The sequence below is a fragment of the Nostoc sp. genome (assembly GCF_036917355.1).
GTDB lineage: Bacteria > Cyanobacteriota > Cyanobacteriia > Cyanobacteriales > Nostocaceae > Nostoc.
This window is the reverse complement of the sequence record NZ_JBALDP010000026.1, coordinates 1-220,518: the sequence shown is the minus strand read 5'-3', so window position 1 is coordinate 220,518 and position 220,518 is coordinate 1. Positions and strand designations below refer to the sequence as shown.

Below are 220,518 nucleotides of genomic sequence, written 5' to 3'. Positions count from 1 at the left end.
ACCAACTTACATTTGAGCAGGTAATTTCTGTCTCTTCTTACAACTTTATCCTGGAAGCTTTATTCTATGCAGCTTCATATTAAATTGGTATAAAGCTGGTAGAGTATACGAACCAAATAAATCGCCATTTGATGGTGATAATCCTAAATATTTTCCCCGCCAATTTTCATCAAATAGCAAGAATGTAACCCGCAAACCCTGCCATAAATCTTGAAAGCCTTCCCGCCGCCAATGGGGACGCTCGGCTAACTCTCGCAGTCGCTCAATGCTGTAATATTCTCGGTAGATTCGCGCTTTCTCTACATCCTCACCAATTAATAAATTACGAGACTCTGCCACCATCAAAAACAGCAGACGATAAATCAGCCGCAACAGTTGGCGATAATATCCAATATCTGTTAATTCTGTACCAGCAGCAAGCTTCTGCCGCAAGTTTTCATTACTGGGATGTTGTAGAAAACCAGTGCCTAGCTGTATTAGTGCTTTTTCTACCCCATCTCGGAGTCTGTCGCGTACCCGTCCGCCCTGTTGCAGTGCTTCTTGGTGGTAAAATTCCAGCAAGCACTTATCGGCATCATCCATACCTTCAGGCAAGCGGGAACGGTGAAACAACCGATAAAATAGCCCAAATTCGGCAAAGTTCTCACCGTTGAGAATCTGTTCTAAGTCAAATTCAACGTAGGTAAGACGAGTCATCAAGGAAGAGTCGCGCAGTAACCGCCAGCGAAAACCGTTAGTTGCGATCGCCCACAAATGTTCGGTCTTGTTAAGATACTCCTGCACCAGTGCGTGTGCTGATAACCTGGGTGTGCCACTGGGAGGACGATGATCTACCTTGATTCGACAACCAATAATGTGGATAGGTGGTTTGTTTTCGCCTAATTCCGCACGATGAGAAATCGCATAAGTTTGTCCCTCCACGACTTCGGCTTTAGCAGTGTAAACAGGGTTATATCCGAGACTTCGTAGTAAGGGAACTACCCACAGTTCGCAGGTGACGCTGGTAGCGGTATCATCTGCATCTAACCTGTCTAATTGCCGTTGAAATGCTGCCCAATAAGCTTTAGCATCACCCCAAGCGATCGCAATTTCATCTGCTAGCTTGTCAGTTTTCGTAAAACCAAAATCCTCTGGTGCTTGCCCTTTGATATTACCTGTCAACAATTCGGCAGTAATATCTGCTGCTAGCAAATTCCCTTCAATCTGAACGCCTGCTAAAGTAATTCTTGCTACACTCATCTCTGACGCACCTAATATTAAAAATTGTCTAAAAAATTACAAATTACGAACTTGTACTGAGTTTCGACTACGCTCAACTACCACGAAGTCGTTGGCGCAGCCTCTCGTAGAGAAGTATTACGAATTTTCCCAGGCTGGAGAATATAAACCCCCAAAATATCCATTGGTAGCTGTGGTTTAACCTGAATCTGTCCTTCTTGGGTGATTGCTCTGACTCGTCGATGTGATTGGGAAAGAGAATGCGATCGCTCTCTAGCAAATAGTTCTAAATCAGACTTAATCTCTGTAATTTTGCTGAGTAAGTCTTCAATTTCCGCCTGTTTGATGCCTAGAGGCGCATCACCCACAGGGTTAGCTTGTTCCAGCAAAGATTTTGCATCCTCCGGTGTCAGCCAGATGGGATTAGATGGAGGGCCAGTAAATCCAACTACTGCACACTCCTCCGCCAGCAAACTTTGGTGTTTGGGACTGTTTAACAAATGCCGTAGCCGCAATAACAGCAAAGTCGTGCGCTTGGTGACAGTATCCGTCGTAGTAAAACCACACCGCGCTGCTATGGGGTCTTGACTATTGGAGAGTGCATCTTCAATAATGTGACGCGCTAAACCTTCTACCAAAGGGTGATTCCGTCCTACATATTCCACCCCTTCTGGTGCAGGGGTTGTAAAGGTGAGCAAGCGCGGCTTATCCCCCAGTGCAGGCTGGAGAAAATTAGGAATTGTGGATAGTAGCCAACCCTGTTTTTTCTTGGTTAACGAACAAGATAGGCGATTTGCTGACAACACAAACCGTTCCACATCCTGTTCATGGTAATTTTCCAAAAACCAAATTTTAATTGCTGGGTTTCTTGGGAGCAAATTCAATTTACGCTTGTGCTGACGCAACACACAGCATTTTAAAAAGCGATCGCTTTAAGAAAAAAATGCGTAGGCGTAGCCGTCGTAAACATCGCCTCTGCTGTTCAACAATTACAGCCAAGTTCTTAGCTAAAACTTACACAAGTAAAAGGCGATCGCTTTCCACCCAGTCCGAGCAGAATAGCAACCAGAAAAAGGGCAAAAAGACTAAAAAATCTACAAAGTCCAAAAAATCTTCACTTTTCCAAATTCTCTTAAACACTTACGGAGAAACAGAAGACCCTCTTACTCGTTGCGCTCTCGCATATCTGCTCAAAAATAAGTGTAAAATCAGTGAACTTGACGAAGACCCAGAAGAATTTACTAGAAGTAGACGTAAAAAGGAAATAGAAATTGAGCGATTAAAAGACCAACTTCAAAGTCGCATACCGAAAGGTAGAGATTTGACAAGAGAAGAGTGGTTAGAAACTTTAGAAATTGTTACAGCTAATGTAGCTCAAAATGAAAAAGAGGCAAAAGCTTGGCAAGCATCACTTTTAAGAAAAACCGCTAATGTCCCCTTTCCTGTAGCTTACGAATCTAACGAAGATATGACATGGTTAAAAAATGACAAAGGTCGTCTCTTTGTTCGGTTCAATGGTTTGGGAAAACTCACCTTTGAGATTTACTGTGATAAGCGTCATTTGCACTACTTCCAACGCTTCCTAGAAGATCAAGAAATTAAACGCAATAGTAAAAACCAACATTCAAGCAGTTTGTTTACTCTACGTTCAGGGAGGCTTGCTTGGTTCCCAGGTGAGGGAAAAGGTAAAGTATGGAAAGTAAATCAGCTGTATCTTTACTGCTCTTTAGATACTCGGATGTGGACTACTGAAGGAATTCAACAGGTAGTTGAAGAGAAAGTCACCACAATTACCAAAACTTTAACGAAGGTAAAACAGAAAGCTGACCTCAAAGATAAACAGCAAGCTTTTATCACTCGTCAGCAATCAACGCTAGATCGAATTAATAACCCTTTCCCTCGCCCCAGCAAGCCTAATTATCAAGGTCAACCCTCAATCCTAGTTGGCGTTAGTTTTGGTCTAAAAAAGCCAGTCACAGTAGCGGTGGTAGATGTTGTTAAAAATGAAGTTCTAGCTTATCGCAGTGTAAAACAACTACTTGGTGAAAACTACAATCTTCTCAATCGTCAGCGACAACAACAGCAACGCCTATCTCACGAACGGCACAAAGCTCAGAAACAGAATGCGCCAAACTCCTTTGGTGAATCAGAGTTAGGGCAATATATAGATAGATTATTAGCAGATGCAATTATTGCGATGCCTTCGGCGAGCTTCGCTAACGCCAAAACCTATCAAGCAGACAGCATAGTTATCCCAAAACTCCGCGATATGCGTGAGCAAATCAGTAGCGAAATCCAATCCAGAGCAGAGAAGAAATGTCCTGGTTACAAGGAGGCTCAACAAAAATATGCCAAAGAATATCGTATAAGCATTCATCGCTGGAGTTACGGTCGATTAATTGAAAGTATTAAATCCCAAGCTGCAAAAGTCGGAATTTCTACTGAAATTGGTACACAGCCAATCAAAGGTAGTCCACAAGAAAAAGCGGGAAATTTAGCCGTCTTTGCTTACCAAGAACGTCAAGCCGCTTAAATTTAATTCACTAATCCGAACCTAGAAAATATAATATTTTTATAACAGCGCCGCAGTTCATGCTCTTCTGAGCCAATGTACTGTGAAAAATCTGGGTTAGTTTGGCGGTTGGAAGACCGTCATGCTTTCTGACCCTGGTAGCTGCCCGCTTCTGATGCTGCTGTCGCAAGACAGGATAGGTGCGCTCCCAGCAATAAGAAGTAAGGCTTTTAGCCATAGTCGTTATTCATAACGGTGTGGATTACCACAGTGGTGGCTACTGAATCACCCCCTTCGTCGGGGGAACCCTCCAAATATTTTTTGGCGTGTCAAAGCGGGGGCAAAATCCCTGGAGTCCCGCCAAAACTTTAAAACCCTTGTGATGTCTTAATTTCAGAGACTAATCTGCCAATTGATTTAGTTTTTTGATGCGAGACGAAAGAAGCTTTTTAAGGGATATGCCAAATTTGTATCTGAAAAGCTTTATTTGCAAGGGGTCTAGACGGCAAGGGTTTCAACCACCATTCCGGCTAGGGGTGGGTTGAAAGCCGCCTCCAATTCAGCGATAATCGACGGCAACTGGTTTCAACCACCATTCCGGCTAGGGGTGGGTTGAAAGTTTTAAAAATACTGCCCTAGCTGAACTCCAATCTTGGGTTTCAACCACCATTCCGGCTAGGGATGGGTTGAAAGGAAATTTTTGTTGTTACTAGGTGAGATATTTGTTTCAATTAGGAGGGTTGAAAGGCGCACTTCGTTCGGGAATATTCTGAACTTTTTAGCATATTCTACAAGTGTAGTGGAATCAACTCCACCACATCACAATCGCGACATTAATTTGCGAGAACTCAGTATAATTAAATTAACTTTAAAAAACAGTCAAAGCGACACTAATTTGCAAAAAACGACATTAATTTGCGAATTGCGACATATAATTTGCGAATGTACAATCGGGATGACTGGATTCGAACCAGCGGCCCCTTCGTCCCGAACGAAGTGCGCTACCAAGCTGCGCCACATCCCGCCATAACAATGGCATTATAAATCAAGAATATCACAACCTGTGCCAAATAGCAGAATTACATCTATATATGATGATCGCTTCATCAAAGGCTTTGCTTGCTAGGATTAAATTTGTATAACTCTAGTGGTAAAAGCGGATTGTGACTGTAAAACCAGACTGGTTGCGGGTGAAAGCACCTCAGCTTGAGCGCATCGGTAACGTTAAAGATATTTTGCGGGATTTAGCCCTCAATACAGTTTGCGAGGAAGCGTCCTGTCCGAATATTGGTGAATGCTTCAACGCTGGGACTGCCACGTTTTTGATTATGGGTCCCGCTTGTACACGCGCTTGTCCCTACTGCGATATTGATTTTGAGAAAAAACCCAAACCACTAGACCCCACGGAACATACACGACTGGCGGAAGCTGTTCGCCGCCTGAACCTTAATCATGTAGTCATCACTTCTGTAAACCGAGATGACTTGCTTGATGGTGGTGCATCTCAGTTTATGGCGTGTATTGATGCAGTTAACTCTGTTTCACCCAACACCACAATTGAAGTGTTAATTCCTGACTTATGCGGTAATTGGAACGCTCTGGAGTTAATTCTACAAGCTGCACCAGAGGTATTAAACCACAATACCGAAACTGTTCCACGCCTATATCGCCGGGTGCGTCCCCAAGGAAATTACGATCGCACATTAGAATTATTGCAGCGCACTCGCCAACTTTCTCCTAGCACATACACTAAATCCGGCATCATGGTTGGACTCGGTGAAACTGATGCCGAAATTCGCCAAGTTATGCAAGACTTGCGAACTGTCGATTGCGACATTTTGACCATTGGGCAATATCTCCAACCCAGTCAAAAACACTTGCAGGTAAACGAATTTGTCAATCCAGAACAATTTGCTGACTGGAAGGCATTCGGTGAAGAAATCGGATTTTTACAAGTTGTTTCTTCACCATTGACAAGAAGTTCATATCATGCTGAACAAGTCAGGGAATTGATGGAACGTTACCCACGCTCAAAAGTTAGGAGTTAGAAATTAGGAATTATGAGTGAGCAGATGTACTCCAACACAAAACTTTCCGTTGCAATTCTGGGTGCAGGTGCTTGGGGTGCATCTCTAGCAAATCTCGCCGCTGCAAATGGTCATCAAGTGCGCGTGTGGTCGCGTCAAGGTTCCCAAAGTCTTCAAGTAGTTTTAAAAGATGTCCAAATAGTCCTGTCTGCTATCTCAATGATTGGTGTGAGAGATGTTGCTTCCCAAGTCCAGTCTTTCCCCCTTTCTCCAGAGACAATTTTTGTGACGGCGACGAAAGGCTTAGATCCTCAAACTACCTGTACGCCGTCACAAATTTGGCAAACAATATTCCCTAACCATCCAGTAGTTGTTTTATCTGGGCCTAATTTATCAAAAGAAATTCAAATGGAATTACCAGCAGCTACGGTGGTAGCCAGTAACATCCCCACGGCTGCGGAAGTAGTGCAGTTAGTATTTTCTTCTCATCGTTTCCGGGTATATACGAATCCTGACCCCTTGGGGGTAGAACTGGGGGGAACACTGAAAAATGTGATTGCGATCGCAGCTGGTGTGTGCGATGGTTTACAACTGGGAACTAATGCCAAAGCTGCTTTAGTCACCCGTGGACTTACAGAAATGGTTCGCATCGGCAACAACTGGGGTGCGAAGACGGAAACATTTTATGGTTTATCGGGTCTAGGGGATCTGTTAGCAACGTGCAATAGTCCCTTAAGTCGCAATTACCAAGTCGGCTATCAGCTAGCTGGTGGTAAGTCACTTATAGAAACTCTCGCAAATTTACAAGGAACAGCTGAAGGAGTGAATACTTGCCGAGTTTTGATGCAACGAGCCAAGCAACAAAACATCGCAGTCCCAATTACCGAGCAAGTTTATCGGTTACTTCAAGGCGAAATCACACCCAGACAAGCACTTGATGAACTGATGTTGCGAGATATCAAGCCAGAGTACAACTACTAGTTATAGCTGTAGTCACATAGGTTAAAACAGTGTTGATTGCTCAAAGTTTTGAAACAACTGGTTACTCAGCACTCAGCACTTTGCTGTAGTAGTCTGTCAAGTTGAAATTGGCACTTTAAGACTGACATACAAGACGACGCAGGTACACGCAATACTTTTTGGATAAACCCAACAATCTCTTTTTTGGTCTGGGGGAAAGGTTAATGGGTTTGCGGGTAAAGGTAAATTCAAACCTTTTCCCTTTCCCCTTTCCCCCTTAACCGAAAAGTATTGCAGATACACGGAGAGGGTGTTTGATAACTTATCTGCATCTTCTATCTCCGTGTCGAGAGAATTTTTGCTGTTAATGCTAATCACTTCCCCGATATCTATTAGTTCTACTTATACCTGAATAATCCTGAGAAAAAATTGCTAAATCGTCAGGATATTACTTTTGCAGCCATGTAAATGTGACTATGCCAATTATAAAGATGACATTCACTAAAGGATGTTTATACTGTGTTACAAAAGTTACTATCAAAAAACCATCAAGGTTGAAATATTAACTAAGTAGTTGAAATATTGAAAGCCTAGCTGTGGATTTAAATAGCTATTGGTTTAATCAAAAGTTTAGCAGCCGATTAAGTTCAGTAATCCTGTATCCAATAAAACCCTTACAGTTAATTTCTAAAAAAATTGTAAGGGAACGTTCAACCATGTTAGTTCATCGTTAATCGCGGGAACAATAGCAACAGTTGAATAGCTGACCGTAATCTAAGCTGACCGAAATCTATTGTTACCTGGAGCCATTGAGACGATCTTTATGCCAGCAACATCTTTTTATGCAGACGCCCCCTACAACACCAAAAAGTCTAGCCAGGCTTTGGACTCGGATCTCACGGTTGATGACAGTGAGTTATCGGTAGATGACCTACAGGAGCTAGAACTGGCTTCTGTTGACAATGCTAACTTTGCTGCTAGCACCAACCGTCGCAGTACAGACCTAGTACGTCTATATCTTCAAGAAATTGGTCGGGTTCGCTTGTTGGGGCGCGATGAAGAGGTTTCAGAAGCTCAAAAAGTCCAACGCTACTTGCGGATGCGGATAGTACTTGCTAAGGCCGCCAAGGAAGGGGATGAAGTGATTACGCCTTATCTTCGGTTAGTTGAAGTTCAAGAACGTCTAACCTCGGAACTAGGACATCGGCCGTCTTTGGAAAGATGGGCTGCTACTGCTGATATAGTTTTATCCGATCTTAGGCCAACTTTGGCAAATGGTAAACGTCGCTGGGCAGAAATTGCCAAGTTAACTGTAGAAGAGTTGGAGCAAGTTCAGTCCCAAGGACTCCAAGCAAAAGAACACATGATTAAGGCGAATCTTCGCTTAGTTGTGTCTGTTGCTAAGAAGTATCAAAATCGTGGTTTGGAATTGTTGGATTTAGTCCAAGAAGGTACATTAGGTTTGGAGCGGGCTGTAGAAAAATTTGACCCAACTAAGGGTTATCGCTTCAGTACTTATGCTTACTGGTGGATTCGTCAGGGTATTACACGGGCGATCGCTACTTCTAGTCGCACGATTCGCCTACCGGTTCACATCACCGAAAAGTTAAACAAAATTAAAAAGGCTCAACGCAAAATTGCTCAAGAAAAAGGTCGCACTCCGACTTTAGAGGATTTAGCAACTGAGTTAGAGATGACACCAACCCAAGTAAGAGAAGTTTTGTTGCGGGTTCCTCGCTCCGTTTCTTTGGAAACCAAGGTAGGCAAAGATAAAGACACTGAGTTAGGCGAATTACTCGAAACCGACAGTGTAACTCCAGAAGAGATGTTAATGCGAGAATCTTTACAAAGAGATTTGCATCATCTGCTGTCAGATTTGACTAGCCGGGAACGCGATGTAATTCTGATGCGGTTTGGTTTGGCAGATGGTCATCCTTATTCTTTAGCAGAAATTGGCCGCGCTCTTGACTTGTCGCGCGAACGAGTCCGCCAAATTGAATCCAAGGCTTTGCAAAAGCTACGTCAACCCAAGCGCCGCAACCTCATCCGCGACTATTTAGAATCTCTAAGTTAGTCATTTGTCATTAGTCATTTGTCATTAGAAAACTACACTTGACAAATGACTAGGGACAAAAGGGTGATTTTATTCCCAGGTCGAAAGCCTTTTTTAGGCTTAGAGCAAATAATTAGCATTAAGCTGTATAAAAGTTTTCCCCAATCTTTGCTCAGATATCTTGAAAGTGGGGAGCAACTAAACAATTCAAATTTAACTTAGGGAAAATTCAACGTCAAGGGATGCAATCGTTACAAGTATCCTAACTATTAGCTGTATGCAAATTAAATGCACTACAGCTTATTACTTGAATTTTGCTCAAAATTTGATGAATTGTTCTTAAATATTTAGTAAGAATTCTCAATAGGCAATGATTGTTGCAAATTGCTCCCAAGATTTGTTATATTCTCAACTAACAAGCTTTGTTGAGAACTATTAGTATGACTGTCTACACAACTACTTCACTCAAGGCAGAACTGAATGAACGAGGCTGGCGATTAACTCCCCAGCGCGAAACAATTTTACACATTTTTCAAGAACTTCCGCAAGGTGAACATCTAAGTGCAGAGGATCTTTATCATCGGCTCGAAACTGATGGTGAAGGGATCAGTCTGTCAACTATTTATCGGACTTTGAAGTTGATGGCAAGGATGGGAATTTTACGGGAGCTAGAATTGGGCGAGGGACATAAGCATTATGAGATCAACCAGCCCTATCCGCACCATCACCATCACTTAATTTGTGTTCGATGCAACTCAACTATTGAGTTTAAAAATGATTCAATTTTAAAAATTGGGTCAAAAACCGCTCAAAAAGAAGGTTTTCACCTCTTAGATTGTCAAATGACCATCCATGCAGTGTGCCCCAAGTGCCAACGCGCGCTGATGCCGCTTTAGTACTTGGATAAATAAGACGAAACTACTCAAATTAACCAAATAAATGGAATCTGAGCAGTTCGTAATTTGCTGTTACTGGAGGCAAGCAACTAGTTGGGAACTGATACTAACGACACCAAAGCGGATGTTAAAAGCGTCCGCTCTTAAGATCCTTGAGGCTAATGCCGTAGAATTCTTGGGCTTGTTTAATCGCTTTTTTGGTGTCATCTGCCATCACACCATTCAGCTTGCCTTTATAAAAACCCCGCTCCCGTAGTCGGGTTTGAATTTCTAAGGTATTAAATTCGCTTTTGCTAGCAGTATTAACTGAGCTATATAACTTAGCTCGCGTAGTTGGGCCAGCAACACCACTTGCTTTCAAGAAGTTAGCTGCCTGAAATCGGCGTACAGCATCGGCAGTATATGGGCCATAGTAGCCATTTGGCTCTCCCTCTAAATATCCTGCCTGGATCAATTGTTCTTGAACAATTCTAACTGGCTCACCGCGATCGCCTACACGAAGTTTGTCTCGATTGACTACCTTTTTAGGAGCCTCTTCTCCATCACCGATGCCAACTCCGGGCAATTTATTCAATGTTGCTGGGCCAGCAATTCCATCAACGCTTAGTTTGTAAGAATCTTGGAACCGCTTGACAGCTTCTTCGGTAATTGGGCCAAATATACCTGTGGCGTTTCCGTAATAAAAGCCTGCGACTCTTAACCGTTCTTGCAAAGCTCTGACATCTTCACCTTCATCCCCCTTAGCAAGATAGTTGGAATTGCGGCGCTGGCTAGTTGCTGAACTAGTAGTGCTAGACTTTTTGGCTTGTGCGCCTACAGCAGCGGTTCTTTGAGCTTGTGTAGCCCTAGTTGTGGGCTTTTTCGCTTGCCAACTTTCTAATTTTTGCAGGGTGCTTGTTCCAACAATGCCGTCCACTGGTAAGCCAGCGGCCTTTTGGAAGCGCCGTACAGCTTCTTGTGTGGGTGCGTCATATACTTGGGTAACAGAAGATTGGTAAAAACCTGCTGTTTTCAAATTTTGTTGTAGATTTCTGACAGAAGGGCCTCGATCGCCTTTTTCTAGTGCCATGACGCTGCTAACAGCGCCAAGAATAGATAAAGACAGAGCAAGGGGCAACATATACTTCCAAGCCCTACCCGAAAGCCTTTTCCAGTCTGGTGCAGCTGCGTCCTTAAACAAGGAACTGAGGGAGACCAATTCACTGGGTGTGCTGTCTTCGTAGGCGAAAGCTAGGTGCAAATACGCAAGATTTTCCATATTTGTTTCCTACACCATTGATTTTTCTTCGATAACTGCTTCAGCTTGATGTACTAGGTTCCTCAAAGCTTCTAATGTTCCTATATTTACATCCTCCCATAAATTGCGCTTGTGTGCTTCTAATAATTTTTCAGCAATATCACGCAGTGCGTAAGGGTTGTTTTGCTGAATAAATTCTACAACAACTGGATCGAGTAAATAAGCATCTACTATGCCTTGATACATGTAATCTTCAGCACATTTTGCGGTTGCATCGTAGGCGAATAGATAATCTACCGTCGCCGCCATTTCAAAGGCTCCCTTGTATCCGTGGCGCATTACTCCTGCAATCCATTTCGGATTAACTACGCGAGAACGATACACTCGTGCAATTTCTTCTTTCAGTTGACGAACGCGTGGTTGTGCGGGTATGGAATTATCTCCAAAATAAGTTTGAGGATTTTTTCCCTGTAGAGAACGCACCGCCGCTGTTAAGCCACCCTGAAATTGGTAATAATCATCAGAATCGAGTAGATCGTGTTCGCGGTTGTCTTGATTGTGCAGGACTATTTGCATTTGAGACAAGCGTTGCTCGAAGGCTTCGGGAGAGGGGAGTGGGGAGTTAGGAGTTAGGAGTGAGGAGTTAGGAGTAGGGATTGGGCCTTGGAAATTAGGAAGAATTTCTCCCCCTCTGCTCCCCTGCTCCCCTGCTCCCCTGCTCCCCTGCCCCTCTGCTCCCCTGCCCCTCTGCTCCCCTGCCAAGTTTCCCGAAGAATAAGCGTAAGAACTCCAGTTAATGTAAGCGCGGGCTAAATCTTCGTCATCTGTCCAGTTTTGCGATTCGATTAAACCTTGGAGTCCTGCGCCGTAAGCACCTGGACGAGAACCAAAGATGCGATAGCGCGATCGCACCACGGCTTCTTCTAAAGTTAATCCTTGGCTTGTCCATAAATCCGTTTCTTGGCGAACTGCATCCGCTAGGGGATTTTGTTCTGGCGGTTCATCCAAATCTGCTACTGCTGATACTGCTTGATCGAATAAGTCAATTAAGTTGGGAAAAGCATCGCGGAAGAATCCTGAAATTCGCAAGGTGACATCTACACGGGGACGCCCCAAAATTGCTAAGGGCAAAATTTCAAAATCTACTACTCGCCGTGCTGCACCATCCCATACAGGTTGAACTCCAAGTAGAGCCAAGGCTTCGGCAATATCATCACCGCCTGTTCTCATGGTGGCTGTTCCCCACATTGATAAGCCTAGTGTTTTGGGATACTCGCCATGCTCTTGAGTGTAATATTCTACGAGGGTTTCAGCAGCTTTTCTACCGATATCCCAAGCTGTCTCTGTGGGAATGGCGCGAATATCTACAGAATAAAAGTTTTTCCCTGTTGGTAGAACTTCTGGGCGGCCGCGCGTGGGTGCGCCAGATGGAGCGCTGGGGACATATCCGCCATCGAGTCCGTGTAATAAATGGGTGATTTCTTCGTGGGTTTTTTGTAAGGCGGGAAGGAGGCGATCGCGTATCCAGTTAAGGGTAGTGCTGAGTGGGGAGTTAGGAGTTAGGAGTGAGGAGTTAGGAGTTATGAGTTGTTCTACTAGAAGGGCGGCGTGTTCTTCTAGGACTTCGACGATATCACCGAGGGTACGGCATTCTTTGCCATTGACTACTGAATATTCACCGCTAGGCATTGACAAATCGGCTGTGAGGGGGTCGAAGTCTAGCCCCCAATCTTGAGCGATCGCACGGGTAATACCTGGAGAATGGCGATTGGGGATGCGAGCGATCGCTACTATTAAATCCCGCAGCTGCCTTCCTTGGGGACATTGCCCAAAAATATGCAAGCCATCGCGGATTTGGGCTTCTTTTAATTCACAAAGATAGCCACCGATAGAATTCAAAACCAGAGATTCAGACTTAAAAATTTCTGTTTCATTTTGGATTCCTAAATCTAAATGGAGATTTTCTTTGATCACCAGTTCGTGGATGCGATCGCGAATTACTGGCAAACGCGAAGGATCTAAACTGTCGGCTTCATAATACTCATCAATTAAATTTTCTAACTGTTGCAAAGAACCGTAGAGTTCCGCGCGAGTCATCGGCGGCGTTAGGTGATCTATAATCACCGCTTGAGCGCGACGTTTGGCTTGGGAACCTTCACCAGGATCGTTGACAATGAACGGGTACAGGTGGGGAAGTGCGCCGAAGGCTACTTCTGGATAACAATTACTCGATAAAGCCACACTTTTACCCGGTAGCCATTCTAGATTTCCGTGTTTCCCTACATGAACTACAGCATCAGCGCCAAAAGTTTCTCTAACCCAATAGTAGAAAGCTAAATAAGCATGGGTTGGTTCTAAATCCGGCGCATGATAATTCAAACTGGGGTCATTATCATAACCTCTTGCTGGCTGAATTCCCACGAAAATGTTGCCGAGTTTAATTCCGGGAACGGGGAAAGAGGCAGAGGGGCAGGGGGGCAGGGGGGCAGAGGAGAAGAATTCTTGATTGCTCACCTGTTCTCCTACTCCCCACCGTTCACTAATACCTTGCTGCACTGCTGGCGGTAATGAAGCGAAATATTCTTGATATTCTTCCCAAGAAACACTTTGGTGTACCGGAAGCGATTCTCTACCTTCTGGATCGTTGGTTACGCCATCTGTCAGCCGTTGAATCAACTCGTCTCCTTGAGCAGGTGGATTTTCTACTTCATACCCAGCTTGATGTAAAGCTTGCAGGATTTCTACACAACTCGCTGGGGTGTCGAGTCCCACACCATTGGCGAGGCGGCCATTGCGGTTGGGGTAGTTTGCCAGAATCAGGGCAATTCGCCGTTCTTGGGGTGGTTTGGAACGGAGACGCGCCCAATTTGCTGCTAGTTTAGCAACGAACTCGATGCGATCGCTCACTGGTTCATAAATTACCACATCTGTCTCTAAATGAGGATTACGAGTTTGCAAGGCTTTAAAAGACACAGCACGAGTAATAATCCGCCCATCTACTTCTGGTAGCGCCACATTCATCCCAATATCGCGGGGAGAAAGCCCTTGAAACTGTGACTCCCACTGCTCAATCGATCCGCCACTGAGGATTACCTGCAACACAGGCACATCTAATTTTTGCCAAAGTTCGGTTTGGGGTGTTTCGCTTTCCAAGCGTGCTAGAGAAAAACTGGTGGTATTTAGCAGTACAGCGATTGATTCGGCTTCTTTAGGTTGGAAAAATTCACTCAACTCAACTTGCACATCTGGTTCACGCAATGAAGAAACAAATACTGGCACTGGTTGTAAATTTTTCTGTACCAAAGCTTCGCATAAAGCATCAATTACTTTAGTATTTCCCGCTAAATAATGAGCGCGGTAGAAAAGGATGCCGATTTTGGGGATTGGGGATTGGGAAATTTGAGGTTCAAAGATGGATAAACGGAGTTCTGAGGTGGATTCATCCAGTTCAAAGGTGGATGAACGGAGTTCTGATATGGATTCATCCAGTTCAAAGGTGGATGAACGGAGTTCTGAGGTGGATTCATCCGGTTCAAAGGTGAATGAACGGAGTTCTGAGGTGGATTCATCCAGTTCAAAGGTGGATGAACGGAGTTCTGAGGTGGATTCATCCAGTTCAAAGGTGGATGAACGGAGTTCTGAGGTGGATTCATCCAGTTCAAAGGTGGATGAACGGAGTTCTAACTCTCCCCTGCCCCCCTGCCCCTCTGCTCCCCTGCCCCCTTGCCTCTCCACTCCCCACTCATACAATCCCACGCGCGGAATCGGCTGAGGTGGTGGAGGATTATATGCAGTTAATAAGCAACTATCGGATATAAATTGCAGAGCATTAACGAAATTTTCCACGCCGCCTTCGCTAAAATACTGCCATACCTGGTTAACAATACTCAAGGGCACGGTAGACTGGGAAATTAAATCGGGATCGAAAGCGTCATCCCCTGGCATTACAATGAGGGTTCTACCATTTCGTTGCACAATTTCTTGCACTACTTCTAATCCATAACCCCAGTAAGAGCGTCCTCCTAATAGGCGCAAAATAATTACTTGGGCATGTTCTAAAACTTGCTCTCCATAAGTATCTATACTTAATTGTTGCTGCAACTGTAACAGGTTGGCGACTCTTAATGCAGGAAAGCTTGTGGGTAATTTTGTTACCGCAGCTGCCAAGGTTTGAATGTCAGTATCAGCAGCCGTAATCAAGACGAAAGGCGCGGGAGTTTGTTCTACAAAAATTATACCTTCTGACTGATTCCATCCACCCGATGTGCTACTTATACGATGCATAATCCTGTGTTACCGTTTTAAGTTGTTGGTTAGTACATAATCAAAACAAACTTTTTTCCCTGGATTCAGCCCTCTCTTACCAAAACGACTGAAAATGCTTAGTTATGCTGATTTGAGCTTTTCTCGAACCTTGCCTATTGTTGTATTTAATCAGCTTGGGGAATTGTTAGAACAGATGGCTCAAACGGTGGGAAGTGCCACTCTGGTGTTGACAGAAGCTGTGTTAGTACGAATTGGTATACCTGTGGAGTGGCAAAGGCAAAGGTTTACGCTAGTGGTTTCTGAGCAGTTTAGTGCGCTTTTGGTAGGAACCTTTGAGGAGGGGCATACTTCGACTTCGCTCAGTAACCGGGGGAGCAGAGGGGCAGGGGAGCAGAGGGGCAGGGGAGCAGGGGAGCAGGGAATTTACTCGGCACTCAACGCTCAGTTGACGTTTAATTTGGAGGCGATCGCTTCTTTTGTCTACGAATTGAAAGACTTGTTTGAGTGCGATTCTTATACTCACCAAAATCTCGAACGCTATCAGCAAATTATTAAACCTAATGACGCCACACTCCAAAGTCAATTCACGCTGTTGTTATTAGAATATCTTCTAACTCAGCCAAACCAAGAAATAATAGCATCTCCAAGCCCAATTGGGCCAGCAGTTTATATCTGTCAGCCGGTGGAAGATGCTTTAAAAAAACAGATTTCCCAAGAGCGGTTGTTAAATCAGGTAACAACACAGATCCGCAAAAGCCTGGATTTGCCTGTCATTATGGCAACGGCAATTACACAGGTGCGTGAGTTTCTAAAATTAGACAGATTAGTAATTTATAAATTTGCAGCTTCTCAAGTAAATACTCAAACATACCAGTCTGACACTATTCCCTTCAATGAAACGGCAGTGACAACAGGTATGGAACTATCAATTTGTGAACCTGCCGAAATCTATTTTTCTATACATGAGAACCAGGGTGAACACTCGCCTTCTGTATCAGTTAATAATCAAACATTATTAGAAGATTACCAACAGTATGGAGGTTATATTGTCTATGAAGCTCGTGCTACAGATGCGATTACATCAGTATTGAATTACACGGAAAAAAATTGCTTTGTCCGAACCTCTCAGTGTTGGGAGAAGTATCGGCAAGGTTTTACCTTAGCTGTGGATGATGTCGAAAAAACTTATGCTCTGGAAGAGTGTTTGCTGAATTTTTTAAGGGAATGCCAAGTTAGGGCTAAGTTGGCTGCACCGATTATGTTTGAGGACAAACTGTGGGGATTGCTGATTGCTCATCAGTGCGATGAACCTCACCAGTGGAATGATAGCGAAAAAACCTTGCTAGTTGCGATCGCAGAACAATTAGCGATCGCGATTCACCAAGCTGAGTTAATGCAAACCCTCACCCAAGAAAAACAAACTCTCGAACAACGAGTTATTGAGCGCACAATGGCGCTGCGTGATGCTCTCCTCGCCGCCGAAGTTGCTAACCGTCTCAGAAGTGAGTTTCTCGCTACTATCAGTCATGAATTGCTTACGCCTTTAACTTATGTAATTGGGATGTCTTCGACATTATTACGCTGGCCTTTGGGCGAATTGAGTCAACGACAACGGGGTTATCTGCAAACAATCCACGACAGTGGAGAACATTTATTAGAAATGATTAATGATATCCTCGATTTATCGCAAATCGAGGCTGGTAAGACAGCTTTAAATATTTCGGAATTTTCTTTGGTGAATGTTGCCGAAAATGCTGTGAAGTCACTGCGAAAAAAAGCAACAAGCGAACATATTAATCTTATACTTGATTTGCAAATCGATCCCAGGCGCGATCGCTTTACCGCCGATGCCGAACGAGTAGAACAAATTCTTTGGAATCTATTAACTAACGCGATTAAATTTACCCCTGAAAGTGGTAGCGTTACCTTACGTCTTTGGGTAGAAGATAATACCGCTATTTTTCAAGTGGAAGATACCGGGATTGGCATTCCTGAAGAACAATTACCATTACTGTTTGAGAAATTTCAGCAACTCGATACACCCTATCGCCGCCGCTACGAAGGCACTGGACTTGGACTAGCTTTAACTAAACAACTCGTGGAACTCCATCGAGGTCGAATTGAAGTAGAATCAACTGTAAGTATCGGCTCGATTTTTACTGTATGGATACCAACTCAGGCAATGAGAGTGGTGAGTTAGGAGTTAAGCAAGAGACGCGATGATTTATGAAAAAGGGGAAGGGGTAAAGGGGAAGGGGTAAAGGGGAAGGGGAAGGGTAAAAAGCGAGTGTAATTGTGGGCGAAATAATCCTTATGAAGAAAGTTTGGTAAAAATCTTGTCCTTTGTGAGCAACCTAATTCATACCTTTACCCTTTCCCCTTTCCCCTTTAACCTTTAACCTTTACCCCTCTTTTTTATTTCTTCAATTTGAGGCTAGGCTAACGAGCATTTTCTCAAAAATTTTCAACACATGCTCCTCTCCATTGTCTCTAATAAAAATGCCAAAATTCGGGTGAGAGTTGATTTCAATTAACCAATATTGATTATCTCGATCTAATACAATATCAAAACCACCATAATCAAGGTCTAACTCTTCAAAAACTGGTTGAGCAAAATTAGCAATCTCTGACAGTATTTGTGGCTCGTTGATATACTTAGCTTTCGCACCATCCCAGTGTAAAGGGCTGAGATTACCGACAAATTTGGCATCAGTTATATCTTTTTCATAGAGCAAAACTAACTCTTTATTTAAGAAAACGGCTCTATATTCAGATTTGATATGAATAAATTCTTGAGCAAGAGCGACGTAATCATACTTATTATTTATGTTAAAAATTTCTTTTAAAGCAGTTTCAATTTCATTTATATTCTCACATAAAAAGACATTATGTCCGCTCGCACCAGAGTTTCTTTTAATAATTACTGGTGTTTCAAAGTTTTCTTTTATTTCTAATACGATATCTTGAATAGTTGGAAATTTTAAGTAAATCTTATATTTGGTGTCACAAAAAGGGGAAAGAAAACCCACTGTCCGAGGAAGTTTAACTTTTTTATTTAAAACATGATAAGTATATTCTTTGTCTTTGAGCAGGTGTGCTACTGCTTGATTAAGTAAGGGAGTGCTATAGTTGCAAAAATAATGCTGTTTACTATTCAATTTTATTTTGATTAAGTTTTCCGAAGGATGAAGAATTTCATAGCTGATGTTTAAGTTTTCACAAGCTTTCAGCAATAGCGAAACATTGTCTAACATAAATACTTAAAGTTAAACTCAAAATTACGAATTACGAATTACGAATTATTTTAACTTGCTGTTTGCCGTTTAAAAATTACTACCTCAGTCCCAACAACTGGGTTACGAGCTATCAGCGTATTTTGGGAATCGATAATTTCTAAATGAGTAAAATCAAGTTCTTGAGAGCGTTGTAATATCTCCGCAGCTAGTTTGTCTTGCTGAGATTCCTTGAGAGTGTACCAATCATCACTAATTTTGACAGTCAAGTTACTTGTGCGGAAGTTGGCTTGAATTGACTTTATCAGACCAGAGGCAACGCGATCGCTAATTTCGGCTACCTGATTTTCAATAGCCGCAATCAAAGCTTGTTCAGGTGTCAATTCTATGATTGGTGTGGGCGTTGGTGTTGGGATTGGCGTTGGCGTTGGCGTAGGTATTGGTTCTGGTTCTGGTTCTGGTTCCGGTTCCGGCGTTGGTGGGGTGGTTTGTACTTCTGGCGGCGGCGTAATTTCCTCTGGTGGCTGTGGTTCTGGTACGACTGACTCCGGTGGAGTAGTTATCTTTGGTGTTGGTGTAGGAACCTCTTCAACTGGGGGAACAGTTGCTACTTCCGTAGGTTTCCCAGTAAAGATAGTTGTAGTTGTCCAAACGAGAATTACAGCAATTCCAGTCACAATTCCCGTCAAAGCTGTATCTGATAACTTTGTTGACAAATTTGATGGTAAAAACAAGCGGATTGTCCTTAATAGTCCACCCCACCGCAACTGAAGCTGCTGAAAAAAACCTGGTTTTTCCTCACTACCAGGTGGAGGTGCTGTCTCCAGTTTTTCCACCGTTACTTCTAAAACCCCAATCGTTCCTTGCAGAAGTTGGATAATTTTAGCCTTCCAAAATGGCTGAACTCTCTGGTAAGGTTTTTGGGGAGGTTGAGTTACTTGCTCATCCGTCGGTTTTGACTGATTGTCTTGTGACATGGAACTTTCACCAAAAGCAGCGAATCAAAGACAAACAACGTACATTATTACTGGTGCTGCCTTCTTTTGCATTAATGTATCACTTCATTGCTCATTGTTTCCGCTAAACTGACTATTTATTAAATTTGGTGACTTATGAAACTGAAACGCCGTCAATTTTTATTTTTAAGTAGTGTCAGCGCCATTGGTACAGGATTTTTAAGCTGGATGTTTGCTCATCAAAATCATCAAAGTGCTGATATTAGCGATTCAACAACAGCTATAGCCGCCAACCCAGCCAAAAAAGACTTGTTATTACGTTTTGTGTCTGTAGCAGATACGGGAACTGGCGCGAAAGGACAGTATGCTGTGGCTGGAGCAATGAATGCGTATCACAAGAAAAATCCTTATGATTTAGTCGTTTTAGCTGGGGACAACATTTACAATAACGGCGAAATTGAGAAAATTAATGCAGTTTTTGAGCGTCCTTATCAAGGTTTGCTCAAGCAAGGTGTGAAATTTCATGCTTGTTTAGGTAATCACGATATTCGTACTGCTAATGGCGTTCCACAAGTCAAGTATGCTGGCTTTAATATGAAGGGACGTTATTATACATTTAAACGTAATCAAGTACAATTTTTCGCTTTAGATACTAATAGTAATGCTGATTGGAAAAACCAACTAACTTGGTTAGAAAAAGAATTAAGTCTTAGTAATGCTCCTTGGAAAGTAGTGTTTGGTCATCATCCGATTTATTCATCGGGTCAGTATGGGAGTAATCCAGATTTTATTAAAACTTTTACTCCCCTATTTAAAAAATACGGCGTTCAACTTTACATCAATGGTCACGAACATAATTATGAACGCACTCGTGCTATTGATGGTACAACTTACTTAATTTGTGGTGCAGGTGCTGGGAATCGTCCTGTAGGGCGTTCTGAGTGGACAGGGTATTCTACCAGTGACTTAAGCTTTGCCTGTTATGAAGTGTATAAAGATAGAATAGAAATAAGTGCGATCGCTACTAATAATCGCGTTTTTGATAAAGGGATTATTCAATTAGAATCAGCTTAGTTATATGACTCAGCAAGAACTTCCTTCTGCACTCAAAAATCTTGTAGAATTATCTCAAACACCAGATACTATATTTTCTGCACTGTTGCCAGCTGTAGGCGATTTTTTGCAGTCCGACAGATGTTTTCTATACCTGCATAATCCACAAAATGACCTTGGTAGAGTTGCCTTTTGTTGGGTTCGTACTCCAGATGTACCTACTGTCTACAATGAAGAATGGGCAGCACAACCCCCAACTTTAGTAGAAGAAGATCCGATGTTTGCGGCTGCGCTACGTGCTGAACCTTCAATCTTTGTCGAAGATGTAGAAACAGCTGAACCTCAAGTTTTAAATCGGGAATTTGAACAGAAGTACTTTGGACATCGCGCCCTGATTCATGCCCATATCCGTCAGGATGGCCAACTCTGGGGAATTTTACAACCATGCATTTTTGGTCATCCCAGAATTTGGACTGAATATGAACGAGAGGTGATTAATAATCTTGTCGAAAAAATTACACCTCTTACAGTTGATTATGTCAAATCTGCTTTTTATTAGCTGAGTCTAGCTGAGAATACAAATTATTGGTATAGCTCATTAAATCGCAGAAAAAATCTAAAAAGTTTGATTCTAATTGTTGATAATTAGATAACAAATCCTCTATTCCAGATTTTATGTCATTTTCTCTCTTGACTCTAGCTGATATTCTCTTTAGAGCATTTTCAACTGCGGCAACTTCCCTATATGATGTAAGCCAGTCTTGAGAAATCATATTAGGAAGAATAAGCTTTAATGATTCAGGCAATAAATCTTGATTACTTTGTAATACTTTATAAACATGTTGTGAAAAAATGAATAATTCAGTGTTTGAATATTCAGACCAATTTTTAGCTAAAAAATGATCATAAAATAAATCAATCAGAATCCCAGCAAATCTGCGTCTCTTTGGACTAATAAGCCTTTTGCTGGAGCAAAATATATTGTGAGTATCTGTATATACATCTATTTTTCTGTGGAAATAAATGCCTTTTTGAATATCGCCAGTATAAATGCTTTCTACATTGCCTTTTACAAAGTCCCCTAAAAGACCTCCTATTAAAAATTCTGGTGTGTATTGAGAAAGAAATAGATGTGCTAAATAGTTCATTTTAATTACAATTTTGCACTAGCTGAAAAATTTGTTGTTTATATAATAACGCGATCGCTTGACGCGAGTTGTAATTAAAAAAATGGGTAATATAATCAAAGATGCTGATAGCAATATCATTGTAGATATCACATTCACACTATACTTAATAACATCAATTTAATTCTTACTAAATAATATATGATTCTTGAGGCTGTAATGCTTCATGTTAAACCCGGTTTAGAATCCGATTTTGAAGCTACTTTCAAAAAAGCTTCTAAAATTATTTCCTCAATGGACGGATATTTATCCCATGAATTGCATAAATGTATAGAAGTCCAAGGTAAATATTTATTACTTGTCAGATGGAAAACTTTAGAATCTCATACTGTAGGATTTAAAAGTTCTGCTGAGTATCAAGAGTGGAAAAAACTTCTGCATCATTTTTATGAGCCATTTCCCACTGTTGAACACTTTGAAGAAATTAAAATATAAAAAACAAGAACCCCGACTTCTTGAAAATCGGGGTTCTATGGCTTGTGGCTTTGTTTTCAAACTTTTTGCAACTGTGCTACTCTTGGGTCAACAATTTTTTGTCCCAAACTAGCAAATTTAATTGCCACAGACATCTTATTACCTGTTCCGAAAACATGAGTAATTTCACCAAGACCAAAGGTTTTGTGTAATACTCTATCTCCTACTTGCCAATTCTGTGATGTGTCTTGTTTACCATTAGAAGTAGAGGCACTTTTGGTATAACTTTGACGACTCGCGCGTTTGGTAGATAATAATTCTTCTGGTAATTCGTCGAGAAATTGCGATCGCATCGCAGGTTCACGAGAACCATACAAACGACGTTCCCGCGCGTGTGATAAAAATAACCGCTCTTGAGCGCGAGTAATCCCCACATAACACAGGCGGCGTTCTTCTTCCAAAGATGCAGGATCGCTTAAAGAACGGTAGCCGGGAAATAGCCCCTGTTCTAATCCCACCAAAAATACTACGGGAAATTCCAAACCTTTGGAAGCGTGCAAAGTCATTAAAGAAACAGCTGTCTGTCCTTCTTTTAAGTTATCCAAATCGGAACTGAGGGCGGCGCTACTTAGAAAGTCTCGCAGGGAAATCTCTTCGTTTTCTTCTTGAAATTGCAGTGCAGCGTTATAAAGTTCCTGGACGTTTTGTACCCGATCTGTGGCTTCATCTGTGCCTTGATTCATCAAGTCTTGAACGTAACCAGAATCTTCTAGTATTCCTTGCAAAACCTCTGTCACCGGCAGCGTAGCGACTTGTGCTTGCCAACGGCTAATCGTTGCGGCAAAGTTATTTACAGCTTTTGTCGCCCGTCCAGCTAATGTATTAACTGATGTTTCGTCGCTGAGGATTTCCCACAAAGTTGTCCCTAATTGCTGAGATGCGTTCATCAAAGCGTCAATAGTGGTTTTGCCAATTCCCCGCCGGGGAGTATTAATAACTCGTAATAAACTGACTGTATCAGCTGGGTTATTTATCGCTCTTAAATAAGCAACGACATCTTTAATTTCTTTGCGATCGTAAAATCTCATTCCCCCCACAACTGTGTAAGGAATTTGATATTTCACCAACAATTCTTCAAAGGGACGAGATTGGGCATTCGTCCGATAAAGTATGGCAAAACTACCCCAGTTTAACTCTGGATTTTGCTGTTCTAAAGTACTAATTTGATTAATTACAAATGCTGCTTCTGCAAGTTCTTCATCGGCTTTGTGACAAGTAATCTGTTCGCCCGATCCCCGCGTCGCTTTCAGGACTTTATCAATCCGTTGAGTATTATTTTCAATCAGTTCATTCGCCGCTTGCAGAATGTTTTCACAAGAACGATAGTTTTCTTCCAGCTTAACCATCGTTCGGGTGTCATCATCTACCAAACCATCGCCAAAGTCTTCCTGAAATCCTAGCAAGATGGTGAAATCTGCCATCCGAAAGCTGTAAATTGATTGGTCTGCATCACCGACAACAAAAACTGAGCGATTTTCCCATTGCCATTCGCTCTTTTTGGTTTCGCCATTAGTAACTAATAAATTAATCAGTTGATACTGAGTGCGATTAGTATCCTGATATTCATCTACAAGGATATGACGAAACTTGCGATGCCAGTAACCCAATACCTGCTCGTTTTGTTGAAATAATCTCGTAGGTACAAGAATAAGATCGTCAAAGTCAAGAGCGTTATTTTGTGCTAACTTATCTTGATATAAATTGTAAACTTGGGCAATTACCCGTCCGCGATAATTTGGTTGATCTTGCTCAAATTCTTGGGGCGATAAACCTTGGTTTTTCGCATTACTAATAGCGTAGCGAACAGAGCGGGCATCAAATTTCTTATCGTCTAAATTTAGCTCTTTATTAACGATTTCTTTGATCAGACTGATAACATCTGATTCATCAAAAATAGAGAAATTACGATTCCACTTGCGTCCTTTTTCGTCTACGTATTTTTCAATATCAAAACGGAGAATGCGAGAAAATAGACTGTGGAAAGTGCCACACCACAAATCTTTGATCGTGTTTTTGTAAACTTGCGATCGCAGTAGCGTTTGTTGGTATTCTGTCAATAAATCCAACCGCTGGCCGTGTTGCTTCATCGCCAGTTGTTCTGCAAATAGCCGTTGAATCCGTTCTTTCATTTCTCGCGCGGCTTTATTGGTAAAAGTAACCGCCAGGATATTTTCTGGATCGACACGGTGTTTCAGAATCAGATTTGCAATACGATAAGTCAGCGCTCGTGTTTTACCGGAACCTGCGCCAGCAACAACTAACAACGGGCCGCAGTAATGTTCGACAGCTTGACGTTGGCTAGGGTTAAGATGACTGAGAAAGTCGATGGTTGTTGTCATAGATGTGAAAAAGCGATGTCTCTGACGGTCACTGAGCGCAGCCGAAGTGCGGGCTACGCCTACGCCTGGCATCACATCAATAGAGAGTTGCTATTGCCCAGGTTACAACATCCTAACGAAACTTGGTCAATAAAGATTGTGTGGCAATCTTCTTAACCAGAATGGTACTGTATCATGATTTATGTAGAAGTAAGAAAAAGCTATGCTGTCAGTCAAAGGCACATTCTAAAACGGTGTAGTCCATCCTAACGAACCAATTGAAGGGCATGAGGGGCAGTCAGTTATAATCGTGTTTGTCGAAGAAAACCGCACACCTCAGCCAGCAACGCCAGAAGACTCAGATTGGGATAAGCTGAGGCAGTTGATTAAAAACTGTGCAGTTGATACAGATATTAGCGATTTGGCACAGCAGCATGACCATTATCTCTATGGAATGCCAAAGCGAGAATAATAACCTTGACGAAAGTTTTTGTAGACACAGCTGCCTGGATTGCTCTTCTTAATGTTAGGGATAATCTTCATCACCAGGCAAATGAGGTAATTGATAGACTTCTGCGCTTATAAACGCCTTTGGTGACAACAGAGTTTGTACTATTGGAGGTTGCAGATGCTCTGTATACACCAGTTAGCCGTATTCAGACAGTTGCTTTCATCAACAGTTTGAGAGTTTTAAAAAGTGTGCAAATTATCCCTTTCGACCAAAAATTGCTGGATGAAGGTTGGATGTTATACAGCCAGCGTCCTGATAAAGATTGGGGACTAACTGACTGTATTAGCTTTGCGGTGATGACACAGGAGGGTATTACTCAAGCCTTTACATCTGACCAGCATTTTGAGCAAGCAGGATTTACAAAACAGTTGTAAATCAAAAAATACTGGGATTTAGACAAAGTTTGTGTTGTGGCAATTCATAATTGCCATGACAATACGTTAACTTTTCTACGTACATAAGTTAGCCACTAGTTATTCCGGCGCGTTGTGTCGTAAAATCAGCCACGGGGAATCAAACATCAAAAGATGGTAGGCAAGCTCTAACTTGTTCTGTTGTCAACAGTAGGGGCAATTTATTAATTGCCCCTAAAGGTTTTCATGGGGACATGACAATGTTCCCTAGTCTGTGGTTTATTTGCTTGCAAAACGCTGTACATACCTAACTGAGAGTATAGTCATCAATCGGACTATTCACTCCTTGAGTACCCAATTGACATTAGGTAACAATACACGATACATCATCATTGAACCGTTAAATTTTTAAAGATGAAAAATTTCTTTAATTGCAGGTTTTACCAGTATAAAGAGGGGTGGATATGGATTTTAGCTTAATTGTATCCAACATTTTGAATCCGCCAATCTTGTTTTTCTTTTTAGGCATGACTGCTGTTTTTGTCAAGTCTGATTTGGAAATTCCCCCACCAGTACCCAAACTCCTTTCGTTGTATTTGCTGTTTGCAATTGGTTTTAAAGGAGGAGTAGAACTAATCAAAAGCGGACTGAATCAGGAAGTAATTTTAACACTCCTGGCAGCAATGTTGATGGCTTGTTTTGTTCCAATTTACACCTTTTTTATCTTAAAGTGGAAACTGGATACTTACGATGCTGCGGCGATCGCAGCAACCTACGGTTCTATCAGTGCCGTCACTTTCATCACTGCCGGCGCTTTTTTAACTGAGCTTGGTATTCAGTATGATGGTTACATGGTAGCAGCTCTTGCCCTGATGGAATCTCCGGCGATCATTGTTGGTCTGATTTTGGTGAGTATATTCACCGCCGATGAAAAGCGAGAGTTTGCTTGGTCGGAAGTTTTGCAAGAAGCATTTCTTAATAGTTCAGTTTTTCTACTAGTCGGTAGCCTCTTAATCGGTGTCTTGACAGGAGAACGTGGTTGGCACGTATTAGAACCCTTTACTCAAGGGTTGTTTTATGGCATTCTCACCTTCTTTTTATTGGATATGGGACTGGTGGCTGCCAGAAGAATTAAAGACTTGCAAAAAACCGGAGTTTTCCTAATTTTATTTGCCATACTAATTCCTATACTCAATGCAGGCATTGGGTTAGCGATCGCCAAATTCATCGGTATGCCTCAGGGAAATTCGCTGTTATTCGCTGTATTGTGTGCCAGCGCTTCTTACATTGCTGTGCCAGCAGCGATGCGGATGACTGTTCCCGAAGCAAATCCCAGCCTATATGTTTCTACCGCTCTAGCAGTCACATTTCCGTTCAATATTATTGTGGGAATTCCGCTATATCTCTACGGAATTAACCTATTCTGGAGGTAATAATATGCACGTAGTTAAAAAGATAGAAATTATCGCCAACTCCTTTGAGCTTGCCAAAATTTTAGATAATTTAGACAAGTCAGGTGTACATAACCACGCCGTCATCAGAAATGTTGTAGGTAAAGGATTACGAGGAACGACAGAAGATTTAGACATGACGATGCTTGATAATGTTTACATCCTCGCGTTTTGTATGCCAGAAGAACTCAAGCGTGTTGTCGAAAATATCAGACCACTCCTAAATAAATTCGGAGGTACTTGTTACGTTTCCGATGTGATGGAAATTCGCTCTGTCAGATGTATCGCGTCAATGTAAGAGAGTTATAAATTCAATGAAGCATTTCATGGAACGTCGTGACTTTTTGAAGTTAGGAATGACCGGGGCATTTGGGATGATGCTATCTGCCAGCGATTTACTCTGGCGGATTGAACAGGCTAAAGCTGCCGAAATCCCCTCAACTTCCCCTGAATCGCTCACTCCCGATGCCGCTTTGCAAAAGCTGATCGAGGGAAATCAGCGATTTGTCGATCATCATCCCCAATACCCCGATCAATCTGAACTGCGGTTGCACGAAGTTGCTCAAGCTCAACATCCATTTGCAACTATTCTTAGTTGTGCGGATTCACGAGTTCCCGCAGAAATTGTTTTCGATCAAGGCATTGGAGACATTTTTGATGTTCGGATTGCCGGAAATATTGCCACACATGAAGCGATCGGTAGTATTGAATATGCAGTTGTCTTATTAGGTTCTCCACTGCTGATGGTGATGGGTCATGAGCGTTGTGGCGCAGTAACCGCAGCTGTTAAAAAAGAATCATTACCCGGTGATATTAGTACTTTTGTTAAGGCAATTAAGCCAGCCCTGAAAAAGGCCAAGGATCAGCCTGGTGATGCAGTTGAAAACGCTGTGGTGGCAAATGTGCAATATCAAATTGAGCGATTGAAGCGCTCAAAGCTTTTAACTAAGCAGGTGGAGTCAGGCAAATTGAAAATTGTTGGGGGTCGTTACGATTTAGATACAGGTAGGGTGACTATTATTACTTAATTCGGCAGAGGATTCCCAGATGAGGGGGAGCAGAGGGGCAGAGGAGCAAAGGGGCAGAGGAGCAGAGGGGCAGGGAAGAAGTAACTAATGCCCAATGCCCAATGCCCCATGCCCCATGCCCAATGCCCAATGCCCAATGCTCAATCTTCCATTCAATCTTGCACAGTCATTGGCAGACGAATAGTGAAAGTAGAACCAATTCCTGGCTGACTTTTGACAATAATTTCACCACCCATCATCTGGCAAAAGTGGCGGCTAATTGCCAACCCCAATCCTGTACCTCCATACTTTTTCGTGGTGGAAGTATCACCTTGTGTAAAAGGTTGAAATAACTGCTGCTGTTGACGGTTAGACATACCGATACCTGTGTCGGTAACGGTGAAAATAATGCTGCCCAAAGGAGCTTCCGGTCGGAATTCATCCTTTTCTCTGTTGACTGTCAGCGTTATCTTGCCGTTTGTAGTAAATTTACTGGCGTTACTGAGTAAGTTTAACAATACCTGTCGCATCCTAGTTTGATCGGCGTACATAGTGCCAAGTTGCCGATCAAAATTTACTTCTAAAACATTGGCATTTTTTTCTATAGCTGGTTTGACTGTGAGAACAACGTTATGAATCAGCGTTGCAATCTCAAATGTCTCAGGATACAGGGTCATTTTCCCCGCTTCGATTTTTGACAAGTCGAGGATTTCGTTAATCAAGTGCAGTAGATGCTTACCAGCAGCGTTAATTGTTTCTAAGTCGGTGATAAAGTCTGGCGATAAACCAAGATCGGTAGCGTCGTCTTCTAGTAGTTGGCTTAAGCCAATGACAGCATTTAATGGTGTGCGTAATTCGTGGCTGACATTGGCCAAAAATACGCTTTTTGCCTTGCTAGCAGCTTCGGCTAATTCTTTAGCTTGTTGTAATTCTTTTGTTCGCTGAGATACTCGCTCAATTAGATGATTTAGAGATTTGGCGAGTAGGCCAATTTCATCTTCGGTGGTGACGGGCGCTCGCAAGTCGAAATTATGTTTCCTGGCAACTTGTTCAGCTACTTGGGTTACAGTGATGACTGGTTCAGCGATCGCTCGACTGGTACGCCAAGCCACAATAGCTGCGATCGCTACCGAAACCAGCATACTCGCGATCACGATGAATCGTTCAACTATTCTCGCCTGCTCAACGGCTCTTTGCCTTTCTTGCTCTTGATCTTCAGCAGTTTGCAAGATGTTAGTCAAGCTTTGAGAAAGCTGATCTAGTCGCATGGCTGTTTCACCACGCATTATTGTTAATAACTGCGATCGGGCAGAGGAAATCTTCTGAGGCTGCACTTTTGGGGAGTCAATTTGCTGTAAGATAACCTCAATTTGGTCAACGTAGGCTTTTAAATTATTCTTGTAATCCAGCAATAACGTCTGTAAAGTCGAACTTGTTGCTGCTAGTCTTTTAGGTTTACTATCGAGAAATCCGCCAATTTTTGACTCTAGTTGCTTGGCTTTTTCAACATTCTTCAGAAAATCAGCTTTTTTGTTTTGCAGTTGTTGTGAATTTTCTAATACAGCGACTAGGTTAGAACTATGTAATTGCGCCCCTACTACTGCATCTTTATAATTACTCAGTAGTTGTCCTTGTTCATAAGCTTGATTGAATTGTCTAACTTCCCTTCCCCGGTAGTAATTAGCAATCACTAACCCAGTCAGTGAGCCAAAAAAGCCAATTCCAATAGCTACAAAATACCCATAGCCAATTTTTTGATGGATACGCCAAGAACTAGCTTTGAGTTTCCCTCGTGAAGGAAATTCTATAGTTGGGAGTTCGTCTGTCGATGGCTCTTCGGCTGACACTTTTTTGCTTTCTGAACTGCTGTAGATAGGGGTTGGCTTTTGAGTTGGCATTTCTCAAACCTCCTTGCCTTCCCGCAAAAATAATCAAATTAGTCTAGATTGTCAAAATACCTTAATTAGTCATTAACATCTACATTATCTTCTTTTATCGCAAGAGCAAATCATTGCTTGCTAGATAATTAGCATCACCTTAGACTATATAAGTAAATTTTACAACTTTCTTGCTAAGTATAATTACTAAATCTAATAGAATTTATTTTTTTTAGGAGCAACGATATAGTTTCCTGCACTAAAGACCCTCCTGAGAGCGTCTTTTCCCTACTACACTACTTTCCACAATATGCGGTTGATAGCAAGCAATGAGTTCTTGCGATCTCCTACGCCATTACTCTACCTTATTGCTTCCTTATAAAATTAATACAATCAGGAGAAAAACAAAAGGTTTGATACTTCTTGGGCTTAGGGATTGGGTAAAAGAGCGCTGAGTTTTGTTTATCTCCTTGCTTCCTTAATAGACCTCTTGCATAAGTCGAATCGACCCCCCTTAATCCTCCTTATAAAGGCAGGGCTGTTTCATTCGATCTCTTAAAGATTTTGTCAAGAGTATAAGTCAGAAATTTGCTTGATTTGGAAAAAGAAAAGCTACCACCTCAACGAGTAAATTTAAGTGCGTTGGCAAAGCCTTGCCGAAGGCATCGCGATTTTATTGCCCAATTAGATTTTTTAGTTACCTGACTTTTTTGCTTGAAACGCTTGTAAATCAGAGTCTTTTAGGGAATGAAACACCCCTGCCTTATAAAGGGGGAACTTGAAATTTTGCTCCCTCCCCTTGTGAAGGGGAGGGTTGGGGAGGGGTGATTCAACGATTTTTGCAAGAGGTCTAATCCTTTCGTCTCCTTCATCCCACGCACTCATATCATAAAGTAGAGTAAAAGTCTAGTCTATATGAACACACAAAAATTTTTATTACGTATTAATATCAATACGAATGCGTGAATTGACGAACGCGGCTTAAGATAGCTTTAATATCGGATAAAATCGGCTTCTAGGCTTATATAAATGAGAAGTGGAGTAATTTTTGCATGATTTGTACTTAGATTTAGTACGATTATGAGCAAATGACACGAAATGGGATAATCACAACCTGAGGATTCCAGTTGATTCCAAAAATAGAACTCAGGAAGTTGATTATAATACATCCTGCTACCTTCTGAGTTCTATCCTCCTACTGACTGTCTACCTTGTAGTTGATGCAGTAGATAGTATGGGGCAAGTATGGTTATAGGACACTAAAATCTTTTTGTGCCTTTCACCAAATTGTACTGATTCGCAAGTACATTACCTAATCAACAACCTTTTGGTTGTAATTATCCAGATTAGAAAAACTCAACTGTCAAATTAATAGGAGTGAAAATGCCAGAACAAGAATTTACCGAAACCGCATCTAAAGAGACTACAGTGGCAGAGATCAACAGCCAAACAGGAACTATCACCAAACTCCAGCCTCCGGCGCAGTCTCAAGACGAATGGCTAAAATACGGGGAGCAAATTTCTACCTTTTTAGCAACATTACCAGATTATCTGGGAAGCTTCTTTAATCAATATAAGCAACCCCTGGTAACAGTTGGTTTAATTGTAGGATCAATTGTTGCCGTTAAAGTACTCTTGGCAATATTAGATGCCTTGAATGATATCCCTTTGGTAGCACCTACTTTTGAACTGATCGGTATTGGTTACTCTGCCTGGTTTGTTTACCGCTATTTACTCAAAGCCTCAACCAGGAAAGAGTTAACTAGTGAAATCACCACTCTTAAATCACAAGTTGTCGGCAAACAAATTCCAGAAGCTTAATATCTAATTATCGCTTCTCTATGAGACGCTACGCGTAGCTTGCTCTGTGTAGAAGTACGCTCTAATTCCAAATTCCCGAAGACTGGACGCCGGAAGTCGGTGTCCAGTCTTCTCTCAAAGTTCTTGACGAAATCTTTAACAATTTGTAATATCAAGACTACACCCATAACGCTAGTAGCCGTATAAGTCGCTACCTACGATCCTTGGTTTAATTACGAATTAGTAATTATTGTTGAGGCGAACCTCCAATGGGCAATTTAACTTTTGGGTTCGGTTTTGGCGTCTGTGGAAGTTCTGGAGATATTTTAGGCGATGCCTGCGGCGAGCTACCCCTACGCACTATATTAGGAGATGTAATTGCCGACAGTTTGCCCCGTTTGACTAAAGCTTGATGAATCATCGCTGCCACTTCCGCCCGACTAGCTACTTTGTTGGGATCGAGGACTTGAGGATTTGGATAGTTAACTACTAGACCATTGGTTGTAGCAGCAGCGATTTTGCCAATAGCATAAGGTGGAATTTCTTTCGCATCTTTATAGACACTGATAATCTGATTTGGAGAAGTGGGTGCTTTTAAATTCAACCCACTGACAAGAGCAACTAAAACTTGTACTCGTGAAATATTTTGTTGTGGTTTGAAGGTTTTTTTCGGGTAGCCCTTGAGAAAACCCGCACTGATGGCTTGGTCAATTGCTGGAGTTGCCCAGAATTTTGTTGGTACATCTTGAAATGCGATCGCAGTCTTAGACGGTTCTTGGTCAAAAGCTTTTTCTAGTATGGCAGCAAATTCGGCGCGATTTACAGGCTGATTTGGTCTAAAAGAATAATCAGGAAACCCTTTGAGAATCCCACGGGCAGAAAGAACGTCTATAAAACGCCGACTCCAAAAGTTATTGGGCACATCATTAAATGCAATTGGCGGCGGAATGATTGATTTGGGTCTTGCCGGAGTTACTAAAGGCAACGCTGATGATTTGAGTGATGACTCAAGTTCTGTTGGAGAGGATACAGGTGTTTGTGATTGTGGGGATTGAGTTGGGATTACCAAAATAGATGGTAACATTGCGCGGTAAGGAGTTGCGCTGTTAGTTGGGAATGAACGTGTAGTGGGTTCAACAACAGCTTCCGGTGGAGAAGATGGCAAAACGTTTTCGGGGACTGCATAAGGTTTTACCTTGGCAGCAAGAGAGGGCAATACTGGATTTGGTCGAACACTAGGAGACGGAGTAGATGAAGGCAACAGCAGCCCGTTCAAGTTCCAACTAAAATCTCTGCGGGACAACGACCAAAAAAGAATCGCTCCGATAGTGGTGAAGGCAACTAGAATGGCTATAAATTCATCAAAGCCAAGGGCAGTTTTTTGAGATGACTCCGGTTCGGAAGGAGGTCTATTTGTCATCGTGATTACCCTAGTAGCAGTAAAAATTTGTGTCTAAACAAATTAAGCCACAGATGACTCTTTTACACCAGCCCTTTTTTAATTCGTAATTCGTAATAGGATATCAGGCTTCTGGTTCAATACCGAGCGATCGCAATTGGGCAGCTAGGCGATCGGCTCTCTGGGATTCCTGTTCGGCTCTTTGGGATTCCTGTTCGGCTCTTTCATCGCCACTCAACAACAAATTGCCTTCTAAATCCCACCAACGCAGCCAGGGTAATTCCACATTCTGATAAACTCCTAGCCATAAGCCTAGCTCAATACCCAAAGCAACTATAGGATAATGTCCTCGTTCATTTGCTGATAATATCTGATACTTTCCTTCAATCAGATGATAAACTTCTAAGCTGGCTTTACTCGCTTCATAAATGCCGTAGAAAGGAGGACGAATCACTTGCTCATAAATCCAAAATTTACCCTTTAAAGGAGTTTTATCCCGTTCTTCACTACCGTCCCCAGAGACAAATTCTAAAACAATCAACGGGGCAATAAACTCTCGCCACAACACATAAGAACGTCGCGTTTGCCCATTGAGCAAAAATGGTACATTCGGTACATAAAACCAATCTGGTGCTTCTGCGCCTTTTTCAAGGGGATCGGTCAACCGCCAGTAAATGCCTAAGTCTTGCCCTATACAGTATTCACCTTCAGGATTTAATTGCTTAAGGAGGGGTGTAATTGAGTCAGTTAGTAGAATGCTTTGGGGATGCTCTTGCCAATTCTTCACAAAAGTACCATTAGACTCAGGAAGTTGAGTATGATCCGGGAATGGGAAAGGAGTGAGAGCGTTGGGTGGATTGGTTACAGAGGTCATAACGCTACCTTTGCACTCTTCGTAAAGGTTATTTTTAGTTTAGCTTGCGTAGGCGTAGCCCGTCGTAGACATCGCTTTATCAATATTCTCCACCCAGATTATTAATTGCACGCCAATTACTTCTAGTCGTCTGAGAAAGATTTTCAGCTTGACAGACCACTAGTTTTATTAGATGCCTAAACTAAAATCGGATTTTGAGGGTGGCAGAATGTAGAATATTAACTTATTCTTTACCTGTCTTTGAAAAAATCAGGGTGTGTAGTGCCAGAAGAATTCAGTTGCCAAATTTCACCGCCATTTTTGTCTGAGGGAAGCGATCGCGATCTTAATTTAGATTCAACCCTCCAAGAACTACCAATGTATAACTTCTCGGTGGAAATCAGCCACACTGGGATGGAAGTGGCTAGTTTTTTGGACAAATACCCCTTGCTACCAGGAGTAATTTTGGTAGAACAAGGACAGTTCATTGGGATGATTTCGCGGCGGCGACTACTAGAATTTTTGATTCGTCCATTCGGACAAGAGTTATTTGTTCAGCAACCATTAGCTGTTCTCTACAGCTATGTGCGAACACCGATGTTGCTTGTTACTGATACAACATCAATTTTAACAACAATGCAACTTAGCTTAAAGCGATCGCCAGAATTATTAGCAGAACCAATTGTAATAGAAACCGAATCTGGTGCTTATAGATTATTAGATGTCCAAGAATTGAATATTATTTCTTGGCAAATTCGGGGAATCGACAATCTGATCCGCTACGAACGCAGTCAAGCTCAAATGATTCAAAATGATAAAATGGCAAACTTGGGGCGTTTGGTAGACGGCGTAGCCCATGAAATTTTAGACCCAGTGGGTTTTATTTGGGGTAATATAATTTATGTTTCAAACTACAGCCAAGATTTACTCAAACTAATCGCAGCTTACGATCGAGAGTTACCATCAGTTTCTCAGACAATTAATCAGATTAAAGAAGAAATTGAATTTGATTTTTTAGAACAAGATTTGTCGCGATCGCTTGCTAGTATTCGCACAGGAGCGGAAAGATTAAAAAAACTTGTGACTAGCTTGCAAAATTTCTGTCATATTGATGAACTTTTCCCTAAGCCAGTAGATTTACACGCCTGTATAGATAGCATTATTTTACTAATTAATAGCCGTCTTCAAGGAGAAATTGAAATCGTCAAATACTACGGTCAATTACCTCCAGTGTATTGCTTTATGGGGCAATTCAACCAGGTTTTGATGAATATTTTAAGTGAAGTTGTGGATACTTTACTCAATGAAGGAGTGCGACAGCAGTTACATTTAGAAGAGACAAAGACTGTTCAAAAACCCCGAATTGAGATTACCACAGAAGTTATATCACAAGAAGCAAGCAACCCAGATGCACCAGATTCTCGCTGGGTTTTAATTCGCATTGCTGACAATGGCTCTGGAATGTCTGAAGAATTACAACAGCAAATTATGGAGTCTTTTTCTGTGGAAACAAAGAATGGTAAAAATACTGGTTTAGCAGTAAGTTATCGAATTATCACTGTGAGACATGGCGGGAAGTTGAATTTTCATTCACAGATTGGTATAGGTACAAAATTTGAAATATTGTTACCTCTGGTGTAAGAAGATATATTGAGAAAAATGACTCATATATTAACAATTTTTTCAAATAAATAATTGCTCAAATACTGATTCTGAAATCAGCATGAACTCGTGTTTAAGTTAGTCTTTCATAACTTTAAGATACTTAGATAGTATTTAAGGTTTCCCACTCATCTAAAGAAACTTCAAACTCTCTCTTAACTTCTTCCATCACTAACTTTTCTGTCTCAAAATAGCCAATTTCTGTAATTTCTCCGGCTTGGGATACATCGAATCGGTAAAAGCCAGAATCTGTTGTATATTGCACAATTCTAATTTCTTTAGGTGGATCTAAGTCTTTGTATATCCCATCTATACATATACGTCGATATATAGCTCCAGTAGATTTATGGTTTGGATTTAAGAAAACACGATACTTGAGTACAGGAAACCTTTGCTTAAATAATTCAAGTAGTTCAAAGAATACATCACATGCTTTTGCTTCGTCTCCAACTTCTCGGAGAATAATATTTTTCCATCCTGCTGTTGATCCGTACCGTTTATAATATCGAGCTACCCAGTTGTTCAACTGACTAAAGGGAGGGTTCTCTTCTTCAATTAAGATCCCATTTTCCCCTATAGCAAAAAAATAGCCATCAATAAAGCTGCTTAATGCAGTTAAGGAACGCTGACCTAAATACATTGCTGGTCTTGGTCTAATCATTTCTAAAATGTCATAAATATTTTTCATTTTATTGCCTATTTAGAAACTAAAATACTTGATTTAGTGATATTTTACCCCGTAATATATCCCCAGCCCCACCGTTAAAAAGCAGGGCTGTTTCCTTCCCTCACCTGAGTTCTTTATTATTAAAATATCGTTTTTAGCAAACTTTCGCCACGTTGATAAATTTCCCGTGCGTGATCGGTCCAAGCACCTTGTCCCCAATAACGAAAACAACTGGTTTGCAGCAACATATTATGTAAAAGAACATTACGATAATGAGATTGTCTGGTTACAGGTTCTGCTAAGTCAACTTGTTGTAATGGATCAAATTTTTGATGGAATAAACTGCTTAATTGATACATGGGAGACAACACATTTTCATATCCTTTTACCCAACTGATATGATTTGTCCACGAGGCTCCATCTAGATGAAAATTAGAGTTTGTTTGCTTTAATTCTTGAATGGCATTCTCTACAGCTTGCGGTTGAGTATTATCTGGTGAAACTCGCTCCCAAATCTGATGTTGTCCCACTGGCTGACAAGTTGGATAATCTTCAGATTTGCATCCCGCTGCTTCGATTAATTCTAAATATTCTGTACCGCACACACCAACAACACCTGATTTTCCTCCGCCATTATTGACCATATCCCACCAAGCTTGTTTAAAAGCGCTAGGAAATTCATTCATCATCACACCACCATTTTCACCATCACCAATTTGGCTAACTATTGGTGGTACAAATACACCGCCAATTTGTTGTTTGGATAATGTCTTCGCTTCATAATAAGGCTGCATCTGAGCAACTAATTTCGTATCGGAACCTTGGGTTTTAATTAAGGCTGTGATGCTAATTGTTTCGCCTTGAGAATTACGGGCAATTAGACGATGTGGTAAATGTTTATAAGTAAGAGATTGACCAGTAAGAGTTTCTACAGAATGTTCTTGAACAAGTAGCCAGCGATATCCACATTCTTTTAGTGCTTTCACAAATTCAAAGAGAGCATCAGGGTGATTTGGTAGGTGCATTTCTGGAGGCGAAAATCCTTTGACTCGCGCTAGTGCTTCCCAGCCAAAAATTGCGGCAAAGTGATGTTGCCATGCAACGATATGTAATTTAATATCTGCTATGGGTGTGGAAGGAATAACTGCATGACCCCACATTGTACCCAGCCATTCTACATAAGGTTGGTAGGTGCGATCGCAAGTAATCCGTTTAAGATTATCCAGAACATCACCGCGTCCCATTTGCCGCAGTCCCCACAGAAGATTACCAGAGTAATCCAACATCACACGCGGATTGCAACCTTGACTTACAAGTTCGGGGATCAAGTCACCCATGCGGCTGTAACAATGGGCAAAGGGATCTGCGTTGTGGTTATCCCCTTCATGGGGATGTTCAAACATATATTGCAGATTGCTGATGAGTGTACCGTCATTTCCAGCAGGTATAGTTGGCTGGTGCATGTGCAAAGCGATCGCAAATACAGCATTTACGTCTTCTAAACGGATATTCGTTGTTGGTAAAAATACTGGTCGATCTTGGTTAACCACAGAGAGAACCTCTGTTTCCCAACCAGAAATATTCGGTAAGCCATCAATGATTTCGGGCAAAGGAGTCAGTGTTGTAGGGAAGGAAAGCATTTCTGATTGCTCCGAAACAAGGTATGTCTAATTATGCGATCGCCCAGCAATTTCTGCTCTGCAACTTTATGTATTGATGCAAACTGCGATCTTCTTGTAGTCCCGCAATATCTGTGTAGTTAAACAGTTTGGATATCACACTTGTATAAAAAATGTTGGAAAATATACAGCAATCCTATTTAATTTTTGTTGCTAGAGGCGTACATCTGTACGCCCCTACAGCCAATTTATTATGTTGCAAAGATTTTTGGAAATGGTATGATACAACTCAAAATTCAGAAATTCAGATTTCATCTGGGCTTCTGGGTTTGAATCTGTTTCCCTCTTTTAAATAAGCTGTAAAATCCATAGAAACTGTACACATTAAATATTATTATTTATCAAGATAAAATTTTCTATTCTATGCTTGACGCAAATTTAATTTTAGGACAGGTCTAATGAAACTAAAACAATTTGGAATTACATTTTTGAGTGTTTGCATTGCTGCTTTTTCAGGAATGAAAGCAGCAGAGGCGGCATCATTTTCGGTAATCGCCGATGGTCTTAATAATCCAAGGGGTTTAACTTTTGGTAATGACGGGAGTCTTTACGTCACGGAAGCAGGAACAGGCGGCAGTGGAGCTTGTGTTCCTTCACCGAGCGTTGCAAACCAATCTTTATGTTATGGCACAACTGGTGCAGTCACCAAAATTAGAAATGGTACGCAAGAACGTATACTTACAGGACTTCCTTCTTTAGCATTATCAGATGGTACTGATACTTCTGGGCCTCAAGATATCAAATTTGATGCTGCTGGCAAGCCTTATATTGCAATTGGGTATGGTTCAAATCCCACATTTCGGGCGGCATTAGGTAATACTGACTTAGGAAAAATCATCACTGCTAATTTCAATACAAATTCGTGGACTAGTGTTGCTGATTTAGCTAATTATGAACTTGCAAATAATCCAGATCGAGGCGATCTAATTAGCAATCCTTTTTCTCTTCTTGTAGATGGAAATCATATTATTACAGTTGATACTGGTGCTAATGAGTTACTCAGCGTAGGTACTGATGGCAGTAATTTAAAGGCGATCGCCACAATTCCCCGGCAGACATTAACTAATCCAATTTTTCCCTCTGGCGCATCCTCATCGCCATTTGAAATCCAAGCAGTACCCACAAATGTCGCCAAAGGCCCAGATGGCGCTTATTATATTAGCCAATTAACTGGTTTTCCTTTTCCACAAGGTGAAGCAAAAATCTATCGAGTTGGTGCTGATGGTCAACCAACAGTTTATACCGATGGCTTTACCCAACTTACTGACTTAGATTTTGATAATGAGGGTAATTTATATGCTTTGCAGTACGCTAATCAGTCACTCTGGAAAGGTAATCTAGATGGTTCTGTAATTAAAATAGCGAGTGATGGAACTCGCACAACTATTCTTAGTGGCAATGGATTAGAATCTCCTACTGCTTTGACTATTGGTGCTGATAATGCTATTTACGTGACAAACCGAGGCGATCGCCCTGGACTTGGACAAGTTATCAAAATTGAGAATTCCAAGTCTGTTCCTGAATCTACTTCTACTTTCAGCTTATTAGCATTTCTTGGTACTGTGAGCCTTACTTTGTTGCACAAGGGTAAAGCCAAAAGACTGAAGATTTCGGACAAGTTTGTTCAGCAGTGTTGAGTCAGCGATCGCCTTCGGTGTCTCCCCTTCTCTATGAGACGCTACGCGAAGGGATAAGTTTTTCAATCAGCCTTTGTCTGCTTGGTGCTGGCGGTGTTGCTATTCGTAAAATTAGCTCTAACAACCAAGGGGCGAGGCGTTGACACAACACGGCTAAATGACTTTGCCATCCGACTAAAATTTCTGATGAATCATTCTGCATTCCGGTGACGAGTGCTTTAGCCACTTCCTGGGGAGTCATAGGGATCACCCAGCGAAATAATTTTAAGTCGCGCACCATGTCTGTGTCTGTCAAGGAAGGCAGTAATGCAATGACGCGGATATTGTGTTCAGCTAATTCTTGGCGCAAGGCTTGGGTAAATCCTAAGATGGCAAACTTGGTTGCTGAGTATGTCGCCATTGTTGGTGCAGCCACTTTCCCCATCAGGCTCGATACATTGACAATTGTCCCTTGTCTTTGGCTGGCCATGCGTCGAGCAATCAAACTAGTGAGGTTGTACATTCCTAACAAGTTCACCGAGAGTTCTTCTTGAACTTGAGGCATTTTAGATTGCAAAAATGAGCTTTGGTATGCGACTCCCGCACAATTAACCAGCAGGTGAATCTGTCCGTAATTGCGCCATAGTTGGGCAACAGCGATATTTACTTCTATTGTCTGCGTCAAATCTAAGGCCACGATCGCAGCTTCTGTTCCCATAGCCTCGATTTCGTTGGCTACCTCTAATAACTTGCGGCGATCGCGTGCTACCAATATCATCCGTTTGATGCCTTGTTGCGCTAATTCGAGGGCGATCGCTCGTCCAATTCCACGCGAAGCCCCTGTAATTAGGGCAACTTTACCTTGAATCTCCATTAGTTTTATTCTCCAAAATTTAAGTCTTACCAAACTCTTCGTTATTGCCGATACACACAAGCAAGAGCTACTCACTTGTCGGAACAAAGTAAGACAAATAATCAATCACAATTGAAATCAAACTGAAACTAAGCCTTTAGCAATGAGACATTTCTTGGTTAATCTGCAATCCCTCATAGTTGTCTATATGAGGCAGAAACTTCTCGTTTTGAACCCGTCAAAGCCTAACACACTTGGCTGAATGGGTATAGCTCATAGATTTTATTTCTCCTAGATCCGAGCGTTCATCAGCATTGCTGTCATACACACGTTAGCAATTAAATCAAGCTATTGCAATATTCTTTAATCAGGATTTCTTAATACTTCTTAACGACAAGTATATATATACAAAAGATTTTATTAAATAAGTTTTTATGAATCCCTCAGTATAAATATCTCATTTTCCTGACAAATAGCCCTGTTTTAGGAAATTGTGATATCTAATTCATCGTTTAGAAACAAAAAAGACATATAGCATTTTTGCTGATGGTTGCAATAGTTGGAAGTCTCAACTAACTCATATAATTGCAACAGTATATTTACTGTTTTCTTGAAAAGAAAGGTTAATGCCTTTTATTTATTGAAAATAACCAAAAATGGCTAGAGCGTTGTCTAAAATTATCTGCCAAAACTTTAGAATAAATAGTAATTTATTTAGGTTTAGCTTTGAGTTCATCTAAGTAATACTTGAGACTTGCCTCGTTCATAGCAAACTTTAATCATTCGCGAACAATAAGATCCCCGATTTATTAGAGAAGTCGGGGATCTGAAGTGTAAGTCAATATGATTCCTAATTGATGATTCCGCCAAAAATCGCACTACGTACATTTACGTAACTAGTCATTATTATCTCACGGTTAAATAAGGATAAATATCAATACTGCTCGGTTAAAAATATTTGTAAAACAGATACCTCGAAGTCATGTTGAAGTACTTGAAAGTCGTGTTGAGGTACTCCAAAGTTGTGTTGAAGTACTCCGAAGTCGTGTTGGAGTACTTCAAACTTTGTCGCACCGCGATCGAGTACACAGGTGCATAGGCGTAGCCCACCGTAGGAATCGCTTTCATAAATCTCCACAAACAAAGTGATGTCTACGATGGTCACTGACTTGTACTGAGCGCAGCCGAAGTAGCTTGTCGTACCCCTCCGGGGAAGCAAGCTACGCGGAGCGTCTCGTAGATAAGTGCGGGCTACGCCTACGCTTGACTTTTAAAACAGTCGCTACACATTTCTATTTTTGAGGCAAAACCTAGCCAGTATTGACACTACTCTCTATTCCCAGTCTAAGTTGTGGTCTAAATACCTGAAAAATGCTAAAAAGCCCAGCCCATCAGCTTAATTAAGGGGTTAAGAAGTCTAAATGGTTTCCTGGTTGGGCACGCAAATCTTCCACAGTTCCCTGAATTTGTAATTTGCCTTGATTTAATAGCACAATCCAATCAGCACGGGCAATTACTCTCGGACGGTGGCTAATCAAAATTGTAGTTTTGCCTTGGCGATGCAATAATAACTGATTCAAAACTTTAACTTCACTCACAGGATCTAGTCCAGCTGTTGATTCATCCAAAATTAGGACTGGTGGATCGTTGATGATAGCTCTTGCTATAGCCAATCTTTGCCGTTGTCCACCAGAAATATTTGAGCCAAATTCACCTAATACAGTTTGATATTTTTCAGGTAGTTTACTAATAAAATCGTCCGCCTCAGCAATTTGGCAAGCAGCAACAATTTGCTCAAAGGTGACGTGAGGAGAACCTAAGCGAAAATTATCAATAATAGAGCGACTCCAAAAATGAGCATCTTGCGGAACCAGGACTACTTGTTGTCGCAAACAATCAAGGGCTAAATCTTGCAGGTTATAAATACCAATGCGAATATTACCAGAATTAGGTGTATATAATCCGGCAATCAGTTTAGCAAGGGAACTTTTACCACAGCCAGATGTACCAATTAGAGCAATAACTTTACCGCCAGGAATAGTTAGGCAGAAATCTTGCAGTAACTCTAGCCTCCCAGGATAGTGAAAGTTGAGATTTGTGCAAATAATATCAGCCTTGCTAGGAATCTTCGTAAAAGGTTTTTTAGTATCGCCTTGATTTTCCGGTGTGGAATCGATAACTTCTGTTAAGCGCTGCGTGGCAGTTTTGGCACGAGTGAATTCATCTATAAAGTTGAGCGCAGTACTAATGAATGATAAAAAATTACCATTCATTCCGTTAAATGCCAGCAGTTGACCGATGCTGAGTTCCTTGTTAATAACCAGAATGCTGCCGAAACCAATCAGACTAATACTGCCAATACTAGAAACTAAACTAGAGAAGATACCGTTAATAATTCCAATCTGAACTGTGCGAAATGTTTGATTTGCTAAACGACCAAATCGGTTCTGAAATTCTTCCCAAAACTGGGGAGCAGCGGTAGTAGTTTTGAGTGTCAGAGCGCCTTTAAAGCTTTCAACGAGAACACCTTGGTTTTCTGCATCTAAGACTAAGACACTTCTAATTTTTTGTTGAAGTGTAGGCAGAAAAACAATCGTAGACAAACTCATTATAATCGCAATAATTATACCAACTAAGGTAAGTTTCCAGCTATAGAACAGCATGAAACTTAAAGAAACTGCTGCAATCAATAATTGACTTGGTAAACTAATAATTGCTTGAGAAATTAATTGATTAATTTGTTGAATATCTTGCAATCTGCTCACAATCTCGCCACTACGACGCGATTCATAGTAAGTCAAAGGCAACCGCAAGATTGTCCTAGCAAATTCTAAAATTAATCCTAACTCAAGCCGTTGGGCAAAATGGGCAATCAGGTTATATTGAACTAGTTTTAAACTACTTGACACAAGATTCATCACCACAACAGCAATAATTACAGCAGCAAGAAGCTGAGTGTCACCCCGAACTAGTACATCATCCGTCAGAATTTGGAGCAAGATGGGAGAAGCTAATGAAAGTAGACCAATAATTAAAGCGCAGAGAAAAGCCTCGAATAGTATGTTTCCATAAGGCAATACACGCCGCACAAAGCGCCCAAATCCGTCAATTTTATCATCGGGTTGAGCATAAAAGCGAACCGAATCTGGCTCCAGTAAGAGCATCACCTTATCTGACCAAGCCTCCGTTAACTCTTTTTTAGAGACATAACGGATGTTAGCTGCTGGGTCGGCAACTATATATTTCTTGCCTTTTTGGCCATACAAAACAACCCAGTGGTAGCCTCTCCAGTGAATGATTGCTGGCAGTGGCGCTTGGTTCATCTTGTCTAATATTTCATTTGATGCTCTGACCGAGCGCGCATTGAAACCAAGTGCTTCGGCTCCCCGCCTCAGTCCTAACAATGTTGTTCCTAATTGACCAGTGCCTACCGCTTCCCGGATGTGATTTATTGTAAAGTTGCGCTGATAATGTTTGGCAATGGAAGCAAGACAAGCCGCTCCACAATCTTCTTCACTATGTTGTGTAACAACTTGGTATTTCATTTCGCACTCCAGTATTTATATCGTGACAAAACCAAAAAAATAGCAGGGTCTTATCCCTGCATGGTTAAAAATTTAGCTCATAGTTTAGTCACACTATGGTTTTAATACTTAGACAGAATATCGTATTTTGATGATCAGAGGGCTGTAACCAGCAACTTATGTTAGTTGTTTTGAATTCACTTTGTTAAATAAAAGCTGATACAAACTGTATTAATTTTTACTATCCTTACCTGTCTTTATGATTGATCAAAGGTTATGGATATTGTGAGCGAAAAATCTATGTAAAGTGTTATTGATAATTACCACTAGCAATTATCAATAACACTTTGTTAACTTTTTTAAAGAAAAGTAGATAGGTAGGAATAAACGTATGTTACGATGACTGCCATAGAGAAACAGCTAATGGCTACTAGGATTAAGTCGATTAGCAATTAAGCCGCACGTAAAATTAATTTAACCTGCGTCAACAGTGTAAATTACTTGAAACGTGAACTTTTATCCTGAGTAGAGACACGTTAATCGTGTCTTTACGTTTATTATTTCCCTTCTACTGAACTTCATACAAATTAACTATTGCTCTATTACTTGACAATAATGACGCTCTTGTTGCTAGCAGATGCATATGGGTAATAACCTTTTGCTTCTGCGTTAGCATATTGAGTTACTACTATACCATCGCGGTTTATTATACCGGAGTTATAGAAGTAACCACCACCAGACAGATTGGCTTCTTCGTTGGTGCTTAATGCGGTAAACAAAGTGCTTTCCATAGTTTTAGTTCTCACTTAATTGTTGGGATTTAGATAACATCACACTAAATTCATCAATGCAAACAGCGCATTTATGAATGTTTTTGTGTTGTTAAGGAAATTATATGGGTGAAACTAGTGTAATAAAACAACTATTTCCTTAAGATATATATATTACAAGCTCTTAACAAACATACTACTTGGCTAATATTTATACTATTTTCACTGTTTTCTGAAAAAACCATGAATTTTATTCTCTTTAAATAGATAAATATTCTGGATTTAATTGTATGGCAAAAATATATATGCGTATAAAGATTTTCTGAACAATAATGTCTAATTTAAGACTAAAATAGACAAGATCGTTAACGTATTAATACTGTTATTGAGGCACAAAACCTTAAAGAAAGAGTATCAAATCAGTTAAATAGTATTTTGTTATACAAAGTCATGAAAAAGCAAATTTGGAGAAGTCCAAAAATTTTACATAATGTTTAAGTCTACGTATTATAACGTAAGTATTTTGTATTTTGTATTTTACTTATACAGAGACTATTGAAAATAGCATAAAAGATTGTGATAACAACGCTTTTAAACTAGCTTAACTACTTATTAATTAGAATAGAAAAGAAAAGTTTTCTCCCTATTATAGAAATTTTTGCAAGTAAATAAAGAAAAGGTAAAATTTTAGAAGAAAATTATAAAGATTTGGTCTTTTTACTAAAAGGCACTAATTGTTATATAGACTTAGGCTATAGATCGCTTTTTAGCTATTGCTGATGGAGAAACCTCTAAGACAAGCAGCTTATCTTCTCCCAAGGGAAGAGGCTAAGAAGACTAAGCTTTCAGAGGATGTTTGAAAAGTCGCAAAGTATACTATAAAACCCTTTCCAAACCTCTCCCCAAAGGTGGAGAGGCTTTGAAATCCCCCTTTTTCTTCTAAAAAAGGGGGCTAGGGACGTTAGATATCTGAGGCTTAAATCTTAGCAATAATACTTTTCAAACAACCTCTCAGAGTGAGAAAGGAGGCTCCTAACTTGAAAATGCTCGTTCAATAAATATCTATATATATAGATGTAATGTCGCTCCGCATTTTCATACTTGGTAGTGTACGAAGTTCATAACGATTACCCTCTTGCACTAGCTGGTTTTTTCCTTGATTGTTTGCACAACCAAAATATTTTTTAACGTATATGCTTATTGACCCCCAACCGGACTTTCTCCGCCCAGTTGAAAGCGACGAATATCTTCCTCCGATTAGCAGTTGGACATGGCTGGGAGGGATATTTTTAATTGGAAGTGTTGGCGCTGCCTTCGGGCTTGCAAGTGTCATTCAATACAACATAGTAGTGAGAGCAGCTGGTACTGTCCGTCCAACGGGGGAAATACGGTTAGTGCAAGCAGCAGTGGAGGGAACAGTTAGAAGCATTAGGGTGAAAGAAAATCAAGTTGTCAAAAGAGGAGATGAGATTGCACTGCTCTACGACGCCCAATTACAAAGTAAAAAAAGCCAAATTGCCGGCAATATTCGGCAGAATCATTTACAAAGAACCCAAATCGATGCACAACTAAGAGCGCTACAGACTCAAATCACAGCTGAATCCAATTCGATGGGACAGGCGATTATCTCCGCGCAAGCCGATCTTAGTCGTAATCAACGGGATTATGGAGACAAGCGAATTACCAGTAAGGCAGAAGTGGAAGAAGTAGAAGCCTCTGTGGAGTTAGCGAAGGAGGAATTGAAGCGATATCAGCAGCTAGCAGAGACTGGAGCGATCGCAGCTTTACAGATTAAGGAAAAAGAACAAGCTTTTAAGGCTGTACTTGCCAGATTAGAACGGATCAAAACTGGACTCAATCCCACTCGCGCAAATGTGCAGATCGCCCAAGAACGCATTGCTCAAGAACGGGCAAAGGGTGAGTCTATGCTTGCGGCATTGAACAAAGAAAAACAAGAACTGATTGGGCGTCAAGTAGAAATTCAAAATCAAATCAGCAGCGCTCAAGAAGAGCTAAAACAACTCTCAACAGAACTGCAAAAAACTGTAATTCAGGCTTCTGAGGCAGGTACTATCCTGAAACTAGAATTAAGAAATCCTGGGCAAGTTGTTCGTGCTGGGGATGCGATCGCTCAAATTGCTCCTAGTAAAGCACCTCTGGTGATCAAAGCCCGTGTTGCCGCTTCTGATATTAGCAAAGTAAAGGTGTGTAAAGTCGTACAAGTAACAAAATGTTCAGAAGGGGAAGTACAAATGCGGTTTTCTGCCTATCCGTACCCAGATTACGGCATCCTCAAAGGAGCTGTTAGAACCATAACCGCCGACGCTATTACATCTCAAGTTAACGGCAATCCAATTCCACCTTACTATGAGGTGACAATTGAGGCAGAAAGACCTTATTTAAAAAAGGATGATAAATCCTATCCCATTCAATCAGGGATGGAAGTTACAGCTGATATCATTTCCAAAAAAGAAACCGTAATGACATTTATTCTGAGGAAAGCAAGGCTGCTAACAGATTTGTAGGCTTTTTCTTGTATTCCACGCCATTGAGAACCACTCAGGATTTATGCATTAGACCTCTGGCACGAATGTAAAACTAGCCCACATCCCCCAACCCCTTCTCCCACACTTGGGAGAAGGGGAGCCAGTTTTAAAATCCATTTCAAAGTCCCTCTCCTTTGGGAGAGGGATTTAGGGTGAGGGCTTTTGATCCCTCCAACCCCCCTGCAAAAGCAACAGGGCTGTTTCATTGCCTCAAAGGTTGATAAGGGGTAGAAGTAGATTGAGGATTTGATAGTTTGGTAGACTGGGGAGTTGACCCACTCCAAACTTGATTAAACTGAGCTACCGACAACGACTGTAAAATACTGAGATTAAGCGGCTGTTTACTGATAAATGTAGCGTAGGAAGGCTGCAAATAAGAACGATATTCAGGGCGGTTGAGGAGATGGGTTTCTAAAAAAGCGACGCTGAGGGCGTTGAGATAGGAATAAACAGCAGCACGATCGGGGCCCAGCAAGGCAGGTGGTACAGGTAAGACATCGTTTTCAGGAGTAGGTTCGGCGATCGCTGAAAAGTGGGTGGCGTTTTCAATCAAAGCCAAGTACTTATTAGAGTCAGAAAGCCAGGTAAAGGGACGAATTTGCTCAAATACGGGTGGTGCAAAAACATCTTGACTACCTGTTACCAGCATGACGGGAGTTTTAATTTGACTGATTCCCCCCTGACCCAAAACTGAGCTGTCAATGGGATTAATCGCAATGATGGCTTTGATGCGATCGTCTTTGAGTTCGTAATTTTTTGGAGGTAAATCGTTTGCTTGACATTGCAAAAACAGCGACAAATTAAAAGATGAATTATCGGGATTACAATCTTGCCTCAGTTGCTCAAAGTTAATATTGGCTCCTGCTAAAGTCAAAACAGTATAACCACCAAAGGATTGACCGATCGCCCCAACTTGCTGAAAATTGAATTTTCCCTGGAGAGTGGGATCGGATTTATCTAGACGCTGGAGTTCATTGAGTAGATATTTGATATCCAAAGGTCGGTTGATAAATTCTGCTGCATCAGGTGGCCCTGCCAAACCCGCAAAATATTGTTGAAAGCGTTCGGCATTACTACCAGGGTGTTCCAGTACAGCAACGGCAAAACCGTATGATGCTAGATGTTCAGCCAGGTAGACAAAGGTAGAGCGATCTGAGGCCAGTCCGTGAGAAATTACAATCAGGGGAAAGGGAGGCGAGAATAATTCTCCAGTGTTTTGTGAACCTGCTGAAGGGAGATAGATATCCACAGGTAGACGGCGCGAGCGAGAAATGTCATTTAACTCTAGGCTTTTTTTCTGCCAGGTGAATTTTCCTGGCGATCGCAAATCTGGTTTTTGGGAGAAATCAATTTTGGAAGTGGCTGCTTGAGCGATCGCTTCTTTTTGAAGAGAGGCAAAAACTTCATCCTTTTTTTTAATCAATTGCGACAAGTCATCGACTATTCTCAACCCCTCTGTGAAATTCACCCGTATAGTATCGCTAGGAAATTTCCGCAGTAAATTCACCACTGTTAACCCCTCTTTTTGATCGGCAGCAGACAAAATTAAAGAGGCACGTATGGCATAGAAGCCATTCTTTCGAGACTCAGTGAGGAGTAGTTTTCCCAGTTGTTGCACCAACTGCTCACCTATCGGTGAGTAGGTAACTTGAGATACTAGTGTAGGAGTGAGACTAAAGCGCTGCTGGAGTAGATCCCGCAATTGAGCGAGTTGTTCAGGAGTCGCCCGGCTAGCATAAAATGACAAATCTTGATCGATTTTGCCTTCTTTAGCAAAGGTTTCCAGCGAGTCCACCGATAAGGAAAATTCGCCGAAGGGAGGATAATAAAAGCTAATGCGTTCAGCTCCCAATCCGGGAGTAGCAGTTAAGAACGTAGATAATAAACCTAAACCCAGATATCTCAAAAATTTTTTCATCAGAAAAACCCACTATCTAACCCTGACAAACAACTTTGGACAGGGAGGAAAGCGGGGCGGGATCTATAACCGCTTTCCTGTTGAATTGGTTTAGATATATCAAACAGGCTACAAGTACAATAAAGCAAGTACTTACCATAAATTTGACCGGAGCTTTGAACGAGCAAAATACATGAGTAGCAAATTTTTCAGTCAAACAGCATCAGTAGCGCGATAATAGATATAGAGATCAAAATTTAAGTTATATGTCCCTTGCTTCCTGCGCCTGTTGTGTTGTCGTCCTCAACCAACAACAAGAGCAAAATATCTCCCACCAAAACCAGTGCCAGGATGTGCCAGTTAACCACAGTAAGAGCACGGTTAAAAATTGCACTGTAATTGAAAATGGCCGGGTGGTCGTTAAACCCTTACAACCACCACTCAATGAGACTTCCGATTAACTTTCAGAGATTTCACTCCTTCACTCTAAAGGTAAAACATCATGGAAGCGGTTGTAATCAATGTAGCGATGTCCATCAGGTGTGTGGTGAAAGATATCGACAAATTGATTGTTCCACAAAATCTCATTAGCACCATAGCTATGACGGGCATGAACAACCTGGGCAACCGTTTCATCAATGCCACTCAAAGAGACAATCAGCATAGTATTTGTCTGGGTTAACGATTCTGGTGTCATCCCATATAAAGGACTAAACTCATCAATGACATGCATCACTGACCAGCTTAACGTGAAGCTAGGTGTTTGGTTCCTCACCAGTTTGAGATCGTGGAACCGACGCATGAACTGTCCTTCTAGGGTTACTTCGTCGCGCATCAAGTAGACTCGCATCTGCGCCTCCAGAATCGTATTGCGACGCTTATTAGCGCTGCGAAATATCAGAGTCGGCATCGCATTATGAGCTGTAATGACAGCAACACGGCTAAAGAGTACACGGGCTGTAGGTCGAGAGAACCGAGCAAACGCAAGTCCTGTCATTACAGCAATTCCCACCAAACCGATCATTGCTTCAATCGTGACAATAATGTTGGCGTAAGTTGTTTTCGGATACATTGCCCCATAGCCAATAGAAGCTAGGGTTTGGACGCTAAAGAAAAAGACATCTAAAAAAGAGCCAGGTTGGGCGTTGGCAATACAATCTCCTCCTATCAAGTAAGCTAGGGCAAATAGAGCATTAATACTTACATAGAAAGTACAAATCAGGAACAGAAAGCCAGTCCAGGGAATCGTTAACAGCAGATGATAGGGATCGCGCCAGTAGGAATGCCATGCACCCATACCTATAATCTCAAATTTTCCATCTTGAACTTGAATCTTAATCGGTGAGATCAAACGCTGTCGTTTCTTGAGTGAAAGTCTCTTCAGTCGAAATTTCATTGCAAGTAGCCAAAAGAACGGCAACTGCTTAGTATTGTAAATTAAGTTGCATTAGAGACATTCACTCTAAACAGAATGGCACTAAGAAAAGCCCAAAAGCTTGTGTCGCCTTGTTCCCAGCCTCCAGGCTGGGAATGTATTTAAAAGAGGCTCTGCCTCTTGTCAAGAAGATCGGAGGCGGAGCCTCCCAGAATGGGTTCCCTGCCTAGAGGCTGGGAACCAGTCAACAAGAGTGAATTTTTTAGCTTAAACAAGTATTTTTACTAGCATTTTTTGTATCCAAAATGTAATAAAATCAACACGGCAAACACAAAAATAAAATATGTCAAGTAAAGAATCGAGAGAATGGCATTTAACCCCCAATGGATGGGTTGCTGGAACATTGCAACACGATAGTGGACGTAATCCCATTTCGCCACCTGACAATAAAGTTCTAACTTGTATCTATAAAGAGACTATAGTTCCTGATGCTATGGCATTATCAGGTTATGGTGAGCCAGGCTTTAATCTATCTAGTAATGTTAGCGTCATTTGGCGTTGTTCAAATCATCAGCTTATATCTGAGCTTTTAGATAAATTTGGTTCATTTCCTGAGAGTATATAAATTGTCAAGTATTTATTTTCTTATAAACATATATGGGTCAATTTATTACTGAAACCCTTATTTTTGGTGTTGTTTTAATTCCACTAGCTTTAGGTTTAGGTCATTTTTTAGATTTTGACAAAGTTCAAGGTATGAGCCAGAAAGGATATAATTCTTATATGAAAATTATAATTTTTAAATGTTGGATAATTTTATTCTTACCTCTCAGTCTGTGGCTACGATTCCAAGCAACTCATAAATGTACTAAAAATTTATTTTAAAGAATCACGGACAAATGGGGTATCAAATAAATGAAAACTGCTGTAAATCAGCAAAAAAATAGGGTGTGCAATGCCCACCCTACTAATTTATCTGCTAGAAACTTATGAGAAACTTATTGTTATGGCTTTAGTGATTGACCTTTAGAACAGCGGTCAAACCACTCCTGGTATTTTTTCTGGTGCGACTCATCTTCAACAGCAATGGTAACACGCACCTGCTTGCAGCCGTGATTTCGCTCTAGTGCGATCGCATTCAATAATAAATTAGCAATTTTAGGCGAACTAAATTCGCCGCTTACCGTCAAACCGTTGTTATGTGTAGCTTCAAGTCTTTCTACTTCGGTCAAATCAAGCCCAGGAATTTCTCCTTGTCCTAAATCAATTTCTGCAAGTTGTTTGTGTTCTGGGCTAATTTGTTCCACAATCAGCTTTTCACGCCGGACAGGAACTTGTATCATCCGGGTTTCGATGACTTTGCGAACAATTACCTCACCAACTTTACGCTTACTACTTTCAACAAATAGTCGTTCTTCTAGTAGACGAATAATCTGTTCTTCATGTACCTGCTCTAAATTATTTAATGGATCAACTGGGCTATTTGTAATTTGATTGTTAGCTACTTGCTCAGTTGAGTTAAAATCGCCTGGTGTTTCTGATTCTAAATATTCAGGCATATATTCAATTTCTGATTTGTTTAAGTCTATGAAAACAGATTTAGTTGGCTTGTCTATTTTTTTTATTCTCTGGCTCTGCAACCGAAATAAAGAAGGATGTTTATCGGCTAACTGCTGTCTATATTCACCAGTTTTTTGATTAGCCTGGTTAGATATAATGAGGTTTAGCCGACGATTACCATCCACAATTAAATCATGAACTACTCCTACTAGCTGACCTTGGTTATCAAACACAGCAAAATCGTTCACCTTCTTTCTTAAATCTGTCAGCGAGGAGATAGTGCGAGAATTACCCTTTGCCTGTAAAGTGTTTTTTGCCATAGTTTGGCTATTCATATGAAAAGTTTACTAACTGCTTTCTATTTAGCTAAATTAAATGTATTAATCATCTGGATACCATTTAGAAAATATTTGCGGTCGATGGATTTATCCAACTCATATCCAGAGTAATATTTGCAATCAAAAACTCTAAGTGATATCAATACTTTTCGGTTAAGAGGGGAAGGGTAAGGGTTTGAATTTTCCCTTTGCCCTTAACCTTTCCCCAGACCAAAAGAGAGATTGTTGGGTTTATCCGAAAAGTATTGTAAGTGGTATCAGCTATTGTGAGCCAAGGTCAAGCTAATTCAATTGCTTCACCTGTACTGTGTAGAATTAATTATTAGTCATTAGCGATTAACTAATGACTATTTTTAGTTAGCGTTCTTCAATCGGAAGATTACCAGAATTCACATCTAACTCTTCACGACGCACAGTTTCTTGAGTTTCAACTGTGTCTTGATCGACCACTTTTCTAACTCTGACTTCTTCACGCAAAAATGCTTCTTTGCGAATTTCAGGAGTTTCTTCATGGATTTCTATGCGAGCAACTTCGCCTTCACGGAAGTCTGCTTCGCGCCCAGAAACAGCTGTACCCGCATCTGCTGGAGTTACACGTTCAATCACGACTCGTTCTCTTTCTACTGGCACTGCAATCCGTGCGGTATCAGTTTCAACATGCTTGCCAATCGTTACTTCTCCAGTTTTTTGGCGTCGTTTGCTGGCAATCAGCCGTTCTTCATACAATCTCAGAGTTTGATGATCTTGCTCATTTAACCCGTATAAAGCAGGCTCATTATCGTAAGTGTAGCTATCACGCGCGTAAGTAGGAGTTGTAGCTAATGGTGCTACAGGCGCTCCTAAAGGATCTAATCCTGCTAAAGGGTCTAATGGTGTTGCAGCTTCTACAGGAAGGTTGTAGTCTGTGGGTTGGCGATATACTCCACGCACCCGTTCTTCATAATCGTAATCAAGGGTTTGACGTTCATCAAACTCAGGCAAATCTTCAGCTTGCTCTCTAGTCAAGCCAATTGTGTAAACGCGATCGACGTTATAGTCGATACGGGCGCGGCCAATTGGTAGTAATACTTTTTTACCAAAAATCCAGAATCCTAAGTCAACAACTAGATAGCGAAAATGACCTTCTTCATCAACTAAAACATCGCTAACAGTACCAACTTTTTCATCAGTTCCCTGTGTATAGACACCCAGCCCTTTAATGTCATGACCATCAAAACTCTCTTGATAGCTAGGCTCAAAATCTTCTAATTTGTAAAGAACCATTATGTTTAACCTCAAATATTTTTTTGTCATCTCTTAATAACTAAACTAGACATTTATTTATTTTTGTACATCCTTCTGTCGAATGAATTATTTCCAGGGTTCAATAATCGAAAGTTATAGAGATTTTTGCTTGATATGACTAACTAGAGACATGAAATTGCGATCGTCTCACTTAACTTTTGTAAAGATATGTCTAGCTTTAGTACACGGGGTTAACTTGATATACATTTAAGATTATCATTGGAAAGTTTTGTATCTTGTATCTTTCAATCTGTACGTGGGTTCTAAAAATTTAATTTTTTTGAATGTTAATATTATTTATCGACTTTCTCAAAAGTCGATAATCTTGTTATTGAATAAAAAACACAGGCAAAGATAAAAATTGACTTTGCCTGCATAATTATTTTTAGATAAATCTATCAAACAAATTAATAAACAAGCTAATTAAATAGCTTCATATGCAGTAAAATCAGATTATTGCACATGTAAATTTCCCGCAGCATCAACATCTAATTCTTCTCGACGAATAGTGTCTTGTGCTTCCACAGTGTCTTGTTCTACTACTTTCTTCACCCGAACTTCTTCACGCACAAATGCTTCTTTATGTATCTCAGGAGTTTCTTCATAGACTTCTATGCGTGCTACTTCCCCCTCTTGAAACTGAAGTTCATTGGGATTTATAGCCTTTCCTGCTTCTGTTGGCGTAACTCGCTCAATTAAAACTCGTTCTTTTTGAATAGGTACTGTAACGCTTACAGTTTCTGTTTCAATATGCTTACCAACCGTTACTTCTCCAGTTTTGATGCGTTGTTTGTTGGCAATTAATCGTTCTTCATAGAGTTTAAAAGTTTGATGAGATTGCTCATTCAACCCATATAAATCTGGATCTTTTTGGTAATTGTATGTATCGCGATCGGAAATCACACCGCTAGTTGGAGAACGAAATACACTACGTACCTTTTCTTCGTAATCATTATTAACGATCGCATCTTCTGTATGATCGGGTAAACCTTCTATTTGCTGTCTGCTTAACCCATCAACATAGACGCGTCTTTCTGGATAACTGATCCGGGAAAGACCAATTGGTAGTAAGATTTTCTTGCTAACAAAATCTAAACTTATATCAATAATTAAATACCGGAAATGACCATCATCATCAACTAAAACGTCAGCAACTGAGCCAACTCTATCCCCTCCACCAGTATAAAGATCCAACGCTTTCAGGTCGTCTCCGCCAAAAGTATCTCGATAATTTTGGTCAAAATGTTCAAGTTTATGAAGAGGCATACGCTGTTCCGAAGTTGTTTATAAGGTTTATTTTCTAGTGTAAAAAATATTGCGCTAAGTATCCTCCTGCTGGCGACTGAGTTCAATGGAGATATTTGAGGATTTATATTATTAGAGGAACACTCAATGAAACAGCCCTGCGTTTTCAGGGGATTGGGCGATCTCGTCTGCGTAAGTCCTAATTAAGAGCCAATACTGAAACAATGGGAGTAGACACTACAGAACCATGCAGATTATGAGTGAACTTCCAAATACTCTTGAAGATGCGATCGCCCAATCTCGTACAGCCGTTCAAGCTGCCCTTGCAGATGGCTGTACTCGCTTACAAGTTGAGTTCCTGTTCCCAGAACTGAAGTTTATGCCGGTGGCGGAACAATTTCTGCCAGCGTTTACAGATTATGATTCTCGTTTGAAGATTTTCTTTGCTGACGCTGGCGCTGCGGCTCTAGCCCGTCGTGATTGGGCAGATGCACCATTTCAAATTTTGGATATTGGTACGGGTAGGGCTGCTTCATTGCAGACAAAAATTCAGCCAGAGGATGAAATTTTCTTATTCATCGCCCCCACATCGGTAGAAGTGCCGCAGTTGGAAAAGCTGTGTGAAGTAATAGGCGATCGCCCTTTAGTCTTGTTAAATCCCCGTTTAGAAGATTCTGGAACCGTAGGCATTGGTTATACAGCAAGAAAAATCCGCGATCGCTTTATCAGTACCATTGAATCCGCCTATTACGTGCGCCCCATAGACGATCGAAGTGCCCTATATCGCTGCTACCCAGGACAATGGGAAGTTTGGCTGGAAACCGCCGGCGAATATCAAAGAATTGCCGAATTACCCACAAAACCATCTGGTGATGATTTGGATCTCATTGTTTTAAAAGGACAACCGCAAACAACAACAGACGCGACACCTGCGAGAAAGCCAAGTGTGTTTAAGAGTTTGCAACGGTTCTTAAAAGCATTGAGTAGTTAGGATAATGCAGAGGTAGCAGGAAGAAAATTCTCATCTGCTGCCTCATTTTGAGTTTTTATACATCGTATTGATTATGCTGCAATACGGTTCAGTTAAGGCTAAAAACTAAAACTGGCGTAGGTTGGGTTGAGGAACGAAACCCAACATTATCAAGGCTTTGTTGGGTAACGCTTAAGCTCAACCCAACCTAATATTTATTAGGAAATTGTTGCATTCCCCAAAAGTGTCTTAATTGATTTGGAATAATTAACCCAGGGGACGGATTGTAATCAGAAGTTTTAAATGTTATCAAAGAGATGAATATAATTATAAGTATTGCAGGAGTTGCATAAAATAATCTTTTGATTTTACTAATTGGTTTACGAACTTGGAACATACAACCAAGAAAAACAAATATAAGAGGAAATGTATAAAAAAATCACAGTTGCAAAAATTAGGTTTATTGTGTTTGCTATCCAAAGAATTAGTTCAGCAATAACTGTATTTCTTAAATTACCTGTAACCAAGATAAATAGACCAACACACATGGAAAATAAACCACTAAGAGCTGATTCAATTTGTGTGTTTACACTTAATCTTGATATACAGCCTATAAATACAAACAAAGCTAAGATTATCGGATTGTAGTCTTTATTATTATTTTTAATTATCCAAAGCAAAATTATACTGGAAACTAGTGAAATAAATAAGGCTATGACATAACTGAAGGGATAATCATAAGGCGATAGCAACCAGAATCCGAAAAAGTGATTGAGGTTTAGTAAAGTTAATAAAGCAAGAGCTAATAAAAAAGGTATACTCCAAATAAATATTTGGAAAGTCGGAAAAAGGGCATTCATAAAATACTTTTTTAGGTTATATATTACTCTAAATGTTCAACATATTAATGATAGATTTAATAGAAAAACGTATTTATTCAGGGGAATATAAAGTTTTACATATATTAAATTATCGAAATTCAAAAATGTAGCCACCTCCATTGTAAATTCAATAAGACTTAAGTAAAAAGCCTTTATCCCACAATCAATATATTTTGCCAAAATGAGGGTAAAAGAAGAGAAGTGAGGAATTTTACTATTAACTCCTCACTTCTATCTTTTTTAATTTGTTTGCAATGGGGCATTTAAAACTTTCTCGATGCGATCGCGCGTTTCTAATAAGTGCGCTTTGGTATATTCATCTTCGGAACTAACCCCCTTAAGTTTTTCATCAAGCTGTTTGAGTTTATACCAAGCTAAAGTACGAGCATCTTCTGGAACATTTTCTTTTCGCAATACCATACTAGTCAAAATGTCCAAATACTGACGCTGCAAGCCTCGCCGCAAACTAGCAATCTTCATCGGTTTACCTTTTGGTTTGATGACTTCCGTCCAAATATCTGACTGCAAAGTGTCAAATAGTTCTGGTAGAGTGAGTGCTTTTCCTTCGGGAGTTTTAAGTTCAATATCCTTGAGACGAGAGAGGCGATCGCCTGAGAGTAAATCTCTCAATACAGAACCCTGCATCATTAGCACCAAATCATGAATGGGAAAATCCAAACGACCAACTTGCGGAGAACTACCCCAATGTCGCCAACGGGAAGGTGCTAATTTATTGAGTAAATCTGGTGAAAAACTCAGGGCATCTTCTGCAAATACATATTTTTGTAGCGTTTCTAAAGCTTGGCGTTGTTCTTCAACTGGTACTGGTTCAAATGGTAAACGGTGTTGGGGAACTCCAGAGACTTTCTCGGCAGGTATCTCGCTGGGGTGAATGCGATAGAAAGATTGTCCCCCGATATATTTTGTGGTGTAATATATTTGCTGGAAATAGTTACCCAATACTGTGCTAAAACGTTCGCTCACATCGCTGTAACTATCACCAGCCATAGGGAAACGCTTATCCAGACGTTCCCACATCACCCGCGAATTATTCAATTGCCACTGAGAATAAAGCAGCACATTACTGCTGTTATCCCAAGCATCAGCTGTGGGGTCAAGGTCATACACATCTTCATCTGTGGAATAACTCAACTCTGGCTTGTAAGATTGTGCAGCAATTTCCTCCAAAATTGGCTTTTCTGCTAGAGGAGTTGATGTTTGAATTGTTGTGTAGCCGTACTTAATTGCCCATTCATCATAAGGCCCCACCATACTCGGAAAATAATCTCCTTGTTTTGTACCTTGAGGGGCGATATTTGGGGGAATATAGTCCATCACAGAAGTTGTCAGACCTTTATTTTTGGTAACTTCTGTATTATTCATATCCTGTGGTGGTAGCAGTGTACTACCACGGAAGTTATGACGTAAACCAAGAGTATGTCCAACTTCGTGAGCGATGATTAAACGTAAATATTGATTAATATATTCTTTTACCTTGTCTGGAGTAGCAATAGTATCAGGTAGCAATGACATCGCCAGCGAACCAAAGGCAAACTGGTTAGCAGCTTCCATGCCGTAGCATAAATCGTACTCGCCTGCCATTTTTGATAAACGATTCAACAACCCCTCTTGTCCTTGCATCTTCTGGGGTACACTATTGTTTTTCCCATCTAAACCATTAGCGCAAAGTAGACGATTTTGCATTAAAGCTGATAAAGTCGTGCGACTTTCTGTTTGGCTGGGTTGGACGATTTTGCGATATTCACCCTTGAGTGCCCGGATAAAGCTAGCATCTACGAGAATATCTGCATCTAAAATTTCCCCTGTCAATGGATTAACGCGAGATGGCCCCATCGCAAAGTAGCCATCGACTGTGTTAATCCAGCGAATCGTGTTGTAACGAATATCTGCCGGGTCCCAGGTAGCATCATCTGGCATTTGGCGGACTTCAATTGCATCCTTGAATCCGGCTTTGAGAAAGGCTTTGTTCCACATGAGAACGCCTTCTTTCATCGCATCGCGGTACTCTAAGGGCACAGCGTTATCAATCCAGAAAACAATCGGTTTTTTGGGGTGAGAAATGACTGCTTTCGGGTCTTGTTTTTCTAAATGCCAGCGATTTATGTAGCGGACAAAAGAATCGCCGCGATCGTCGTCTTTGGATAAATCTTGGTAGGCGGTGATGAAATAGCCAATGCGATCGTCAGCAAGGCGCGGTCGATAATCTAGATCGGGTAGTTGGGAGAAACTGTAGTGGACGCGCAGGGTAAAACCGCGGTTGTCAGCTAGCGACCCAAAGCCTGCAATTTCATTGTCGCCGTCAACGCTACTAGAGTAATTCAAAATTGACTCGACTTCTAAGTTTTGGGGAAAGGCTTTAGCAGTACCAAAATAGGACTGGCTTGTGCTTTTTGGTACTCCTAAACCTACAGATAATCCAGCTAAGTCTGTGAGTAACAAATCTTGCAAGTCAATGAGAATAGTTTTGCGTTCTGGATGAATGCTTTTAATGGGAATGGTGTAGAGAACAGAATCACTAAACGATCGCGTCAGCGATCGCACCTGGGGATCTCCCTCACGAGTGCGAAAATTCACATTGCGGATGACAAAGTGTAATTTATCATCCACCCGTTGGAAATAAAATAAAAAATCTTGCAGAGGCATACCACTGTAAATACCCCGTTCGCCAATACCCGATTCCAGGGTTGCCGTAGCTAGGTAATTTTTATTAAGTTGTTCTGGCTTAATTTCTAGATAAATCTTATTCTTTTCTTTATTACGATAAAGGGTGAACAATCCCCCAGATTTTTGGGTGTTTTTAATTACTTCGTTAAATGGCTCTAAATCATCCTTTACTGCTGGTTTCGCGGTAGTACTAGGCTTTGTATTTGCTTTCTCTGAGGGGTTTGCAATTTGTAAAAATGGTTGCTGACCTGCTTGTTTCAGGTTTTTTACTATCCAAATAAACGGTTGAGGCTGTGCGTGTTTATTTTGATTAACTACCCAAACTTGATTTGACGGTAGCCTCTGTTTCTGAGGAATATTAATATTATTTGATGATAAGGCTGAGATTTTCGTTGAAGAAGTTTCTGTCGATAACTGACTATTGGATTTCTTTCCACTTCTGACTGTAACCACATCTTCTCCAACAATATGCTTGGCTGTATCAACATTGTTAAGAAACGGTGACTTAGCACTAGCTGTTGCTATCCCTAAAAATAAACTATGTAACAAAATCATATAAAAGGTTAATCTGTTCATCGCATTCATTACCTGATAACTATCTCTCGTTAATTTTTAACTTTTGCAAAGCTATATAGCCTGCCCTCTGGCGATTATCTTAGCTGCTTTATATTAGGCAAAAAACTTTCGACTTAAATTTTAATTGCCATTTTTCAGCTTTGTTGTGCTGTTTTAGTGTAGGATTTTTTCTAACAATTGCATCTTCCACAAACAGTAAGTATGATTTTTACATCAGACTAGGAAATTTCTTGGATAAAAAGTATCACAAATTAGCTAAATCATAGAATTAGTTGAGCTGGGAAATAATTTTAAAGTTAACACTTTATTTACATTATGAGAGGAAGCTTAAGGCTACTACAGATGAGCGAGAAGCCGCCATCCAGAAATACCGTTGGCAAATTCATAAGAAGTAGCCTGCCCTAAATATCGCCAACTCACGATTTTTTTACTATAGTATTTATTTATACTATTGATTGTTGGGAATGCAAAGCAAACTGGCATAGGAAAGTTTTTAATTCAGGATTATCAAAAACAGTTATTTAAATGTAACAACGGAAACAAAAATGTCAACATATTTATCTCAAGTTTGGCAGCTGCTGAGAAATTATGTGAGGGGTACAAGGTTACAAGAGATGCCAAAGACCACATCCCTAGAAACTGAAGCAGTTTTACCTATAGGAAAAAATATTAAAGAACCAGATAAAAGCGTTAGATTTGCTCAAGATAATTTGCAGGAATATTTATACTCTCCAAGACTGCAAAAAAGCTTAGAAAAATGGACAATACCAAAAAACAGTTTGACTTCTCAGATAGACGATCGCACATTGGGCACTTTACCCACTGGGTTTTGCTTTAAAGTATGCGATCGCCAAATGTATGAAGAGATTTATGATTTATTGGGCAATGGTGCGCTGAAACCTGAAATAGTCAATCAACTAATGGAATTGGTTGTGACTGGTCAAAAAATTCGTCCAGAATTGCTTTTTGAGCGGCTAGAAGATTTTTATCGTCGCTGGTGTCAGGGAGAATTTATCGATGGTACACCAGATGATAACCTGCCTCAGAAAACAAAGTTAAAGCTAGCGGCACAAAATATTGCGATCGGGTTGAGACAGGTAGACATATATACAGGGCTGAACGTACTGATTTTATTACTAGAGTTACACCGTTACGCCCAAGGGCAAGATGAACTCAAACAAAAAATCATCTTCTATCCATCTGCCCAACCGGACACAGACAATTTTTTCACATCCCAACTGCTGCGGATTATCAACTATAGCGATGCCCTGGAAATTGGCAACTTTAGTAGTATAGTTGGACAATTCCTCAAAGGCGGCAACTTTCGCAATGCTTACCTCGGCGATGCCAACCTTACCGGGGCAGACTTTAGCGGTGCTGACCTAAGTCTTGCTTATCTCGGCGATGCCAATTTAACTGGCGTAAACTTCAGCGGTGCCAACCTTAGCGGTGCCAACCTCGGCGATGCCAATCTCAGCGGTGCCAACCTCAGCGGTGTTAACCTCAGCGGTGCCGACCTCAGTAGCACCAACCTCAGCGGTGCTAACCTTAGCTGTGCCAACCTTAGCCGCGCCGACCTCAATCGCGCCGACCTTAGCAATACTAACCTTAGTCGCGCCGACCTTAGCCGCGCCGACCTCAACCGCGCCGACCTTAGCAGCACTAACCTCAGCCATGCTGACCTAAGTAACGCCATCCTTTTTGGTGCAAATCTGAGTGAAGCCAACCTTAATAGCGTCAGCCTTAGCCATGCCGACCTTTGCCGCGCCGACCTCAGTGGTGCTGATTTGAGCCACGCCATTCTCAACGGTACTAACCTCAGCGACACAATTCTTTTCAGTACTAACCTCAGCGATGCTATCCTGGTAGCCGCAGACCTCAGCTATGCCAAACTTAACGGTGCCAAACTTAATAATGCCAGACTTAACGGTGCAATGTTCTTAGGTGCTGACCTCAGCGGTGTAGACCTGAGTCGGGTGATTCTCAACGAAGCCGACCTCAGCGGCGTGATTCTTAACGACGCCGACCTCAGTGGTGCCGATCTCACTGACGCCATCTTGTTTGGCACAGACTTCAGCTATGCCAACCTTAACAATGCTAACCTCAGTGGCAGTAACCTCAGTGGTGCTATCCTCAACGGCGCGGATCTCAGCCATAGTAACCTCAGTTACGCCATTTTAGGTGGTGCAGACCTTAGCGACGCCAATCTGGAAGAGATGATCTGGGGTAAAAAGCAGCAGTGGGAGGGTGTGCGGGGATTAGAAACAGCAGTTAATATACCGGAGGCGTTGAAGGAAGAACTGGGACTGAATTGAGATGAGGCGAGATTTTATCTTAAACTTTAAAGAGCTAATACATTTATGTATATGTTTCTCTCTCCAACTAGAAAGCCCCCAGATAAATCCAGGGGCTTGAGTAATTTTGGTTGCGATCGCGTAATGACTGTAGGCGATCGCAATCTGCGGTAAATGCACTCTAAAATACTTAATTAATTACGGTGATTATTGTTGTAGTGAACCCTTGTACCTGCCCACAGCAACTTCTCCCGTAGCGTCTGATAGTAGGAATTGTTCTCGCGCAAAATAATAAATTTAGCCCGACACTCTGCCATCCGTACATCAACACGGTGTCCGGGCCAAATTGAAGTTCCCAAAACCCCATCTGTCCACAGCTTGGTACTCAAATCGTAATCCCCCAAAGGCCAAATACTCACCACAGAACCAGGGGGTAAAACGAGGGGACGACTAGAAAGGCTCATTGCACAAATAGGAGTGATGGTAAGCGCCTCCATACCATCATGCATGATTGGCCCATTCGCAGAAACGGTATAACCTGTGGAACCTGTGGGAGTGGAAATAATCAACCCATCCCCGACGTATTGATCGACTACCTCACCATCTATTTCCATTTCTAGAATTGAGGTGATCATTCGGTCAGCGGAGGCAGGTTTGACACAGAATTCATTTAAAGCCAGGTAACGTTCGCTGACTGGTTCCAAATTAGATCCATGACCCTCATACACCGCAGCTTGCAACATCATCCGTCGTTGGATAGCATAACGATCCTCAAACAGCCGATCCCAAACTTTCTCTGTATCCTGAAACTCTTCCACTGACTCAGTTAAAAACCCCAGATGGCCTCCTACATTCACTCCCAGAATTGGGATACCAGCTGGGGCTAAATGTCTGGCACCAGTTAAAACAGTACCATCGCCACCGAGCACCAAAGCGAGATCGATTGGTTGACCCGCCGAAGCCAAAAAGACTGGATAGGGGTTGTCTTTCGGCCCGCTAGGCCCCATCAACACTTGGCAATCGCGGCTTTCTAGTTGTTTCGCACAGATTTCTGCCCATTGTTTACTCCGGGCATCCCGCGCTTTATAAGCAATGATTACCTGCTTGAGTTGCACGCACAATTACCACTTCAGGAGATTAAACTGCTCCATATCGACGGTATCGCGGTTGCGATAAATGGCCAGCACGATCGCTAAACCCACCGCCGCCTCGGCTGCGGCCACGGTAATCACAAATACTGTGAAAACCTGACCCTTAATTAATGTTGAGTCGAGGAAGTTGGAAAATGCCATTAAATTCAGATTAACAGCATTGAGCAGTAATTCAATTGACATCAGCACCCGCACAGCGTTGCGGCTAGTAATTAAACCGTAGATGCCAATGCAGAATAAAGCTGCTGCTAGTAATAAAAAGTACTGGAGTTGCATGAATCTGAATATCCCTCCTGAAAAAATCTGGCTGTTTATCTGCGACTCAGGTTGCAAATATTACTCTTTTGTTTCGCTAGTTGTTGATACTAGTTCTCTGGGGCGTTCTTGCAAAGTCAAAACAGTTTGCCCCACATTGGATTGTGTCAGTTGATCTGGCAAATACTCGCGACGTGCCAAAATAATTGCTCCTACCATCGCTATCAGCAGCAAAATGGAAGCTAATTCAAAAGGTAGTAAAAAGTCAGTGAAGAAATGTTCGCCAATCAAAACTATAGAACTTTCACCACCGGCTACAGGAGCGGTTGAATACGCCCAAGGAGTAGCCAGCACCATCGTACTTAAAAGACCAAATAATCCTACACTAACTACACCCGTCAATACTTTCCGCACCCAAGAGTTAGGAAATGCTACAAAATTCTGCCGCTTGTTCACCAACATAATGGCAAACAAAATCAGCACGTTAACCGCCCCTACGTAAATTAGTATTTGTGCAGCCGCAACAAAATCAGCATTTAGCAACAGGTACATTCCCGCTATGCTGATAAACACACCCCCCAGCAAAAAGGCAGAATAGACGATGTTGGAGAACAGCACCACACCAATGGCTGCCCCAATCATCATCACGCCCAGTATGCCAAGTGATACTAACTGTACTCCTTCTGCTAGATTCACTGTTTTTTGTCCTTAGTCAATTATCATTGGTCATTAGTCATTGGTCATTGGTCATTAGTCATTAGGAAAGGACAATGGACAAATGACAAATGACATTTATTTTTCTGTTTGTTCTACCAAGTCTTCTGGACGCGCACCTGCACGTGGCGCATCTGCGGGCAGTCCGTGGGGTTCGAGGACGCCTTTGGGTAGGTAAACTAGTTCGCGCAGTGGTGTCACCATTGGGTCATCTGTTACTTTATACGGCAGACGACCTAGAGCCACGCTGTCATAATTCAATTCATGGCGATCGTAAGTGGAAAGCTCATATTCTTCTGTCATCGATAGACAGTTAGTGGGGCAAAATTCCACACAATTACCGCAAAAGATACAAACTCCAAAGTCAATGCTGTAGTGGTTGAGTTTTTTCTTTTTGCTGGCTTTGTCGAATTCCCAATCTACTACAGGTAGGTTAATTGGACAAACGCGAACGCAAACTTCGCAAGCGATGCACTTATCAAATTCAAAGTGAATCCTACCGCGAAACCGTTCGCCAGGAATTAGTTTTTCGTAAGGGTACTGTACAGTAATTGGACGCCGCCGCATGTGGTCGAAGGTGACAGATAGACCCTGACCAATGTAACGCGCAGCTTGTACCGTTTCTTTGGCGTAATCACCAACTTGTTTTAGGAACTTTAGCATTGTGCTTCACTCTCTCTTTATTAAGCTATCAGCGTTATTTGTCCCTTGTTTTTAGTCTTTCGTCATTAGTCATTTGTGTATGCGAATGACTAATGACTAATGACTAACCACCAAAAGCGAAGGGAAAGGCTAGTTTCAGGGCGGCGGTTAATAGGAGATTAACCAAACCAACCGGTAACAAAAACTTCCATCCTAAATCTAACAGTTGGTCAATCCTTACCCGTGGCACTGTCCAGCGCAACAGGATGGCGACAAACACTAGTAAATAAGCTTTGAACACGGTCATGGTGATACCTAAAGCCGCAGTTACTATCTGGAACACAGGATTTAATTCACTGACTCCCAGCCAACCAGCAATGAGGTTGAGGGGAATCGGAAAGTCCCAACCGCCCAGGTAGAGAATTGCTACTAGTAAGGAAGAAAGGATCAAGTTAACGTATGAACCCAGGTAGAAGAGACCGAATTTCATGCCTGAGTATTCAGTTTGATAGCCTGCGACGATTTCTTCTTCCGCTTCAGGTAAGTCAAAGGGTAATCGTTCGCATTCAGCGAGGGCAGCTATCCAAAAGATCAGAAAACCAATTGGTTGTCGCCAAATGTTCCAGCCCAGAATGCCGTAGCCAGACTGCTGATTGACAATATCAACAGTGTCGAGGCTATTAGACATCATAGCGATCGCTAATACCGCTAACGCCAAAGGAATTTCATAACTGATAGATTGCGCTGCTGCCCGCAAGCCCCCTAAGAGGGAGTATTTGTTATTAGATGCATAGCCAGCCATCAGCAAGCCAATAGGTTGAATGCTTGACAAGGCAATCCACAAGAATACGCCCATGCCCACATTGCTAATTACGATATTCTGTCCAAAGGGCACAATCAGGAACGACAGAAACACCGGAATTACAACAATAATGGGGCCGAGGGTAAACAGCCAGGGGTCAGACTTGGCTGGTACTATATCTTCTTTAAATACCAGCTTCAGACCATCCGCTACAGGCACCAGCAACCCAAAAGGCCCCTGGTATTCTGGCCCAATTCGCTGCTGTGCGGAGGCGGAAATTTTCCGTTCTAGCCAAGTAGCAACTAATACCCCCACTGTTGCCCCAATTAGCATCAGTATCATTGGCAGCGGCATCCAAATCGCTTTGGCTGTTCCTGCTGGTATACCTAAATCCCGGAGGGATTCAATAAAAGTTCCTTGGAGGTCAATTCCTGAATTCATGTTTCCGCTCTTTAAGACATCGAGTCATGGTGAGTTACAACTATTAGTTAAATTAATACCTGTAAATTCACCCATTTTTAATTTTTGCTGTGATGACGCCCGATTGAAGATTTGTTGCCAATTCCCATGCCTAGTATATCGTTGGATGGTTTGACCACCCTGAAGCGAGATGAGAATTCTACTTATGGTTGGCATTGAGATTGGCTATTGAGGGATGGGGGAGCAGGGGAGCAAGGGAGCAAGGGCGCAGGGTAGCAGGGGAGAAGTTGCAGTAAGTCTTTCCCCTCTGTCCCTCTGCCTCTTTGCGCCTCTACCTCTTGCACCCAATGCCCAATGCCCCTGCCCAATCCCCAGTTACCGTTGGTCAATGGGGGTATAAGTAACTTCGTGCAGACCGTTGTAAACCTGGGTAGGACGGAAAATCCGGTTTTCTGCTAGTTGTTCTTTCCAGTGGGCTAACCAACCGGCAACGCGAGCGATCGCAAATATTGGCGTAAACAAGTCTGTGGGAATCCCCATCTTTCTGTACACCAAACCTGAGTAAAAGTCAATATTTGGATAAATTCCTTTGCTACCGAGTTTTTCTCCTACCACTTGTTCCATTTCTAGGGCAATATCATAGAATTTGTCATGCCCAAACTTTTCAAAGAGCTGTTCTGCTAGTCCTTGTAAAATTATGGCTCGTGGGTCTTTTACTTTATACACACGATGTCCAAAGCCCATAATTTTAGATTTAGTTTGTAGACAATGCTCTATGTAGGGACGGACATTTTCCACAGAGCCAATTTTTTCCAACATCTGAATTACTTCTTCATTGGCTCCACCATGTAGAGGCCCGCCCAAAGTTCCCACAGCACTAGCAACCACAGCGTAAGGATCGGTTAAGGTGGAAGCTGTCACCCTAGCACTGAAGGTAGAAGCATTCATTGTATGCTCGACTTGAAGTATCAAGCAGATATCAAAAATCCGCGCCATCAGAGGATCGGGTTCTTGCTCGTTGAGCATGTATAGAAAGTTGGCGGAATAGTCTAAATCATCACGGGGACGCACGGGATCGTTGCCTTTTCGCATCAGTTGGAACGCCGCCACCATCGTTGGAATAGTTGCTATCAGCCGCACTACTGAATCTCGAATATAGGCAGGATTATGTAAATCCCGGAGTGAATAAAACAAACCTAAAGCCGCAGCAGAGGCTTGCAAGGCATCCATTGGGTGGCCGCTTTCTGGAAAGCATTTCATCATGTCCCGAATGCGGTATTTTATCCGCCGATGGTAACGAACTTCATGCTCAAATGTTTCCAGTTCTTCTTTGCTTGGCAGTTTACCCCAGATTAAGAGATAAGCAGTTTCTAGGAATGTACTTTTTTCTGCTAATTCCTCAATCCTAATGCCACGATATTCTAGTATTCCCTTTTGCCCATCAACATAGCTGATACTTGATTGAGCGGCGGGAATGCCTTCTAGACCAGGCTTGTATTCGCACACCATCATGGCAACACCATTTGCTTTTTGAAATATCTGATCAAGCTAACTTACCAGAAATTTATTGTCGCCATAACAGTAGCCGTTCTAACAACAATCGAAAATGTTGAAAAACTGTTATAGCAGGTACTTGGGCGGTGTCAACCAAAACATCTGACTACGACCCAGAGGAGAACCTGTTTCTGGTAGTTTTATCCCAATCATACCTGCTTTTTTCAAGACTAAACTTTCTTTGACTTCTCCCCACAGGAGAATTTCTGCCCAACTGGTCAAATCAGGTTCGTGTCCAACCAGTGCCAGTTGAGTATTTTGGGAATAATTTCTTGGTTCTAACCAGTCTTTTAGCCAACTAGAAATTTGACCATCGTGGGCGAGGTGGCTAGATTCCTCTAACTGGGAGCTTAGTTTTTCTGCTATCAGGATTTCAGCCGTTTGGCGGGCCCGCACTAAGGGGCTGGTGAGAATTAAATCAAATTTTAAACCTAATTTAACAAGTTTTTGGGCAACTTTCTCAGTTTTTTGCCTTCCTTCCTTGGTTAGGCTGCGCTCCTCATCCTTGATGCCTAATCCCTTGTCTTCGGCGATACCATGACGAATTAAATATAGTTCCATACTTTAATTTTGTTAGCGTAGCAGGGCGTTGCCCGTTCTGAGTTAGGAGTTACGTGTGGTGTGACTTAACCTATCCTAATCTTAATCATTATTACCTATTCGTTGATCTGTTATCTGTTCGGTATAACGCGAAGTCTCGATAACTCTTGCTGGATCATTTTTGATACCTCTGAACAAAAAATGAAGATGATTTTGCATTATTCAACAGCAGGACACCATTTACACTGATCAAACCTCTGTTTCAAATACTCATGTTTGGGATGGCAGATTTTTTCTTCTGGAACTCGTAATTTTCTCCCCTCAAGTATTCGATACTCAGTAATTTTAAGAACAGGTGAAATATGAACCATCATTGTTTTTGGATTAATAGCAATGAGATTTAAGTCAAATAAGGTATGCAAATCAGCACGTAATAATAAACCATTTGAGGGATTATTATTTTCGGTTTCAATATAAGGAATAATGTGGGCAGCTTCAAGTGCAGCCTCAGCATCAAAATTTGTAATTGCACATTTGCAAGAATAGGCTTTCAGCAAAGATTGACGAAACTGTGATTGACCCTGCCTCCTAACTATTGATACAGCAATTTTTTGACGAGCCTCAGTATCACTTGTACAAGTGAAGAAGTTTTCCTTATCAAGCTCTTCTATTGCGGGCAATAGTTCATTCGTCTTTGGCAATGGTTCTGGCTCAATCGGCAGTATTTTAGGCTTCGCTTCTATCAGTGGTTCTTGAGGCTTCGGTGCTTCCTTAATCTTGTTCAGAATTGATTCACAAGAACTTATTCTATTAATTGCTTTGACATATTTTGGATCAACTTCCAAGGCTAATTTATAAGCATCTATTGCATCTTGATACTCCTTTTTTTGCTTGAAATTCTCTCCTTGTTCAAAGAATATGTCAACAAGTCTAACTCCTCGTCTTTGCCTTTGTTGGATTAGGGAATGCTTTTCCCATTCTGAATCTAAAAATTGAGCAGCTTTACTATTGAATCTACGTCCGCTTGCTCCAAAATTAAAATTTATTCCCTTAAATTGAGGTAATCTTCTTAAATCCATTTGTTCCAGAGGAAAATCAAAGTCAACAACTGAATCTATTTGGATATTAACGGCAAAACATCTACCATCGTAGGATATATATGCTGCACTTAAATCTGAATATTGTTTTATATCTAAAAGCTTTAATTGCTCATCTTTTGGTGCTGCAATAACATGACCAGCAGCAATAAAACCACTAGGTTCATTGCCAATATTTCCGCTTCTCTGAAAGTAAGCTCTATCTCCAACCTGTATAAATCTAGAATTCCAGCAACTCCAGGATGTTTCGTAGTATTGTCCTGACGAAATCTCTGATTTTATCAAGCCAGGAAGTTCACTATTTTTAATGATTCCTTTCGCACTGTAATATTCTGCCTCACCGTTGCAAAGAAAAATTATAGTTTCCATCAAAAATAAAATTGACTAAGCATGATTGCCATGATGCTAGCCATTTATCATACTAAATATAAGCCGTATATTTACCCAATTCATAGTATGCGTAGCGGTCGTTATAGGGTAAGTAAGCTTACGATCATTGGTCAGCGTTAGGATAAAAGTCTAAGTCTAAAATCTCATCAACAGAAAACGGACAAGCGATCGCAAAGTTATCCTCTGATAAACTCGTTTCCACTATTGCCTCTCGTCGCGCTCTTTGATAGGTAGTATTTATCCACTCGGCATCATTTAAAAAACGCCGCACGCTGGGACTTTCTTGCAGCAATTCATCTATATTCAGTCGCTCACGGGTAATGATCACTTGCCAACTGTGACTACGACGTTCGGGTTGATACTTCCACTTCAACAAATGCGATAAGACTAACCGCAACGCACTTTGCAACGCCCGTTGTTGACTCTTACCCAAGTCCACCACTTCCTCAATTAAGTGTTCTAAATCCAGCGTGTCCCAGTTGTGCAATCGCAAAAGCTCTGCTGTCTGCTCTACCCACTCACAAAAATCTTGCTCATACAAAGTTTGTAAGATTTGGAGTTTTATAGACTTCATGGCACTCCTTCTTCACAAATAAATAGGTAGGCGCAAGTTAACTTTGATTTAGTTCAGCATTCGCCATAAAACCCAAATTCCCGACTTTTATCAAAAATCGGGAAGGGATGCTATCGGATTAAACACTTTGACTGCTGCATTAGTTAGGAGTTCTCCGCCTCTCCTTGATATGCCTCTACTCCGACTGAATTGGATTATCTCTAGGATTAACTAACCTCAGCAGTTTTTGCTTAATTTGAGCGTCGAATACTTCCCATTTCATTTTCGCATAGGCGGAATTTTCGTTGCTGCCAGATAAGAAGCCCATCGGGATTTCAAAGCCACCTGCGCTTGTCCTTCCACCGCCGAAAAAGCGTCCTGCACTATCTTGTCCAAAGGCTTCTTTGATGAATTCATCAGGGTCAAGCGTTAGTTTGCTGGTTCTCAGAGAACCAATGACTATTTCTAGTTCTTCGTCTTCATCGTGAACAATGCCGTAAACTACGGCGGTGTGGACGTTTTCTTCGGTGACGAGAAAATCAGCCGCTTGGGGGATGGCGTCACGGTCTTCGTAGCGTAAGTAACCAACACCTGCAATGGAAAAGTTATTTTGGACGATGCGGTTTTTTAGCGATCGCTCGATCACATCCATTACCCGCTTGGAACGGTTGGCCTGTAAAATGGCATTTAGCAATTGGGCGTCATAAAATCGGCTTAAATACGCCGCTGCCATAAAGTCTTCTTCTTGCGCTTGCATGAGCCGATCTGTATCCGATCGCAAGCCATGCATCAAGGCAGTAGCGCATTTAACGTGTTGATTTATGCTGCTATCTAATGCTAATAATCCTGTTTGGAGGTATTGAGTAAAAATTGTTGCCGTCGCTCTTACATAAGGACGGATATCCTCAAACTCTGATTGCAGATCGCCTTGGATGCTGTGATGGTCGACGAGTACCACTAAAGGAATTCCAGCCTGCTGCACCGCTGACAGTAGTTGTGAAGTGGTTCCCTGGTTGTCAATTAATACAAAACCTTGATAAGATGACAAATCTTTTGTTTTCAAGGTTTGCGTTGTCCAGCGTTGGATAGGTAAATTAGTCAGCCTTACCAAAGCAATATTTTCTTGATGGCTCAATGCGCCAGCATAAATGATTTCACATTTGATATCATATTGCTGGGCAATTAACTGATAAGCCCAGGCACAGGAAAGGGCATCAGGGTCAGGAAAATCTTGCAGAATTACCAGTTGGCGATCGTGTCGGTGTGCCAAAAGGGTTCTTTGCAGTTCTTCTGACTTTTGTTGTGCCAGAGAGTTACCACGGTTACTGAGATATATAGCCCCATCACCTACCGATGGCGGTAGTGATGGACTCTTAAATGCAACTTCCACTGGCGCTTTCTCGATTTCAGGTTCCTCTGGGTTTGGCTCTGTGGTCAATGACAAACTCTCAAACTGAGTAACGGGAGAATTAAAGTACATAGGGAACTTTTTTAAAGTGTGAGGCTCCTTTAATTCAGAAATACTACGAGCAGCAAGTCCCTGAATTTAGCCACATTAATTACGATCTTCGCAAAAATCTCAAGACATTGCACTATACATCTAAGTATATTTCTTGCCAGTAACAGCGCTCAACATCAACTAACTTCCACTAAAGGGGATACAGCAAGGAAGTTTAGGATATCGGGCTGTATCTGGCAGCATAAATATGTTTTAGGAGTTTTGTTCTCTTTCGTAAATTGAATTAAGCTGATTTTTATCTTACTTAGGGTATACTTCCTATCTTATACTTTAGAATTAGTCCTTGATATTTGAAATATTCTTATGCTTAATATTCTCATTATTGTGACTATTGAGCAATTAAATTTTTGATGAACTACGTCTGTTTTGTATCCCCTTTGAAAATGCTCACAATTTAGAGTAAAGTCCAATGGAAAAGGGCAAAATACAAAGGAAATAAAGAGCAAAGGGGCAACTCTATATACATACAACGAACTTAAAAGCTTGATAATTGATGCAATTACCTTCGTTGCAAGCCTATAGCCACCAATTTTTTAACGCTCCAAAACTAAAGTTATTGGCTATCTCCCGAAGAAAAAGGCTATTTCTCCTTTCTCCTTTGCTCCTTTGTTTTTTGCTCAAAGACCTATAACATACTTTTGCCACTCTGTATGCAGTCCACTCTTAAGATGTTTGCTGACCTCGAAATAGAGACTGCTATAAGGTTGGCGCGGGGGATGACGCAAAGGCATGTGAGCTTCGTGGGGAGTCCGACTGCCTTTTTTGACATTGCAACGGACACAAGCGGTAACAATATTCTCCCAAGTATCGCCTCCGCCGCGCGATCGCGGTATTACATGGTCTAGTGTCAATTCATCCCCTGTGAAACCACAGTATTGACAGGCATGACCATCACGGTGCAATATATTTCGGCGAGTTAGAGGGATTTCTTTATAAGGAACGCGTACATAATGACGCAACCGGATCACGGTCGGCAACGGAAAATCCGTGTACAGAAATTTACCGTTGTGTTCCACGCGTTCTGCTTTGCCCTTGATTAAAAGAACTACAGCACGACGCCAACTCGTTATATTGAGAGGTTCGTAAGAGGCGTTTAAGACTAAAACCTTCCCCATTATTTGCGCTCAGGGTATGAGTTTTACAATATATTAACACAAATACACCCTGCTAGGGAGATGAGAATAAATTATACTTTCGGGAGAATTTGGAAATTGAGTGAGGAGTTAGGAGTTAGAAAGTCAAATTTATCACTTGATTAAAATTATTACTTAGACTGACGCAATCGCGCAGCGTCTCGTAGAGAAGAACGGAGTGAAAAATTGAGCCGTAAGATTTACTTCTAACTCATAACTCATAACTTTTAACTTTTACTTGAGCGCCGCAACATCTTGTATCATTTCCAATCTGAAGGTTAAACTTCCTATTTAATCTGATCTCGCTTTTAGGAGCGTGTATAGATAGATAATTTGCAAGTTTAGCCGTAGCGGGATAGGAGTCAGTACAAATGTTAAGTCGCAAACAAATCCCTGGTGTAGTTCCTAATCAGCAGTGCGATACCTACGCGTGGTTTTCGCAACGAGCTTGGGTAGAAATTGATTTAGAGGCTTTGTCGTACAATGTAAAGCAATTGGTGCAGTTTTTATCGCCGCGTACTCAGTTGATGGCAGTAGTAAAAGCTGACGCCTATGGACATGGAGCAGTAACAGTCGCCCAAATCGCCATCCAATCGGGAGCTAGTTGCTTGGGAGTGGCTACAGTTCCAGAAGCTATTCAATTGCGAGAAGGCGGGATTCAAGCGCCCATTTTGATTTTAGGGGCAACTCATACACTAGAGCAGATTCATGCGATCGCCCAATGGAAACTTCAGCCTACGCTTTGTAGCCCTAAACAAGCTTTAGTATTTTCCGATATTCTGGAATCCATGAATCATGGTTCTCCAGTGCCCGTACACATTAAATTAGACACGGGAATGTCTAGGTTGGGAACTGATTGGCGGCAAGCTGGCGAATTTGTGCAATTAGTGCAGCGCTTACCACATCTTGATATTGCCAGTATTTATTCTCATTTGGCGACAGCAGACGATCCCGATCCGACGGTAATGGAAGAACAGCATAAACGATTTGAGGATGCGATCGCTCAAATCAAAGCAATGGGAATTGAAGTACCTTGTTTGCACTTGGCAAACTCAGCAGCCGCACTCACAAATCCGGCATTGCACTACGACATGGTGCGTGTAGGTCTAGCCGTTTACGGACTCTACCCAGCACCGCATTTACAAAATGCGATCGATCTCAAGCCTGTTTTACAACTTAAGGCAAGAGTTACCCAAGTTAAAACAATTGCCGCAGGAACTGCTGTTAGCTATGGTCATAAATTTATTGCCCCGCGTGAACTTCGCCTTGCCGTCGTGGGAATTGGCTATGCTGACGGTGTTCCTCGCAGTCTTTCCAACAAAATGCAGGTGTTAATTCGCGGTCAGCGGGTGTCGCAAATTGGGACAATTACAATGGATCAGTTGATGCTGGATGTGAGTGCCATACCCAATATCCAAGAAGGAGAAGTAGTCACCTTATTAGGAGAACAGGGAAAAGAACAAATTTCAGCAGACGACTGGGCAAAACAATTAAACACAATTTCTTGGGAAATTCTCTGTGGATTCAAGCATCGTCTGCCTCGTGTTGCAGTTATGTAATTGGGCATGGAGAAGAGGCAGAGGGGCAGGGAGCAGGGAGCAGAGGGGAAAGATGTAATTTTTATTCTTCCCATTGCCCCAGTAAGAGATGCTTCTTAATCTAACCCTGCTTCTTCCCCATTCCCTATTCCCAAAAATAATTTCTTATGCTATGATAATAAACTGATGCGGATGTGGCGAAATTGGCAGACGCGCTAGATTTAGGTTCTAGTTCCGAAAGGAGTGAAGGTTCAAGTCCTTTCATCCGCACTTTTGATAAATTAAATTGCTTTATCTAGGCTGGTACTTATACTTGAGTTAAAAGTTCAAGAATAGTTACCAGCCTGTTTAAATATTGCTTATATAAAAATATGTTTCGCTAACATAGCTTCAAATACAAGAGGATATTTGAAAATTTGTTTGTGGTAGAATGCGTCTGTGAACAAGGCGGGGAAAGACTTTTAGCTTCATAAGTCTGTTCTTCAGATGATAGTAAATGTGTAAAAGTACATAATTCCTAGTGGATTTAATAACCTACAATTTTCGTAGGTAGGATGTGTTGGGGACATAATGTAGCATTCCAAGTACTTTCAGTACCCTACTCTTGGCGGTAAAAGACTCTGCAAAAAATAAGTTTTGCATTCTGTTTTATCTAAGTTCTTAAATGCAAATAACAAAAAATACATTTATCGCTTTCAATAAATAAGTATTGTTACTGTGGTCAACTTGAAGTTATTCGATGCAAAGTGGCTTCATTCAGTCCTTACTTGTTTAAAAAATAGATTTCACTTAAGTGTAAATACAGAAGTTCAAAGATATTACCATCAATAAAATCAGTATTATTTCTGTGGTCAGATTGGGGTTACTCAATGGAAAGTGGCTTCATCTAGTCTTGACATTTTTATGTCTTATTTCTCGAAAGATGTTGATAAATCTCAGTAACACTAAGTAGATTAATCACAATTTACAAATTTACTAAGATTTGCTCATCTGAAAATAACGCTACTCTCGTTGAGTTTCACCACAAACCTAGATGTAAACTGATGTACTTTAAAATCCAAAAGTTTAATGCTTTTTACTTGATTTTGATTGTGGAATAACTTTACACGAATTTAGCTTACACGTATCGAATTTTAGCTGAAGTAAAAGCAAAATGAGCACAACTCCTATAGGTAGCTACAGGTTGTTCCAGAAACTACATCCGCTATCTCTGTTGGCACAATTAACAAGTCGGCGTGCTACGGGTTGCTTAAGCGTATTTACCGGGATAGTTTCTTGGTCAATCTATCTAGAGGACGGTAAACTTACTTATGCCTCCTATTCAGATAAACTATTTGAGCGCCTTGACAGTCACTTACGGCGCTTGAGTCAGCAAATTCCTGCTCTCAACAGCGCCACTCGCGTACAGATGCGGCTGATGTTTGAGACGAAGAATGAACATCAATCAATACCAAATGCGGATTACCAAGCTATTTGTTGGTTAGTAAATCAGGACTATATTACCTCTGTGCAAGCAGGAAGCCTGATAGACGAATTGGCAAAAGAAGTAATGGAATCATTTCTGTGTTTAAAAGAAGGTAGCTATGAATTCAGTCCAGAAAGCTCTTTGGACGAGCAACCAAAGTTCTGTCACCTGGATTTAAGGTTGCTTGTTGAACACTGTCAAAAACAGTTACGAAATCGGCAAAATATTCAGTCATCAATTCCGGCTGGTGCGAATTCCCAAGTTTTTTCTACAACACAATCGTCTCAAGTTCAGCCACAGCTGCAAATAAAGCTTGGGCAAAAATTGCCAATACCAATCAATTTTGATATTCCTGAGAATCATAAAATTACTCAGCCAACTGTTGGCAAAAAACTATATACAATTGCCTGCATTGATGACAGCCAAACTGTTTTGAATTCCATTAAGCACTTTTTAGATGAAAACACATTTTCAGTTGTAACGATCAACGATCCGGTAAAAGCTTTAATGCAAATTCTGCGGAGTAAGCCCGATCTGATTTTGCTAGATGTTGAAATGCCAAGTTTAGATGGCTATGAACTATGTTCCTTATTACGTAAACATTCAGCTTTTAAAAATACACCGATCGTTATGGTGACTGGTAGAACAGGATTTATCGACAGGGCAAAGGCTAAAATGGTCAGATCGTCAGGATATTTGACCAAGCCTTTTACACAATCAGAATTGCTAAAAATGGTTTTTAAGCATCTTGGTTGATTGAAATAAGGCAAATAAAAATAACAAAATATGTTTAATTTATTTTTTTAGGAGATTTAATAGTGAGCCTGACTTTGCTTGGCACAATTTTGATTGTAGAAGATTCTCCCAGTGAATTGGAATTAATGAGCCATTATCTCAAAGAGAGTGGTTACAACGTAATTAAAGCAAGTGGTGCAAAAGAGGGTTTAGAAAAAGCTGTTTTAGAAAAACCAGATGCGATCGTTACTGATGTAGTAATGCCAGAAATGAGTGGATTTGAATTGTGTCGTTCTCTGAGAAGAAATCCGATTACTGCAAAAGTGCCGATTGTGGTTTGTAGTTCTAAAAATCAAGAAATTGACCGTTTGTGGGCAATGAGACAAGGTGCAGATGCCTATATAACTAAACCTTACACCCGCGAACATCTCCTACGTACTATTAAATCAGTAGTAATTTGAATCAATGACTAGTACAAACATTACTCTTTCTTCAAAACCAATCCCGAATAATTTAGCAGATAGTTATCTGAAGTTTCAGCTAAATCAACAAACTACTGCTGTTTTATCAATGAAGCATACGCAAGAAGCAATTCTTGTGCCTGTTGAATCTATTACGTCAATACCGAATATGCCATCCTGCATATTAGGATTAATGAATTGGCGGAGTCGGATAATTTGGGTAGTTGATTTACCAAGAATGCTCAATTTAGAATCCCTAGATTATCGACTGCGACAATACAATGTAATCGTTATCCAAGTGGAATCATTGGTGTTGGGATTAGTTGTACAAGAAATAAAAGGTACAACCAAGTTCATAGTTGATGATATTCATTCTCCTATAGGACAAGTGACATCCAGTTTAGTTCCTTATTTATGTGGGTGCGTTGTGCAACAGGAAGAAATATTACTGGTATTAGATGCACAGGCGATTGTGCAATCTTCTATTCTCCGCAGTGATTAGGGTTTACTACTAAAAACAGCTTTTTAGTGTTCTTATTCACATACTTAGGAGAACTACTTTTATGTTTAATAAAACCAACACAAATCAAGGTAATAGCGCTCAAAATCGAGCATCACTGATTTCATCTCAAAAAGCTATGGGAACTGTAGTAAAGCTACCAACTAAGCTGACTACTGAAAGTGGTAATAGTTCTTTTTGGAATCAGGGGATTGCCTATTTTACAAGGCTGGGATTGGTTAAGAAAGCGACTATTTTAGCGATCGCAATCGGTACAATACCAGTTTTGGGCATCGGTGCGATCGCTTTTGGTTTGGCTAACAAATCTATTACTAAGCAAATTACCCAATCTCAACAAGCCGAAGCCACTGGCTTGAGTGATAAAGTTAACCGCTTTATGCTGGGACGCTACGGTGATATTCAGGTAATATCAAACTTGCTATTTTTGACAAATTCTCAAGCTAGTATTAGTACTCAAGAAAAACAAGCAGTCTTAGATCGGGTTGTCGAAGCCTACAAAGCTTATGACAGTATTGCTGTTTTCGATCGCCAAGGTAACTTGATTGTCCAGTCCACAGGCGAACCCCTGGAAAATCAAAAAGACCGCACCTTTTTTCAAGACGCTTTACAAAAAGAGACTCCTGTCATCAGCAAACCGGAAGCAGCAAAAAATACTGGTGTCGTGAGTATTTATCTAGCTGCACCTGTAAAAGAGACAAGAACGGGTCAAACTATTGGTGTGGTACAAGCACGTATGCCCGTAAAATCTTTAGAGGAAATTACCAAAAACTACGCAGCTAACGGACAACAATACTATTTGCTTGATGCTTCGGGAACAGTTTTCTTGAGTCCTCAAAAGGAATTATTGGGGAAAGAGGCCAAGGAAGAGTATTCTAATTTACCTAAACTGCTAGCAGCTAGAAAGGTAAATAGTTTTATAGAAGTTCCCAAAACTCACAAAAAACAAGAACTAGTTAGCTATGTACCAGCTAGTACGATAGATGGTTTACCTGATTTAAACTGGCAGGTAATTTTAGCTACAGACACCGCAACTGTATTTGAGCCGCAAAGACAATTGTTGTGGACTATAGCCATCGGTACAGCACTGACAGCCTTGATTGTGGGTGCGATCGCATCTCGGTTAGCTAAACTGACTACACTGCCAATTCTCAATGCAACTGCGGCATTAGCAAAGTTAGGTCAAGGTAAATTTAATACCCGTCTGGAAATTGAAAGAGAAGACGAATTAGGGGTATTGAGTGCAAATATCAACCAAATGGCTGAACAATTGCAGGTCTTAGTTAAAGAACAGCAACAGGAACTGGACGTTGAAGGGGCAAAATTACTAGCAGATATTACCCTACGGATTCGGAAAGTTCTTAAAACTGAAGATATTTATCACGCAGCAGTTAAAGAAGTTCAGCAAATCCTCAAAACAGACCGGGTAATAATTTATAGTCTGAATCCAGGTACTTTGGCTGGCGTTGTTGCTGCGGAATCGGGAACTGGTAATTGGCCGGAAATGTTGGGAGTGCAAATTGACGACCCCTATTTTCGAGAACATTATCTAGAAACTTATCGCGATGGAGAGGTGCAAGCGGTTGCCAATATTCATCAAGACCAAAGCCTGAAAAATGCCGACAGTTACATCCAACTGTTGGAAAAATTTGCTGTCAAAGGTCATTTAATCGTACCGATTCTTGCCCAAGAAAAACTTTTAGGCTTATTAATTGCTCATAATTGCGAAACTCCTCGTGTTTGGAAACAGCCGGAAATTGACTTGTTTCAACAAATAGCAACTCAAGTCGGCTATGCCTTAGAACAAGCCAAGTTATTAGAAGAGATAGAAAAAATCAGAAATGTAACTATAAGTGGGTCAGACGAAACACTGCAACAACAACTTTTACAACTACTCAATGACGTAGAAGGTGCAGCCAGAGGTGATTTGACAGTGCGTGCAGACGTAACTGCTGGGGAAATTGGTACTGTTGCCGACTTCTTCAACTCCATTGTGGAAAGCCTCCGGGATATTGTTACCCAAGTTAAACAAGCTGCCATCCATGTGAATAGTGCCATTGGCTCTAACGAAGGAGCCATCCGCCACCTAGCAGAGGAAGCGCTCACCCAAGCTGCCGAAATCAACCGCACCCTTGATGCTGTTGACCAAATGACCCAATCCATGAAAGCTGTAGCCGAAAGTGCCGAAAAAGCTGCCTTTATTGCTAACCATGCTGCTCACACCGCCACCAACAGTGGACACGCGATGGATTTGACAGTACAAAATATCCTCTCTTTGCGGGAAACCGTGGGTGAAACTGCTAAGAAAGTGAAACGCTTGGGAGAGTCTTCGCAACAAATTTCTCGCGTAGTTTCTTTGATTAACCAAATTGCGATTCAAACCAACTTGCTTGCTATTAACGCCGGCATCGAAGCAGCACGTGCAGGTGAAGAAGGTCAAGGTTTTGCTGTTGTTGCTGAAGAAGTCGGCGAACTAGCAGTTAGGAGTGCCGCCGCAACCCAAGAAATTGAACAAATTGTTGAAAATATCCAACGAGAAACCAGTGAAGTAGTGCAAGCAATGGAAATAGGCACTACCCAAGTGGTAGAAGGTACTCGAATTGTGGAGGAAGCTAAACAAAGTCTGAGTGAAATTTTGGATGTATCTTCTCAAATTGACTCCTTAGTGCAGTCGATTTCCACTGCAACTGCATCTCAGGTTGAAACATCACAAAGTGTTAGCCAATTGATGAAAGATATCGCTGCTATATCACAACGTACTAGCGATTCTTCTCGCCAAGTTTCTGAATCTCTGCAACAAACTGTGGATATTTCCCAGCAGTTGCAAGAGACTGTCGAGGCTTTCAAAGTTAGTTAAGTTTGTCATTTGTCATTTGTCCTTTGTCCTTTGCGATTTGCTAGTGACCAATGACGAATGACTTTTGTTATTTATCTTTCGTCATTTGTCCTTTGTCCTTTTACTAATGACCAATGACCAATGACTAATGACTAATGACCAATGACCAATGACCAATGACTAAGGACAAAAACTATGCTACAAGACAAAGAATTAGAAATCCAGATGCAATTTCTGGAAGAAGCAACAGATTACTTAAACACCTTAGAAGGGGTATTGCTGGAAATCGATACTAGTAATCGCATCGATTTAGATAAAATCAATGCTGCACTCCGGGCCACTCATTCTATTAAAGGTGGCGCGGGGATGATGGGATTTAAATCGCTAAGTGATTTATCTCACCGTCTGGAAGATTCCTTTAAAGTTTTAAAAACTAAAAAGAATTCTTTAGAAATTGATACTCAGTTGCAAAGTTTATTGCTATCTGGAGTTGACTGGCTGCGTCAAATTGTAGAATTGCTTGCAGAAGGGAATGTTGTCGAAGATCAGTGGTTAGCAACTTTTTGTTATCCCATCTTCGATGAGTTGCACGATCGCTTGGGCGACCCCACCCCAGAAGATGCTTCAACTATGCTATCCCCAGAGGACGGGCAAGACGTTATCCCTTTGCTATTTGCCACAGAAGTAGAAGAGTGTTTGCAGCGTCTAGAATCTATATTGGCAGATAGCGAACAAGCCGGATTGCATGAAGAAATTGCAATCCTGGCAGCTGAATTAGGCGGTTTAGGAGAAATGCTCCAGTTGCCAGCTTTTAGCAAGCTTTGTCAGTCGGTAACGCAGCATTTGGAAACTGTTAGTAGCGATCGCATTCCCGAAATTGCCCAGTTAGCATTGCAAGCATGGCGGCGATCGCAAGCTTTGGTGCTGACGAATCAGCTAGATAATTTGCCTACAGAAATTTATTTGGGTAGTTCTACGCAATCCCTGCCGCTATTACCAGCAGAAGTGATACCACAACTTCTCCCGACAGATGTCCTCGACACAGAAGCAGTGTCAACAGAGGTTTGGCAAGCAGAGATAACTCCAGAAGCTTGGGTTAAAGAAGAAGAGTTGGCGCAGCCCACCGCAGGTATCGCAGCCAATTTTACATTTGTAGATGCAGAATTTGCCGACGATGTAAATGCTGTCAATGTCACTGAACACAATACAATATTTGCTAAAGAAGAGAATCCTCCAGATGCCAAATTGAGCGAAGGCAAAGGAGAGCCAGTTGCCGTTGCTAAAGAACGAGAAATTCATGAAAATAGTGTTCGAGTTCCTAGCAAACAGCTAGAGCAAATTAATGATTTATTTGGCGAACTGATTGTTCAACGAAATGGCTTAAACTCACAACTAGAAAGATTACGTAAACTCGTTCGTAACCTCAACCAACGAGTCCAAGTTCTCGACCGCGAAAACCAGGAATTACGTATAGTCTCCGACAAAATTTCCACTCAAGCTACCATGTTTAATGGGGCGCATCTACAAGCTGAAAATGGCCATCAAGTAGAAGGTACAAATACAGAATTTGATGCCTTAGAAATGGATCGCTATAACGAATTAAACCTGCGATCGCAGGAAGTTATGGAAACCATTGTTCAGGTACAGGAAGTTACAACAGATGTGCAACTCAGTGTAGATGATACAGACCATATTGCTCGTAAACTCAACAAAACATCGAAACAATTACAAACAAAGCTAAATCACATCCGAATGCGGCCGCTGTCCGATTTAATCGAACGTTTTCCCAGAGCTTTACGCGATTTAAATGTCGAGTATGGGAAAAATGTTCAGTTAAAAATTGAAGGTGGCAACACTTTAATTGAACGCAGCATTTTAGAAGCTTTAAACGAACCTTTAATGCACCTATTAAGGAACGCTTTCGATCATGGTATCGAAGACTCTGCCACGCGTCGCCTTTTGGGTAAACCAGAACAAGGATTAATTGAAATTACAGCTACTCACCGCAGTAATCGCACCATCATCACCATCCGTGATGATGGTTGGGGCATTTCTTTAGAGAAAATTCGCACCCGCGCTTTAGCTATGGGATTGGATGCTTCTCTACTGGCTAATGCTAGTGATGAAGAATTATTATCACTAATTTTTGAGCCAGGGTTTACTACCTCCGAACAAGTCACAGCATTATCTGGTCGCGGTGTTGGTATGGATGTGGTTCGCAACAACCTCAAACTAATTCGAGGAGATGTGAAAGTTGATACAGAACCAGGAGTTGGTACTACCTTCACTTTATCATTACCCTTTACACTTTCCGTTGCGCGAGTTCTGCTGGTAGAAATCAACAAAATTCTATTAGCATTTCCCACAGATGTCATTTCAGAAATATCTTTACTCCAAGACGAGCGAGTTTTTGAAATGGCTGGTAGCGAAGTTTTAAATTGGCAAGGAACCATGCTGCCACTGATTCGCTTAACTCGTTATTTAGAGTTTAATTGCCTACGCTACGATAGCGCAGAGTTGGAAATTCCGGCAGCCATTAGTACTAACAGTGTGTTAGTAGTCAAAGGTAATAATCAGCCAGTAGCTATCCAAATAGATCGTTGCTGGGGCGAACAAGAAGTTGCGATTCGCCAAGTTGAAGGGAATATACCTTTACCTGAAGGCTTCAGCAACTGCACAATTCTCGGTGATGGTCGAGTCGTGCCACTAGTTAATGTTAATGAGTTGCTGTATTGGATTGCTACCAATAAAAAGACACCCAGAGGAACTCAATTACCATCGGCAAGGTTAAAAACACCGTTCCTGATATTTGATGAAGAGAAAATATCAGCAGCATCTATTAAGCAGAAAGGTACAATTTTAATCGTCGATGATTCGATTAATGTACGCCGCTTTTTAGCCCTAACTCTTGAGAAAGGAGGGTATCAAGTAGAGCAAGCTAAAGATGGTCAAGATGCCTTAGAAAAACTCCATAGTGGATTGAAGGTTGAGGCAGTAATTTGTGATATTGAAATGCCTCGCCTTGATGGTTATGGCTTTTTAGGTAAGGTAAATTCAGATGTTGATACAAAAAAGATTCCAGTGGCAATGCTGACTTCTCGTAGTAGCAATAAACATCGGCAACTAGCTATGCAATTGGGGGCGCGGGCTTACTTTTCTAAACCTTATAACGAGCAAGAGTTATTGCAAACACTCGAGGAAATAATTCATTCGGTTGCAGAACAGGCAGAGTCTAATTGATAATTAATAATTAGGTTTAATATATTTTTTTATGGTGCGTTATGCCAAAGGCTAACGCACCGTTTGTTTTATAGTGCCTTGGCGATTAGAAATCGCGGCTACACAGACTTGTGTTGAGCGGAGTTGAAATACAAAACCCGCACTTCGACTAGGCTCAGTGACCACCTGCGCGGGTTAAAAAACTGAGTTATATCAGTAATCGCCTAGCTTTTGCGTCATACTATTTGTGTCAATTGAAATAATTTCTACATAAACTCAATTTGTAGTGAATTTATGGTGACTGTAACACTGACGGCTGTTGCTACTGCGATCGCAACTACACTTTGGACTAAAGCACAGGAGAAAAACACAAAAGCTGTCGTTAGAAATAAAGTTGTTGTCTTTACCAAGCTTGTCCGTTCGTTACCAACACAACTTGTTTGGTTACGAATGCTTATCCATTGGTAACGACAACTTGTCCGTTCGTTACCAATACAACTTATTTTGTTACGAATGCTTATCCATTGATAACGACAACTTGTCCGTTCGTTACCAATACAAACTGTTTTGTTACTAAAGCTTATCTATTTGTGGCAAATGCTTATAGAATCGTTACTAAACCTTAAGCAAAACTTATATACAATTCCTAAACGAGTTATCAAAACCCGTTTTGTGGATTAAATTTATACATTATGTATTTATGAACTATACAAGTGACTTTTTTATTTTTTTAAAAATTAATCCGAGGAGTTTTAGGTGACAAAAAATAATAGAAAAAAGGCTGTTGCTCAAGGTATTTCTATAGCCATTGCTCTGGGTTGGGTGATAATGCAAGTGGAATCAGCACAAGCTGCTACCTTGATCGTTAACAATCTCAATGATAGTGGCGTTGGCTCATTGCGAGACACTATCAACATTGCAAGTAACAATGACGTGCTGGAGTTCCTATTGGGAAGTCATTCTAGTACAATTACCCTGACGAGTGGGGTACTTGCCATCGCTAAAAATCTCACTATTAATGGCCCAGGTGCTAACTTACTTACCATCAGTAGCAATAATCACTTACCCGTGTTTGACATTAACGCCGCGAATGTTACCCTTTCTGGGCTAGCGATCGCTGGTAATATCAACGCTTACAATTCTAGTAATCTAACGTTTACTAATAGCACCATCAGCGGCGACAATGTGAATATAGATGGTAACTTAACACTTATCAATAGCACTATCAACAGCCAGAATTTGGAGATCAATGGTGGACTAACAGGAATTGATGATAGTAATGTAACGGCTCTCAGTAGGATCGCCATTGGCGGCAATTTAACTAGTCCTAGCGGCAATTTAACTATCTCTACTGGTAGCCTGTATATTAACGGTGGTAACATTATTAATTCAGAAGCAGGAGGCAACATAACTGTTACAGCCGAAAGCCTTGTCATCACAGGTGGTAGTCAGGTAAGGATTCCTAATAGCACTAGCGGCAATTCTGGACAAATCAGCGATGGTTTAGGAGGTAACATCAGTCTCAATGTCGGCGATCTTCTTTTATTAAGACGACCAGTACCTGAACCAAGCGCGATCGCTGCTGGTAATATTAATTCAGGATCGGCAGGCAACATAACTATCAACTCTGGTACTTTGATATTGAACCCTGGTGCTATTCTATCGAAACCAGTACCCGAACCAAGTGCGATCGCTGGTACTATACTTGCTGGTAGTCTGGCTTGGCTAGTGAAGAGAAAGCAAGTAGTATTTCGCAAGGCAAAGGTATAATTACTTATTCAAACAAGTTTGTAAATGAAATAGTTTAAATAATTAGCCCGCACAGACGGGCTAATTATTTTATGGGCAATTAGTCGGACATAATATCAATTACCTGGAACTAAAATAATTCCAGGAACCTTTCTTAAGCCTCAACTTTTACACCCTTCCAGAAAGCCACATAACCTTCAATATTCTTAGCCTTCTCCTTGGCGGTAGGATAATACCAAGCAGCATCTTTATTGGTTTGCCCATCAACTTCGATACTGTAGTAACTGGCAACACCTTTCCAAGGACAAGTAGTGTGGGTGTTACTTTCAGTAAAGTACTGCTTGTTAATGGCGTCAACAGGGAAATAATGGTTGCCCTCTACAACTACGGTATTATCACTCTCGGCTAAAGTAGCTCCATTCCAAATTGCTTTCGGCATAAATGACTTTGTAAATAAACTATACATATAACATTTTTACACTATCAGCTTATTTGTAGTGAATTTATAGAACCCGTGACGCTGCCAAAATAGTTCAGAAGTCAAGAAGAGGCAATGAGTTACAGAATTTCCCTATAGATATTAATTACAATCACTTTTATTTATCAATTTGAACATTAAAAGCATTTGCTTACATCATAAAGATTTTCTAGCATATTGGTATGGAAAGCTTATTAGCTAAAACAAAGCTATATTTCGGTTGATCGCCTTGAGCGAAAAATATCTAAATATGTAAGCGATGCCTGCGGTGAGCTACGCTAACGCACCTTAGATAAATGCTTCTCAGCTAAAGATTTTATTTAGCATCTCTTTGCATCTTTGAAGTTCTCACTAAATCTTCTCTCTATGTTCAAATTCTCCAACTTGGGTGAATTTGACTAAGCCGTTTGGGTAACTAATAAATTAATTTATCAGATGAACTGATTCTAAAAGTTTGAGATTAATAAAACAGTGGACTCTATTACTAGAGAATACTGATTGCAATTACATTTTGTTCTAATTGAGGATAACTCTATGAAATTCACAAACTCGCTAAATTCTGCACATATTATTGCTTGGATTAACTCTATGCCTAAAATCAATTGCTTTCATCAATCCAAGAATCACAATAGCCCATCAATAAATACAGCCGTCAACTCTGAAACTTCTCCTAGCTATTCCACGGATGCCAATTATCTCAAACCCTTTGATACTGCTTTTATTGCCTATTACATGATGGGTTTTGGTAATTTTGAATGACCTAAGTTCCTTCTGGGCTTCTGAGGTGTAGCTTATATCATTTTATCAATTACACCTTTGTTTCCAAAACACTCCCTTCTTACCCTGTAGTAATTCTCTTAAAAGCTTAGTTTTCAAGCTTTTAGGTAATTGTATAACTCAACTTTCTGAGTAATGAACAAACACGATCTCTAATTATAAGAGCTTGAAATTGTTAAAAAATAAGACTCCCTTAATTGAAAACACTAACTAATCTTTACCAAGGATAAAATGATGAAATTTACAACCTTGCTCAATTCTGCACTTATCATTGCTTCTATGACTTTTATGCCTGGAATTGCTGGCGCTCAAACAGTTAATACTAACAATGGCGGTGGACAAATAAATACAGATGTCAACTCTAATACTTTACGTAAAAATCCTACAGATGCCAAATATCTGCAACCCTTCAATATTGCATTTCTCGCTTATCAAGGTTATTTAAGAGAGCAGGGTATTCCCAGTGGGGGCACTTTGTTATTCAGATACCAAACCGGATACTTGACTGCAAAAGATGTGGTTAAGGCTGCTATCAGGGCTAATAAGTTACCATCGGAAGTTTTGAACGATCGAGGTTACGTCAATGCAGTCGAGTTACAGATGAAATCATTTGGCGATACCAATGATTCACAATAGACAATTTAGGGGTGCTGGAATCCATCTTTGCATCTCCCCATAACTCTAGACGCGATAAATCGCCGTCTCTACAATAATCAGTCTTTCGTCTTGACGGCGATTTATCGCGTCTCTGCAATCTAGAATTTTCATCACAAAACCTTAATCAAACTGATTAGGTTTGAAAGAAAGTCGCATACGGGGTTAGAATAACTGAAAATATGAGGAGAATCAAAGTTTGTGGCGAATATATCCCACATCCCCAAATTACCCATACCATCGTCTCTTTTGGGGTCAGAAGTTGGTTCTTTTACTGAGTATACAGTTACTCAACGAATGCCTGCGATCGCTCGCAAAGTTATTGCTGAAAATAATTTCTCGTCTGAAATTAATACCAGCCTAGAAAATCTGGCAAAAGAATTGCCAGCAGGATATGTGCAACCTCTTTTAAATAAGACTGCTGTAGATTTTTCAGCCTGGAATACATATTTAGAATTATACAAAGGTCAGCGTTGGCTAGATGTTCCTTGGTTTTTTGCCGAAACTTATTTTTTTCGGTTGATTCTAGAAATTACCAATTATTTTCGCCCTGGTGTATCGCAAGGTGTCGATCCATTTGAGTTACAAAAGTCTCAAAGTTTAGAAGCATCGCTAGATTCGATTATTTTACTGTGCGATCGCGCTAACAATTGGTTAAATAATTCCCAACTGAAAGGAGAATCAAATCAAACAGCTTTAATCGCGCTGTTATATTTTGCTTTGTGGGGAAATCGAGTTGACTTGAGTTTATGGTCAGCATCCGAGAGCGATCGCAGTCGTTTTGATATTCAAACCCAACTAGCTCACATTCTAGTCAATGATGCCTCCCAAGTGACGGAATTGTTAATCAACTCTCAAGGGGGACGGATTGATTTTGTTGTAGATAATGCTGGTTTTGAACTTGTTTGTGATTTATGTTTAGTAGACTTTTTATTAAGTAGCGGACTGGCTAATCGGGTTTACCTACACTTAAAGCCACATCCGACTTTTGTATCTGATGCCATGATTAAGGATGTACATGACACAATAAGTTTTTTAGCCGCTACTGGAAATCAACAACTTATATCCTTTACCCAAAGACTGCAAGACAATATTGTATCAGGGCGTTTAGTACTATCTGAAGATTACTTTTGGACATCGCCTTTAGCCTTTTGGGAAATACCCAACTACCTCAAAAATGAGTTAGCCAATGCGAGTTTGGTTATAGTCAAAGGAGATGCCAATTATCGCCGATTATTAGGCGATCGCCACTGGGAACTTACCACCAACATTGCAGATATAGTCTGCTACCTACCCGTGCCAATGGTAGCTTTACGCACCCTAAAGTCAGAAGTAGCAGTCGGTTTAAAACCAGAAGTTATTGAGAAAGTAGCCAAATCTGACTCTTCTTGGTTGACAAATGGGCAATGGGGTGTGATTCAGTTGGTAGTTTAGACAATTTTGAAAAATCGAGATAATTTGTAAGACAAGTATACGTATCTTCACTATTTATAGGGTCGTTTACCCTACCCGTATCACCACAACCAGCTTAGGATAGACTAGAAAAACTTTCTAAGGAAAATGGTAGAAAAAATCACAGCTGTGTTTAATGGCAAAGTGTTCTATCCGGCTGAACCGATCGCACTGCCAATCAATACTCGCGTGCGAATCAGTATTGAAATTTTACCGCCAAGCGAATATGAAACGGTATCATTTTTGCAAACGGCGCGATCGCTCAATCTCGAAGGGCCGGCTGACTGGTCTAGCAATATAGATAAATATTTGTACAGTAAATAAACTTTTCATGCATTCTGAAGTCTTTCTTGATACATCATTTGCCATTGCCTTATCTGCACCGAGCGATCACTTGCATGACCGAGCCTTGCATCTGGCTAAAATGTTACAAGCAGCAGAAACTCGTTTGGTGACAACACAAGCGGTAATGTTGGAAATTGGCAATGCCTTATCCCAACAACCTTATCGTCAGGCGGCAATTATATTATTAAATTCTCTAGTAGCAGACTCAAAAGTAGAAATTGTCCCCCTTTCCCAAGAACTCTACGAACGTGCTTTCGAGCTATATCGAGAACAAACAGAGAAAGAATGGGGGTTTGTCGATTGCGTATCTTTTATTGTCATGCAATATAGCGGAATCACTGAAGCACTGACTGCCGATGAGCATTTTCAACAAGCAGGCTTTCGAGCATTACTGCGAGAAAATTTGCCGTAAGGATTGGGCATTGGGCATTGGGTATGGGACAAAACAGTTCCAAGTTGCGAGTAAAAAAAATGAGATTCCCACTCAGCAAGCGCTAAATCATAGCTATCTGCTAACAGCACTCAAGACTCAGCACTCATTAAGGGCATTGCTTATTCACAAATGATAAATGACAATTAAATATTTCGTTACAATTGGCGTGTGCGTTAGGCATTCTAGAGTTATCAGCCATGAAATTGATTTCCGATCCACCGATTCCTGTGAAAATTCAAAAGATGAAGGAACGGGTGCGGTGGATGCATCCAAGTTTTGTGCAACGGGGAATTGACCAAACCAGTCTAGTTATTGACGATCGCAGGCAAGATAATCCAGAATTTTCCTTTATGGTTATCGGCGATTCCGGCACTAAATCTCATTCTCGACACCACCCCCAACGAAAAGTTGCCGAACTGATGCTGCCTCACCGCGATGATTGCAGCTTTGTGTTACATACTGGCGATGTAATCTATGTGGTGGGTTCCCAAGAATATTATTCAACAAACTTTATTGAGCCTTACCGGGAATTTCTTGTCGGTGGTGACAACCCGAAAAGCATTCCTTATGACCACATGGTGTTTAATCTGCCGTTCTTGCCAGTCCTTGGTAATCATGATTACTACGATGTGCCATTGATGTACCGTTTATTTACTGGCACAACATCATCACTACGTCGCCTGTTCCGCTACAAAGACATCGAGATTGGCTGGCATGGATCGTATCAAGGTAATGCTTATGCACGAGCATTCATGGACTATACTCAGGCGATATCTCCACAAGAGTTAGAACGTCATTTAGATCGGCACTACACTGCTAAGACTGACACAGGGCGCTGTTTGCGTTATGAACCTGGACAGTTTACCCGTTTACCCAATCGCTATTACACCTTTCGTTACGGCGGGATTGACTTTTTTGCACTGGATTCTAATACCTTTAATACACCCTCACCTTTACCTGCAACTCAAGAAGGGGAAATTTACCGTCGGGAATTGCAAAAGCGTCGCCAGGAAATAGATCGAGAAGAATTGGAGATTTTGGGAATATGCGATCGCCTCAACCCAGATAAACCCACCGAAGCGGAACTACTTGATGACTTTAGTGCCAAATTAGACCAAATAAACGAAATTAAAATTGACATTGAAAAACAACTAGCATCTCATCAAATGCCTGCGATCGATTTTGAACAACTTGAATGGTTGCGAAGCAGATTAATCGAATCTTGGAATACCTCCGAAGTGCGCGGACGTGTAATATTTTTCCACCATCCTCCCTACGTCACAGAGGCTACCAAGTGGAATCAAGCCCAAACCTTGGCGGTTCGTCACCGTTTGCGCTGGGTATTTGAACAAGTGGCAGAAACTCTTGGTACTCTAATTAAAGAACGTCCCATAGTCGATTTGATTTTAAACGGTCACGCTCACTGTTTAGAGCATCTTTGCACAACTGATACCGGATTTGCAGACTCGCATATTAACTGTATTATCTCTGGTGGGAGCGGTCATCGTCCCCGCTATCAACGGCGAGAAGGGACTGAATTGATGGAAACTTTTGCTGAGATTGCAGGTAAACCCACTCGGAAAGTTGCCGATTCAACGCTATTTGTGGGCCGTCATAACTACAATTTCCAGAACCGACTGCCTTATTCATGTGTGCGGATTGATGTTCTGGATGGTATCCCGCCCAAGTTTATCATCAGACCGTTGATTACTGAACGGGTTGAACAAGAGTGGTATAACACGGAACTTGAACCTTTTGCGATTTAAACGGGATGGGAAGTAATTGAACTACACGATTCTTCATCTTACTTGAAAATCAAATCTCAGTGCTGCTGGGTTGCTTTGAATGATTATCTTGGCGAACTTTTACCAAATGCACCTTTGCATTGAGATAAAAGCTAGGTATATCCTAATCTTAAATAGAGTTACGATCGTCTCAAATTATGGCAGGACATAGTAAATGGGCAAATATTAAGCGCCAGAAAGCGGTAGTAGATGCAAAAAGGGGAAAAACCTTCACTCAGTTATCGCGGGCGATTATCGTTGCGGCTAGAAGCGGTGTACCAGATCCGGCGCTGAATTTTCAACTTCGCACAGCAGTTGACAAGGCTAAAGCTGCGAGTATTCCCAATGATAATATTGAACGAGCGATCGCTAAAGGTGCAGGCACTTTTGGCGGCGATAGCGCTACTTTTGAAGCGATTCGCTATGAAGGTTATGGCCCTGGTGGTGTAGCGATTTTAATCGAAGCCCTCACAGATAATCGCAATCGCACTGCTGCTGACTTGCGTGTAGCTTTTAGTAAAAATGGTGGCAATCTTGGTGAAACAGGTTGCGTTAGCTGGATGTTTGAACAAAAAGGCGTTTGTGTTGTGCAGGGTGTGGTTGACGAAGAACAGCTTTTAGAAGCATCCCTCGAAGGCGGTGCCCAGTCTTATGAGATGACTGAAGATGAGATGGCTGAGGTGTTTACTGATATTGGAAATTTAGAAACCCTTAGTCAGACACTCAAAAATCAAGGCTTTAAGGTAACTGATGCCGAATTGCGCTGGATTCCTAGTAATAGTGTAGAAGTTACCGATCCCGATCGGGCGCGATCGCTATTCAAGTTAATTGATACTCTAGAAGGCTTGGATGACGTGCAAAATGTCACAGCTAACTTTGAAATATCAGAAGAATTGATGTCTGTCGCCATTTCTTAATCAAAATTAACCCAAGTATCATAGCTAAATTACAGTTATTTGGATAATGTCCAGATTGTTACATTTAAGATTGAAATACCAGCAAGTATTTTTTACCTAAGTATTCCACGTAAGCCCAATACGATTCAATTAAGCTTTTTTGATGAAAATTCTAGATTGTAGAGACGGCGATTCATCGCGTCTCTTGGTTTAACCGAGTAAATCCTATATTTGACGAATGTAAAAATAGACATAAAAGATTCATCTCAATTACAAACTTATGACATACGTCTATTGGATAGTTAAATTGTCGATTACCTGATGAGGATTTTCAAGTGAATAAGTTCGCTAAAGCTTTACTTTTGGCTCTAATTTTTGCTGCACCTGTAACCGCTTTTGCATCTCAAGCTCAAGCTAAAACTATCCGTCATACTAGCGTAAAATCTGCTAAAGTTCATCACATTAAACATCACAGACATCATACTAAAAAACTAGCTCATAAACACTTATAAATAGTTACTATTAGTCGTAAAAGTTTCTAGTAGCTCTGTAATTAAGTTTAGTGTTGGTTTCTCTGAACAAAAACTGTATTATTTAATCCCGCTGGAATCCCTACCAATCAGCGGGTTTTTTTAATTAACTTGCTCAAGGGTGCGATCGTATAAAAATCAAAGTTCAAAGCGATCGCCTAATCATATCTGCTACCATCCAATTTAGTCTTCAAAACATATATGAAAACAGACTATTTAGAAGAATCACTTTTTCGTGAGTTGGAGGAGCGTTTGCTTCAACCCGATGTCCGAAAGTCAGCTAAAGATATCATGGATTTACTTGCTGACGAGTTCATTGAATTCGGAAGCTCAGGGCGTGTTTTTAATAAACAGCAAATTATCGAGAGCTTGCAGAATGAACCTATCCAACCCCTGCCTCAAAGATTGATAACAGAATTCAAAACGTTAGTTTTAGCAACAGGGGTTGTTTTAGTAACTTATCGTATAGTCAGGCATATATCTGACGAACAACCTGTTCATTCGCTGCGAAGTTCCATCTGGAAATTAAACAACGATCGATGGAAAATGATCTTTCATCAGGGCACTTTGGTTAGAGAATCATCAGTGCAGTATGATAAGTAATTGCTTGAAATTATTTAGAATCAAAGTTTTGCATAAAAAAGGCTCAAGCATTTCTGCCTGAGCCTTTTCTAAATTCAATTAAGCTTAGTAGCGGTTGTTGCTGCGGTTGTAGCCGCCGCCACCACCACGGTTTCCAAAGGAACCACCACTTCTGTCTTCTTTGGGCTTGGCTTTATTTACCTTAAGGTCACGACCAAGCCATTCAGCACCATCAAGAGCTTCAATAGCTTTTGCTTCTTCATCTTCTGAACTCATTTCCACGAAAGCGAAGCCGCGTAAACGACCTGTTTCACGGTCAGTGGGTAGTTGAACACGCTTTACAGCACCATATTCTGCAAATACAGCACTCAGCGCATCTTGTGTAACATCATAGGAGAGGTTACCAACGTAAATTGACATCAAATGTCTCCAAAATCATAAGTTTGTAGAGATTTAGATTTCGGAGAGAAGTCTGTAATACCAAAAGGAAAAAGCCTGTCAATACTAAAAACAAACACTGTCGCCGAATTAATTCTCATTTCACTTCCCATGATGACATAGGAAGCAAATTTCTGGGTAAAAGTTTGAAAAACTGTTATAAAAAGTTATATAAGTGGTTAATAGCTAGATGCTGGCTGGTCTAAAAACGGGTGAGGCTATAGTGAACCGCACCCAGAAGATCGACTAATCCACTCTCTTTTCTAAATATTGACCAATCATCAACTGCTCACCAGCACGGGAAATAATGGTTTGTCTGGTGCGGTATTTGCTGCCAATTAGCTTTAACTCTTCTTCAAACACCGAACCGTTGTACTCAGTTCGCAAACACATTGTTTTAGGGTTAGAGAAATAATACTGAGCGGTGACTGGTTTGGATATGGCAAAACCGCGATCGCGGTACAAAATGTTTCCTAAAGCTCCAAATATAGTTGAACCTTGCGACTCTTTCCTGTCCTTCAGCACATCCATACTTTCCCATGTAACTGCTGCACCACAGATCAAACTACCTGTATCAGGCAAATCGTGCATCTGAGCTAGGTTTTGCAATTCATCACAGCCCTGCTGGAGAAAATTGATCGTAACTATACTCTCCATCTCCTTTGTTTCTCCCTTGGGTAGGGTATAGTAGCGCCGTTGCGATCGCCACTTACCCGCTGATTCCTGGAAAAACTCGGAAATCTGGGCTTCGTCAGCAGTTTGGGCAATTTTTAGCAATGATGTCACTTGTAATTTTCCTAACTAATTATTGATGGCTGTAATATATATCGCCCTTTTCTTGGCTGTATATGCGATGTCTACGACGGGCTACGCCTACGCCCGATGGAGATATGACAGCGTAAAAAAAAGCAATTTATGTTTACTATTCTTAATATATTGGATCGAACGTAAAAATTACTAGGCATTTTGCTAACTAGATTAAATCTGGCTATGTAAGCCTAAGTATAATTATTTAAATACTGCTAATTTTAGAAGAAAGGGCGCAAAACTCGCGTATCTTCAGTCAATGCAAGTCTTCTACCAAGGGCAGATTCCAATAAATTTAAAAATATTTATACTGAGTTAAGAATTGCATCGACAGCTAAAAAGCTGCCGAATCAATGTAATGAGTTAAAGTGGTGAGAATTTTTTGAATACAAAGTAATTTTTGATACAAAATTCTGCAAGAAGATAGCTAATTGACTCTCGCCGCTTTTCACTGGTCATAATGTCTCAAAATTACTTGGTAATGCACGGCTGTTTAACCCAAAAAGCTCCCCAAATACGAGAAAAAAAATGATTTTGGATAGAAATAAGCCGCACAAGCAGGCGAAAATCTTACCTTTCGCAGCCGCTAACCAGGTAATTAATACCCAGTTAGATTCAGTTGTGAAGACTAATATGGCTGTTGCAGATGTAAAAAATAGTTTTGATACAAAGGTGTCTTCCCGTTTTACATCCATATTATTGATTCCCTGTTTGCTGGGCATAGGAATGCTGACAGCGAATTGTGGAGCGCTCCCCAAGGAAGAACCAGCTGATGCACAATCTCAAAGTCCTGGTAGTGGACAGCGTGGTGCTAGTGCAACGGCTGTAGATGCGGCGATCGCTCGAACTGATACGCTGCAAATACAACCAGAATATACAGGTAATACAACACCCTTCCGAATTGTGTCACTGCGATCGCAAGTAGAAGCACGATTGTTAGCTTTAAACCTTGATGTGGGCGATACAGTAAAGCAGGGGCAAAACGTCGGGCGGTTAGATGATGCCATACTTTCGACCGAATTAAAACAAGCAGAAGCAGAGCTAGCTGCCCTCAAATCAGAAGTAGCTAGGGCAACCAATCAGGTAAGCAATGCCCGTGCAGACGTTGAACGGGCGCGCCTAGAAGTAGTACAAGCTCAAGCAGACTCAGAACGACAGCAGAGGTTGTTCAAAGCTGGAGCGATCGCGGAACAAACTGCCCAGCAAGCACGTACCCAGGCAAAAACAGCCGCCCAGGCACTCCGGGCAGCTCAAGAACAAGTTCGTACAGAACAGCAAGCCGTCGCTGCTGCCCAAGGTAGAGTACTTGCTCAACAAGCATTGGTTGCCCAAACCAAAGAGCGCAGCTCTTATGCTCGGCTGGTGTCTCCAATCGCTGGCATAGTTACAGAAAAGGTGACAGAACCAGGCAATCTTCTGCAAGCAGGTAGCGAAGTTTTGAAAATTGGCGACTTTAACCGTGTCAAAGTCGTCGTTCAAGTTTCCGAATTAGAACTGGCACAAATTCAGGTTGGGCAGTCTGTACAAGTCCGTTTAGATGCCTTCCCCAAAGAAGCATTAATTGGCAGAGTTACGCGCATTTCTCCAGCTGCCGATGCCACAGCTCGCTTGATACCTGTAGAAGTAGTGATTCCCAACACTCAAGGTAAGATTGGCAGCGGACTACTGGCGCGAGTCAACTTTCAAAACCAGACACAACAGCGGGTAGTAGTACCGCAAACAGCTATTCAAAAACAAGCAGGAGCAGCAAAGGCAGCAGAGAAAGAGCAAGAAAATTCATCGGGGACGCTATTTGTGGTGAAAGACACAGATGGTAAGACGAAAGTAGCAATGCGTGCTGTCACATTAGGACAAAAAGCTGATGGCAAAGTGGAAATTTTATCCGGTTTGCAAGCGGGAGAGCGCTATGTTGTTCGTAGTGGTAAGCCGTTAAAAGAAGGTGACACTGTGAGTCTTTCAATTCTTTCAGAAAAGCAATAGTAGGGTGAGCAATAACCACCATCCCAAAGAAAAAAGTACTCAGTAGTCAGCACTTATCACTTAGTATCATGCAACAGGCAAACAATAATAATGGCAATGGCGGATTTAGCCTTAGTGCGATCGCTATCCGCCAACACATTGGCACACTCATGCTCACCGTGGCAGTAATTGTCATTGGGGTATTTTTTCTCACAACGATCCAAGTCGATCTTCTACCATCAATTACCTATCCCCGAATAGGGGTGCGGCTAGAAGCCCCTGGTATTTCACCAGAAGTAGCAGTAGATGAAATCACCAGACCCTTAGAAGAAGCTTTAGCAGCAACCGAGAATGTAGTACAAGTTTTTTCCCGGACTCGTGAGGGACAGGTAAGCCTCGATTTATACTTCCAACCAGGGGGCGATATTGACCAAGCCCTAAACGATGCTACTGCTGCTTTTAACCGAGGTCGAGGACAACTGCCAGATACGATAGAGGAGCCGCGCTTATTCAAAGTCGATCCTTCTCAATTGCCGGTTTACGAATTGGCGCTGACATCTGCTTCCTTGCCAGGTAAAGATTTACGCGTATTTGCTGATGAAGAGTTAAACCGTGAACTCAGTGTAGTACCGGGAGTCGCTTCTGTTGATGTATCTGGTGGTGCAGAGGAGGAAGTACGGGTACTTGTTGACTTAAACCGATTGCAAGCTTTGGGTGTAGGGTTAAATGATGTCTTAGATGAATTAACAGCCCGTAACCAAGATACGTCTGGTGGTCGGATTCTGGGGCAAAATTCCGAGCCATTAACTCGGACTGTAGGACGTTTCCAAAATGCCAAGGAAATTGAAAACCTTTCCTTGGAAGTTTCTTCTCCTACTAGTGCTAATACCACTAATAGTAGTAATACTACTAGCACTACCACTACTACTCCTGCACCTTCCCGCCGCGTCTACTTGCGAGACTTTGCAGAGGTAATTGACGATACAGAAGAACAACGAGTATTTGTTTACCTCAACCGTCAGCCTGCGGTAAAATTTTCAATTCAAAAGCAGCCAGAAGCTAACACAATTACAGTTGTAGATGCTGTTAAGCGGCGAATTGAACAATTACGGCAATCAGGTTTAATTCCGGCAGACATGACCTTGAGTCCCACCACAGATGAATCTGTCTTCATCCGCAATTCTTTAAATGATGTCATCTTTTCAGGGATTTCTGGGGCATTGTTAGCAGCAGCAGCAGTGTTGTTATTTTTGGGATCTTTCAGGCAAACATTTATTATCAGTTTGACGATTCCGCTGTGTACTCTGGCAGCGATCGCTTTAATGAGAATATTTGGTTTAACCTTGAATGTTTTTAGTTTGGCAGGTCTGACATTAGGAGTCGGTCAAGCAATTGATACATCGGTTGTGATCTTGGAGAACATTTCCGAAAAAACAGGGATGACTCCCAATCAGAGAGAGATGGAGGCAGGGGAGCAGGGGAGCAGAGGAGCAGAGGGGAAGGGGAGAAATTCAAGATTTTTTATTGATAGTGCGATCGCAGCTTCCCAAGAAGTAGAATCTGCTTTAGTTGCTGCTACAGGAGCCAACTTAGTTTCTGTAGTGCCATTCCTCTTAATTGGCGGCTTTATTGCACTGCTATTTAATGAACTGATTCTGACAATTAGCTTCGCAGTCGCAGCTTCCCTTGTCGTCGCGATCACAGTCGTACCGATGCTGTCTTCTCGACTCTTGGGAATTCGCTGGTCTAGTCGAATCAGTGAATTTTGGCTGCTTAGACAGTTTAATCACCGATTTGAAGATGCTACGCGGGGATATAGTAACTTCTTAACCAAGGTTTTACGCTATCGTCTCCTTGTAGTAACTGCTGCTTTGGTAATTTTAGGCGGCAGTAGTTTCTTCATGTTTGGTCAAATTTCTCAAGAAATTTTACCCCGCATCAGTACCGGTCAAGCTAACTTGAGAGCGCAGTTTCCTCCCGGTACACCTTTAGCAACTTCTGAAAAAGTTATGCAAATTGTCGATGACATTTTGCTCAAACAACCAGAAACCGAGTCTGCTTTCACAACTGTGGGTGGTTCTTTGTTTGGTAGCAATACTACAGAGAATCCTTTACGTGCCAGTAGCACCATCAATTTAAAACCAGGCACAGATGTCGAAGCCTTCGTCAAAAAAGTAACTCAGGAATTTAACAAACTCAACTTAGCAGGAATTCTGCTACGCCTCAATCCTGGTCAGGTGCGGGGTTTAATCTTGAGTAATTCTCCAGTGCAAGGGTCAGAAGTTGACGTGATTTTGCAAGGTGAGAATGAAGAAAACTTAACGCAAGCAGGCGCACAAGTGCTGCAAGCATTGCAAGAAAGGGCAAAATTAGCGACATTCCGACCAGATGCCGACCCCCGACAACCCGAAATCCAAATTCGCCCTGACTGGGAGAGAGTTTCAGCTTTAGGGTTGAGCGCTCAACAAATTGGTGCAACAGTTCAAACAGCAATTGAAGGTTCAGTTCCCACGCAAATTCAACGCGGTAATCGTTTAGTTGATGTGCGGGTGCAGCTAAATAAAGAAGCGATTCAGCGTCCTTCCCAACTAGAGCAATTACCGCTATTTACAGAAAACAATCAACTAATCCGCCTTTCAGATGTGGCGAACATTCAAGAAGGTCAAGCGCCTGGTGAAGTGCAACGGATTAATCAGCGCCAAGCTTTTATTGTGGCAGGTAATCTCAGCGAGGGAGCTAGTCTTGGTGAAGCGATCGCAGAAGTCAACGAGGTACTCCAAGATGTAGACTTACCTGATGGCGTTTCCATTGTGCCTAGTTCTGCTCAAGAAACTAATCAGCAACTTCAAGATGCTTTAAAGACTTTAGGAGCGTTGGCGACGTTCTTAATCTTTGTCGTTATGGCGGTGCAATACAATTCGCTAATTGACCCATTGGTAATTATGTTCACCGTACCACTAGCGTTAGCTGGGGGAATTTTTGGACTTTACATTACCCAAACTGCAATTGGCGCAACTGTAATTGTTGGTGTCGTCCTGTTGGTGGGAATTGTGGTGAACGCAGGGATTCTAATGGTGGAACTTGCAAACCAAATTCGGGATGAAGAAGGTTGTACTCGCCAAGTTGCCATCATGAAAGCTGCTCCTCAACGCCTGCGCCCAATTATCATGACTACAGTCACCACTATCTTGGGACTGTTTCCTTTAGCATTAGGTATTGGCGAAGGTTCTGAGTTTTTGCAGCCCTTAGGGATTGTAGTTTTCTTTGGGATGGCGATCGCAACGATGCTGACACTATTTATCATCCCCTGTTTTTATATTCTGCTGCACGATTTGCTAGGTGGAAATTGGGCAAAGCCAGTGTTAATCCGGTTGCGTGGAGTTACGAAAAAACTTATCAGCTAATGAGCATTTAAGTTGCACATAGCGCAATACCGATTTTACTGGCGATCGCGATCGCTGTTTGTTTCTGGGGTGGTTATAAATAGAGAAACGTTTACCATAGTTTCTCAACCTTATAACCATTTCAGATATCCACTTAGATATCATCCCTGTTCTAACCAAGCCAGCCCATTCCCGAATGCTAAAAACAAAGTTTTCCAAAGTTTATGACGCTCAGGGTCAACAAAACGATAGTCTTAGCTGAGTAAATGAATAAAAACTAATATCTCACTACAAGGCATTCTTTCTTGTTTGTGCTTTTTGTGCTTCAAAGCTTATGCTGATCCGCCCCGCCACAATAGCTGACGTACCCGCAGTTTTACCAATGGTTGCCAAAATTTGTGCTTTGCATGAGTCTTGGGATTCCGCCAAGTATGGTTTTCTACCCCATCCAGAACAGCGTTACGAGCAATGGTTGACGCGTTTGGCAAATAGCGATCGCAGTGTATTTCTAGTATCCGAAAATGAAGGGCAAATTGTAGGGTTTCTAGTAGCAACAGTTGAGCAAGAAATACCAATTTATCGGTTACAGGAATTTGCTTTTATTCATGATATCTGGGTCGAGCCGGAATATCGCCAAAACGGAATTGCGCGGCAGATGTTAATGCTAAGTATTGAACGCTTTCATCAGATGGGCGTCAAGCAAATTCGTCTAGATACAGCAATTGCTAACGAGGCTTCACGGCGGTTATTTGCATCTTGTGGTTTTCGATTCAGCATTATTGAAATGCTGATTGAATTGAGTCATTAGTCATTTGTTTATGACTAATGACTAATGACAAAGGACTAACTAGCTAACAGAGTTTTTTCTAGAGAAGTCCAACGGAAAGAGCGATCGCCACCTCTCTCAATAACTACTTTCACTCGTGGTTCTAGCTGAGGCAAATTCGTTAAATACTCAAGTTCCTCATTAGAAAGAATATGCCCCTCAATAATCCACAAGACCAGCCCCTTAGACTTTGGTGGTAGCTGTTCTAAATGAGAATTGAGAATTGGCGGCAAATAGTACACATGACCTACTGCTGCACCACTACCAGTGCTTTTTTTCCCAAGATGAGGAGGTCTGACTCCATGAATTCTTGTGAGATACGCAGCTACGTCACCCAGTCCTTTAGCAGTAATGTGGAGGGTAGTATAGCCAGCTGCCCGTAGTCGGCGCTGATATCGACCTTCATAACCCCCTTCCAGAGGTACATACACTCCCAGAGCGCCAAACTTTTCCAGATCGCGGATTAAACCGTTGCCAGTGGTAATTAGTGCCATAGATTTTCGTCTTATCCCACTTAGATATCTCTATTATTTACCCTGAACCGATAGATTAAAAGCATTTTTTTGGGTATTGGGCATTGGGATTAGGGGAGAGGTGACAGGTGATAATCTGTACCCTGTAACCTGTACCCTATTCTCTGCTCCCTTGCTTATTCCCCATTCCCTAAAAATAGCTCTATAAATTACTGGACAAACATAAATAAATAATTTATATTATTAGATTGTGACCAAAAACGCAAATTGGGTTGACTTTTTACTGTCATTCTGAGGTAGTGTTAGCATCAAAAACTGATGACTTAATCCAAATTGGATAATCTAACTCAGAGCGATCGTAGACTGGTAAACTAAGAAAGCTTTCAGGTCAACATTAGAGCTTATGGAAGAATAACTAAAGTTAATCCTAAGCTCCAAGGTACGTTTACTCCTGTGCCTCCAAAAAAGCAGGCAAAAACTTAAACAATAGTTTAAGGTGTTTAAGGAAGTAAAACTGAGCAGCAATGTTGGTTTCATGGCATTACGTCAGTCTCAGTTAACGGATACTGGGCGGTAATAACCGCTTAAGTCCAACTGCAACACGGCAGTAGCCAATCTCCGGGAAGCCGCCCTTCGGGCGTGTAAAAATCGGAAAACCCGCCGACAGCGCTGCCTCCAGAAAGTGCCAGAGCAATTGCTTGGACTAAAGCATTGCTGCACACAGCTTAAAGCTGTAGCGCCTTGCATTGATTCCAGAAGTTACTCCTTCCCAACGGGAAGAGACTTGTGGCTGTTCTAGCGATCTAATGAGTGAAGCTAAACAGATTCACCAAGCAGTAAGGACACGGTTTGTTGTGTCCGAAAGCATTTGGAGCGGTTTATTAAAACCATTCCAAATTTCGCAGGCTAACCCAGCCTAAACTGATGCGTACAAAGCGTGTCCTCTAGAATACAATTCCAAGGTCAGCAAGTAGAAAGGAGAACCAGTTACTGTGTCTGTAGGTATTCTCGGCACCAAGCTGGGCATGACTCAAATATTTGACGAAGCAGGAGTATCTATTCCTGTAACTGTCATTCAAGCAGGGCCATGCACCGTTACACAAGTTAAAACGAAAGAAACCGACGGTTACTTTGCCATTCAAGTTGGTTATGGCGAAGTCAAACCCAAGGCACTAAACAGACCACTACTGGGTCATTTGGCTAAATCATCTGCCCCAGCATTGCGTCACTTAAATGAATATCACACCGATAGCTCTAGTGATTATGCTTTAGGTCAAGAGATTAAAGCAGATATTTTTAGCGCTGGTCAAATTGTCGATGTCGTCGGTACAAGCATCGGTCGCGGCTTTGCGGGAAACCAGAAGCGCAACAACTTTGGTCGCGGGCCAATGTCACACGGTTCCAAAAACCACAGAGCACCCGGTTCTATTGGTGCTGGTACAACACCAGGTCGTGTCTATCCAGGTAAGCGGATGGCAGGTCGTTTGGGTGGAAAACGTATTACAATCCGCAAACTGACCATAGTGCGAGTTGACCCAGAACGCAACTTATTGCTAATTAAGGGAGCTATTCCTGGTAAACCAGGCGCTCTAGTAAGTGTTGTGCCTGCAAAAACAGTGGGATAGTCAAAAGTCATTAGTCAGTAGTCAGTAGTCATTGGCTAAGGACAAAAGACAAATGACAAATGACAAATGACAAAGGACAGATAACAAAGATGGTTGAAAGCGTAGTTAAAAATTGGCAAGGAGAACAGGTCGGCGAGACGACCTTCGAGTTGCGCGTTGCCAAAGAAGGAACAGCGTCTCATATTGTGCACCGCGCCTTAGTACGGCAATTGACTAATGCTCGTCAAGGAAATGCCAGCACAAAAACTCGTGCTGAAGTCAGAGGTGGCGGTCGTAAACCTTGGCGGCAAAAAGGTACTGGTCGCGCTCGTGCAGGGTCTATTCGTTCACCATTGTGGCGTGGTGGTGGTGTGATCTTTGGGCCAAAGCCTAGAGACTTCGACCTTAAATTGAACCGCAAAGAGCGACGTTTAGCACTGCGGACAGCATTTGTCGGTCGTATTGACGACTTGATCGTAGTAGAAGAATTTAGCACCGAGCTATCTCGCCCGAAGACTAAAGAATTAGTGGCAGCGCTTGCCCGTTGGGGAATAGTACCAGAAAGCAAGGCACTGTTAATTTTGTCTGAAATTGCGGATACAGATAACGTTTATTTATCAGCCCGCAACATTGAAAATTTAAAACTAATTGCAGCCGACCAGCTAAATGTTTTTGATTTACTGCACGCTGACAAAATTGTAGTTACGGCATCAGCCCTAGAAAAAATTCAGGAGGTCTACAGTGCCTAGCTTTGACCCCCGCGACCTTGCCGACTTAGTACGTCGCCCAATCGTCACCGAGAAAGCGACCATCTTGATGGAGCAAAACAAGTACACCTTTGAAGTAATTCCAAAAGCATCAAAGCCAGAAATTAAGGCTGCGATCGAAGACTTGTTTCAGGTCAAGGTTGTAAAAGTCAACACCATCTTACCACCGCGCAAAAAGCGGCGCGTTGGTAAATTTATTGGTTATAAACCCCAATATAAGCGAGCCATTGTTACCGTCGCACCTGGGGATGAAGACAAGATTAGACAAGTTCTATTCCCAGAAGTCTAAAAAAGTTGTGAGTTAGGAGTTAGGAGTTAAGAGTTACTGAACTCAAAACTCAACACTCAACACTCGATACTCAGCACTCAGCACTCAGCACTTAAAAATATGGGTACTCGTTCTTATCGCCCTTATACCCCCAGCACTCGCCAAGTTACAATTTCTGACTTCGCGGAAATTACCAGAACCGAGCCAGAAAAATCCTTAACAACCTCGAAGCATCGCGCTAAAGGTCGGAATAATCACGGACGGATTACTAGTCGTCGCCGGGGTGGCGGACATAAACAGCTTTATCGGATCATCGATTTTAAAAGGGATAAACATAATATTCCGGCAAAAGTCGCAGCAATTGAATACGATCCTAACCGCAACGCCAGAATTGCCCTTTTGTATTACCAAGACGGCGAAAAACGGTACATCCTTCACCCTAACGGGTTGAAAGTTGGAACAATAATTGTTTCTGGGCCTGATTCTCCCTTTGAAGATGGTAATGCCTTACCACTCTGGAAGATTCCCTTAGGTACTAGTGTTCACAACGTAGAATTCACTCCTGGTAAAGGTGGTCAAATTGTACGTGCTGCTGGTGCTAGCGCCCAAGTCGTGGCCAAAGAAGGTAATTACGTGACTCTCAAGTTGCCTTCAGGAGAAGTCCGCTTGATTCGGCGTGAGTGCTACGCCACCATTGGGCAAGTAGGCAACACCGATGCGAGAAACCTGAGTGCAGGTAAAGCCGGACGAAATCGCTGGAAAGGTCGCCGTCCTAAGGTTAGAGGTAGCGTCATGAACCCAGTGGATCACCCACATGGTGGTGGTGAAGGTAGAGCGCCTATCGGTAGATCGGGGCCTGTTACACCTTGGGGTAAACCCACATTGGGCGCGAAGACACGCAATCGCAAGAAACTTAGCAGCAAGTTGATTGTGCGTCGTCGTCGTAAGTCTTCTAAACGCGGTCGCGGTGGTCGTGAATCTTAAAGAGTTAGAAGTTATGAGTTATGAGTTGAATCTAACTTATTAACTCCTAACTCCTTACTCCTAAATCCTAAATCCTAAATCCAAAATTGAACTATGGGTCGTTCTCTAAAAAAAGGTCCTTTCGTTGCGGATCATCTCCTAAAGAAAATTGAAAAGCTCAACGACAACAACAGAAAAGAAGTTATTAAAACTTGGTCACGAGCTTCGACAATTTTGCCCCTAATGGTAGGACATACCATAGCTGTTCACAACGGACGCCAACACGTTCCCGTTTTTGTCAATGAACAGATGGTAGGACATAAGTTGGGTGAATTTGCCCCGACACGCACCTACAGGGGTCATGGAAAAAGCGACAAAAAAGCAGGTAGGTAGTTATTAGTTATTACGTCATTAGTCATTAGCTAAAGACAAGTGACAAATGACAAATGACAAATGACAAAATTGGAGAAAATTATGGCTACTAATACTACTGAAGTAAAAGCGATCGCTCGTTTTATCCGCATCTCGGCCTACAAGGTGCGTCGGGTACTCGATCAAATCCGCGGGCGATCTTACCGAGAAGCGTTAATCATCCTGGAATTCATGCCCTATCGCGCCACTGAACCCATCTTGAAGGTTCTCAGAAGCGCTGCTGCTAATGCCGAACACAACGCTGGGTTAGATCGGACTCAACTAGTGATTACTCAAGCTTATGCCGATCAAGGACCGCCGTTAAAGCGGTTCCAGCCAAGAGCGCAAGGTCGAGCTTACCAAATTCGCAAGCCGACGTGTCATATTACTGTGGCTGTTGCAGCCGCCCCAGAAAAATAAGCACGTTTACACGAATAAATTGCGTAAAGTAAGAAATTTTAGAGGAAGCATTCGTGGGACAGAAGATTCATCCAGTTGGTTTTCGCCTGGGTATTACACATGAACATCAATCCCGTTGGTTTGCTGTTCCTGATCGCTATCCAGAACTTCTCCAAGAAGATTACAAACTCCGTCAATATATAGAACAAAAGCTGGGTAGACAGGCTCAAAACAACGCCGGAATTTCCGAAGTGCGGATTGAGCGCAAAGCTGACCAAATCGACTTAGAAGTGCGCACAGCTAGACCTGGTGTTGTAGTAGGTCGTGGTGGACAAGGTATTGAATCTTTACGTACCGGACTCCAAGGATTGTTGGGTAGTAATCGTCAAATTCGTATTAACGTAGTTGAAGTTCAACGAGTTGATGCTGATGCCTACCTAATTGCCGAATACATTGCTCAACAATTGGAACGTCGGGTTTCCTTTCGGCGGGTAGTGCGGCAATCGATTCAACGCGCTCAACGTGCTGGTGTCCAAGGTATTAAAATCCAAGTTAGCGGTCGCCTCAACGGTGCGGAAATTGCCCGGACAGAGTGGACTCGTGAAGGTAGAGTACCTTTACATACCTTACGGGCTGACATTGACTACTCTTATTGCACCGCAAAAACTGTTTACGGCATTTTGGGTATCAAAGTATGGGTGTTTAAGGGAGAAATTATTCCTGGACAGGAACCAGATCCACTACCACCAGCAAGCCGCGATCGCGAACGTGATCCACGAGATCGCGACCGGGAACCCCGTCGCCGTCAACAACAACGTCGTCGCCAGCAATTTGAAGACCGCTCAAATGAAGGATAAATCGTCATTAGTCATTAGTCATTAGTAAATGGCAGATGGCAAATGACAGATGGCAAATGACAAATGACAAATGACAAACCATGTTAAGCCCAAGAAGAACTAAATTCCGCAAACAACAGCGGGGACGGATGGAAGGACTAGCCACCCGTGGTAGTACCCTCAACTTCGGTGATTTTGCACTCCAAGCACAAGAACCTGCTTGGATTACCTCACGTCAAATCGAGGCTTCCCGTCGGGCAATGACTCGTTATATTCGTCGGGGTGGACAAATCTGGATTCGGATTTTCCCTGATAAACCTGTAACCATGCGTCCTGCTGAAACCCGGATGGGTTCCGGTAAAGGTAATCCAGAGTTTTGGGTAGCTGTAGTCAAGCCAGGACGAATTTTGTTTGAAATCGGTGGAGTTTCTGAAGAAATCGCTCGTGAAGCGATGCGTTTGGCTTCATTTAAACTGCCCATCAAAACTAAGTTTATAGTGCGCTCTCAACCACAGGAGCAGGAGTAGCTTATGCCTCTTCCCAAGATTTCAGAAGCTAGAGAATTAAGCGACGAGAAGCTCTCTGATGAAATTGTCGCGATCAAAAGACAACTATTTCAGTTGCGCTTGCAAAAAGCCACCAGACAACTAGAAAAGCCCCACCAGTTTCGACAATTGCGCCACCGCCTAGCCCAACTGCTGACGCTAGAAACAGAACGCAAACGGGCAGCAAGTCAATCGGCAAAAGAAGCAAAGTAGGAGATTATGGCAGTTAAAGAACGAGTTGGCTTGGTAGTGAGCGATAAAATGCAAAAAACTGTGGTAGTCGCCATAGAAAACCGCGCTCCTCACCCCAAGTACGGCAAGATTGTGGTTAACACCCAACGATATAAAGTTCACGACGAAGAAAATCAGTGTAAAGTAGGCGATCGCGTTCGCATTCAGGAAACAAGACCCCTGAGTAAAACCAAGCGCTGGAAAATCACAGAAGTCCTGAACGTCAAGCCTACTTAAACCTCATCGTTGTTAGCAACTAACAACATTACAAGGGAGAATAATTGTGATTCAACCCCAGACTTACCTGAATGTCGCAGATAATAGCGGCGCCCGTAAACTAATGTGCATCCGCATCTTAGGCGGAGGCAACCGCCGTTATGGTTTTATCGGCGATAAAATTATTGCAGTTGTCAAAGATGCTACACCCAACATGGCTGTAAAAAAGTCTGATGTGGTGGAAGCAGTAATTGTCAGGACTCGAAAAGCTGTAAATCGTGACAGCGGCATGAGTATTCGCTTTGATGATAACGCTGCTGTAATCATCAACAAAGACGGTAATCCCAGAGGCACACGGGTTTTTGGCCCAGTTGCACGGGAACTGCGCGATAAAAACTTTACTAAAATTGTTTCTCTGGCTCCGGAGGTGCTTTAATGGCAACCAAACAGGGTACGCCCAAAGTATTCCACAAAATGCACGTCAAAACTGGCGACACCGTACAAGTGATTGCTGGCAAAGACAAAGGAAAAGTTGGCGAAATTACTCAGGCACTTCCCCAACTGAGTAAAGTTATCGTCAAAGGTGTCAACATTAAAACCAAGCACGTCAAACCTCAGCAAGAAGGGGAATCAGGGCGAATTATTACCCAAGAATTCCCGATTCATAGCTCCAACGTAATGCTTTATTCCACCAAGCAAAACGTTGCCAGTCGTGTTGGTTACACCTTTACCTCAGAAGGCAAAAAGGTCAGAAAACTCAAGAAAACCGGCGAAATTCTCGATAAATAAGAATTAGTCAACTTGAGATTTTAGATTTTAAATTTAATCAAAAATCTAAAATCAAAAATTAAAGCTTCCCTGACCAAGCCCAGGGATATCAGGACAAAAAACTATGCCGACAACAAGACTCAAAACCTTATATCAAGAGACAATCGTCCCCAAACTGATTAATCAGTTTCAATATACCAACGTTCATCAAGTACCGAAGTTGGTAAAGGTTACGATTAACCGAGGTTTGGGTGAAGCAGCTCAAAATGCGAAGTCTCTAGAGGCATCCATTAACGAAATTGCCCTGGTAACAGGTCAAAAACCAGTGGTGACACGGGCGAAAAAGGCGATCGCTGGCTTTAAGATTCGTCAAGGGATGCCTGTGGGGATCATGGTTACTCTCAGAGCCGAACGGATGTATGCCTTTTTCGATCGGTTAGTTAGCCTGTCACTACCCAGAATTCGAGATTTTCGCGGCGTTAGCCCTAAAAGCTTTGACGGACGCGGTAATTACACTTTGGGTGTGAGAGAACAACTAATTTTTCCAGAAGTCGAATACGACAGCATCGATCAAGTGCGTGGGATGGATATTTCCATCATCACCACAGCAAAAAACGACGAAGAGGGACGCGCCTTACTTAAAGAATTAGGAATGCCCTTTCGCGATCAATAAGTTCATCTATAGAGGGAACGATGGCGGCTAACGACACAATTGCAGATATGCTGACGCGCATCCGCAATGCCAACCTGGCGCGGCATCAAACTACACAAGTGCCAGCTACAAAATTGACCCGAAGCATTGCCAAAGTGCTACGGGAGGAAGGCTTTATTGCTGAAATCGAAGAAGCAGAAGAAGGGGTAAAACGCAATCTGGTGATTTCCCTGAAATACAAGGGAAAAAACCGTCAGCCTCTGATCACCGCTTTAAAGCGAGTGAGTAAGCCTGGCTTGCGTGTTTATTCAAATCGAAAAGAATTACCAAGGGTACTAGGCGGCATTGGCATTGCCATTATTTCTACATCCAGTGGCATTATGACTGACCGCGAAGCGCGGCGTCAGAACTTGGGTGGCGAAGTACTTTGTTACGTTTGGTAGTCATTGGTCATTAGTCATTAGTCATTAGTCATTGGTCATTAGTCATTTGTTATTAGTGAAATACAAAGGACAAAGGACAAATAACAAAGGACAAAGGACAAAGGACAAATAACAAAGGACAAAAAGTCATGTCACGTATTGGTAAACGTCCAATTACTATTCCCGCCAAAGTTCAAGTGGCGATCGATGGTACGAATATTGTGGTGAAAGGCCCGAAAGGAGAACTTTCTCGCACTCTCAGAGATAATGTCTCACTCTCTCAAGAGGGGGAAATATTACACGTAAATCGTCGGGATGAAACTCGGACATCGAAGCAATTGCACGGCTTGAGCCGTACTTTAGTTGCCAACATGGTCGAGGGAGTTTCCCAAGGTTTTCAGCGCCGTTTGGAAATTCAAGGTGTTGGTTACAGGGCACAAATTCAAGGGCGTAACCTAGTTTTGAATATGGGTTATAGCCATCAAGTGCAAATTGAACCACCAGATGGAATTCAGTTTGCCGTAGAAGGTACCACTAACGTCATTGTTAGCGGCTATGACAAAGAAATCGTCGGTAACACAGCCGCCAAAATTCGTGCCGTTCGTCCACCAGAACCTTACAAAGGTAAAGGCATTCGCTATGCCGGTGAAGTGGTCAGACGGAAAGCTGGTAAGACTGGTAAGGGTGGTAAGAAGTAGAAATGAAACTTACTCGTAGAGAATCAAAAAACCGTCGTCATCGACGCGTTCGTGGCAAAGTGGTTGGCTCCCCAGAACGTCCGCGTTTAGCGGTATTCCGTTCTAATGAGCATATTTATGCCCAGCTGATTGATGATACTCAGCATCAAACCATCGTGGCTGCATCGACTGTAGAACCAGAGTTGAAATCTAGTTTAGCGTCATGTGCAAACCGCGACGCATCTGTGCAAGTTGGTAAGTTGATTGCAGTGCGATCGCTAGAAAAAGGCATCACCAAAGTAGTCTTCGATCGCGGTGGTAACTTATATCATGGTCGTGTCAAAGCACTAGCTGATGCAGCACGCGAAGCTGGTTTAGATTTCTAAAGTCATTAGTCATTAGTCATTAGTTATTGGACAAATGACAAAGGACAAATGACAAATGACAACTGACAAATGACGTTCACCAGAGCATAAATTATGGCAACAGAGCGTAAAAGTAGAACAAAGCGTGCCAAAAAAGAAGAAACCACTTGGCAAGAGCGGGTTATTCAAATCCGCCGCGTAAGTAAAGTGGTCAAAGGTGGTAAAAAACTCAGCTTCCGAGCGATCGTTGTCGTTGGTAACGAACGCGGTCAGGTTGGAGTCGGAGTAGGCAAAGCTTCAGATGTCATAGGTGCCGTTAAAAAAGGCGTAGCCGACGGCAAAAAACACCTCATTGATATCCCAATCACCAAATCTAACTCCATACCCCATCCGATTGATGGTGTCGGTGGCGGTGCAAAAGTGATTATGCGTCCAGCCGCACCTGGTACTGGGGTAATTGCTGGTGGTGCTGTGCGAACTGTGTTGGAATTAGCCGGAGTTCGTAACGTTTTAGCCAAGCAACTAGGCTCCAACAATCCACTCAATAATGCTAGAGCCGCAGTTAATGCCTTATCTACACTGCGTACCCTTGCTGAAGTCGCCGAAGATCGCGGTATTCCTATTCAAAATCTCTACATCTAATTTAGTCATTAGTCATTGGTCATGAGTCATTAGTGAATAACAAAGGACAAATGACAAATGACAAACGACAAATGACAAACGACAAATGAGAACTTGATAACTTATGAGACTCCATGATGTTAAGCCGCAAAAAGGCTCAAAGAAACGCAAGCGCCGTGTAGCTAGAGGTATTTCTGCCGGACAAGGCGCTAGTGCTGGTCTAGGTATGCGGGGTCAAAAATCTCGTTCTGGTAGTGGTACCCGGCCAGGTTTTGAAGGTGGTCAACAGCCATTGTACCGCCGCTTACCTAAGCTTAAGGGCTTTCCGATTGTTAATCAGAGGATTTACACTACGATTAATGTAGAGAAGCTAGCCTCCCTTCCCGCGAATACGGAAGTAACTTTGACCTCATTGAAAGCCGCAGGTATCCTGACTGCTGTCAAGGGGCCACTGAAAGTTTTAGGTAACGGGGAATTGAGCATTCCGCTCAAGGTACAAGCGGCAGCTTTTACAGGTTCAGCTCGTAGCAAAATTGAGGCAGCTGGTGGTAGTTGTGAAGTCTTATGAGTGAGCCGGAACAGCGCACTTAAATGCAAGCCAACTCGCTGCCAGTGCTTGGTTCACTATAAAGGTAGCACTCTATGATCAGTCGAGATAAAGCCCCAACGGCTCAAGAAACTTTTATGCAGATGGCGCAGGCAGCTGGCCTCAGAGGTAGGCTGCTTGTCACCGTCGGTATTTTAATTTTGGTTCGCCTGGGTATTTTCTTACCCGTTCCAGGGATTGATAGACCAAGATTTGCCGAAGCCATATCGGGCAGTAATTCCATATTCGGCTTATTGGATATATTTTCCGGGCGAGGACTTTCGACTTTGGGAGTCTTTGCTTTAGGAATTTTGCCCTTCATTAATGCGTCTATTATCATCCAATTGCTCACTGCGGCGATTCCATCTTTAGAAAATTTACAGAAAAATGAAGGCGAAGCAGGTCGGCGAAAAATATCGCAAATTACCCGCTATGTCACTGTAGTCTGGGCAATTCTTCAAAGTACGGCTTTTTCGGCATTATTCCTCCAGCAATTCGCCTTAAAGCCAGGGCCAATCTTTGTCGCTGAAACTGCGATCGCTCTGACTGCTGGTTCTATGTTCGTCATGTGGGCATCAGAACTGATTACAGAACGGGGTATTGGGAATGGTGCATCATTGTTGATTTTTGTCAACATTGTTGCGTCATTACCAAAAGCTTTAGGCGATACCATCGACTTGGTGCAAGTAGGCGGTCGGGAAGCAGTCGGTCGGGTGATCGTGCTGATCTTAGTTTTCCTAGCAACAATTGTTGGTATTGTGATTGTGCAGGAAGGAATGCGCCGCATCCCAATTATTTCGGCTCGTCGCCAAGTAGGTAGAAGAGTATTGGCAGAGCAACGGAGCTATTTGCCACTGCGGCTAAATCAAGGCGGCGTAATGCCAATTATTTTTGCTGCTGCCATCCTCAGTTTGCCACTGCTGATCGCCAATTTTACTAAAAATGCCGATTTGGCGAATATAGTTAACACTTATTTGAGTCCAAGCGGTTCTAGCTCCTGGGTCTATGCCTTGGTTTACATGGTTTCCATTGTTTTCTTCAGCTACTTCTATTCTTCGTTGATTCTCAACCCGGTAGATGTGGCGCAGAACTTGAAGAAAATGGGTTCTAGTATTCCTGGAATTCGTCCCGGTAAGGCAACTAGCGAGTATATCGAACGCGTGTCCAACCGACTAACTTTCTTGGGTGCGATCTTTTTGGGCTTCGTCGCTATTATCCCCACAGCCGTAGAAAGCGCTTTGAATGTAAAAACTTTCCGGGGCATCGGTGCGACATCTTTGTTGATTTTAGTTGGTGTGGCAATTGAGACAGCCAAACAAGTCCAAACTTATGTCATCTCTCAGCGCTATGAAGGAATGGTGAAATAATAGTGACGCGATTAATCTTCTTGGGGCCACCTGGAGCGGGTAAAGGAACACAAGCTCAAACTTTGGCTGAACACTTGAATATTCCCCACATTTCTACTGGTGAAATATTAAGACAAGCCATGAAAGAGCAGACTCCTTTAGGAATTAAAGCTCAAAGTTATGTTGATAGCGGCGAGTTAGTACCCGACCAGCTAGTGGAAGACTTGGTAAAGGAGCGCCTTAATCAACCAGATGCCAAAAATGGTTGGATTCTTGATGGTTTTCCCCGGAAAGTGACCCAAGCAGCTTTTCTGGAGAAGTTACTGGAAGCAATACATCAAGGTGGCGAAAGGGTAGTCAATTTGGATGCACCAGATGAAATTGTCATCGCACGTTTGCTAGCTAGAGGACGAAAAGATGATACCGAAGAGGTAATTCGTCGTCGTTTAGAAGTATACCGCGCTGAAACTGCACCTTTAATTGATTATTACGGCGATCGCAAAAAACTCCTAACAGTCAATGGCAATCAGTCCCAAGAAGATGTCACTGATGAACTACAAAAGGTAATCGCTTCCTGAAAAAGAAAGGGGGAGGGCATGAGGGAGACAAAGTGCCCCATGCCCAATGCCCTATACCCCATACCAAAAAAAAGATCAATTTTAGCTAAGATATATTAATAAACTGTTGATATATTTCTTAAAATGTGTTTCCTTGCAGATGAAGCGCTGCAACTGAACACGAAATTGTTGAGTTGAGGAAAAAACAAATTGTCTAAGCAAGATTTGATTGAAATGGAAGGCACGGTTACAGAGTCCTTGCCCAATGCGATGTTTCGCGTTGACTTGGACAATGGCTTTAACGTGCTAGCACACATTTCCGGCAAGATTCGCCGAAATTATATCAAGATTTTGCCCGGCGATCGCGTCAAGGTGGAGTTAACCCCCTACGACTTGACCAAAGGCAGAATCACCTATCGACTACGCAAGAAGTAACTATATGTAGAGAATTTTACCATAAAACCATTTTTTTGACTGTTTATTAGTCATTTAACTGGATTAATTTCCCTAGAAATGCTATAATTTTATATTTGGAGTCAAAAAATAAAAGGCATGAAAGTTAGAGCCTCAGTCAAGAAAATTTGTGAAAAATGTAACGTGATCAAACGTCGTGGTCGCGTTATGGTGATTTGCGTGAACCCCAAGCACAAACAACGTCAAGGATAACGCTCTTCAACAGAGCTAGTTGCAGGACGCATATCATCATTAAAACGAAAAGACGCGATTAATCACGTTTTTCCAACCAACAGTAATTGCGACAACAATAGGGAGAGTTCATTGTGGCACGTATTGCCGGAGTAGACCTTCCACGCGATAAGCGCGTCGAGATCGGTCTAACTTACATCTACGGAATTGGATTATCACGCGCTCAAGAAATTATAGCGACAACTGGTGTGAACCCAGATACCCGCGTTAAGGACTTAAGTGATGCCGATGTAACAGCCCTACGAGGGGAAATAGAAACCAACTATCAAGTTGAAGGCGACTTGCGGCGCTTGGAGTCTTTGAACATCAAGCGCTTAGTTGACATTGGTACCTACAGAGGTCGTCGTCATCGCATGGGCTTACCAGTCAGAGGCCAAAGAACTCGCACCAATGCCAGAACCCGTAGAGGCAGAAGGCAGACAGTGGCTGGGAAGAAGAAGGCTCCAGGGAAATAATTTTGCAACGCTTGTTAATCCGAGCAAGTTTTACCTTAAATCAACTAAACAAGTATGGCGAGACAACCAACTAAAAAAACCGGGAGCAAGAAGCAGAAACGGAATGTACCCAGTGGAATGGCCTACATCCAGTCTACTTTCAACAATAGCATTGTCACTATTACCGATCAAAATGGAGATGTCATCTCCTGGGCTAGCGCTGGTTCTAGCGGTTTTAAGGGAGCAAAAAAGGGAACTCCCTTTGCAGCACAAACCGCAGCTGAAAGTGCAGCTCGCCGAGCTATCGATCAAGGAATGCGCCAAATTGAGGTAATGGTCAGTGGACCAGGAGCAGGTAGAGAAACCGCTATCCGAGCACTCCAAGGAGCAGGACTGGAAATTACACTGATTCGGGATATTACCCCGATTCCTCACAATGGTTGTCGTCCACCCAAGCGCCGTCGAGTTTAAATACCACAACTTGGGCAGTGAGGACGAAAAGTTACAGCCAGCAATGACCGCTTGAGCGTTTAACGTTCAAACTGTCATTAAGTTAAAGCTTGGGCAACCAGAAGCGTGTCAGATTTTCCCGCCGGGAAAGCTGTTAAGCTTCGGGCTACCCAAAATATTATTAGCGCCTGCAAGCTGAATGGGAGTGTCAAACTATACCGTAATTTTATACTAATAGTTTGATAAACCTAATAATCTACAGGACATAAATTCAATTCTGGAGGCAATTGATTTGTCTGCTAGCAGCACCTTAGAAAAAGGGAGGCTCATCCGTGGCGCAGTTTCAAATTGAATGTGTAGAGTCGAATACCGAAGAAAGTCGGAACCATTACAGTAAATTTGTATTGGAACCTCTAGAACGCGGTCAAGGAACAACTGTTGGCAACGCACTGCGGCGGGTTTTACTGTCTAATCTAGAAGGTACAGCAGTTACAGCAGTGCGAATTGCGGGCGTTTCACATGAATTCGCCACAGTTCCGGGCGTGCGGGAAGATGTGCTGGAAATCCTCATGAGAATGAAGGAAGTTATCCTCAAAAACTATTCTTCGCAGCCCCAGATTGGTAGATTACTTGTTAGCGGTCCAGCAACAATCACTGCGGCACATTTTGATTTGCCCAGTGAAGTAGAAGTCATCGATCAGACTCAGTATGTAGCCACCATCGCTGAGGGTGGAAAGCTGGAAATGGAATTTCGGATCGAGAAAGGCAAAGGCTATCGCACTGTAGAGCGAGGACGTGAGGAAGCCACATCGTTGGATTTTCTCCAAATCGACTCGATATTTATGCCAGTGCGAAAAGTCAACTACAGTGTTGAAGAATCTCGTGGGGAAGGCTTGATTCCAAAAGACCGACTATTGTTGGAAGTTTGGACAAATGGCAGTATTTCCCCTCAAGAAGCACTATCTTCTGCTGCTGCGATCTTGGTAGATTTATTCAACCCGTTGAAAGACATCTCCCTAGAACCAACAGACACAGGTTCCGACATTCCAGACGATCCAACTGCCCAGATACCCATCGAAGAGTTACAACTTTCTGTGCGGGCATATAACTGTCTCAAACGGGCACAAGTTAACTCTGTGGCAGATTTGTTGGATTATACCCAAGAAGACCTCTTAGAAATTAAGAACTTTGGGCAGAAGTCAGCAGAAGAAGTCGTGGAAGCTTTGCAGCGACGCTTGGGCATCACCCTGCCAATGGAAAGAGGCTCTAAACACCCTTAAGAAAAACCTTCATAATTCATAGTGCATAATTATGCGTCACCGTTGTCGCGTCAAAAAACTCAGTAAACCAGCCGATCAACGCCGTGCTTTACTGCGATCGCTCGCCACCGAGCTGATCCGTCATGGTAAGATCACCACCACTTTAATTAGAGCGAAAGTTCTCAGAAGTGAAGTGGAAAAAATGATTACCCTAGCCAAAAATGGCTCCTTGTCAGCACGTCGGGAAGCCCTTGGCTATATCTTCGACAAACAACTGGTTCACGCTCTATTTGAGCAAGCTCCAACTCGATATGGCGATCGCCAGGGCGGTTATACCCGAATCCTGCGTACCGTACCGCGTCGGGGTGATAATGCAAAAATGGCAATAATTGAATTGGTTTAAGTCATTGGTCATTGGTCATTAGTCATTGGTCATTAGTGAATAACAAAGGACAAATGACAAAAGACAAATGACAAAGGACAAAATCTGTATGTTAGAAAGCCACCAGCCTACACAAACTCATCGAGTAGCCTTGGTAATCCAATACCTGGGCACTCATTTTCATGGCTGGCAACGGCAAAAACAACACCGGACAGTCCAAGAAGAGATTGAAATTGCGATCGCTACTATTCTTGGGTATCATGTAACACTACATGGTGCTGGGCGAACCGATTCAGGAGTTCACGCTGCTGCTCAAGTAGCCCATTTTGAAGCAACAGGTTTTATTCCGCCTCACAAGTGGGCAACAATCCTCAACAGCTACCTGCCGCCAGATATATTAATCAGGGCTTCAGCTAGTGTCGATAACCGTTGGCACGCTCGCTTTAGTGCAGCCTATCGACGGTATCGCTACACAATATATACTGAAGATCGGCTTAACTTATTTGTAAGACCCTTCAGTTGGCATTATTATTATGCACCCCTGGATGAATCTTTAATCCAAGCTGCCTTGAAACCTCTCTTGGGAAAGCATCACTTAGCTGCTTTTCACCGTGCAGGCTCAAAGCGATCGCATTCCTGGGTAGAGGTGCAAGCAGCAGAGTGTCGTCGCAGTGGGCCATTTATCCATATTGAAATACAGGCAGATGGATTTTTGTATGGCATGGTACGGCTGTTGGTAGGGATGCTGGTAGAAGTAGGTTCTGGACAACGAACACTTTCTAACTTCACCGAACTCTGGAAAGAAGAACGCCGGGAAGAAGTGAAATATGCCGCACCGCCTCAAGGCTTGTGCTTGTTGAGAGTCGGCTATCCCGATTTTCCCTTTCCAAAAGAGATTTGGTACGACACCTTGCCAAAGTTCGTCACTAGTCAAGAGTCATTAGTCATTGGTCATTAGTCATTGCTCACTAGTCATTGGTCATTAGTGAATAACTAAAGGACAACTGGCAAAGGACAAAGGACAAATAACAAATGACAAATGACTAATGACAAATTAAAAATGACAAAGGACAAATGACAAATGACAACAGTTAAAACATACCTTCCTTCTCAAGCAACCCTTGAGCGTGAGTGGTACATAGTAGATGCCACCGATAAACGCCTCGGTCGCCTCGCCAGCGAAATCGCTCAGGTATTGAGAGGCAAAAAGAAACCCGAATATACACCTCATCTAGATACAGGTGACTTCGTAATTGTCATCAATGCCGAGAAAGTAGCAGTTACAGGCAAAAAGCGCACTCAAAAGCTTTACCGCCGCCATTCTGGTCGTCCCGGTGGGATGAAAACGGAAACTTTCGCTAAACTGCAAGACCGCATACCAGAGCGGATTTTAGAACAAGCTGTTAAAGGTATGCTACCTAAAAATAGCCTCGGTAAGCAGTTGTTCACCAAGCTGAAAGTTTACGCTGGGCCTACACATCCCCATGATGCTCAAAAACCTAAAGAACTAAAAGTTAATACAATTCCTGGAGAAGAAAATTAATGGTAGTAGCAGATGCCAATAGCGGTCGCGCCGTATACTGGGGCACTGGCCGTCGTAAGAACGCAGTAGCGAGGGTACGCTTGGTTCCAGGTACCGGTCAACTGACTGTGAACGGTAAAGATGGAAACTTGTATTTCCAATTTAACCCCAACTACCTGGGAGTCATTAAAGCGCCCCTGGAAACTCTGGGACTAGAAAACGAATATGACATTTTGGTAAAAGCAGAAGGCGGCGGCTTGACCGGACAGGCTGATTCTGTTCGTTTGGGAGTTGCTCGTGCTTTATGCCAACTAGACCCAGACAACCGCCCACCTTTGAAAACCGAAGGTTACTTGACTCGCGATCCAAGGGCAAAAGAGCGGAAGAAATATGGTTTACATAAAGCTCGGAAAGCACCTCAATACTCTAAGCGTTAGAAATTGGGCATCCCTTCGACTTCGCTCAGGGCAAGTGGGCATGGGGCATATCCCCACTCCCCACTCCCCACTCCCTAGCTGCAATTGAACGCTGAAAGTTATAATTTATATAGATTCATCACAAAAAGAACAATGGCTAAAGCTGATATTCACCCCAAGTGGTATCCAGATGCTAAAGTTTACTGCAACGGTCAAGTTGTTATGACCATTGGCTCTACCAAGCCAGAATTGCACGTAGATGTTTGGTCTGGAAATCACCCATTTTACACCGGCACTCAGAAGATTATTGACACTGAGGGTCGAGTAGAGCGCTTCCTCCGCAAGTACGGTATGAGCAGCACTCAAACATCTGGCGACGAACAAGACAAAAAGTAGCGAGTTGGCTCTGCTGTTAACGACGGCCCTGCATCAGCTGGGTCGATTTTCATTTATATGCTCGAGCCAATTTGTTATTTTTTTAAGGAGCGATCGCACTCGTCATGGCTGAATCATACTTACTGGACAAACTAAAATCCGTTGAACAAACTTTTAATGAATTAACACGTCGTCTTGGCGACCCCGATACCGCTAGCAATCCTGATGAGTATCAAGAAATTGCTAAGTCTCGCTCTTCTTTGGAAGAGGTCGTTAATACTTATGAAATTTGGAAAACAGCCCAAGAAGATTTAATCGGAGCGCGTCAGGTTTACAAAGAATCTGCAAGTGATCCAGAGTTGCAAGAAATGGCATCACTGGAAGTAAAAGAACTTGAAGAAAAAATAGAACATTTAGAGTCTCGCTTGAAAGTCTTGCTGCTACCACGCGACCCCAATGATGAAAAGAATATCATGTTGGAAATTCGCGCTGGTACTGGTGGTGATGAAGCAAGCATTTGGGCTGGCGATTTGATGCAGATGTACACCCGCTATGCCCAGACTCAAGGTTGGAAAGTTTCTCTAGTGAGCGAATCTCGCGGAGAAATGGGTGGCTGGAAAGAAGTCATTCTCGAAATTAAAGGTAATGATGTTTATAGCCAGCTAAAGTTTGAAGCTGGAGTGCATCGTGTGCAGCGCGTGCCGGCAACTGAATCTGGGGGACGGGTTCATACTTCCACAGCTACCGTGGCGATTATGCCAGAGGTCGATGATGTGGAAATTCACATTGATCCGAAAGATATTGAAATGACTACAGCTCGTTCTGGTGGTGCTGGTGGACAAAACGTCAACAAGGTGGAAACAGCCGTTGACTTGATGCACAAACCAACGGGAATACGCATTTTCTGTACAGAAGAACGCAGCCAGTTGCAAAACAAAGAACGGGCTATGCAAATTCTGCGGGCGAAGTTGTATGACATCAAGTTAAGCGAACAACAAGCAGCTGTAACTTCCATGCGGCGATCGCAGGTTGGTACTGGATCGCGATCGGAAAAAATTCGCACCTATAATTATAAAGATAACCGCGCTACCGATCATCGGTTAGGTCAGAATTATTCTCTTACCCCTGTTTTGGATGGTGATTTAGAGACGCTTATCCAGTCTTGTATATCTCTAGACCAACAGGAACGTCTCGCGGAGTTAGCGACTTCTGCCGCTAACTAATTTCTGTTGTTAAATATCTTGTAAAACCACTTGTTGTACTGTTGCTTTTAACACAGACAGGTGGTTTTCTAATATCGTGTGGAGTATATCTTCTATTTCACTGGGATAATGGTAATAGGAAAATTCGTACTTCATAACGTAATTTAACTTTGCCCATTCCTTCAAGGTTTCACAGGTATAAATTAATTTTTCTACTTCCTTTTGCCAACGCGCAAAAATCCGGTAGCTAAAAAAGCTGCTGCATATATTGCCTTTTGCATCCCAGTATGAAATACACACTTGATGCTTCAGAAGGTGGATTTTTTTGATTTGCTTAACATCGTAGCCTTTAACTTTTAAAGCTTCTTTGGTTTCTGTGTCAGAAATGTTCCACTGTTCTGGTTTAATTTTATTAATGGCTATAAGATTTTTACCTTTGCGGCGATATTGGTTAATTTTGCGTGGCTTGCGAAACATGATGCACCTTCGATATTATTTCTTCGCAGCAAAGTCTAGCTACTAGCACAAGCGCCGTAGCAAACTAAGTTTTTTGGGTTGGTTAAAGATAGATGGGTTATTCTACTAGCTTGATACCTGTAGTTGCCGATTTACAACCAGAGATATAGTTTAGTACTAAAACACAAGGCTGTCAATATAAAAGTAAACTTGTATTATTGAAAGTAAACTTGTAAATAAAGTTGGCTAGCTATATAAGCAGTGAAGATCGAAAGCAAACAAAAACTGATTGAAATCATTAAACTAGCTCGCGGTTCAATGAGTCAGCGAGCATTTGGTAAGCTTTTGGGAGTATCTGCTACTGCCGTTCAGATGTGGGAAAAAGGTGTGAAGGTTCCAGATACAGAAAATTTGGCTCGAATCGCATCGAAAGCAGGCTACACAATGGAAGAGTTAATTAGCTGCATAGATGGCAAGCCAATTCCAGAAACCTCAGATTTGAGTCTCATTCTTAGACAAATCCAGCACATGCCTTTGGCTCAAGTGGCTCAAATCGTCCAAGCTGCGGCAGATAGATTGGCGGCTGTGGCTGAAGCATCCGGGGATGAGGCGAAGGCAAGTTGAATATTAAAATAATTCGTAATTCGTAATTCGTAATTCGTAATTAAGTTTTTTAAGGGCGATTTAGGGGACTTCCAAATAAAACAATATCCCAAAACTAACGCAAAAATTCTCTCTATCTCTTCTCCCTCTGTGTTCTCTGTGTCTCTGTGGTTCGTTTATTTGGATAATTTATTTCTTGGAAGTCCCTAGCATAAAATTAGCTCAAACTAGCTCGTGGTTTCTTGCTGTCAAGATTCAACTCTATGGACAAACCTTCTTTGTATGACCAAGACTTCTATGGCTGGACACAGCAGCAGGCTAAAGCGTTAGAGCAGAGGCTAGTTATGGAACTAGACTGGCAACACCTTCAAGAAGAAATTCAAGCTTTGGGGAGACAGGAATATCGGGAACTCGTGAGTCGTCTGAGTGTATTACTTGGTCATCTCTTGAAGTGGAAGTTTCAACCTGAACAACGCTATCGCAGTTGGTTTTTAACAATTCGAGAACAGCGTCGCGCCATCCATAGGCATCTGCGGCAGAACCCTAGCTTAAAGTCTCGAATAGAAGAAGCCTTGTTAGATGGCTTTGAAGCGGGAGTCGATTTGGCGCTACGAGAAACTAATTTACCATTACGAACTTTTCCAGAGCATTGCCCGTATTTGTTTGATGATGCGATCGCAGACAATTTTCTGTGCGATACTCGTCAAGACTGGGAAGGATAATTACTACCATTTTTCTTGTTAATTCATAACATAGGAATTGCCAAAACTACTTAAAGCAATCACCAATCGAAAATTTAAACCCTATTCGTCATTCGTCAAGAAAGGAATCATCATCCTCTAATCGATCATAATATTCCTCTAATTGAGGATAATACTCCTCTAATTGTGGATAATACATTACTTTGTGTAAAGGTGTAACAAACTTCTCGCTTACTAATTCAAAAATATTCAATGTAGCGTCTATAATCTTCACAGCTTTATCGGGAGAAACTTCTATTGGATCATATCTAGGATTTATAGTTGAGTCTTTAAAATTTTTTTTGCATTTGGAAAATTTTGTATTTCTGATTTTATTTTTTCAGGTAAGGGAAAAATTTGCTTGAAGTCTTTAATTATTTTGAATAGGTTATGCCCATAATTTTTCCTTAAATCATCTTTTTTTACCAGCATTGTTTTTTCTGATAATATATAAGCTTTTAATAGTTTTTCAATTGCTTGTGAAGCTGGAAAAATTACAACTTGATATTGATGACTTCTGATATTTTTTAAAGTAACGATAGCAAGATTTAAATCCTCAATAGCAAAACGAATAAAATCTATTGTTTCAGTAGACAAATAGAAATTATCCTTGAGTTGGTCAGGGATTACAAAAAAATCATTTTCGCTATTCTTCTTTTTATCACGATACTGAACAACATCTTCTAGATATTCTACAGCTAATAATTTTCTTCTCCCACATTTAAAGGAATTTTGTAAATATTCAATTTCTTCTTCTGTTAAATCTTGTTTTACTATTTGCGGTAAATTTGTGCAGTCAATTATATTGCAATTTTCAGTTTTTTCAGGATATATAAAGTAATAAATGTTGCCTTGCAGAACAAATGGAATTTCTTTGATATTTAAATAGTCAGGTGTTATTTTAAATCCATAATTTTCTCTATACCAATTATCAACATTTAATGTATGAAGAAATCGTTCTAATTCGTCATTACTTAATGTTGGGAATCTATTGTTGATGAATCTGTCTGTTAAATCATTTATATCAGGGCATAATTCACCTTGTACTAGACAAATTCTTTCAGCAACAGATTTTTTCTGAGTTCTTAACTTGTAATCTATTCTCGCTATTCGAGCATTTATATCATTTGTGTTCATTCTAAATCAGGTTTTATTAGATAATCTTATAAGCTCTGCAATACTATAACTTGAATTGCAATACTTAGTCAAGGATAATACCAGATTAAGTATACTTGTAGGACTTACGCACTCGTGACGAAAAACTAAGCCTTTGCGATTACTTCGTTTCTCTTCGAGACGCTAACGCGAACACTCGTTATGACGTAAAACCATAGTCCTTACGTAAGTCCTGACTTAGCAAGAATAAAACCATATTTTTATATATGACCAAAATATAACCACTGGCGGGTAACTAATAAATGGTTTTAAAATGGTGCAATCTTAAAATATTTAGGGGTGCAGCTATGTCGCTACGCAATGAGCCTTTAGATTGGCAAGTTGAAATGAACAATCCTTATATACCAGTTTATCATCAAGGGAATTTGGTGGGATTTTTTAAACCAGAATATGCCAGTGAAATTATTAAATCTTTAAATGAAGAAGAAGTTTTAAAGAAAGCGCTGAAAATGGCTTGTACTGATTTAATTAAAAAAATCGGTGGCGATACCAGAAAAGTCAATTATTTAATGGAAAAATATATAAAGACTAGTGAGCGTCCGAAGCATGGAACTAGAGCGATCGCAGTTTTACTTAGAGACAGACAAAAAGAGCTTGACTTGAGTAACCAGGAGTTTGCTAAATTCTGCGACACCTTTAAATTATCTCCTACAGAACTGAATAATATTTATGCTGGAGAAGCATTTGATGATAGTTTGTTAGCGCCTCTTTCACGTATATTAGGGATGGCAAAAGAGCAATTGCTGAAAGTGCGAGATGGTTCTGAAGAATCAAGTAACACATGAACGGCAAATCAAAATATTCAAATGATATAAAATTGTGAAAACAGACATCATCTTTTATCGGCTGTTTCAAGAATTTCCTGATATATTCTTTGAAATTATTGGTAATTCTCCAGAAGAGGCTAGCCTTTATCAATTTTCATCAGTTGAAATCAAACAAACAGCCTTCAGAATCGATGGTGTGTTTTTGCCTACACAAGGAAGCGAAAACCAGATTTACTTTGTTGAAGTGCAATTTCAAGCGGATAGTGAAATTTATTCACGGCTAATTGCAGAAATATGTTTATATCTCCGTCAGAATCAACCATTAAATGACTGGGGTGCTGTGGTTTTATACCCAAACAGGAATGTAGATACAGGAGATATCAAACATTACCGTGAGTTTTTCACAAGTGGGCGCGTCAGGCGCATTTATTTGGATGAATTAGGTGAAGGTGCATCGCTTCCAATTGGCATTGCAACTGCTAAATTAGTAATTGCAACCGACGATATAGCGATCGCACAAGCAAGGGAGTTGATAGACAGAACCAAGTCCGAAATAAATTCACCACCAAAACAGCAGCAATTATTACAATTTATCGAGACTATTTTGGCTTACAAATTTCCTGCAATGAGTAGGGAGGAGATCGAGCAAATGTTTAGCTTAAGCGAGTTAAAGCAAACCAGATTTTATCAGGAAGCCTTTCAGGAAGGCATTGAACAAGGCATTAAACAAGGCATTGAACAAGGTAAGGTTGAAGGGAAACTAAAAGCAGTACCAGCAATGTTGGCAGCAGGGTTGACTGTAGAACAAGTAGCAAAAGCGTTAGATTTGAGTGTCGAAGAAGTCAGACAAGTAGCACAAAGTCAGCCTTAAGATAGATGTGGTAAATTTTATCCGTGGCTCAAGCCAAATTTGGTTTGCGGCTTCCAGACATTTTCACGACGAATTTATAGTTAATTTTTGTTAATATTAGAGGCGGTGTTAGTACTTCGTCCTCAACCACCCACTCCCTACCTGAGAGAAACTTAATGCTGCGACTAGAACATATAAGTAAAATTTATCCCACAGGCGAAGTTCTCAAAGATATCAACTGGGAAGTTAAACCAGGCGATCGCATTGGCTTAGTCGGTGTCAACGGTGCTGGAAAATCTACCCAACTCAAAATCATCTCTGGGGAAATTGAACCCACCGCAGGCGAAATTATCCGTCCTAATAGCTTACACATAGCTTACCTCAACCAAGAGTTTGAAGTAGACCCCACCCGCACCGTTAGAGAAGAATTTTGGACTGTCTTCAAAGAAGCCAACGAAGTACAGTTATCTCTGGCGCACATCCCCCAAGAGATGGAAACAGCTAACCCAGATGAACTAGATCGACTAATCGACAAGTTGGATCGCTTGCAGCGCAAATTTGAAGCCTTGGACGGCTACAACTTAGATGCACGCATCGGGAAAATTTTACCAGAAATGGGGTTTGGGCTAGAAGATGGCGATCGCCTCGTCAGTGCCTTCAGTGGTGGTTGGCAAATGCGGATGAGTTTGGGTAAAATTCTGCTGCAAAAACCCGACTTGTTGCTGCTGGATGAACCGACTAACCACCTAGATTTAGAAACCATTGAGTGGTTGGAAAATTACCTCAGAGGGCTAATTACGCCTATGGTAATAGTCTCCCATGACCGGGAGTTCCTTGACCGCCTCTGCACCCAAATTGTGGAAACTGAACGTGGCGTTTCCAGTACCTACCTTGGTAACTACTCAGCATATTTGGAACAAAAAGCCGAAAGCCAATCAGCACAACTGAGTGCTTACGAACGTCAGCAAAAAGAATTAGAGAAACAGCAAACCTTTGTTGATAGATTCCGTGCCAGTGCTACCCGCAGTACCCAGGCAAAAAGCCGAGAAAAGCAACTCGACAAAATCGAGCGCATTGAAGCACCCATCGCTGGGGTAAGAACTCTCCACTTCCGTTTTCCCCCTGCTCCCCGCAGTGGACGCGAGGTTGTGGACATTAAAGATTTAACTCATCTTTATGGTGATAAAATCTTGTTTTTGGCAGCAAATCTCCTAATTGAAAGAGGCGATCGCATTGCTTTTCTTGGCCCCAACGGTGCTGGAAAATCAACCCTTCTGCGCGTAATTATGGGTATGGAACCACCCACAGAAGGTAGCGTTCAATTAGGGGATCACAACGTTATTCCCGGTTACTTTGAGCAAAATCAAGCTGAAGCTTTAGACTTGAAGAAAACTGTCATGGAAACTATCCATGATGAAGTTCCAGACTGGGATAATCAAGAAGTCCGCACGCTTTTGGGACGCTTCTTATTCACTGGTGATACTGTATTTAAGGCAGTTGGGGCATTAAGTGGAGGAGAAAAAGCTCGTCTGGCGTTGGCAAAAATGCTCTTACGTCCCGCGAACTTACTAATTTTAGATGAGCCGACAAACCACCTAGATATTCCAGCGAAAGAAATGCTGGAAGAAGCGCTCAAAAATTATGATGGTACGGCAATTGTAGTTTCCCACGATCGCTACTTTATTTCTCAAGTAGCTAACAAAATCGTCGAAATTCGTGATGGTGAATTCCGGGTTTACTTAGGAGACTATCATTACTATCTCCAGAAAATTGCCGAAGAAAAAGAACAAGCAAAGTTAGCTGCGATCGCTGCTGAAAAAGCTGCTAAAAAAGCTGCAAAAGCTTCCAGTAAAAAGAAATAATAGATCGAGTACAGACTTAGTAGTAGTACTAAAATGCTACTACTAAGTAATCACTTGTTATTAGCGATCGACAACACTACAGAAAAATTGCTAAAGTTTAAAAAATCCTTTAAAAAATTGTAAGTCTTTCATAAAAGAAATTAATAAGCAAAAATTCACTTGCGGCGTGGATTAGCAGTGGTATCATTCGGGTATTACAAAAAGTAAAGGGCAATTTTACTATGACCAAAGCACCTGTTGCTCCTGTGGTGCTAGTCATTTTAGACGGATGGGGCTACTGCGAGGAAAAGCGAGGAAACGCTATTGTTGCTGCTAAAACTCCCATTGTGGAAAGTTTATGGGCAGCTTACCCACATACCCTCATCCGCACATCAGGAAAAGCCGTAGGGTTGCCAGAAGGTCAAATGGGCAACTCGGAAGTAGGTCATTTGAACATTGGTGCTGGGCGAGTTGTACCGCAAGAACTGGTACGCATCTCTGATGCGGTCGAAGACGGTTCTATTGCCTTAAACCCAGCACTCGTCAAAATTTGCCAGGAAGTTCGCTCTCGGAATAGCAAGCTGCATCTAGTAGGGCTTTGTTCTGAGGGAGGGGTACATTCGCATATCACCCATCTATTCGGACTACTTGACTTAGCTAAAGACCAGCGAATTCCAGAAGTTTGTATTCACGCCATTACCGATGGTCGTGACACCGCCCCAACTGACGGTGTAAGAGCAATCACACTGCTGCAAAATTATATAGACCGTACAGGAATTGGGCGCATAGTCACCCTCAGCGGTCGCTACTACGCGATGGATCGCGATCACCGTTGGGATCGGGTAAAACGCGCCTACGACGTGATGACCCAAGATGGTACAGGTGATAATCGCACGGCTGTGGAAATCTTGCAAGAATCTTACGCCGAAGGGGTAAAAGATGAATTTATCAACCCCATCCGAATTGCACCCGGCGCAATAGAACCAGGGGATGGAGTGATATTTTTCAACTTCCGCCCCGATCGCTCCAGACAACTGACTCAAGCTTTGGTCAGTCCCACATTTAACGGTTTTGAAAGACAGCAAATCACACCACTGTCTTTTGTCACCTTTACACAGTATGATCCAGACTTACCCTTGGCTGTAGCCTTTGAGCCTCAGAATCTCAGTAACATTCTGGGAGAAGTTATAGCTAATCATGGTCTGAATCAATTTCGCACCGCCGAAACCGAAAAATATGCCCATGTTACCTATTTCTTTAATGGTGGTCTGGAGGAACCTTTTGCTGGAGAAGATCGGGAACTAGTAAGCAGCCCGATGGTAGCGACTTACGATCGCGCCCCAGCGATGTCGGCAGCAGCAGTTACAGATGTGGCGATCGCAGCGATTCAAAAGGGTATATATTCCCTAGTTGTGATTAACTATGCCAACCCAGACATGGTAGGGCATACTGGTCAAATTGAAGCTACCATTACAGCAGTTGAGACAGTTGATCGCTGTTTGGGACGCTTGTTAGAGAGCGTTATCAAAGCCGGTGGTACAACAATTATTACTGCTGATCACGGCAACGCTGAGTATATGCTAGATGAAGGGGGTAATCCCTGGACAGCTCATACTACTAACCCAGTCCCCTTAATTTTGGTAGAAGGCGAGAAAGTCAAAATCCCTGGATATGGTACAAATGTCGAACTGCGAAGCGATGGCAAGCTATCCGACATCGCCCCCACAATTCTAGAGATTTTACAGCTGCCTCAGCCACCAGAGATGACAGGGCGATCGCTGCTGAAAACAGCAGAATATGAGTTGCAACGCACTCGCACTCCCGTACAAGTGGGGCTGTAAAAGAGTCCTGAGTAGTGAGTTAGGAGTTCACTAAAAACTCCTAACTCATGAATTCTGAATTCTGTTTTTTGAAACTTTTTATAAATGACATTCCTACCATGACAGTTAGTAATATCGTGCAAGGCATTTGGGCATTTTCCGCCACTGGTTTGATTATCTTAGTTTTACTGCATAGCCCTAAAGGTGATGGCGTTGGGGCCATTGGGGGACAAGCCCAGCTATTTAGCAGCACCAAGAGCGCAGAAAACACCTTGAACCGAATTACTTGGGCATTGACAGTAGTTTTTCTCGGTTTAACAGTAGTTTTAAGTGCTGGTTGGCTGCCTAAATAAGGATAGGTCAATGGGGAAAAAAACCCAACACCCGATACTTAACACCATAATAAATTTAATTTCACGACGGTTTATTACAGCTCTTGCCTTTTTTATTGGCACTGGGCTGTTAATCGTTTTTACTAATTTCCAGTCGAGTCATGGTTTTACAATAAAACCAAAATCTGCATATTCAGACTTAATAATTTCTCTCCCCATCTCATCTTCTTCAAAACCCCATCCCTTACCGCCCACACTTGCACAGTGGCAAGATAGCACAAACAGTGGTGACTACTTTTCCCAAGTCACAACAACCCAAGTAGGTTATTTAGTCTGGTCGCAATTTCCTATTAGAGTTTACATAGAACTACCAAAAGCCGTTAACGAAAAACAAGCTCAAGCATGGGTTAACGCTGTATTACAAGGTGTACAGGAGTGGAGTACTTATTTACCTTTAACAGTAGTCGAACAGCCAGAAATTGCTGATATTACGATTGTACGAAAAGCGCCACCTTTACAAATTTCCCCTGGTAGTAATATAACCCGTGCGCGATCGGCACAAACTACTTACGAGTTATACACCAGCAACAAAGTTTTATCCCACCGCTTCACCATCTTATTAAGCCCCAGTCAAACAGGTGAGTATCTCATTGCAGCTAGCCGCCACGAATTTGGCCATGCACTGGGAATTTGGGGTCATAGTCCGCTACAAACTGATGCCTTATATTTTTCCCAAGTTCGTAACCCCTCGCCTATTTCTCCCAGAGATGTAAATACTCTAAAGCGGGTTTATGAACAGCCAACTACTTTGGGATGGTCTTTAGTGGATAATTCAGCGACTTAATTTTATGGTGTTGCTGAGTTAAAATATGAATATGTTTTATGTAAAAAATCAAAATTTAAGATTAAGGCAACCAATTTTTATCCAAAATTTTCTCTAAGGTATAAGCACATAATTTAGGTGAATTGGTTAAATTTGTTTTAGCTTTAACATAATCTAAGGCATTGCTATAAATTATGCTGAGATTCTCCTCTAAATGATTGCGTAAATTGACACTTAAATCTTCATTTAGTTGGTTCCGAAAACTAATAATTTCCGCTGCCCAATGATTAGCATTTTTTGGCTTTTCTAAATCCCAATATTGATAAAGTAATAAATGTCTAATAATCTGTTCTAACAGACTTTTTACTCGCCTTTTCTCGTTTTTAGCCAAATCTTCCAGTTCTTCTATTAAGTTTTCATAGTCAACTTCTGCTAATTGCCTAGCTCTGAGACATTTAATAGTCTCCTCTAACCATTGCAGGTAATTGGATTCATATAATGTTTTTAGGTCAATAATTGTAGTCATTTTTTAATTTTATTATTTATTCCATTAAGTCATTCTAGCGTTGTATATACAATGTATTTTATATGTGTTGCTTGATACGAGAATTAAATTATGGAAAGCGAAGAATTTTTCCAGCGATATGATGCTGGAGAGCGGGACTTTAGCGGTGTTGATTTGAGAAGAGTTATGAATTTCCATTACAGAGTACCCATCTTTAGGGATGCCATACTCAAAGGTGCGAATCTGAGTGGAATCACTAGATATCGTATTGATTTCAGTGGAGCCGACTTGAGTAACGCCTGTTTGGAAGGAACCGACATCAAGTACGCCAACTTGAGGCGAACTAACTTGAGTGGTGCTAATTTGAGGAATGCTAATTTGGCTGAAACTGACCTCAGTTTTGCTGACTTGAGAGGTGCTGATATGACTGGAGTTGATCTGAGTCGCGCCAACCTGACTGATGCCAACTTGCTGGGGGCTAACTGGAGTTCCATTATTCAAGAAGGAACCCTTTTCTGTAATACCACTATGCAAGATGGGAGTATTTATAGCGATCCCAGCAGGGTAATTAAGGTTGAGGAATTGCTCCAACGTTATGCCAATGGGGAGAGAAAGTTTTTCGGCGTAGTTATCCATCGCGCCAACCTCGAAGGAGCTGATTTGCGCGGCATTGCATTGAGTCGAGCTATCTTGAGTCACGCTAACTTGAGGGGTGCTAACTTGGAAGAGGCTAGCTTGAATAAGCTCAATTTCTGGGGTGCCAACTTGAGTGATGCCAATCTCGCTGGTGCTGAAATGAACCATGCTGACTTGAGGGACACCAACTTGAGAGGTGCTGACTTGAATGGTGCTGATATGGTCGCTGTTGACTTGAGTGGTGCCGATATGACTGATGCTATATGGGAGGACGCTTGGCTCTTGGATGCCAGATTGTGGAATACTATTTGTCCCAATGGGGAAGTTGTTGTTGAACGCTGTTCCATTGGTGGTGAACGCCGAAGAAGTCTCTATTAAAACAGATATATCTTCTTCACTGGCTAGAAGAGATGCTGTAGCGGGCCGTCCTTTCAAAGCATTCCTAATATTTTCATTACCAATATTAGATAAGAAGTTAAAACTATCACCGCCTGTTGCCTGAGCATTAAAAATATTTTCAAGTTCTAATCGCCAAATATCGGGATTTCGCCACTGTCCTGTGATGATTATTAGAGCAAGGTTAAAACCTAGCACCTAATATAAGACTGATGAAGAAAAGCTAAACTGCACCTAATGCATCTGGAGAACACTGATAAGCATAAAAATGCGTAGGCGTAGGCATCGCACTTCCTCCCTTTCCTTACGCTCTACGACTGAGTGGTAGAGGTCGCTGCGCTAAAACTCCTTTATACAGTTCTTCCAGCAGACTAATATTTTTACTAAGGGTATAGCGGTCTAATACACGCTGTCTTGCTTTTTGACCCAGTAGGGTTGTTAACTCTGGATGGTCTTGCAATACTGGTAAGAGCGTTCTCAATTGCGATCGCGCTGTTTTGGTACTAATAACTACACCTGCACCCTTTTCCAATACTTCTCCATCTGCACCCACATCTGTTGCTAAACAAGCCAACCCACACGACATTCCTTCTAACAGAGATAAGGACAAACCCTCTACCAATGAAGGCAAAACAAATACATCTGCGCCCCGCAAAATTTCGATGCGTCGGTCTTCATCAGCGACAAATCCCAACCAGATAATGCCGTATTCTGAACCAAAAAACGGCTCTAAGGAAGACTTTAAAGGGCCGTCGCCAACAATTAGTAACTTACTACCAGGCGCCATTGCCGACTGCTTCCAAGCCCGGAGGAGAGCTTCAACATTTTTCTCTGGCGCTATGCGACCCTGATAGACAAACAAGCGTTCGGCTTTTAATTCTGCTTTTATTTGAGAAAATCCTGGAGAATACTTGGCGGTATCAACACCGTTGGGAATTACGGCAATATTTTCTTCTCTTACGCCCATCCCTGCCAATAATTCTCGCTGAATTTGGGAAAATACAATCACGCGATCGTAGTTAACTAAAAAAGGCGCGTAGAGCTGATAAGCCAAAAGTTGTGTTCCCGATACCAGCTTTGCCCCCTTGCCAGCAAATGGTGTGTGAAAAGTGGCAACTAAGGGCAACCTCAGTTCCTCACAGATTTCTGGTAGAAAAAAGTCTAGAGGAGATAAAGTCAAGGAAGCATGGACTACATCTGGTTTGATTTCCCGCAGTGAATCGGTTAAAACTTTGGTGGCTTTAAAAGTGGGAATTGTGTAAACCTGGGACTTGTAAATGAAAGGTAGGGAAACCTCTTGAAGATTTGGCCAATTATCAGGTTCAGACTCTTCCTGGGCGAAGTGAAGAAAGCTAACTTGATGTCCCCTATCTAACAAGGCATTTGTAATTTCTCGACTGTAGGTAACATTGCCGCAAAAGGGTGATTTTTTTCCAATCCAGGCTATACGCATTCTTTATTTAGCTGTAAGAAAAGCGGGTTTAATCTATTACTTAGTGTCCTTTGTGATTTTCCTTTTATCTAGCTATACTTGCTGGTTTTTTAATTTATTAAAAATTCCCAAAACTTTCTACTAGTTTAAAAAGCTTATTGTCAGCTGATTAAACCAGTGGATTGATGGCTTTATTTATTTTAGTTATAAGTTGTTAATTTCTGATATTTCAACAACTTATTCCGACTAATGTCAGATTCATATCCGGCAAGTATGTGATAAATTTTCACTGACCACAGTTTACCATGAATGCAAAAGCTTTAAGTAAATATTAATTACCTCAAGGTAATGAATAATAACTCCTGTTAGCTGATAACTACTTGTGCGAGTTATACCAGGTTAATATACCTCCTGAAAAGACGATCGCAGCTAATCCCAAAAAAACTACCTGTAATCCCAGAAAGGTTTCTGCGACACCAGCTAATGCTAAAGGTAAGGAGAGGGCAATATTAATTACATTGTTCTGCAAGCCAAAAACTTTACCACGCATTTCTGGAGGTGTTTCTGTTTGGATTGCTGTTTGCATAGGAATTCCCACTAGCGCCCCAAAGATACCTAATAGCGCCACCAGTAACAAGACTAGCCACAGTTGAGTTGTAAATACTGATAGACCAATTAGGGATGCTGCCATACCCATACAACCACACAGACTTAGCTGAGTATAGGAGAAGCGTTGACCAAATTGACCGAGAATTGTTGCCCCACCAGCGATGCCAACACCACCAGCTGCTAGTAAAAAGCCGAACTGGGAAGCTTTCATGTTGGGAATTATTTCTGCCATCCGAACGGCTAGAACAGTTAATGCTGCAAAGACAGAAAACAAGATAATCAGTTGAAGCAAAGCATTGCGGACACGATGATTTGCTTTGAGATAGGCAAAACCGTCTCGTAAGTCAGAAAATACGTGAGGGAATTCTGTATCGGGGTGGTGGTGTTTTTCCTTAGTTGCCAGAAGGAACAAAACTAGTCCAGCGATCGCATAACTACCACCTACTAAAAGTTCTTTGCCCAAACTACCGCTACCACCAATTTGCGACCAAAGTCCATCTGCGATCGCTAACAACGGTTCTCCAACCGCAAACCCAATAATCACCGATGCCATCATCGTTGTTGTATAAAGCGAATTAGCCGAGAGTAAATGCTGTTCTTCAACTATTAGGGGAATTGCCGCCTGTTCTGCTGGGGCAAAAAACTGCGTCAGAGTCGAAACTAAAAAAGTCACACCCAGAATGATTATAAAACCAACTGGCAGCACTCCTATGGGTTTCCAATCATGAGTCAACCACAGCAGGAAGGGAATTGACAAAACTAGGATGCCGCGCCAAATATTCGTTGCTACCAGTACAGCCTTTTTCGACCAGCGATCGACAAATACGCCAGCAACGGAACCAAACAATACGGCTGGAATAGTAAAAGCCATCATTAAGACTGATACCCAACCACTAATACTCTGATTACTTCCTTGAAATTGAGTATTAATCAAGGCAATCATCAAGACCAAATAAACTTTATCTGCCAGTTGAGAGAAAACTTGACCGCCCCAAAGAGCCAAGAAATTAGGATTTTTTAATACAGGTAAAAATCCTAGCTGTTTTACATTCCCTGCAATAGCTTCTCCACCTGAACCAGACCCATCTAATTTTGGTAATTCTTTTTCTGGAATAGTGGCTACTGGCAAATTATGCACATTGCAAGCGCCATTGCTATCTACCTCAGCAGTGGTTAATTTGTCCTCTGATTGTGTTTCTGATTGGCTTGGAAGATCAGTTTTTGGGATCTTCTCTGTCCAACTTTGATCGTTTTGAGAAACGTCTTTTGGGGACATTTCTTGGCCATTTATTTGACTAGGTGTACACTTGGGAACAGCACTCAAGTGATTCCTGACTGTAGGATCTGATATCCTATTCTGTTTTTTGGCGAGGCTAGGTGACAAAGGCAGGATTTTTTTATCTAAATCAGACGGTTGCATCATGGTTGGCAGCAAAATAAGAGTCGATCAAGGTAGCAGAGCGAATAGGGCGACCTAATTGATACTGAGCATACTGGCGCAAAATCTGCTCAACAGATAACCAGTCATGATCTCTAGCACCATCAATTTGCATTATCTCTGGTTGTGACAGATGTTGAAGCAAAGTCAGTTCCATAGCGCTTAGATGGCAAGAAATCACAGGTATTTCTTGCCGATGCACAACAATTGTTTGGGCATTGGGCATTGCAGATGGGGCATTGCGCATAGGGTATTGGTCATTAATCTCCCCCTGCTCCTGTGCTCCTGTGCTCCTGTACTCCTGTGCCCTCATACTCTCCTGTTTTCGTAAGCGTTCCCTAGCTTCTAAGGAAACCGTTCCACCCGCAGGGATGCTAAATCCTACCTGCCAGTTGGGGTCTGTGAAGTCTGGCTTAAGGGAACGTTGAGATAAACAACAGATTTGCACTTGTGGCGTCAGTCCTGCTAAGGCTAAAAGGTGAAATACACCATGAGCCAGATGAGCTAAAACACCAGATGGATTTACACTAGACACCCCCTCTAAGCGATGGAGATGTTCATTGAACAAATCATAAAGTTCTTCTTGCGGTTGTTCGCTCAAAGCTTCACACAGAACTATTTCTGCTAAATATTGACTGGCAGCCAGTTTTCCCAAATCTTTAGCTAAACCAGGATAAGTTTTTAATGTCTGTGCTTGAGTAATTTTATCAAGCGATCGCCCTTTGGCAATCAATAGTTCATTCACAACGAACATCCCACTCCTACCGCCCAGGCTGGAGTTGTGCTTACGCGACCCTGGAGCCACGGCTCGAATTAGACCGAATTCTCGTGTCAAAATCGTCACTATTTTATCCGATTCTCCTAGCGCCTGGGTTTTAAGATTAATACCAGTTGCTTTGTAGGTTCTACTCATTACTCATTAGTCATTAGTCACTAGTCATTAGTAAGTTATTTAGCCATTAGTCATTGAGCAAGGGTCATTAGATTAGGACAAATGACATAGACGCTTCTGCGGCTTCCCGCAGGGTAGGACAAATGACAAAGGACAAATGACTATTCACCCTTTCCCAGGTTATCGCGCTGACGGATCAAATCCATACCGCGAGATGTGCCTAATCTAGTAGCACCCGCTACGATTAAGTCTAGGGCTTGATTGATAGTGTGGATACCACCTGAAGCCTTAATTCCCACCCTTTCTTTTGCCAATTCCTGCAAAAGTCGTACATCTGCCACAGTTGCACCACCATTCCAACCTGTACTAGTTTTCAAGAATGCTGCTCCTGCCTCCATAGCTATTTCAGCAGCTATTTTTTTCTCTGCATCTGTCAACAGGTTAGTTTCTAAAATTACCTTGACCGTTTGCCCAGTCTCTTCGCAAATTTCGGCAATCTCCCGGTGGACTTCTTCAGTTTTGCCAGCTTTCAACCAGCCCAAGTTCATAACCACATCCAACTCAGTGGCCCCACTATCCGCTGCTTCTTGAGCTTCGTACAATTTCACGGCTGAAGTCGTTGCACCAGAAGGAAAACCAATAACCGTACAGACTTTGGGGTTTTTACCGTGGAGGAGTTCTACTGCTTGCTTAACATTCGCGGGGAACAGACAAACCGCCGCAAAGTTGAATCTATATGCTTCTTCACACCATTGCTCAACCTGCTCTGGAGTAGCTGTTGGCATTAACAGGGAGTGATCGATGAATGGCGCAATATCAATGTCTGGATAGTCTGCTGCCATCGTGTCTTCTGCCAGTGATTGATTATTAAACTTTATAAAAAATTAAAACATTTCTTATATATATATTAAACCACATTTATTACGAGTTTATTCTGAAAACAAGCTGCTGAATTGTCTTTAATATGGGCTTTACAGATATCCCGGAATTACTACAAGTATTTAAGTTGACGCGAAGTAGTAGTAATACTAGGAATATCAAGAGTGTTTTTTACACTATTTCCTAAGAAATTAATAATAGTTTGGGCCAATGCCTGCGATGCTAAATATGGGACACCATTACCAATAGTTTTAAACATATTAGTGAGTGACATACTTTCTGGAAGTACAAAACTTGCAGGCAAAGATTGGATAGCTAAAGCTTCTGCTACAGAAATCCGCCGGATTTTGTAAGGATGTAAATGTACTTCATTATTTCCATAACAAGCTGTCGGAGAGTAACGCCATCTATGCAGACGTTTGAAAGATTTTTTAGAATCATCTCCTTCATCAATAGCAGCAAATCTTGTGATACCTGCTCTTGGTTGAAAACAGTTTTCAGCATTGGGATGTTTCAGAACGTTATTTTTTCTAAACCAGTATTCAACTGTTAATTCTTCGGGGATGTCATGAGGACAAGGTATTAAAGAATTTTCTTGGAATGGTTCACACTGACGCCAGGGGTAAGCAAAAACTTTTTCGTGAGGATATAAAATATGATTTTTCCAAGGGAAAGATCCCTCATGTAGTAACTTTTTACTACCGATTTTGATCCCTATGTCCTGAAGAAAATTATTTTTGAAGCCAATTAGAATAATTCTTTCTCTATCTTGGGGTACACCATATTCGATAGCATTAATTAACCGCTCTGTTAATATATAGCCTGCTCCATGTAATTGTTGCTTGAGCGATTCAAAAAAGAAACGGTGTTTTGTTGTCTTCCATAAACCCTTAACGTTCTCAAATAAAAAGAAATCTGGAAGATTGCGGCAAATTAATTCTATATATGCAGCGGAAAGTTTACCATTATCTCCTACACTGCCTCTATTTTTTCCACCAATAGAAAAATCAGGGCAGGGAGGCCCACCGATGAAACCAATTATATTATGAGATTTGCGGCAGTCTTTGACTAATTCTTGAAGGTGTTGTGCTTCTTTTCCGACAATAAGTTTTGTTACATCTGCTGCTTCACCGTGATGATATCCATATTCAGGCGATCGCATTTTCAGAACTTCCCGTGAATGGCGATAGGCGGCAATGAATGGGGCGAAGATTTCATTGACATAAACAATATTAAAACCGCTGGTTTCAAAACCTAAATCTAGCAAACCGGAACCAGCAAAAAAGGAAAAAATACAAGGGCGATCGCTCATTGAATTACACTAGTACGATCAAAAAATCTTATTAATATTCAGATTCTAGGAAAATGGGTTATGTGCGTAACTTATAGAGAGAGTTAATACTAACTATCCCAATTTGGTTTGAAGAGTTGGTAAAACCTAATATACTTAGGGCTTCTACGTAAGTACCAATCAAAAAATAACAATTGAAAAACTGCTTAAATAGTAAAAAAATTTTATAGTTTCCCTAAGTATTACATCTCAAAGTTTACTCAATCTTTAAGGAAAATACCTGACAGAAAAACAGTCTGGAGTCACAATTAAATATAGGGTTTTCCAAGCCCAAATGATATTTCAGACAAATATTTGTCACTAAATAAAAAACCGGGGTACTTCGGACTAAATTTTTATGCGGATTTTAATTTACTCCTACAACTACTATCCAGAACCGATTGGTATTGCCCCACTAATGACTGAATTAGCAGAGGGACTAGTGAAACGTGGGCATGAAGTGCGTGTAGTCACCGCTATGCCCAATTACCCTGAGCGGCAAATTTACCAGGAATATCGGGGTAAATGGTATGTCAACGAATACAAAAATGGTGTTCAAATTCAACGCAGTTACGTTTGGATTCGTCCACAACCCAACCTATTAGATAGGGTGTTATTAGATGCTAGTTTCGTCGTCACTAGCTTTGTACCCGCCCTTATCGGTTGGCGCCCAGATGTGATTCTCTCAACGTCACCATCCTTGCCAAGCTGTGTACCAGTTGCTCTTTTAGGATGGTTACGTGCTTGTCCTGTGATTTTAAATCTACAAGATATATTACCAGAAGCAGCCGTCCATGTCGGTCTACTGAAAAATAAATTACTTATCCGGTTGTTTACATTATTGGAAAAATTTGCCTATAGCAGTGCCAGTAAAATTAGCGTCATCGCCGATGGGTTTGTGGACAATTTGCGAGCTAAGGGCGTAGAAGCTGAGAAAATTGTGCAAATTCCCAACTGGGTTGATGTAAATTTTATCCGCCCTTTGCCTAAAGAGGATAACCCTTTCCGCACAGCACATAATCTAGACGGCAAATTTGTAGTACTTTATTCTGGTAACATCGCCTTAACTCAAGGTTTAGAAAGCGTCATCAAAGCTGCTTCTGTATTGCGCCATATCCCAGATATTGTCTTTGTCATCGTCGGAGAGGCAAAAGGTTTACAGCGATTGCAACAGGAATGTCTAGACTGCGGCGCAGATAATGTGTTGTTACTGCCATTTCAACCCCGCAAAGATTTGCCACAAATGTTAGCAGCGGCGGATATTGGTTTAGTGGTGCAAAAGAAAAATGTTGTATCCTTCAATATGCCCTCAAAAATTCAAGTGCTACTTGCTAGTGGAGGGGCCTTAGTTGCCTCAGTCCCCGACAATGGTACGGCAGCAAGAGCCATTAGACAAAGTGGCGGCGGAGTTATCGTTCCTCCAGAAGATCCCCAAGCTTTAGCGATGGCAATTTTAGATTTGTACCAAAACCCCGAAAAAGTCAAAACTCTAGGTTATAAAAGTCGCAAATATGCCGTTGAAAACTATGCTTTTGAGCAAGCTTTAAATCAGTATGAATCCTTGTGTTACTCATTGACGGCAGAACGTGGATCAATTCAGTCCACAAGAGTTACGAAACAAGAAGTTTAATTTACAGCAGTGGGGTTGATTACACAAAATGCTAAGCTTAAAACCCTACCGATTCTGCTCCAGTTACTCTGGCTGTTGCAGCCTGATTTTCGCATCCTGTTTAGGCTGGGCTAGTACTTAAACTGCATCTACCTTGAAAACGTAGTTTTTTGAATTAGGGTAAAGCTCAAAACTCAAGCCACGACTGAATAATATACTCTCCTGATCAAACTCTAGGTTTCTAAATAGACGGGGTTTAGTAGGTAAAGGTTGTACGAATGGTACCAATATAAATGCTGCCATTACTATGATTATGTTCTGGATTCGTAATCACGAATAATCCCGGAGTTATGGCCAGATTATCCGTGACTTGAAAGTGGTAAAAAGCTTCCAGATGTAAAGATGTATCCTCATCTTTGAAGTCATCACCGAAACTATTATGAGTCACTTTGGGAGGTTGACCCACAGTAAATCCTGCAAAGCTGCCTTTTCGTCCGATATCTCTGAGAGCTAGTAGAACTGCCCATGTGAAGATCGACGCATTGGGATCTGCTGGTAAGTCTTCTGCTTTTGCATGAATAAAACCAACTCGGCCACCGAGGGTAATAACTGGGCTAAGTTGCCAAGCAACTTCTGCACCAAATGAATTAGCAACGATCGCATCTGCCTCATCATTAAATGGATCGCTGGTTAATTCGCTTCCTGTTCCCGTCTTCAAATTGTTATGAGAGTGAATATAGGTAAGGCTGAGTTCTGTTGTTTTAGTGGGTTCGAGGGTTAGTTGAGCGATCGCTGCGTAAGGGCTAGCAAAAATTCCCTTCTCTGAATTAGCTGCATTGTTGTTGATATATGCTAATGACAAATTCACAGCATCATTGAAATTATGAGAAATACCGATACCTGCCCCACCACCTTGCCGACGAATGGGATTTTCTCGCCCAAATGTAGAAATCGATCCGTCTTCACTACCGCTAAAAAGAGGATTGACACTAGGAACAAAGTCGCCTAATCCTCCTCCCGACGCATACAAAGTCATGCGGGTTTCTTTACCTAGTGGAAATCTATACTCTAGCTCATCTACTTCCATCTCATTGTCATCGTCACCATCAAATCCCAAATTTGTCATTTGAGTTCCAGTCACATCTTCTAATTCTGGTGTGTTCCTTGCTTGTAAGCGCACTTGCAATTTATCTTTTCCAGTAAAACTGCTTACGAAGCTTAGACGGACGCGATCGCTTAATACTAAATTTTCATTTATTGGTTTACTGCTGTTGGCTCTCTTTTCACCAGCAAATCCAGTTACAGCAAAGATGGCCTGTGCCTCAAGCTTAACATGGGGTGAAAACTGTTGCGTTTCTAATGCAGCAACGTTGGTTTCTAATAAAGTAACTCGTTTTTCAAGTGTTTTTAATTCTGCCGATAATTCTGAAACAGATGTAATTTTACTTAATGCATGATTATCAGCATTAGATTCACTAAAGTTATTAGGTTTATCGGGAATCGGTGTTGCAATAGCTGGAGTTATGGTACTCAAAGTGCATGAGATAATTAAACTAATTAAGCGAAATTGTCGCCAATAAGTTGAAGCTAACAATGCTTTCTCCTGAAAATTAGCAATTAGAATATAAGAATTTGAATATCAAGACGAACCGCAGAGGTGCAGAGAACGTAGAGAGAATAAGGAGATATTTTTACGAAAGATTGGGATTGTTATAGAAAATAAGAGTTTAAATCATGATACATTTCTAATATGCAAACGTTGTTCACATAGATTTAATAATTTTTCTGTAAAAGGACGACGTTCTAATAATTGTGTGCTGATGTGAATATGTCGTACCAATGTTAAGGTAATGTAAGATTCAATTGAAGTTTTAAATTCCTCGCTTGTAAGTTGAATAAATCTTTCAGTTAGGGCAGTTTCCCAATCGTGTAATGCTTCTGAATTGCCAAGGATGCGAAGGCTGTACTCTTTAATATGACCAATGAAGTTACCGATATCAATCGCCGGATTACCTTCACAATATAAATCAAGGTCGATGAGATACAAACGAGAACCATTAATAATCACTTGATCGGGATAAAAATCTCGATGGATACCACAGTGTTTTTGTTCTAAAGTATTTTTTCCTAAATGATTAGATGCTGCTAATATTTGTTCTAAGCGTTCTCTCCATTCTGGATATTCTTGGATCACCAATGGAATCCTTTCATTCAAGATTCGCAGTTCGTCAGACATAGTATGAGAACGGCGAGGAGGAATGTTAGTTTGGTGAAGTTTATGAGCAACTTCAGCAATTCGTTTTGCTAGAAAACTGGTATTGGTTTGAGTTAAGAATTGAGTAGCGATGGCTCCGCCAACGCCAGGGGCGAACGCTCCTTGAACTTTTCGCTGTAACCACATCTGCCATTCGGGGATTATCCCTACAGGTTGCGGTACTGAAATTCCATCAGCGCTATCATCTGCAAATCCTTTTTCCCACAAGGATTTTTGTAATTCATAACTATTAAAATCTGTTCCTTTAGCTCGGATTTTGCCAATTAGGGTAATGGTTTGCCCGTGATTATTCAGCAATTCATATTCAATCAAACAACGCCGCCCTGGTTTATGGCGAATGACTTGAATTTTTTGCAGTTGAGCATTTTGAACAATTGGCAAGTACTGAGTGAACCGTTGTTGTACTTCCAATGGATCAAGCGCTGCTGACAAAAATGGCATTTTGGGATCAGTTACACTATTAAAGCGATCGCTGACGAAAACAGTCATATTTATTCGCCTCTAAATATTAACTGGGCGTAAATCTAAAAACTTTTATCCTCTCTACACTTCTGCGTGAGAAAATCAACTTGTAAATAGGCAGCACCATAGGGTTATGCCATCAAAGGATTTGGCTTTTCCTCAGTTCGGATTGCAGTCTGCATTTGATACAATGCCGTATAGTGACCATTCTGTTGCATTAATTCCTGATGAGTGCCTTGTTCTAGCACCTGCCCATTTTCTATGTAAAGAATTATATCTGCGCGAGTTGCAAGATACAGATCGTGAGTAATTAAGAAGGTGGTGCGGTTTTGCGAGAGGCGTTGTAGAGCATCAACGATCGCTTTCTCGTTGCCTTGATCTAGCCCAGTTGTGGGTTCATCTAAAATCAAAATTGGAGCTTGACGAATAGCAGCACGGGCGATCGCAATTCGTTGGCGTTGTCCACCTGAAAGGGTTGCGCCTCGTTCTCCCACAAGTGTGTTGTATCCTTGGGGTAAAGCTTGAATGAAATCATCAGCATTAGCTAGACGAGTGGCTGCTTCAATTTCCGCATCTGACACGCCGGCAATACCGTAGGCAATGTTTTCTCGAATGGTGGCGGCAAATAAAAGACTGTCTTGCAAAACTACACTAATTTGTGGGCGTAATGATTCTAATGTGTACTCGCGGATATCTCGCCCATCAATCATGACTTTACCCATCGTCGGGTCATAAAGTCGTAATAATAGACTTACTAAAGTAGATTTACCACCACCTGATGTACCAACGATCGCTACTTGCTGCCCTGGTTGAATGGTTAAATTGATGTCTTCGAGCAGAACTTGTCCTGGTTCATAGGCAAAGTGAACACGATCAAAACAAACTTCACCTCGGAAAATTGGAGCCGGTATTGCATCCGGCAAATCTCGGACATCAGGTTGCTGTGATAATACATCTAAAATTCGCTCACCAGAGGCAGCAGCTTTAGCAAGTCTTCCGGTGTACTTAGCAAAGTTCTGAACCGGCTTAAAGGCATTTTTGAGATAGGTGAGAAACACCAGCACATCACCCGGTGTTAGAGCATTTCGCAATGCCAGCCAAGAGCCGTACCATAAAACAATTGCTGTTCCTAGTGCAATTACAACATCAACGGTTCGTTCGAGATGAGCCGCGAGGCGTTGGGTTTTTACGCTCTCCTTGAGGCTATGCTGATTTTGTTGAGAAAAAACTCGCGCAAAGGCATCTTGCAGTGAGAGGGCTTTGACCAATTTAATCGCAGCAATTGACTCAGCCGCCGTCGCCGCCACAGCTCCTTCTTGTTTCCGTTGCTTTAATGAGGACTCTCGAATTCGCTGACTCAGCCGATTTGTGACTAATACAAACAACGGTAGGGTAAGTAGTGCAAGTAGGGTGAGGCTGCTATTTATCCAAAACATCACGCCAATCATGCCAAACAGCGTCAGAATACTCACTACCAGTGGTAATGCTGCCGCGATCATAATTTCTTGCAGACGACTAGCATCGCTGCTCACACGAATAATTAAATCGCCGCTACGAGCCTTGGTGTGGTAAGACAAGGACAAATCTTGAAGATGACAATACAGATGATTACGCACCTCAGTTATGACTCGGCTACCTACTGTTGCTAGTCCGACGGTACTCCAATAGGCGGCAAGTGCGCGTAATCCTGTAATGGCAAGGACTGTAACTGCTGAAAATGTCAGTAATGTAACTGGTTCCAGGCGATCAATTAATGGGATATTGGTAGGTCGATCGCCTGGAATCAAAACGTAATCAAAGACAAACTTCAGGGGCCAAGGTTCCAGCACCCGTAGTCCGACATCCGCAACTAGAGCGATCGCAGCGATTAAAAGTAGTCCATACTGTTTTTGAATGTAAGGCCAGAAATAATGTAGTACTCCCCATAAACCAGGAATAACTTTTTTCTGTGGCTTTGAACGTCCCATTTATCGTCTTACCTCCACTTGGAATTGAGGCGGAGTATTTAATCCAGCTATATGCAAAATCTGTTGGGCGATCGCTTCCCAAGTGTGATTTTCCATGACCCTTTTCCGCGCCGCTTGCCCCAAAGAATGGCGCAAATGAGGCGATCGCCACAATTTTTCTAATGCCTCTGCTAAGGCGATCGCATCACCTGGTGGGCAAAGAATCCCATTCACCCCTGTGTCAATTAGCTCCAGCAATTGCCCAATACCACTAACAACTACTGGCAAACCAGCCGCCATATATTCATAAACTTTCAACGGTGAAAAGTAAAAGTCGGATTCAGCCGGATATGGTGCAACAGCAACATCCATTGCTACTAATAATTTCGGAATTTCATTAGGATTCACCGCTCCGGTGAATTTAGTATGAGAGTGTAATCCTCGTGCCAATAATTCGGCTTCGAGATTTTCCCGTTCAGGGCCATCGCCAACAATCAAAAGTTTGGCATTGGGAACTTGTTGATGCAGTTGAGAAAAAGCTGCTGTGAGAATTGGCAATCCATGCCACGGTTTCAATGTGCCGACAAATCCCACTGTAAAGGTTTCTGATTGTGTTGAAAATGCACGAGCAAAAGTAGAGAAGCGATCGGGATTTACACCATTTGGGATGACATGAATTTTGCTACTTTTGACATAATTCATTAAGTAAGTTTTCACTTCGGCTGAAACAGCAATTAGTGCAGTAGCAGCTTGAAAAACCCGGTTGGCTACCTGTTGGGCGCTGTGACAATCAATCAAGCCGCGATGTTTTGTCTGTTCTACAATCAGAGGTGAATTGACCTCTAATAATCCAGGAATTCCCATTGCTTGGGCAAATTCCATTGCGCTATAACTCCAAAGGGAATAACGCTCATAAATTAGGTCAAATGGGCCAAACCTCTGCAAATTTAAAGGAAAATCGGGATTAATCGATAAGGCAACTTGCTCTCGCACAGCCCGTTCCAGTTTTGGGATGGCTGGAAGTTGATGAACTGAAACATTAGTTAAATCTGCGGGTGGGTTTCCACCAATGCGAGTGGCAAACAATTCAACTTGGATATTTTGCTGTTGCAATGCTCGAATTACTTCTTGAACATGAATAGAGCATCCTTTTTGCCCAAATACAGGAATTCCTGGATCGGCACAGATATAGGCAATTCGCACGCTCTAAGCCTCCTGAACTACTTTTAAAGTCATGGCAGCATTTGGTTCAGCCGCATGAAATATTGCTCGTAATGCTGCGCTATTGCGATGAATGTCAAACTCAGATTCAATCAATTGTCTGGCTTGGCTTGATAATTTGACTCGCAAGGCTGGATTGGTAAGGAGTTGTTGAAGTGCGATCGCTAATTGTTCGGCATCATGTTGTGGGACAATTAATCCAGTCTGGCGATCGCGCACTAATTCAGGAATTCCAGTTAAATCTGTACTTACACATGGCGTTCCCAATGCCATCGCTTCTAGTAAAACTGTAGGCAAACCATCCCGGTTGCCATCTTGTCCGATAATATATGGAGCGGCAAACACAGCAGCTTGCTGCATCAATTGAAATACATCATTTTGAGGACGTGGGCCGACAATTTCCACAGTAGATTGCAACCCTAAATCTTGGATTTTTTGTTGCAATACAGGTTCTAATGATCCAGTACCCACAATTTGACATTGGAAATCACAATTTCTTCGCTTCAGAATTACACAAGCATCTATCAAAATAGATAACCCTTTCTTCTCAATTAATCGACTGACTGAAATAATCAATGGGGGACGATCAGCCGGGGAAGAATATTGTAATTGTCGTAAATCTAAGCCATTGTAGATACGTTGAACTCGCTTTGCGGCTGCACCATAAGTTTTTTGCAAATACTTGAGGTTATAGTCACTTACAGTCACGACAGTGGCAGCATCTTTAAGCTTGCGTTGCATATCTTCCAATTCAACGCTTTCATGAAAGATGTCTTTAGCATGAGCGGTGAAGGTGTAGGGAATGCCCGTAAAGTGAGATGCTAACCGAGCTACACTGGTTGCAACAGTGCCAAAGTGAGCGTGCAAATGGGTGATGCCTTTGAGTCGCGCTTCCCGTGCTAGCCATGCAGCTTGGTAAACAGTGCTATCTTGTTCACCTTGAGCATAAGCCAACTTTGACCAAAAATCTGGAATAACTTTGCTGGCTTCTTGTAATTCTGCCCAAAAATAGCTTGCTGCTGTGGGAGAAAGACTATTTAGGGATTCGCTCATTCGACCTTGAATTGGTTTGCGAATGTAGTTTACGCTAGCACGTACCTGGGAAATAATATTTTGAAAATGAGTGTCACACGGTGGTCTCAAAGCAAAAATTTCAATATCTAAACCAGCCGCTTCATGAGCCAAAATTTCATTAACTACGAAGGTTTCAGAATAGCGAGGATAACGTTTAAGAATGTAACCAATACGGACTGACATAATAATTCGTAATTCGTAATTCGTAATTAAGAAGGTTGTTTTTTAGGCTTCCCAATCTCCTTTCAAGAAGCTTGTTGGGATGAATGATGAGCAGACGTGAGCATTTCATTTAGGAATTGGGGAATGCGGGTAAGTCCATCAAGATCGATACAATTACGGACTTGTGGCGGCTCTCCTTCTTGCATTAACCAATCTGTTAATGCTTGAGGTTTGAGATGATGCGGGTGCAGCATATCAACTAAACCAAGTGCCTGTAAGCGTTCGGCACGGATCAACTGCTCCCGACGGGGTTTAATTCGGGGTACGATGAGCGATCGCTTTTGAAATGACAGCAATTCGCAAGTTGTGTTGTAACCACCCATAGCAATGACGCGTTCAGCCTGATTCAACAACAACGTTGGTTCAGCTAAATATTTCAAAACCTGCAAATTAGAACGTTTAGCAGCATACTTCTGAAGCCGTTGCTGTACCTCTCGCGGCATGAACGGCCCTGTCAAGATGATCCCGCTCATCCCTGCTGGTAGTTCAGCACAAGCAAATGTTTCTGCCAAACGCGCTCCATCTTGTCCGCCTCCCACCAAGCACAACACGAATCGTTCAGATGGCAAATTCAGTGATTTCAATGCCTGAACGCTATCCATATCTACGAATTTCAGGCGGTGACGCTGGTCAAGATAGCCAGTGTAGCGTAGTTTGGCTAAAGTTTTTGCATTGAAGCGATATTCCTGTGCTAGGTCATAAATGGCTGGATCACCATACACCCAAACTGCATCATAGTAGGTTTGAATCGCCTCTTCATTAGCTATTCTTTTCCAATCTCGATGCACGGATGTAGGATCATCTAACACATCTCGTAAACCTAAAATGCAGTGCGTTTTTCCTTGGGTACGCAAGTAATCTAGTGCTGGTTCTAGTTCTCTGACTGCTCCTCGCGGTACATTATCCACAATCAGAATATCGGGTTTAAAGGTTTTGATGGTGGTAAGAATAACTTGCGATCGCAGCGTAATAATTTCCTGCAATGATAGATCCAATCTTCGTGCCTGATATTGCCCATCGATATTTTTGTGCAAAGCAGGTAAAGTCAAACAATCAACCCCTGCTAGTGTTGTTATATTGCTGGCATCCTGTATTCCACTAATCATCAAAACATCAATTTCTAAGTCTGAACATCCTAAAGTTTGAGCAATCAACAAATTACGGCGCTTATGTCCCAGTCCCATTGTGTCGTGCGAATATAAAGCAATGCGCCATTTACGAGCATTGCTAGATAAACTACTAACCTCTGAAGACGCTAAATTAGTCGGCGTTCGTGCTATTTCTTTAACGTGGGGTAAAAAGTTTTTCATCTATACTCCTGACCAAGTTTTCATCTGGTGGCTGACGACTTGCAAATTTAATTAACACTTTTATTCACAGGTATATTTTTAACTATTGAGTTATTTTCCTAAATTAAAAAAATAAAAAATGTTCTGATCTTCATGGCTATTTTGTAATTAAATGCGGATATTTCCGTCACTTAATAATATTTCCCTTTGTCAAAATTAAATTTAAAGCATGGACTTAAAATGAAGCTATCGTTTTATTAACGAAATTTAAAGGCTGTTCAACAATTTATCAATCTTTCATAAATAATGCATGAAAAATTGATGAAAATTCTCTCATCAAAAACTAATTAATATATGGAAAAGCTTAATCATCATATTTAAAGGCTGATAGAAAGGAGCATCGTGAGTCCAAAAATTATTTATGTAAATAACTTTTTTTAAACACAAAATAGCTATGTAAATACTTTTACTTTTTGAGAAACACAATTACCTTTAACAGATGAATAGAAAATTTAATTAACACTACTTCTTGGCAAGTAAAAGATGAATTTAAACTATCTCAAATAAGGATGACTAAAAATGAGCAGTGTGGTAAAGCGTTTTTGCGATCGCTTGTCTGTTTTCAACGTATCTCCCTTACTTTTAGTTTGGCAGCAAGTGTTTGGAGAAGCACGCACCCGAATTTTGCTCTGGTATTTGCTGATTTTAGGAATAACGTTTCTCATTTCCATCCCGATATTTCGCTATCAACTCTACCAGCGTATTAATCAGCGTGTTCGTCAAGATATAGAAGTAAATATGATGGCTTTCAAGGCGTTGATTAAGGGCGAAAAGTTTGTTACAAAAAATAGACTCACAACTGATGACTCAGAAGAAATATTGAACGAGTCAAAACAATTTAACTCCTTACTATCTGGAGAAGAAAAAATTACTGCTCCAGCTTCTGTGGAAGATTTAATCAAGCTTTTTAAAGCTTATTTGTTGTATCGGCGGGCAGAAGATGAATCTTACTTTATCACTTTTATAGATGGTGAATTTTATAAATCTAGTCCTAGCAAACGTCCTAAGCTTTTAGCCAGAGACTCATTACTAATGAGACGGTGGGCAAAACAGACCCAACCAGAACAGGGAGAACAAGAATTTTTTGCCCCTGATGCTAGTAATATGCTTTACATGGTGGAACCCATTACTATTAATGGACAAACACGGGGAGTCTTTGTTGTTGCCTACAATACCACCGGGGAAAGGACAGAAGCTCTAAAAGCAGTCGCTGTAATTATTGAAGTTTTCAGCTTAGTGTTTGTAGTGTCGTTAATCCTTACCTGGTTAGCTGCGGGGCGGATACTGGCTCCTCTGCGGACAATTCTGACTACAGCTCATGCTATCAGTGAGTCAGATTTAACTCAGCGTTTGCCTGCGCGAGGTAATGGAGAACTGGCAGAACTGGCAAAAACATTCAATGAAATGATGGACAGACTAGAGGCAGCCTTTGCCAGCCAACGTGAATTTGTCAACGATGCTGGACACGAACTGAAAACTCCCATCACTATTGTTCGCGGACACCTAGAACTGATGGGAGATGATCCCCAAGAACAACAGGAAACCGTGGCACTAGTCATTGGAGAACTAGACCGGATGAGTCGTTTGGTCGATGATATGATTCTGCTGGCAAAAGCAGAACGCGCAGACTTTTTACAGGTAGCAACAGTAAATGTGGCAGAGTTAACCAAAGAATTATTTGTTAAAGCTCAAGCACTGGCAGAGAGGGACTGGCAACTAGACTCTGTAGCCAAAGGTCAGATTGTTGTTGACCGGCAAAGAATTACCGAAGCCGTGATGAATCTAGCCCAAAATGCTACTCAGCATACTAGGGAGAGTGATACTATTTCCATAGGTTCAGCGATCGCCAAAGGAAAGGTGCGCTTCTGGATACGCGATACAGGCGAAGGTATTCCACTGGTTGATCAAAAACGAATTTTTGAACGCTTTGCCCGATCTTCCAAAAGTCGCCGTCGTTCAGAGGGTGCTGGACTTGGGCTTTCTATCGTGCGAGCGATCGCAGAGGCTCATTTTGGACAAGTATTACTTCGTAGTCAATTAGGAACAGGTTCGATGTTTACCATTGTTTTACCCCTCGATCCCCCCAAAAAATGAGTATCTATGCCCAACATTCTCATCGTTGAAGATGAACCCCGGATTGCCTCATTTATTCAAAAAGGGTTGCGATCGCAAGGGTTCACAACAACAATTTTGACAGATGGGTTGTATGTGCTAGATGTGATGCAAAGTGGAACCTTTGACTTGTTAATTCTGGATTTAGGGTTGCCTGGAAAAGACGGATTTCAAGTACTTGAAGAACTGCGCGGACAGGGAGAAGACATACCTGTAATTATCCTCTCTGCTAGAAGTGATATTCACGACAAGGTTGCTGGGCTAGAAGGAGGTGCAGATGATTATGTTACCAAACCCTTCCGATTTGAAGAACTGTTGGCGCGGGTAAGGTTACGGTTGCGAAGTACTAGACCTGCCAGAGATGCCCAAGAGTTTGTCCTCAAAGCTGGTAATATGGAGCTTAATTTGCGAACTCGACAGGTGAAAATAGGCGATCGCTTAATAGAACTACCTGCTCGTGAATTTGCTATGGCAGAAATGTTTTGCCGCCATCCGGGGCAAGTCATCAGTCGAGAACAACTCCTTGATTACGTTTGGGGTTACGACTACAACCCAGGTTCTAATATTGTCGATGTGTATGTCGGTTATCTCCGTAAAAAACTAGGCAGCAAACTGATTGAAACAGTTAGAGGTATGGGTTATCGCTTGCGAACGTAGTAATGAGTGCTGTTAGCGGTAGCGGGGCGTTTAGCCCGTGCTGAGTTTATAGTAAAAAATTCTCCCCCTTGTCCCAATACGCTTTTTTCTCCCCCTGCCTCCCCTGCCTCCCCTGCCTCCCCTGCTCCCCCTCCCCCCTACTGGAACGCATTCAAGTTCATCAAGGTCGTGATTGATTATGAAACAGCATCACAACTTCGATGATCTGGCTTTTGGTCGATCAAATAGCTCTTTGCAATCAAATAACTCCAGTCCAAACACAAGCAATTCTAGATACTGGTTCAGCCATCTCAAAGTTGGTCAAAAGATTGGCATTGGATATGCGCTAATTGTAAGTATTGCTGTACTGGGAACTAGCATAGGGTTTCTAATTGCAGATTATTACCAGCGACAAGCACAGAAGCGCGAAGAAGCGGCGATTGAAGAGTTATATCAGATGTACCAACTCAAAACCAGTGTGTTTCGTGTTCGTACCAACCAACACAAGCTGATTTTGTACATGGATCAACCAAAAAAATGGCTAGAACAATATAATTTGTTACTTAACTATGTTGAGCAAGCTAGACAAGTTTGGTTTGAGTTCAAAACTAACTACAGTATTGAGAACCTCACCATATATGATTCTGTAATTGAACAAGAAGCTGTTCATCGCTTGTTGCAGACCCACAAAGGCTTTGATACTTACTTACAGCGCACAGAGGTTCTGTTTAACGATCGCAATCCCAATAAATTATCACCAAACGAAATTAGGACAGCACAAACTCAACTATTCAATTTCATGCATAGCTCATCAATTTTTATGATTGATGATTTTCTCGATGACATCACCAACCTTGTTGAAGTCATCGCCGAGGAGTATCAGCAAGCAAATTGGGAACTGCGAAGGGCAGAAAAATTACGTCTAAATATTATTTTAGGCAGCCTGTTAGTGTCGATTGCGATCGCCACATTATTAGCAATTTTCACTAGTCAGGCCATTGCCCGTCCTATTCAAGCTGTTACCCATGTTGCTCAACAGGTTACAGAAGAATCTAATTTTGATTTACAAGCACCCGTAACAACTAATGATGAAGTTGGGATCTTGGCTAATTCGCTCAATCGTTTAATTTTGGAAGTTCAGCAACTTATCACAGTCCAAAATGATGCTAACGAACAGCTAGAAGTATACAACCAGGTACTAGAAGAGAAAGTACGCGAACGAACACGGGAGTTAAATGAGAAAAATCTCAGCTTAAAGATGGCATTAGAGGAATTGCAACGTACTCAAGTTCAACTCGCAGAAACTGAGGAAAATGGCGATAAAAGCTGAAAAATAAATCTTTTTACCCAGAAATAGCCTATATATAACCCCAAATAGTCAATTAATCCTCACTGGGGCAACACTATATTTCACCAGAAATCCTTGCTAAAAAGCCATTGGTTAATTTATCACTACAGAATAGCCATCCGCAACTGCTAATTGCTATTGTCAAAATTCTAAGCAGTGAATTATCAAACTAGACCCCATAGGCTCCCGTTTTTTTGTTAGTATTCAAAAAAACCTATTGACACATTTTCAGATCAATTGTTTGTGATTTGTAAGTAAATGTAAACAATTGTTTCCAAAGAAAAAAAGCACCTGAGGTTTAATGACTGATTATTTCCAAGGAAATTTCCCATTACAATCCGTCCCACTGACGAAGAGTGTGGTTAAGAGCCACGCCCATACCGAAGAGGAAAGCGGAAAATTAGCTGCAACGATAGCAGAAGCTGGATCAGACCGCAAAGCAGGTGAGATTATATTGCTAAAGGTAGCAGAGGTATCTTACCTAGCGGATTACTTTGTGATGATGACTGGCTATTCTAGGGTACAAGTCAGAGCGATCGCTCAAGCAATAGAAGGAAAAGTCGAAACTGAGTTGCAACGTCGTCCCATAAGGACAGAAGGAAAAATTGAGGGGAGTTGGGTATTACAAGACTACGGTGATGTGATCGTTCACATTATGATGCCCAAAGAACGGGAGTTTTATAATTTAGAAGCGTTCTGGATTCATGCAGAACGTATTTCCCTTCCAGAATCTGATGAGGGTGAAGGTAAGCCAACATGATTAGGTCTTCGGTTTCAAATTGCCCAGTTCCCATAGACCAACAACCGCTCAATGAGTACCAAGAGTTAAAAACTTCCTGGCTATTTCGTGATAGCACTTTAGATTTGCGCGAATATATCACGAAAATAGCTTGGATTTGGGGTTTATCTTGGCTGATCGCAGCACCAGTGGCAGCAGCAAGTTTTCCTCCCCACAAGTATATTGCACATTTTATCCTTTGTGGTGCAGCAGCAGCCAGTGTCGGGGTCGTACTGGCACTGGTAAGATTATACTTAGGCTGGTTCTACGTATGCGATCGCCTTTGTAGTCCCACAGTATTTTATGAAGAGTCCGGCTGGTACGACGGTCAAACTTGGACTAAACCAGAGGAAGTTCTCAACCGCGATCGCTTAATTGTTGCATACGAAATTAAACCCATTCTGCGGCGGTTACAATTTACCTTCGCTGGCTTGGCGGGAATGTACGTTACTGGTACTATAGTTTGGCATTTGTTTTAAAAAGTTATTAGTCATTGGTCATTAGTCATTAGCTAAGGACTAATGACCAATGACTAATGACTAATTTAATTAAAAAAGGTAATAAATATAAACCCATGACAATGGGAAAACGAACTCAAGCCGCAGCACTGGAAGTCCGGTTGCTGCGGGAAGGTATTATTGAATCCAGGCATATAGTTCAAGCTGTTGTCTGTGACGAACGAGGACGGGTTCTAACCGTTGCCGGAAATTCTGAAACTGCTGCATTTATCCGTTCAGCGCTCAAACCATTTCAGGCACTTGCTGTCACCACCACAGGTACACTGGAACGCTATCAACTCAGCGATCGCGACTTAGCAATTATCACAAGTTCCCATAAAGGAAGAATAGATCAAGTCCGACAGGTATTTAACATCCTTTGGCGGGCCGATCTTGACCCAACTATACTCCAGTGTCCAATTCCTGAAGATAAGCGGAGTCCTCTGGAATACAATTGCTCTGGAAAACATGCGGGAATGTTAGCTGTTTGTCAGCAACGCCATTGGCCCTTGAATAACTACTTAGATCGCAAGCATCCAATACAGCAGTTAATTTTAGGCAAAGTTGCAGAGTTGCTACGAATGCCAGCAGCAGAATTTATCAGCGCTCATGATGACTGTGGCGCACCAACTTATCTGATGCAACTCGGTCACATGGCATCTTTATATGCACTGTTAGCCTCTAGTACCAACTTGGATATGGAGCGGATTGTCCGTGCGATGACTCATCACCCCGCAATGGTCGCAGGAGATGGAGAATTTGATACGGAACTAATGCGCTTAACTCCAGGAGAACTAGTCAGCAAAACTGGTGCCGAAGGAGTGCAGTGCATTGGTAGACTCGGTGAAGGCTTGGGATTGGCAATCAAAGTCATGGATGGGGCAAAACGGGCAAAATATGCCGTTGCTATTCACTTACTCCAACAAATGGGTTGGATTAGTCCCAGCGCCGCCGAAAGCCTCTCAGAAAAGTTTGTCACCTTGGGAAAATACAAGCGTTTAGAAGTAATTGGAGAATTATCGTTTTTGTAGTTGCCAAACTCTCGACTATAGGTTATTATAAATAAGTCGAGAGCAACGCGGGATAGAGCAGCCTGGTAGCTCGTCGGGCTCATAACCCGAAGGTCAGTGGTTCAAATCCACTTCCCGCCACCAAATAAAATATAAAACAAAACCCTACAATCAGTAAAGATTGCAGGGTTTTGTTTTATTTTGATCTATTCTGGAAGAAATAGCCATCCAAAAAGCGCGGAGAATCATGGTTGTGAAGTTGCAGCGACCAATTTTAGTGGGAGGATTGGGACTTTCCTTTTCCCTGTGGATGTTGGACAGTTGGCACGATTCTATAGTGCAGGTGGGTGAGTTCGGTTTGTTGAGTGCCTTAGCTGTTGGCGGTGGTTTGTGGTTATTCCAGAAAAATCGCCCCAAAGACAGTTTAGAGCAGCTAGATGGTATGGTGGTGGATCGAGCGACTGTGGAAAGTGCGATCGCTAAAACTGAAACTGTAATTAACCAACTAGCACAAGAAGCAGAAAACCATCCAGCCTTAGAGACACTCAGAGAACAAGTTGCCCAATTGTTGCTGGAATTAGACAGAGAAAAAATTAAAGTAGCTGTGACTGGCGGGAAATCCGTGGGTAAAAGCACTTTAATTCAAGTGCTAGAGCAAAAAAATCTAGAGACACAAAATTTCGTATCTCTACAAGAGACAGCACCTTTATTTAGAGAAGTCGGTGAAAATTCAGATGCGGCTATTTTGGCAGAAGTAGCAAAATCTGATTTTGTCCTATTTCTGACAAACGGTGATTTGACAGACTCAGAATTTCAAACTTTACAGCAGTTAAAGGCAGCAAATCAGCCTAGTATGCTGGTTTTCAACAAACAAGACCAGTATTTAACCGATGAAAGCGCCAACATCTTGCTGTCTTTGAAACAGCGGATGCAGGGAAATGTAGTTGCAACTGCGGCCTCTCCCATTGCCATCAAAGTCCGAAAGCATGAGGCTGATGGTTCTGTGCAAGAGTGGATGGAGCAACCAGCAGCTGATATTCAGCAGTTAACTCAGCAGTTGGGTGAAGTTTTGGCACAGCAAGGACAACGGCTAGTTTGGGTGACAACCATGAGGAAAGCCGGATTGTTGAAAGCTGAGGCGAAAAATTGGCTAAATGGAATCAGACGCGATCGCGCCACCCCAATTATTGAACAATATCAGTGGATAGCTGCTGCCGCTGCCTTTGCTAACCCTGTACCAGCCTTTGATATCCTGGCAACTGCGGCAATTAATGCTCAAATGGTAATGGATTTGGGTAATATCTATCAGCAAAAATTTTCCCTAGAACAGGCACAAACCGTAGCTGGAACAATGGGAAATTTGATGCTGAAATTGGGTTTAGTTGAACTTTCTACAAAGGCTATTAGTACTGTTCTGAAAAGTAATGCCGTTACCTTTGTTGCTGGTGGCGTAGTGCAGGGAGTAAGTGCAGCTTATCTGACTAGAGTCGCAGGGTTAAGTCTAGTTGAGTATTTCCAACAGCAGGAAATAGCGATAGATTCTGGAACTGGTTTGAATTTGGAGAATTTGCGGCAAACATTGCAAAAGGTATTTCAGCAAAATCAGCAGATTGGTTTTTTGCAGGGGTTTGTTAAGCAAGGCATGAAGCGTTTGTTGCCAGAAGTGCAGCAGGTTGAAGTAGTTAGTGTTCAGAAGGCAATGGGATAATCTCATACACAGGATTACCAAATTTGAGATTTTGAATTTTGGATTTTGGATTGAATGATTCAAAATCCAAAATTGGTTTCAATCCCTGATTTTAATAGTAGATAAAAATACATAAACATCTTTGTTTTAATCAAGAGAATTCATCTCTGGGATCGGTCTAAAATTTCAAATCTAAACTTAGCTGACCTGAAGGGGTGACAAAGGGCCTAAAGCCAAGGAAATATAAGAGTGTGACCGTTTTGGGGTAAAAAAAGATAGGTCAGGTATTCTCAACAAGACCTATCAAATGATAATGTTACCTAAATTCTACCAAAACTGCTTTCAGAATCTACTGACACCCACACAGTACAAGATGTTGGAAATCTTGCTGATGCTGTTGCAATTTCATAAAACTGTGACGATTGAGAAGTTGGCAACAGTATTTCCCCAACCAATAAAATTTGAAAGTCGGCGGCGGAGTATACAAAGATTTTTATTGTTGCCGCAGTTATCAATTCAATACCTCTGGTTTCCATTAATCAAACGATGGGTAAAAAACAGCCGACCACCTTTAAAGAAACAACTGATATAAGCCAAAGATAGAACCCAGTGGCGCTGTGAAAATGTGTTCGTAATTAGTTTGATTGAACAAAAAAGAGCAATACCTGTTTACTGGCTATTGTTACCAAAAAAAGGATGTAGCAATCTGGGTGAGCAGAAAAAGTTAATTCGACCATTGTTGCGATTATTTAAGGGATATCAAATCTTGGTGCTAGGTGATAGGGAGTTTCATAGTATAAAATTAGCGAATTGGTTACATTACAAGGGAATTGACTTTGTGCTGCGTCAAAAACAAGGTACTTATATTCGACAAGAAAATAAATCATATCAACGGTTACAATCTTTAGGATTAAATCCGGGGATTTCTTTCTTTTTAGAGGGGATTCAAGCTACTAAACAGAAGGGTTTTGCTAAATTTAATATTGCTGGATATTACAAGCGTAAATATCGGGGTAAAGTTGAGCCTACTGGCTGGTTTTTACTGACTAATCTTGATAATCTTTCAAAGGCTATTAAAGTATTTAAGTTACGAAGTGGCATTGAAGCAATGTTCAAAGATTGCAAGACTGGTGGCTATAATCTCGAATCTACTTCTGCTGATGGTCAACGGTTAATGGCACTGATTTTACTAATTGCTATTGCCTATACTTGTGCTATTTTAGCTGGTCGGAATTCTCGCTCATTAGGAATGCAAAAATATGTTGGTCGTCTAAAAGAATTACGGCGATTACATCGCCGACACAGCGCCTTTTGGGTTGGTTTATATGGTCAATTATGGGTAGGGGCGATGGAGTTTTGGGCTGATTTAGCTCATAATTTGATGCGCTTAAAGCCCAGCAAACTCCCCCATTTTCAACAAGGACTACGTGCTATGTCTCTTATCCAGTCTGCTTTGTAGCTTCTTTGTCACCCCGTCAGTTAGCTGACACTTGCGTGATGTTATAAGTAAACCTAAAATTTACCCAAGCCTATTTCAGGCTTGGGTGTATTTAAGAATATCGTGAGAGTTGCGAGTTCTCAAAAAATTGTGAATAAGGATAATTAGCTAAACAGCACCACTGTTTCTATTAAACAGAATAGCTATAGTTTTGAAAATTAGCTTTAAATCGTACACTAAACTCCAATTTTTTTGATACTGCAAATCCAGACGAATTACATCTTCAAAACTACGGACTGTAGAACGTCCATTTACTTGCCATTCGCCAGTCATGCCGGGTTTTACATCTAAACGTTGCCACTCTGGTACTTCATAGCGTTCGACTTCATCAGGTGTAGGTGGTCTAGTGCCTACTAAACTCATCTCTCCTTTGAGGACGTTCCAAAATTGGGGTAATTCATCAAGACTAGTTCGCCGTAAAAAGCGTCCTACCTTAGTAATTCTGGGGTCATTTTCATTCTTGAAAAAAGCACCTTGCACTTGGTTCTTGACTTGGGATTTCTTCGCTTCTGCATCCACACACATAGAGCGGAATTTCCAAATTTTAAACCGCTTACCCATCCAACCACAACGGGTTTGACTAAAGAAAATGGGGCCGGGATCGTTAACTTGAATAGCGATCGCAATTGGAATAAATAAAATTCCTGTAATTAATAAACCGATCGCTGACCCGACAATATCTAAGAACCGTTTCATCCAAGATGCCATAGAAGGGTGAGTAGTGGGTAACTGCTCTACTTTACGGGAAGTTGTCTTCCGATTATCTACTACGTCATCTTGTTCTATTAACGACCCATCCTCCACAAGTTCTAGAGGAAAAACCTGATCCAACCCTGTGAGTTTTAGAACTGCCATGACTTGAGGTGTTACATTCCGCAGTGTTAATGTAATATCCTTAGCCTGAGCATATTTAAAATTACTTACCAGGGCACCTAAACCACTACTATCGATAAAAGTAGTTTGGTGAAAATCAATGATGATTTGCTTGGGATGTGAATTGGGCCCAATTAAGCCTTGGCAGGTTTGCTTAAAGCCTAAAGCCTCCAGCACGCTCAACCGCGTCGGCACCTGCACTATAGCAATGTCGTTTAGGGAATTAACTGGAAAATCGACCTCTGTCGGTTGGCTAGTCATGAAGCTCTGCACTTTCGTTGCCATGTATAATGTAATATGCCAAACATTAGTTTGTCCTACAAAATTACTTAACCTAATATCGGAATTGGTGGTAATCAGGACTAACTGCTATTTACCGAGGCTGAGATTGGAGATCGCTAGCGACGATTCACAATAGAACAAGAAGCCAAAAAACATCCTTGCTGTTGTGCCGACGCAGCGCGATCGCGTTGCTCTCATCAAATGATTTCTAAAAATACGGTTACACCTACCGCACGCCTGATTGAGGTCTTTTCTGCCATTCAAGGGGAAGGACTGAATGTAGGGACACGTCAGATATTTATTCGTTTTGCTTTGTGTGATTTGCGCTGTCACTTTTGTGATAGTGCCCACACTTGGAGTGCACCTACAACTTGTCGGATAGAGCGATCGCCTGGATTGCGCGACTTTGAAATCCACTCTAACCCTGTCCCATTACCCATATTAATCGAATGGGTGGAACAGCAAAATCTGCCTTGTCTACACGATAGCATTAGCTTAACTGGCGGCGAACCACTTCTTCATGCCTCATTTCTAACGCAGTTTCTACCACAAGTGCGAGCCATAACTGGTCTACCTATATACTTAGAAACTGGCGGACATCGCCCAGAACAACTAGCAATGATTATCCCATACTTAGACTCTGTAGGTATGGATTTAAAATTGCCCAGTGTTAGCGGCGAAAGTCATTGGCAAGAACATAGTAAATTTCTCCAGTTATGTCATGATTCATATTTAAATGTTTTTGTCAAGATAATTGTGTCTCAAAACACAGATCCCGCCGAGTTGGAACGTTCAGCTTTGTTGGTGGCAGAGGTTAGTCCAGATATCTCAGTATTTTTACAACCTGTTACGCCTTTGGCAGTATCAGAACAATTTTCTCCGGTACCTGTACTTGCGCCTTCGAGCGATCGAGTTTTGACGTGGCAAGCTTTGATGAAGGGGTTTGTCAAGCACGTGCGCGTGATCCCCCAGACGCATAAAATGCTGAACCAGTTGTAAAATTTTAGTTTGATAAAGATGTAGTCAAGAAAAAAGTAAGATTGTATGAAATGGTAATTGGGCTGTTGCCACTAATTAGGGAGGCAGCTGCCCCCTTAGTAGGCAGTCTAATGAGCCAAATCAAAAGACCACTAAGAGGTTTTATTACGTAAAATCTTGCCTCCCTGACTCAAAGAGAAACTTGAACTTTAGTTCAAGGCAGAGAGAGGTTTGTCAAACTCACGTTGATTTAGGTTTTTTGGGGTAGGCAATACCCACCCAACCTAATTTCTGGTTGCTATAGTGCACCCTCATCTGGAGTTTTGGATTTAGCTTTTGCCTTATTGGCACTGCGTTTGAGGGCAGAGAGTCTTGCTTCGTATCTCGCTCGTTGGCGCTTGCTAGGAGTATTATCAATCAGGGTTTTCAAGGCGCTACCAAGACTCTTGTAGGCATTGGGGAGACTATAACCAAAACGAGTTGCTAAAGCGATCGCTTTCTCATCAGCATTGAGCAATTCTCTTAGTTGCTTTTCCCCATTATTCTTTTGGTACAGTCGCCAGCCTGACACGCCACAAAGCGACAAAGCTAACACCAGCAGTAATCCATCTTGTACCCACAATTCCCCTACAGCACCACCTAAACCGATGGCTAGTGCTGCCATTTCCCAACCATCTTTAGGAATTGTGTCATTTTGAACGCGAGCAACCTCATGCCAGAACAGCAGATTACGCTGATCCATTGCGAGGGCATCCCATTTCACTAAATCAATTTGAATTTCTACCTGGTCTTTCCCAATTTCTTCGCAGCGAACCAGGGGTGGATTGACCTCAGTTGTGCCTTCAACCGTGACCCAGCTTTGCAGTTCTGGTGGTAGTAAAGCTTTCAACCGCCGGAGTTCGCTCATTTCCGCTTTGGCAGAGGAGGTTGCATAGGATGTCATAATATCCAGCCCCAGAAAATTTCAGTATATAGTGAGGGTATCACTTTGGAGTATAGCTATTTAAGTAACGATCCGTCTCACTCACTAGGAAAAGTTCCTCGCTTTTTTCGTGCTTCCATTGCTTTTTCTAGTAAATCTAACAATCCTGGGGCTTCTTCTTGGATACTGAGTAATAGTCTTTCCCCAAGTTCTATATTCCCCGGATCGAGTCCTGTTGCCATCACTTCTGTCAAGCGAGGTATTGCTATGCCATCCACAATCTGAATTAATCCACTCAGACAACGGTGAAATTGTTTTTCTGTAAGAATCGAGTCTTCTAAAGGAAACTCAATAATGGCACGAATTTCACCATCGGATGGGTCATACTCCCATTGCAACATTTTGGTTTCCCAGGAAATGGCAAGCATTGTTTGGAGGATAGCTGCCTTGTGAGGATGGTCTTGGATTCCTCCCAGAACTTGAGGGGCAAATACCCGGAAAAATTTTCCTTCTTCATCCAGTTGGACAACTATTAGGAAATCTTCTAGATTATCAGCCTCTACACCTGTTATAATTCGGTCTTCTTCATCATCAAAACGGTAGTCCCAACCAAGGTTGTCTAAATAGTTGGCAATCTGTTTGAGGTTAGCTCCCATAAAAGCCTCATAAGGAACGTGGAGCAGTTGTTACCAGACCTAGTTTAACCTGCTAGGGGTATTTGTTTGGGTTGGTGTGGATACTTCTAATCCCATAGAAATATGCAATTAAGTTATTGGGCATGGGTCATGGGGCATGGGGCATTGAAGATGAGAAAAATAGAAGATCGTTCGGCGCTATGAATGATATTTTTTGAATGACTCTTGCTCATTATTTAAGAAGCAATAATTACTAGTGTCCAAATCTTAGCCAGTGAAATATATAGCACTAACTTGCTTAAATTTTAATATTATTTTCTAGTCTAAATGAATGTCTTGTTAGATTAAGCATGGTGGCAGGATTTGTAATCAAATTTGAAAGTTGAAGCCAAGTTGAAATAATTTCTACCTACATAGCATCTGAGGCTTTTGAGAATATACATAAAACTTCAACTACTGCTTTTAAAAAACGAATAAGTATAGCATAGAGGCTGGTACAGTTTTATATTAAAAGCAACAAATTATTTTCACGAAACGATTGTATTGAACAATGCATTTCTAATTATCGAGTATCAATGAAGTTTATACGTAAATCAGGATTGATTCTAGCGATCGCACCTCTAGTTTTTGTTATAAATTTTCTAAAACCTCTGCGCTACTTTGCGCCTCTCTGCGTTTATATATTTATAGAGAATTGAAACTTATAAAATATCAAAAAGATGGAACTGCGACATCTGCGCTACTTTATTGCTGTAGCTGAAGAACTGCACTTTAGTAGAGCCGCCGAGCGATTGCACATCGCTCAACCGCCCTTAAGCCAGCAAATTCAGCAATTAGAGACGCAATTGGGAGTAGAACTATTTCACCGTAAAACCAAACGACAAGTACAACTAACAGAAGCAGGGGAAGTTTTTTTGCAAGAAGCTTATCAACTTTTAGCTCAACTCCAAAAAGCAATTGAGCTAACCCAAAAAACGGGAAGAGGTGAAAAGGGACAATTACGAATTGGGTTTACCAGTTTGGTAACTTACGATTTGCTTCCTGTGATTTTGCGGCGGTTTAGAGAACAGTTTCCAGAAGTAGAGTTGGTATTGCAAGAATTAACCACAACTCAGCAAGAGCAAGCGCTACAGAATCGACATATCCATGTAGGTTTTGCCCATCCGCCCTTAGAAGACAACACACTCAATCAAGAATGCATTCAACAAGAAGCTTTAATTGTCGCTATGTTGGAAACTCATTCTTTAGCTGAACAAGAAAAGATTTCAGTGCGATCGCTAGTAAACGAAAACTTTATCATGTTCCCTCGCCATTTGGGGCCTGGACTTTACGATCAAATCGTAAGTCTTTGTCAGCAAGGAGACTTCAGCCCAAAAGTAACTCAAGAAGCGATTCAGATGCAGACGATTATCGGATTGGTTTCAGCAGGAATGGGGATTGCGATCGCACCGTCTTCATTGCAAAATCTTCAGAGAACTGGTGTAGTTTATCGTACTCTAGAGGAGAAAACACCATTAGTAGAAACGGCTATAGTGTGGCGAGAAGAAGATATGACACCTGTACTAAGGGAATTTCTACAAGTTGTCAGGAGTATCTGTTGAGAAATGACGATCCTCTTCTGGCAAAGATGCTATGCAAAATAACAAAACATTTAAACTTTGTATTTAGAAATATAGTTTTTTTAAGTAAAAAATTAATAATAGATGCTACTTACTCAACCCAATTTTTACTACTCACTAAAATTTTAGTAAAGAGTCCTTCATTCTCATAAGCTGCTTTGGGGCTGCAAATAAATAGATATATTGAGAATGATAAGGCCATCTCGCCCAACCACCCCAATCCATAAAGCGAACCCATAAAGTTGTTGGTGAACACGTACCTACTTCCAGAGGGAACCTCCAAATATCCCTATTTAAAGTAAGCTCTGGATGAGTTGGTGCAAAAGTATCTTGAGCATCCCATTCAATGATTCCGTCTTCACCCCATGATGTACCATCAAATTCTGCTTTAAATGGTTGAGCTATCCCTTGCAAAATAGAATTGTTATGTTCCCTCTGTGAATTTGCCAAAGGTACATCGGGTACTGCAATAGCAATAAATGCTGCCTTTTGAGACGCTATTAGAGCATGAAATTGACCTATAATGTAACCAGAAGTTAAGGCATCTCCGCTTACATATTCTTGGAGAAACAAGTCTTTATAAGAGATTTGACTGGGATGCCCTTCATCAATTAAGTAATTACTTGCATTTTTGTAGAAAGTAAAGCATATTGGAAACCAATCTGGATTTTGCTCTACAATTTCATAAATTTTAAGCTTAATGGTTTCTGATAGAGACAAGTTTGACCTCAAAAATATTTAGTAAAAATTTGAGTTATTTATATAGTACTTATGTACCAAAAAGATAATAACATAGTTATTTAAATTTAGGGTAGATGCCCAAAAAAATCAGAGAGTTAAAAACTATTTTGTTGAAGGCTGGGTTTGTCTACCGTTCTGTTAAAGGTAGTCATACGTTCTGGACTCACCTATTGATACCTAATGAACCAGTTACTATTGCTGGAAAAGATGGAGACGATGCACCTCGATACTTAGAAAAACAAGTTAATCGTGTTTTGAAGCAACTAAGAGAAATAGAGGAAGAATAATGAACGATCGCTATAGTATGGTAATTCAATGGTCAGATGAAGATAATTGCTACTTAGTACACTTACCGGAATTCCCTTGGCAGCAATTCCACACTCATGGTAAGAGTTATGAAGAAGCCGCTAAACACGGGCAAGAGGTAATTGAATCTCTGATTGAATGGTATGAAGAGCAAGGAAAACCTTTGCCAGAGCCAATTACTTTTCCTCAAAAACCGTTAAAAGTGGCTTAAATATTTTTAAGATACAGGGCATCGCACCTTACCCCAATTGCTCAACATCAGCACTTTCGCCTTCCGACTCAACAGGCTCAAACTTCACCTTGTTGTATAAATCTTGTAGAGAAATCTCAAATGGTACGGTTACAAGTGCGATCGCTTCATCTTCTTCATCATATTCACGAAGCGTCCATTGCTTTTTCCCAGTTTTGGAAAATTGATCTACATGAATCCGAGTTTGGTCAATTAATAGGTATTCTTGGAAAGTGGAAATAGTTCGGTAAGCCTGAAATTTATCTTCGCGATCGTAGCCTTTAGTAGATTTTGATAAAACCTCAACAATAATCTGTGGATTTAGAATTATATCCTTTCGGTTGTTAAAAAACTCTGGTTCACCCGCCAGAATCATCACATCTGGATAGGTATAGGTACGCTTTTGGAGTATCCATAGACGAATATCACCCATAAAAACCCGGTAGTTCTGCTTTTTAAAAGCGAAATTTAACTCAGTACTTAAGTTGAGTGCTATTTGATTATGATTTACTGTTCCACCCGCCATAGGAATTATTTGCCCATCAATGTATTCACTTTTGTAGTCAGCAACTTCTTCTAGCTCTAAATATTCCTCTGGGGTATAGTATCGCTGTTGTGTTATTTGCATAATTTGATCGGGTAGCAATGTTTAACGATACGGAGTGTCTAGTGACCCATATTTACTGAACAGTTTAACGTGGTTAGATAGAGATGTTATGTGCTTTCTACAAAGTGAGCGTAGGCGCAGCCCAACCTAGGCATCGCTATCTAAAACAAAGTCTACTAGCTTCTTTTCCTATTGATAACCAGCGGCTTGTAAGAGAAACAACTTGGCATAACGTCCTCCTAGCTGTAACAGTTCTTCGTGAGTTCCCTGTTCTATAACTTCGCCGTTTTCTATAACTAGAATTTTGTCAGCCATTCGTACCGTCGAGAAGCGATGGGAAATCAAAAGTACCATCTGATTTTGAGTAATAGCGCGAAAATGATTGAAAATCTCAAACTCAGCTTGGGCATCTATTGCCGATGTTGGTTCATCTAACACCAAGATATCTGCTTGCGATCGCATAAAAGCACGAGACAAAGCAATTTTCTGCCACTGTCCCCCAGAAAGTTCTTGTCCTCCTTTAAACCAACGACCAAGTTGAGTCTGAAAGCTTTGGGGTAATTGGTCAATAAAAGATTGGGCCATGCCTTTTTCAGCAGCAGTTTTCCACTGTGTTTTGTTTTCAAGATGTTCTACATCGCCCACGCCAATATTCTCTCCCACAGTAAACTGGTAGCGGACAAAGTTCTGAAAAATCACACCAACGCGACGCCGCAACACATCCACATCCCATTCCTGCAAATCCAACCCATCTAAGAAAATTCGCCCTGAGTCTGGCGTGTAGAGTCGGGTAAGTAGTTTGATTAAGGTAGTTTTACCGGAACCGTTTTCACCCACAATTGCCAGTTTTTCTCTGGGTTTAAGATGCAGCGAAATATTTCTCAATGCTGGCTTGGAACTTCCCGGATAAGTAAATGAGACATTCTCAAAACGGATACCATCTTGGGGATTTAAACCAATGGTTGCCTTACCCCAAGATTTTGGTACTTCTTCTTCCAGAAAATCGTAGAGATTTGATAGATATAGGTTGTCTTCATACATCCCTCCAATAGAAGTGAGGGCATTGGAAAAAGTAGATTGCCCTTGGCGAAAAACGGTGAGATACATTGTCATATCTCCCAAAGAAATCTTACCTAGCACTGTTTCCAACACAATCCAAGCATAAGCTAGGTAAAAAGCACCTGTACTGACCAAACTCAAGAGATATCCCCAAAGTCCTCGCCGCAGAGTTAAATCGCGGTCTTCACCATAGAGTTGTTCAAATAGACTACGATAACGTCCTAGCAGCATTTCTCCCAACTGGTAGAGTTTGACTTCTGTGACAAAATCTTCTCTTGCTAATAGATTTTCTAAGTAGTGCTGTTGACGGGTTTCTGCCGCACGCCAACTAAATAAGCGAAAGGCTTCTCCAGCAAATTTTGTTTCGGCAATAAATACAGGCATAGCTGCCAAAATCAGCACTACCACCGCCCAAACTGAGAAATTTACTAGCAAAATACCGTAAGTAATCAGGGAAAGGGCATTTTGCACCAACCCAAAGGTGCGGTTTACTAACGAAAGGGGACGAACCGATGCTTCTCGTCGGGCATTGGTCAATTTGTCATAAAATTCTGAGTCTTCAAATTGCCTAAGATCCAGTGTCAGCGCCTTTTCTAAGATGAGTACATTTACTCGCTGACCCATTAGCGCCCGCAATAACGACTGACAAATGATGATTCCTCGCTGACTGCCTGCTAGTAAAATTACAGCGATCGCTTCTAATCCTACATAAAATAGCGAGGGATAAATATTGACAGAACCATTGCTTTGTGAGTTCACTTGAGATGCAAATACCACTGCATCAACAATTAATTTACTGATGTAGGATATCGCCGCCGGTAAAAGACCAGCCACCAAAGTTAGACTAGCCAGAAAAATAGTAAGCGATCGGCTAGTAGTCCATACTAAGCTTACAGCCCGTCCACTGTAGCGGAAAACTGTCAGTGATTGACGTAGGATATTTCTTTTTTTTTAATTTTCATCTTTTTTTGGCGAGATACCCCAGCTTGGGCGGATCTTCCTGACTCTATTAATCTTTATATAATTTTAACAATAAAGAACTCAGAACTCAGGAGCCAGAAGTCAGAATTACGAGACGGATATTCTAAATTCTGAATTCTATTAACATTTTTATCCCCACAATCTCCGACCTGCTTTCCCACTTAATTTTTGGTGAGTATCTTCTAACAAAGCTGGAATATCTAACTTTTCTGGACAGCGAGGCAAACAGTCACCACATTCTGTACAACGGTTGCCTTTCATTCCAGGGAACCAGTGACCGGCATTTTCAAACATTCCGTAACGATATTGACCATAGTCTTTCATATCGTATGCCACGGCGAGATTACGTAACCGCAATACCTCTGGAATATTGATATTTTCTGGACAGGGTAAACAAGCATAACACTGACTACAATTATCAGTTTCCAAAGCAAGTTTTTGGTGATTTTCTAACCGCCAGAAAGTGGAAATTTCTGCTGATGTTAACTCTCCATCATGGTCAGCAATTTGCAAAGGTTCTCTTAATTCACCTGGGTTAGCTGGCCCTATACTCAAAGTAGTAATACGGCGATCGGCAAGTAAAAATCTATAATTCAGTTCTAAGGGTGAATACGGAGAACACAGGTCTTTTAAGGTTTGAGGTGGCGTGTAGAGGCGTCCTCCCTTATCAGCAGGGGAAATAATGAAAATGCCCATATCCTTTTCGGCAGCTAGTTGAATCGCTGGTACGTGCCGTTGAAAAAAATAGTAATAATGCAGATTGACAAATTCAAATAAATCTGTATTTATTGCTGCCTGAATTACCTCTAATGGCCCGTGCGTGGAAAAACCAACGTGTCGTACTCGGCCATCAGCAACAGCTTCTTCTACGGCTTGCATACAGCCATTTTTGGCTTGCACCCACTCTAAATGTTGCCAAGTGTTCAAACCATGAACCCCTAAGCAATCTAAATAATCTAGTTGTAATCGTTCTAGGGATTCGTCAATGTACCGACGCATGGTGTCAGCATCTGCTGTGGCTGAGATTTTGGTAGTGACATAAAGCTTCGTTCGGGGTACTGACAACCCAGCTTTTAGCGCCCTACCAAGATACTCCTCGCTTTTGCCGTAACCTCTGGCGGTTTCTAGATGATTAATTCCTAGCGCTAAGGCTTGTTCGATAGTCTGGTGAGCATTTTCAAAAGAAGCCAAGTAGCGCATTGTTCCCAAGGAAAAAACCGAGAGGCGCAGATTCGTTTTTCCAAAGCGTCGGTATTGCATTTTTAACAAAGAGTTAGGAGTTAGGAGTTATAAGTTAGGAGTTGAAGGAAGTAAATCATAGCTCTTAACTCCTAACTTTTTTGCTTACAAGTTAGGAGTTGAAGCAAAATAACTCATAACTCCTAACTCATAACAACTCATAACTTTAATTTAGCTGTCGCCATTACCAAAGCGCTTGATCAAATCTTCGGGACGGAGATTGGAAATAAATTCACGGAAGGCTTGCTGTTCGGCTTCATCTGCATCGCGATCGACAGGGATAGAAGCATCCGCAATGACTTCTTCCATTACCCAAATGGGAGTATTTGTACGGAGGGCAATAGCGATCGCATCGCTAGGACGCGCGTCAATTTCTTTTTTGACTTCGCCTTGCTGGACAATTAAAGCTGCATAAAATGTATCCTTTTGCAGGGAATGAATAATCACCTTTTCTAGAGTCATGTTCCAAGTCTCTAAAATATTCACAATCAGGTCGTGAGTTAAGGGTCTAGGAGGCTTCTGATTCTCCAGTGCGCCCATAATTGCCCTAGCCTGTTCCTGACCAATGTAAATTGGCAAAGCCCGCCGATCTGAAGAATCTTTCAAAAGGACGATCGGGCTGCGGGTTATGGCATCTAATGCTATGCCAGCGACTTTCATTTCAATCATTGCCTAAGCCTCTACAATGCTTTGAGAGCCTTTGATGGCGTGTAACAAATAACACCCTTTTTTAGGCGGTTTGGTGACAGTAATAAACATAAGCATTCGTTCTCTATAATTGCTTCTATTAAACTCCGAACTTGTGGTGAAAACCAGAGTAAGTCAAATTGGTCTTCTTAAAGAATAACCTTCTTAACCAAGTATGCCTTGTGAAGGATGCTAATGTGTTAATATTCCTATCCTAAAAAAAGTCAGAAAATATACTTGGATGTTCGAGATTTCTGTGACAATTACCAATTGACTTCAGGCAAAATTAGGCAATAAATAGAGTTAGTTTGACAAAAAAGCCGTGTTTACAGGATTAATCCAAGCATTAGGAACGATGGAACCCTTAGGGGGCGATTCTTGGCAAATTACTTGTGTAAGTCAGTCGGGTGAAGTAATTATGCAAGATTTGGCTTATGGTGACAGTGTTGCTGTCGATGGTGTTTGCCTGACAGTAGAACAAGTTTTAAAAGACGGGTTTATTGCCACGGCTTCACCAGAAACTCTACGCCGGACAACGTTGGGAGGTGAGCAAACCCAACAGAGATATGTCAATTTAGAAGCGTCGCTCAAAGTAGGCAGCAAAGTCGGCGGTCATTTTGTGATGGGTCATGTAGACGGCATCGGTCGATTGCTTGTGGCGGAACAAACGGCTACTTCTTGGGAAATGACCTTTATTGCTTCCGAGGCGATCGCACGGTACATTGTCCCCAAAGGTAGCATTGCCGTCAATGGCATCAGTCTCACAGTTGCCGATTATGAGCCAGAACTCTCGCAATTCAAAGTAGCGGTAATTCCCCTGACATACAGCGAGACAAATCTTCGCTATTTGGTTTCTGGCAGTTTAGTGAATCTAGAAGGAGATATTCTCGGCAAATACGTCGAAAAATTCCTTTATTCTGGCAACCCCCACACCAGAGGTACTGATGACAATAGTATAGATGGCATTACACCCGCATTCTTAGCAGAACACGGGTATCTCTGAATTTTAGATTTTAGATTTTAGATTTTGGATTTTAGATTAATTTAAAATCCAAAATCTAAAATTTCCAATCTAGCTGCCTGGTTCTCGGCTTACCTGAGCGGTTTGCAAACCTCGCACTAACTGACTGAGGGCACTTTGTAATTCCACGCCTGGATCAGAAGCAACCCACCCATCTTGTGTCAGGTGGCGGACTTCAAAGTGCAAGTGAGGGCCTGTGGAGTTACCAGTGCTGCCAACTCGCCCGATGACAGTTCCAGGTTGTACCCACTGACCGGGTTGAACGAGGATTTCTGACATGTGACCGTAGAGAGTTTGTTCAGCAGATTTGTGATTCAGGATAACGGTTAAACCATAACCACCCACCCAGTTAGCAGTTTCCACTTGACCCGCAGCAGCTGCCAAAACTGGTGTTCCCGTAGGCGCACCCAAATCTGTACCTGCATGGAAGCGTTGATTACCTGTGATTGGATGAACTCGCCAACCAAACAAAGAAGTAATGGGAGCAGGAATAGACAAGGGATACATCATTCCCGTACCACTATAGGCGACTCTCCCCATATAGGGGATTTGTGGCAATACTGATGCCAGTGAGAAGTCGTAAGCTACATTGCTAGGGCGGGGTGCAATGTTGCCATCTGCCATTGGTGGCGGTAAAGTACCACCACTCGGTGCAATGGGAGTTGCACTAACTCTTGTGGGGCTGAATTCAGCGGGAGTCGGGATAAACCGATTCGAGCGATATGCGGTCTTGATGACACCGCTAGAACCACTTTGAGCAGCGCGCCATCTACTGGTGTTGCCAGTAGTTGCAATTTGCCGCACGGGTGGAACTACTGGTAATTGGGCGTTTTGACTTCTTCTGAGCCAATTAGGTGCTGGTTTACCATTAGAATCAGCTACACTCCTCTGGGGTGCTTTGGCGCAAACGCCGCCTAATACACTTTGCCCTGATGGCAAAATGGCTCGACAACCACTGGAGCGTTCTGTAACAATTACAGAATTTGGTGCTTGATAAGTACCTGTTGCACCACTGTCATAACTATTAGGATCGATATAGGCGTTATTATAATCCTTGGTTTTCTCCGCTGTTGCACTGACAGGGCTGTTAGAGTTATTTGATGGTTGAGCAACTACTGGAAGTTTTTCAGGTGCATAGCGGGCAGGGGTATTGGGTTTTTCCTGTCTCACCCTTACAGGAGTAACCTGTGAAGCCTCTACTTTGGGCTTTGACTGTCTGATAATCACCACAGGTTCAGCAGCTTCGATTTTGGGTGTAGACTGCCTAACTGGCTCTTTTGATTGAGCAACCTCTGGCTTGCCTAGTCTCTGTCTGAGTCTGGCTCGCCGTTGGGAAAATTCCGGTTGCGCTTGAGCGGCTTCCGGCGACGCAACAGCCTGTTTTTTAACACTTCGACTTCGCTCAGTGTTAACTGGATTTGCAACTGCTGTTGGTTGAGAACTTTCAACAGTAGGAACGATGTTGTCTATTTGTGTTTCCGTTTGGGCAAACACGAAGCCACCGCTAAGGAGGCTAACGCTACTCAGCCAACAGAGGCTCTGAGCTGGTAGTGTTGAGGCAAAACGTTTTTTTGTTAGACCTTGCTGCCATAAATGCAAACGATGATGGGCAGAATTATTGCGCTGCGTCATTTGTTCTCTCAGTTGTGTGTAATTAGCCTAAAGAGATGATGCTAGTGGTTTGTCTTGCCCAAAGAGCGAAATTTTGAACAAACCTCAAATTTAAACGGAAGATTTATGGTACCCCAAACTGATTGTACCGGGTTCAATATAAATTTCCGGTGTAATTAGTTCCTTTGTATCATGTGTTTCTAAATCAACTCGTAAATTTCCTTGAGGAGTCACTCCAACTACTGTACCTGAAAGATTATTGACATACACCCGATCGCCCATGTTTGTAAGCAAGTCTAGATAGCCAGACAAGAGTATATTTACTCCTTCTTGAAAAAGGCACTCCATACCGGATTCTATTCCCAGTAAGACTCTAGAGGTTAGCATTTCCAGACAAGAAATCGGTCTGCGATCTTGGGAAGCTTGCCACGATTCCAAATTGATTCCAGTTTCTGGTACTGGGTTCGTCCAGTTAATACCAACACCAATTACTGCTTGGGTAATTTGTCCTTTGTTTACTTTGGTTTCTGTCAAAATGCCGCCTAGTTTGCGACCATTTAAAACTAAATCGTTAGGCCATTTTATCCCAACATCTATACCGCATTGGCGCAATTGCGATGCAATTCCCCAAGCAGTAGCGAAAGTTAGCTGATAGCTGTCAGTAGCTTCTATTTTATGGTCGAAAGAAATCGCCACGGAAATATATAATCCCCCAGCCGGAGAAATCCACTGGCGGCCCCATTGTCCCCGCCCAGCAGATTGCACAGTTGCGATTACTACTGTTCCTGAAATAGCCCCTTGGTTGAGTAAGTTCCAGAGGGTTTGGTTGGTTGAGGAGACGCTTTCAAAAAAGTGAAGAGAAAATGGTAAATATGTATGCTTACGCCCTGCTTGCAAGGCTGCTTCCAAGTTTTGCAGATTAAATCCCACAGCAGTTAACCCAAATTCCGTTGTTCAAGTTAGCATTGATTGGCTGATGAGTGATTTCTGTTTAGGTTTGGTTGAAGATGCACACTTGGCACTGGCGCAATTGGGAAGGACTCCCCTATCTAACTTGTAGTATTCTGGAAGGTTGGCATCATGGCTTCTTTACCCAGCAGTTTTGGCCGCGATCGCCACAAGTTATCACAGAAGTATTGCAACCAGAGGCATCAGTCTATCGCTTAAAGCAGGTTCATGGCAATACTGTTCTCACCCCCCAAGAAGTTGAAAGCTTCTTAAGCTCTGCTGAGGAGGATTTAGCATCGGCAGATGGTTTAATGAGCGAACAGCCTCTACAAGCGGTTTGGGTCGCTAGCGCAGATTGTACACCCGTGTTGATTGGGGATGTGCAAACTGGACGGGTAGCAGCATTACACGCGGGTTGGCGGGGGACTGCTAAAAAGATTGTTCCCTTGGCGATCGCTAGATTACAATCTCAAGGCAGTAAACTCGATGATTTGAGGATTGCGATGGGCCCAGCGATCGCTGGTGAGGTTTACCAAGTCTCGATTGAAGTGGCTGCCGAAATCGGGGCTAGTATTATAGCACATGAAGACGAAGAAAAAATTATAACTGCATTACATGAATTACCAAATTCACCTTTGCGAGAAGATCCAGATCCAGGAAAGGTACGGTTAGATGTGCGGCGAGTAAATACCTTACAACTGGAAAATATGGGAATTAGTGCAGAACAAATTGCGATCGCACCTTATTGTACTTTCCAAACTCCAGAGCATTTCTTTTCTTACCGCCGGGAGAAAGAAAAAAAAGTACAGTGGTCAGGGATTGTTAGTGGTAAAACGAGTCACTAGCATTAAAATGTGTTTTGGCTGATAGAGCGATCGCTTTATCAGCTTGGATTCAATATATAAATTCGCCATGTTGTGGATCAAAAATACGGCATTTGAACTGATGACAGAGATCCTGAATAATTCTCAAATCGCACTTACCAACATGGGGCGAGATATAAATCAATTTGACGGGTTCATCACCTAAACAGACTTTCCATACAGAATAATCACTAGAATTTTCTCTACTACATCCTGGAAAATAATAACAATCGGCATCGAATCTAACGTCAGGATAAAGTTCATAAATTACAGAAATTATTTCTGTGCTAGTACCAATTTCTAAAATATTCTCTTCATTGATATGGTTTATCGAGAGAAGCTTAGGTGATATTCGCATTAACCAGAAACTGAGACTCATAACCTGCCACAGGTTCCCGTGTTGTTGAGTCGGAATATGGTGAGTTTTACTTCGTTAATATTGCCATAAGCATTGTGGATTTTTTGCATTATCCCCAAAAGTGTTGGATCGATGAGATACTGTTCTGTTTGAGGTTCGATAGCAATATGCCAGTTGTAATGCGTTTCGATCAAAGTTGGACGTAAGGGCTCGAAAACAGCACAACACCTCACAGCAAGAGCATCACGCTGTTCCTGACGATGGCTTACTTCTTCAGGTGCTAAGGTTGATGCTGGTAAAATGCGAGTGCGTTTTGGCTGAGATACCTGTGTCATACCATTATCTTGTTTATATCTAAATAAAAACCTAACTCAAAGCTTCACTCAACAACTCGCAGTGCAGTAAAGCACCATCCACCAAAGATTGGATTTTCTCTGATGATAAAGGATCGCCATTGGCATAATGCTCCATCCAAGTCAGACCAATCAAATTGGGGTCATCGGGTAAACTCTCTAAATCCCATCCAGGCATTTCTAAATCTTCCATCAGGCGATTTACCTTGGGATCATAACTGAGAGCAAAGCAGCGACAACCTTCAGCAGCAGCCATAATTAAGCTGTGCAGGCGCATCCCAATTGCCATTTCAACACCGCGAAACACACCTTTTAAAAGTTGCGGATCTTCCAGACACAAAATCTTGCTAACATCTTTAAGATGTGGTTGAATGGCTTCGGCAATACTTAAATCTTCACTTTTTTGAAACGGCAGTAATAAAATAAATGCTTGCGTGGCTTTTTGAAAATCCACCAAAGCGCGAGTTAAGTTTGCCAGACGTGTTTCTGTAAGTTGGGGATGCGATCGCAACGTTACCGCAACTCTCGGCGCAGGTAAATCCCAAAGTCCTGGTACTGGTTGAGATTCCAACGCCCAAACCGGGTCAGGAGCTATAATACAAGGAATTTGCCAATCAGATAATAGAGCCGCACTGGCGCGATCGCGGACACTGATTTTGGTACAATTACCAAAGGTTTGCCGTGCCAGCCAACGAGTTTGCGGACGCACCAAAGGGCCAATACCCTGCGCCCAAGCAACAGTTTTCAAACCCATTTTCTGCGCTAATGCCATCAGCCCCCCATAATAAAATGGGCTGATAGTACTGGTAACATCTTGAATGAGACTCCCACCGCCCCAAATAAAGGCATCACAAGAACGCAAAGCTTGCAGTACAGCGAAAGGAGCCATGCGATCGTAGGTTTCTACATTGTAGCGATCGCGGGTTTCCTCTGGATTACCAGAAAGCACCACAGGCGTTACGTGAGATGGCAACATTTGCAAAAGCGTTGCCAATAAAGCTTCGTCACCACCATTACCTTTACCGTAATACCCAGACAATAATGCCCGCATCTTGACCATTTTGGATTTTAGATTTTGGATTAATAGCTATTGTTAAATGAATCTCTGTCCCCCATATAGATGGTAAACTCATTCCCAAGTTCTATAGCAGTGGTTAAATAACTTAGGACATTCACTGGCAAATCGTCAGAGAGCAACTGTCACAGATATCCATAGCAAACTTGTCTTAAGCAGGATAAGCCGCTATGATTACCTACATTTTTTCGATTCCGAAGTGTTCACTTCCGGTTTCATCGATAAAAGTCTTGCTACCTTGCGGTTTCTTGGCCTGTGCTTGAATACTTCGCAATACTTGGATAAAAGTTACGATCGCTTCTCTTTAAAACTACCTAATACAATAGACATCTATGTGAAAAATCCTTGTAGAAACGCGAAATTTCGAGTTTCTACAAGGATTTGAATTTTCAAAAGATGGGTTTTGTTACACAAAAAGTAGGAGTAAAGTTCTAATGTGGAACTTGAAAACTGGTATTTTGCTACTTACGCTGAGTTGCATAATTGCAACTGGTATAACCGTATATCTTCTTGGCGGCATTGAACCAGTACAAATTCAAGCTTTGCTGAAATCTTCTGGTATCTGGGCACCTATTATTTATATTGCTTTGTACGTTGTGGCAACCATGTTAGTTTTGCCCTCAACGGTACTAAATTTAACTGGAGGTGCCATTTTTGGCCCTTGGCTGGGTACTGTCTGGACTAGTGTTGCAGCAGTCATTGCGGCAATAATTGCCTTTGTTTTTACTCGAACTATTGGACGCAAAGCAGTTGCAAAACGACTAGCAGGACGCTGGCAAGCTATGGATGCTGAGGTGCGTCGTGGAGGGCTTTTTTATATGTTTGCCATCCGATTAGTACCAATCATGCCCTATGGCTTGGTCAACTTTGTGGCGGGACTGACTTCGATCGGTTTTAAAGATTATGTTCTAGGTACAACACTTGGTACTGTTCCTAGTGTTTTACCTTTTGTACTACTAGGTAGTTCTGGCCTGAAGGCAGTGAATACAGGCGATTTTTTGCCGCTAATACTTGCATTAGGCTTAACTGGAACACTCGTAGCAGGGTCTACTTGGTATCGCCATCGTCGAACTTTTCCCAAAAAAGCTGTAGAAAGCCTGAAAAAATCAGACTCTTCAGATAACATAAATCCGAAGAATAAATAAAGTATGAGAATGAAACTTGAGTGTTGCTAGGTATACTGTGAACCACACCTTTTCGATCGCAGGCAGCCTGTTATCTCGGCTGTAAAAAAAATTAAACAATATTTTTAGATGCTACCAAAGTATTCATTCATTATTCCAATTTATAACGAAGAAGAAACTATTCCAGAACTATACCGCAGACTAAGTGCAGTAATGAATCGGATGGATGCGCTTGTCGAATTAATTTTAATTAATGATGGTAGCCGCGATCGCTCCCTACAATTACTACGAGACCTCCATCAAAAAGACCCGCGCATTTGCTATCTGAGCTTTGCTCGTAACTTTGGTCATCAAATTGCAGTAACTGCTGGTCTTAATTTTGTCCGCGGTCAAGTTATTGTCATCCTTGATGCTGACTTACAAGACCCACCAGAACTAATCCCCGATATGGTTGAAAAATGGCGACAGGGCTATCAAGTCGTCTACGCTCAACGCACTCAACGCCTTAAAGAAGGATGGTTTAAGCGTTTTACTGCCTATTTCTTTTATCGAATTCTTAAGAAGCTTGCAGATGTAGAGATTCCTACTGATACTGGTGATTTTTGTCTAATAGATCGGCAGATTGTAGATATTCTCAATTCTATGCCAGAACGTAACCGCTATATTCGTGGTTTGCGTTCTTGGGTTGGCTTTCAGCAAACAGCAATTCGGTTCGAGCGCAACCCCCGCTTTGCTGGGGAAGTTAAATACACTTTTAGCAAATCCTTAGCCCTTGCTATCAATGGTCTAGTGTCTTTTTCAATAGTGCCACTGCGCTTATCAACCTACTTAGGCTTAATAGCAGCGGCGGCGGCCATCTTTATGGCTTTATTAGTTTTGTATTGGCGTCTTTTTGTCCCCCATTCGCCTTTAACTGGGTTTACGATTATTTTGATGGCAATTTTCTTCCTCGGATCTGTGCAGTTAGTCAGTGTTGGCATCTTAGGTGAATATATAGGGCGCATCTACGAAGAAGTTAAAGCCAGACCCCTCTATACTTTGGCAGAGGTAGGTGGTTTTGAGCGCAAATCCTCCAACTCAACGAGCAATTCTGACAAACTAGATAATTTAGAAGACGCTTACAAATAAGAATCTTTATTTGGCGTTGCATAATAAAGGTTTGTTCAAACAAATATAAAATTGAAGCTGCATATCACCTTGACAGTGCTACTCTCCACTCCAAATCTCTAAATCTCTAACTCCCAACTCTTAACTTTCTTATGCACACCCTTTCGATTCCCACCTGGATTATTCATGTTTCTAGCGTTATAGAGTGGATTGTCGCCATTTGGTTAATCTGGACTTACGGCGAACTGACTAATAACCGCAGCTGGTGGGGATTATCCCTGGCGATGTTACCAGCTTTAGTCAGTGCTATGTGTGCTTGTACCTGGCATTATTTCGACAACGCCGAATCTTTGGAATGGATGGTAACGCTTCAAGCTACCATGACTTTAGTTGGTAATTTTACGCTTTGGGCGGCGGCGTTTTTGATTTGGCGTTCGACCAAATCTGTTAACACTGTTGAACCAAAACCTATCAAATCAGAGCAATGATTTCTAAAGAAACCCTGTTTGCACTTTCACTGTTTCCCTATTTGGGTTTCTTGTGGTTTATCAGCCGCAGTCCACAAATGCCGCGTTTGGCGCTTTATGGATTTTACGGCACTCTCGTCTTTGTTGCCATTACTATCCCGGCGGGGATTTATGCTGTATTGCATTATGGCGAGTCTTTAGCCAATGTGGATTGGTTGCACGGTGGTGCGGAACTATTTTTGACGCTTTCTAACATCTTGCTTGTGCTGGGTTTTGGGCAAGCTGTAAGGCAATTACAAATGAAAAATGAAAAATAGTAAATTCAGCTATAGATAGCGTTTTGATTGCAATAAGGAAGAATTAAATGGATGTAATTCCAGCGATTGATTTACTAGAAGGTCGCTGTGTGCGACTGTATCAGGGAGACTACGATCGCTCGCAAGTTTTTAGCGAAAATCCTGCTGATGTTGCCAAACAGTGGGTAGATCGAGGTGCTACCAGATTGCATATAGTTGATTTAGATGGTGCCAAAGCAGGTAAAATAGTAAACTTAGAGGCAATTGAAGCGATCGCTCAAGCAGTGTCAGTACCCATTGAAATTGGTGGAGGATTGCGCGATCGCAACAGCGTACAACAAGTATTTAATCTAGGCATACAGTGGGCAATTCTCGGAACCATTGCCGTAGAACAACCCCAGTTAGTGCAAGAACTCTGCCAAGAATTTCCCGAACAGATTATTATCGGTATTGATGCCCGTAACGGTCGAGTCGCAACTCGCGGCTGGTTAGAAACCTCGGAAGTTTTAGCAACTCAACTGGCTGTACAAATGCAAGAATTGGGCGCAGCCGCCATAATTTACACAGATATCCACCGAGATGGTACACTTACAGGCCCAAATTTAGAAGCTTTGCGAGAACTTGCAGCAGCAATTTCCATCCCGATAATTGCTTCTGGCGGGGTAAGTTCTGTCACCGATTTGTTGAGTTTGTTGGCGTTAGAACCTCAAGGCGTGACTGGCGTAATTGTCGGACGTGCGTTGTATACTGGGGATATTTTACTCAAAGAAGCATTACGAGCGATCGGGCCGGGGCGAATTCAGGATATTCCACCCAATCTCGGTTTTTCTACCTTTGCTTAACATTTTCTTGGCAAGTTCGACAAATAGACCATCTTGTAGAGACGCGATTCATCGCGTCTTTACCCAAGAATGTATTGCAATTATTAATTGAATTGATACTAGTTTAATTATTTTGGCAACTATCTTTAGATAGATAGGGTAAACACTACGTTATTTGTCGATACAAATCCCTTGCTAATTGTGAAAAATATACATTTCATATTTAATTGATTTTGTCAAGATGTAATCCCTTGTATGATTTAAAAAATTAGCAAGGCCTTCTCTGGACTGAATTTATATTCATGCTTTCAGTAGATGCAGTGATGACTTTGCAAATGCAATAATGAATATGTTCTCAAACAATAAATAGTTGCTGTTCTTCAGATAAAAAATTCAGGTTTTATCAGACTATAGTAACTTTGGTTTTTAGAAAATTGTTTGATGTTTTGAGAAGGTAACACAATGAATAAAATCCTAAAACGCGCACTTTTACCCAGCCTCATGGCTGCAAGTTTAGCTGGTGTAACCTTAGTTCCCGCCAAACCCGCTGCTGCTGACGACCAAGTACTAAGAGATGCAGGTATTGGGGCTGTTACCAACGTTGTAACCGGAGCTGTTAGGGGAAATGGCAGTGTATTAGGGAATGCTGTTAAAGGTGGTGCCACTGGTGCAGCCGTAAATGGTGCAAATGGTCTGAGAAATACTCGCAATCGCCGCCACCGGAACGCCGCTCAAGATGTCGGAGTCGGTGCTGGAGCTAGTGCATTGACTGGTGTAATTACTGGCGATAAAAAAGATACCCTTGGCAATGCTATTGATGGTGCAGCTGTTGGTGGAGCAATCCATCTATTAACCAATGGTAAATAATTGGTAAATTCATCAGCTAAAATATTTTCCAACGGTTAAAGAACTTACCTTTCCCTAATTCCTCTCCTTCGTAAAAAGAGCAAACCTAACCTCGCTTTCCTACTAGGGAAGCGAGGTTGTAGGTTAGATTTATTTGAGATATATACCACCGTCAGGATTGGATGACGTTAGGTTTAATAGTAATCCCTAGCCCTTCAACGCCTTTCTAAAGTTTCGACGATAAGACTGATTTGTAATAAACAAAGCTGGCCATAGCAAAGATAAACCAATCCGATTGGTCAAAGTTGGATTAAAATTAGTCCGTCCAAACCCATTCCAAAACTTCCAAGCTCCGCCTCCGTAAACTCCTATCAAGCCAATAAAAATTAAGGTACTCATTCCCATCAACTCCGTTAGTAACTGACAGAATTTAAGTTAAGTTTTACCACACGAGGTAATCACCTCATAAGCAATACCGAGAAGGTATGACAAAACTCCCCAGGTTTTGATATCTAAGTCAGTTAAACACACATTCTCTTATTCCAGTGTAGATTAGCCTTACGCATCCCAGCTAGTTATCAGCGGTGGCAAGCTAGTCAAAGGATGCAAAAGCGTTATTTTTGAGGTGTTTTGGCGACATATTTTGCTTGTATAACAATTAAGCCCTAAGTTTTTAAGACAGAACAACGCTGTAAAATCGCTAAGAAAGCAGGATTAGTTCCTTGCTGTAGCTTTAATGCAATATCTTTTGTTATCGATAGCCACTGGAGAAAACAAGTATTTATGGCGATACATTCAAATGTAAATGCTGATCCTCTAGTACAAAAAATGTCTATACCATATTAAACTACAAAGTTCTGTGGCGCATTATTCTTATACTTCATTTACCCAATAAAGATAATATCTTTCATTATCCACCCAGCCTCTCTGAAAATCTTTGATAGAAACAATTTTCAAATCATTGCGGTTGATATTCAGTTTTTTATTTAAAATCAACAAAACTTTCTTTCGCTCATCTTGATTTTGAAGTAGAGAATTAATCTGGCTTAATATCTCAGCTTGTTCTACTTCTTGACGACCTTTTTTAAATAAAGTAAAGCTTCCCATTCTTTCAATCTCTGGATAGTAAAACTTTCGATTAAGATAACCCGATAAAGGAGCCATATTCGCATCTCGACTGGCAACAATAAACTCATTATCTAATCCAGATTTGTGAATATACTGGGCTGTTTCGCGACTAGCAGAAAATGGTATAACTAAATCTCTTGAAAAACTATAAATTCCTCCCCCAAACTGGACATAGAGAATAAGCATCAAAGCCAGATAATGCCATTTGTGAATAAATGTAATTGAACTTGGAAGAATAGAAATTTTATTAAGTAAAACTATAGATTTTTGATAATAACTTCCCAGCCATAAAGCTGCTATTAAAACTAAATAGAAATGTCCAAAATGCCTTGGCATACCTAAAAATCTCAAGTATGTAAAGGCAAGTAATATACAATTGCCTATCATGTAGAAAAATAAAATAACTGGCTTCTCAGATAATTTTATTAAAGTTAAAACTACAATAAATAAAGCAATTGTCGCACAAACAATTAAATCTAACCATCTTTTATGTGTAGGAATAATTAATAAATAACTACCAAATACTCTGCCGACGCTTCTCAACAGATGACGGATATCTAATTCTATTAGCCAACCATTATTTAACCCACCGTGAAGATAACTATCTGTCGGAGGAGTAATAATATAAATGGATAAAATAAAAGATAATGCGATAATTAAAATACTTAAAAATAAGTCGTACTTTTTGGTTTGACTAAAATACTGCTGCCGATGTTCGCGATCAAAACAAAATTCAGCCAGCAAAGTTAATAATAAAGAAAATGATACTAGTAAACCATAAGCACTACTATTTGCTAATAAACCCAATAGAATTGCCAAATAAACATAAGTTATTTTTCTAGATGCAAAAACTGTACAGAATGCAAAAACAAATAACATACTAAAGGCATAGTTTCGAGAAATTAAAAGATATTCGTAAAAAGGAAAAAAGCCAAACGAAAATAGAAATTTTTGTTGATAGTTAAAAGGGCTATATAGGCAAAAAAGTGTAACTGAAACAACAGTAATTGCCAAATGGAAAATTTGCATGATGATAGGATCGGCTACTATTTTTCTCAGAATTGCCAGAGAAAAATACCATAGAACAGGATGACCTTCATAATGAATATTTGCAATTAAATCCCCCAACGATTCACTATCTCTGACAATCAGCCAGGGATTTAGTTCATCTCGCCACATAGAATGGTTAAGAATACCTATTAAACCAAGAAAAGAAAAAAGAAGAATAATAAACCAAGGATTATTCAAAGGTAATTTTGAAGTCAGCTTGCTAATTTTATTGCTTAACATTATTAGTTCAGAATCCAATTTGTTTGGATCGTTAAGATTGCTGTAAATACTATCATCAGATATTCTTCTGATTTTTTAACTATTCAGACAGATGGATTCTGACTTCTGAATTATTACTCATTTTTACTTATAACTTTCTGGTATACCCACTGGTGATAAACCTGCGATCGCTCGTAAGTTTTGGCAACGAATCAACTCAGTAAAATTAAAACTGGAACGCCCTTCAATTTTGGCTACTGCTTCAATTGCTGATAACAGATGCTGGGCTGCTTCAACTTCTGAATAACCGCGTCGCTGTGCTATTTTAATTGCGGCTGCATCGGCATTTAACTCTGACTCTTGAGATTTATTAGTGCGCCAGATCCGAAAAGCAGCGATCGCACTTAATCCCCCAGCTACAGCAACGCCCACTACATCTGACTGTGCTGCTTCCAAGAATCCGCCTAACAGCCCAGCCAACACTACACCTTGATAAATGTCGGGTTTAAACCACTTCACCCCCGTTAACCAGCTAACCATCTGCAATAGCAGCAAGTCTCGTTGCGGCTTTGTCAAGCGACGCCACAAATCAAAATTAATATATATCGGTCGCGCTTGGTTCCAGGGTTGGGGAAAGGAAGCGTCAATTACTTTTGCTTGCTCTGGCTTACTAACGATTTTTGTCGTCATCCGACCAGAAGCAGGCATCACATCTAACAAACGGCGAATTTCAACATTTGGCTCCATAAATTTAATTATTAGCCATAATGTGCATAGTAACAAAAATAAAGTTTTCATGTTAACCTTTGATTTATGAGATGCTCTCGCAGCCTTAAATAAATTTCAGATCGAGCCATAAAAATATTGATTAAGCAGTTTGATAGTGTGGCGAGATTTTATAGTATTCGCTTGCCGCCAAATTCAAAACCTCAAAGTTTTGGCTTGCCATTAAGACTATATTTGTAACTACATGGACGCTTTTGCTCCCCTCCCACCTGAATGGACGAATAAGGCAATACATGCTTATGATTTTTGCTGTCCTAAATGCCACTCAAGTAACCTAGAAGCTGAAAAAGTTTGGTTAAATCGGCGATCGCCTGTTCTTACAGAAGACCGTCGTCGTAAATGGCAAGAGTTCTACTACTGTCACTGTGGTTTTGTGTGGTGGGCTTGGAGTAGCGATCGCCCGCCAAAAGATATATCCAATCAGCCAGATTACAATCCTACATAGCTAATTTTTTTCCTAAACAAAACCCCACTTCTAGGTGGGGTTTTGTTTATCTAATTCTAAGCTTTATATTTGATCGCCAATTTTAGAAGGTGAAGGTAGTACGTAGAGTACCTACATATTCAGTGTCGTTAGCGTCGTTGTGCTCTGGATTGAAGATTACCAACAAGCCAGGTGTTACCTGAATATTATCGGAAACCTTGTACTTGTAAAGACCCTCTAAGTGATAAGAAGTACTGTCGTCGAAGGTAGTATTGCCGGCGACATTTTTGATACTACCACCAGTAACTTTGGGTGGTTGACCAAAGATCACACCTAAAACGTTGCCTTCGCCACCAAAGTCTTTCAAAGCAAGCGCTCCAGCCCAATACCAAATATCTGCGTCTGCACCTGCATTAGCACCAGTCTTAGCATCAGCAGTTGTATAACCTCCCCAACCACTAATAGCCAATTTAGGACTAAATTGGAAGGTAGCTTCTACACCGTAGTTGTTAGATTCGGTACGAGTGTTAGCTCCAAAAGGAGTGTTGGCAAAAATACTACCTGTACCTTGGAAAAGGTTATTGGCAGCAGTATCAGTTTGATAAGTGCGAGCGTAGGTTAGACCAATATTAAACGCTTTGGTGGGTTGGAAAGATAACTGACCAAAGATAGCGCTATCACCATCAAACAACCCATTATTAAGGGTAGGGTCGTTAGCAGTCCTAGCTAGATAAGCACCGCTGAGACTGATGGCGCCTTTAGGATTGAAAGTAGCAGTTATACCAGCGCCACCTTGACCTTGGCGATATATGGGGCTGAAACGTCCATAGCGTGAGAGCGCACCTCTACCAGAGCTTGCAAAGTCAGAGTTGAAGTTATTAACGTTTTCGTATAACTCAGCACCAGTAGCATCAATTTTGACCCGTACTGCATCAGTCAAGTTGAAAGCATAGTTGAGTTTATCGATGCTAATGCTGTTGCCAGTATCTCCATCAAAACTTAAGCGGCTCATGTTGGTACCAGTACCAGTACCCAATGCATCGTTACCACGATTGGAGACGACATTGCCAGCATTTAGACGTGTTTCCAACTGGTCTGTACCAGTGAAACTGCTCAACAGTTTTAAACGAACGCGATCGCTAAAAGTGGTATTATAATCTAGGTCTTGAGTAGGAGCGCCACCACGAGCTGCTCTAGTGTCACCAAAAACATCAGACACGGCGAAAATTGCTTCTCCAACCAACTTAGTAGTAGTGGAGAACTGATTAGCTTCCAACTCAGAAGTGCGGGCTTCTAATCCATCTACACGACCGCGCAGAGTTGCTAGTTCAGCAGAATATTCTTCTTGTAAACGCTGTAAAGTAGCTAAATCTTGTTTGCTGACCAAATCAGCAGTAGCTGTAGCAATCAGTTCATTAACCCGATCTAAACAGGCATTCAAACCTGCGGCAAATTCATAACGGGTTAAAGCACGGTTTCCACGATAGGTACTGTTAGGATAACCTGCAATACAGCCGTAGCGCTCAACTAGAGATTGTAAAGCTTGGAATGCCCAATCTGTAGGCTGCACATCCGAAAACTGAGAAACTGATGTTACCTGACTCATGTCGTTAGACTCTTGAGCTTCAGATAACTGGCCAACATTTGTTACCTGTTCGTTGACTTCACCTGCTAAGGCACTATTAGCAACGAAAAATGTAGCAGCTAATACAACCGGACTAACCTTAAAAAGATTCCAGAATCGTTTTGTCATGTTTTTACTTTCACTCACACCTAAAATAATCCAGCCATGAGAAAATGCTTTAAACACTTCTCATTTGTGGATTTCACACACAATCACAGCGACGATTATACCTTTATCTTGTGATAATTACAAGCAATTTATTTAACATACTGCCGAACTATAGTTTTTAATTAATTTATTTGGTAATCGCAAGATAATGCGGCGTTTGTGACGTAAAACTGTTCCCTCTTCTTCTAACTGCTGTAAAAGGCGGGTAACAGTTACTCGCGTAGTATTTAAAACTTCAGCAATATCCTGATGGGTAACATTTAAATCAATTAGCTTGCCTTTATCTATGTCACGTCCAAATTTTTCACTTAACCAGACTAAAAACTGCCATAAGCGTAGCGAAATTGGTTTTCGATGCACAATGCTTAGTAGATCCTCTGCTTGTTGAATATGAGACAACAAAGCATTAATATCTTGATGCCACAAATGAGGTGGCACAATGCTTACTTCCACGCCCGTGAGACATTCAATCTGGTAAGGCTTCACTTTAGACAAAGGATAGCCAATCAGATCCCCTAGTCCCCAATAACCGAGAGTGATGAATGTTCCATCTTCACTCCAAGTTAAGGTACGAACTGCACCATATTCAATACGCCAAAGCACATCATTTTGAGGTGGAATTACTTCCCGGCGGGCAAATATCTGCTGGGGTAATTGTCTGCTGAAAGCACAGCTATTTGACAGGGCTGAAGAGTGTGAAGTAGGACTTGGAGAATACATCATTAACCGTAATTACACAATCATCAGGGAATCTTGCTATTGACAATGATTAAGAAACTCTAATAATTTGTATCAAAATTTACTTGTATATCGAAAAGTCTATTCTTCTCAATCAGAGCTAGAGACTAACTCAAAATCTCCTGATAGTAATAACTTTTGCTTAAGGTATCTATAAGTGATATAGGATCAAAATTTTTAGTTGTTTATTCGTTACTTTAATTGTGTAAGTTTAAGAATAGGTAAGCTTTTAGTAAAATATTGAATTAACTTATTTTTAATTATTTGGTATTTTCTGAAGACGAAGTAAGTATGTCGGCGTAAATAATTATGAAGATGCTAGGGTAGAATGGCGCTTACTAACTCGCTGGATTTAAATCCCCGACTTCTTGCAGATACCTGAATGGGTAGAAGTCGGGGATTTGGACAGCATATCAATTAGGAGCGTTGACCGGTGACAATATATGCTACCCTTTGACCGATATTCGTAGCGTGATCTGCCATACGTTCCAGACAACGAATTGCCAGTGCTAGCAGTATAATTGGCTCGACTACACCAGACACATCTCGTTGTTGGGCTAAAGTCTGATAAACGCGATCGTAAGCATCGTCTACAGTATCATCCAGATGCTTTAAACGGCGTCCACCGGCTTCATCGAAATCTCCCAAAGCCTTTAAGCTAGTTGCTAGCATTGCTTGCGCGTGAAGGGACATAGCTTCAATGTCGGGCATTGACGTATGAGGCGCGTAAGGAAAAATTTTAATCGCAATTTCAGCTAAATCCTCAGCATAATCGCCAATGCGCTCTAAATCTCGCACCAGCTGCATAAAGGCACTCAAGCAACGCAAATCTGGAGCTGTAGGCGCTTGTAGCGTCATAATAGCCGTACAGTCTGATTCGATTTGTCTATAAAAGCGATCGATCTTTTTATCTAATCGGGGGAGTTCCTCAGCTGCTGTTAAGTTACGAGCAAATAACGCTTGGTGGCTGAGGCGAAATGATTGTTCTACCAAGGCACCCATGCGTAATACATCCCGTTCTAAGCGCCTAATGGCGCGTGCGAGTTGTGGTCTTTGCGGATTGGGAGTATAATCGACGGCTTTCACACTTGTTGTCTCAAAGGTGAAGATATTACTAACTATAGTCTTGGCTTAGGGAGTTTGCCATAACTTCAGGAAATTGGAGTTGCATCCACGCACCACCAGTTTCTGGATGGTTCATCGCTTTGATTGAACCACCGTGGGCAATTAAAATTTGCTCGACGATCGCTAATCCTAATCCATTGCCAACGATCGCTCCTATGGAGTTACTATCTTGGGGGGAATGAGTTCGCGCTTTATCTCCTCGATAAAATCGCTCAAAAACGTGGGGTAAATCTGCCTCAGAAAAGCCGGCTCCAGAATCAATAAGATTTATTTCCAAGATTGAGGAAACAGGATAATTATCCTTTGTTGATAAGATTTTCGCTTCAACATGAATACTTGTACCAGCAGGACTGTACTTAATGCTGTTATCTAGCAAGTTGAGAAAAACTTGGTAAATCCGGGCTTTATCTGCCTTAATCCACAGATTTTCGGGGCCAGAATAAGAAAAAGACAGATGTTGACGTTGTGCTAAGGGTTCTAGTGTTTCCCAAACAGATGTAATGAGCGATCGCAATTCTACAGCTTTGGTCTGCAATTGCATATTTGGGTTTGCTTCCATTTGGGTAAGGTCTAACCAGCTTTGCACTAAGTTAATCAGTCGGTCAACTTCCTGCATCAAACGGTTAACCCAACGATTTAAAGGTGGTTCCAAGCGGATTTGTAAGGTTTCTACAACCAAGCGAATCGAGGTTAGCGGCGTTCTCAGTTCGTGTGCTAAATCGGAAAAAGAGCGATCGCGTACTTGATTTATATCTAATAGTGGTTGACGATTTTCTAAAAATACTCCCACTTGTCCATTGGGTAAAGGCAAGCTAGAAGCCCGCAAAGCCAGAGATTTGATTGTTGCCATCTCTGCCGCATCATCACAAGATGGGTGAAATATCCATTCTCCCGTCTGTGGTTTTTGCAAATCGCGAGTTTGCTCAATTAAATGGTCGAGTTCATAAGACCTGACCAACTCCAATAACAAGCGCACCTGTTCTGGTTGCCACCTTTGCAGATACAAAATTTCCTGCGCCTGCCGATTGCACCACAGCAATTGATTTTCCTCATCCACCTGCAAATATCCCACTGGAGCAAAATTTAGCAGGTCTTGATAAGTTTGCAACGACTGCTGCAAATCTTGCCGCTGCTGTTTCACCATCGCTATTTCTTGCCGCAACCCAGGAATCAGCAGCAGTCCCATCTTATAAGAATGCGAGGTTAACGGTCGGAGTAAGCGCCCCAGGTAGCGGTTAAGTTGAACCTGTTGCCAAACCCAAAACCCAATGCCTACCGCTAAACCCAGAAAAAATCCCAATAAAAGCATTTGAGTTGTTAGTTTTTTGGTGACTACTAAAAACTAACAACTATCCCAACTAATTATCCAAACCTATAGCCAAAACCTCTTACAGTCACAATATATTCGGGATGACTGGGGTCTTGCTCTAATTTTTCGCGCAACCACCGAATGTGAACGTCTACAGTTTTACTATCGCCGACAAAATCTGGCCCCCAAACCTGATCGAGCAATTGTTCCCGTGACCATACCCGGCGGGCATAACTCATAAACAGTTCCAGCAAACGGAACTCTTTGGGAGAAAGACTCACTTCTTGACCGCGAACCAACACGCGACATTCTTGCGGATTTAAGGAGACATCCTTAAATTTTAATACTGGTATTGGTGGTAAATTACTTAGGCGTTGGCGGCGGAGTAAAGCGCGACAACGAGCAACTAACTCGCGCATACTAAAGGGTTTGGTCAGGTAGTCATCTGCACCCACTTCTAACCCCAAAACACGGTCAGTTTCACTACCCTTAGCACTGAGCATTAAAATAGGTACTGGGTTGCCTTGATGACGCAGCAAACGGCAAATATCTAGCCCATTGATTTGCGGTAGCATCAAATCAAGAATGACCAGATCGAAGGGAAGTTCCCCTGAATTGGTTTCAAAACTTTTGAGATACTCTATAGCAGAGCGCCCATCGGGAGCAGTTATCACCCCATAACCTTCTTCTTCCAGAGCTACAGCTAGCATTTCCTGGATTAATTCTTCATCTTCTACTACTAGAATACGGCTGGTTTGTCCAATGTCCGTTCTGGCAGAGTATTTGGTCGATTCACTGGTATACATTGATATCACAAAAGTCTAGGACTGTGCTTGTATCAATTAGGATGATTAATTCTATTATCTCGCCTTACTGTAACTGTGCTTCTACTAGGGTTAATTCTTTTAGATTTTATTTACATAAAGTAACATACACCACAGCAGTCTCCTAAATCATAAATCACTGTGGCTGCAAGCTTCTAATAGTTTTTTAATTAAAAACTTTAAATTTTCGATTCTGTGTTCACAAGATGGAAAGACATTATTGCATGAAGGATTATCTTGACAGGGGAGATTAGGTTAGGTATATTTATCTTAGTACAAAAGTACTATTAAGCCTCAAAGGGAAAACTATACCTGAAAAACAGAAGGACATATATGTGGAAAATTCGTACCCACTAAGTGTCAGATGTGGATCATTTCAGTATTTCCACTGCGTTAAAAATGTTGATTAAAAGGCTACTCTGATGTCTGCATAGGGTAGTCATTGGTATGGCTTGCTACCCAATAAATCATTTGCCTATTGAAGGGAGTTGGAAGATGACTACAGTTGGAGTCAAAGACAGCAAACAACAACTAATGCAAGCATTTCAACAAATTATTATCCAAAGAAAAAAACTTGAATCTAAAATAGCAACCAAACAAGAGGAAGCAGAAAAAGCAAAAAGTCAAGAAATTCTGCAAGCAGCTTCTGCATATACAGTTGATAGTATTGTCAAAGGTTTAGCTGATTTACAATTGGAGTTTGGCAGTATTCTCAATGGATTATCTGAAAAACTAGCTCAGGAAAATTCTAAGTTAGATGAATTGAATCGAGCTATAGAAATTGAAACTCAACGTCTACAAGAACTGCAACAAATTAGAGTTGTAGCGGATACTTTAGACGTTTTAAGTCAAGAACACCAAGAAAAATTAAAAATTCTCGAACAAGATAGTATTAGCAAAAAGGAAGCACTAGAGAAAGAAATTACAATCAGACGGAAAGAATGGCAAAAAGAGCAAGCAGAGTATGAAGAAAAACTTCAGGCATATAACGATTTATTAGCCAAAGATCGCCAGCAAGAACAAGAAGAATTTCAGTATAAGTTAGAAACTACTCGCAAACTCAATACAGACAGCTACGAAGGGATAAAGCGCCAACAACAAAGAGAAATACAAGAAAACTCTCAGAGGAAAGAGAAAGATTGGGCAGAACGAGAAAAAATCTTTGCTGAACGCCAACCACTCTTTGCAGATTATGAACAAAAGGTAACTACATTTCCTAGCGAACTTGAAGAAGCCGTTAAGAAGGCTAGAGAAGAAGCAATTAAAGAAACAAGCCAAAAAGCTAAAATTGAGGCTGATTTATTTGAAAGAGAATGGGAATCTAACAAACAGAGCTATGAACAAAAAATTCAATCTCTGGAAGAAACAATTAAGAAACAATCTGAGCAAATAGAAGGCATTTCTGCTCAATTGCAAACTGCATTAAAACAAGCACAAGACTTAGCTATGAGGGCTTTTGGTAGTTCTAACTCTAAATAGTTGTAAGTTCGTAGCATCTTAATTATTTTAAATTCCTGAAGAGGAGGTTTGTTGTGGTGGGGAAAAAACCGACTGATAAGAATACTAAAGTAGAAATTCTTCAGGCGTATGAGGAGTTGGCAAAAGAAAAAGCAGCGCTGAAATCAGAACTTGATAAAGTTGCCAAAGAAAACCAGTCTGGAACTAAAGAACAGCCTAAATTAGAACAAAAAACAGCTATGAATCAGCTTTCTAGTGTCCAACAGAAGATGAACAATACAATTGAAAGCTTGGCAAAGATTCAATTAGGTTTTGGCAGTGCTGCTAATGAATTATCAGAACAGCTAACCACGAAAGCCTCTAAATTGGAAGAAATTAGGCGAACTTTAGAAGAAGAAATCCAACAATTAACACAACTGCACAATTTAGAAATTTCTGATGATATCTTGGATACTCTCATCCAAGCCTATGAAGATAATACTAAAGCTTATCAGGAAGAATATAGCCAACGTTCTGAAGTGTTATTCCAAGAAATACTAGAGCAAAGAAATACTTGGGGAAAAGAACAAGAGGAACAGCAACGGGCGATAAAAGAACGGAATGAAAACCTGAATAAAACTCGGCAACGCGATGCTTCAGAGTATAAGTATAATTTAGAACTTCAGCGGCAATTACAAAATGACGAATACGAGCAAGAGCAGAAAGCGCTATATAAGCAATTAGAAGAATTACTACAAGAAACAGAAAAGCAGTGGGCTGAACGGGAGAAAGCGATTTCTGAGAGAGAGAAACAATTTGAAGAGTTAAAAGCCAAGGTAGAGGCTTTTCCGAAAGATAAAGAAGCAGCCATCAAAAAAGCTACAGAAGAAGGCAAAGGCATCGCCCACTACCAAGCTAAGGTAAAATCAGATTTATATTCTAAGGAAGTGGAAGGGCAAAAGCGTTTCTATGAACAAAGACTGCAATCTCTAGAACAAACTATTACTAATCAAGAGACGCGAATTCAAAATCTTTCTAAACAACTTGAATCTGCTCTCAAACAAGTTCAGGATTTGGCAGTTAAAGCTATTGAAGGTACTTCAAATGTGAATTCATATCAGGCAATTAAAGAAATAGCTTTAGAACAGGCAAAGACTCAAGCAAAAAATAAATAAGCTGATTTAATTTTTGATGAAAATTGTAGAGACTTAAATTCAATTAAGTCTCTGCAAGTAACTCTAATGCTTTTTATTCAGTTTTCTTTGGTTTTTTGAGGTCTGGGGGAGGTTGTACTTTTTTCTTCTTTGTTGCGCTAGCCTGCGTTTGCTTCAATGCTTTGTTGGAATTTTGTTCTTGACTAGACATAATACTAAGTTTTAATATCTACTACAATATTATTTACATTACAAGTATCATTGATTACATAAATATATCATAGAGAATTGAAGTTTAACTAAAACAAGTTAGTAAATAATATTACCTCTGTAGGAACCTTCACTTTTAACAGGATAAATACAAATCTTAATAGATATCTGATGCAAAAGAGACTTAGCACTGCTACGTCTCTACAAGGGTTTTGGATAATCCATATTTAATTTATGGAGATGTTTAATAGCGGGGGTGCGATCGCCTCAGCTATCTACAATAGATTGAATTTCTATCAGTGGTTGAATTTCTGTTTCAACTTGAGCTTCAACAAAAGGCGTATGAATTAGAATATCAGCTTGTATAGCTTCAAAGCTCACAACTAGAGAGTATGGAACCTCAGCGTATGGATCATTATTCCAACCTTCGTGTCCTACTACTGCAATACAGAATGCTTCTCTAAGGTTATAAGATTTCACTAAAGCCCAATCCTTCTGAATTGTTCCTATACTTCTTGATACACTCTTGATTGTTTTATAATGCTTCTCTTTACCAAGAGTCCATGTAAAGAGTTCATCCCCCTTTTCAGCATCTTTTGGTACATTGTAGTTAGCTAAAACTCTGCCAAGAAAATGCTTTGGATCTTCTCCTTGTTTACTACACTCCCAGTCAAGCCAAGTTGAAAGATACTTTCTTCTATTACGCCGAGTTCGACGCGGTTCAGCTTTATATGACAAAGTAATTTCTATCAGAATCTCAAACTCTTCTCCAGGCGATCTCAGACTATTCGGTAGTTTGACCTGATAAATATGAGCATCTCCAGCTTTAATTAGCTGTTCTCCTCGTGTAATTAATGTACTACGATTTGGAGTATTACTCAAGGCACGCTCAAGGCTTGGAATACCATATCCAATTTGACGAATAACATTCTTCTTTTCTTCATCACTCTTTGCTATAGCCCATTCTGGCCATCGGGCTGATTGAACAATTAATGCCCGATATAATAGGCATTTTTCTTCAGGAAACTCAGCAGCAAGACAAGCGGCAATATGGCTTACTTTTGGTGTTGCGAATGAAGTTCCAAAAGTGTCAGACGCAACTATAGGAGTAGAACCAGTACCTAAAGTTGACCTTACTAACTCAGGGCCTGCACCTGCGATACAAGTAATGTTTGGCGGCTGACCTTCATCTTTCACAAGATCACCACCATACTCAACCACTTCTGGTTTAATCGTGTCCCATATACCCAGCCCAGAACAAGAAAATGCTGATGGTTGGTCTTTTTCTCCTAATGAAGACCAAGATAAGTCACGGAAAGAATTTCGAGTAATTGAGCCAACAGTTAATGCTTGAAGGCTTTGTGCTGGATTAGCAATCCTACAAGAGTTTTCAGAAAGATAGTCTGGGTAAGGTCTACCTGCTAAAATATGAGATTTAACAGATAGTCTTGTTGAAATTCGGTGACTTTCTATAGGGATATTTCCAGCAGATACTATGAAAAGAATATCTTTTTCATATGTTAATTTATCAATAGCTGCTGCCCAAGAACTCATATATCTAGTTCTACAAGGAACATCTCCATTAATAGAGTGGTTAAAAATTCTTGTTCCTGTTTGACTATAGTAGAAGTCTACGATGTTTTCTAGGAGTATAGGCGGATATAATTTGTCAGATAATCTACAATTACTATCCAGCACTCTTGCATTTTGAAGCCAACAAATTGCTTGATGGGTTCCACTTCGAGGCACACTTGTTGGATAAAGGACTGCTCCAGCAACTCTGGTTCCATGACCACCATTACTCACCAGATCAGCAGTTAAGTTTAATTCTAAAGGAATCCAAGATTTTGAGTTTCCCGAATCAATGGCATTTTTTAAAAGAGGATTCTGCTCTTGAATACCACTATCAATTACACAGACATTAGGTGCATTTTTTTCTGGTGGTTGTAAAACTAAAGATATATTACTAATATTAGATATTTCACCATTGGGGGAAAATGGTTCAGCAATGTTATCTTTTTCAGTTAATTCAAAAATATAAGAAAAATTAAATACCAAATCTTTTAAACATAGACCAGATATTTGAATAAGACATGAAAAACTGTCTGGTGCTTCAGAAAACTGAGGAGGATTATCTTCAATAAAGCTACTTAAAAGTTTACCATTATATTTGTATTTAGGATTGCTAATAAAACTCATCAAATCTTGTTGTCTCTTTGATGCTAAATCATCCCATTCATCATATGTAATATCACGATTATCAATCCAGTTATTGATTGCTTTTACATAATTTTCAGGCTTTTTATAATTTTTTTGTTCTGGATAGTCACGTAATTTTGTTGTAGTTCCTAAACAAGATATACCTACCTCAACAACATAAACCTGTTCATCCTTTATTTGATCCCACTCCTGTAATAATTTTGAAGACAAAATAAATTCTGGGCGTTGATTTTTATCAAGAATATTCAATATTTTTGCAATAACACCACCACCTTTTTGCTCATTAAAAAATTTTTCTATTTTATCTTGAAGTTTACTAAGGTTAGTATCCGCAGATGCACCGATAATATATCCATTTTCTAACTCAGATATTATTTCTATGTCGGAAGTTCTTAGATCATCTAGATCGAAAGTTTCCGGGTCAATTTGTAGTATTAAAGGCATAGAATCAGGAAGTATGAGTTTTTTCTCTTCTTCCTGTTGCTGTTGAGTTATTTTCCAATCGTCAATGAGAGAAGATACTAATTCTTGGATTTTACTTCCGTGTCCCTGGCGATTAGACAAATTTATATGTGTCTGAGTATCTTTTTTATTACTACCGCCACCTAATGATTTTGCTGTACCCTTGTCTGTCAATCTGAGATCGATATGCGGAAAACCTTGAGAACTATCAACCATTTATTTCTCCGACACCAAAAATTAATACTAAAAAACTTTGATTTCTGCGATTGCTTCTTCTAGATGTTCCTGAATCACTAGCTCCTCTCGCTCAAGGATTGCTCTTTTTGCTGCATCTTGTGCAACCCTCACAGCTTGAGCCGCAGAAAAATCTCTCATCTGCTCAATGATCCTTGGCCAGTTGATAGATCCCACTTCAATTGCAGATAGTGTTTCCTTTAGTATAAATTCTAGCTCCTGTTCTCCGGGTTTGGGTACTGCGATCAAATCATCAAATCTTCTCCAAAGAGCAGTATCCAGAGATTTATTCAAATTCGTTGCTGCTACTAAAAGCCCTGAAGAGGGTTGATACTCATCCAAAATTTGAAGAAATGTATTGACTACTCGCTTAATTTCTCCTACTTCTTGAGAGTCTTCTCGTGTCTTAGCAATTGAGTCACATTCATCAAGAAACAATAAACATGGACTTTTTGAAGCATCCTCAAATACAAGTCTTAAATTGCTCGCAGTTTCGCCTAAAAAAGACGACACCATTGCATCAAACCGAACTTTCAGGAGTGGTAATCCTGTATTCCAAGCTAAACGTTCTGCTCCTAGTGTTTTTCCACATCCAGGAGGCCCATACAAAAGAATTTTTTGTCTGTAACGCAATCCATGATGAGCAAGCCTATCTCTAGCCGCATACTCGCGTTCAATTCGACAGAAACGTTTTTCAATATTTATTGGCAACACCATGTGATGCCGCAAATTATCCCTTGGTATGATAGTTACTAAAGGAAGATTAAATCGCTTACTGGTTGATAATTCAGTTAATGTCTGTAAGTTTTTTGGTACTGAAGAAGCAGGTTTGCTGATGTTAGCAGGCTTCTCTTTCTGGCTTTTTTTAGTGATATTCTCTAACTGGTCAGCTAAGAGAGTATGTCCCTTACTGCGTTCTTCCTCAATCACTAGGTATGTAAGCTTATCAATCGCTTCTTGATCTGAACTAGCGATCGCTCTAAAAAATCTCTTGAGAAGCTCTGCTTTCATACTGCCTCTCAGTATAAATAGTAATTTTGGACTGATTTAGTACTATTGTACTATGAAAGTATAGTGCGTTATAAATCATAACGCGATCGGCTTGTTTCTAATCATTATATTAAGTTATGTAATAAAAAATCATTTTTCTGCTTAGGAATTTACTATCTATATCTAAACATAAGACATTGCTTTAAGGTCTATATCATCTTCCCCTTCAATCAATAACAAAGTCATCATATCTCCCTCAACAAACCCTGTTAATCTGAAATCAGACATAGCTTTTAGTTCCTCCATAGAAACTTTCTCAGAATAGTATTTAAATATCATTTTAATTGCTTTATCTTTATCTAGATAATACTGATAGCTACTATCCTTTTGCATCAAATGTTCTACAATTTTTGTTATCCGGGCTAGAAGTACGTCTCTTTCCTCAGAAACTTCTTGCATAACTTCCTCCCAATTAGTAACTTATTACTCCAATTATAGCTAATCTTTCTTTACATAAAAAAGGCGGGCTTTTCAGCCCACCCTGCACTATTTTGAGAATATTCTGTTGCTATTAACCCAACAATTGTTTAGCCTTAGCTAACACATTATCAACGCTAAAACCAAACTTCTCTAGACAAACGTTACCTGGAGCCGAAGCACCAAAGCGATCGATACTAACGCAATCGCCTTCAGTACCCACATATTTGTGCCAACCGAAACTGCTACCAGCTTCTACAGACAAACGCTTGGTGACAGCTTTCGGCAAAATTGACTCTTTATAAGCCGCATCCTGTGCTTCAAACAGTTCCCATGAAGGTAGCGAAACAACACGGACTTTCTTGCCTTCAGCCTTAAGTTTTTCGGCTGCGCCGACGGCGAGGCTCAGTTCTGAACCAGTTCCAATCAGGATGATATCGGGTGTACCTTCGCTATCCACCACGGTGTATCCACCCTTGGCTACGCCCTCAATCGATGTACCTGCCAAGTTGGGGACGTTTTGACGGGTGAACGCCAACAGAGACGGAGCATTTTCCTTCGCCTTTTCGATCGCTATTTTATAAGCGCCAGAGGTTTCGTTACCGTCTGCGGGACGAAACACGGTTAAATTAGGAATGGCACGCAAGGAAGCGAGGGTTTCGATGGGTTGGTGTGTGGGGCCATCTTCACCTTGTCCAATGGAATCGTGAGTCATCACCCAAATCGAGCCAGCTTGGGAAAGCGCGGATAAGCGGATGGCAGCACGCATATAGTCTGTGAAGATCAAGAAGGTAGCACCGTAAGGAATTAATCCTGAATTGTGCAGCGCTATACCATTACAGATTGCGCCCATACCATGTTCCCGCACACCAAAGTGGATGTTGGGGTTTTCGTAGTGCCCTTTCTGGAAGTCGCCCTTACCCTTGATTTCGGTCAAGTTAGAGTGGGTTAAGTCAGCCGAACCACCAATCAATTCAGGTAAAACCGCCGCTAGTTTGTTAAGGCAGGTTTCTGAGTGTTTGCGGGTAGGTAGTCCTTTGTCTTCGGGGGTGTAGGTGGGTAGTACCTTGTCCCAACCATCGGGTAGTTTGCTGCTAATGTAGCGTTCAAATTCAGCCGCTTCTTGGGGATACTTAGCTTTGTAGTCGGCAAATGTTTTGTTCCAGTCGCTTTCGTAGCCTGCACCGCGCTCAACTGCTTTACGTGTGTGGTTGAGGGCGTTTTCTGGAACTACGAAAGGCTCGTATTCCCAACCCAAGTTTTTCCGAGTCAAAGCTATTTCGTCTCCACCAAGAGCAGCGCCGTGAACGCCAGCGGTGTTGGCTTTATTGGGGGAACCATAACCGATGATGGTTGTCACCTTAATCATTGATGGTTTATCGGTGACAGATTTAGCTTCTTCAATTGCTTTGGCGATCGCTTCTAAATCGGTATTGCCATCTTTGACGTGCAAAACGTGCCAACCGTAAGCTTCAAAGCGCTTGGAAACATCTTCGGTGAATGCCACATCTGTGGAACCGTCGATGGAGATGTGGTTGTCGTCGTACAGAGCAATGAGTTTGCCTAATCCCAAGTGTCCTGCGAAAGAAGCAGCTTCCCCGGAAATCCCTTCCATGTTGCAACCGTCACCTAAAATTACGTAGGTGTAATGGTCAACAATCTTGGTATCGGGTTTGTTAAATTTAGCAGCAAGGTGCGCTTCAGCGATCGCTAAACCGACTCCATTAGCAATTCCTTGACCCAAGGGCCCAGTGGTGACTTCCACGCCTGGGGTCATGAAGTTTTCCGGGTGTCCAGGGGTTTTGGATTCCCATTGACGGAATTGCTTGATATCTTCAATGCTTACACTGTCGTAGCCTGTCAAGTAAAGCAGGGCGTACTGCAACATCGAGCCATGACCGGCAGATAAGACAAAGCGATCGCGATTAAACCATTTGGGATTCTTGGGATTAAACTTCAAAAAGCGATCCCAGAGTACAAAAGCCATCGGAGCCGCGCCCATCGGCAGTCCTGGGTGTCCCGATTTTGCCTTTTCTACGGCATCAACAGCCAAGAAGCGGATCGAGTTAATACAAAGTTCTTCGAGGGACAGTTCTTTGGCGGATTGGGTTGCAACAGTCATAATCTCTTGTTTTTAACGACGGGTTAGCACTCTTCGTAGCTTCTTTTGCTGGGGTTATTTTAGATTCCCCACAGTATCCTCATCATCCCACTCCCGCTTGTCGATGGACAAGCGGGATCTCCTGAGTTTCTGGTGATAAATCAAGCTGATAATTGGGTCATGCTGAACGCTTACTTTATATCGGAATGATATTTCTGATACTTTGGGCATTGGGCATTGGGCATTGGGCATGGGGCATTGGGCATTGGGCAAATGAGCAGGTCGGATTAAACTACTGAATTCTGAATTCTGAATTCTGAATTCTGACTTCTGACTTCTGCCTCCTGCCTCCTGCCTCCTGCCTTCTGCCTCCTGCCTTCTTTTAAACGTATTTCTTAAAGGCCAGTGTGACATTATGACCGCCAAACCCAAAAGAATTGGATATTGCCACCTCGACTTTTTGAGCGCGGCTAGAGTTAGGCACGTAATCTAAATCACACTCTGGATCGGGATTTTCCAGATTGATTGTCGGTGGAATTTGATCATTAGCGATCGCTAACACTGTTGCGACTGCTTCAATACCTCCAGAACCGCCCAATAAATGACCTGTCATCGATTTGGTGGAGCTAATTGCTACCTTATAAGCATGTTCTCCCAAGGCTTTTTTGATTGCTGAGGTTTCAGTTGAATCATTAGCTGGGGTACTAGTGCCGTGGGCATTAATATAGCTAATTTCTTCGGGAGTTATGCCAGCATCTTTAAGAGCTAGTTCGATCGCTCTAGCGGCTCCGAGTCCACCGGGTACGGGGGAGGTGATGTGGTAGGCATCACAGGTCATGCCGTAACCGATCATTTCGGCATAAATGTGAGCGCCGCGACTTAGGGCGTGTTGCAGTTCTTCGAGAATTAAAATTCCTGAACCTTCACCCAAGACAAATCCGTTGCGATCGCGGTCAAAGGGACGGCAAGCATGAGCCGGGTCATCATTGCTAAAAGAGAGTGCTTTGCAAGCAGCGAACCCAGCTATCGACAATGGTGTGACAGCTGCCTCCGTTCCCCCGCAAATCATCGCCTGGGCATATCCTCCTTGAATTAAGCGAAAAGCATCGCCTACAGCATTGGAACCAGCAGCACAGGCAGTTACAGGACAAGAGTTTGGCCCTTTAGCACCCGTATGAATTGCCGTTAATCCTGCGGCCATATTGGCGATCATCATCGGGATCATGAATGGACTACAGCGATCGGGACCACGGTTGAGGTAGATAGTTTGCTGGTCTTCTAATACCTTAATTCCACCAACGCCAGAACCGATCATCACACCTACCTGTTCTGCATTCAGGTCATTGATCGCTAACTCCGAGTTAGCTAGAGCCTGTTTTGCTGCCGCAACCCCAAATTGGGAAAATCGATCCATGCGCTTGGCCTCTTTACGCTCCAAGTAATCATGTGGATCGAAGTTTTTCACCTCACCAGCAATCCGGCAATCATGGCGAGACGCATCAAATAACGTGATGTAGTCAATGCCATTACGTCCACTCAATAATCCATTCCAATATTCTGTTGCTGTGTTACCTATAGGTGTAATCGCGCCAACACCAGTTACAACAACGCGTTTACGTGTATGATCTGTCATGATTCAGTTAAAAATGGCGAAAAAGCAGCAGGCAAAAAATTTGAGGTTAGCGACTAGGTACTTGGTGAGCCAGCGCGGTCTTAAAGATTTCCTTTACGAGCGACTGGCATCGGATTTGCTGACTTCAACTGACTGTCGTTAACGTCAGCATTAGCGACATTAGCAGCGTCACGCGAAGGATGGCTAGACATTAGAGAAAAATCTCCCCAATCCCAATCCCCAATTCCAATCCCCAGTTAAGCTGAGGCGGTAACTTTGTTATTGATGTAATCTACTGCGTCTTGAACGGATGTAATCTGCTCGGCAGCTTCATCGGGAATTTCGATATCAAATTCTTCTTCCAAGGCCATCACCAACTCAACGGTATCGAGAGAATCTGCTCCCAGGTCTTCCATAAACTTGGCTTGTGGTGTGACTTTATCTGGGGGATCAACACTCAGTTGTTCGATAACGATTTTCTTGACCTTTTCAAAAAGTTCCGCTTGGCTCATAAATAAAAGTCCTTAACCACTTGCTACGATCTGCTCTTTAGAGGAGACATTGTTTTGAGCATATACATCTTATCGTCAAGCGCGATCGCCCGCATACTTCCAAGGGTTTTTCTGCTAGAAAACCTTTGCCATTTTTAAAATAAATGGGGTAAGTTTTCTGGGAACACTTGAGTCGTAGAGCGTGCTACGCCATCACCGATTCCGTGTAAATGCTTCAGTTTTATAATTATTGCTAAAATTTTTTACAATGTCTCGACCAGTATTTACAGTCTTGCTAGCAATTAAGAATATGTAGATGCTGCGACTCTTTAACCTAGAGGTTTAAAGGGTAGCTAAACGTCAAACATCAGAATGGTGCTAACAAGGGAATGATAAAACAGTTATTGTTTAGAGCGATCGCTCTAACCCAAACATACTTCTATGCTACCTCAGACACTGAAATACGCTTACTTCCCCGGTTGTGTTGCTCAAGGGGCCTGTCGGGAACTTTACCAATCAACTCAAGCGCTTACCCAAGCACTGGGTATTGAACTAGTTGAACTTAAAAAGGCTGCTTGCTGTGGTTCCGGCACATTTAAAGAAGATTCGCAACTGCTAGAAGATACAGTCAACGCCAGAAATATTGCCCTAGCAGAAGAATTAAATCTGCCCTTACTTACCCATTGCAGCACTTGTCAAGGTGTTATCGGTCACGTCAACGAACACTTGAAGGAATGCCAAACAACTAACCCTGTTTACATTGAACAGGTTAATGGCTTGCTAAATAAAGAAGGTTGTTCGCCTTATCGCGGCAGTACTGACGTTAAACATCTTCTTTATGCCTTGGTGACAGATTACGGTTTAGAGGAAATTACCAAACGTGTCACCCGAAAGTTAACTGGATTAAAATGTGCGGCTTTTTATGGCTGTTATCTCCTCCGCGCCCAAAAATCTATGCCTTATGACGACCCTTTCCAACCGGAAGCGATGGAAAATATGTTTCGGGCGGTGGGTGCAACACCAATTTATTACCGAGGACGGACACAATGTTGTGGTTGGCCACTTGCTAGTTATGCCACTACCCAATCTTTTAAGATGGCGGGGATGCATATTCAGGACGCTATAGCATCTGGTGCTGACTGTATAGTTACACCTTGTCCTCTGTGCCACTTGAATTTAGATTCGCGCCAGCCAGAGGTAGAAAAGGTGATTGAACAAAAGCTAGGTTTACCAGTGTTGCATTTACCCCAGTTGATTGCTTTGGCACTTGGCGTTAGTCCAAAAGAACTGGGTTTAGACCGTCACATTGTTTCCACAAAGCCAGTGTTGGAAAAATTAGGATTTTAGTTTATGGAGTACAAGGGACTTAAGTCCCTTGTCTGGTTAATTGATTAGACTTTGGACAGTAATAATTGTTTTGATAAAAAAATTTCCAAAATTAACCAACTTACAATATATAAGACTGGTAATTTTGGATAACTTTAATTAAACTCTAATTTTGAGAATCGCCTTGGTATTAGCTTTGTAAAGTCAATGCTTCTTTTTCGAGGTTTTCATCCATCCAAGAAAACATATCGCCAATTGATTTAACCATATCTTCAACTCCTTCACGGAAGAGTTCGACATCTTTATCAGACTTGGTATAAATCTGAGCCACTTGAATCAATTCGTCTGTATGTTCTGGATCTAAGTGGCAGTGGAGATGAAAATATTCGATGGTATGGTCATCAATACCTTTAAATATCTTACGAAGTCCTTCAATATATTTGATGAAAATTCCAGGCAATACTTGCTCAATTGCTGCAAATCTTCCCAAAGAGCGTACTATAGGTTCATCATCACAAACTTCAAATTTCTTAAAGCGTAATGCCGGAATGAGAAACGCTCCATCATCGGCATTGATATCAATTTTAGGACAATCAATACCTTTCATGAAACGCATAAATAATGCTACATGAGCAAGGTCTGAGTTGAGTTCTCCATGCTCTGTAAATGCATTTTCTAGCATAATCGTTCTAGCATGGTAACTATCCATTTTGGATGCAACTTTTAGAAAAGCCATATTGAATCTGTTTGAGCCAGGTAGCATTTTTATAGCAAACTGGCGGATTGCATCTTGTGAAAATTCTCCATTAGCAAAGCGTTGAACAAAGGGATGTAAAGACAAATCCTGTGCAGTTGTGAGTTCTAACAAAACTTGCTGTAATTGGTTGGATATTTGAGTATCTAAAGAAAGAATTGCAGTCATTATTTTTAGTGGATAAGTGGGTTTCTGTTGATGCTTGATTGTCTAATATTGGTGAATATATGGGTGATTATTCACGGAGATTGCATAGCAAAAAATGCATACCCTTTGTAAGTATGTTTGCAAATGCTTATTAACGAAGTGAACTCACTTCAGTTACTTGATTGACTGATTCAATGCGAATAATGGAAAATTACTCAGGCAGTTTGCATAGTAAAATGTACATACCCTTTGTAACCATACTTCACAAGTTATTTGAAAATGCTTATTTCGGTTCTGATCGGCTTGAAAATTGACATTATCTTCAACAATTGAGTCTAAACTTGGACTAGAATGCTTTCAAAAAATTTTGTTTTTGGTTAACGGAACTGTATGCACAGTTGTTTTAACTAATTTGTTACCCTCTTTTGTGAAAAAATTCAGTACAAGTTCGTACTTCGTCCTAATAAAGATTTTAGTATTTTATTTTTTTATACGCAAAGAAAAAAGAATCATTAACTAAATCTTTACTTGTTCCCGCAATTTCTAAAGTTGGTATAAAAACATTAGGCGACTTTTGTTTGTCATCTGTCAATAGGAATAAAAACAAAATCTTCTTAAAAAATAATACAGAATGGGACGTGTAAGATTCACGCCCCACAAGAATTATTTTGAATTTGGTTATGTAATTTAGATAACTTTCAACTTAATCATTGATATTTTGGAATTTACGTTGCAATTGTTTTAGCGATTGATACATATCTGGCAGGCGACCATAAACAGCACATACCTTGAGATATAGTTTGTAAGGAAGGGCTGGAGTTCCACAGACAACTTCTCCTGGTGCAACATCGCTGTGAATTCCAGTTTGAGCAGATGTCATCGCCCCATCTCCGATTTTCACTTGATTGGCTATTCCCGTTTGTCCAGCTAAAATAACGCGATTTCCCAGTTTCACCCCTCCTGCCATACCAACCTGACCTGCGATCGCACAACCAGAACCGATTTGGCAACCATGACCTATTTGCACTAAGCTATCAATCACTGTATTGCGACCTACTCGTGTTTCTCCGACTGCTGGGCGGTCAATGCCGGTGTTACAGCCAACTTCCACGCCATCTTCTAAGACTGTATAGCCTGATTGTTCCATTTTGAACCAACCAGTCCGGGTAGGAACAAAACCAAAGCCTTCTGCACCAATGACAGCACCACTGTGAATGACGCAATCTGCACCGATGCGGGTACGTTCGTGGATGGTACAGTTGGCGTGTAAAGTAGTGCGATCGCCTATTTTGGCATCTGGATAAATTACTACATTGGGATGAATGATTGCACCATCACCAATTTCTACCCCTTGTTGAATCACAGCATGGGGGCCAATATAAACATCACTACCAACTTTTGCGGTGGAGTGAATCACAGCAGTGGGATGAATTTCTGGAGTAGGGCGATATGGTTGATAAAAAAGTGCGATCGCTTTGGCAAACAATAATCGCGGATCTGAGGTTGCTAGCCAGACAATGCCCCTTTCTTGTGCAAGCGCTTGTAATTTTTCGTCCTGGGGCAAAATTAAAGCACTAGCATTGGTATTACCGACAAAAGACCCAAATTTTGCACTTTCTACGTAACCGATCGTACCGTTGCTAGCTTCATCAATGGCTGCTACCCCTGTAATTTCTGGGTCTTGGTCTGGGTTACTAGTCAGGCTATGATTGGTGGCCGCGTCACCAAATTGACGGAGGATTTCGCTGAATTTCATTGTTGGGTGTGTTCAAAATTGATCTACAATCGCAAGATAATTTTCCCTCTTTATGCTCCAATACAATAATTTTATAGACGCGTAGCGGTGAGGCAATCAGACTATTTCTAGTTTCGCTTCAGGTTGGATTACTTCACTGACATTCTTCTGTTGATGGCTCTCGTGAGCTTACTTTCACTGCATCTTGTCTCAATAGCGTCTTGAGGCGTTGATTATCTTCGGTAGCGATCGTTTCACCATAGTGATGAAGTTGAAAAAGCTGGCAATAACGGTTTTGTTTGGCGCAAATCAAGCAGCCATAGGCATGATTGCCGTTAGTACCGCATAGCCGATGTCCCATCACCGGGCCGAGAGAAATATTTTGCTCGCTAGCTACAGTACTGAGAATTGAGCGCACTTTTGATTCAAACTCCAATGATAAGTATTGCTTACGTCCTGGTTGTGTACGATCCCATTCTGGAATGGTTAATTCTTGTTTTAAAAGACTAGCTTCAATCTCTTCAGACATCACAAGCCCAGACAGAATAACGTGATGGGAAACATGGGGCAATAGTGTACGTGCTAACTGCCACATTAAGGTTTCATCAAACCACTCTTCAACCAGTGGACGCAGATACCAACAACAGGGAATGCCAAGGTTTACTAAATCTTGCAGCAACTGTACCCGGCTCTGAATTGAAGCTTGCTCATAGCCTGGTTTCAAGGGTGGTAGACTAACAAAGACAGTGACTCGAAGTGAATGAGGTCGCTCTAGAGTTGTTTTGAGGCGCTCTAGAAAAGATTGACCGGGATGGACTTTGGTAGTTATGTAGACTAGGTTAGCAGCTTTTCGGTCAATCAGTGCATCCAGAATTGATAGTACGCGCTCTCGATGGGCTGGAATAAAGGGGTCAGAGTAATCGCATAGTGAAATCGGAAAACCTTTTTGTCCTTCCTGGGTAGCAAAAATGTGGTCTAGCAAAAGATCGAGCAAGTTAACCGGATCTGAGACATCCTGAAAGTTTTGTGGATAATGATGCCAGTCACGGTCTTGATGGCAGACACAATAGGCACATTCAATTGGGCAACGGTTCTGAACATTTGGTAGAAATGGATTGAGGCTGAAGTATTTTACAGCACGCTCCTCATTAGGAATACCAAGCACTGGAAAGCCATGCAGCATATACTGGCTTCCCTGCAACGTAATTTCAGACGCAGTATTTTTATCAGTATTCATATATTTTTTATGAAAAAATAATACACCCTGAACAATTTGTCTTCTCTAGGGTGGCTGGTGTGAATATAGAGTGGCAAGGTGGGAAATGCTGGAGGATTAGTAAGAATTTTGATAAGTAAATATAGTTAAGTAGCGATCGCTTGTTCTTAAATAACTGGTAAATGCGTTGAGGTTAACACGGAGAAGCTCTTAGTAACAAGTTTTAAGAGTAGACTTTTGCGATTTTGTACTAGTTAGATAATTAATAATTAAGATAGAGATTATTTATCCTCTAGACAGTTCAAATTTTAAAATGATTAATAATATACAAGAATTAAGAGAGCGCTTGTTTGCTAGTGAAATAGTAAAAAATGAGCAAGACCTACAAGGATGTACCTCAGAGGAAATTGCATACATTGAGAGTAAATATGGAGTGTTGCCAAGAACTTACAGGCAAATCTTAGGCTTACTTGGGCATAATGCTGGAAAGCTTATTAGAGGATCGGAAATTGAGTTTTATTACGACCAACTTATTAAAATGAATGAATGGCAGCAAGAGATTATCCTTGAGTCTATTGCTGAGGGAGAAGAATGTACACCTTTACCTGAAAATGCTTTCTGTATCTGTGCTTTACATGGAGATCCGTGGTTTATTATTGCCGATGGACAAGATGACTGTTCTGTTTATTTTCTAGATGATAGTGGCACAATCAAAGAGTCCAGTAAATCTGTGATGGATTGGATAGAGAAATTTGTAGAAGAAGTTGAATATTTGATAAGGAGAGGATGGAGATAACATTTCAAAGTTATCTTTTTGAGAAGAAATAAATTTTAACGATAACGGTTATAGTATTCTGCTACATTAATTTTTCTAAGTTCGTAGTAAGCACTTTAGCCCTGATTTTTAAGGACTTTAGTGCTTACTACGAACTCTTTTAAGCTATCTGGTTAGTCGCCATTGCTATCCCTGCTAAATAACCGGTTGTCCAAGCACTTTGGAAGTTAAACCCACCGGTAACGCCATCAATATCCAAGATTTCTCCGGCAAAATAAAGACCAGGAATTAACCTACTTTCCATTGTCTTGAAGTTGACTTCTTTGAGCTTGACACCGCCACAGGTAACAAATTCTTCTTTGAAGGCTCCTTTGCCGTTGATTAAGTATTGTCCCTGAGTAAGTTCTTGCACCAGTTGATTTAAGGTTTTACTAGATATTTCTGCCCAACGGTCTTCTGTGGTAATGCCTGCACGGGCAATGATATATTGCCAGAGACGATGGGGTAGATCGACGCCGCGATGCAATGCGATCGCTTTCTTTCCCCATTCATCCTTAACTGTTAAAACTTTTTCTCGCACTTGTTCTTGGTGCAAATCAGGCAGCCAATTAATCAATAATGTAGCTTGATAGCGGCTTTCGTGCAGAGCTCTCGCACCCCAAGCCGAAAGCTTCAAAACAGCCGGGCCACTCAAACCCCAGTGGGTAATTAGTAATGGCCCAGTTTGTTGTAATTGGGATTTCCCGCCAGCAGATAACCGCAATTGAGCAGGATTAACGCTAACTCCAGCCAATTCCCGCAACTTTTGATCGACAATGTTGAAGGTAAATAACGAGGGTACTGGCGGTTCAATTTGATGACCTAACTCTCGGACAATTTTATAACCCGCAAGGCTGCTACCGGTTGCCAAAAGTAGGCGATCGCATTTAATTGTCTCTCCCGACTTCAGAAGAATATCAAACCCCCCATCTGCTGCGGTTCTCACCGAAGTTACATGCGTACCGATGCGGAGTTTTACCCCAGATTTCGCCACCGATTTAATTAAACATTCCACAATGGTTTCTGAAGTGTTGGTGACAGGAAACATCCGGCCATCAGCTTCCGTTTTGAGATAGACTCCACCAGCAGCAAACCAAGCTACTGTATCTTGAGGCCCAAACCGAGTCAAAGCACCCCGCAAAGCTTTTGCACCTCTGGGGTAATTTTGGACTAACTCCTCTGGTTCAAAGCAAGCGTGAGTCACGTTGCAGCGTCCGCCACCAGAAATTAGCACTTTCGCTAGGGGTTGACGACTGGCTTCGAGTAAAGTAACTTGGGCATCAGGATTGGCTTTAGCACAAGCGATCGCGCCAAAAAATCCTGCTGCCCCACCCCCAATAACTACAATTTGTAACGGTAACAATTTCAAAAATGTCTCTTTTACAGCACCTACTTTCTAGGCTAGCTGTTATTTTCACTCTTCATCAGGTTCAAAGTCGTCTTTTGTCGCACCGCAAGTTGGACATGACCAATCTTCTGGGATATCTTCAAAGGCTGTTCCCGGTGCTATGTCGCTATCTGGATCGCCTTCTGCTGGGTCATATATATAGCCACAAACAGTACATTTATACTTTGCCATGTCCCTTTCCCCTCGTAAATTATTGCTATTGCTTCCCTATTAAATACTTTTGGCAATGAGTCAAAATAGGCAAGCTACAATTCTTAAACGAGATTACGGTATGAAAATAAAACCGCTTCGCAAAGTCATTAGTCATTAATCATTAGTCCAACAGAAACCACGTCCCTTGTGACCGTGACTTGAATTAGCCCGTAATCATTAGTTTTTTTTCGCCCAAGAGGGCAGAGGTATATACCAAAAACTCTTTATCAATGACCAATAACCAATGACAAATGACCAATGACAAATAACTAAAAACGCCACCATGTCCTTTGGGCGTAACTGATAATTCCGATCGCGATCGCTCCAAGTAGCAAGAGCCAAATAATTCCACCTGGGATAAAAGTGAGAATACCAATACCTCTCAGTACCCAGACGGCAACGCTTATGCCGAGAAGTGTACCAAAAATCTGGATTAATCTACGATTTAAAGAAGATTGATTCATCTAATTTTCCTCTCAACTCAACAGACATTACACTTGATATTGATAATTAAAATATGAAGTTACGATGAAGTTATAGTTTCATCAGAAATAACACGTAAAAACCGAGAGATACTATCCAAACTTTAGGGTAAGGTACTTGATGTTAAATCGTGTTTGTGCCATTCTAGCTGTTAACAACGCAGTTTTTCATCTACAAGTATTACTTTCACAAAACTCACTGAAGTATTAATTATGTTGATTGTGATAAGAAACACAGTTTTTACAGTAAAGTAACTGAAATGATGAGCAAAAAATTATCCTTTCCGGAAAAGATAAGTATTAAACTGGAACTAATTTAATAATGGGTTGGATCTAAATCAAGTTTTATGGCTTGTAGTTTCAACTCTATTTAAGTGGATGAGTTGAGGAGTAACTTAATCATTATGTCTGCGTCTTATATATCAGATTCAATTATTGCAGGTTCAGATATGGCTTGGAGTCAAGACAAGCAAAATTTGCTGGTACAGGGTGAAATTTTGCTAGAAACGCGATCGCACAAGCTATCGGGTGGCGCGGTGACAGCCTGGATGTATTTGCCGATGGTGCGATCGCACGTTTGGCAGCAATTAACTGATTATCCCCGCTGGGTGCAATATTTTCCCGATATCACCAAGAGTGAGGTAGTACATAAAGGTGAAGTCAAACGTCTGTATCAAGCAGCACAAAAAGCCTTCTTCTTTTTTACGGCTCAAGTGGAAATTTACCTCAATGTTGTAGAAGTGCTGGGGCAGCAAATCCAATTTCGCATGGTAAATGGGACTTTTGAGGACTTTAACGCTAATTTAGAACTACAAGATTGTGGTAATGGCACAATACTTGCTTATACTGTGCAAGCGACACCTCTAATTCCGATTCCATCTATTTTTATTCAACAAGCGATGAATTTAGAGTTGCCTGCAAATATGCGTAAAATGCGACAAGTTATGTGTAAGACTCAATAAAAAATTCAGACGTTGCTGATTGGATTTTCACTTTACCTATATAGATAATTCAAAAACCCGCTCTCTGTGAGAAAACGGGTTTTTGTGTGTGATTTATCAGGTGTAATTATCCGGTAAAAACTTCAACTGGTAAACGGCTAAACGACAATCTTTCATTTTGCACATCTACAAAGATGGTGTTGCCGTCGTTGAATTCGCCGCGCAAGATGGATTTAGCAATTTGCGTTTCTAACTCTCGCTGAATCGCCCGCTTCAGTGGACGCGCACCATACACTGGGTCGTATCCTACTTCTGCTAAAAAGTCAAGAGCAGCATCCGATAGTTTGAGAGATATTTTGCGATCGCTCAGTCTTTGCCGCAATCTTTCCACTTGCAATAGCACAATATGCCGCAATTCCTTCTTATCTAAACCGTGGAAGATGATGATTTCGTCAATCCGGTTTAGGAACTCTGGACGGAAGCTATTTCGCATTGCTTCCATGACTCGACGGCGCATTTCGTCGTAGTGGGTATTATCCCCAGCGATATCAAGAATGTACTGCGAACCGATGTTGCTGGTCATGATGATAATAGCGTTCTTGAAGTCCACTTTATGACCTTGGGCATCAGTGACGCGACCATCATCAAGAATTTGCAAGAAGATATTGAAGACATCGGGGTGTGCTTTCTCGATTTCGTCGAAGAGAATTACTGAGTAAGGACGGCGACGAATCGCTTCTGTAAGTTGTCCGCCTTCTTCATAACCCACGTATCCTGGAGGCGCACCGATTAAGCGAGAGACGGCGTGTTTCTCCATGTACTCAGACATATCGATTCGCACCAGCGCATCTTCGCTATCGAACATATACGCCGCCAGCGCTTTCGCCAATTCGGTTTTACCCACACCTGTCGGTCCAAGGAAAATAAAGCTAGCAATGGGACGATTGGGATCGGCTAATCCAGCACGCGATCGCTGAATTGCATCGGCTACAGCTGTGACTGCTTCTTCTTGTCCAACTACCCGACGATGTAGTTCATCTTCTAAATGCAGGAGTTTCTCTTTCTCTGATTCCACCAACTTGCTGATCGGAATTCCTGTCCATTTAGAAATAATTTCGGCAATATCAGCTTCTGTGACTTCTTCTCTTAATAGGGATTTACCACTTCTTTGAGTGCTTGCCAATTCAGCTTCTACTGCTTCCAATTGACGATGCAAACTGGTTAAATTACCGTATTTCAATTCCGCAGCCCGGTTAAGGTCGTAGTCGCGTTCTGCTTGCTGAATCTCTAAGTTGACCCGTTCAATCTCTTTTTTCACAGACTGAATTTTGTCAATGATATCTTTTTCAGACTGCCATTGAGTATTTAGGGTTTTTTGTTCTTCTTTGAGATCGGCAATTTCTTTTTCCAGTCTTCCTAGACGTTCGCGAGAAGCAGCATCGCTTTCTTTTTGCAACGATAGCTTCTCCATTTCCAATTGCAGAATCTTGCGGTCAATTTCGTCGAGTTCTTCTGGTTTGGAGGTAATCTCCATTTTTAATCTCGCGGCGGCTTCGTCTACCAAGTCAATGGCTTTATCAGGGAGGAAGCGATCGCTAATATATCGACTCGACAATACGGCGGCGGCAACCAAAGCACTATCAGAAATCTTCACCCCGTGGTGGTTTTCATAACGTTCTCTCAACCCGCGCAAAATCGAAATACTATCTTCTACACTAGGCTGATCGACATAAACCTGTTGGAACCGTCTTTCTAATGCCGCATCTTTTTCGATATATTTGCGGTATTCATCCAGAGTTGTCGCTCCAATACAACGCAATTCGCCCCGCGCCAACATTGGTTTTAATAAGTTACCAGCATCCATCGCGCCTTGGGTTGCACCAGCGCCGACAACGGTGTGAATTTCATCAATAAATAAAACAATATTGCCGCCAGATTCAGTAACTTCTTTTAATACTGCTTTCAGGCGTTCTTCAAATTCACCCCGGAATTTTGCCCCTGCAATTAAAGCACCCATATCTAAAGCGATTAGCTTACGGTCTTTGAGTGATTGAGGTACATCACCTGCGATAATGCGCTGTGCTAATCCTTCAGCGATCGCAGTTTTACCAACACCTGGTTCGCCAATTAGCACAGGATTATTTTTGGTGCGGCGAGAAAGAATTTGCACAGTGCGACGAATCTCATCATCTCGCCCAATTACTGGATCGAGTTGACCTTTACGCGCGGCTTCGGTGAGGTCACGCCCGTATTTTTCCAGTGCTTCGTATTTGCCTTCTGGATTTTGGTCGGTCACTTTTTGGCTCCCACGAACTTGTTTAATAGTATTTTTGAGTTTGCCTTCGTCTAAACCAAACTCTTGGAATAAAGCTTTGCCAAAGCGGTCATCTTTAGCGTAAGCCAGCAATAAGTGTTCAATTGAAATATATTCGTCTTGAAACTCTTTGCGATATCCGTCTGCTCGATCTAGAAGTGTATCTAAGCTGCGTCCTAAGTATACCGAGGTACTATTACCCGATACTTTCGGCTGACGTTGAAAAAATTGTTCAGTGCGATCGCGCAGTTTTTGGAGGTTAACACCCGCTTTTGTGAGAATCCCTGTTGCTAGACCATCTTGTTCTAGCAGCGCTTTCATCAGGTGTTCGCTTTCAATTTGCTGTTGTTGATATTGTTTAACAATATCCGGGGTGTGGGCGATCGCTTCCCAGGCTTTTTCTGTAAATTGGTTAGGATTAGTAGGTTGCATAGGCTTTTTCAGGAACGTAAAGGTGTAGTGGTGAAGCAGCGCGGTCTTGGGGGTTTCCCCCATGAGCGACTGCTGAACCCGGAGGGCTTGTCGCAGGCTACCACCAGAACACCAAGTAAAGAAAATTTCTATTCTTAATAGATATTGTAAGAACAGGATAGCGATCGCCTAGATCGGTGTTCACGTCTTGTAAAAGTCGTATTTTCCCGTAGTTTTGATTTTCCTATGTGCGATTCTTGTTCATTGCACAACAACCGGAGTAGCTCATGGAACCCACGGTTTCAATTACCGGTTTGCGGAATGTCAGTAGATGCACTCTTGTGTGCGATGGCGCAAGCGTCCACGTAGGCGATCGCATTAGTCGGGTTTATTCCAATACAGTTCGGATAAGACCAAAACACTTGTAGAGACGGCGATTTATCGCGTCTCAAAAACCCAAAATTTTTGCCAGTAGCCCTTAACTGAACCGTATTGGGGTTTATTCCAGTGAGTGCTTAGGAGTCGGTACAGAGGTTTTTGGAGTCGCCCTGGAAGCTGAATCGTGCTTAATTGACGGCGCTGGAGGAGAAAGTGTTGCGTGTGCTGAGTTGGAAACTAGCAGCTAATGTAACAAGGGAATAATGCAACAATACTGGAAATCAATGTTCGTGCCAGTAATCCGAAAACTTTTGCGGTGCTTTGGCGATGTCTACACCCGCAGAAAAATCTAATTTTGAAAATCAAATTGCATATTTGCATATTTAATAAAAAAACTACTGAATATTCCTTTAGATAGAGGTTTTTTCAACGTCTACTTACTTAAAGAGGAAAAATAATGAATCAATTCAAATATTCCAAGAAGATTTTTGGCGTTATTGCTGTTTTACTCGTAATTTGTGCAACTTTCTTTCCTAGAATGGCAATTGCAGATTCACTGACTGCGCCTATAAAGTCAGGTTGTACAGTTGTAGGTGATGTAAGAATAATACCAGATCCAAATAACCCCAATGAAATCGATGTTCTACCACCGACTGTGATAGTTAACAATGCCGATGGATGTAGCTTCAGTGCTAACGCGATGAAGTTACCACAAGCTCTGAGGGTTGAAAGAGCTATTATAAAGTTGCCTACGGGCGTAACTGGGGTTGTTAAAAGCCTTCAGATCAGCAAAGTCGATGATGAAGGCAATAAGACAGTAATTTATGGCTGTTCTGATTTAAAAGTTAAGAATGGTACGGATTTAAATGTATCTTGCGGAGGGCCATCTTACCTACCATCGAACCAGTCCTTGCAATATAATGCAACTATTGCAGACTTTAAGCGAGGGACTAAGTTTGCCATTACGCTGGTAGCATCACAGTCTAAACAACTAGATTTGTAGTAAATATACGCCTGTTACACCAAAAAACCTATTTGGTGTAACACGTAAAACTGCTTAATACAAAAATGTTTGCTCCTTCCTAGCCGAAACTAAAAAAGACGGGCGTACCCCCTTAATTTTGAGCGGAGCCAACTGTATGGCCTACACTGCCCGTAATTAGCTCTAATATCCCCGGTTGAACAATTGAAGCATTCCAGTCGTGGGTAGAAAACAGTTTAGTTCTATGTTTTATGAAAAATCGTATACTTTATTTGGTATACGATTCTTTATTAAGTTAACACGATTAAATGACTAGCTCGCTTACTTAATTTTGATACAACTCCTATTTATTTCTGGCTAAGACTGTAGCTTTCCCCGGAACTCAGTTCTAATAAATTTGATGTAGCAATAAAGCCAAAGTAAATGGCGATCGCAGCAGTAATACCATGAAGCAAAATATCATTGAATTTACAAGCAGCCATCAAAGAAACGCTCAAAGCTTTTTCGATTAATATTGATGACATTCTAGAGATGCTTATTAAACAAAATTATTCATAATAAAGAGATTTAGAGCAGTCCAAATTATATTTAAAAGATGTAAAGTGGTCAAGTAGATATTTCATAAGGTCAATTACACTTAATCGCATTGAAAACAGCTTACCCTCGAAAGCTAAAGCTTACTATTTTTTTCTTAGAATGTATGGGTAACTGTCTTAACAATATCTATAGAGACATGGTGATAAACAAAATTACTCCTTCATAAGCAGGAATCTAAATGCGTAAGTAAGCATGACGTATTAAAGTTCTTCTACCTTACCTCCACTATTTTCCTCCTACACCACACAGAGTTAACATAATCCCAGGTCGCATAGTGGATGCTGAAAATGATTGACCCCTACGACTTTGAAGATGATGACTTTGACTTTGAGGATGAGGATTTCTTGAAAATAAAACCCATCAGCCAAATGACTGAAGGGGAAAAGCTACAGCGATTTAAGCGGTTCTTCGACAGCAGCAGCCGTGCTATGTTGCAAGACTGTCTATTTCGCATTGTCAATTACGAAGATGGTACAGGCACGTTAGAAATTCTTTGCCCTAATGAAGTTGTAAGGCAACGCCTTTCTAAGAAAAAGCGCAAAATTACCAACAACATCAATACCTGCTGGAGTCATATTAGATGGTTTTCGCTATGTGTCCAGCAAGATAATGAGTTGCATTGCCAGAAGTTTACCCGTAATGGCGATTTGGTGACATCTTAATTGGGTACTGGAAATTTGGGATAAAGAAAGTGTTTTCCCAATTACAAGTGACGAATAACAAATGACTAAAAAACAAAAATTTCCTTATCTAGTTGGTTCTAAATGGACAGCACAGCGAAAAGTTGATGGCTGGCGGCACTTCCAAGTTGTCAATCGTAAAAATCAGGCTAAGTGGGTTTACGCCGAAATGGTTGCTTCTTGCGATCCTAAAGTCCGTTTTTGGATAAATGCCAAATTATTACAAGATAACTCCCAGTGGCAAGCTGGCTGGCAAACATTACAAGAAATCCAGGAAATTGAAACTGAGGTGTCCTAATTACCTTCAATACATAGACTGAAATAAATTAGGACTTACGCACACTCTACGTTTCTTCTCTTACTCTTAGCCCACGCAGGTGGGCTAAATTTGTATAGCCACAAATCCTATTCGCTCTGCTTAAACTTAGAAAATATTTGCAAAATTAATAATATTTTACAAAATCACACTCACTCACTCTCAAGCAGCAATTAGATGGTTGTGACTACCGACTGAAAACTGGTAATTTATCTGCGATACCTTTGGTGAGTTACGCTAACGCAAATTCCAGTAGTATTTCCAGCATCAGGCTGCATATACCTCTCTTTCCCCTTGACTCTGTGCCTCAACGCCTTGAAAAGACGTTGTAAAAACATCAGCTAATTCTATGAAAAGCATTTAAAAAAGCAGATTTCATATTTTTGTATTTTGTAACTCTTTTTATAAAAATAAATAATAAAAATTTTTAATGGCTCTTTTGAGACTTTTTAAAGTCTTTAAGGTTCATAAAAATCCAAATAGACATAATTAAGCTTTAATTCATCGGATAAGACCGTTTTACAGATTAGGAGCCACTTTCTTTTCTAGGTAATTTGCCCAATAATGACATTCACAGACCTCACGCATCGCCATCTCAGGAAAGGTGAAGGCAAATGTTTGAGCCACAAGTTTGACAAGAAGCTATAAGAGGGAAACAACAGTGAAACTAGCAGTCTACGGAAAAGGTGGTATCGGTAAATCCACAACTAGCTGTAATATATCCGTCGCCCTAGCTAAACGTGGCAAGAAGGTGCTGCAAATTGGCTGCGACCCCAAACATGACAGCACCTTCACCCTGACTGGGTTTTTGATTCCGACAATTATCGACACCCTCCAAGAAAAGGACTATCACTACGAAGATGTCTGGCCAGAAGATGTAATTTATAAAGGCTACGGCGGTGTTGATTGCGTAGAAGCTGGGGGCCCACCTGCGGGTGCTGGATGTGGCGGCTACGTAGTCGGTGAAACCGTAAAATTACTTAAAGAACTCAATGCCTTTGATGAGTACGATGTAATTCTTTTTGACGTTCTGGGTGACGTAGTTTGCGGTGGTTTTGCAGCACCACTCAACTATGCAGATTACTGCCTGATCGTTACAGACAACGGCTTTGATGCTTTATTTGCTGCCAATCGGATCGCTGCTTCAGTCCGCGAAAAAGCAAGAACTCACCCACTGCGTTTAGCTGGGTTAATTGGCAATCGCACCTCCAAGCGCGACTTGATTGAAAAATATATAGAAGCAGTGCCCATGCCAGTTCTAGAAGTTTTACCTTTAATTGAAGATATCCGCGTTTCCCGCGTAAAAGGTAAGACTTTGTTTGAGATGGCAGAGCAAGATCCTTCCCTAGAATACGTTTGCGACTACTATCTCAACATCGCCGACCAAATTTTGGCGCGTCCCGAAGGTGTTGTACCTAATGACACACCAGATCGGGAGTTGTTCTCTTTGTTATCCGATTTTTATCTAAATCCGGGTAAACCCCAGGTTCCTAATTCAGAAGAGGAACTAGACTTGATGATTGTATAAATCACCAAGTTCTCAGGATGGGGGACAATAACATGGCATTCTTTCACAGCTTTACGGATTCAATAAAGCAAAAGTGGTTGCAATTTTTCCAGAATAATCGAGACTGGATTACCCTTCACATGGAAGTGGAATCGGTGTACACCCCTGATGGCGGGAAGCGACCACCTTCTTACCTCATCCTGGGAGTTCTTAACGCCCTAGAGCCAAAACTAGCGCAGTTAATGCTGCCCTTTGCCAAACTTAATCCTGACGCCGATACGCTGATTGAGGTGCTGGATTTGCATTTTGACCCAGATTTAGCTCTCGGTAATCGCTTCGTCGTCAACCCAGATGTAGAGAAATACGTAGAAGAAGCAGCATCTGTCATTGATGAAAAGCCTGAAGATGAAACATTGACACACGCTCATACAAATGGCTTTGCGGCGGTGGCGGTAGTTGAAGAATTCGCAATGGTGGATTCTGAGGATGAAAGCCTGGGAATCAGCGAGTTGGAAGAAACGGAAAATGGCTTTGGCGATATTTCCTTAACCAACGGACACAACTCAAAAGATGAATCTCTTCAAAGCTCTAGCTTAGAAGCAGATGATTTTGGGGAAATTGCCTTCGATACAACAGCTGCAACGGAAGTAAAGCTGGATGAAGAAGACGAAGCGCTTGGAGATAGTCCACTAGATGAGAATGCGTTTAAAGACGTGTTATCAGATGTCTGGGGTGATGAAACAGCTTTGCAAAAGGCTGAAGAAAATAACGATTTTTTAGGGGAAGAACTGCCAGCAGGCGTTTTTGATGAATCAGAAATTGCCCGCCTCTTCCCCAACGCTTAATTATTGCCGTTCTTCGCAATTTTAAGTTTTAGATTTGAGATTTTGGATGAGGAATTAGGGAAATTGTCGTTAGACAGCGGATATTTTTGTTGTCCCAGCTTTCAATCCAAAATTATCAATCGTTCGACTGAGCAACTTGTCCTGAGCGTTCGCGTAGCGTCTCGTAGAGAAGCCGAAGGAAGCCGAAGGAAGCCGAAGTCTAAAATCTGAAATTGGTTGAACTGCCATTAAATATAAAGGGGAGAAAAAACCAAAATGACTATCGCTCAACAACCAGAAGCTTTAAGCTTTGAATGTGAAACTGGAAATTACCATACCTTTTGCCCAATTAGCTGCGTGGCGTGGTTATACCAAAAAATTGAAGATAGCTTCTTTTTGGTGATTGGGACAAAAACTTGTGGCTACTTCCTGCAAAACGCGATGGGGGTGATGATTTTTGCTGAACCCCGCTATGCAATGGCAGAGTTGGAAGAAGGCGATATTTCGGCACAACTGAGTGATTATGAAGAATTAAAGCGGTTGTGCTTGCAGATTAAACGCGATCGCAATCCTAGTGTAATTGTCTGGATTGGCACTTGCACTACCGAAATTATCAAAACAGATTTAGAAGGTTTAGCACCAAAACTAGAATCCGAAATCGGAATTCCCATCGTTGTAGCGCGGGCAAATGGTCTAGATTACGCCTTCACCCAAGGGGAAGACACGGTATTAGCCGCAATGGCTAACCGTTGTCCTGATAAGGCTCCGGTGGCGGAAACAGAGAAGAGTGAACGTAATGCGATCGCTAAATTGCTAAACTTCGGTAAGAAGAAAGAAGATGTCGCCCAAGATGAATCTGAATACGTAGATCATCCACCCTTAGTTCTCTTTGGCTCCCTTCCCGACCCCGTAGTTACTCAGTTAACCTTGGAACTGAAGAAGCAAGGCATTAAAGTTTCCGGCTGGCTACCCGCGAAGCGCTTCACAGAACTGCCAGTACTGGAAGAAGGATATTATGTCGCAGGTGTCAACCCCTTCCTCAGCCGCACAGCTACCACCTTAATGCGCCGCCGCAAGTGTAAACTCATTGGCGCACCCTTCCCCATTGGCCCCGATGGTACTCGCGCTTGGATTGAGAAAATCTGCTCGGTGTTCGGTATTACTCCCAAGGGTTTGGATGAACGGGAAGCACAAATTTGGGCAGGCTTGGAAGATTACGTGAAACTGATTCGTGGTAAATCTGTATTCTTCATGGGTGATAACTTGCTGGAGATTTCCCAAGCAAGATTCTTAATCCGTTGCGGGATGACTGTTCACGAAATCGGCATTCCCTACATGGATAAGCGCTATCAAGCTGCTGAGTTGGCTTTGTTGGAGAAAACTTGTCAGGAAATGAATTCACCTCTGCCAAGGATTGTAGAGAAGCCGGATAATTACAATCAACTTCAACGGATTTATGAGTTGAAACCAGATTTGGTAATTACTGGTATGGCTCACGCAAATCCGTTGGAAGCACGGGGTATTAATACTAAGTGGTCGGTAGAGTTCACTTTTGCTCAAATTCACGGTTTTACGAATGCGCGTGACATGTTAGAGTTGGTAACTCGTCCGCTACGTAGGAATAATAATTTGAAAGATTTGGGTTGGGATAAGTTGGTAAGAGAAGAAGCGAAGATTTAAATTTGGGTTTGGATTTAGCAACAGCATAATACTATGTTACGGGCGAACTTTTTAGTTCGTCCTTTTTTTACTTTACAAGACCTTCGCCAATTTACGAGGATTCAACGGTTGTAGAAACACCCATTTCCCGACATATCAGCCAGAAATAACAAATCTCAAAAGCTAGGAATAAGTTCGATGAACCTTAATCAAGCAATTTCAGCCACTACAGAATTCAATAAAGTGAACCCAATCTTAGCGGCTGAGTCTTCGCTGATATGGTATAGAAATCTTACAATGACGGGAGTACTAACAAGTTTAGGTAATCCACCATTCTCGGTATTTGAGTTTGGCTAGGCAGCAACAAATGAGCCAGAGGTGCTGAGTTCATAAAACATAACCTTCAAGAATTACACTTTCTATTATTTTATTTATTGTTTGTTGCTTTTCTTCAATCTGTCGGTCTATTTCTTTTTGTGAGTCAAGTTGGATTTTTATGGCTTCAACTATCTCGGTCTGTTCTTCCAATTCTGGAATTGGTAGTCTAAAATTTAAAATTTCAGTTGATGATACTTTTACCATTGTTTGATTCTTTCCTTTTGCAACATACTTAAAATACAATCTACCTATGAAAGAATTAAAAATATAGCTCAAATATTGCTTGTCAATATAAGTTTCGTCTAATTCAACTCTTATGTATAAGTCTGGAAATATTATATTTTCTTCTATTTCATCATTTACAATTGATGCAAGAGCCACTAAATCAACAGTATTACCTCTGCTTATAAAAAAGTCTCCCTTCTGAATAAAGAAGTCTTTAATATTGTTGCGAGTTTCTTCTGTAAATTTTGATGGTTCAATTCTAAGTACACCATCAAAACTATAGTTTTCTTGACCTAATACTGGAATACCCTCGCCGCCTTCAACTGATAATGGACTCCATCCATTTTTTGTGGATTTAATAAAACGACCGAGCGTTTGAATGCAATTAATATCAGAATAAAGAATTGATTGAATGTATTGCATTTTGTTCCATCTTAGCCCACTTCTTAATGCTAGATTATACAAAGCAATGCTACTAAATGAAACGGGTAAGATTTTAGCTTTTTCTAATTTATATACTTCATCAAGGTCAATTTTGAAGTAGTCTCCAAAAACTTTGTTTATGATGTTTACAGGTTGTAATTTTGATTTTTTGAGTTGATCTATTTCATTTTCAATTGGCTGAATTTGTTCTAATAATTCATTTTGTTTTACAATTTCAGTCGGCAGAAAAACTGGTAATTCCCTGAGATATGTTTTTGATAGATTTTTTTGTGTTTTACCTGTTTCAGTTGCACGAAAATATTTCTGAATTGTTTTACTATTTAAGTAGTAAACCAACAGACGTGGATTTAATTTAACAGTATCAACTTTGAATTTTGCAAGGTAATGTGAAAGCGTTAATTGAATATCTTCAACTACACTATCAAAGTAAAAAGCTGAACCACAGTTTGCGGAAATAGCAATTACAACCCACCTTCCGCACCCTAACTGTCACAGATCAGCAAAAAGCAGACAGAGTAGTACACAAGAACTAAGAAATATCAAAAAGAAAGCAGAGTTA

General features: G+C 41.5%; 205 protein-coding genes, 3 tRNA genes and 4 pseudogenes. 122 read left to right on the top strand and 90 right to left on the bottom strand.

From position 1 onward, the window contains the following. Positions 1-45: 45 nt before the first annotated feature. Together V7K53_RS07980 and V7K53_RS07975 are read right to left on the bottom strand one after the other, a co-directional pair. Entirely contained in the window at positions 46-1,239 is a 1,194-nt protein-coding gene (locus tag V7K53_RS07980; protein WP_335197015.1) for a hypothetical protein, read from the bottom strand. Positions 1,240-1,316: 77 nt separating this feature from the next. Next, complete coding sequence (locus V7K53_RS07975) at positions 1,317-2,060, bottom strand: hypothetical protein (protein WP_335197014.1); 744 nt, start codon at positions 2,058-2,060, stop codon at positions 1,317-1,319. 26 nt (positions 2,061-2,086) lie between these two features. Here V7K53_RS07975 and cas12k point away from each other — a divergent pair, with 26 nt between their 5' ends. Next, positions 2,087-3,751 (top strand): type V CRISPR-associated protein Cas12k, encoded by a 1,665-nt coding sequence (gene cas12k / locus V7K53_RS07970; RefSeq protein WP_335197013.1) that lies wholly within the window; start codon positions 2,087-2,089, stop codon positions 3,749-3,751. A 929-nt stretch (positions 3,752-4,680) separates the two neighbouring features. On the opposite strand, the gene V7K53_RS07965 is transcribed toward cas12k, so the two are convergent. Beyond that, positions 4,681-4,754: transfer RNA gene (locus V7K53_RS07965), tRNA-Pro, on the bottom strand. A gap of 139 nt (positions 4,755-4,893) precedes the next feature. Between V7K53_RS07965 and lipA the strand changes: the two genes are divergently transcribed. From lipA to V7K53_RS07945, 4 genes are all read left to right on the top strand, one after another. Then, positions 4,894-5,778, top strand: coding sequence for a lipoyl synthase (gene lipA / locus V7K53_RS07960; protein WP_335197012.1), 885 nt, complete (start codon positions 4,894-4,896; stop codon positions 5,776-5,778). Between the two features lie 24 nt (positions 5,779-5,802). Then, positions 5,803-6,738 (top strand): NAD(P)H-dependent glycerol-3-phosphate dehydrogenase, encoded by a 936-nt coding sequence (locus V7K53_RS07955; protein WP_335197025.1) that lies wholly within the window; start codon positions 5,803-5,805, stop codon positions 6,736-6,738. 802 nt (positions 6,739-7,540) lie between these two features. Further along, entirely contained in the window at positions 7,541-8,791 is a 1,251-nt protein-coding gene (gene sigC, locus V7K53_RS07950) for an RNA polymerase sigma factor SigC (protein ID WP_335197011.1), read from the top strand. Between the two features lie 419 nt (positions 8,792-9,210). Next, positions 9,211-9,666 (top strand): Fur family transcriptional regulator, encoded by a 456-nt coding sequence (locus V7K53_RS07945; RefSeq protein ID WP_012407750.1) that lies wholly within the window; start codon positions 9,211-9,213, stop codon positions 9,664-9,666. 127 nt (positions 9,667-9,793) lie between these two features. Here V7K53_RS07945 and V7K53_RS07940 read toward each other — a convergent pair whose 3' ends face one another. Further along, the gene (locus V7K53_RS07940; protein WP_335197010.1) at positions 9,794-10,924 is read right to left on the bottom strand and encodes a peptidoglycan-binding domain-containing protein; all 1,131 of its coding nucleotides are present in this window, start codon (positions 10,922-10,924) and stop codon (positions 9,794-9,796) included. 9 nt (positions 10,925-10,933) lie between these two features. After that, on the bottom strand, positions 10,934-15,187 hold the full coding sequence (gene cobN / locus V7K53_RS07935) for a cobaltochelatase subunit CobN (protein WP_335197009.1): 4,254 nt from the start codon (positions 15,185-15,187) through the stop codon (positions 10,934-10,936). A 94-nt stretch (positions 15,188-15,281) separates the two neighbouring features. Between cobN and V7K53_RS07930 the strand changes: the two genes are divergently transcribed. Further along, positions 15,282-17,369: a GAF domain-containing sensor histidine kinase gene (locus tag V7K53_RS07930; protein WP_335197008.1), complete on the top strand. Its 2,088-nt coding sequence runs from the start codon at positions 15,282-15,284 to the stop codon at positions 17,367-17,369. Between the two features lie 223 nt (positions 17,370-17,592). Here V7K53_RS07930 and V7K53_RS07925 read toward each other — a convergent pair whose 3' ends face one another. Together V7K53_RS07925 and V7K53_RS07920 are read right to left on the bottom strand one after the other, a co-directional pair. Next, on the bottom strand, positions 17,593-18,423 hold the full coding sequence (locus tag V7K53_RS07925) for an ATP-grasp domain-containing protein (protein WP_335197006.1): 831 nt from the start codon (positions 18,421-18,423) through the stop codon (positions 17,593-17,595). A gap of 50 nt (positions 18,424-18,473) precedes the next feature. Further along, positions 18,474-19,379 (bottom strand): hypothetical protein, encoded by a 906-nt coding sequence (locus tag V7K53_RS07920; RefSeq protein ID WP_335197004.1) that lies wholly within the window; start codon positions 19,377-19,379, stop codon positions 18,474-18,476. A 135-nt stretch (positions 19,380-19,514) separates the two neighbouring features. Between V7K53_RS07920 and V7K53_RS07915 the strand changes: the two genes are divergently transcribed. Both V7K53_RS07915 and V7K53_RS07910 read left to right on the top strand, forming a co-directional pair. Continuing rightward, positions 19,515-20,432 carry a metallophosphoesterase family protein gene (locus tag V7K53_RS07915; protein ID WP_335197003.1) on the top strand — a complete coding sequence of 306 codons (918 nt, stop codon included), beginning with the start codon at positions 19,515-19,517 and terminating at the stop codon, positions 20,430-20,432. Between the two features lie 4 nt (positions 20,433-20,436). Next, positions 20,437-20,970: a GAF domain-containing protein gene (locus V7K53_RS07910; RefSeq protein ID WP_335197001.1), complete on the top strand. Its 534-nt coding sequence runs from the start codon at positions 20,437-20,439 to the stop codon at positions 20,968-20,970. On the opposite strand, the gene V7K53_RS07905 is transcribed toward V7K53_RS07910, so the two are convergent. Further along, the gene (locus V7K53_RS07905) at positions 20,951-21,559 is read right to left on the bottom strand and encodes an acyl carrier protein phosphodiesterase (RefSeq protein ID WP_335197000.1); all 609 of its coding nucleotides are present in this window, start codon (positions 21,557-21,559) and stop codon (positions 20,951-20,953) included. The genes V7K53_RS07910 and V7K53_RS07905 overlap by 20 nt on opposite strands. A gap of 180 nt (positions 21,560-21,739) precedes the next feature. On the opposite strand from V7K53_RS07905, the gene V7K53_RS07900 reads away from it, so the two are divergent. After that, positions 21,740-22,033 carry an antibiotic biosynthesis monooxygenase family protein gene (locus V7K53_RS07900; protein ID WP_335196999.1) on the top strand — a complete coding sequence of 98 codons (294 nt, stop codon included), beginning with the start codon at positions 21,740-21,742 and terminating at the stop codon, positions 22,031-22,033. A gap of 56 nt (positions 22,034-22,089) precedes the next feature. Here the strand turns inward: V7K53_RS07900 and pcrA are convergent, their stop codons facing one another. Continuing rightward, a complete protein-coding gene (gene pcrA / locus V7K53_RS07895) occupies positions 22,090-24,411 on the bottom strand; it encodes a DNA helicase PcrA (RefSeq protein WP_335196998.1) in 2,322 nt (773 codons plus the stop codon). 15 nt (positions 24,412-24,426) lie between these two features. Here pcrA and V7K53_RS07890 point away from each other — a divergent pair, with 15 nt between their 5' ends. The 6 genes from V7K53_RS07890 (at position 24,427) to V7K53_RS07865 (ending at position 27,733) form a co-directional block, all read left to right on the top strand. Further along, positions 24,427-24,567, top strand: a complete 141-nt coding sequence (locus V7K53_RS07890; protein ID WP_335196997.1) for a hypothetical protein — start codon at positions 24,427-24,429, stop codon at positions 24,565-24,567. 133 nt (positions 24,568-24,700) lie between these two features. Next, positions 24,701-24,862 carry a hypothetical protein gene (locus V7K53_RS07885; protein WP_335196996.1) on the top strand — a complete coding sequence of 54 codons (162 nt, stop codon included), beginning with the start codon at positions 24,701-24,703 and terminating at the stop codon, positions 24,860-24,862. A 122-nt stretch (positions 24,863-24,984) separates the two neighbouring features. Further along, positions 24,985-25,275, top strand: coding sequence for a type II toxin-antitoxin system VapC family toxin (locus V7K53_RS07880; protein WP_335196995.1), 291 nt, complete (start codon positions 24,985-24,987; stop codon positions 25,273-25,275). Between the two features lie 443 nt (positions 25,276-25,718). Beyond that, positions 25,719-26,687, top strand: coding sequence for a sodium-dependent bicarbonate transport family permease (locus V7K53_RS07875; RefSeq protein ID WP_322639375.1), 969 nt, complete (start codon positions 25,719-25,721; stop codon positions 26,685-26,687). 4 nt (positions 26,688-26,691) lie between these two features. After that, positions 26,692-27,003: a P-II family nitrogen regulator gene (locus V7K53_RS07870; RefSeq protein WP_335196994.1), complete on the top strand. Its 312-nt coding sequence runs from the start codon at positions 26,692-26,694 to the stop codon at positions 27,001-27,003. 28 nt (positions 27,004-27,031) lie between these two features. Continuing rightward, positions 27,032-27,733, top strand: a complete 702-nt coding sequence (locus V7K53_RS07865; protein ID WP_335197024.1) for a carbonic anhydrase — start codon at positions 27,032-27,034, stop codon at positions 27,731-27,733. A 152-nt stretch (positions 27,734-27,885) separates the two neighbouring features. On the opposite strand, the gene V7K53_RS07860 is transcribed toward V7K53_RS07865, so the two are convergent. Then, complete coding sequence (locus V7K53_RS07860) at positions 27,886-29,610, bottom strand: sensor histidine kinase (RefSeq protein ID WP_335196993.1); 1,725 nt, start codon at positions 29,608-29,610, stop codon at positions 27,886-27,888. A gap of 1,362 nt (positions 29,611-30,972) precedes the next feature. Between V7K53_RS07860 and V7K53_RS07855 the strand changes: the two genes are divergently transcribed. Further along, positions 30,973-31,410, top strand: coding sequence for a CAAD domain-containing protein (locus V7K53_RS07855; protein ID WP_335196992.1), 438 nt, complete (start codon positions 30,973-30,975; stop codon positions 31,408-31,410). Between the two features lie 226 nt (positions 31,411-31,636). Here V7K53_RS07855 and V7K53_RS07850 read toward each other — a convergent pair whose 3' ends face one another. Both V7K53_RS07850 and V7K53_RS07845 read right to left on the bottom strand, forming a co-directional pair. Then, positions 31,637-32,809 carry an S-layer homology domain-containing protein gene (locus V7K53_RS07850; protein ID WP_335196991.1) on the bottom strand — a complete coding sequence of 391 codons (1,173 nt, stop codon included), beginning with the start codon at positions 32,807-32,809 and terminating at the stop codon, positions 31,637-31,639. 103 nt (positions 32,810-32,912) lie between these two features. After that, complete coding sequence (locus V7K53_RS07845) at positions 32,913-33,662, bottom strand: Uma2 family endonuclease (RefSeq protein WP_335196990.1); 750 nt, start codon at positions 33,660-33,662, stop codon at positions 32,913-32,915. Between the two features lie 261 nt (positions 33,663-33,923). On the opposite strand from V7K53_RS07845, the gene V7K53_RS07840 reads away from it, so the two are divergent. Next, complete coding sequence (locus tag V7K53_RS07840; RefSeq protein WP_335196989.1) at positions 33,924-35,282, top strand: sensor histidine kinase; 1,359 nt, start codon at positions 33,924-33,926, stop codon at positions 35,280-35,282. Between the two features lie 124 nt (positions 35,283-35,406). Here the strand turns inward: V7K53_RS07840 and V7K53_RS07835 are convergent, their stop codons facing one another. After that, entirely contained in the window at positions 35,407-35,991 is a 585-nt protein-coding gene (locus tag V7K53_RS07835; protein WP_335196988.1) for a hypothetical protein, read from the bottom strand. Between the two features lie 119 nt (positions 35,992-36,110). Continuing rightward, positions 36,111-37,610, bottom strand: a complete 1,500-nt coding sequence (locus V7K53_RS07830; protein ID WP_335196987.1) for a glycosyl hydrolase family 57 — start codon at positions 37,608-37,610, stop codon at positions 36,111-36,113. A gap of 437 nt (positions 37,611-38,047) precedes the next feature. On the opposite strand from V7K53_RS07830, the gene V7K53_RS07825 reads away from it, so the two are divergent. Next, positions 38,048-39,286: a ScyD/ScyE family protein gene (locus V7K53_RS07825; protein ID WP_335196986.1), complete on the top strand. Its 1,239-nt coding sequence runs from the start codon at positions 38,048-38,050 to the stop codon at positions 39,284-39,286. A gap of 31 nt (positions 39,287-39,317) precedes the next feature. Here V7K53_RS07825 and V7K53_RS07820 read toward each other — a convergent pair whose 3' ends face one another. The 4 genes from V7K53_RS07820 to V7K53_RS07805 form a co-directional block, all read right to left on the bottom strand. Further along, on the bottom strand, positions 39,318-40,139 hold the full coding sequence (locus V7K53_RS07820) for an SDR family NAD(P)-dependent oxidoreductase (RefSeq protein WP_335196985.1): 822 nt from the start codon (positions 40,137-40,139) through the stop codon (positions 39,318-39,320). Positions 40,140-41,052: 913 nt separating this feature from the next. Continuing rightward, positions 41,053-41,283, bottom strand: a complete 231-nt coding sequence (locus V7K53_RS07815) for a hypothetical protein (protein WP_335196984.1) — start codon at positions 41,281-41,283, stop codon at positions 41,053-41,055. A gap of 235 nt (positions 41,284-41,518) precedes the next feature. Continuing rightward, positions 41,519-43,663 carry a peptidase domain-containing ABC transporter gene (locus V7K53_RS07810; protein WP_335196982.1) on the bottom strand — a complete coding sequence of 715 codons (2,145 nt, stop codon included), beginning with the start codon at positions 43,661-43,663 and terminating at the stop codon, positions 41,519-41,521. 581 nt (positions 43,664-44,244) lie between these two features. Continuing rightward, positions 44,245-44,433 carry a hypothetical protein gene (locus V7K53_RS07805; RefSeq protein WP_335196981.1) on the bottom strand — a complete coding sequence of 63 codons (189 nt, stop codon included), beginning with the start codon at positions 44,431-44,433 and terminating at the stop codon, positions 44,245-44,247. Positions 44,434-45,605: 1,172 nt separating this feature from the next. On the opposite strand from V7K53_RS07805, the gene V7K53_RS07800 reads away from it, so the two are divergent. Then, complete coding sequence (locus V7K53_RS07800; RefSeq protein WP_335196980.1) at positions 45,606-46,937, top strand: HlyD family efflux transporter periplasmic adaptor subunit; 1,332 nt, start codon at positions 45,606-45,608, stop codon at positions 46,935-46,937. Positions 46,938-47,160: 223 nt separating this feature from the next. On the opposite strand, the gene V7K53_RS07795 is transcribed toward V7K53_RS07800, so the two are convergent. Beyond that, a complete protein-coding gene (locus V7K53_RS07795; RefSeq protein WP_335196979.1) occupies positions 47,161-48,876 on the bottom strand; it encodes an alpha/beta hydrolase in 1,716 nt (571 codons plus the stop codon). A 245-nt stretch (positions 48,877-49,121) separates the two neighbouring features. Here V7K53_RS07795 and V7K53_RS07790 point away from each other — a divergent pair, with 245 nt between their 5' ends. Next, on the top strand, positions 49,122-49,316 hold the full coding sequence (locus V7K53_RS07790; RefSeq protein ID WP_335196978.1) for a hypothetical protein: 195 nt from the start codon (positions 49,122-49,124) through the stop codon (positions 49,314-49,316). Between the two features lie 20 nt (positions 49,317-49,336). Here V7K53_RS07790 and V7K53_RS07785 read toward each other — a convergent pair whose 3' ends face one another. Beyond that, entirely contained in the window at positions 49,337-50,251 is a 915-nt protein-coding gene (locus V7K53_RS07785) for an ion channel (protein ID WP_335188318.1), read from the bottom strand. Positions 50,252-50,573: 322 nt separating this feature from the next. On the opposite strand from V7K53_RS07785, the gene V7K53_RS07780 reads away from it, so the two are divergent. Together V7K53_RS07780 and V7K53_RS07775 are read left to right on the top strand one after the other, a co-directional pair. Beyond that, entirely contained in the window at positions 50,574-50,855 is a 282-nt protein-coding gene (locus V7K53_RS07780) for a hypothetical protein (protein WP_335196977.1), read from the top strand. A 32-nt stretch (positions 50,856-50,887) separates the two neighbouring features. After that, positions 50,888-51,115, top strand: coding sequence for a hypothetical protein (locus tag V7K53_RS07775; protein WP_335196976.1), 228 nt, complete (start codon positions 50,888-50,890; stop codon positions 51,113-51,115). 119 nt (positions 51,116-51,234) lie between these two features. Here V7K53_RS07775 and V7K53_RS07770 read toward each other — a convergent pair whose 3' ends face one another. The 3 genes from V7K53_RS07770 to V7K53_RS07760 form a co-directional block, all read right to left on the bottom strand. After that, the gene (locus V7K53_RS07770) at positions 51,235-52,110 is read right to left on the bottom strand and encodes a DUF2382 domain-containing protein (RefSeq protein ID WP_335196975.1); all 876 of its coding nucleotides are present in this window, start codon (positions 52,108-52,110) and stop codon (positions 51,235-51,237) included. Between the two features lie 375 nt (positions 52,111-52,485). Then, the gene (locus V7K53_RS07765) at positions 52,486-53,391 is read right to left on the bottom strand and encodes a DUF2382 domain-containing protein (RefSeq protein WP_335196974.1); all 906 of its coding nucleotides are present in this window, start codon (positions 53,389-53,391) and stop codon (positions 52,486-52,488) included. Between the two features lie 474 nt (positions 53,392-53,865). Next, positions 53,866-54,678, bottom strand: a complete 813-nt coding sequence (locus V7K53_RS07760) for a DUF2382 domain-containing protein (protein ID WP_335196973.1) — start codon at positions 54,676-54,678, stop codon at positions 53,866-53,868. Positions 54,679-54,913: 235 nt separating this feature from the next. On the opposite strand from V7K53_RS07760, the gene V7K53_RS07755 reads away from it, so the two are divergent. Further along, positions 54,914-55,648, top strand: a complete 735-nt coding sequence (locus V7K53_RS07755; protein ID WP_335196972.1) for a DUF1995 family protein — start codon at positions 54,914-54,916, stop codon at positions 55,646-55,648. A gap of 1,100 nt (positions 55,649-56,748) precedes the next feature. On the opposite strand, the gene V7K53_RS07750 is transcribed toward V7K53_RS07755, so the two are convergent. Continuing rightward, positions 56,749-59,769, bottom strand: coding sequence for a zinc-dependent metalloprotease (locus tag V7K53_RS07750; RefSeq protein ID WP_335196971.1), 3,021 nt, complete (start codon positions 59,767-59,769; stop codon positions 56,749-56,751). Positions 59,770-60,314: 545 nt separating this feature from the next. On the opposite strand from V7K53_RS07750, the pseudogene V7K53_RS34010 reads away from it, so the two are divergent. Beyond that, a pseudogene (locus V7K53_RS34010) lies at positions 60,315-61,415 on the top strand (pentapeptide repeat-containing protein); the annotation flags it as partial. Here the strand turns inward: V7K53_RS34010 and V7K53_RS34005 are convergent. Then, positions 61,370-61,465, bottom strand: a pseudogene (locus V7K53_RS34005) (hypothetical protein); the annotation flags it as partial. The pseudogenes V7K53_RS34010 and V7K53_RS34005 sit on opposite strands and share 46 nt — an antisense overlap. On the opposite strand from V7K53_RS34005, the pseudogene V7K53_RS34000 reads away from it, so the two are divergent. Then, positions 61,446-62,084, top strand: a pseudogene (locus tag V7K53_RS34000) (pentapeptide repeat-containing protein); the annotation flags it as partial. The pseudogenes V7K53_RS34005 and V7K53_RS34000 sit on opposite strands and share 20 nt — an antisense overlap. Positions 62,085-62,257: 173 nt before the next feature. Here V7K53_RS34000 and V7K53_RS07740 read toward each other — a convergent pair. The 11 genes from V7K53_RS07740 to V7K53_RS07690 all read right to left on the bottom strand — a co-directional run bounded on the left by V7K53_RS07740 (position 62,258) and on the right by V7K53_RS07690 (position 72,815). Then, complete coding sequence (locus V7K53_RS07740; protein ID WP_335196969.1) at positions 62,258-63,178, bottom strand: NAD(+) kinase; 921 nt, start codon at positions 63,176-63,178, stop codon at positions 62,258-62,260. Between the two features lie 6 nt (positions 63,179-63,184). Next, entirely contained in the window at positions 63,185-63,490 is a 306-nt protein-coding gene (gene nuoK, locus V7K53_RS07735; protein ID WP_006199065.1) for an NADH-quinone oxidoreductase subunit NuoK, read from the bottom strand. 60 nt (positions 63,491-63,550) lie between these two features. Beyond that, on the bottom strand, positions 63,551-64,165 hold the full coding sequence (locus V7K53_RS07730) for an NADH-quinone oxidoreductase subunit J (RefSeq protein ID WP_335196968.1): 615 nt from the start codon (positions 64,163-64,165) through the stop codon (positions 63,551-63,553). Positions 64,166-64,261: 96 nt separating this feature from the next. Continuing rightward, on the bottom strand, positions 64,262-64,846 hold the full coding sequence (gene ndhI, locus V7K53_RS07725; protein ID WP_190890175.1) for an NAD(P)H-quinone oxidoreductase subunit I: 585 nt from the start codon (positions 64,844-64,846) through the stop codon (positions 64,262-64,264). 103 nt (positions 64,847-64,949) lie between these two features. Beyond that, positions 64,950-66,068 (bottom strand): NADH-quinone oxidoreductase subunit NuoH, encoded by a 1,119-nt coding sequence (nuoH, locus tag V7K53_RS07720; protein ID WP_194045704.1) that lies wholly within the window; start codon positions 66,066-66,068, stop codon positions 64,950-64,952. A 354-nt stretch (positions 66,069-66,422) separates the two neighbouring features. Continuing rightward, the gene (locus V7K53_RS07715) at positions 66,423-67,559 is read right to left on the bottom strand and encodes a citrate synthase (RefSeq protein WP_335196967.1); all 1,137 of its coding nucleotides are present in this window, start codon (positions 67,557-67,559) and stop codon (positions 66,423-66,425) included. Between the two features lie 108 nt (positions 67,560-67,667). Further along, complete coding sequence (sixA, locus tag V7K53_RS07710; protein WP_335196966.1) at positions 67,668-68,162, bottom strand: phosphohistidine phosphatase SixA; 495 nt, start codon at positions 68,160-68,162, stop codon at positions 67,668-67,670. 197 nt (positions 68,163-68,359) lie between these two features. After that, a complete protein-coding gene (locus tag V7K53_RS07705) occupies positions 68,360-69,607 on the bottom strand; it encodes an HNH endonuclease (protein WP_335196965.1) in 1,248 nt (415 codons plus the stop codon). A gap of 124 nt (positions 69,608-69,731) precedes the next feature. Further along, positions 69,732-70,202, bottom strand: coding sequence for a DUF29 domain-containing protein (locus V7K53_RS07700; RefSeq protein WP_335196964.1), 471 nt, complete (start codon positions 70,200-70,202; stop codon positions 69,732-69,734). Between the two features lie 175 nt (positions 70,203-70,377). After that, complete coding sequence (locus V7K53_RS07695) at positions 70,378-71,661, bottom strand: DHH family phosphoesterase (protein WP_335196963.1); 1,284 nt, start codon at positions 71,659-71,661, stop codon at positions 70,378-70,380. A gap of 656 nt (positions 71,662-72,317) precedes the next feature. Next, on the bottom strand, positions 72,318-72,815 hold the full coding sequence (locus V7K53_RS07690) for an HNH endonuclease (protein WP_289799232.1): 498 nt from the start codon (positions 72,813-72,815) through the stop codon (positions 72,318-72,320). A gap of 389 nt (positions 72,816-73,204) precedes the next feature. On the opposite strand from V7K53_RS07690, the gene alr reads away from it, so the two are divergent. The 9 genes from alr (at position 73,205) to V7K53_RS07645 (ending at position 85,374) form a co-directional block, all read left to right on the top strand. Then, a complete protein-coding gene (alr, locus tag V7K53_RS07685; RefSeq protein WP_335196962.1) occupies positions 73,205-74,392 on the top strand; it encodes an alanine racemase in 1,188 nt (395 codons plus the stop codon). 167 nt (positions 74,393-74,559) lie between these two features. After that, positions 74,560-74,641, top strand: a tRNA-Leu gene (locus V7K53_RS07680). 883 nt (positions 74,642-75,524) lie between these two features. Next, entirely contained in the window at positions 75,525-76,592 is a 1,068-nt protein-coding gene (locus V7K53_RS07675) for a response regulator (protein WP_335196960.1), read from the top strand. Between the two features lie 62 nt (positions 76,593-76,654). After that, positions 76,655-77,032 (top strand): response regulator transcription factor, encoded by a 378-nt coding sequence (locus V7K53_RS07670; protein WP_069071198.1) that lies wholly within the window; start codon positions 76,655-76,657, stop codon positions 77,030-77,032. 4 nt (positions 77,033-77,036) lie between these two features. After that, positions 77,037-77,534: a chemotaxis protein CheW gene (locus V7K53_RS07665; RefSeq protein WP_322713716.1), complete on the top strand. Its 498-nt coding sequence runs from the start codon at positions 77,037-77,039 to the stop codon at positions 77,532-77,534. 61 nt (positions 77,535-77,595) lie between these two features. After that, positions 77,596-80,406 (top strand): methyl-accepting chemotaxis protein, encoded by a 2,811-nt coding sequence (locus V7K53_RS07660; protein WP_335196959.1) that lies wholly within the window; start codon positions 77,596-77,598, stop codon positions 80,404-80,406. A 174-nt stretch (positions 80,407-80,580) separates the two neighbouring features. Then, positions 80,581-83,625: a hybrid sensor histidine kinase/response regulator gene (locus tag V7K53_RS07655; protein ID WP_335196958.1), complete on the top strand. Its 3,045-nt coding sequence runs from the start codon at positions 80,581-80,583 to the stop codon at positions 83,623-83,625. 273 nt (positions 83,626-83,898) lie between these two features. Next, positions 83,899-84,072, top strand: a complete 174-nt coding sequence (locus V7K53_RS07650) for a hypothetical protein (protein ID WP_335191624.1) — start codon at positions 83,899-83,901, stop codon at positions 84,070-84,072. A gap of 288 nt (positions 84,073-84,360) precedes the next feature. Continuing rightward, positions 84,361-85,374: a PEP-CTERM sorting domain-containing protein gene (locus tag V7K53_RS07645; protein ID WP_335196956.1), complete on the top strand. Its 1,014-nt coding sequence runs from the start codon at positions 84,361-84,363 to the stop codon at positions 85,372-85,374. Positions 85,375-85,507: 133 nt separating this feature from the next. On the opposite strand, the gene V7K53_RS07640 is transcribed toward V7K53_RS07645, so the two are convergent. Then, complete coding sequence (locus V7K53_RS07640) at positions 85,508-85,792, bottom strand: DUF427 domain-containing protein (RefSeq protein WP_335191620.1); 285 nt, start codon at positions 85,790-85,792, stop codon at positions 85,508-85,510. A gap of 573 nt (positions 85,793-86,365) precedes the next feature. On the opposite strand from V7K53_RS07640, the gene V7K53_RS07635 reads away from it, so the two are divergent. The 9 genes from V7K53_RS07635 to V7K53_RS07595 all read left to right on the top strand — a co-directional run bounded on the left by V7K53_RS07635 (position 86,366) and on the right by V7K53_RS07595 (position 93,305). Then, a complete protein-coding gene (locus V7K53_RS07635; protein WP_335191618.1) occupies positions 86,366-86,590 on the top strand; it encodes a hypothetical protein in 225 nt (74 codons plus the stop codon). Positions 86,591-86,839: 249 nt separating this feature from the next. Then, positions 86,840-87,244: a hypothetical protein gene (locus V7K53_RS07630; RefSeq protein ID WP_335191616.1), complete on the top strand. Its 405-nt coding sequence runs from the start codon at positions 86,840-86,842 to the stop codon at positions 87,242-87,244. 219 nt (positions 87,245-87,463) lie between these two features. Continuing rightward, positions 87,464-88,696 (top strand): damage-control phosphatase ARMT1 family protein, encoded by a 1,233-nt coding sequence (locus V7K53_RS07625; protein WP_335196955.1) that lies wholly within the window; start codon positions 87,464-87,466, stop codon positions 88,694-88,696. 126 nt (positions 88,697-88,822) lie between these two features. After that, positions 88,823-89,038: a hypothetical protein gene (locus tag V7K53_RS07620; RefSeq protein ID WP_335196954.1), complete on the top strand. Its 216-nt coding sequence runs from the start codon at positions 88,823-88,825 to the stop codon at positions 89,036-89,038. 7 nt (positions 89,039-89,045) lie between these two features. Beyond that, complete coding sequence (locus V7K53_RS07615) at positions 89,046-89,471, top strand: type II toxin-antitoxin system VapC family toxin (RefSeq protein ID WP_335196953.1); 426 nt, start codon at positions 89,046-89,048, stop codon at positions 89,469-89,471. A gap of 218 nt (positions 89,472-89,689) precedes the next feature. Further along, the gene (locus V7K53_RS07610) at positions 89,690-91,258 is read left to right on the top strand and encodes a metallophosphoesterase family protein (protein WP_335196952.1); all 1,569 of its coding nucleotides are present in this window, start codon (positions 89,690-89,692) and stop codon (positions 91,256-91,258) included. A 176-nt stretch (positions 91,259-91,434) separates the two neighbouring features. Beyond that, positions 91,435-92,193 carry a YebC/PmpR family DNA-binding transcriptional regulator gene (locus V7K53_RS07605; protein ID WP_335196951.1) on the top strand — a complete coding sequence of 253 codons (759 nt, stop codon included), beginning with the start codon at positions 91,435-91,437 and terminating at the stop codon, positions 92,191-92,193. Positions 92,194-92,507: 314 nt separating this feature from the next. Continuing rightward, the gene (locus V7K53_RS07600; protein WP_335196950.1) at positions 92,508-92,684 is read left to right on the top strand and encodes a hypothetical protein; all 177 of its coding nucleotides are present in this window, start codon (positions 92,508-92,510) and stop codon (positions 92,682-92,684) included. Positions 92,685-92,903: 219 nt separating this feature from the next. After that, on the top strand, positions 92,904-93,305 hold the full coding sequence (locus tag V7K53_RS07595; protein ID WP_335196949.1) for a nuclear transport factor 2 family protein: 402 nt from the start codon (positions 92,904-92,906) through the stop codon (positions 93,303-93,305). A gap of 84 nt (positions 93,306-93,389) precedes the next feature. Here V7K53_RS07595 and V7K53_RS07590 read toward each other — a convergent pair whose 3' ends face one another. After that, positions 93,390-93,704: an RNA recognition motif domain-containing protein gene (locus V7K53_RS07590; protein WP_194041514.1), complete on the bottom strand. Its 315-nt coding sequence runs from the start codon at positions 93,702-93,704 to the stop codon at positions 93,390-93,392. A gap of 264 nt (positions 93,705-93,968) precedes the next feature. Beyond that, entirely contained in the window at positions 93,969-94,508 is a 540-nt protein-coding gene (locus V7K53_RS07585) for a phycobiliprotein lyase (protein ID WP_335196948.1), read from the bottom strand. Between the two features lie 549 nt (positions 94,509-95,057). Between V7K53_RS07585 and V7K53_RS07580 the strand changes: the two genes are divergently transcribed. From V7K53_RS07580 to V7K53_RS07570, 3 genes are all read left to right on the top strand, one after another. Next, the gene (locus V7K53_RS07580; protein WP_335196947.1) at positions 95,058-96,509 is read left to right on the top strand and encodes an efflux RND transporter periplasmic adaptor subunit; all 1,452 of its coding nucleotides are present in this window, start codon (positions 95,058-95,060) and stop codon (positions 96,507-96,509) included. Positions 96,510-96,577: 68 nt separating this feature from the next. Further along, a complete protein-coding gene (locus V7K53_RS07575) occupies positions 96,578-99,892 on the top strand; it encodes an efflux RND transporter permease subunit (RefSeq protein ID WP_335196946.1) in 3,315 nt (1,104 codons plus the stop codon). 313 nt (positions 99,893-100,205) lie between these two features. Continuing rightward, a complete protein-coding gene (locus V7K53_RS07570; RefSeq protein ID WP_335196945.1) occupies positions 100,206-100,679 on the top strand; it encodes a GNAT family N-acetyltransferase in 474 nt (157 codons plus the stop codon). A gap of 35 nt (positions 100,680-100,714) precedes the next feature. Here V7K53_RS07570 and V7K53_RS07565 read toward each other — a convergent pair whose 3' ends face one another. Then, positions 100,715-101,191: an NAD(P)H-quinone oxidoreductase subunit N gene (locus V7K53_RS07565; RefSeq protein ID WP_335183562.1), complete on the bottom strand. Its 477-nt coding sequence runs from the start codon at positions 101,189-101,191 to the stop codon at positions 100,715-100,717. Positions 101,192-102,162: 971 nt separating this feature from the next. On the opposite strand from V7K53_RS07565, the gene rplC reads away from it, so the two are divergent. The 31 genes from rplC (at position 102,163) to prfA (ending at position 120,170) form a co-directional block, all read left to right on the top strand. Next, entirely contained in the window at positions 102,163-102,795 is a 633-nt protein-coding gene (gene rplC / locus V7K53_RS07560; protein WP_094349087.1) for a 50S ribosomal protein L3, read from the top strand. Between the two features lie 89 nt (positions 102,796-102,884). Next, positions 102,885-103,523 (top strand): 50S ribosomal protein L4, encoded by a 639-nt coding sequence (gene rplD / locus V7K53_RS07555; RefSeq protein ID WP_289800116.1) that lies wholly within the window; start codon positions 102,885-102,887, stop codon positions 103,521-103,523. After that, a complete protein-coding gene (locus V7K53_RS07550) occupies positions 103,516-103,830 on the top strand; it encodes a 50S ribosomal protein L23 (RefSeq protein ID WP_094349089.1) in 315 nt (104 codons plus the stop codon). The genes rplD and V7K53_RS07550 overlap by 8 nt, the downstream gene beginning before the upstream one ends. 99 nt (positions 103,831-103,929) lie before the next feature. Further along, positions 103,930-104,793: a 50S ribosomal protein L2 gene (gene rplB, locus V7K53_RS07545; protein WP_094349090.1), complete on the top strand. Its 864-nt coding sequence runs from the start codon at positions 103,930-103,932 to the stop codon at positions 104,791-104,793. A 93-nt stretch (positions 104,794-104,886) separates the two neighbouring features. Continuing rightward, on the top strand, positions 104,887-105,165 hold the full coding sequence (gene rpsS / locus V7K53_RS07540) for a 30S ribosomal protein S19 (protein WP_012410721.1): 279 nt from the start codon (positions 104,887-104,889) through the stop codon (positions 105,163-105,165). Between the two features lie 81 nt (positions 105,166-105,246). Beyond that, positions 105,247-105,603 carry a 50S ribosomal protein L22 gene (gene rplV / locus V7K53_RS07535; RefSeq protein WP_069070777.1) on the top strand — a complete coding sequence of 119 codons (357 nt, stop codon included), beginning with the start codon at positions 105,247-105,249 and terminating at the stop codon, positions 105,601-105,603. 53 nt (positions 105,604-105,656) lie between these two features. Further along, positions 105,657-106,439 (top strand): 30S ribosomal protein S3, encoded by a 783-nt coding sequence (gene rpsC, locus V7K53_RS07530; protein WP_094342453.1) that lies wholly within the window; start codon positions 105,657-105,659, stop codon positions 106,437-106,439. Between the two features lie 80 nt (positions 106,440-106,519). Beyond that, the gene (gene rplP / locus V7K53_RS07525; protein ID WP_012410718.1) at positions 106,520-106,945 is read left to right on the top strand and encodes a 50S ribosomal protein L16; all 426 of its coding nucleotides are present in this window, start codon (positions 106,520-106,522) and stop codon (positions 106,943-106,945) included. Positions 106,946-106,948: 3 nt separating this feature from the next. Beyond that, positions 106,949-107,176 (top strand): 50S ribosomal protein L29, encoded by a 228-nt coding sequence (gene rpmC / locus V7K53_RS07520; protein ID WP_289799262.1) that lies wholly within the window; start codon positions 106,949-106,951, stop codon positions 107,174-107,176. A gap of 6 nt (positions 107,177-107,182) precedes the next feature. Next, entirely contained in the window at positions 107,183-107,431 is a 249-nt protein-coding gene (rpsQ, locus tag V7K53_RS07515; RefSeq protein WP_094349093.1) for a 30S ribosomal protein S17, read from the top strand. A 46-nt stretch (positions 107,432-107,477) separates the two neighbouring features. After that, positions 107,478-107,846, top strand: coding sequence for a 50S ribosomal protein L14 (gene rplN / locus V7K53_RS07510; protein ID WP_099101129.1), 369 nt, complete (start codon positions 107,478-107,480; stop codon positions 107,844-107,846). Beyond that, a complete protein-coding gene (rplX, locus tag V7K53_RS07505) occupies positions 107,846-108,199 on the top strand; it encodes a 50S ribosomal protein L24 (RefSeq protein ID WP_069070771.1) in 354 nt (117 codons plus the stop codon). Before rplN ends, rplX begins: the two co-directional genes overlap by 1 nt. Before the next feature lie 103 nt (positions 108,200-108,302). Next, positions 108,303-108,851: a 50S ribosomal protein L5 gene (gene rplE / locus V7K53_RS07500; RefSeq protein ID WP_094349095.1), complete on the top strand. Its 549-nt coding sequence runs from the start codon at positions 108,303-108,305 to the stop codon at positions 108,849-108,851. 20 nt (positions 108,852-108,871) lie between these two features. After that, positions 108,872-109,273 carry a 30S ribosomal protein S8 gene (rpsH, locus tag V7K53_RS07495; protein ID WP_094349096.1) on the top strand — a complete coding sequence of 134 codons (402 nt, stop codon included), beginning with the start codon at positions 108,872-108,874 and terminating at the stop codon, positions 109,271-109,273. A gap of 128 nt (positions 109,274-109,401) precedes the next feature. Then, complete coding sequence (rplF, locus tag V7K53_RS07490) at positions 109,402-109,950, top strand: 50S ribosomal protein L6 (RefSeq protein WP_322738048.1); 549 nt, start codon at positions 109,402-109,404, stop codon at positions 109,948-109,950. 2 nt (positions 109,951-109,952) lie between these two features. Beyond that, positions 109,953-110,315 carry a 50S ribosomal protein L18 gene (rplR, locus tag V7K53_RS07485; RefSeq protein ID WP_292729120.1) on the top strand — a complete coding sequence of 121 codons (363 nt, stop codon included), beginning with the start codon at positions 109,953-109,955 and terminating at the stop codon, positions 110,313-110,315. A 93-nt stretch (positions 110,316-110,408) separates the two neighbouring features. Next, positions 110,409-110,936 carry a 30S ribosomal protein S5 gene (rpsE, locus tag V7K53_RS07480; protein WP_190891248.1) on the top strand — a complete coding sequence of 176 codons (528 nt, stop codon included), beginning with the start codon at positions 110,409-110,411 and terminating at the stop codon, positions 110,934-110,936. Between the two features lie 103 nt (positions 110,937-111,039). Next, entirely contained in the window at positions 111,040-111,483 is a 444-nt protein-coding gene (gene rplO / locus V7K53_RS07475; RefSeq protein ID WP_322672231.1) for a 50S ribosomal protein L15, read from the top strand. 74 nt (positions 111,484-111,557) lie between these two features. After that, complete coding sequence (gene secY, locus V7K53_RS07470) at positions 111,558-112,868, top strand: preprotein translocase subunit SecY (RefSeq protein ID WP_292729126.1); 1,311 nt, start codon at positions 111,558-111,560, stop codon at positions 112,866-112,868. A gap of 2 nt (positions 112,869-112,870) precedes the next feature. Continuing rightward, on the top strand, positions 112,871-113,425 hold the full coding sequence (locus V7K53_RS07465; protein WP_335196944.1) for an adenylate kinase: 555 nt from the start codon (positions 112,871-112,873) through the stop codon (positions 113,423-113,425). 189 nt (positions 113,426-113,614) lie between these two features. Further along, positions 113,615-113,839 (top strand): translation initiation factor IF-1, encoded by a 225-nt coding sequence (infA, locus tag V7K53_RS07460; protein ID WP_006276978.1) that lies wholly within the window; start codon positions 113,615-113,617, stop codon positions 113,837-113,839. A 117-nt stretch (positions 113,840-113,956) separates the two neighbouring features. Then, complete coding sequence (rpmJ, locus tag V7K53_RS07455) at positions 113,957-114,070, top strand: 50S ribosomal protein L36 (protein WP_015129703.1); 114 nt, start codon at positions 113,957-113,959, stop codon at positions 114,068-114,070. Positions 114,071-114,183: 113 nt separating this feature from the next. After that, positions 114,184-114,564 carry a 30S ribosomal protein S13 gene (gene rpsM / locus V7K53_RS07450; RefSeq protein WP_099101135.1) on the top strand — a complete coding sequence of 127 codons (381 nt, stop codon included), beginning with the start codon at positions 114,184-114,186 and terminating at the stop codon, positions 114,562-114,564. A gap of 54 nt (positions 114,565-114,618) precedes the next feature. Further along, complete coding sequence (rpsK, locus tag V7K53_RS07445) at positions 114,619-115,014, top strand: 30S ribosomal protein S11 (protein WP_069070761.1); 396 nt, start codon at positions 114,619-114,621, stop codon at positions 115,012-115,014. A gap of 311 nt (positions 115,015-115,325) precedes the next feature. Further along, positions 115,326-116,273 carry a DNA-directed RNA polymerase subunit alpha gene (locus V7K53_RS07440; protein ID WP_094349104.1) on the top strand — a complete coding sequence of 316 codons (948 nt, stop codon included), beginning with the start codon at positions 115,326-115,328 and terminating at the stop codon, positions 116,271-116,273. 31 nt (positions 116,274-116,304) lie between these two features. After that, positions 116,305-116,655 carry a 50S ribosomal protein L17 gene (gene rplQ / locus V7K53_RS07435; RefSeq protein ID WP_094349105.1) on the top strand — a complete coding sequence of 117 codons (351 nt, stop codon included), beginning with the start codon at positions 116,305-116,307 and terminating at the stop codon, positions 116,653-116,655. A gap of 88 nt (positions 116,656-116,743) precedes the next feature. Beyond that, positions 116,744-117,592 carry a tRNA pseudouridine(38-40) synthase TruA gene (truA, locus tag V7K53_RS07430; protein ID WP_335197023.1) on the top strand — a complete coding sequence of 283 codons (849 nt, stop codon included), beginning with the start codon at positions 116,744-116,746 and terminating at the stop codon, positions 117,590-117,592. A gap of 123 nt (positions 117,593-117,715) precedes the next feature. Then, positions 117,716-118,177, top strand: a complete 462-nt coding sequence (gene rplM / locus V7K53_RS07425) for a 50S ribosomal protein L13 (protein WP_114081992.1) — start codon at positions 117,716-117,718, stop codon at positions 118,175-118,177. Further along, a complete protein-coding gene (gene rpsI, locus V7K53_RS07420) occupies positions 118,177-118,593 on the top strand; it encodes a 30S ribosomal protein S9 (protein ID WP_012410698.1) in 417 nt (138 codons plus the stop codon). Before rplM ends, rpsI begins: the two co-directional genes overlap by 1 nt. Before the next feature lie 132 nt (positions 118,594-118,725). Next, positions 118,726-118,968, top strand: coding sequence for a 50S ribosomal protein L31 (rpmE, locus tag V7K53_RS07415; RefSeq protein ID WP_069070756.1), 243 nt, complete (start codon positions 118,726-118,728; stop codon positions 118,966-118,968). A 104-nt stretch (positions 118,969-119,072) separates the two neighbouring features. After that, complete coding sequence (prfA, locus tag V7K53_RS07410; protein ID WP_163927947.1) at positions 119,073-120,170, top strand: peptide chain release factor 1; 1,098 nt, start codon at positions 119,073-119,075, stop codon at positions 120,168-120,170. Between the two features lie 9 nt (positions 120,171-120,179). Here the strand turns inward: prfA and V7K53_RS07405 are convergent, their stop codons facing one another. Next, positions 120,180-120,626 carry a hypothetical protein gene (locus V7K53_RS07405; protein ID WP_335196943.1) on the bottom strand — a complete coding sequence of 149 codons (447 nt, stop codon included), beginning with the start codon at positions 120,624-120,626 and terminating at the stop codon, positions 120,180-120,182. Positions 120,627-120,866: 240 nt separating this feature from the next. On the opposite strand from V7K53_RS07405, the gene V7K53_RS07400 reads away from it, so the two are divergent. Together V7K53_RS07400 and V7K53_RS07395 are read left to right on the top strand one after the other, a co-directional pair. After that, on the top strand, positions 120,867-121,229 hold the full coding sequence (locus V7K53_RS07400; RefSeq protein WP_012410694.1) for a helix-turn-helix domain-containing protein: 363 nt from the start codon (positions 120,867-120,869) through the stop codon (positions 121,227-121,229). A gap of 242 nt (positions 121,230-121,471) precedes the next feature. Beyond that, positions 121,472-121,930: a DUF29 domain-containing protein gene (locus tag V7K53_RS07395; RefSeq protein ID WP_335196942.1), complete on the top strand. Its 459-nt coding sequence runs from the start codon at positions 121,472-121,474 to the stop codon at positions 121,928-121,930. A 294-nt stretch (positions 121,931-122,224) separates the two neighbouring features. On the opposite strand, the gene V7K53_RS07390 is transcribed toward V7K53_RS07395, so the two are convergent. Next, entirely contained in the window at positions 122,225-123,085 is an 861-nt protein-coding gene (locus tag V7K53_RS07390) for a HEPN domain-containing protein (RefSeq protein ID WP_335196941.1), read from the bottom strand. Between the two features lie 326 nt (positions 123,086-123,411). Between V7K53_RS07390 and V7K53_RS07385 the strand changes: the two genes are divergently transcribed. From V7K53_RS07385 to V7K53_RS07360, 6 genes are all read left to right on the top strand, one after another. Beyond that, on the top strand, positions 123,412-123,909 hold the full coding sequence (locus V7K53_RS07385) for a hypothetical protein (protein ID WP_335196940.1): 498 nt from the start codon (positions 123,412-123,414) through the stop codon (positions 123,907-123,909). A 34-nt stretch (positions 123,910-123,943) separates the two neighbouring features. Further along, positions 123,944-124,762, top strand: coding sequence for an Rpn family recombination-promoting nuclease/putative transposase (locus V7K53_RS07380; protein ID WP_335196939.1), 819 nt, complete (start codon positions 123,944-123,946; stop codon positions 124,760-124,762). Positions 124,763-124,917: 155 nt separating this feature from the next. Continuing rightward, positions 124,918-126,603 (top strand): ABC-F family ATP-binding cassette domain-containing protein, encoded by a 1,686-nt coding sequence (locus V7K53_RS07375; RefSeq protein ID WP_335196938.1) that lies wholly within the window; start codon positions 124,918-124,920, stop codon positions 126,601-126,603. A gap of 221 nt (positions 126,604-126,824) precedes the next feature. Beyond that, entirely contained in the window at positions 126,825-128,423 is a 1,599-nt protein-coding gene (gene gpmI / locus V7K53_RS07370; RefSeq protein ID WP_335196937.1) for a 2,3-bisphosphoglycerate-independent phosphoglycerate mutase, read from the top strand. A 98-nt stretch (positions 128,424-128,521) separates the two neighbouring features. Further along, positions 128,522-128,755 (top strand): preprotein translocase subunit SecG, encoded by a 234-nt coding sequence (gene secG / locus V7K53_RS07365; RefSeq protein ID WP_099101249.1) that lies wholly within the window; start codon positions 128,522-128,524, stop codon positions 128,753-128,755. 10 nt (positions 128,756-128,765) lie between these two features. After that, positions 128,766-129,578 (top strand): peptidase, encoded by an 813-nt coding sequence (locus V7K53_RS07360; protein WP_335196935.1) that lies wholly within the window; start codon positions 128,766-128,768, stop codon positions 129,576-129,578. Between the two features lie 61 nt (positions 129,579-129,639). Here the strand turns inward: V7K53_RS07360 and V7K53_RS07355 are convergent, their stop codons facing one another. Further along, complete coding sequence (locus tag V7K53_RS07355; protein WP_335196934.1) at positions 129,640-130,083, bottom strand: DUF29 domain-containing protein; 444 nt, start codon at positions 130,081-130,083, stop codon at positions 129,640-129,642. Between the two features lie 90 nt (positions 130,084-130,173). On the opposite strand from V7K53_RS07355, the gene V7K53_RS07350 reads away from it, so the two are divergent. Further along, positions 130,174-131,076 (top strand): pentapeptide repeat-containing protein, encoded by a 903-nt coding sequence (locus V7K53_RS07350; protein WP_335050964.1) that lies wholly within the window; start codon positions 130,174-130,176, stop codon positions 131,074-131,076. Between the two features lie 322 nt (positions 131,077-131,398). Here V7K53_RS07350 and V7K53_RS07345 read toward each other — a convergent pair whose 3' ends face one another. The 5 genes from V7K53_RS07345 to V7K53_RS07325 all read right to left on the bottom strand — a co-directional run bounded on the left by V7K53_RS07345 (position 131,399) and on the right by V7K53_RS07325 (position 137,656). Then, the gene (locus tag V7K53_RS07345; protein WP_335196933.1) at positions 131,399-132,547 is read right to left on the bottom strand and encodes a glycosyltransferase family 4 protein; all 1,149 of its coding nucleotides are present in this window, start codon (positions 132,545-132,547) and stop codon (positions 131,399-131,401) included. A gap of 355 nt (positions 132,548-132,902) precedes the next feature. Further along, on the bottom strand, positions 132,903-134,555 hold the full coding sequence (locus tag V7K53_RS07340; protein ID WP_335197022.1) for an MFS transporter: 1,653 nt from the start codon (positions 134,553-134,555) through the stop codon (positions 132,903-132,905). Continuing rightward, positions 134,542-135,486: a DNA repair protein RecO gene (recO, locus tag V7K53_RS07335; RefSeq protein WP_335196932.1), complete on the bottom strand. Its 945-nt coding sequence runs from the start codon at positions 135,484-135,486 to the stop codon at positions 134,542-134,544. The genes V7K53_RS07340 and recO overlap by 14 nt, the downstream gene beginning before the upstream one ends. Positions 135,487-135,626: 140 nt before the next feature. Then, positions 135,627-136,307: a deoxyribose-phosphate aldolase gene (gene deoC, locus V7K53_RS07330; RefSeq protein ID WP_292729187.1), complete on the bottom strand. Its 681-nt coding sequence runs from the start codon at positions 136,305-136,307 to the stop codon at positions 135,627-135,629. A 149-nt stretch (positions 136,308-136,456) separates the two neighbouring features. Beyond that, positions 136,457-137,656, bottom strand: coding sequence for a DNA cytosine methyltransferase (locus tag V7K53_RS07325; RefSeq protein ID WP_335196931.1), 1,200 nt, complete (start codon positions 137,654-137,656; stop codon positions 136,457-136,459). Between the two features lie 376 nt (positions 137,657-138,032). Here V7K53_RS07325 and V7K53_RS07320 point away from each other — a divergent pair, with 376 nt between their 5' ends. Continuing rightward, positions 138,033-139,304, top strand: a complete 1,272-nt coding sequence (locus tag V7K53_RS07320) for a WcaI family glycosyltransferase (protein WP_335196930.1) — start codon at positions 138,033-138,035, stop codon at positions 139,302-139,304. Between the two features lie 235 nt (positions 139,305-139,539). On the opposite strand, the gene V7K53_RS07315 is transcribed toward V7K53_RS07320, so the two are convergent. The 6 genes from V7K53_RS07315 to V7K53_RS07290 all read right to left on the bottom strand — a co-directional run bounded on the left by V7K53_RS07315 (position 139,540) and on the right by V7K53_RS07290 (position 147,793). After that, positions 139,540-140,877, bottom strand: a complete 1,338-nt coding sequence (locus V7K53_RS07315; RefSeq protein ID WP_335196929.1) for an iron uptake porin — start codon at positions 140,875-140,877, stop codon at positions 139,540-139,542. 138 nt (positions 140,878-141,015) lie between these two features. Further along, positions 141,016-142,047, bottom strand: coding sequence for a phosphotransferase family protein (locus tag V7K53_RS07310; RefSeq protein ID WP_335196928.1), 1,032 nt, complete (start codon positions 142,045-142,047; stop codon positions 141,016-141,018). A 104-nt stretch (positions 142,048-142,151) separates the two neighbouring features. Next, positions 142,152-143,987, bottom strand: coding sequence for an ABC transporter ATP-binding protein (locus V7K53_RS07305; RefSeq protein WP_335196927.1), 1,836 nt, complete (start codon positions 143,985-143,987; stop codon positions 142,152-142,154). Next, positions 143,988-145,169, bottom strand: coding sequence for a glycosyltransferase family 4 protein (locus V7K53_RS07300; RefSeq protein WP_335196926.1), 1,182 nt, complete (start codon positions 145,167-145,169; stop codon positions 143,988-143,990). Positions 145,170-145,172: 3 nt separating this feature from the next. Next, positions 145,173-146,444, bottom strand: a complete 1,272-nt coding sequence (locus V7K53_RS07295; RefSeq protein WP_335196925.1) for a glycosyltransferase family 4 protein — start codon at positions 146,442-146,444, stop codon at positions 145,173-145,175. Between the two features lie 62 nt (positions 146,445-146,506). Further along, positions 146,507-147,793: a glycosyltransferase family protein gene (locus V7K53_RS07290; protein ID WP_335196924.1), complete on the bottom strand. Its 1,287-nt coding sequence runs from the start codon at positions 147,791-147,793 to the stop codon at positions 146,507-146,509. Between the two features lie 558 nt (positions 147,794-148,351). Between V7K53_RS07290 and V7K53_RS07285 the strand changes: the two genes are divergently transcribed. The 10 genes and pseudogenes from V7K53_RS07285 to V7K53_RS07240 all read left to right on the top strand — a co-directional run. Continuing rightward, the gene (locus tag V7K53_RS07285) at positions 148,352-149,926 is read left to right on the top strand and encodes a sensor histidine kinase (RefSeq protein WP_335196923.1); all 1,575 of its coding nucleotides are present in this window, start codon (positions 148,352-148,354) and stop codon (positions 149,924-149,926) included. Between the two features lie 6 nt (positions 149,927-149,932). Next, positions 149,933-150,601, top strand: coding sequence for a response regulator transcription factor (locus V7K53_RS07280; RefSeq protein ID WP_335196922.1), 669 nt, complete (start codon positions 149,933-149,935; stop codon positions 150,599-150,601). Between the two features lie 178 nt (positions 150,602-150,779). Continuing rightward, on the top strand, positions 150,780-151,910 hold the full coding sequence (locus V7K53_RS07275) for a HAMP domain-containing protein (protein ID WP_335196921.1): 1,131 nt from the start codon (positions 150,780-150,782) through the stop codon (positions 151,908-151,910). A 319-nt stretch (positions 151,911-152,229) separates the two neighbouring features. After that, on the top strand, positions 152,230-152,688 hold the full coding sequence (rsfS, locus tag V7K53_RS07270; RefSeq protein ID WP_335196920.1) for a ribosome silencing factor: 459 nt from the start codon (positions 152,230-152,232) through the stop codon (positions 152,686-152,688). After that, complete coding sequence (locus V7K53_RS07265; RefSeq protein ID WP_335196919.1) at positions 152,685-153,185, top strand: CGLD27 family protein; 501 nt, start codon at positions 152,685-152,687, stop codon at positions 153,183-153,185. Before rsfS ends, V7K53_RS07265 begins: the two co-directional genes overlap by 4 nt. 95 nt (positions 153,186-153,280) lie before the next feature. After that, entirely contained in the window at positions 153,281-154,234 is a 954-nt protein-coding gene (locus V7K53_RS07260) for an asparaginase (protein ID WP_335197021.1), read from the top strand. A 46-nt stretch (positions 154,235-154,280) separates the two neighbouring features. Next, positions 154,281-154,357 (top strand) — tRNA-Met (locus tag V7K53_RS07255). 103 nt (positions 154,358-154,460) lie between these two features. Then, on the top strand, positions 154,461-155,921 hold the full coding sequence (locus tag V7K53_RS07250) for a YcjF family protein (protein WP_335196918.1): 1,461 nt from the start codon (positions 154,461-154,463) through the stop codon (positions 155,919-155,921). A gap of 352 nt (positions 155,922-156,273) precedes the next feature. After that, positions 156,274-156,492 carry a hypothetical protein gene (locus tag V7K53_RS07245; RefSeq protein WP_335196917.1) on the top strand — a complete coding sequence of 73 codons (219 nt, stop codon included), beginning with the start codon at positions 156,274-156,276 and terminating at the stop codon, positions 156,490-156,492. An 18-nt stretch (positions 156,493-156,510) separates the two neighbouring features. Then, positions 156,511-157,359 (top strand): annotated as a pseudogene (locus V7K53_RS07240) (IS4 family transposase); the annotation flags it as partial. Positions 157,360-157,506: 147 nt separating this feature from the next. Here the strand turns inward: V7K53_RS07240 and V7K53_RS07235 are convergent. Next, positions 157,507-158,556, bottom strand: coding sequence for a sugar transferase (locus tag V7K53_RS07235; protein WP_335196916.1), 1,050 nt, complete (start codon positions 158,554-158,556; stop codon positions 157,507-157,509). Between the two features lie 198 nt (positions 158,557-158,754). Between V7K53_RS07235 and V7K53_RS07230 the strand changes: the two genes are divergently transcribed. Then, positions 158,755-159,552, top strand: a complete 798-nt coding sequence (locus V7K53_RS07230) for a 7-carboxy-7-deazaguanine synthase QueE (protein WP_335196915.1) — start codon at positions 158,755-158,757, stop codon at positions 159,550-159,552. 277 nt (positions 159,553-159,829) lie between these two features. Here the strand turns inward: V7K53_RS07230 and V7K53_RS07225 are convergent, their stop codons facing one another. Continuing rightward, entirely contained in the window at positions 159,830-160,474 is a 645-nt protein-coding gene (locus V7K53_RS07225) for a DUF3318 domain-containing protein (RefSeq protein ID WP_335196914.1), read from the bottom strand. Positions 160,475-160,551: 77 nt separating this feature from the next. Continuing rightward, a complete protein-coding gene (locus V7K53_RS07220; RefSeq protein WP_094349133.1) occupies positions 160,552-161,109 on the bottom strand; it encodes a hypothetical protein in 558 nt (185 codons plus the stop codon). A gap of 698 nt (positions 161,110-161,807) precedes the next feature. On the opposite strand from V7K53_RS07220, the gene V7K53_RS07215 reads away from it, so the two are divergent. Continuing rightward, the gene (locus tag V7K53_RS07215; protein WP_335196913.1) at positions 161,808-162,689 is read left to right on the top strand and encodes a LysR family transcriptional regulator; all 882 of its coding nucleotides are present in this window, start codon (positions 161,808-161,810) and stop codon (positions 162,687-162,689) included. Between the two features lie 135 nt (positions 162,690-162,824). On the opposite strand, the gene V7K53_RS07210 is transcribed toward V7K53_RS07215, so the two are convergent. Then, positions 162,825-163,427 (bottom strand): hypothetical protein, encoded by a 603-nt coding sequence (locus V7K53_RS07210; RefSeq protein ID WP_322637617.1) that lies wholly within the window; start codon positions 163,425-163,427, stop codon positions 162,825-162,827. A 95-nt stretch (positions 163,428-163,522) separates the two neighbouring features. Between V7K53_RS07210 and V7K53_RS07205 the strand changes: the two genes are divergently transcribed. Then, entirely contained in the window at positions 163,523-163,735 is a 213-nt protein-coding gene (locus V7K53_RS07205; protein ID WP_335196912.1) for a type II toxin-antitoxin system HicA family toxin, read from the top strand. Beyond that, complete coding sequence (locus V7K53_RS07200) at positions 163,735-163,965, top strand: type II toxin-antitoxin system HicB family antitoxin (protein WP_104899038.1); 231 nt, start codon at positions 163,735-163,737, stop codon at positions 163,963-163,965. Before V7K53_RS07205 ends, V7K53_RS07200 begins: the two co-directional genes overlap by 1 nt. A gap of 28 nt (positions 163,966-163,993) precedes the next feature. On the opposite strand, the gene V7K53_RS07195 is transcribed toward V7K53_RS07200, so the two are convergent. The 4 genes from V7K53_RS07195 to V7K53_RS07180 form a co-directional block, all read right to left on the bottom strand. Next, positions 163,994-164,611, bottom strand: a complete 618-nt coding sequence (locus tag V7K53_RS07195) for a Uma2 family endonuclease (RefSeq protein ID WP_335196911.1) — start codon at positions 164,609-164,611, stop codon at positions 163,994-163,996. 168 nt (positions 164,612-164,779) lie between these two features. Further along, on the bottom strand, positions 164,780-166,588 hold the full coding sequence (locus tag V7K53_RS07190) for an ABC transporter ATP-binding protein (protein WP_335197020.1): 1,809 nt from the start codon (positions 166,586-166,588) through the stop codon (positions 164,780-164,782). Between the two features lie 171 nt (positions 166,589-166,759). Continuing rightward, positions 166,760-167,890, bottom strand: a complete 1,131-nt coding sequence (locus V7K53_RS07185) for an aldo/keto reductase (protein ID WP_335196910.1) — start codon at positions 167,888-167,890, stop codon at positions 166,760-166,762. A gap of 150 nt (positions 167,891-168,040) precedes the next feature. After that, positions 168,041-168,538, bottom strand: coding sequence for a bifunctional nuclease family protein (locus V7K53_RS07180; RefSeq protein ID WP_094349146.1), 498 nt, complete (start codon positions 168,536-168,538; stop codon positions 168,041-168,043). A gap of 340 nt (positions 168,539-168,878) precedes the next feature. Between V7K53_RS07180 and V7K53_RS07175 the strand changes: the two genes are divergently transcribed. Further along, on the top strand, positions 168,879-169,559 hold the full coding sequence (locus tag V7K53_RS07175) for a riboflavin synthase (RefSeq protein WP_335191537.1): 681 nt from the start codon (positions 168,879-168,881) through the stop codon (positions 169,557-169,559). A 69-nt stretch (positions 169,560-169,628) separates the two neighbouring features. Here V7K53_RS07175 and V7K53_RS07170 read toward each other — a convergent pair whose 3' ends face one another. Further along, complete coding sequence (locus tag V7K53_RS07170) at positions 169,629-171,209, bottom strand: M23 family metallopeptidase (protein ID WP_335196909.1); 1,581 nt, start codon at positions 171,207-171,209, stop codon at positions 169,629-169,631. A gap of 90 nt (positions 171,210-171,299) precedes the next feature. After that, the gene (locus tag V7K53_RS07165; protein WP_335196908.1) at positions 171,300-172,118 is read right to left on the bottom strand and encodes a biotin--[acetyl-CoA-carboxylase] ligase; all 819 of its coding nucleotides are present in this window, start codon (positions 172,116-172,118) and stop codon (positions 171,300-171,302) included. 77 nt (positions 172,119-172,195) lie between these two features. Between V7K53_RS07165 and pgeF the strand changes: the two genes are divergently transcribed. Continuing rightward, on the top strand, positions 172,196-172,981 hold the full coding sequence (gene pgeF, locus V7K53_RS07160; protein ID WP_335196907.1) for a peptidoglycan editing factor PgeF: 786 nt from the start codon (positions 172,196-172,198) through the stop codon (positions 172,979-172,981). A gap of 49 nt (positions 172,982-173,030) precedes the next feature. Here pgeF and V7K53_RS07155 read toward each other — a convergent pair whose 3' ends face one another. Genes V7K53_RS07155 through csaB form a run of 3 tightly spaced genes read right to left on the bottom strand, consistent with a single transcriptional unit; the run spans position 173,031 to position 174,761 of the window. Next, the gene (locus V7K53_RS07155; RefSeq protein WP_335196906.1) at positions 173,031-173,378 is read right to left on the bottom strand and encodes a hypothetical protein; all 348 of its coding nucleotides are present in this window, start codon (positions 173,376-173,378) and stop codon (positions 173,031-173,033) included. After that, the gene (locus tag V7K53_RS07150) at positions 173,375-173,692 is read right to left on the bottom strand and encodes a hypothetical protein (RefSeq protein WP_335196905.1); all 318 of its coding nucleotides are present in this window, start codon (positions 173,690-173,692) and stop codon (positions 173,375-173,377) included. Before V7K53_RS07150 ends, V7K53_RS07155 begins: the two co-directional genes overlap by 4 nt. A gap of 31 nt (positions 173,693-173,723) precedes the next feature. Beyond that, a complete protein-coding gene (csaB, locus tag V7K53_RS07145; RefSeq protein WP_335197019.1) occupies positions 173,724-174,761 on the bottom strand; it encodes a polysaccharide pyruvyl transferase CsaB in 1,038 nt (345 codons plus the stop codon). Positions 174,762-175,219: 458 nt separating this feature from the next. Here csaB and V7K53_RS07140 point away from each other — a divergent pair, with 458 nt between their 5' ends. From V7K53_RS07140 to V7K53_RS07115, 6 genes are all read left to right on the top strand, one after another. Beyond that, a complete protein-coding gene (locus tag V7K53_RS07140; protein ID WP_335196904.1) occupies positions 175,220-175,930 on the top strand; it encodes a TVP38/TMEM64 family protein in 711 nt (236 codons plus the stop codon). A gap of 108 nt (positions 175,931-176,038) precedes the next feature. Continuing rightward, positions 176,039-177,037 carry a glycosyltransferase family 2 protein gene (locus tag V7K53_RS07135; protein WP_335196903.1) on the top strand — a complete coding sequence of 333 codons (999 nt, stop codon included), beginning with the start codon at positions 176,039-176,041 and terminating at the stop codon, positions 177,035-177,037. Positions 177,038-177,168: 131 nt separating this feature from the next. Beyond that, a complete protein-coding gene (locus V7K53_RS07130; RefSeq protein ID WP_335003933.1) occupies positions 177,169-177,504 on the top strand; it encodes a DUF2499 domain-containing protein in 336 nt (111 codons plus the stop codon). Continuing rightward, positions 177,501-177,800 carry a DUF3593 domain-containing protein gene (locus V7K53_RS07125; protein WP_334900929.1) on the top strand — a complete coding sequence of 100 codons (300 nt, stop codon included), beginning with the start codon at positions 177,501-177,503 and terminating at the stop codon, positions 177,798-177,800. The genes V7K53_RS07130 and V7K53_RS07125 overlap by 4 nt, the downstream gene beginning before the upstream one ends. A gap of 47 nt (positions 177,801-177,847) precedes the next feature. Continuing rightward, the gene (hisA, locus tag V7K53_RS07120) at positions 177,848-178,621 is read left to right on the top strand and encodes a 1-(5-phosphoribosyl)-5-[(5-phosphoribosylamino)methylideneamino]imidazole-4-carboxamide isomerase (protein ID WP_335196902.1); all 774 of its coding nucleotides are present in this window, start codon (positions 177,848-177,850) and stop codon (positions 178,619-178,621) included. Between the two features lie 441 nt (positions 178,622-179,062). Continuing rightward, positions 179,063-179,467: a hypothetical protein gene (locus V7K53_RS07115; RefSeq protein ID WP_335196901.1), complete on the top strand. Its 405-nt coding sequence runs from the start codon at positions 179,063-179,065 to the stop codon at positions 179,465-179,467. A gap of 186 nt (positions 179,468-179,653) precedes the next feature. On the opposite strand, the gene V7K53_RS07110 is transcribed toward V7K53_RS07115, so the two are convergent. The 3 genes from V7K53_RS07110 to V7K53_RS07100 all read right to left on the bottom strand — a co-directional run bounded on the left by V7K53_RS07110 (position 179,654) and on the right by V7K53_RS07100 (position 182,590). Continuing rightward, positions 179,654-179,845: a hypothetical protein gene (locus V7K53_RS07110; RefSeq protein ID WP_292774856.1), complete on the bottom strand. Its 192-nt coding sequence runs from the start codon at positions 179,843-179,845 to the stop codon at positions 179,654-179,656. A gap of 474 nt (positions 179,846-180,319) precedes the next feature. After that, positions 180,320-181,882 (bottom strand): hypothetical protein, encoded by a 1,563-nt coding sequence (locus V7K53_RS07105; protein ID WP_335196900.1) that lies wholly within the window; start codon positions 181,880-181,882, stop codon positions 180,320-180,322. A gap of 105 nt (positions 181,883-181,987) precedes the next feature. Further along, entirely contained in the window at positions 181,988-182,590 is a 603-nt protein-coding gene (locus tag V7K53_RS07100) for a DUF3318 domain-containing protein (protein WP_099103437.1), read from the bottom strand. Positions 182,591-182,813: 223 nt separating this feature from the next. Here V7K53_RS07100 and V7K53_RS07095 point away from each other — a divergent pair, with 223 nt between their 5' ends. After that, positions 182,814-183,074, top strand: coding sequence for a hypothetical protein (locus V7K53_RS07095; RefSeq protein WP_335196899.1), 261 nt, complete (start codon positions 182,814-182,816; stop codon positions 183,072-183,074). An 82-nt stretch (positions 183,075-183,156) separates the two neighbouring features. Here the strand turns inward: V7K53_RS07095 and V7K53_RS07090 are convergent, their stop codons facing one another. From V7K53_RS07090 to V7K53_RS07070, 5 genes are all read right to left on the bottom strand, one after another. Continuing rightward, complete coding sequence (locus tag V7K53_RS07090; RefSeq protein ID WP_335197018.1) at positions 183,157-184,806, bottom strand: iron uptake porin; 1,650 nt, start codon at positions 184,804-184,806, stop codon at positions 183,157-183,159. Between the two features lie 132 nt (positions 184,807-184,938). Continuing rightward, on the bottom strand, positions 184,939-185,568 hold the full coding sequence (locus tag V7K53_RS07085) for a Crp/Fnr family transcriptional regulator (RefSeq protein ID WP_335196898.1): 630 nt from the start codon (positions 185,566-185,568) through the stop codon (positions 184,939-184,941). A gap of 432 nt (positions 185,569-186,000) precedes the next feature. After that, a complete protein-coding gene (gene phoU / locus V7K53_RS07080; RefSeq protein WP_334835470.1) occupies positions 186,001-186,669 on the bottom strand; it encodes a phosphate signaling complex protein PhoU in 669 nt (222 codons plus the stop codon). Positions 186,670-186,697: 28 nt separating this feature from the next. Next, positions 186,698-188,017, bottom strand: coding sequence for a sensor histidine kinase (locus V7K53_RS07075; protein ID WP_335196897.1), 1,320 nt, complete (start codon positions 188,015-188,017; stop codon positions 186,698-186,700). A 53-nt stretch (positions 188,018-188,070) separates the two neighbouring features. Then, entirely contained in the window at positions 188,071-188,823 is a 753-nt protein-coding gene (locus V7K53_RS07070) for a winged helix-turn-helix domain-containing protein (RefSeq protein ID WP_094349166.1), read from the bottom strand. Between the two features lie 513 nt (positions 188,824-189,336). On the opposite strand from V7K53_RS07070, the gene V7K53_RS07065 reads away from it, so the two are divergent. Beyond that, positions 189,337-190,320 (top strand): hypothetical protein, encoded by a 984-nt coding sequence (locus tag V7K53_RS07065; RefSeq protein WP_335196896.1) that lies wholly within the window; start codon positions 189,337-189,339, stop codon positions 190,318-190,320. Positions 190,321-190,373: 53 nt separating this feature from the next. Then, a complete protein-coding gene (locus V7K53_RS07060; RefSeq protein WP_335196895.1) occupies positions 190,374-191,453 on the top strand; it encodes a hypothetical protein in 1,080 nt (359 codons plus the stop codon). A gap of 456 nt (positions 191,454-191,909) precedes the next feature. Here the strand turns inward: V7K53_RS07060 and V7K53_RS07055 are convergent, their stop codons facing one another. From V7K53_RS07055 to acpP, 6 genes are all read right to left on the bottom strand, one after another. Next, the gene (locus V7K53_RS07055; protein ID WP_335196894.1) at positions 191,910-194,540 is read right to left on the bottom strand and encodes a S8 family peptidase; all 2,631 of its coding nucleotides are present in this window, start codon (positions 194,538-194,540) and stop codon (positions 191,910-191,912) included. A 27-nt stretch (positions 194,541-194,567) separates the two neighbouring features. After that, positions 194,568-195,569, bottom strand: a complete 1,002-nt coding sequence (locus tag V7K53_RS07050; protein ID WP_335196893.1) for an ATP-binding protein — start codon at positions 195,567-195,569, stop codon at positions 194,568-194,570. A 162-nt stretch (positions 195,570-195,731) separates the two neighbouring features. Further along, complete coding sequence (locus V7K53_RS07045; RefSeq protein WP_322735803.1) at positions 195,732-196,007, bottom strand: hypothetical protein; 276 nt, start codon at positions 196,005-196,007, stop codon at positions 195,732-195,734. A gap of 112 nt (positions 196,008-196,119) precedes the next feature. Continuing rightward, positions 196,120-198,147 (bottom strand): transketolase, encoded by a 2,028-nt coding sequence (tkt, locus tag V7K53_RS07040; protein WP_335196892.1) that lies wholly within the window; start codon positions 198,145-198,147, stop codon positions 196,120-196,122. Between the two features lie 361 nt (positions 198,148-198,508). Continuing rightward, a complete protein-coding gene (gene fabF, locus V7K53_RS07035; RefSeq protein WP_335196891.1) occupies positions 198,509-199,759 on the bottom strand; it encodes a beta-ketoacyl-ACP synthase II in 1,251 nt (416 codons plus the stop codon). 236 nt (positions 199,760-199,995) lie between these two features. Beyond that, positions 199,996-200,250 carry an acyl carrier protein gene (gene acpP, locus V7K53_RS07030; protein ID WP_094349173.1) on the bottom strand — a complete coding sequence of 85 codons (255 nt, stop codon included), beginning with the start codon at positions 200,248-200,250 and terminating at the stop codon, positions 199,996-199,998. A 420-nt stretch (positions 200,251-200,670) separates the two neighbouring features. Here acpP and V7K53_RS07025 point away from each other — a divergent pair, with 420 nt between their 5' ends. Further along, entirely contained in the window at positions 200,671-201,576 is a 906-nt protein-coding gene (locus V7K53_RS07025; protein ID WP_335196890.1) for a CoB--CoM heterodisulfide reductase iron-sulfur subunit B family protein, read from the top strand. Positions 201,577-201,745: 169 nt separating this feature from the next. Here V7K53_RS07025 and V7K53_RS07020 read toward each other — a convergent pair whose 3' ends face one another. From V7K53_RS07020 to V7K53_RS07010, 3 genes are all read right to left on the bottom strand, one after another. Continuing rightward, positions 201,746-202,477 carry an iron-containing redox enzyme family protein gene (locus V7K53_RS07020; RefSeq protein ID WP_335196889.1) on the bottom strand — a complete coding sequence of 244 codons (732 nt, stop codon included), beginning with the start codon at positions 202,475-202,477 and terminating at the stop codon, positions 201,746-201,748. A 682-nt stretch (positions 202,478-203,159) separates the two neighbouring features. Further along, entirely contained in the window at positions 203,160-204,212 is a 1,053-nt protein-coding gene (gene lpxD / locus V7K53_RS07015) for a UDP-3-O-(3-hydroxymyristoyl)glucosamine N-acyltransferase (protein WP_335196888.1), read from the bottom strand. A 133-nt stretch (positions 204,213-204,345) separates the two neighbouring features. Continuing rightward, positions 204,346-205,428 carry a hypothetical protein gene (locus V7K53_RS07010; RefSeq protein ID WP_335196887.1) on the bottom strand — a complete coding sequence of 361 codons (1,083 nt, stop codon included), beginning with the start codon at positions 205,426-205,428 and terminating at the stop codon, positions 204,346-204,348. A 292-nt stretch (positions 205,429-205,720) separates the two neighbouring features. Between V7K53_RS07010 and V7K53_RS07005 the strand changes: the two genes are divergently transcribed. Beyond that, positions 205,721-206,203: an SMI1/KNR4 family protein gene (locus V7K53_RS07005; RefSeq protein ID WP_335191480.1), complete on the top strand. Its 483-nt coding sequence runs from the start codon at positions 205,721-205,723 to the stop codon at positions 206,201-206,203. Positions 206,204-206,342: 139 nt separating this feature from the next. Here the strand turns inward: V7K53_RS07005 and V7K53_RS07000 are convergent, their stop codons facing one another. From V7K53_RS07000 to V7K53_RS06990, 3 genes are all read right to left on the bottom strand, one after another. After that, positions 206,343-207,584 carry an NAD(P)/FAD-dependent oxidoreductase gene (locus tag V7K53_RS07000; RefSeq protein ID WP_335197017.1) on the bottom strand — a complete coding sequence of 414 codons (1,242 nt, stop codon included), beginning with the start codon at positions 207,582-207,584 and terminating at the stop codon, positions 206,343-206,345. Positions 207,585-207,635: 51 nt separating this feature from the next. Continuing rightward, on the bottom strand, positions 207,636-207,800 hold the full coding sequence (rd, locus tag V7K53_RS06995) for a rubredoxin (protein ID WP_292774831.1): 165 nt from the start codon (positions 207,798-207,800) through the stop codon (positions 207,636-207,638). A 290-nt stretch (positions 207,801-208,090) separates the two neighbouring features. Next, positions 208,091-208,285 carry a hypothetical protein gene (locus V7K53_RS06990; RefSeq protein WP_292729343.1) on the bottom strand — a complete coding sequence of 65 codons (195 nt, stop codon included), beginning with the start codon at positions 208,283-208,285 and terminating at the stop codon, positions 208,091-208,093. Between the two features lie 422 nt (positions 208,286-208,707). Here V7K53_RS06990 and V7K53_RS06985 point away from each other — a divergent pair, with 422 nt between their 5' ends. Then, positions 208,708-209,265, top strand: coding sequence for an SRPBCC family protein (locus V7K53_RS06985; protein WP_335196886.1), 558 nt, complete (start codon positions 208,708-208,710; stop codon positions 209,263-209,265). Positions 209,266-209,371: 106 nt separating this feature from the next. Here the strand turns inward: V7K53_RS06985 and clpB are convergent, their stop codons facing one another. Further along, positions 209,372-211,990, bottom strand: coding sequence for an ATP-dependent chaperone ClpB (gene clpB / locus V7K53_RS06980; RefSeq protein ID WP_335196885.1), 2,619 nt, complete (start codon positions 211,988-211,990; stop codon positions 209,372-209,374). Positions 211,991-212,256: 266 nt separating this feature from the next. Between clpB and V7K53_RS06975 the strand changes: the two genes are divergently transcribed. Then, positions 212,257-212,397: a hypothetical protein gene (locus V7K53_RS06975; RefSeq protein ID WP_335196884.1), complete on the top strand. Its 141-nt coding sequence runs from the start codon at positions 212,257-212,259 to the stop codon at positions 212,395-212,397. A 407-nt stretch (positions 212,398-212,804) separates the two neighbouring features. Further along, entirely contained in the window at positions 212,805-213,350 is a 546-nt protein-coding gene (locus tag V7K53_RS06970; protein WP_335196883.1) for a hypothetical protein, read from the top strand. 326 nt (positions 213,351-213,676) lie between these two features. Here the strand turns inward: V7K53_RS06970 and V7K53_RS06965 are convergent, their stop codons facing one another. Next, entirely contained in the window at positions 213,677-213,853 is a 177-nt protein-coding gene (locus tag V7K53_RS06965; RefSeq protein ID WP_335196882.1) for a hypothetical protein, read from the bottom strand. A 351-nt stretch (positions 213,854-214,204) separates the two neighbouring features. On the opposite strand from V7K53_RS06965, the gene V7K53_RS06960 reads away from it, so the two are divergent. The 5 genes from V7K53_RS06960 (at position 214,205) to V7K53_RS06940 (ending at position 218,933) form a co-directional block, all read left to right on the top strand. Then, positions 214,205-214,588, top strand: coding sequence for a hypothetical protein (locus tag V7K53_RS06960; RefSeq protein ID WP_335196881.1), 384 nt, complete (start codon positions 214,205-214,207; stop codon positions 214,586-214,588). A gap of 61 nt (positions 214,589-214,649) precedes the next feature. After that, on the top strand, positions 214,650-214,904 hold the full coding sequence (locus V7K53_RS06955; protein WP_012410754.1) for a TIGR02450 family Trp-rich protein: 255 nt from the start codon (positions 214,650-214,652) through the stop codon (positions 214,902-214,904). A 679-nt stretch (positions 214,905-215,583) separates the two neighbouring features. After that, positions 215,584-216,450, top strand: coding sequence for a ferredoxin:protochlorophyllide reductase (ATP-dependent) iron-sulfur ATP-binding protein (gene bchL / locus V7K53_RS06950; RefSeq protein ID WP_335196879.1), 867 nt, complete (start codon positions 215,584-215,586; stop codon positions 216,448-216,450). 32 nt (positions 216,451-216,482) lie between these two features. Next, positions 216,483-217,274 carry a DUF5331 domain-containing protein gene (locus V7K53_RS06945; protein WP_335196878.1) on the top strand — a complete coding sequence of 264 codons (792 nt, stop codon included), beginning with the start codon at positions 216,483-216,485 and terminating at the stop codon, positions 217,272-217,274. A gap of 255 nt (positions 217,275-217,529) precedes the next feature. Beyond that, positions 217,530-218,933, top strand: a complete 1,404-nt coding sequence (locus V7K53_RS06940) for a ferredoxin:protochlorophyllide reductase (ATP-dependent) subunit N (protein ID WP_335196877.1) — start codon at positions 217,530-217,532, stop codon at positions 218,931-218,933. A 366-nt stretch (positions 218,934-219,299) separates the two neighbouring features. On the opposite strand, the gene V7K53_RS06935 is transcribed toward V7K53_RS06940, so the two are convergent. Continuing rightward, positions 219,300-220,421, bottom strand: coding sequence for a restriction endonuclease subunit S (locus tag V7K53_RS06935; protein WP_335197016.1), 1,122 nt, complete (start codon positions 220,419-220,421; stop codon positions 219,300-219,302). Positions 220,422-220,518: the final 97 nt, after the last annotated feature.

What these genes read in the sequence shown, in the direction of transcription:
- V7K53_RS07980 (WP_335197015.1), bottom strand. Translation starts at nt 1,239, where the DNA reads ATGAGTGTAGCAAGAATTACTTTAGCAGGCGTTCAGATTGAAGGGAAT.
- V7K53_RS07955 (WP_335197025.1), top strand. Translation starts at nt 5,803, where the DNA reads ATGTACTCCAACACAAAACTTTCCGTTGCAATTCTGGGTGCAGGTGCT.
- sigC (WP_335197011.1), top strand. Translation starts at nt 7,541, where the DNA reads ATGCCAGCAACATCTTTTTATGCAGACGCCCCCTACAACACCAAAAAG.
- V7K53_RS07945 (WP_012407750.1), top strand. Translation starts at nt 9,211, where the DNA reads ATGACTGTCTACACAACTACTTCACTCAAGGCAGAACTGAATGAACGA.
- V7K53_RS07940 (WP_335197010.1), bottom strand. Translation starts at nt 10,924, where the DNA reads ATGGAAAATCTTGCGTATTTGCACCTAGCTTTCGCCTACGAAGACAGC.
- cobN (WP_335197009.1), bottom strand. Translation starts at nt 15,187, where the DNA reads ATGCATCGTATAAGTAGCACATCGGGTGGATGGAATCAGTCAGAAGGT.
- V7K53_RS07930 (WP_335197008.1), top strand. Translation starts at nt 15,282, where the DNA reads ATGCTTAGTTATGCTGATTTGAGCTTTTCTCGAACCTTGCCTATTGTT.
- V7K53_RS07925 (WP_335197006.1), bottom strand. Translation starts at nt 18,423, where the DNA reads ATGTTAGACAATGTTTCGCTATTGCTGAAAGCTTGTGAAAACTTAAAC.
- V7K53_RS07920 (WP_335197004.1), bottom strand. Translation starts at nt 19,379, where the DNA reads ATGTCACAAGACAATCAGTCAAAACCGACGGATGAGCAAGTAACTCAA.
- V7K53_RS07915 (WP_335197003.1), top strand. Translation starts at nt 19,515, where the DNA reads ATGAAACTGAAACGCCGTCAATTTTTATTTTTAAGTAGTGTCAGCGCC.
- V7K53_RS07910 (WP_335197001.1), top strand. Translation starts at nt 20,437, where the DNA reads ATGACTCAGCAAGAACTTCCTTCTGCACTCAAAAATCTTGTAGAATTA.
- V7K53_RS07905 (WP_335197000.1), bottom strand. Translation starts at nt 21,559, where the DNA reads ATGAACTATTTAGCACATCTATTTCTTTCTCAATACACACCAGAATTT.
- V7K53_RS07900 (WP_335196999.1), top strand. Translation starts at nt 21,740, where the DNA reads ATGATTCTTGAGGCTGTAATGCTTCATGTTAAACCCGGTTTAGAATCC.
- pcrA (WP_335196998.1), bottom strand. Translation starts at nt 24,411, where the DNA reads ATGACAACAACCATCGACTTTCTCAGTCATCTTAACCCTAGCCAACGT.
- V7K53_RS07890 (WP_335196997.1), top strand. Translation starts at nt 24,427, where the DNA reads ATGTCTCTGACGGTCACTGAGCGCAGCCGAAGTGCGGGCTACGCCTAC.
- V7K53_RS07875 (WP_322639375.1), top strand. Translation starts at nt 25,719, where the DNA reads ATGGATTTTAGCTTAATTGTATCCAACATTTTGAATCCGCCAATCTTG.
- V7K53_RS07870 (WP_335196994.1), top strand. Translation starts at nt 26,692, where the DNA reads ATGCACGTAGTTAAAAAGATAGAAATTATCGCCAACTCCTTTGAGCTT.
- V7K53_RS07865 (WP_335197024.1), top strand. Translation starts at nt 27,032, where the DNA reads ATGGAACGTCGTGACTTTTTGAAGTTAGGAATGACCGGGGCATTTGGG.
- V7K53_RS07860 (WP_335196993.1), bottom strand. Translation starts at nt 29,610, where the DNA reads ATGCCAACTCAAAAGCCAACCCCTATCTACAGCAGTTCAGAAAGCAAA.
- V7K53_RS07855 (WP_335196992.1), top strand. Translation starts at nt 30,973, where the DNA reads ATGCCAGAACAAGAATTTACCGAAACCGCATCTAAAGAGACTACAGTG.
- V7K53_RS07850 (WP_335196991.1), bottom strand. Translation starts at nt 32,809, where the DNA reads ATGACAAATAGACCTCCTTCCGAACCGGAGTCATCTCAAAAAACTGCC.
- V7K53_RS07845 (WP_335196990.1), bottom strand. Translation starts at nt 33,662, where the DNA reads ATGACCTCTGTAACCAATCCACCCAACGCTCTCACTCCTTTCCCATTC.
- V7K53_RS07835 (WP_335196988.1), bottom strand. Translation starts at nt 35,991, where the DNA reads ATGAAAAATATTTATGACATTTTAGAAATGATTAGACCAAGACCAGCA.
- V7K53_RS07830 (WP_335196987.1), bottom strand. Translation starts at nt 37,610, where the DNA reads ATGCTTTCCTTCCCTACAACACTGACTCCTTTGCCCGAAATCATTGAT.
- V7K53_RS07825 (WP_335196986.1), top strand. Translation starts at nt 38,048, where the DNA reads ATGAAACTAAAACAATTTGGAATTACATTTTTGAGTGTTTGCATTGCT.
- V7K53_RS07820 (WP_335196985.1), bottom strand. Translation starts at nt 40,139, where the DNA reads ATGGAGATTCAAGGTAAAGTTGCCCTAATTACAGGGGCTTCGCGTGGA.
- V7K53_RS07810 (WP_335196982.1), bottom strand. Translation starts at nt 43,663, where the DNA reads ATGAAATACCAAGTTGTTACACAACATAGTGAAGAAGATTGTGGAGCG.
- V7K53_RS07805 (WP_335196981.1), bottom strand. Translation starts at nt 44,433, where the DNA reads ATGGAAAGCACTTTGTTTACCGCATTAAGCACCAACGAAGAAGCCAAT.
- V7K53_RS07800 (WP_335196980.1), top strand. Translation starts at nt 45,606, where the DNA reads ATGCTTATTGACCCCCAACCGGACTTTCTCCGCCCAGTTGAAAGCGAC.
- V7K53_RS07795 (WP_335196979.1), bottom strand. Translation starts at nt 48,876, where the DNA reads ATGAAAAAATTTTTGAGATATCTGGGTTTAGGTTTATTATCTACGTTC.
- V7K53_RS07790 (WP_335196978.1), top strand. Translation starts at nt 49,122, where the DNA reads ATGTCCCTTGCTTCCTGCGCCTGTTGTGTTGTCGTCCTCAACCAACAA.
- V7K53_RS07785 (WP_335188318.1), bottom strand. Translation starts at nt 50,251, where the DNA reads ATGAAATTTCGACTGAAGAGACTTTCACTCAAGAAACGACAGCGTTTG.
- V7K53_RS07780 (WP_335196977.1), top strand. Translation starts at nt 50,574, where the DNA reads ATGTCAAGTAAAGAATCGAGAGAATGGCATTTAACCCCCAATGGATGG.
- V7K53_RS07775 (WP_335196976.1), top strand. Translation starts at nt 50,888, where the DNA reads ATGGGTCAATTTATTACTGAAACCCTTATTTTTGGTGTTGTTTTAATT.
- V7K53_RS07770 (WP_335196975.1), bottom strand. Translation starts at nt 52,110, where the DNA reads ATGGCAAAAAACACTTTACAGGCAAAGGGTAATTCTCGCACTATCTCC.
- V7K53_RS07765 (WP_335196974.1), bottom strand. Translation starts at nt 53,391, where the DNA reads ATGGTTCTTTACAAATTAGAAGATTTTGAGCCTAGCTATCAAGAGAGT.
- V7K53_RS07760 (WP_335196973.1), bottom strand. Translation starts at nt 54,678, where the DNA reads ATGCCTCTTCATAAACTTGAACATTTTGACCAAAATTATCGAGATACT.
- V7K53_RS07755 (WP_335196972.1), top strand. Translation starts at nt 54,914, where the DNA reads ATGAGTGAACTTCCAAATACTCTTGAAGATGCGATCGCCCAATCTCGT.
- V7K53_RS07750 (WP_335196971.1), bottom strand. Translation starts at nt 59,769, where the DNA reads ATGAACAGATTAACCTTTTATATGATTTTGTTACATAGTTTATTTTTA.
- nuoK (WP_006199065.1), bottom strand. Translation starts at nt 63,490, where the DNA reads ATGCAACTCCAGTACTTTTTATTACTAGCAGCAGCTTTATTCTGCATT.
- ndhI (WP_190890175.1), bottom strand. Translation starts at nt 64,846, where the DNA reads ATGCTAAAGTTCCTAAAACAAGTTGGTGATTACGCCAAAGAAACGGTA.
- nuoH (WP_194045704.1), bottom strand. Translation starts at nt 66,068, where the DNA reads ATGAATTCAGGAATTGACCTCCAAGGAACTTTTATTGAATCCCTCCGG.
- V7K53_RS07715 (WP_335196967.1), bottom strand. Translation starts at nt 67,559, where the DNA reads ATGATGGTGTGCGAATACAAGCCTGGTCTAGAAGGCATTCCCGCCGCT.
- sixA (WP_335196966.1), bottom strand. Translation starts at nt 68,162, where the DNA reads ATGGAACTATATTTAATTCGTCATGGTATCGCCGAAGACAAGGGATTA.
- V7K53_RS07705 (WP_335196965.1), bottom strand. Translation starts at nt 69,607, where the DNA reads ATGGAAACTATAATTTTTCTTTGCAACGGTGAGGCAGAATATTACAGT.
- V7K53_RS07700 (WP_335196964.1), bottom strand. Translation starts at nt 70,202, where the DNA reads ATGAAGTCTATAAAACTCCAAATCTTACAAACTTTGTATGAGCAAGAT.
- V7K53_RS07695 (WP_335196963.1), bottom strand. Translation starts at nt 71,661, where the DNA reads ATGTACTTTAATTCTCCCGTTACTCAGTTTGAGAGTTTGTCATTGACC.
- V7K53_RS07690 (WP_289799232.1), bottom strand. Translation starts at nt 72,815, where the DNA reads ATGGGGAAGGTTTTAGTCTTAAACGCCTCTTACGAACCTCTCAATATA.
- alr (WP_335196962.1), top strand. Translation starts at nt 73,205, where the DNA reads ATGTTAAGTCGCAAACAAATCCCTGGTGTAGTTCCTAATCAGCAGTGC.
- V7K53_RS07675 (WP_335196960.1), top strand. Translation starts at nt 75,525, where the DNA reads ATGAGCACAACTCCTATAGGTAGCTACAGGTTGTTCCAGAAACTACAT.
- V7K53_RS07665 (WP_322713716.1), top strand. Translation starts at nt 77,037, where the DNA reads ATGACTAGTACAAACATTACTCTTTCTTCAAAACCAATCCCGAATAAT.
- V7K53_RS07660 (WP_335196959.1), top strand. Translation starts at nt 77,596, where the DNA reads ATGTTTAATAAAACCAACACAAATCAAGGTAATAGCGCTCAAAATCGA.
- V7K53_RS07655 (WP_335196958.1), top strand. Translation starts at nt 80,581, where the DNA reads ATGCTACAAGACAAAGAATTAGAAATCCAGATGCAATTTCTGGAAGAA.
- V7K53_RS07650 (WP_335191624.1), top strand. Translation starts at nt 83,899, where the DNA reads ATGGTGACTGTAACACTGACGGCTGTTGCTACTGCGATCGCAACTACA.
- V7K53_RS07640 (WP_335191620.1), bottom strand. Translation starts at nt 85,792, where the DNA reads ATGCCGAAAGCAATTTGGAATGGAGCTACTTTAGCCGAGAGTGATAAT.
- V7K53_RS07635 (WP_335191618.1), top strand. Translation starts at nt 86,366, where the DNA reads ATGAAATTCACAAACTCGCTAAATTCTGCACATATTATTGCTTGGATT.
- V7K53_RS07630 (WP_335191616.1), top strand. Translation starts at nt 86,840, where the DNA reads ATGATGAAATTTACAACCTTGCTCAATTCTGCACTTATCATTGCTTCT.
- V7K53_RS07620 (WP_335196954.1), top strand. Translation starts at nt 88,823, where the DNA reads ATGGTAGAAAAAATCACAGCTGTGTTTAATGGCAAAGTGTTCTATCCG.
- V7K53_RS07615 (WP_335196953.1), top strand. Translation starts at nt 89,046, where the DNA reads ATGCATTCTGAAGTCTTTCTTGATACATCATTTGCCATTGCCTTATCT.
- V7K53_RS07610 (WP_335196952.1), top strand. Translation starts at nt 89,690, where the DNA reads ATGAAATTGATTTCCGATCCACCGATTCCTGTGAAAATTCAAAAGATG.
- V7K53_RS07605 (WP_335196951.1), top strand. Translation starts at nt 91,435, where the DNA reads ATGGCAGGACATAGTAAATGGGCAAATATTAAGCGCCAGAAAGCGGTA.
- V7K53_RS07595 (WP_335196949.1), top strand. Translation starts at nt 92,904, where the DNA reads ATGAAAACAGACTATTTAGAAGAATCACTTTTTCGTGAGTTGGAGGAG.
- V7K53_RS07590 (WP_194041514.1), bottom strand. Translation starts at nt 93,704, where the DNA reads ATGTCAATTTACGTTGGTAACCTCTCCTATGATGTTACACAAGATGCG.
- V7K53_RS07580 (WP_335196947.1), top strand. Translation starts at nt 95,058, where the DNA reads ATGATTTTGGATAGAAATAAGCCGCACAAGCAGGCGAAAATCTTACCT.
- V7K53_RS07575 (WP_335196946.1), top strand. Translation starts at nt 96,578, where the DNA reads ATGCAACAGGCAAACAATAATAATGGCAATGGCGGATTTAGCCTTAGT.
- V7K53_RS07570 (WP_335196945.1), top strand. Translation starts at nt 100,206, where the DNA reads ATGCTGATCCGCCCCGCCACAATAGCTGACGTACCCGCAGTTTTACCA.
- V7K53_RS07565 (WP_335183562.1), bottom strand. Translation starts at nt 101,191, where the DNA reads ATGGCACTAATTACCACTGGCAACGGTTTAATCCGCGATCTGGAAAAG.
- rplD (WP_289800116.1), top strand. Translation starts at nt 102,885, where the DNA reads ATGGTTGAAAGCGTAGTTAAAAATTGGCAAGGAGAACAGGTCGGCGAG.
- rplB (WP_094349090.1), top strand. Translation starts at nt 103,930, where the DNA reads ATGGGTACTCGTTCTTATCGCCCTTATACCCCCAGCACTCGCCAAGTT.
- rpsS (WP_012410721.1), top strand. Translation starts at nt 104,887, where the DNA reads ATGGGTCGTTCTCTAAAAAAAGGTCCTTTCGTTGCGGATCATCTCCTA.
- rplV (WP_069070777.1), top strand. Translation starts at nt 105,247, where the DNA reads ATGGCTACTAATACTACTGAAGTAAAAGCGATCGCTCGTTTTATCCGC.
- rplP (WP_012410718.1), top strand. Translation starts at nt 106,520, where the DNA reads ATGTTAAGCCCAAGAAGAACTAAATTCCGCAAACAACAGCGGGGACGG.
- rpmC (WP_289799262.1), top strand. Translation starts at nt 106,949, where the DNA reads ATGCCTCTTCCCAAGATTTCAGAAGCTAGAGAATTAAGCGACGAGAAG.
- rpsQ (WP_094349093.1), top strand. Translation starts at nt 107,183, where the DNA reads ATGGCAGTTAAAGAACGAGTTGGCTTGGTAGTGAGCGATAAAATGCAA.
- rplX (WP_069070771.1), top strand. Translation starts at nt 107,846, where the DNA reads ATGGCAACCAAACAGGGTACGCCCAAAGTATTCCACAAAATGCACGTC.
- rplE (WP_094349095.1), top strand. Translation starts at nt 108,303, where the DNA reads ATGCCGACAACAAGACTCAAAACCTTATATCAAGAGACAATCGTCCCC.
- rpsH (WP_094349096.1), top strand. Translation starts at nt 108,872, where the DNA reads ATGGCGGCTAACGACACAATTGCAGATATGCTGACGCGCATCCGCAAT.
- rplF (WP_322738048.1), top strand. Translation starts at nt 109,402, where the DNA reads ATGTCACGTATTGGTAAACGTCCAATTACTATTCCCGCCAAAGTTCAA.
- rplR (WP_292729120.1), top strand. Translation starts at nt 109,953, where the DNA reads ATGAAACTTACTCGTAGAGAATCAAAAAACCGTCGTCATCGACGCGTT.
- rpsE (WP_190891248.1), top strand. Translation starts at nt 110,409, where the DNA reads ATGGCAACAGAGCGTAAAAGTAGAACAAAGCGTGCCAAAAAAGAAGAA.
- rplO (WP_322672231.1), top strand. Translation starts at nt 111,040, where the DNA reads ATGAGACTCCATGATGTTAAGCCGCAAAAAGGCTCAAAGAAACGCAAG.
- secY (WP_292729126.1), top strand. Translation starts at nt 111,558, where the DNA reads ATGATCAGTCGAGATAAAGCCCCAACGGCTCAAGAAACTTTTATGCAG.
- rpmJ (WP_015129703.1), top strand. Translation starts at nt 113,957, where the DNA reads ATGAAAGTTAGAGCCTCAGTCAAGAAAATTTGTGAAAAATGTAACGTG.
- rpsK (WP_069070761.1), top strand. Translation starts at nt 114,619, where the DNA reads ATGGCGAGACAACCAACTAAAAAAACCGGGAGCAAGAAGCAGAAACGG.
- rplQ (WP_094349105.1), top strand. Translation starts at nt 116,305, where the DNA reads ATGCGTCACCGTTGTCGCGTCAAAAAACTCAGTAAACCAGCCGATCAA.
- truA (WP_335197023.1), top strand. Translation starts at nt 116,744, where the DNA reads ATGTTAGAAAGCCACCAGCCTACACAAACTCATCGAGTAGCCTTGGTA.
- rplM (WP_114081992.1), top strand. Translation starts at nt 117,716, where the DNA reads ATGACAACAGTTAAAACATACCTTCCTTCTCAAGCAACCCTTGAGCGT.
- rpsI (WP_012410698.1), top strand. Translation starts at nt 118,177, where the DNA reads ATGGTAGTAGCAGATGCCAATAGCGGTCGCGCCGTATACTGGGGCACT.
- rpmE (WP_069070756.1), top strand. Translation starts at nt 118,726, where the DNA reads ATGGCTAAAGCTGATATTCACCCCAAGTGGTATCCAGATGCTAAAGTT.
- prfA (WP_163927947.1), top strand. Translation starts at nt 119,073, where the DNA reads ATGGCTGAATCATACTTACTGGACAAACTAAAATCCGTTGAACAAACT.
- V7K53_RS07405 (WP_335196943.1), bottom strand. Translation starts at nt 120,626, where the DNA reads ATGTTTCGCAAGCCACGCAAAATTAACCAATATCGCCGCAAAGGTAAA.
- V7K53_RS07395 (WP_335196942.1), top strand. Translation starts at nt 121,472, where the DNA reads ATGGACAAACCTTCTTTGTATGACCAAGACTTCTATGGCTGGACACAG.
- V7K53_RS07390 (WP_335196941.1), bottom strand. Translation starts at nt 123,085, where the DNA reads ATGAACACAAATGATATAAATGCTCGAATAGCGAGAATAGATTACAAG.
- V7K53_RS07385 (WP_335196940.1), top strand. Translation starts at nt 123,412, where the DNA reads ATGTCGCTACGCAATGAGCCTTTAGATTGGCAAGTTGAAATGAACAAT.
- V7K53_RS07375 (WP_335196938.1), top strand. Translation starts at nt 124,918, where the DNA reads ATGCTGCGACTAGAACATATAAGTAAAATTTATCCCACAGGCGAAGTT.
- gpmI (WP_335196937.1), top strand. Translation starts at nt 126,825, where the DNA reads ATGACCAAAGCACCTGTTGCTCCTGTGGTGCTAGTCATTTTAGACGGA.
- secG (WP_099101249.1), top strand. Translation starts at nt 128,522, where the DNA reads ATGACAGTTAGTAATATCGTGCAAGGCATTTGGGCATTTTCCGCCACT.
- V7K53_RS07360 (WP_335196935.1), top strand. Translation starts at nt 128,766, where the DNA reads ATGGGGAAAAAAACCCAACACCCGATACTTAACACCATAATAAATTTA.
- V7K53_RS07355 (WP_335196934.1), bottom strand. Translation starts at nt 130,083, where the DNA reads ATGACTACAATTATTGACCTAAAAACATTATATGAATCCAATTACCTG.
- V7K53_RS07350 (WP_335050964.1), top strand. Translation starts at nt 130,174, where the DNA reads ATGGAAAGCGAAGAATTTTTCCAGCGATATGATGCTGGAGAGCGGGAC.
- V7K53_RS07345 (WP_335196933.1), bottom strand. Translation starts at nt 132,547, where the DNA reads ATGCGTATAGCCTGGATTGGAAAAAAATCACCCTTTTGCGGCAATGTT.
- V7K53_RS07340 (WP_335197022.1), bottom strand. Translation starts at nt 134,555, where the DNA reads ATGCAACCGTCTGATTTAGATAAAAAAATCCTGCCTTTGTCACCTAGC.
- recO (WP_335196932.1), bottom strand. Translation starts at nt 135,486, where the DNA reads ATGAGTAGAACCTACAAAGCAACTGGTATTAATCTTAAAACCCAGGCG.
- deoC (WP_292729187.1), bottom strand. Translation starts at nt 136,307, where the DNA reads ATGGCAGCAGACTATCCAGACATTGATATTGCGCCATTCATCGATCAC.
- V7K53_RS07325 (WP_335196931.1), bottom strand. Translation starts at nt 137,656, where the DNA reads ATGAGCGATCGCCCTTGTATTTTTTCCTTTTTTGCTGGTTCCGGTTTG.
- V7K53_RS07320 (WP_335196930.1), top strand. Translation starts at nt 138,033, where the DNA reads ATGCGGATTTTAATTTACTCCTACAACTACTATCCAGAACCGATTGGT.
- V7K53_RS07310 (WP_335196928.1), bottom strand. Translation starts at nt 142,047, where the DNA reads ATGACTGTTTTCGTCAGCGATCGCTTTAATAGTGTAACTGATCCCAAA.
- V7K53_RS07305 (WP_335196927.1), bottom strand. Translation starts at nt 143,987, where the DNA reads ATGGGACGTTCAAAGCCACAGAAAAAAGTTATTCCTGGTTTATGGGGA.
- V7K53_RS07295 (WP_335196925.1), bottom strand. Translation starts at nt 146,444, where the DNA reads ATGTCAGTCCGTATTGGTTACATTCTTAAACGTTATCCTCGCTATTCT.
- V7K53_RS07290 (WP_335196924.1), bottom strand. Translation starts at nt 147,793, where the DNA reads ATGAAAAACTTTTTACCCCACGTTAAAGAAATAGCACGAACGCCGACT.
- V7K53_RS07285 (WP_335196923.1), top strand. Translation starts at nt 148,352, where the DNA reads ATGAGCAGTGTGGTAAAGCGTTTTTGCGATCGCTTGTCTGTTTTCAAC.
- V7K53_RS07280 (WP_335196922.1), top strand. Translation starts at nt 149,933, where the DNA reads ATGCCCAACATTCTCATCGTTGAAGATGAACCCCGGATTGCCTCATTT.
- V7K53_RS07275 (WP_335196921.1), top strand. Translation starts at nt 150,780, where the DNA reads ATGAAACAGCATCACAACTTCGATGATCTGGCTTTTGGTCGATCAAAT.
- rsfS (WP_335196920.1), top strand. Translation starts at nt 152,230, where the DNA reads ATGACTGATTATTTCCAAGGAAATTTCCCATTACAATCCGTCCCACTG.
- V7K53_RS07265 (WP_335196919.1), top strand. Translation starts at nt 152,685, where the DNA reads ATGATTAGGTCTTCGGTTTCAAATTGCCCAGTTCCCATAGACCAACAA.
- V7K53_RS07260 (WP_335197021.1), top strand. Translation starts at nt 153,281, where the DNA reads ATGACAATGGGAAAACGAACTCAAGCCGCAGCACTGGAAGTCCGGTTG.
- V7K53_RS07250 (WP_335196918.1), top strand. Translation starts at nt 154,461, where the DNA reads ATGGTTGTGAAGTTGCAGCGACCAATTTTAGTGGGAGGATTGGGACTT.
- V7K53_RS07245 (WP_335196917.1), top strand. Translation starts at nt 156,274, where the DNA reads ATGTTGGAAATCTTGCTGATGCTGTTGCAATTTCATAAAACTGTGACG.
- V7K53_RS07235 (WP_335196916.1), bottom strand. Translation starts at nt 158,556, where the DNA reads ATGGCAACGAAAGTGCAGAGCTTCATGACTAGCCAACCGACAGAGGTC.
- V7K53_RS07230 (WP_335196915.1), top strand. Translation starts at nt 158,755, where the DNA reads ATGATTTCTAAAAATACGGTTACACCTACCGCACGCCTGATTGAGGTC.
- V7K53_RS07225 (WP_335196914.1), bottom strand. Translation starts at nt 160,474, where the DNA reads ATGACATCCTATGCAACCTCCTCTGCCAAAGCGGAAATGAGCGAACTC.
- V7K53_RS07220 (WP_094349133.1), bottom strand. Translation starts at nt 161,109, where the DNA reads ATGGGAGCTAACCTCAAACAGATTGCCAACTATTTAGACAACCTTGGT.
- V7K53_RS07215 (WP_335196913.1), top strand. Translation starts at nt 161,808, where the DNA reads ATGGAACTGCGACATCTGCGCTACTTTATTGCTGTAGCTGAAGAACTG.
- V7K53_RS07205 (WP_335196912.1), top strand. Translation starts at nt 163,523, where the DNA reads ATGCCCAAAAAAATCAGAGAGTTAAAAACTATTTTGTTGAAGGCTGGG.
- V7K53_RS07200 (WP_104899038.1), top strand. Translation starts at nt 163,735, where the DNA reads ATGAACGATCGCTATAGTATGGTAATTCAATGGTCAGATGAAGATAAT.
- V7K53_RS07195 (WP_335196911.1), bottom strand. Translation starts at nt 164,611, where the DNA reads ATGCAAATAACACAACAGCGATACTATACCCCAGAGGAATATTTAGAG.
- V7K53_RS07185 (WP_335196910.1), bottom strand. Translation starts at nt 167,890, where the DNA reads ATGCAATACCGACGCTTTGGAAAAACGAATCTGCGCCTCTCGGTTTTT.
- V7K53_RS07180 (WP_094349146.1), bottom strand. Translation starts at nt 168,538, where the DNA reads ATGATTGAAATGAAAGTCGCTGGCATAGCATTAGATGCCATAACCCGC.
- V7K53_RS07170 (WP_335196909.1), bottom strand. Translation starts at nt 171,209, where the DNA reads ATGACGCAGCGCAATAATTCTGCCCATCATCGTTTGCATTTATGGCAG.
- pgeF (WP_335196907.1), top strand. Translation starts at nt 172,196, where the DNA reads ATGCACACTTGGCACTGGCGCAATTGGGAAGGACTCCCCTATCTAACT.
- V7K53_RS07155 (WP_335196906.1), bottom strand. Translation starts at nt 173,378, where the DNA reads ATGAGTCTCAGTTTCTGGTTAATGCGAATATCACCTAAGCTTCTCTCG.
- V7K53_RS07150 (WP_335196905.1), bottom strand. Translation starts at nt 173,692, where the DNA reads ATGACACAGGTATCTCAGCCAAAACGCACTCGCATTTTACCAGCATCA.
- csaB (WP_335197019.1), bottom strand. Translation starts at nt 174,761, where the DNA reads ATGCGGGCATTATTGTCTGGGTATTACGGTAAAGGTAATGGTGGTGAC.
- V7K53_RS07140 (WP_335196904.1), top strand. Translation starts at nt 175,220, where the DNA reads ATGTGGAACTTGAAAACTGGTATTTTGCTACTTACGCTGAGTTGCATA.
- V7K53_RS07135 (WP_335196903.1), top strand. Translation starts at nt 176,039, where the DNA reads ATGCTACCAAAGTATTCATTCATTATTCCAATTTATAACGAAGAAGAA.
- V7K53_RS07130 (WP_335003933.1), top strand. Translation starts at nt 177,169, where the DNA reads ATGCACACCCTTTCGATTCCCACCTGGATTATTCATGTTTCTAGCGTT.
- V7K53_RS07125 (WP_334900929.1), top strand. Translation starts at nt 177,501, where the DNA reads ATGATTTCTAAAGAAACCCTGTTTGCACTTTCACTGTTTCCCTATTTG.
- hisA (WP_335196902.1), top strand. Translation starts at nt 177,848, where the DNA reads ATGGATGTAATTCCAGCGATTGATTTACTAGAAGGTCGCTGTGTGCGA.
- V7K53_RS07115 (WP_335196901.1), top strand. Translation starts at nt 179,063, where the DNA reads ATGAATAAAATCCTAAAACGCGCACTTTTACCCAGCCTCATGGCTGCA.
- V7K53_RS07110 (WP_292774856.1), bottom strand. Translation starts at nt 179,845, where the DNA reads ATGAGTACCTTAATTTTTATTGGCTTGATAGGAGTTTACGGAGGCGGA.
- V7K53_RS07100 (WP_099103437.1), bottom strand. Translation starts at nt 182,590, where the DNA reads ATGGAGCCAAATGTTGAAATTCGCCGTTTGTTAGATGTGATGCCTGCT.
- V7K53_RS07095 (WP_335196899.1), top strand. Translation starts at nt 182,814, where the DNA reads ATGGACGCTTTTGCTCCCCTCCCACCTGAATGGACGAATAAGGCAATA.
- V7K53_RS07090 (WP_335197018.1), bottom strand. Translation starts at nt 184,806, where the DNA reads ATGACAAAACGATTCTGGAATCTTTTTAAGGTTAGTCCGGTTGTATTA.
- V7K53_RS07085 (WP_335196898.1), bottom strand. Translation starts at nt 185,568, where the DNA reads ATGATGTATTCTCCAAGTCCTACTTCACACTCTTCAGCCCTGTCAAAT.
- V7K53_RS07075 (WP_335196897.1), bottom strand. Translation starts at nt 188,017, where the DNA reads ATGCTTTTATTGGGATTTTTTCTGGGTTTAGCGGTAGGCATTGGGTTT.
- V7K53_RS07070 (WP_094349166.1), bottom strand. Translation starts at nt 188,823, where the DNA reads ATGTATACCAGTGAATCGACCAAATACTCTGCCAGAACGGACATTGGA.
- V7K53_RS07065 (WP_335196896.1), top strand. Translation starts at nt 189,337, where the DNA reads ATGACTACAGTTGGAGTCAAAGACAGCAAACAACAACTAATGCAAGCA.
- V7K53_RS07055 (WP_335196894.1), bottom strand. Translation starts at nt 194,540, where the DNA reads ATGGTTGATAGTTCTCAAGGTTTTCCGCATATCGATCTCAGATTGACA.
- V7K53_RS07050 (WP_335196893.1), bottom strand. Translation starts at nt 195,569, where the DNA reads ATGAAAGCAGAGCTTCTCAAGAGATTTTTTAGAGCGATCGCTAGTTCA.
- V7K53_RS07045 (WP_322735803.1), bottom strand. Translation starts at nt 196,007, where the DNA reads ATGCAAGAAGTTTCTGAGGAAAGAGACGTACTTCTAGCCCGGATAACA.
- tkt (WP_335196892.1), bottom strand. Translation starts at nt 198,147, where the DNA reads ATGACTGTTGCAACCCAATCCGCCAAAGAACTGTCCCTCGAAGAACTT.
- fabF (WP_335196891.1), bottom strand. Translation starts at nt 199,759, where the DNA reads ATGACAGATCATACACGTAAACGCGTTGTTGTAACTGGTGTTGGCGCG.
- acpP (WP_094349173.1), bottom strand. Translation starts at nt 200,250, where the DNA reads ATGAGCCAAGCGGAACTTTTTGAAAAGGTCAAGAAAATCGTTATCGAA.
- V7K53_RS07025 (WP_335196890.1), top strand. Translation starts at nt 200,671, where the DNA reads ATGCTACCTCAGACACTGAAATACGCTTACTTCCCCGGTTGTGTTGCT.
- V7K53_RS07020 (WP_335196889.1), bottom strand. Translation starts at nt 202,477, where the DNA reads ATGACTGCAATTCTTTCTTTAGATACTCAAATATCCAACCAATTACAG.
- lpxD (WP_335196888.1), bottom strand. Translation starts at nt 204,212, where the DNA reads ATGAAATTCAGCGAAATCCTCCGTCAATTTGGTGACGCGGCCACCAAT.
- V7K53_RS07010 (WP_335196887.1), bottom strand. Translation starts at nt 205,428, where the DNA reads ATGAATACTGATAAAAATACTGCGTCTGAAATTACGTTGCAGGGAAGC.
- V7K53_RS07005 (WP_335191480.1), top strand. Translation starts at nt 205,721, where the DNA reads ATGATTAATAATATACAAGAATTAAGAGAGCGCTTGTTTGCTAGTGAA.
- rd (WP_292774831.1), bottom strand. Translation starts at nt 207,800, where the DNA reads ATGGCAAAGTATAAATGTACTGTTTGTGGCTATATATATGACCCAGCA.
- V7K53_RS06990 (WP_292729343.1), bottom strand. Translation starts at nt 208,285, where the DNA reads ATGAATCAATCTTCTTTAAATCGTAGATTAATCCAGATTTTTGGTACA.
- V7K53_RS06985 (WP_335196886.1), top strand. Translation starts at nt 208,708, where the DNA reads ATGTCTGCGTCTTATATATCAGATTCAATTATTGCAGGTTCAGATATG.
- clpB (WP_335196885.1), bottom strand. Translation starts at nt 211,990, where the DNA reads ATGCAACCTACTAATCCTAACCAATTTACAGAAAAAGCCTGGGAAGCG.
- V7K53_RS06975 (WP_335196884.1), top strand. Translation starts at nt 212,257, where the DNA reads ATGGAACCCACGGTTTCAATTACCGGTTTGCGGAATGTCAGTAGATGC.
- V7K53_RS06970 (WP_335196883.1), top strand. Translation starts at nt 212,805, where the DNA reads ATGAATCAATTCAAATATTCCAAGAAGATTTTTGGCGTTATTGCTGTT.
- V7K53_RS06965 (WP_335196882.1), bottom strand. Translation starts at nt 213,853, where the DNA reads ATGTCATCAATATTAATCGAAAAAGCTTTGAGCGTTTCTTTGATGGCT.
- V7K53_RS06960 (WP_335196881.1), top strand. Translation starts at nt 214,205, where the DNA reads ATGCTGAAAATGATTGACCCCTACGACTTTGAAGATGATGACTTTGAC.
- V7K53_RS06955 (WP_012410754.1), top strand. Translation starts at nt 214,650, where the DNA reads ATGACTAAAAAACAAAAATTTCCTTATCTAGTTGGTTCTAAATGGACA.
- V7K53_RS06945 (WP_335196878.1), top strand. Translation starts at nt 216,483, where the DNA reads ATGGCATTCTTTCACAGCTTTACGGATTCAATAAAGCAAAAGTGGTTG.
- V7K53_RS06940 (WP_335196877.1), top strand. Translation starts at nt 217,530, where the DNA reads ATGACTATCGCTCAACAACCAGAAGCTTTAAGCTTTGAATGTGAAACT.